Below are 230,686 nucleotides of genomic sequence, written 5' to 3'. Positions count from 1 at the left end.
CAGCTCCTTCTTGGGCGTAGACGTCGTGCCCGTGGTCTGGGTGGTCGTGCGGCCGATGCCGTTCACGCCACTGGTTGTATCTGCCATCTATGCGTCCCCCTGTCAGGACTTGCCGAGGTTGAGCGTCTGCTGCAGCATCTTCTTGGCAGAGTCTGCAACCTGCACATTGGTTTGATAGCTGCGCGAGGCGTTGATCATGTCCGCCATCTCTTCCACCATGTTGACGTTGGGTTTGAAGATGAAGCCGTCTTTATCCGCCATGGGATGATTGGGGTTGTACTCCTTGAGCAAGGGAGCCTCGCTCTCGACAATCCCCTTTACTTCAACCCCGGCCGACGCCTGTTTGTCCGACATGGCCTGATCCAGCTGGGCGGCAAAAATTGGCCGCCTGGCATGGTAAGTTTTTTCCACGCTGGAGCTGACGCTGTCGGCGTTGGCCATGTTGCTGGCTACCGTGTTGAGGCGAACAGACTGTGCACTCATGGCCGAGCCTGCAATGTCAAAGACCTTGAACAAACTCATCACTGTTCTCCTTTCAAGGCCTTCAGCAGGCCGCTGATCTTGCTGTTCATAAATTCAAGGGAGGTCTGGTATTCAAGGCTGTTGCGCAAAAACTCGCTGCGCTCCTGTTGCACGTCGACCGTGTTGCCATCACCGGTATCGGGCTGCAGAGGATTGCGATATTGCGTAACGCCTGGCGCATCCATCTGCAGGGCGAAATGCTTCTCACTGGTCGTGGCAAGGCCAAAGCCCTGTTGTTGCTGGGCTTCTTCCAATGCTTGCGAGAAGTTGATATCCCGAGCCTTGAAGCCCGGCGTGTCCGCGTTGGCAATGTTGCTGGACAACACCTCTGCACGCTTGGAGCGAACGCTCAGCGTGTATTGATGAATACCAAATGCCTTGTCGAATGAAATTGCCATAGCACACCTCCTGCTTAAGAAATTATTAGCAAGAGGTGTGCCAAAGAGGGATTTAAGCGGGGATCATTTAACCTTGTAGACGATGCCGGGGTTGCACCGGATCATCTCGAACCTGTCGGTCAACCCGGCCAGCGACTCGGAAGCCCCCAGCATCAGATAGCCGCCGGGATTGAGGCTGGCAGCAAACTGGTTGAGGATCTTCGACTTCACTTCCGGTGCAAAATAGATGAGCACGTTGCGACAGAAGATGATGTCGAACTTGCCAAGCAGGCTGTAGCTTTCCAGCAGGTTCAATGGCCGGAAGGTGGTCAATTTTCTGACACGCTCCACCACCCGCATCTTGTTGTCACCGTAAGGTTCGAAGAACAGCTTCTTGCGCTCGGGCGACAGACCGCGAGCCAGCGCCAGACTGTCGTACACCCCTTCCTTGCACTGATTGAGCATGGTGCTGGAAATATCAGTCCCGACGATCTGTACCCCACCTGGCAAGGTGCCCGGTTTCTTGACCTGCTGTTCCAGCGCCGTCATGGCAATGGAGTACGGCTCCTGCCCAGAAGAGGAGGCCGCAGACCAGATCTTGATCGGTCGGCCACTCTTGCCGAGCTCGGGGAATATCTTGTCCGTCAGCAGCTGGAAGGGGTAGGTATCGCGAAACCACAGGGTTTCGTTGGTAGTCATGGCATCAACCACTGCCATTTTCAGGTCACGCTCACGCACACTCATCGCTCGAGTAACCAGATCAGACAGACTCTCAATACCAAACTGAGTCATCAAGGGTGAAAGCCGACTCTTGACCAGATACTGTTTGTTGTCACCCAGCACGATTCCGCTCTGTACCGCCAGAAAGTTGCTGAATTGTTTGTATAAGTCGTCCGAAAGTGTCTTCATGCAGTTTGTTCTTCTTGATTAGAGTGCGCCTTGTACGGCCTTGGCCAATTCATCCGGCTGGAATTTGGCAATGAAATTGTTCGCACCAACTTTCTGCACCATGGCCTGATTGAACACCCCACTGAGGGATGTGTGCAGAATAACATGTAAGTCCTTGAGGTTGGGATTGTTGCGGATCTCGGCGGTAAAAGTATAACCATCCATTTCCGGCATCTCGATGTCCGAAATCACCAAGGCGATCTGATCCTTGATGGGGCCATTTTTGGACATCTCCAGCAACATGTTGAGCGCTTCACGCCCATCCTTGGCCAGTACGCACTGCACGCCGATGGCTTCCAGCGCACGCTGTACCTGCTTGCGAGCCACGGAAGAGTCATCAGCCACCAGCACCGGACGTCCCAGAGTCGGATGTTCCACGCTGGCTTCCACCAGCTCTTTGCTGACCTCGGTCGATACAGGCGAGATTTCGTTGAGAATGCGTTCCACGTCCAGGATCTCGACCAACTCACCGTCGACCTCGGTCACTGCCGTCATGTAGTTGATGCGCCCCGCCCCTTTCGGTGGCGGCAGGATGGATTCCCAGTTCATGTTGATGATGCGCTCGACCGAGTGCACCAGGAAGCCCTGAATGGAGCGGTTGTATTCGGAAATGATGATGAAGCATTTGGTCAGATCTTCGATCGGACGCTTGCCCATCGCCATGCTGAGATCGATCACCGAGATGGTTTGGCCGCGAATATGGGCCACCCCGCGAATGCAGGAGTTCAGCTTGGGCATGACAGTCAAGGGAGGACACTGCAACACTTCACGTACCTTGAATACGTTGATGCCAAATCTTTGACGTCCGTTGAGACGAAACAACAATAACTCCAGCCGGTTTTGCCCAACTAGCTGGGTACGTTGGTTGACCGAGTCCAGGATACTGGCCATAAACACTCCCTAAAAACGCTTGGCATTAATCATGCATGCGTGTTGGCTTGCGTCAGACTATCGATGTCAGTGCGAACGAATTCTGAAGCAAGCATAGTTAAATATGGTGATATACGTGAACAACTTATCGGCCAGCGAGCGAAAATGATTAGTAGACTTTTCCTCACCTTACTGCTGTTTTGCGGCATTTCTCACGCCAAGGCATCCGAGGTGACCAGTTACTTGCAAGAAAAGGCGCAGGATTTTGTGCTCGGCCAGCTCGATGTCCCGCTCGATGCCCAGGTACAGGTGCAGGCAGCTTCCATCGATGAGCGCCTGCCTTTGAGCCGCTGTGACGAACATCTTGCCATCACGCTGCCCGCCAAGATGGAGATCCGCCGCAATACCACCGTCTATCTCAAATGCGAGGAAGAGAAACCCTGGGATCTCTACCTACCGGTACGAGTCAGCATACAGAAGCCTTATGTAACCGTCTCCACCCCGGTGGCCAAGGGCGATATTCTGAGTGAAAGCGTGCTGACACAGGCCTATCAGGATCAGACCCTGATCCGCGGCGACTATCTCAGCGATACCACGGCGCTCATTGGCGTACGCAGCAAGCGCGAACTCAAGCCAGGCCAGCCTATCAGACTCAGTCAGGTTTGCGTGGTCTGCAAGGGCGATCAGGTGACCCTCAGTGCAGAAAATAGCAGCATGCAAATCAAAACCATGGCCCGAGCCTTGCAAGATGGCAGCTTCGGAGACATGATCAGGCTCGTCAATATCCGCTCAGGCAAAACGGTGCAGGGTAAAGTCAACGCTGTTGGCTCCGTGGTGGTCACCTTCTGAGTGTTTTTCAGATCACTTTTTTTCTAAAGTTATGGCGATGACCACCGATAAACAGGTAAGCGAACAGTAAAGCAGACGAAGGTAAACACTATGGCTATTAACAATATCAACAACTTGGCGAACAACCGATTGCAAAATACCGGGAGCAGCCAGGGTGCCAATACCAAACCAGCGACCTCGTCACCCGATAACCGTGCGGCGACCGTCAAGACCGACTCCGTCTCCTTGACCAGCGAGGCGCAGCAATTGCAACAGATGCAGAAGAACCTCAACTCAGCTTCCACCGGCAATGAAAGCCGGGTCGAGAGCCTGAAGAAAGCAGTGGCCAATGGTGAATATCAGGTCAACAGCGAAGCTGTGGCCAAGAAGATGTTCAGCTTCGAATCCAACCTCGACAAGTTGCTGGGATAATGGATTTACCTTCGCTGCTGCACACTCAAGCCGACTACCTCTCCCAGATGCAAGGCTTGCTGGAGGAGGAGTTCAACCTGCTCAAGCAGCACCAGGCGCTGGCGCTGCCCGAGCTGGCAGAGCGCAAGCAGAAGCTGCTTGCCGATATTGAAGAGCTGGACAAGGCCATGGCGCTGTTGCCAGACCTGAAACAGCAACTGAACGCCTACCCCGAGCAGATGCGCACCCTGCGTGAGAAACTCGATGCCTGCCAGGAACAGAACGATCTGAACGGGCGCCTGCTCGAGCTCAGCATCGTCTCCAACCGCCGGCTGGCAAGCTACCTGAGCAAGCTGCGGGATCGCAACTCCCTGACCTATGACGCCAAGGGCAATACCCACTCCGGTACCCGCTCCATCGGCATCAAGGCCTGACATCCCCCGTTATGACGGCTGGCTGCTCCGCAGCACGTTTCTCCCAACCCCCTCTCTTTTACAGTTCCAGCCGCATCAGCACTTCGCTGTCCGCACAGGCGTGGATCCCGAGCACACCATCCTCGTAGCGGCCATAACTTGCCGCCAGATTGCCGCGCGGAAAACAGATGGATCCTGGATTCACATGCACCAGATCCCCTTCACGCTGCAACACGGGCAAATGGGTGTGACCGCTGATGAACAGGCTGCCGGCAGGCAGCAGCACCTCAGCAGGCCGATAGAGATGGCCGTGGCTGACGAACCAGCGCCGACCATCTACCAGCATCTGGTTGTAAGGGGCGGTGATGGGGAAATCCAGCAGCATCTGATCCACTTCCGAATCACAGTTACCCCGTACCGCCATGATGCGGGAAGCCAGCGTGTTGAGTCGCTCGGCCACGGCCGCAGGGGCATAGCCCGGCGGCACCGGGTTGCGCGGGCCGTGGTTGAGCAGATCGCCGAGCAGCAGGTAGTGATCCGGCTGCCAGGGGGCAAGCTGGTCCAGCACCCGCTCCAGCGCACTCAGGCTGCCGTGCAGGTCGGAAAGAATGGCAATTTTCATGGCAAGCTCCTTACTGCTGGCTGAAGTAGAGATCCTTGGTGGCGATCGCTCCCTTGAGGTTCTGCACTGGCAGGCCGCGCAAGGTGGGATCCACCAGCCGCATCTGGTTGTAGTGGTAGACGGGAATGGCCGGCATCTCGTCCATCAGCAGTTGCTCGGCCTGGTGGTAGAGCCCGGTCCGCACATTGCCATCCAGGGTATCAGCCGCCTGCTGCAGCAAGCCGTCGAAGGTCGGGTTGCAGTAACCACTCTCGTTCTGGGGATCTTGGCAGCGGAAGCTGTTGAGCATGGCGGAAGGCTCCACGTAATCCCCGAACAGGAAGGAGCGGGCCAGCATGAAATCGCCGCTGTCTTTAGCCACCTGATAGGCATTCCACTCCATGTTGTTGAGCGTCACCTCGACCCCCAGCGGCTTCCACATGGACGCGACCGCCAGCGCCAGCTTCTTGTGATTCTCCGAGGTGTTGTAGGTGAGCGTCAGCTTGAGAGGGTGCTGACTGTCATAGCCGGCCTGGGCCAGCAGCGCCGCCGCCTTGGCCAACCGGGTCGGCTGATCCTGCAGAGCTAGGGGGAAGCTCAGCGCCTCGTAGCCCGGCATGCCGGGCAGCAGCGACCAGGCGGCCTGCTCCCCCTGCCCGCTGACCTTCTCGGTCAACAGGTGCCGATCGATGGTCATGGCCAGCGCCTGGCGCACCCGCACGTCCTGCAGCTCGGGGCGACGCAGGTTGAAGGTGTAGAGGTAGGTCCCCAATAGCGGCAATCCCCAGATCCGCTCGGGGGTCGCCTCCTTGGTCTTCTGGTAATACTCCAGCGCCACCTTGTTGGTGAGCTGTATCTCCCCCGCCTCGTAGCGCAGCCGTTCGGCATGCTGGGAGGCGAGCGGCAGGTAGGTCACCCGCTGGATCCGGGTATGGGCATCATCCCAGTACTGGACGTTGCGCTCGGCCTCGATGCGCTCATTGGGCACCCAGTTCACCAGCTTGTAGGCGCCATTGCTGACCAGCTTGCCAGGCTGGGTCCACTGCTTGCCGAACTGGCTGACCGCTTTCTGGTTGACCGGCACGAAGGGGCGCTGGCTTATCAGCTGCAGGAAGTAGGGCACCGGCCGCTCCAGCGTCACTTTGAGGATCTGCTCGCTTTCCGCCTCCACCCCCAGGGTGTTGAGATCGAGCGCGCCGGCGTAGATGGACTGGGCATTGTTGATGCCGGTCGCCAGCAGCAGGCCGGCTGAGGGCGAGGCCTGGGCCGGATCCAGCAGACGGCGCCAGGCATAGACGAAATCAGTGGCGGTGAGCGCGTCACCATTGGACCACTTGAGCTGGGGGCGCAGGAAGAAACGCCAGACCAGCCCGTCCTCGCTGGTCTCCCAGCGCTGGGCCTGGGCCGGCACGATCCGCCCCTGCCCATCTTCGCTCACCAGCCCCTCGAACAGATCCACCAACACCACTTCACCGGGAAAACCGGAGCGGATCTGGGCCGGGTCGAGGGACTCGGGTTCGGCGCCATTGCCCTTGACCAGGGTCTGGCGATCAGACAGCGCAGGCTCCTGGGATACCGTGGTCGCCGGCAGCGGCGGCGCCAGCAGCAGACCCAGCAGCAAGGGAGAGAGCCAGCGACGGGCTGGCCGGGAAGCGGGGCACAAAACCATGACATAAACCTCGTTCAAAACACTTATTTCAAGAAGGGGGAAGGCCTGCGGCGCGCCTGAATACGAATGCATGATGCCGCGCTTGTTATCCCCGAAGACGCCCCGTATTGTATCGGGCTTGCCCAAGAGATGGAGTCTCTCGGGCTATTTTTTTCCGTAGTTTTTTATGAGGTGCGAGCGGTTGTCGCCTGCGTCCTTCATCTGGCTACATTTTCAGGAGTTTTTATGGGGTACGAGTGGCTGGCACTGGCAGCAGCCAGTTTATGGGCGGTAGCTGCCCTCATCTCCGTCAAACCGGCGCGCCACCTGGGGGCATTTGCCTACAGCCGCTGGCGCATGTTGCTGGTCAGTCTGATGCTGGGTTCGGCCAGTCTGGCTACCGGCGGCTGGCAGACCCTGACCCAGAGCGCCCTGCCCCTGCTGGCACTGTCGGGGCTAATAGGTATCTTCGTCGGCGACACCGCCCTGTTTGCCTGCATGAACCGGCTGGGGCCAAGACGCAGCGGCCTGCTGTTCTCATGCCATGCCCTCTTCTCCGCCCTGCTCGGCCTCTGGCTGTTTGACGAGCAGCTCGGTGGCTGGCGACTGGTGGGGGCCATGCTGGTCTTTGCCGGTGTCATGCTGGCCATCCTGTTCGGCCGCCGTGGCAATGCTCAGCAGAGTGAATGGGAACAGGTGCGCGGCCATCTCGTCATCGGCATCGGTCTGGGCCTGACCGCCGCCTTCTGTCAGAGCCTGGGTGCCATCATCGCCAAGCCGGTGATGATGAGTGGCACCGTGGATGCGATCAGCGCCTCCGGCATCCGCATGGGCAGCGCCCTGCTGGCCCACTGCACCCTGCGGGCGCTGAGAGTACCGCTGTCATTGCCGCACAACCCCATCAACCGCCAGGTATTGGGGATGATCGGCATCAACGGTTTTCTGGCGATGGCCATGGGCATGACGCTGATCCTGGTCGCCTTGCGCCAGGGGGACGTCGGCATGGTGGCGATCCTCTCCTCCACCACGCCGGTGATCCTGTTGCCACTGCTGTGGTGGCACTCGGGTCAGCGTCCTTCCCTGGCAGCCTGGGCGGGCGCCCTGCTGGCGACTCTGGGCACCACGCTGGTGCTGGGAGCCAGCGGACACTGACTCCCGAAGGATCAGAACCGGGCGATCTCGTCGGCGGTCAGCTCGCGATATTCGCCCGGTGCTAGCCCTTCATCCATCGTCAGGTCACCCACCCGCTCCCGGTGCAGTCCCACCACCTTGTTGCCGATGGCAGCAAACATCCGCTTCACCTGATGGTACTTGCCCTCGTGGATGGTCAGACGCGCCTCGCACTCTCCCAGGATCTCCAGCTGGGCCGGCCGGGTCTTCTCGGTCTCGCTGCGCAGCAGCACCCCTTCAGCAAACAATGCGATGGCATCCGGGCTGACCGGGTCTGCCAGCCAGACGTGGTAGGTCTTGGCACACTCGTGACGGGGGGAGGTGATGCGATGAGACCACTGACCGTCATCGGTCACCAGCACCAGACCGGTGGTGTCGAGATCGAGCCGCCCCACCACGTGCAGCTTGCCCATGGCCGGCTCGTCCATCAGGAAGAACACGGTGGGGTGATCCGGGTCTTCGTTGGAGCAGACATACCCTTCCGGCTTGTGCAGCATGAAGTAGCGGTTGCGCTGATCCAGGGTCAGGGTGACACCGTCAAATTCCACCTGGCTCTGCTCGTTGATGTGGAAGGCAGGCTGCTTGACTACGATACCGTCCACCATCACCTCTCCCTGCCGGATCAGTTTGCCCGCCAGCGAGCGGGTCAAGTCGGAACAATCGCAAAGAAATTTATCGAGCCGCATGCACAACCTCAGAGTCCATCAAGAAAGGGGCGTCATTATATCGGCCGGGGCCGACAACTCCAGCACTAAGCGCCGCAGCCACCACGCATGTCGCCATGACGAACCGGGGAGCCGGTGTTAGACTGCCAACAGAGGGCCTAACGTTACGCATAATAATAAAGTTCAGGAAGCCGTATGAAGTCGCAAACACCTCATCCCGTTATTCCCGTCAACCAGCTGCAACCCGGCATGTACGTGATCGCCATCATCAGCCAGACCGGCGGCATGGAGATTGCCCAGATGGGGCTGGTGACCACCCGCCAGCAGATCAACGATCTGGTCAAGCGCGGCGTGCTCACGGTGCGGGTCGATCTCGCCCGCAGCAAGCTGCCTGGTATCGAGCAGGTCATCTCCCCCGATCCGGCCATCTCCCCGGCCAGCACCCAGCGTTCCTCCGGCAGCGGCAACGGCGAGGGGCGCGAGCTGAAGATCCGCCGGCTTTATCAGGAGGCCCGCGAGCTGCAGGGCAAGTTCATCCGCCACCTCAAGGCGGGGGAGCCCATCGACATCACGCCGCTGGCGGCGGTCGCCGAGGAGATGGTGGACACCATGTTCACCCACGGTGACGCCATGCTCTGTCTGGCCCGCATTCGCGCCAAGGATGCCTACCTGATGGAGCACTCGATGAACGTCGCCATCCTGCTGGCGAACTTCGGCCGCTATCTGGACCTGGACCGAAGCGTGCTCAAGGAGCTGACCCTGGGCGGCCTGCTGCACGACGTGGGCAAGATCATGACCCCGGACGAAGTGCTCAACAAACCGGGCAAGCTCACCGACGAGGAGTTCGCCGTCATGCGCCAGCACGTGGTGCACAGCTACGAGATCCTGAGCAACACTCCCGGCATCACCGCCACCATGCTGGAGGTGGCCGCCAACCATCACGAACGGCTCGACGGCACCGGTTACCCGCAGCGGCTCAAAGGCGAGCAGCTCTCGCTCTATACCCGCATGAGCGGCATCGTCGATGTCTATGACGCCGTTACGGCGGATCGGGTCTACAAGCAGGGGATGCAGCCGACCCAGGCCTTTCGCATTCTGCTCAAGGGGATCAACCACCACTTCGATGCCGAACTGGTTACCAAGTTCATCAAGTGCATGGGGGTCTATCCAGTGGGGACGCTGGTGCAGCTTTCCAACCAGCGGCTGGCCATCGTCATGCAGCGCAATCCCCATGAGCCGCTCAAACCGGTGGTGAAGGTGATTTATCACGGGACCCAGCGCCACTACCTCGAGGTGCAGTGGCTGGATCTTGCCAAGAACGGGGTGCAGGAAACCATCGAGAGCACGGTCGATCCCAAGGAGTTCGGCATCAACCTCGCCAACTTCGTCTAGTCGGCATCCCCCTCCCGCAACCGCTCGGCGCAGTGCTGGATGAGAAACTCCTCATCCAGCGGCGACAGATCAAAGCGGATGCAGGCCTCTTCGATGGCCCGGATGTCGTGTTGATGGTGCTCGCTGAGCCAGCGCACGGCGCGGCGCAGATCTTCACCATGGGGCAGCAGGGTATGGTCGCTCATGGGGCACCTCCGATCAGCCATCGATAGTGGCCCGTCACAGCGGGCTCTCTCTTCTAGCTTAGCCCGCCTGCCGCCCTTTCATCCTGCCTTCAAGCAGCCTCAGGCAAACGCCCGCTGCCAATCCTGATCAAACTTCGCCAGCGCCGCATCCACCGCCGGCACTCTCAGCAGCTGTTCGGCCACGTCGAGCGGCAGCGTGATGGACTGGCAACCTGCCAGCAGGCAGTCGAGCGCCTGGCGCGGGGTGCGAAACGATGCCGCCAGCACCTTGCTGTGCGGCGCGTGCAGCGCCAGCAGCTGTTGCAACTCCTGTACGGTGGCGATGCCATCGCCCCCCTGGGCATCCAGCCGGTTGACGTAGGGCGCCACGTATTCGGCCCCTGCCACCGCCGCCAGCCAGCCCTGCAGCGGGGTATAGACCGCCGTGCCCAGGGTCGGTACCCCGTTGGCCGTCAGAGTCTTGATGGCCGCCAGCCCCTCTTCACATACCGGGATCTTGATCACCAGGTCCCGATCCAGCTCACGCAGGGCAAATGCCTCGCGCACCATCTCGGTCTCAGTCTTGGCCATCACCTGGGCAAACAGGCGTGCCTTGGGCCCTAGCACCTCCCGCAGGGCGGGCAGCAGCTCGGCCAGTGGCATGCCGCCTGCCGCGGTAATGGACGGGTTGGTGGTGACGCCAGCCAGCGGCAGGATCCGTGACCAGCGGCGCACCGCAGCCACATCGGCAGTATCGAGATAAAGCTCCATCTCTGACTCCTTAATGGGATGTTCAATCTGTCGCCATTCTAGCGAGATAACATCCGCACATTGTTTGATCAAAATCAAATCAAGTTTCGAACGAAAGAAAATAGAATGCAGAAACAAAAGGAGGCGGTATGATTTTCGACCTGCAACGCTATTCAACCCATGATGGCCCCGGCATTCGCACCCTGGTGTTTCTCAAGGGATGCTCGCTGGCCTGTCGCTGGTGTCAAAACCCGGAAAGCCGCTCTCCCAAGCCGGACATACTACTCGACCGGCGCCAATGCATCGAGGGATGCCGGCTCTGCAGCGACGCCTGCCCGGCAATCTTGCATGACAGCCAGGGTGTCCAGCTCACTCGCTCAACCCTCGGCAATCAGGATGTGGAACGGCTGCGCGGCCTCTGCCCAAGCGAAGCGCTGCAGGTGTGCGGCCGGGAGGAGAGCCTGGACACCCTGATGGCCACTATATTGCGGGATCGCCCCTTCTTTGAGCGCAGCGGCGGCGGAGTGACCCTCTCCGGCGGCGAGCCCTTCATGCAGCCCGAATTTGCCGCCAGCCTGCTGGCCCGCTGCAAGGCCGAGGGGCTGCATACCGCAGTGGAAAGTTGCCTGCACGTCCCCTGGCACCAGATTGAACCAAGCCTCCCCCATCTCGACCTGCTGCTGGCGGATCTCAAGCATGTGGATGAGGAGCGCTTCTTCGACTGGACCCGTGGCAAGGTCGCCCTGCCCCTGGCCAACCTCAGGCGTCTGGCCGAGCGCGGCGTGGCCATGCAGATCCGGGTGCCGCTAATCCCCGGTTTCAATGCCGACCGAGCATCCATAGAGGCCATCACCCAAACTGCCGCCAACCTCGGCACCGTACAGGAGATCCATTTTCTCCCCTACCACACCCTGGGCGCGGGCAAGTACGCCCTGCTCGACCAACCCTATCAGGCCCCACCGCAACCGCTCGATGACCCGGCACTGCTCGCCTTTGCCCATGAGTGTGCCAGTGCGCAGGGGCTGACCCCGCTCACCCGGGGCTAGGAACAAACCCATGACATCCGCCACTCACAGCCCAATGACCAGAGGATAAGACCATGACCCAGCTCGACCTCACCACCCTGCCCCCGCGGATCCGTGCCCACAAGGAGAGCCTGATCCACATCGTCCAGCCGCCGGTCTGCACCGAGCGGGCCCGTCACTACACCGAGGCCTATCAGGCCCACCTGGCCCGACCGCTGCCGGTGCGCCGTGCCCTGGCGCTGGCCCACCACCTCAAGGAGCGCACCATCTGGATCAAGCACGACGAGCTCATCGTCGGCAACCAGGCCAGCCAAGTGCGGGCGGCGCCGCTCTTTCCCGAATACACGGTGAGCTGGATCGAGAAGGAGATCGATGAGCTGGCGGATCGCCCCGGCGCCGGTTTTGCGGTGAGCGAGGCTGACAAGCTGGCCATCCACGCACTCACCCCCTTCTGGCGTGGCCAGACGGTGCAGGATCGCTGCTACGGCCTCTTTACCGACGAGCAGAAGGGGCTGCTGGAGAGTGGCATCATCAAGGCCGAGGGCAACATGACCTCGGGGGATGCGCACCTCGCGGTCAACTATGAGCAGCTGCTTGCTCTCGGTCTCGACGGCCTCAAGGTCAAGGTGGCCGAGCGGCGCGGCCGGCTCGATCTCGCGGACTGGGCTGATCTGCAGCGCGAGCAGTTCCTGCAGGCCGTCGCCATCACCTTCGATGCCGTCAGCCAGCACATCGAGCGTTACGCCACGCTGGCCCGCGAACTGGCGCAGCAGGAGCCGCGCCCCGAGCGCCGCTGTGAGCTTGAGACCATAGCCCTCAACTGCGCCCACATTGCCCATCGGCCTCCCGAGACCTTCTGGCAGGCGCTGCAGCTTTGCTACTTCATCCAGCTCATCCTGCAGATCGAGTCCAACGGCCACTCGGTGTCGTTTGGCCGGATGGACCAGTACCTCTACCCCTGGTATCGCCGCGAAGTAGAGCTGTCGGAATCCCTGCCGCGCACACGCGCCATCGAGCTGCTGCAAGGGTGCTGGCTCAAGTTGCTGGAGGTGAACAAGATCCGCTCCGGCACCCACTCCAAGGCCTCCGCCGGCAGCCCGCTCTACCAGAACGTCACCATCGGTGGCCAAAACTGGCAGGGTGGCAAGGCACATGATGCGGTCAACGGCCTCTCCTACGCGATTCTGGAGTCCTGTGGCCAGCTGCGCTCCACCCAGCCCAACCTCTCGGTGCGCTACCATGCCGGCATGAGCGAGGATTTCCTCGACGCCTGCATCCAGGTGATCCGCTGCGGTTTCGGCATGCCCGCCTTCAACAACGACGAGGTGGTGATCCCCGAGTTCATCAAGCTCGGGGTGAGCGAGGAGGATGCCCACCACTACGCCGCCATCGGCTGCATCGAAACCGCAGTGCCCGGCAAATGGGGCTATCGCTGCACCGGCATGAGCTTCATCAACTTCGCCCGCATTCTGCTGGCGGCGCTCGATGGCGGCCGCGATGCCACCACCGGCAAGGTCTTCCTGCCCCAGCCCCAGTCACTGCGGCAAGGCACGTTCGGCCACTTCGACGAGGTGATGGCCCGCTGGGACGAGCAGGTACGCTACTTCACCCGAAAATCCATCGAGATCGATTGCGTGGTCGACAGCGTGCTGGAGGCTCAGGCCCACGACATCCTCTGCAGCGCCCTGGTGGATGACTGCATCGAGCGCGGCAAGACCATCAAGCAGGGGGGCGCCGTCTATGACTGGGTCTCCGGCCTGCAGGTGGGGATCGCCAACCTGGGCAACAGCCTGGCAGCGCTGAAGAAACTGGTGTTCGAACAGGGAGTGGTGGATCAGCGCGAGCTGGCCGAAGCGCTCGAGCAGGATTTTGCCGGGGTCAAAGGCGAGCAACTGCGCATGCGCCTCACCAATGCCGCCCCCAAATATGGCAACGATCTGGACGAGGTCGACATGCTGTTGGTACAGGCCTACCAGAGCTACATCGACGAGCTCAAGGGGCTGCACAACACCCGCTTCGGCCGCGGCCCCATCGGCGGCACCTACTATGCGGGCACCTCCTCCATCTCGGCCAACGTGCCCTTCGGTGCGGCCACCATGGCCACCCCGGATGGTCGCCACGCCCGCACCCCGCTGGCAGAAGGGGCCAGCCCAGCGTCGGGGTCGGATCGTCTCGGCCCCACGGCGGTGTTCAACTCGCTCGGCAAGCTGCCCACGGCGGCCATTCTCGGCGGGGTGCTGCTCAACCAGAAGCTGAGCCCGGCCAGCCTTGAAAACGAGCGGGACAAGACCAAGCTGATGAGCCTGCTGCGCACCTTCTTCGAGGTGCACAAGGGGTGGCACGTGCAGTACAACATCGTCTCGCGCGAAACCCTGCTGGCCGCCAAGGCCCATCCCGACCAGTATCGGGATCTGGTGGTGCGGGTGGCGGGCTATTCGGCCTTCTTCACCGCCTTATCCCCCGATGCGCAAGATGATATCATCGCCCGCACCGAGCACAGTCTCTGACGGGCCCCACCAGGGGCAACTGTGCCCCTTTATGACCGGCAAGCCACCCGCGAGGTGGCTTGCCGCTATCCACTGCCAGCCAGCGAGGCCCCATGAACCCACGCCACCAACTGATCCTCACCCTGGTCCATCAGGCCCGCAAGATGAGCGTGAGCGAGCTCTCCCAACGTACCGGGGTATCGGAGGTGACGGTGCGCAACGACCTGACCGCCCTCGAAAAGCAGGGGCTGCTCAAGCGGGTGCATGGCTCGGCCATGGCGCTGGAGAGCGACGATCCCGACGCCCGGATGAACATCAACTACCTGCTCAAGGAACGCCTTGCCGAGCGGGCCGCCCAGCTGGTGGAGGATGGCGAGACGGTCTTTATCGAGGGGGGCAGTGCCAACGCCTTGCTGGCCCGCCATCTGGCCCTGCACAAGCGGGTCACCATCATCACCATCAGCAGCTACATCGCCCACCTGCTGCGCGATACCCAGGCCCAGGTAGTGCTGCTCGGTGGCCTGTTCCAGCATCAGAGCGAGAGCGTGGTGGGGCCGCTGACCCGGCTGTGCATCGAGCAGGTGCACTTCTCCAAGGCTTTCATCGGGGTAGACGGTTTTCACCCCGAGATGGGCTTCACCGGCCGCGACATGATGCGGGCCGACGTGGTCAACAGCGTGCTGGCCAAGGGGGTGACCAATGTGGTCATCACCGACAGCAGCAAGTTCGGCGCCATCCACCCGAGCCCGCTCGGTACGCCGGGCCAGATCGGCGTGCTGGTCACCGATGACGCCCTGCCCGCCCCCATGCGGGCCACCCTGACTGCACGCGGCATCACAGTGCACTGCGTCGCAGCCTGATCCACCCGTTGCAGGGTTGCCCCCCGCCTGGCGGCTTGACGGCGCCCACCGAGGCTGGGGTATGCTCGTCGTCTTTTGGCCTCTCCTGCCAGAGGCCACACACCGAAGGACGCCGCATGCACACCAAGGACAAGTTTCTGGCCGCTCTGGTCATCCTCTGCTGGGGGCTCAACTTCGTCGCCATCAAGTGGGGGCTGGAGGGCATTCCCCCGCTGCTGCTGGGGGCGCTGCGCTTCGTCGGAGTGGTTTTTCCCGCCATCTTGCTGGTCCCCAGACCCGCCATGCCGTGGCGCTGGCTGCTGGCCTATGGCGGAGCCATCAGTCTGGGCCAGTTCTCCTTTCTGTTCTGCGCCATGAAGTTCGGCATGCCGGCGGGCATGGCGTCGCTGGTACTGCAATCCCAGGTGGTGTTCACCCTCTTGTTCGCCATGATCTGGCTGGGTGAGCGCTGGCAACCCCACCACTGGGTAGCCCTGCCGCTGGCGGGGGCCGGCCTCTATCTCATCGCCACCCATGGCGAAGGTAATCTCACTCTGCTCGGCTTTGTGCTGACCCTCTGCGCGGCCGCCTGGTGGGGCCTTGGCAACGTCATCAATCGCCAGATTGGGCTGCGCTACCAGACCACGCTGCCGAGCCTTATCGCCTGGGGCGGACTGGTGCCCATCCTTCCCTTCCTTGCGCTCTCCTGGTTGTTCGAGGGGCCCGAGCTGATGGCCAGCAGCCTGCTCAACATCAGCTGGCAGGGTTTCCTGTGCGTGCTCTATCTCTCCTTTGTCGCCACCTGGCTCGGCTACGGCCTGTGGGGGCGACTGCTGATGCGCTATCCGGTAGCGCAGGTGGCTCCCCTCTCCCTGCTGGTACCCTGCGTCGGCATGGTGGCGGCAGCCCTGCTGCTGGACGAGCACCCCACCCCCTTGCAATGGCTGGGCTCGGCCCTGGTGCTGCTGGGATTCGTGGTGCATCTGCTGGGCGGCCGGCTGCGCTGGTTCAAGCCGCAGGCCGTCTGATCCTTATTTGCCCGCCGCCATTGACCAGGGCGGGGAAACTTTCCATGATGAGCCAGCCCCCATCGGGGCTGGAGCCACCAGCGAGTGGCCTGCAGGACGCAGCCATCAGGAGAGCAAGGACATGCCATCGACCTTCACCGCCAACCCCCGCATCATCATCCCGCGCCTTCTGCGCACCAGCGCCATTGCCCTGACCATCTGTCTGAGCCACTACGGCTGGAGCGCCACCCTGCCAGCCGATCTGACGTGGGAGAGCAACAACGCGGATCCCGCTTTCGCGGATCCGGCCGCCAAGCGGGGCGGTACCTTTCGCGGTTTCATGACCAGTTTTCCGCTGACCCTGCGGGTATACGGCCCGGACTCCAACGGCGGCTTCGCCGGCTATATGCGGGAGACCAACCTGCCGCTCTTGAGCACCCATCCCGTCACCGGCAAGCCCATGCCGATGCTGGCCAACGAATGGTCCTTCGGGCCTGACCACAAGACCCTCTATCTGCGCATCAATCCCAAGGCGCGTTGGTCGGACGGCCAACCGGTCACCGCCGATGACTGGCTGTTCACCCTCAAGCTGCTGCGCAGCAAGGAGATCAACGATCCCTGGTACAACAACTACTACAGCACCCAGATAAGCGAGGTGACCAAGTTTGATGACCACACCCTGGCCATCTCCAGCGGCAGTGCCAAGAGTCGCCAGGATCTGCTGGAATCACTGCCCTTCAGCCCAGCCCCCAGCCACGCCATCAAGATCACCGCCGACTGGGTCAAGGCGTACAACTGGAAGCTGCTGCCGGTGACCGGCCCCTATCAGCTTGGCGAGGTGAAAAAGGGCAAGTCGGTCACCTTCGAGCGGGTCAAGGATTGGTGGGGCAATGACGAGCGCTACTTCCAGCACCGTTTCAATCCGGACAGGATCGAGCTCAAGGTGCTCAGGGATCAGAACATCGCCTGGCAGCACTTCCTGCGCGGCGAACTCGATACCTTCCCACTGGTGATGCCCAACTGGTGGCACGACAAGAGCAAAACGCCGGAGTTCGCCAAGGGCTATATCGAGCGACTCTGGTTCTACAACCAGACGCCCCAGCCCCCAACGGGGCTCTATCTCAACACCGCCGACCCGCTGCTGAGCAATCTCGATGTGCGGCTCGGCATCCAGCACGCCCTCAATCTCGACAAGATGCTCACCACCCTGCTGCGGGGGGATTACCAGCGCCTCAACAGCTACGGCTCCGGCCAGGGGGAGTTCACCAACACGGATCTCAAGGCCCGTCCGTTTGATCCTGGGCTGGCGCGCCACTACTTCGCCAAGGCAGGTTTCACCAAGCCCGGCCCCGACGGTACCCTGCAAAACAGCCAGGGCCAGCCGCTGACCCTGGCCATCACCTACACCACGGCGGAGCACGCCCAGCGCCTCACCCTGCTGCGCGAAGAGGCCAAGAAGGCGGGGCTCAACCTCGAGCTGAACCTGATGGATGCCTCGGCCGGCTTCAAGTCGATGCTGGAGAAAAAACACCAGAGCGCCTGGATGGCCTGGTCAGGCAGCCGTTATCCCGCCTATTGGGAGTTCTTCCACAAGATCAACGCCAACAAGCCGCAGACCAACAACATCATGAACATCAATGATGACGCCATCACGGCTCTAGTGGAGCAGTACGACAAGGAGTTCGACTTCGCCAAAAAAGCGGCGCTGTCGCGCCAGATCCAGCAGCGGCTCTATGAGTTGGCCAGCTTTGTGCCCGCCTACCAGGTGCCCTACACCCGGGAAGGGGCCCGGCGCTGGATAAAACTGCCCAAGCTGCCGGCGACGCCCAAGAGCGAGGTGCTCTACTGGCCGCTGGATGGCAGCAACAGCGGCTACAGCTATGGCGGCCTGTTCTGGATTGATGAAGAGGCCAAGACGCAGACCCAGGCCGCCATCAAGGCGGGCCAGGCCTTCCCAGCCGTCACCCGGGTTGATACCACCTATCAGCAGAAATAGGGGCCTGCGCAGCCTGCCTCTTTGCCAAGGTTGGCCTAGGCTACCAACAAAAAGACCCCGCACATTGGCGGGGTCTTTTTTGCAACCGGGGTTGCCAGCCGGAAGCAGAAGCGATTAACCGCGCTTGGCCTGCTTCTGGGCGATGGCGTCGGCCACGTCAGCCGGCTCCAGCACGATACCTTCCTGATCCGGGGTCGGGAACACGGCAACGCACAGTTCATCCTGCTCCATGCCATCGATCCAGCGCTCCAGCCACACCTTGAGGGTGATGGACTGCGGCTTGCAGTCAGCCCACTCCCCTTCGGCCCACGCCTTGGCGTATTCTGGGTGCGGCCATACCGGGATGCAGTCTTCATCGTCGGTGGTCAGCATCATGACGCCGTGCTCGTCGGTCAGAACGAACAGCTCTTCGTGCTCGACCAGCTTGCTGATGAAGTGATCAAAGCGGTAGTCCGCGTTCAGTTGCAGCGCTGCATTGCGCTCGGTGTCGCTCAGTTCATAGCTCATCGGTCAAGTCTCTTGTGCAATAAAGGGCGCCATGTTCACATCTTGCCGGCGCCTTGTCCAGTATGAGAGATCGGTCACCGATTTTTCGCGATCTCATCCCAGCTCGGGGGTCACCAGGGTGATCTCCGCCATCTCGCTGAAACGCTGGCGCAGCCAGTAGGCGGACTCCACCTCGACGAAGCAGAGCTGCTCTTGTCCAGCCAGGGCAGCGGCCATGATCTGCTCGAAACGGGCCTGTTGCTGCGCTTGCCAGGCGGCGGCCAGCTTGCCGCCGTGGGCCTCATCCACCACCTCGCGGCGCAACTCGAACAGATTATCGGTGATCGGGCTGTTGATCTTGGCCGGGCTGTGCCAGTACATCAGCAAATTGTCCATCATCTCGCTGTCGTAATTGGCCAGCGCATCCAACTCGGGTGTCGTCCCCTCTTCACCGGTAGCAAAATCACACCAGGCCACCGTCAGCGGAGCCAAGGTCTGGGCGGCTGCCCCCTTGCCATGCTGACGCAGGGCGGCGACATCCGCTCCCTTGCAGGCTGGCAGCCAGACATCGCCCTGATGCTGCTCGAGCAGGGGCAACAACAGGGAGGCGGGATAGACGGGGAAACGCGTCCCCAGTGTGTGCAGCAGTGATACCAGTGTGATCTTGACCATGGAATACGCCTTGAACCGGAGGCCGATACGCAGCGTTCGGCCAGAAAGACAAAGGAGGCTCCTATCCTATCATGTTTGGCATGGCAGGGGCGGACTCAACTACGCCTCCTGCAAGCACTGGCAGGACGACCAAAAAAGCAGCGTTTGAGCACGTATGGAAAGGAGAAAGCCCAATAGTTTGAGCCAGCGCCCACTAAAGTGGATCCGGGAATGCTAGTTTGCATACATCTTTAGCGTAAGGAGTGCATTCATGATCGGGATCGACCAGGTTTCTAACGAGTTTGTAAACGATTTGAAAATACTGGCATGTTTTGATCCGGCCAACATGAGCCTAGGGATCAAGTTGCGCAGCGACATGTCCGATGAACTCTGCCAGGCAGCGTCACGCCTGCATCAACAGGGGCTCATCAGCGCGGAAGATGGTGGCTATCTGACGCCATTCGGCATGACCATGGTAGAGCACCTGCAGCACCTGCTGGTCGCACTCAAACCGCTTTGATCGCTTTGGGAGCCCACAGCGAAAAGTTGAGCAGTTCCCAGCGTTTCCCCTGACGCAGCAGACAGGCAAACAACAAAGGACCTTCGGGTCCTTTTACTTTGCCATCGACCATCCACTCCCCCACCCGTTTTGGCAATGGTTGAGCCTTGATCTCGTCAGGCAAGGAGCCACCGCCCACACGCACCTCGACAAACTGCTGGCATACGGCTTTTGCCTCGACCTCGACAGTATCCTGCCCCTGTACATCGGCAGAGGTGATCAGCGTGGCGGCAAACAGAAGAGATGGCAGCATAGTGGAGGCAACGAGAGAGTAGGAAGTGGCACCGTTCACTCTCTGTAGATGGGAGTGAAACGTCCATAAACAAAAAGCCGTGGAACCAGAGGCACCACGGCTTTCTTAAATTCTGTAAGAATTACAGAGCAGTTACGTTCTCAGCCTGCGGGCCTTTCTGACCTTGGGTCACAGAGAACTGTACGCGCTGACCTTCAGCCAGGGTACGGAAACCGTTACCGCTGATAGCGCTGAAGTGAACGAAAACGTCCGGGCCGTTTTCTTGCTGGATGAAGCCAAAACCTTTGGTTTCGTTGAAAAACTTAACGGTACCGGTGATCATGTTAGACATATCTTTAAACCTGTATTCAAAATAATTACTTATGCTTTTCAGCGGATAAAGCTCAAAAAACGGGATTAACTTATGAACAACAGGAAAAGATGTAAAACATCATATTCATTGACATAACTATCGCCCTTTCAAGCTGGTTTAGATTATACGTGGCTTTGGGGATTACGCAAACAATTTGTGCCCTGCCACGGCAGGGCACACCTGTCACAATGCGGGGGCTTCCAGCGCCTGTACCAGAGCCTTGAGGAAGCGTGCCGCTTCACCGCCGGTGCAGGCTCTGTGGTCAAACGTCATCGACAACGGCAGTGCTCTGACCGGGCGTGCCTCCCCATGAATGAACACGACTTTCTCGAACAATTTGCCCGCCCCTATGATGGCCACCTGAGGCGGCGTCACGATCGGGCTGGCATAACGCCCCGCGATGGCGCCGAAGTTGGTGAGAGTGATGGTCGCCCCCTGCAACATCTCGCGCGGCACGGCGCGCGCCTTCACGTCGGCAATCATGCGATCCAGCCCTTGGCGCAGATCGGCCCCTTCCCGCTCGGCCACGTTTTCCATGACCGGCACGTAGAGCCCATGCTTGGAATCCACCGCAATGGCCACGTTGACCTCTCTGAACAGCCGCCTTGACAAGGTGTCGCCGTCAAACCAGGCGTTCATGGAGGGTTCCGCCCGACAAGCCACGCCGATGGCCTTGATGAGGCGCACTGTGACGTCCTCATCAGGGCGCCAGTGACGCAAGTCCACCTCATCGGTGATGCTGACCGGCACTACCGTTTTATGGGACAGCTCCATCGCCTTGGCCATGGCCCGGCGCGAGCCCTTGAGGAACTCGTTGCCACTGCTCTGCTGGGCCTCGAATGCCTGCTGCACGTCCTGCTCGGTCACCATGCCGGCACTGCCGCTCCCCTTGAGCCGCTCGATATCCAGCCCCAGTTTCTGGGCCAGCAGGCGCACGGCCGGCATGGCCTGCACCAGAGCACCGCCGGGAGCAATGACTCCCACCACGAAGTGATCCTCGATGTGCTGCTGATGGGCATTGACCTTGCCGACGACGGTGCCGTCATCCTCGCCGCCTTCAAACTCCACCAGCGGTGCGCCGATGTGCAGAATGTCCCCCTCCTGCCCGCACAGCCTGGCGATGACCCCCGCCACTGGCGAAGGTACATCCACCAGCGCCTTGGCCGTCTCTACTGACAACAACACCTGGTCGACGCTCACGGTATCGCCGGCGCTGACCTTCCATTCGACGATCTCGGCTTCGGCCAAGCCTTCACCCAGATCCGGTAATTTGAAAAATTTCATAGCCACTGGTTCTCCATCAGCTGATGAGCCGCATCGGCAATGTCCTGCTCGGTGATGAGGTAATACTCTTCGTTGCGGTAATAGGGGACGGCGGCGTCCACCCCGGTGAGCCGTCTGGGCGGAGCCTTGAGGGAAGTCAACGCCTCCTCGGTGACCCGCGCCACGATCTCGGCGCCGACCCCGAAACTGCCGCACGCTTCGTGCACCACCAGCAGGCGACCGGTCTTGCGAACCGACGCCAGGATGCTCTCCATGTCCAGCGGCTTGATGGTGGCGAGATCCAGCACTTCGCATTGAATGTCCTGCTCCGCCAACAGGTTCGCGGCCCGCATCACCTCCTGGATGCAGGCTCCCCAGGCGACGACCGTGATGTCGCGGCCGGGACGCAGGGTAAAGCAGACATCCAGCGGCAACCCGATGCCGTCATCCACCACGTCGGATTTCATCGAGCGATAGATGCGGTCGGGCTCGAAGAACATCACGGGATCCGGGTCGCGAATGGCCGACAACAGCAGGCCATATGCCCGTTTCGGACTGGAGGGGATCACCACCCGCAACCCGGGAATGTGGGCGAACAGGGCTTCCACGCTCTCACTGTGGTGTTCGGGAGAGTGAATGCCGGCGCCGTAGGGGGAACGGTAGACGATGGGACAGGTGATGCGGCCCCGGGTGCGATTGCGCATCCGCGCCGCCTGGCAGATGATCTGCTCCATACCCGGGAAGATGAAGCCCTGAAACTGGAATTCAGCCACGGGCTTGAGCCCCTGGGTGGCCATCCCGACCGCCACCCCGGCGATCAGCCCCTCGGCCAGCGGGGTATCGATCACCCGCTTGAAGCCGAACTTGTCGCGCAGGCCCACGGTGGCGCGAAACACCCCGCCGTTGACCCCCACATCCTCGCCGAGCACCACCACGTCCGGGTCCCGCTCCATCTCGTGATGCAACGCCAGATTGACGGCCTCGAGCAACGTCATATCACTCATGCTTCCTCCCCGCTGTGCTGCTGCATGCCCTTGGCGATGATGCGCTGGCGCTGCGTGCGGTAATCCTTCGGCAACTCGGCAAACTGGTAGTCGAGCAGAGTTTCCGGCGCCTGCGCCGCCGTGTTTTCATACACGGCCACGGCGCGCTCGACCTCGCGGGCCGCCTCGGCCAGCAATGCCTGCTCCTGCTGCTCGTCCCACCAGCCCTGCTCAAACATGAACTGGCGCAGCCGCTTGACCGGCTCCTTGGCCCAGGCGGCTTCCACCTCGGCCGCTTCCCGATAACGGGTCGCATCATCGGCCGTGGTGTGATCCCCCAGCCGATAGCTGACCGCCTCGATCAGGGTCGGCCCCTTGCCGCTGCGGGCGCGCTCGACGGCGCTGCGGGTGGCCTCATAGACGGCGACCACGTCGTTGCCATCCACCTGAATGCTGCGCACGCCGGCCCCTATCCCTTTCTGGGCCAGGGTGGGCGCGCTCGACTGCAGCTTGCGCGGTACCGAAATGGCCCACTGGTTGTTGTTGATGATCATCACCATGGGCAGGTGCCAGACGCCTGCACAGTTGAGCCCCTCCAGAAAGTCACCCTTGGAGGTGCCGCCATCGCCGATGGTCACCACGGCGACCCTGGCTTGATTGCGCAGTTTGAAGGCCGCGGCAATGCCGGCGGCATGGGTGATCTGGGTGGCGATGGGTACGCAGATGGGCAGGTCCTCGGAGAGTTCGCCATCCGCCTTGTAAAAGACGCTGCCACGCTCGTCCCCGCCCCAGTACTGCAGGTTTTTCTCCATGGGCACGCCCCGTACATAGAGGGTGGGCATATCCCGGTAGTAGGGCACGTAGACATCCTGCGGCTGCATGGCGAGCCCGACCCCAATCCCGACCGCCTCGGCGCCCAGGTGGGAGGGAAACGTACCAAGCTTGCCGGTTCGCTGCAGCGCGATCGCTTTCTTGTCATAGCTGCGCACCATCACCATGTTGCGGTAGAAGGTGTGCAGTATCGCCTTGTCCAGCCAGGTCGGTAGTGTAGCGACCGGGCGCCCTTCCTCATCGAGGTAACGAAGGAAAGGGATGTCGACATGGGTCATAACTGGCTCCTTGCCGTTGTCAACGTCACCACCATGAGGTGACCCTTTGAATGTAAATAGATTGTTAATCAAAGGGCAATGGGATTTAGCCAGGTAAGACCAGTAGAAACTTCTTTAATTTCAGAAATAAGCTGGATTTTTCGGCTAAGAGGAAATGAAACAGGGAGCCGCATCGGGCTCCCTGTCAGGCCGGGGGCGGGATCGCTCAAGGCTCCCGAAAAGGGCTGCACGCCCGGCAATGCCGGTGGCAGCCTGCCATTGCCATCAGAGGTGGCGCCGGGTTACTCCCACAGCCGGGTCGGCACCACCAGCAACACGGTACGCTGGCCGATGGCCACGTTGGCGTTGGGGAACACCACCGCCTCCCGCGGTTTCTCTACCGTGTAGCGCAGCTCGCCATCCTCGGCCAGCACGAAACCCTGGGGAAATTCGGTGAAATTGTCCACATCGCTGGCAAACAGGAAACGAAACTGCTCCGAGCGCTTGTTGATCACCCGGTCGATGGCAAAGATGGTGAAGTCATCCGCCCGCCAGGGCTCCAGCACCACCTCGTCCCGGGTCACCAGATCCTGCAGCGCCTGCCGGGTTTCGATGAAACGGGTCATGTCGTTCTCGCCAAACGGGCGCACCTTGCCCAGCTCCACCGTGAAGGCGTGAGCTCCGTGGCGTTGGGAGCTGTAATAGCTGAAGGTGGTGGTGGGGCCGCTGGAGAGCAGAATGGTGCGCACGCCGCAGGCGCCGAGAAACTGCACCTGCTCCTTGCAATGAGGCCGCTCGTGGGGGAAGGGATAGACGGCAAACTTCTCGTGGCGCGAGCCGCGAATGGCGGTGTGCAGGTCGTAGTGGTAGCGCGGTCTGGCCGGGTCGGCAAAGAAGCGGCTCACATACTGCTCGAGGCGCATGGCACGGATCCGCTCCTGGTTGCACAGCCCCTCCCCCTTGCTGTGAGCGCCGGAGAAGAGCCGGTTCATGTTCTCCTCCACTTCGCGCACGCCCAGGTTCATGGCCGCCGGGTTGCCGAACAGGAACAGCACCCGGTGACGGGCCCTGAGCTCGCCACTGAGCAGACGGCTCAGCAGCTGGTTGCAGATCTCGATGGGGGCCGTCTCGTTGCCGTGGATGCCGCAGGAGAGCACGATATCCTTGCGCCCGCCCGGCAGGTCGCCGGCACCGCTGGCAGGCTCCAGGCAGAGCACCCCCGTATCCCACACACTCGCGCAAGCACCATCCGGCAGATCAAACGAGAACGGCTCAAGCTGCCACTCGTGGCGGCGAGTCAGGGCCAAAAAGTCATGCTGGGGAATCATCCATCTCACCCTTATTGTCAGGAACGCTTGGCCGGATTATACGCAAGGCCCTCGGGCTTAAAATCAATTTTTAAACAAATTCAAACAGTAATGTTACAAGTGTGGGAGGGAGAACATCACGGGGGAACAAAAGGGGGCGACGACAGGGCGTGAGAGAGGGAAACGGGTACAACGAAGAGAACGGGCCCAGGCAAACGGGGCTGTAGTCACGCCATGGCGGCGCTGGCTGGCAACAGTGAGTCAGCAGTAAAACGAGGCATCCTTGCCAGGCAGATCAACCACGCCAGAATGGCTTGGTGGTCTCTTGATAACGATCGGCTTCGTTCAGACCGATGTCCTTGAGCAGGTACTCGGGCAGCTCGGAGAGCTGGCGACGGCTGCGGCTGCGTTCCAGCCAGGTCAGTACGGTCATTTTGACGCGAGCAGCCAGATTCAGTTGGCTGGAATGCTGGTAACCGGCTTCGGTATAAGTCATGTTGGCCATGATGTGGCTCCTCTTTACGATGTCTGCGCGGGGTGCGAATTTGTTGCGCAAAGCTTAGTCAGGGGGGGTAGCCGACTCAATTGACGAATTTTGATAGCAGACATTATTAAAACTAATGGTTGATATCGTCATGGGTATGAAACTAACGCATTGATTAATAACAACTTAATCATTTTTCCTTCTGTGCAGGATAGCCTGCAGCATATTCTCCTGCATGGATCCCTTCTAACTATGCAGTTTCCTCTACTGGCTATGCATTCACTGTGGGCACAAGCAAGACGGGCAACCTGACTTTTACATTCAGTTGTTAACCAAGAGATCTTTTATTGATCCTTTATTAACAGTCAGATACAAAGTCGTCACCTTCGAATGGCTCCTATCTTTTGTCCCTCTCCAACCCCAGGAACGCAGGCACTTGGCACCCATACCGCAGGCTGATATGGTTATTTATACAGTACTTTCACTGCCCTACGATCAACCCGTTCACCAGGGCTGACAGAGGCAAACACAGGACATGCCGATGGAGACATTTACCCCCACAGCCGCCTTGCGCCAGCAGATGGAGCGGCTTGAACAGGCGCTGGACAGCCTGGCCGCGCAACTGGAACAGCTTGAGTTGCTGGAGGCCCACGTCTATCCCCTGCCCGCCGTACCGCAAGGGCAGGAGCATGAGCCCATCGAGCAGATCGAGGTGGGCTATCTGGGCGAGGAGGCCGCACTGGCCGCGACCCTCAGCGCCTATCGGGATCACAGCGCCCGCCCCGGTTGCTCCACCAAGGCGACCCACCGCCTGCCGGGTTGGCTGCGCTTCCCTGCCGCCTGTGCCCCCCTGCTGCGGCCGCTGATCGACGAGGTCAACGGGTGCAAGCTCGCCTTCAAGGCACTGGTGCAGCAGGCCGGCGGGCGGGATGAGAAGTTCGAGCTGGTGCACAGGGCGCTGCCCGGGGTCATCACCCTGCAGGTCTATCGCAAGCTGACTTGGCTTCAGGGAGAGCTGCACTCGCTCGGCTTCACCTGGGCTGACAAGCAGAGCATCAGCCGGCTCAGCCGGGAACAGGTACTGGAGATGCTGGAGCGCAGCCGCCGCTATATCCCGGCGCTATCGAACAACGAGGAGTGGAGCAAGATGGTGGATCAGGAGGTGTACGACATCCGCCGCCTGCCTGTGGACGCAGAGCTCAGGATCCGCCGGCCGGTCAAGACCCACCCGATGATCAACCTGCTCTGGCAGGACCGGGAGCCTCGCAAGCAGCAGCTCAAGGCGAGCCTGCCCCTGCTGCTCTGCTCGGACACCCAGCCCGCCGTCACCCACCTTGGCCACTACCCGCCCAAGCTGCGCCAGGCCCGGCGGGATCGCAAGATTGGCGGCGAGCCCATCATAGAGCGGCTGCATCTCTACCTCTATCAGGGATAACCGGCCCGAGCGGCTGTGTAGCCTCGCCCAGGCGTCACGTGCGCCACACGGCACGAGCCAAACAACACGTACCAAACAACATGTACCAAACAACAAGGGGAGCATCATTGGATGCTCCCCTTGTCTGTTGCCCGAGCCAGCTGATCGCGGTCAGCTCATCAGCAGGGCCCGCAGGCTCTCCACATCCAGCCCACGCACTTCCGACTGGCCGCTCAGCAGGCCGTCGGCCAGCGCCCGCTTCTCATCGTGCAGAGCGACGATCTTCTCCTCCACCGTCTGCTCGCACACCAGCCGATAAACGGTCACCGGCTGGGTCTGCCCCATGCGGTGGGCCCGATCGCTCGCCTGATCTTCCACCGCCGGGTTCCACCAAGGGTCCAGGTGCAAGACGGTATCGGCCTGGGTCAGGTTGAGGCCAGTGCCCCCCGCCTTGAGACTGATCAGAAACAGCGGCACCGCCTCGTGGCGAAAACGCAGGATGGACTCCTGCCGCGCCTTGGCGGAACAGCCCCCGTCCAGATAGCAGTAGTCCCACTGCTGCTGCTCGATGCGGGCCCGCAACAGGCTCAGCAGATCGACGAACTGACTAAACACCAGCACCCGATGACCATTGCCGATGGCCTCCTCCAGCAGCGCCATCGCCTCGTCCAGCTTGCTGCTGGCCTGGGACCACTCGGGCATCACCAGCTGGGGCGAGCAACAGAGCCGGCGCAGCCGGGTCAGCCCGCTCAGCACGTGCATCAAGGCGCGGCCATCGGCACTCTGCACCTGCTGCACCACTTCGCGCCGGGTCGCCTCGTAGAGCTGACGCTCCTCGGGAGAGAGGCTGATGTGGTGAATGATCTCGGTCTTGTCCGGCAGCTCGGTCAGCACCTGCTGCTTGAGCCGGCGCAGGATGAAGGGGCTGATCACCGCCCGCAGCAGCGCCATATGCTGGGGATCTTTCACCGCCTTGCCGAAGCGGCGCTTGAACTCGCCCAGGCTGCCGAGCAGGCCGGGGTTGATGAAGGTGAACAGGCTCCACAGCTCCCCCAGGTGGTTCTCGATGGGCGTGCCGGAGAGGGCGAGCCTAAAATCGCCGTCCAGCTGGAACAGCAGCTTGGCCCGCTGGGTACCGGCATTTTTGATCTGCTGCGCCTCATCCAGCACCATGGAAGACCAGCGACGTGCTTTGAGCGCCTCCGCCAGACTGCCGAGCATGCCGTAGTTGAGCAGGATGATCTGGCCCGCCTTGGCTTCGCGGATCATCCCTTCCCGCTCGGACGGGTTGTCAAACACCACCACCTCCAGCTCGGGAGCAAAGCGCGCGACCTCCTCCTGCCAGTTGGTGACCACTGACTTGGGTACCACCACCAGCGCAGGGCCCAGATGTTGGCGCATGCGCAGCACGATGAGCGCCTGCAGCGTCTTGCCAAGGCCCATGTCGTCGGCCAGACAGGCGCCAAAGCCGTGATGGGCCAGGGTCGCCAGCCAGCGTACCCCCTCCTTCTGATAATCCCGCAGCGGCCCCATCAACTCGGCCGGGCATTCCACCTCCTGCTGCCACTCCTGTTGCAGGGAGTGCCAGGCGGCATCCCCCTCGGTGGTGATGACAGAGAGCAGGCGGGTCAGCGGGTAGGCCAGCTTGTGATTGATGCGCTGCTCTTCGTCGAGCATGGCGCCCAGCATGGTGAGGCGCTCCACCAGCTTGTCGCTCAACATCAGGCTGGTCTTCTCGTCCAGCTGAACGGTGCGTTGGCCCGGGGTCAGCTGGCGCAGGATGAGGCGCAGGTCGAGGATCTGGTGCTCATCAAGCGAGAGCGCCCCCTCCACCTGGAACCAATCCTGGCGCCGCTCGATCCGCAGGCTCAGGGCGGCTTCATCGAGGCTCTTCAAACGCGCGCTGTCTTGATGCCAGTGAATGACCACGCCGGCATCCACCAGCTCCGGCAGGGCGTTGACCAGCGCCAGTGCCTGCTCTCCCTCGAGGCGCCACTCGCTGCCCGGCAACTCGATGGGCAACTGGTTGCGCAGCCGCTGGGCCTCGCCCTTCTCGGCCGCCAAATCCCGCTGCCAGTAGTGATAATCCTTGATCCCCTGGCGCACGATGGCTTCGCCCTTGCCAAGGGGCTGAGGTGGCAAATCGTCGAACCGGGTCACCAACCGTACTGCCAGCTGGCCATCCTGCCAGTCGAGCTGAACCGAGGCCACACCGGGCCAGGGAGCCAGCTCGGCATTGCCGTGCAGGCCCGCCACCTGGCTGTGCCAGGGCAGCCCCGCAATGGCGTCAAGGGTATGCTGCAGTTCCGCCAGCCCCTCGGCCGGCAGCAGCGGAATGGCTTCCAGCGCGGGCAGCCGGTCGAGCAGCGGCTGCGGGGTGAGGATGAGTTGCCACAGATCCTGAGCCAACGGCAGTATGTGGGCCCCTCGCGCCGCGGCTGCCGGGCTCAGCACGGCGCTCATGCCCTGCTCGGTGGCCACTATCTGCAGCAAGGGTGCCGTGATGGCCAGCTGCAGCTTCTGCCCTCTGGCATTGAACAGGCGGGAATGGTTGGCAAGCGGTGCCCACACCTCGCGCGGCAATCGCCCAAGCGTGCGCGGCAGCGTGCGGACCAGCGCCCAGTCCTCCTCGTCGAGCAGGTTGGCGTACTGGGTGGAGAGCAGGGTGGGATCGACCCGGCGACCGGCTGTCCACTCCCCCTTGGTGCTCTGTTTCTGGATCTTGCACTCGAGCTCGGGCCCTTCCGCATGCAGCAGCCAGACTAGCCGCTCCTGCGGCTTGCGCACGCCGCTGGCGCGACCCAGCCCCTGCAGCCAGTTGAGCCAGCTGGCGGAGGCCGGCGTCTTGTCCTCCCCGTCCTGCTCGTCGGCCTCCTGCTCGCCGCTGGCGGCGCGCAGTTGCTGCAGCGGCTGCTGCTGCGCCCCCTGCCCCAGCAACAGCCGCAGCAGATCCTGACAGAAGGCCATCAACCGGTGGCGAGGGGCAGCATCCAGTACGTGGGAGAGATCCCATTTGTGCAGGATAGCCACCTGGGGACTCTGCTCCCCATGCCGGGCAAGGGCGCAGAGATCGAGCCAAAGGTAGCCCCAGTGCAGCTCTTCCGGCGGCAATTGCAGGGTATCGAACAGCCCGACCGCCTGACCGTGGCGATCACCCGCCCACTGCCCCAGCAGATCCGCCAGCAGCGGAAACTGGTTGGCCAGGCTGCGCTGCCACTTCTTGCGCTGCTCGCTGGCGAGCACGGGATCGGCCTGCTGCAACCAGCCAAGCCACAGCAAGGCACTAAATGTCAGTGGCCACTTACCCTGCCCATCCTCTTGCCCTTCCTGGGCCTGCCAAGCCCCAAGCGCAGCCAGCAGGCGTTCGGCCAGGGGCTGCTCTCCCCCCTGCTCCGCCAGCTGTTGCAGGGCAGGCCAGTGAGTGTTTGCTTTCCCGCTCAGCTCGCCACAGAGCCACTGCCACTCGGCAGCAAAGCCGTCGCTCAGCTTGGCCAGCTCGGCGGCACACTCTCCGGCCGCCTGGGCCAGCGGCCACTGCTCATGGGGCTCGGCATCCAATAGCGTTTGCAGGGCGAAGTGCTGCAGCATCAGCCGCTGCCACTGGGGGCTCGAGCCTGCCAGCAACCGGTGGGCATCGGGCAGATCGAGCAGGCTCAGCAGATCGGCCGCCAGATAGTAAGCAGGCACTTGCCCGGCCTTCCCCAGACAGAGCTCGCGCACCAGCGCCTGCGCCATCTCCTGGCCGGTGACCGACGGCACCCGCGCCCAGTTGGGCATGGGACAATCGCCGCGGCGCACCGCCAGGATCAACGCCAGGGTTCCCTCTGCCGTCAGACTCCACTGTTGTTCCCCACGCAGCCGCACCAGCCCCAGCAGTTGCAACTGACTCAACTTGTCGAGCAGGGCCTGCCCAAGTGGCAGTTGTTCTTGCAAATAGCGGGTACTGGCGGTGCGCTGCAACTGCAGCTCAACGAGCAGGGCATAACAATCTGAAGAGAGAGTGGACGCAGACATCGAGACTCACGGGCAGGTGCAAAAGCGGAATTTTAACGGGAAAGCGACGGCGGCTCGACCCTTAACGACGAAATAACGCAAAAAAGCTGCGGCATCCCCGTCAGGGGCGGGCTTGGGGCAAGGTGAGGCCATGGGGTTCATCGGTGGTGAGATGACAGAAAAAGCACACAAAAAAAGGCGCCTCGGCGCCTCTTGATGGACATATTGCCAGCACATCAGCCTTCCAGCTGCGCCAGACGCTCGGCCAGCAACTGCAGCTGCGCCTTGAGGCTCTCGACCTCCTCCTCCAGCGCCGTCAGTCGTTCCGCCGCGGGCGAGGCATAACTGCTGGCGGGGGCCGCCTCGGCCAGCGCCTGCAGATCCACTTCGCCACTGAACAGGTGGGCGTAACGGGACTCCCGCTTGCCCGGCTCGCGCGGCAGCTTGACCACGTAGGGTCCCTGCTCGGCCAGCTTGGCCAATACGGCATCGACCTGGGTCACGTCGTCGAAGCTGCACAGGCGGTTGGTACGTGAGCGCAGCTCTCCCGGCGTCTGCGGGCCGCGCAGCAAGAGTTCGCAGATAATGCCGAGCTCCTGGGCGGTGAACTTCAGCTCGCCGAACTCGGTGTTGCAGAAGCGGTGTTGGTAACGGGGAACCCGGGCATTGAAGCCGGCGGTATTGACCACCAGCCGCTTGCGGATCAGCTCATCCACCACAGCCCGGATGTCGAGCTCGGACAGCTCCAGCACCGGCTCGCGGTTGCTCTTCTGGTTGCAGGCATTGACCAGCGCATTGAGAGAGAGGGGGTATTGATCCGGGGTGCAGATCTCTTTTTCGATCAGACAGCCGATCACGCGGGCCTCCAACGGGCCAAGCACTAACTCCATTTCATACTCCCTACTGAACAAGACGTTGAGGCCACTATCTTAGCCATGGCGCCTCAGCCGTCCAGCAGAGGCCGCCATTTTTGCGAGGCGATGGGGCAGTTGATGAAACATCGCGCAGCCTGCCGGCCCCACATGGCCTCGACAGCCGCTATCAGGCCGAGGGTTTGCGTTCCAGCGCCGTGGCTACGGATGTGACGGCCGAGCCGGTCAGCAAGGGATCTCCCGGGTAGAGCGCCAGTGCCTCGCGGCGCAGTGCCCGGGCCTCCTCTTTTCGTCCCAGCGCATCCAGCGCGATCACCATGTTGGCGTAGATGTTGGCTCTCGGCGTGTGTCGCACAAACGCCTGACCCCACTCGAGATACGCCTCCAGCTCTGCGTGATTGCTGGCCTGCAAGCCGACCATCAACCGCACCGAGTTGACGTCAAACTCGACCCGGGTCAACCAGGCCATGGGATTGATGACGTCGAGCAGCAAGGTCGGCTCCTTGTAGCCGCCGCGCTCGTACTTGGTCACCACCCAGGCGGTATGAATGGCGGTCAGCATGAAGGGCACCACCAGCAGGGGAATGATGATGGCCACGAAGCGCAGCAACAACCAGGGACGATAGACATACTCGCGCCAGCTGGCATGGCCCGAAGTCTGCAGTCCCCCCTCCACTTCCGCATCCAGCACATACACCAGTAGCAGCAGGGCCCACCACAGGGCGATGGCGTGATAAAGCGGATACTCGGTCTGGGTGTGCAGCAGGATGGGGGTCACCAGCGCCAGCAGCGCCGCCCCCTTGACCCAACCGGCCTTGCTCACGCGCCACAACAGAGCGCCGCCCATCAGCACCATGCCGATCATGGGGGCCAGTCCCCCTTCTACCGCCCAGTAGAGGAACTCGTTGTGGGGGTGATCGAGGTTGTATTCAATCTGTACCATGGCCGGGTTCAGCGCCTTGTCGGCCATGTAGTGGTGCAAAAAGGTGGTTTCAAAGCTGCCATAACCCCAGCCAACCCAGGGAGACTGGGCAATCAGCTTGGCGGCATAGGGCCAGTAGATGGAACGCATGCCGCCGGACTGATAGGCCTCCAGCCCACGTTTGACACCGCTGATCCCGTACTGGGAGGCGATCCCCAGCCCGACACCGAGTGCAACCACTCCCAGTACCTGTGCCAGCCGCCCCTGACGATGCAATGCGGGCACGAGCAGGATCAACGTCAGCAGGCCCCCCAACTGCCCCACCCGGGATTGCAGCGCCACCAGCAGCAGGCTGGCCGCCAGGATCACCCCATAGCGCAGCCCCTTCAGCCAGGGGTTGGCATTACCGCGCAGCTCCAGCCAGCCGGCCAGGGCAAGCCCGCTCGCCATGAAGGTCGCCATCACATTGGGTTGTTGAAAGATACCGTAGGGGCGATTGGCGTGGGTGTCGTACCCCAGCCAGTTACCCGGGATCAGCAGGTAGTACTGCACCAGCCCCAGCAGCGCCTCGATGGCCACCGCCCCCAGCAGCAGATAGAGCAGCCGATCACGAGATGCCCGCACCAGCTGCCACTGGTAGAGACAGAACAGAAACAGCAGACCGGCAAACAGCCCCAGCAAACGGGGAATCGCATAGTCTTTCAGGTCAAAGCCGGGATAGGTCATGGGCAGCAGCAGCAGCAGCGCCCCCAACCAGAGCCAGCCCTGTAAAGCGGAGAACACCAGCCGCTGCTGCAGCGTCACTTGCCACAGCCCCAGACCGATGACCAGGCTGGCGAAAATCCAGCCCCAGACATTGAACGGCAGATAGAGCCCGGCCCCACCGGGGTTGTGCATGAAAAAATGCATGCCCAGCAGCCAGTACAGAGCGCAGACGGCAGCAAAGAGACCCTTATTGCTCATCTTCCTTGATCCCCTTTATGTTGTTGAGCCCTGTTCATAAGTCAGCGGCGTGACAAAAATACCGAAAAAAAGGGGGCCATAGCCCCCCGTTCCTTATTTCATTTGGTCATCATACCTGCTTTGACCGGCGAAAAGCATGCCTCACCAGAACCACACCGACCCCCAGCATGCCGCCAAGCAAGGTGGCCAGCACGATCACCAAAGGACGCTTGGGTTTGTCGCGGCTAAGAGGCTCGCTTGGAGAAGAGAGGTAGGAGAAAGATTGAAATGGCTGCTCGCCAAGCCTGAGTGCCTTAAGAGAGTTCAGTTGCAAGCGTAGATTAGCGAGGGTCGGGTTCATGAATTCGGGATTCTTGATCTCCTTGAGTACCTTGAGCTTCTCTGCTAAAGCCTTTGCTCCGAGATCAATGGGCAAGCTACCTTGATCTTGCAAGTTCTGAATAGGTTCTTCGATTCCCGCTGCCTTGGTGATACGCAAGCTGTATTCAGTTCTCAATAAGTCATCCTGCAACTGCAGCAACGTATCGTTCTTCACACTCTCGAACTGGGTATCTAACATTTTTAGCTGGTTCCTCAAAATAGTATCCAGCTCCTGATTTTTTACGGCTGATTCCTGCTGCTGAATAAAATCGATGTATTTTTCGAGGCGCAGCTCAGCCTCTGCAGCCGTACTAGCCGGAAAAGATAGCGTTGTGTTGTCGCTCAACTTATCTACCAATCTGGCATTGATACCATCAGCCATTTTTGCCAATAGTAAACGCTTCGTGCGCTCATCAGTGATACCCAACCGTGTTGCTTCGGCATCCAAATACCCTTCATCTGTTAAAAACCTGCGTTTATTATCAAAGCTGTTAAAACTGTTCAAAAAATCATTGTAAAGAGACTTTTTATCAAAAATCGCAAAGGCTGTTGTTGGTATTTGAGCCCCCGCTAGCTGAGCAATTTTCAGCTCAAGAGACTTGATCTCTTTAAGGGTCGGCTGTTTTATTTCGGCCTGACTAATCCAGACTTGAGGAGCTAGAAAAGCGTAACCTAGTCCTGTGAGAAAAAATACAAAAACCATCAGTAGCACAATCATCTTCTGCTGCCACAATAACAACAACAACTCATGTAAATCAAAGTCGTCGGAGGTGGTTTTCCAGCCATGTGGAATAGGCATGTCGGACTGGTTGGTAATTTCTTTATTAGTCATAGCGACATTTTTTTCCTAATCAGTTAAGAGAATTTATAAAAGGTGCTTGGCGATCTTTCTCAGATATGAACAATGGAGCATTTTTCATTATAGGCCAGTCAATATTCAGCACAGGGTCAGCCCAATTTAGAATTCGTTCATTATCTGGACTGTAATAGTCGGTACATTTGTAGAGCACTACAGCCTGTTCGCTCTGCACATAGAAACCATGGGCAAATCCTGGAGGAACCCAGAGCGACATTGGCTTGTCACTACCTAGGTTTTGTCCAGCCCATGCTCCATAGGTTCTGCTTTCTTTGCGCAAATCAACGACCACATCGAAAACCGAACCAGAGATAACTTGAACAAGCTTGCCCTGTGGCTGCGCTATCTGATAATGCAGACCACGTAATGTTCCTTGCCGAGAGTGACTGATATTATCCTGGACGAATGTATAATCGCCACAATACTTCACAAACTCACGTTGACGAAATAGCTCCATAAAATGGCCACGCTCATCCTTGTGGATCGCATGATAAATGAGTATTACATCAGGAATACATAATGATTCGAATGTCATCCAACTGTGCCTTGATAGGATTACTCTGATTTATTAATAGAAAGCTGTCGAATAGTTTCCACTACTCCCTCCTCCCAAGGAGAGAAATTAAATCCAAACGTGTCACTAAACAACTTATTATCTAGTCTCGAGTTAAATGGCCTTCGTACCTTACTCTCATAAATCCTACTTGTTACAGGAACAATCGAGGGTCTACAACTTAGCATACCGGAATGGAAAGCCTCCTGAAAAATGAATGAAGCATATTCATACCAGCTGACGTGTCCACTCGCGACGACGTGATAAGTTCCCTCAAGTAATGGATTAGCCAGCGTCTGGCTGATTGCACTCAAGGTAGCTTCAGCCAACATTCGAGCCGATGTAGGAGCACCGATTTGATCACAAACTATTTGAAGGGGTGAATGGCTCGGAGCCAAGTTCAACATCGTTTTAAGAAAATTTGTTCTATAAGGACTGTGCAACCAACTTGTGCGCAATATTAATCGCCGGCATCCACTTGCTATAATGGCTTGTTCACCTTGCCATTTGCTCAAACCATAGACGTTCAAAGGAGCAGGCTTATCATTCTCACACCATGGCTTATTACCACTGCCATCAAATACATAATCTGTAGAAAAGTGAACCAACAAAGCCCCGACATTTCTAACCGCCTTGGCCAATATATCTACAGCTTCTGTGTTGATTTTATACGCCAATTCAGATTTAATTTCGGCCTGTTCCACAGATGTATAAGCGGCTGCGTTAATAACAACTGCAGGCCGTAATCTTGTTACCAAGTGCGCTAGTCGCTCAGGATAAAGCAGCTCTGCATCCGTTCGCTTGGGCAACAAAATGTATTCTTCTCCTGCCAACTGGAAAAGACTCAACCCAAGTTGCCCTGCGCCCCCCAACAACAGTATTAATGAATGATGATTCATTGTATATGTGTTTTATTAAATACTTATAGCTCAATGAATGGAACGATGGATTTCAGTGTTTAAGAATTCAATTTCTGTCAGAGTTGGTGAGGCCGCATTAGTTCCCAACTCAGTTCTCGCTTTCCATACCAAATCACAAATACCATCGGTTGGTGTAAATGCAGCTGGAGCCTCCAACAACAGATATCGGAGTTGCTCATGATCGAATTCATGACAAGCAGTATCAATTTTTGTCAACAGCACTCTCAGCTCAGTCCAAGGCAGCATACTTTCATTCGCTTTCATTATTCTGGGATGATGTGTGCCAGATACGTTGTCACCGATGAGAAGTTCCTCGTATAATTTCTCACCAGGACGAAGCCCTGTAATTTTAACCTCTATATCTCCAGCAGGATTCTTTTCATTTTTTAAAGAAAGACCACTTAGGCGTATCATTCTATGTGCCAGTTCTATTATTCTAACAGGCTGGCCCATGTCAAGTACAAATACATCTCCGCCACATCCCATTGCCCCCGCTTGGATAACCAGCTGCGCAGCCTCAGGAATAGTCATAAAATAACGAATAATATCAGGGTGAGTCACCGTAAGAGGCCCACCAGTTCTAATCTGCCTCCGAAAAAGAGGCACAACAGACCCTGAGGAACCTAAAACATTTCCAAAGCGAACCATACAAAAGCGAGTTTTGCTTTGTGCTGAAGCCAATGCTTGTAATGCTAACTCAGCTAAGCGCTTAGTCGCCCCCATAGTATTTGTTGGACGAACGGCTTTATCAGTAGAGATCAGAACAAAAGTCTCTACTCCAGCAGCGATAGCGGCCTGAGCGCTATAGAGCGTGCCAAAAATATTATTCCGAACCCCTTCGACAACATTGTACTCTACCAACGGGACATGTTTGTAAGCAGCTGCATGGTAAACAGTCTGAATCTGAAAATTATTCATAATAGTGACCAATCGGTTCTGTCGCTGTACAGACCCCAAGAGAGGAACTATTTCTAACTCAATACCTTCATCTTGACAAATTTCGTTTAGCTCTTTGTCGATTGCATACAGAGCATACTCTGATAACTCAAAAAGAACGAGCTTACTGGGCTTACAGCAAATAATCTGACGGCATAACTCAGAACCAATAGACCCACCAGCTCCGGTCACCATGACACGTTTTCCAGTTATGTTTGCATTCATCAGTTCTGGAATTGGAGCGACTGGATCCCGTCCTAATAAGTCTTCTATAGAAACTTCCTTCAATTCATCAATAAGAGCTTTTCCATCAACAAGATCAGCCATGCCAGGAATGGACAGAACCTCACAAGGAAAATGCTCTAATCGCCGAATGACCTCTTGGCGTACCGAACGAGAAGCACTAGGGATTGCCAGTAACACTTTTTTGATATCAAATCGCTCAATCAAATCTGAAATCAGATTTGGGGAATATACATTTATTCCCTGAATAGTGGTCTTTTCCAAACTTTTAGAGTCATCAACAAATGCCACAGTAAAAAATTCTTGCCCTTGGCTCAAGGCCTGCTGCAGCTGACGACCAGAGGATCCGGCGCCATATATAATTACAGGTGTACGAGATTTATTTCCACGATTGATCAACATTCTGAAAAATAGTCTGGTCCCACCTATAAGCAAGATTGCAAACGCAAAGTAGATTATAGGAACAGTTCTTGGAAGAGAAACTGTGAAGAAGAAACCAAGCATGACTAATAGCATCGTCGAAATGAAGACACCTAGTACAACTGTCCAAAGTACTTTGAAACCAACGTAACGCAGAACAGCTCGATATAACCCTAACCGTATAAAAATGAAGATTGTCATTGGTACTAACAATGCCAGTGCCTGCCAGTGTAGAACACTTTTAATGGGCATAGCATCATCCAGCCTAACCCAAAAACCGCCCCAAAAAGCCAGCGATAGCAAGACCGTATCAGCAAGCACACTGATGACTCGCTTATATAGACGTGGAATGCCCAAAAATGATGCCAACATTATTACACTCCATGGTAAAAATAACGATGAAATACTGTTTCACTACTGATATACATGAAAAATAACTTCATAGAATCATATAGTTATTTTTTTTTCACCGCATCCCCTTTACCACTACCAGTAGCAGTCATAGCAATATAACGAACATAGTTAATAAAAGTTAAACTATCTATCATTTGGCGATCAGTTTGTGCCAACAACTTAGGAGTAGACATATCTATATTTTTCACTTGTGCCAACCCAGTAATACCAGGTAATACATTATATATTCCTAGGGCATCCCGTTCAGCAATCAACTCATCTTGATTAAACAAATTAGGTCGAGGCCCGACTAAACTCATCTCCCCCTTCAATACATTTATTAATTGTGGCAACTCATCAATCTTTGTTTTTCTTAAAAAACGTCCAAATTTAGTTATAGATGCAGAACTGGCCAAATGACTTGCTACAGATTTAGTATCAACAGACATAGTGCGGAACTTAATAAGACGAAATGCTTTTTTATTTTTACCAACACGAGTTTGAATAAAGATTGGAGAGCCCGTATCAAAAAAACCAACTACAGTAACTATAAGTAAGACAGGTAACAGCAACAACAAACCACACAAAGCGGAAAAAAAATCGAAAAAGCGAATTAACATATCAACCCCTTATGAAACAACGCCTAATGCCCTCTTCCACTGATATCAATGGTTGCCAGCCTAAGGTTTCTTTTGTGTATGTGATATCAACTAGCAAGTCATCGCACAGACTTTTTATAACCGCATCTTTTCTAGTGATCTTACCGGCAAACCTGAGCCAACTTATAGGCAATGGTAATAATTTAGATGATTTCTTGCCAGAATAAACCTCCATCATTTTGAGCAGTTCAGTAGTAGAAATATCTTTCCCATCACTCACTAATAATATTTTATTGGCAGCTAGAGGATGCTCAGTACAAGTAATTATAAAGTCAACTAGATTATCTATGGCTATAAAACTACGTTTATTATTGATTTTCCCCAGCGGCAGCCAGTAATCATTGTTCACAGCATGGACAAGCCTGCCAAAATTCCCAGGAGCATCAGCACCATATACTAGTGGCGGGCGAATTATAACAACTTCCATTTTACTTTTTTTAGCTATTTCAAGCAGACCAATTTCAGCCTTTAGTTTTGAATCTGCATACTCATCCGAAGGCTGGGGGACATCATCATATCGGAAAGGTGCTCCATTATTACTTCTTCCATTGACTCCAATTGAACTGATGAAGATAAATCTTTTTACACCTGCATCAGCAGCCTGTCTAGCAAGATTCAATGTGCCTGCGGTATTTACTTCATAATAATTTTCTACTGATAAATTATTTTTGTGCGCACAAGCTGCTGTATGGATAACAATACTCACACCTTCTACGGCACTCTGATAGTTTGAGTGGCCATCTATCTCCCCATAAAAACAATAACCGTCAAAATGGGGAATATCTTTACGGCTTAATATTTTTAATGGTACATCAACTAACTTATTTAGTATTGCATTTCCAACAAACCCGCTTGCACCAGTCAACAATATCATAGACAAGACCATTTAATAGTTAAAAAACAAAATTACTCAGCATTCCTCAGCCACGTTTATTCCCTCAAAAACTTCCTATATATATACTTTCTGAATTTACCAGGCACGAATCTTACTGGGAGTCTAATTGCAATATTACGAATTAATTCATAAGCGTTGGTAAACCCAGCTTTATAAAAACTATATTGAACTTTCAGCTCAGATAAGAAGTAAGCCAACCCACCTCTACGAAACTCCATACCATTACCAGTTCTCGCGTAAACTAATACATCTGGCAAATTAGCGGTTACAACTCCATTTTTTATCATTCTAACCCATAAAGCATAGTCTTCATATAAATAGTCATCTTGATATGCACCGGCTGACAATACAGCTGACTTTCTATAACCAACAGCCATATGATTAAATGGATTTCTTTTCTTTGCAAAAGCTACGATTTCATTGTGATGGATTGGTATTTTTTTTATTGAATGCACATCATCACTTTCTTTATCGAACTCACCGACCCATGTACTTAACAGTCCAACATGCGGATTATTCAGCAAGAATTCTATTTGTCGCTCAAAGCGAAGAGGATGACAAATATCATCCGTATCCATTCTAAAAATTACTTCATGACGACAAAGTTTCAATCCTTCATTTAAGGCTGGCCCTAGACCAACATTATTCTCCAATCTTAAAATATTTATCGGCAGGCGAGCAGACCATTGTCTCACAGTATCTTCAAGAGAAGCTGTAATAGGTCCATCGAAAACGATGAGCACCTCATTTGGAAACAAAGTCTGTTCAGATAAGCTCTGTAAACATAAAGCTAGATAATCTGGGCTCTCTTTATGATAAAGAGACATTAATACACTAAAGTCCATACCTTTATCCTTTAACTCTAAATAAGAGAATCAATTTCTTAAATCCGCGGCTTTCCAAAAAATAAGCGTTCGATAGAGTAGAAAATACAATGCCAATATTAAAGGTAAAAGGACTAGCTCACCATAAGCAACGTAAAATGTAAACAACAACGCCACTAGTATAAAATAAATCAAAACTCTATAACGATCGTTTTTCACTAAACCGGATAGCATTGATATCTTATATTTATCTTTTGCCGCAAATTCTATTGTGCTGACAAATGGATATATCACCCAAAGCAGGAATATATGACTAATACTACAAAATAAAAACACAGAGCCAAAATACCTGAAAAATACTAGACAGGAATACAATGGAATATTAATCATACTACGAGCGCTATTATATATGACATAGAGAACTATAATTGCGAGACATGATAATGCTGTAGATAGGAAAGTATTTATAGCCACTACATATAATACATAAAGCAATCCAAATAAAACCATCAGTCTGAGCGTATATATGTATAACTTATGCTTCTCATAAAACTCTGTTTCATTATTACTCAGACGTAGTGTTGGATTTATTTCTCTTTTAATTAATTCCGCATCGTTATAAATATAACCTAATTCATAGGCTCCATATATACATGTAACGGAGACGCCAAAAGATATCATTTCTGCCAATACACTATTTATTTCTGCACTATATATATACATATAGGCTATAAATGTGGGTATAATGTATGTGAATATCCAAGCAACTTTGCTTTTCAAACCAAGCAGTCTGGTATGAAATGTATACATCAATGGTATATAGAGAAATTTCATTTAATCACCAGATCAACAGTGAATCCATTTTTTTTCCAAAAAGAAATATGCTTTTGTTTTGATAATACAAATGAGTTTTTAGACATTTTGAGCAGTGCTAGGTCACTGATATTATCAGTTACTGTGAGTTCTATATCCATATTTTTAAAAGAAACATTCTTTTTCCCTAGAAGATCATTGGATAAAAAACCAGAGCAAATCCCATCAGGGGAAAATGAGAGCGATGATGCCTGATACCTCCCCCCTAATCTTTCAGAAATAACCTGAACAATGATATCTAGCGATGCAGAACAATATAGGATATCAACCCCGCTTTGTTGCTTAGATCGCTCTAAAAGCAGATGCGTTGTGTCAATTTTTTTATACTGCAATACATGCTCATAAAAATCGTTTGCTGCTTCTATTAATGTAGCTCTTTCAATCCCCTTTAGACTATATATGAAAAGAGAACGATAAATGTCTAAAGATATGACTTTTCCTAAAACGACCAAAAGTAGCTTTATTGGTCTCCAATCAAGAAGTTTTATATAGATAGAATCTTTTCTAAAAAATCTTATAAAATCAAATGTGGTATTACTTTCATATAGGGTGCCACAAACATCAAATATTATTAGTTTTTTTTCCATCAACATCTCCGTTTATAGTTAAAACCCTACATAACAACCCGATAAATACAAAAAATATGCATGGTAAAAGTAAAGAACTCAACAACATACCAGGCTTTAGGAGAATAGATATGACATTAAACCACAAAACTGTGTATACAGCTGAAAGATAGTGATTTGATCTACCAGATTTTATTATCATCCGAATTACATATATGTATACACCAAGAAATATAACGAATAAACCTCCTGCATATCCAAAGAATTTATATGCAAATAAATCAAAATGGTCTGTAGGCCCGCCAGCGATATCGTGAAGAGGATAATGATAGAGTAGAATTTGTCGGCCTAATTCGAATGAGCTAACATCATATCCCGCTATAGAACTAAGTACAGATACACCAAGTAATGGTGCAAAGAGGATAACAAAAAAATTATCAACATTAATACCATCAATTACATTATATGGTAACCCCATATAATATACATCACCATTTGATAAAATTCTGTCTGTAAATCTTATAAATAGAGAGGCAAATATATCGACAAACTCGTTCTCCGCATTTAATGTACTTGAAAAATTGAAATACAACACACAAAAAATAGCAGATAGTCCGAATGAAGAAATATAAAGAATATGCTTTATCTTATACGTTGGTTTTCCATGAAAAACTGACTGCGCATAGAAGCATGCTAAACCATACAGAAAAACATCTGATTTGGCACCACTGATGACACTGTTGAAAATTATATAAGAGATGAGACCAATGGAAATTATTTTTCTTTTAAAGGCATTACTGGCTTTATGAAAAGATATAGATAAATATGCAGTAATAAAATATGACGAATATTCCCAAAATTTTACTGCCGGACCAATCCCCCTATTATCCTCAAATCTGTTCGTTGTGGAAAACAGTGAAAAACCCTTACTATGGATTAGCATCAGAGTCAATAAAATATAGATAAAGGTGATGCAGCCAACAGCAAAGGATGAACCGTTAGCATTAACTAACCCACGAAATATATATGTTATTCGACCAAACTCACTCCCAGAATACTCCAGTATCTTAAGAGAAAATAAAAATAATATACCATAGACCAGTAACATAATGAGTATATAACTATCAACATACCCGCCCAGCCATAATAAACCAACCACAGCATACGATGTGGCATATGTAAATGTATATATTATATGGAAGGGGTCTAAAATACCTCCAATACAAAACCGTTTAACCAAAAAATACTGGAACATGAATAAAAAAAACGCTATTAGTATATACTTGTATATATCTTGATAAGCAAAGGAGAAAAATTCTTCATAGTCCATTAATATTTTGCCTTGTAATAAATGAACAATGGCAGATATCTAATATATGAACACTTATATTTTTTAAGTAAAAAAAGGACAACATCTAATCTTAATGACAACATCGATTTTATAAAATATAAGTACCAATACATAGCTTTAGAATGATTACAGACTTTAGTATTAGGCGCTAACTTATTATAGACAGCTTCAAACATGGAATACATTTTAGCATAATTCTTATATGTATTATTATCATGATGTCTATATTTCACCAAGTTCATATCTGGAAAAAATGCAAATCGCTTAATGGCTTCATCTTTCAATGCTTGGAAATACTTAATAAAAATTGGATAATCATCAAACTTTAGATCATTATCTATCAAATTATAACTTTTAAATTCTGAGGTTTTAAAAATTGTAGACTGTAATAATATTGGGGCAGGATGCGCATAAAAAATTTTCTCCGCAATTTCATACTGCGGTAAAGAAAAAAAGTCTCTATGTTTGTTTGTATATGTCGATTGATAACGGTCATCGTTGGAGAAACTCTCCGCTCCAAATATGCTAAAAAATAAACTAGGGTTCTCTTGCATATAATTTAAAGCAGCTGAAAAGTTCCGATAATCTATTATGTCATCCGATGCGATCAAATAAAAATAATCTGTTTTAATCTTTGTTATACCAAACTTCAGTGAATCAACCAGCCCTTTATTTTCATTTTTAATATAAAATGAGACATTACTTTTATTAGCTGCATACTCCTTTATCAACTCATCTGAACCATCAGATGAGCAGTCATCAATTATTAATACTTCGATATTCTTTTCTTCTATCTTATCGATTGACTCAAACAGCTCGGTTATATAAGGAGCATGATTGAAAGATGGTATTAGAATTGTAATAGGTTTCATATATTTTTTCCAAAAATCAGCAAGCTACACTCTTTAATTTTAAAAATACAAAAATAAAGTAAAGAGTGTAGTTGACGGTATAGGCAATATTTACACCTTCTAAGCCATAGATAGTCACACCGACATATGAAAGAGCAACAAATAAAAAAGAAAAAATTATTTCTGTAGAAATAAACAATTTAGTTGCACCGCGAGACAGCATTACATACGCATAAAGCCAGCTCGCAACTTTAATCACATCCCCCAGAAGCTGAACAGCAAACAAGTCTCTTGCAGCATAAAACTCACTAGTAAATAGAAGCCAAATAGCCACATCACGTAATAGGTAAACACATAAAGCCAAAAAAGCCACTATTGGCAATATGATACGAGTCGTTCGGTGTATTTCGTCAATAATAGCCGCCGAACCAACCAAAGATGAAAGACGAGGCAAATAATATGTACCCAAGGCCATAGTTATCACCCCCAGATAAACCTCTGATATTTTCCATACAGCCTGCCATTGACCAGCTGCCTCCCATCCTACCTGTGAGATCAAGATATTTCTAACTAAAATAAGTGAGATCGGCACAGTTAAAGCTGTCGTCATTGCCATCAACATGTAGCCACCAATCGCCTTTCTAGCTGTGTTATCTGTATCCCCCCACCAATAACACAGCCTTAGCCATGGCTGACGAATGTTGGCAATTAGCATTATCAGTCCAATTAAAGAGGATTGAATTGCGGTAGCCAATAAAGCACCGTTAATATTTTCTTGCATTATTAATATCAACATCACAGTACCAGAAATAAAGGCTGACAACATCCCGAGAGATACGTAGCGACGATATTTCTGTTGACCATTAATTACCGAGTTACACAAAGTACCTATTGCTGAAAGAGGTAATACAGCAACTGTTACCACGATAACCCAAGCAAGAGATTCATTCTGAAATAACCAAATAGCTAGATGCTCGGCTAACAAAAGCCCAGTCGGTATAATTATTGCGGAAATAATAAATACCCATTGTAATGATGCTCGCCACCAGGGAGCACAACTTTCAAATCCCTCACCATGTTTCTCTGCCGTGTAGCGAACGAGCCCGCTACTCACTGGCGCATTAATGATACCATTAAGGCTGATAACCATGCTCTGAACTTGCCCTAGCATTGCCATACCAGTGGGGCCAGTATAAATGGCCACCACTTTGGCAATCACAAACCCCATCGCCATTTTAAACAAAGTTAATAACCCTGTCATAGCGGTGACTTTGAGCAAGCGTTTCATGCAACAAACTCGTTCATTGCTGCAATAACATTAGCAATCTGTTCATCATCAATACTCGGATCTAGCGGGATAGAAAGTACCTGTTGATGCAGCATCTCAGTAAACGGCAGAGACATATTGGCATAGGTGCTATATGCCTGCTGTTTATGTGGTGGAATTGGATAGTGAATTAAGGTTTGAATTCCTCGTTCACACAAATGTTTATGCAAAGCATCACGCATTTCACAACGCACGACAAAGAGATGCCATACATGGGCTGACTCTTCTTCTACCTGTGGTAATATAATTAATGGGTTGGAGATATTGCGACGATAGCTTTTTGCAATCTGTTGGCGACGTACTGTTTCAGTCGTTAAATGACGTAATTTAACCCTTAGCATGGCGGCCTGAATTTCATCCAGGCGGCTATTTACTCCTTGATAGAGGTTTTCATACTTTTTATGAGAGCCATAGTTGCGCAAAGCCTTCAGCGTTTGGGCCAGGTCATCATCATTCGTAGTCACAGCACCTGCATCACCAAGAGCCCCCAGATTCTTCCCCGGATAAAAGCTGAAACCAGCCGCATCACCCCAATTACCGGCGCGCTTTCCCTTGATTTCAGCCCCATGTGCCTGCGCGCAATCCTCCAATACCAACAGTCCATGTTCTTTGGCAATCGCCATGAGTTCAGACATGGGAGACAGCTGGCCATAGAGATGTACAGGCAGGATTGCTCTAGTTTTGGGGGTGATAGCGGCTTTAACCGACTCAGGATCAAGGTTGTAAGTATCAGTGTTTGGTTCTACCAGGACCGGAACCAGATCGTTCTCAGTAATAGCCAAAACAGATGCTATGTAGGTATTGGCCTGAACAATGACCTCATCACCAGCCTTGAGTTTGCCGAGTTCTTTCCAAGCACGCATTACTAGAATAAGAGCATCCAGGCCATTGGCAACACCGATCGCATGTTTGGAGCCACAATAGGCTGCAAACTCTGTTTCAAATTGGCTTAGCTCATTCCCCATAATATACCAACCGGAATCAATGACACGAGCACAGGCATCCTTGAGTTCTTGCTGATATCGACTATTGATAGCTTTCAAATCCAGAAAATTGATCATTTTTATGCCTAATGGATGTTAGAAATTTCTGATTACAGGAAGCGTGACAATTTATTTCTTGCGTCTAAAATAGCATTTTTTTCAATCTCAAAAAACAAATCAAGATCATTTTCAGAGACAACTTCCGCCCCCATCTTCTGATGAAACGCAATGACCTTTACATTTTCTCGTCTTACATCAAAATGTGCTCTTTCAAAACTCAGCTTCTCAAAAGCAATTTGATAAACAAGAAATGCACTTTCCATAGCAGCATATTTTGTTTTGTTTTCATTCAAAATCCAGCTTCCCCAGCAAAAGGATTTTTTATCACGAATAAAATCATATAATCTTACTGTACCTACAGCTTCATTATTATCATTGCGATATATAATGAAGTAATATTCATCACCTTGATTTTCCCGTTCTTTGTAGTTTTTAATCCAATCTCTTTGCTGTTCTAATGAACTACTCGTCTGTGACAAATGCCTGTTTAGCCGACCATCTGTTCTTAATGACAAGATAAATTCAGCATCACCAACATCAATCAATCTGAAACTTATTGTTTTTGCTTTAAACTCCATAGCCATCACCTTTTATTTTATATTTGCCATTCGCAAAAACTCATCATATTCCCTTATGTAGTCAGACTCATCATACAACTGATCTGCAACAACCATCAGGACGCAGTCATCCGAGAAGTCGTGCATCTCCCGCCACATAAATGACTCAATTAAAAGACCCTGAGCCGGATTATTCAATGTAATATCTGCTTGCTCTTTTCCATTATCTAATCTAAATCGACATGAGCCACTAACAACAATTGCAACCTGCTTTAATGTTTTGTGAGCATGAAAACCTCTCGAGACCCCATGCTTAGTACCATATATATAATATATTCTCTTGATATCGAAAGGGATACTTATATTATTTTCAAGGGAAATCAACAAACCTCTGTCATCACCAAGCATTGGTAGATCAATCAAATTAACCAATCCCATAAACTAACCCTTAAATAAATCAAAAAGATATTTACCATAGCTGTTCTTTTCCATCATTTTTGCGGTATTTAATACCATCTTTGATTCTAACCAACCATTTCTCCAGGCTATTTCTTCCAAACAAGCGATCTTGAATCCCTGCCTTGCCTCTATCGTTGCGACAAAGTTAGACGCTTCCAATAGGCTTTCGTGGGTTCCACTATCTAACCAAGCAAAACCACGGCCTAGCAGTTCAACGTTAAGTTTATTTCGCTCGAGGTATATCTGGTTAATGCTCGTAATTTCAAGTTCGCCTCGCTTTGAAGGCTTTACTTGTTTAGCGATATCGACAACCTGATTGTCGTAAAAATAGAGTCCGGTTACTGCAAAATGCGACTTTGGTTCAGCTGGTTTTTCTTCAATAGAAATTACACTTTGCTTTTCATCAAATTCAACAATACCGAAACGTTCTGGATCCTGCACTTTATAACCAAATACCGTAGCACCTTCTGTCCTTAGCGCGGCTTGACGCAACATAGGTGAAAAGCCCTGCCCCCAAAACAAGTTATCACCCAGAATGAGACAAACGGATTCTTGGCCAATAAACTCTTCACCGATGATGAAAGCTTGAGCCAGTCCATCAGGGTTTGGTTGTACCGCATATGTCAATGAAATACCAAATTGGCTACCATCGCCTAAAAGTCGCTGAAAGCTAACCTTATCTTCGGGTGTTGTGATGATCAGAATGTCTCTGATACCAGCCAACATTAATACAGAAAGAGGGTAATAGATCATGGGCTTGTCATAAACAGGCAGTAATTGTTTGGATACCCCCATGGTAATAGGGTAGAGACGGGTACCAGAGCCACCTGCCAGAATAATGCCTTTCATTACTTCTTCTCCCCGTACTGCTGATCGATCCAGGACTGATAGGATCCATTCTTCACGTTGTTGACCCACTGCTGGTTATCCAGATACCACTGCACTGTTTTGCGGATACCGGATTCAAAGGTTTCTTGTGGTTGCCAGGCGAGCTCGGCGCTCATCTTGCTGGCATCAATGGCATAACGGCGGTCATGGCCAGGGCGATCGGCCACATAGGTGATTTGGTCGCGGTAGGAGCCGGCCTTGGGCACCATTTCATCCAGCAGATCGCAGATGGTATGAACAACCTCCAGATTCTGTTTCTCGTTGTGGCCACCGATGTTGTAGGTCTCGCCGATGACACCTGTGGTGACCACGGTATAAAGCGCGCGGGCGTGATCTTCCACATAGAGCCAATCACGGATCTGATCACCCTTGCCGTACACCGGCAGCGGTTTGCCATCCAGGGCGTTGAGGATCACCAGCGGGATCAGCTTCTCGGGGAAGTGGTACGGACCGTAGTTGTTTGAGCAGTTGGTGACGATGGTCGGCAGGCCGTAAGTACGACGCCAGGCGCGCACCAGATGGTCACTGGAAGCCTTGGAGGCAGAATAGGGGCTGCTGGGGGCATAAGGGGTAGTTTCGGTGAAAAGCGGCAGTGCCACACCGGGGGCCACTTCATCAGGATGGGGCAGGTCGCCATACACCTCGTCGGTGGAGATATGGTGGAAACGGAAAGCCGCCTTGCGTACCTCATCCAGACCGTTCCAGTAGGCGCGAGCCGCTTCCAGCAGCATGTAGGTGCCGACGATGTTGGTTTCGATGAAGTCAGCAGGACCGGTAATGGAGCGATCAACATGGCTCTCGGCGGCCAGGTGCATCACGGCGTCCGGTTGATGCAGGGCAAACACCCGATCCAGTTCGGCGCGGTTGCAGATATCCACCTGTTCAAAGGCATAACGTTCACTGTTTGCGACACTGGTCAAGGATTCCAGGTTGCCCGCATAGGTGAGTTTATCGAGGTTGAGAACTGAGTCGTTGGTATTTTGAATGATATGACGAACAACCGCAGAGCCGATAAAGCCGGCGCCACCAGTGACAAGAATTTTCATATGCATGCTCTTGAAAATTAAGAGAAAGTTTATTTTATGAAGGCGATTAAAGCGACGGTGACACTCGTTTCTGCAGCGGATGTCTGATGCAGTGCAAGTCAAAAGCGATGGCTACCGCCCCTGAGTTACAGCCCCCAGTTTGCTGCTTTTAACCAGATTGTGTGTGCTGTTGGCCATGATGCCCTCCAGCTTGAGAAAATCGGCTATCGCTGTCAGAAAAGTCTGAATTCTAGCGCCTTTCACGGCAGCTTGAATAGCCAAAACAACCTTGCTCAAGACAAGTCATTTATAACCAGTTTTGCTGTTGCTCAATGTTCTATTGGCCGCCGAAAATGTTCGCTCGCCATTCAAAAAAGCCCCCATTGAAACCCTACCATCATCCTAAACCGTAGGGTTCCCAAGTAAAAATAGTGATAAATAACGCATCGAAGTAGATGCTTGCTCACAAGAACACCACTTTGCCCCAATCGTTGAAGAAGATGAGTAACACTTTCTTACAATTGCCATTCACTGGGTACGTAACATTCAGGCTTTTTCACCCATTTCTGCAGCCTGCCGACACGCTGTCTGCACGACGTATTATGTCACTTGGGCTTCATATGTATATGTTTTTGCTCAAAACAAACAGGGCGAACCTGATGGTTCGCCCTGTGACGGTAAGATAACGCAAGGAGAGATCTGTGGCTACTGTCAGCTTTTTCCTTTGCCACCCTCCGTATCGGTGGCTTGCCAGCCGCCCCCGACAGCCTTGTAGAGTGCAACCTGGTTGCTGAGCTGCGCCAGACGGGTACTGATCAGCCCCTGCTTGGCACTGAACAGCGAGCGCTGGGCATCGAGTCGGGTGAGATAGCTGTCCACCCCCTTCTCGTAGCGCACCTCCGCCAGCTTGAAGTAGGTCTGGTTCGCCTCCACCAGTGCCTGTTGGGCCTGCAGTTGCTGCTGATAGTCAGCCTGGGCACCCAGCGTATCTGCCACCTCCTTGAACGCGGTCTGGATGCTCTTCTCGTAGCTCGCCACCGCCTGCCTGGTGCTCACCTCGGCCACGTCCAGATCCGCGATGCGCTTGCCACCGTCAAAAATCGGCAGGTTGATCTGCGGCATAAAGGTCCAGGTGCCGGTGCCGCCGTCAAACAGCCCGCTCAACTGGTTGCTGGCGGTGCCCGCCGTCGCGGTCAGCGAGATGGTCGGGAAGAAGGCCGCACGGGCGGCGCCGATATTGGCATTGGCCGCCTTCAGGCTGTGCTCGGCCGCCAGGATGTCCGGGCGCTGTTGCAACAGGCTGGATGGGGCCCCCACCGGGATGGCCGCCAGCTGCACCTCGGCCAGGGTCGCTGGCTCGGTCATCAGCGCGGGGACGCCGGTCCCGAGCAGCAGTGCCAGGCCATTGCGATCCTGCTTCACCTGCCGTTGATACTGGGCCAGGCTCACCTTGGCACTCTCCAGTGCAGTACGGCCTTGGGCCAGCTCCATTTCGGAGGCGGCACCCAGCCGGTACTTGTGCTCGGTCAGACCATAGCTCTCCTGCTCGGTGGCCAGGGTCGCCTCGCTCAGCGCCAGCAACTCCTGATCCGCCAGCAGGGTGAGATAGGCGTTGGCCACCGAGGCGATCAGCGCGATCTGGGTGCTGCGCTGGGTCTCCACCTGCGCCAGATAGTTTTCCAGCGCCTGATCTTTGAGGCTCTGGATCCGGCCGAACAGGTCCAGCTCGTAGGAGGTGATGCCGATGTTGGCACCATACTGGCTGCTGATGGTGCCCTGCCCCGTGCTGCTGAGATCGTCCGAACCCTGCTGGCGGGTACCCGAGCCATTGGCCGCCAGGGTCGGCAGCTGGGCCGCCCGCTGGATCCGGTATCTGGCCTCGTAGGCCTCCACGTTGAGGGCCGCGATGCGCAGATCCCGGTTGTTCTCAAGGGCCGTGGCGATCAGCTGCTGCAGGGCGGGATCGAGGAACTGCTGGCGCCAGGAGGAGACGACCGCCTCCCCCGTCTGGTTGCTCTGCCAGGTGGCACCTTGCGGCAGCGCCGGGCGCTGGTAATCGGGGGCCATGGAACAGCCCCCCAGCAGCAGCGTCACACTCAGGGCGATCAGGGTCTTAGTCATGTTTGATCTCCTCGGCATGGGCCAGACGCGCTTGCTTGGTACTGTGCTTGGTGAAATAGCGCATCACCAGCACGAAGAACAGCGGCACGAAGAAGATGGCCAGCACGGTGGCACTGATCATCCCCCCCATCACGCCGGTACCGATGGCGTTGCGGCTGCTGGCGCCAGCGCCGGTACTGATCACCAGCGGCAATACGCCGAGGATGAAGGCGAGCGAGGTCATCAGGATCGGACGCAGACGCAGGCGCGCCGCCTCCACCACGGCTTCGCTCAGCCCCATGCCCCTGTCATAGAGCTCCTTGGCGAACTCGACGATGAGGATCGCGTTCTTGGCCGACAAACCGATGGTGGTAAGCAGACCCACCTGGAAGTAGACGTCGTTCTCCAGCCCCCGCAGGGTGGCGGCCACAATGGCCCCCAGCACCCCAAGCGGCACCACCAGCATCACCGAGAACGGAATGCTCCAGCTCTCGTAGAGGGCGGCCAGACAGAGGAACACCACCAGCAGCGAGATGGCGTACAGGGCCGGTGCCTGAGAGCCCGCCTGCCGCTCCTGATAGGAGAGACCGGTCCACTCGATACCGATGCCTTCCGGCAGCTGCTTCACCATCTGCTCGATGGCGGCCATGGCGTCACCAGTACTCTTGCCCGGCGCCGCTTCCCCGACGATTTCCATCGCCGGCACGCCGTTGTAACGCTCCAGCCGTGGCGAGCCGAAGCTCCAGTCGGTACTGGCAAAGGCGGAGAAGGGCACCATCTGACCGGCGCTGTTGCGCACGTACCAGAGCTTGAGATCTTCCGGATTCATCCGAAAGGGGGCATCCGCCTGCAGGTAGACCTTCTTGACCCGGCCTCTGTCGACAAAGTCATTCACATAGGCAGAGCCCCAGGCACTGGAGAGCGTGCTGTTGATGTCGCTGATGGAGAGCCCCTGCGCCAGCGCCTTCTCGTAGTCGATCTTGATGTCAAGCTGGGGGGTATCTTCCATCCCGTTCGGGCGCACCCGCACCAGATTGGGGTCCTGCGCCGCCATGCCGAGCAGCTGGTTGCGCGCCGCCATCAGCTTGTCGTGGCCCACGCCGGCCCGATCCTGCAGGAAGAAGTCAAAACCGGTGGCCGTCCCGAGCTCCGGGATCGGAGGCAGGTTGAAGGCGAACACCTGGGCTTCCTTGATGCTGAACAGGTAGCCCATGGCACGGCCGATGATGGCATTGGCGCTGCGATCCGGCGTGTTGCGCTCCTTCCAGTCTTTCAGCTTGATGAACGCCATGCCGCTATTCTGACCGCTACCGGCGAAGCTGAAGCCCGCCACCGTCAGCACGGAGTCGACGTTATCCTTCTCGTTTTTCATGAAGTAGTCGCGCATGTCGGCCAGCACCACCTCGGTGCGCTGCTTGGTCGCCCCGACCGGCAGCTGCACCATGGACATGATGACCCCCTGATCCTCTTCCGGCAGGAAGGAGGTGGGCATGCGCATGAACAGGATGGCCAGTACCGCCAGCATGGCCGCATAGATGATGCCGTAGCGTACGCCCTGCTTGACCACCTTGCGCACGCCGCTCTGGTAGCGGTTGGCGCTGGCGTCGAAGGCCCGGTTGAACCAGCCGAAGAAACCGCGCTTGGCACCGAACTCGCCATGCTTGATGGGCTTGAGCAGGGTGGCGCACAGGGCCGGGGTCAGGATCAGCGCCGCCAGCACCGACAGCACCATGGCCGAGACGATGGTGAGCGAGAACTGGCGATAGATGGCACCGGTCGAACCGCCGAAGAAGGCCATCGGCACGAACACCGCCGAGAGCACCAGGGCAATCCCCACCAGGGCGCCGGTGATCTGGGTCATCGATTTGCGGGTCGCCTCGAGTGGAGAGAGATCCTCTTCGCTCATCAGACGCTCCACGTTCTCCACCACCACGATGGCGTCATCCACCAACAGGCCGATAGCCAGCACCAGACCGAACATGGTCAGGGTGTTGATGGAGAAGCCAAACGCCGACATGACCCCGAAGGTCCCCAGCAGCACCACGGGCACCGCAATGGTCGGGATCAGGGTGGCGCGGAAGTTCTGCAGAAACAGATACATCACGCAGAACACCAGGAAGATCGCCTCCACCAGGGTCTGTACCACCTCCTCGATGGAGATCTTCACGAACGGCGTGGTGTCGTACGGGTAGACGATCTCCATGTTGGCCGGGAAGTAGGTGGAGAGCTCATTCAGCTTGCCACGCACCTTCTCGGCTGTATCCAGCGCGTTGGCACCGGTCGCCAGCTTGATGGCCACCGCCGCGGTGGACTGACCGTTGTAGAGCGCCTCGGCATCGTAGCTTTCGCCGGCCAGTTCGACCCGGGCCACGTCTTTGAGCCGCACCTTGGAACCGTCCTGATTCACCCGCAACAGGATGTCGTTGAACTCCTCCACGGTGGAGAGCCGGGTCTGCCCCATGATGGTGGCGGTGAACTGCTGATCGGTCACCGCCGGGGTGCCCCCCAGTTTGCCGAAGGCCACCTGGGTATTTTGCGCCTTAATGGCGGCCTGTACATCACCCGGGGTCATTTGCACCCGGTTGAGCTTGTTGGGATCAAGCCAGACCCGCATGGAGTACTGGCTGCCGAACAGGGTGATGTCCCCTACCCCGTCCAGACGACTGAGCGGCTCCTTGATGTTGGCCACCACGTAGTCGGCCAGGTCATCGTTGGTCATGGCGCCATCTTTGGAGATGAAAGCGGCCACCATCAGGAAGCTGCTGGAGGTCTTCTGGACCCGGATCCCCTGCTGCTGCACCTCTTGCGGCAACAGCGACATGGCTTGCTGCAACTTGTTCTGCACCTGCACCTGGGCGATGTCGGGGTCGGTCCCCGGCTGGAAGGTGAGGGTGACCGATACCCGGCCGGAGGAGTCCGACTGGGAGGACATGTAGAGCAGGTGATCCAGCCCGGTCATGTTCTGCTCGATGATCTGGGTCACCGAGTCTTCCACCGTCTTGGCGGAGGCCCCCGGGTAGCTGGCGGAAATGCCCACCGCCGGCGGCGCAATGCTCGGGTACTGGGCGACCGGCAATTTGATGATGGCCAGGCTCCCCGCCAGCATGATCACCAGGGCGATCACCCAGGCGAAAATGGGTCTGTCTATGAAAAATCGTGCCATGAGGCGACTACTCCATCCTACTTGTTGGCCGGGGCATTGGCCGGCGCCTGGGCAGACTGCGCAGCGGCACTCTGTTCAGCAGGTGCCACGACGACCCCGGGTTTTACCTTTTGCAGGCCGGCGACGATCACCCGTTCGCCCGCCTTTAGACCGGATTCCACCACCCAGTCACTGCCGACGATGCGGCCCAGCTGCACTTCACGCAGCTCCACCTTGTTGTCCGCCGTCACCACCATCACGGTGGCGCCGCCTTTCGGGGTACGGGTCACCGCGGTCTGCGGCACCAACAACCCTTCGGCGCGCTCGCCCTCCTGCAGGGTGGCACGCATGAACATGCCCGGCAGCAGCAGCTGATGAGGGTTGGGGACGATCACTCGCAGGGTCACCATGCCGGTGGTCTCATCCACGGTCACGTCGGAGAACTGCAGCGAGCCCTCTTCGCCGTAGGTGGAGCCATCTTCCAGCTGGAAGCTCACCCGGGCGCTTTTCTGCTCGTCCTGGGTCAGCTTGCCAGCCGCCACCTGGCGCTTGAGGCGCAGCAGATCGGCGGTGGACTGGCGCACGTCCACATACATGGGATCGAGCTGCTGAATAGAGGTGAGACTGTCGGCCTGCTGGGCCGTCACCAGTGCACCTTCGGTCACCGCAGACTTGCCGATGCGGCCGCTGATGGGGGCCGTGATGCGGGTGTAGGCCAGGTTGATATTGGCGGTCTGCAGCGCCGCCTTGGCGGCACCGATTTCGGCCAGCTGCTGCTTCCAGGCCGCGTCGGCGTCGTCATACTCCTGGCTGCTGATGGCCTTCACCTTCACCAGCTCGGCATAGCGCTTGGCCTTGAGGCGGGCGCTCTGCTCGTTGGCCTGCGCCTTGGCCAGGTTGGCCTTGGCACTGGCCACCGCGGCCTGATAGACGGCGGGGTCGATCTGGTACAGCAGTTGACCGGCCTTGACGTCGCTGCCCTCGGTAAAGAGACGCTTGAGAATGATGCCGCTCACCTGGGGGCGCACCTCGGCGACCCGCAGCGGGGCGCTGCGACCGGTCAGCTCGGTGGTGAGCTGCAGCGGCGCCGTGTGCAGGGTGACGACATCCACCGCGGCCGGCGGCATCGCACCGGGCCCCTGCTGGGCACTGCCCTGTTCGCCGCAAGCGGTCAGCAGACCGCTCGCCAGCAGCGCAAGGCCGACTGAACGTGCGAGAATATGTTTATGCATGGAGAACCTGAGCCTCTGTCTATCAATGAATAACCACAGGGTTTATAGGACCCGGTTGGTAAAATCGGAAAGATGAGGCAATATACATACATTCATAAATGTATGTAAGTGACTTTTTTTACTTTTACAAGGTGCGCGCAGAGATGGCCAGAAGAACCAAAGAAGAGGCGCAGCAGACCCGCTGCCACATCATGAGTACGGCCCTGGATCTGTTCTGCTCACAAGGCCTGGCCAAGACCAGCCTGACCGACATCGCCAGGGCCGCCGAGCTGACCCGGGGCGCCATTTACTGGCATTTCAAAAACAAGGAAGAGCTGTTCGTCTCCCTCTGGGAGGAGCTGTGCCAACCCCTCTCCCACCAGCTCGATGCCTGCGTCTCCGAGCTGGAACCCGATCCCCTCGGCAAGCTGCGCACCTTCCTCAAGGGAGTGATCATCAAGATAAGCAGCGAGCCAGCCCATCAGCAGATGTTCACCATACTGTTCAACCTGGAGTCGCTGGAAGGGGAAGCCATCTCCTTGCGCGAGCACATGCGCAGCCAGTCCAACAACTTCTTCCGGGATCTGGAAGCCACCCTGGCCAATGCGGTGCGCCTCGGCCAGCTGCCGCAGGGGCTGGATCTGCAGCGGGCCGCCACCCTGCTGCACTGCACCCTGGATGGCTACATCATCAACTGGCTGCACTTTCCGGAGCGCATCGATCTGCGCCAGGAAGCCGACTTCCTGCTGGACAGCCTGTTCGCCCTGATCGCCCTGCCAACCGGCCCGGCCGCCCGTCGCCCCTGAACCAGCAAGGCCGAACACTGGCGGCCCTGGCCCGGCGCAGACAACCCCTCACTCCCTTCCATCTCCTTTCATTCCTTTGGCGCCCCGGCGCCAAATTGGCTCAAGTTTGCTATAGTCACGCCCCCGAAATTGAGTTGCGCCCCAGAGCAAAGGTGCCCGCCATGTCCCGTCCGTCTCCCTCCTGCCCTCCGGCCTCCATTGCCACGCCCTCAGCCGATCCATGGTCAGCGGCGCGCCAATCGTTTCTGGCGCTGCTGCCAACGGGAGCCCACCTGCTGGAGGCGGGCTGCGGCGAAGGCGACGATCTCTGTTTCTTTCGCCAGCAGGGGCTGGTGGTGACGGCCTTCGATGCCCGCCTGGCACAAGCCAGGATCGCCTCGCGGCGCAGCGGCCAGCCGGTGCGGGTCTGCCGCGTCGAGCAGCTGCGCAGCGTGGTGCCCTATGACGGTATTTGGGCGCGCGGGGCCTTGCCAGCGATCGCGCCAGACGAGCTCAGCGACGCGCTGGCCCATCTGGCTGGGCTGCTCAAGCCCGCCGGGCCGCTCTATTGTGCCTTTCCCCACCCCAGTGGCCAGCCCGTTGCCACCGGCAGCACTCCTGCCGAGGAGCACCTCTCCCAGACCCGGCTCGATGAAGACGGCCTGCGCCGGCTCATCGCCCCGCTGCCGCTGCAACTGCAGCAGTGCTGGGAGAGCGAGCAGACGGATAGCCGCTGGCTGCACGCCCTGCTGATCCGCGCCTGAAAGGGCGCGCAAAATTAATCACCCACCGCACCTCGCGATCAGGTCGCCAGTGGCTATCACCACCATGATCACATTTAACAATATTTAACTCGACATTAACGCACCCACGACAGACATGATGCGGATTTTGTGTTAGAAAGCGGCATTAAAATCAAAATTAAATAACAAATCAGACACTAACACCTGGATTTACTTATGAAACTTGTCCTCAAACTGGTTGCCGGCATCCTCGCCGGTCTCTTGCTCGGTCTCTACGCCCCTGAATGGGTCGCACGCGTGCTGTTTACGGCCAAGACAGTCATAGGTCAGCTGATCACCTTTACCATTCCGCTCATCATCCTGTTCTTCATCATGAGCGGCATCGCCAGCCTGCCAAAGAACTCCGGCAAGCTGCTGGGCAAAACGGTCGCCCTCTCCTACTGCTCCACCATACTGGCGGGCCTGTTCGCCTTTACCGTGGCCAGCAACCTGATCCCGCGCCTGACCACCGCCGCCGAGTCCACCGCCGAGAGCGCCATCAAGCTCGCCTCCTACATCAACCTGGAGATCCCGCCACTGTTCGGGGTGATGTCGGCGCTGGCCGCCGCCTTCGTGTTCGGCATCGGCATCAGCGCCACCCAGGCCACCGATCTACGTCGGGTCGCCGATCAGGGCCGTGACATCATCGACCGCCTGCTGGCCAAGGTGATCATCCCGCTGCTGCCCTTCTACATCGCCGGCGTCTTCGTCGAGATGACGGTGGAAGGCACCGTATTCGCCACCCTGAAGACCTTCGGCGTGGTACTGGTAATGGCCATCGTCATGCACTGGCTCTGGCTCTCCGTGCTGTTCATCGGTACCGGTCTGGCCCTGGGCCGCTCCCCGGCCCAGCTCATCAAGAACATGCTGCCGGCCTACTTCACCGCGCTGGGTACCATGTCCAGCGCCGCCACCATCCCGGTCGCCCTGCAGGCCAGCAAGAACAACGGCGTGAGCGATGGCATCGCCAACTTCACCGTGCCGCTGTGCGCCACCATTCACCTGTGTGGCTCCACCATCACCCTGGTGACCTGCGCCACCGCGGTGATGTTCCTCTCCGAGCATCTGGCCATTCCGGGCATAGGCACCATGCTGCCCTTCATCATGATGCTGGGTGTCATCATGATTGCCGCGCCGGGTGCTCCGGGTGGTGGCGTCATGTCCGCACTGGGCCTGCTCACCTCCATGCTGGGGTTCGGTGAGGCCTCCATCGCCCTGATGATCGCCCTCTATCTGGCGCAGGACAGCTTCGGTACCGCCTGCAACGTCACCGGCGACGGCGTCATCGCCCTGTGGGCCGACCGTTTCGCCCAGAGCGGCGAGCCAGCGCTCAGCGCCGAGCAAGACGCCGCCTGATAGCGCAAGCGCATAAAAAAACGGGAGCCATCGGCTCCCGTTTTTTGTTGGCGCTCAGCGCTGCTCAACCGCGACGGCGGATCACCCCTTCCTGCGCCGTGCTCGCCACCAGCACACCATCGCGGGTGAAGAACTGGCCGCGCACCAGGCCACGACCGGCGCTGGCGCTCGGGCTGTCCACCACGTAGAGCAGCCAGTCGTCCAGCCGGAAGTCCCGGTGGAACCACATGGAGTGATCGATGGTGGCCACCTGCATGTCCGGCTCCCAGTACGACACGCCGTGGGGCTGCAGGGCGGTGAACAGGAAGTGGAAGTCGGAGGCATAGGCCAGCAGGTACTTGTGCACCCGCTGATCGTCCGGCATCTGGCCATTGGCCTTGAACCAGACGTGGCGCAGCGGCTCGTGCACGTCGGGGCGGATCGGATCGACCAGGGTCACCGGGCGAATTTCGATGGGCTTCTCGCACATGATCTTGTCGCGCAGGGCGGGCGGGATCTGCTGCTCGTAGGGGCGCACCAGCTCCAGCTCGCTCTTGAGCTGCTCGGGCGGCGTGATCCCCGCCGGCATGGCGATCTGGTGTTCAAAGCCGTCCGCCTCGACCTGGAAGGAGGCGTTGAGATAGAAGATGGGCTTGCCGCCCTGAATGGCCTTGACCCGGCGGGTGGAGACGGTCTGACCGTCACGGATGTTCTCCACGTCGTAGACGATGGGACGGTTGGCATCGCCGGGGCGCAGAAAGTAGGAGTGGAAGCTGTGCACCTGGCGATCGCTTGCCACCGTCTGCTTGGCGGCTGACAAGGCCTGCCCCATTACCTGTCCGCCAAACACGGCCCGCAGACCGAGATCCTGGCTCTGGCCCCGAAACAGGCCCTCCTCGATTTTTTCGAGCGCCAGCAACGCCAGCAGCTCATCAAGTACCTTGCTCATTATTATCTCCTGTGTCAGTGCGGGAAGGCTAACAAGCCCGCCCGTACCGAGCAACCACCCCCGCCCCTGCCAGTCACCTGCCCAGCCCCATTAATTCAGCATTACGCTCGCTCGAACAATAAAAAACTCAAAAGACGCCAACAAAAAGGCCCGCCGAAGAGGCGGGCCTGTTGCAATGCGGCCTTTCGGCCACGCAGCACTTACTTGCTGCCGGTACCCGAGTTGCGGGTGGAGGAGGTCGGCTTGCGACGGGCCGTGGTGGCACGGGCGCGCGGCTCCTTGCCCTGCATCTCCTTGTGGCGCTTGACGGCGCGACGGATCTGGGCGGCCTGCTTGTGACGACTGGTTTTGCCATCCTGCTGCAGATCGACCTTGGATTCGGTCTCGTTGGGCAGGTTGACCAGGCCACGCAGGTAGTTCACCTCGGGCAGTTTCAGCTCCTGCCAGCCACCGCGCGGGATGCCGCGGTCCAGCTGCACGTCGCCGTAGCGGATGCGCATCAAGCGGCTCACCTGCACTTCCTGGGATTCCCACAGGCGGCGCACTTCACGGTTGCGACCCTCGGTCAGGGTGACGTTGAACCACTGGTTCAGACCCTCGCCACCGGCCGGCTTGATCTTGTTGAACTTGGCCATGCCGTCTTCCAGCTGCACGCCCTTGCGCAGGCGCTGCAGCATGGCTTCGGTGATCTCGCCAAACACCCGCACCGCGTATTCCCGCTCCACTTCGTGGCTCGGGTGCATCAGCCGGTTGGCCAGTTCACCGTCGGTGGTGAACAGCAAGAGACCGGAGGTGTTGACGTCGAGGCGGCCGACCGCAATCCAGCGGGCCCCTTCCATCTTGGGCAGACGATCAAACACGGTGGGGCGACCTTCCGGATCGTGACGGGTACACATCTCCCCTTCCGGCTTGTGGTAAGCCAGCACGCGGCAGATCACTTCCTCTGCGGCACGGGTCTTGACCTGGTGACCATCCACCCGGATCACGGCGTTAACTTCGACGCGATCTCCCAGTGTGGCAACCTTGCCATCCACACTGACCCGACCTGCGGTGATCAGGGCCTCCATCTCACGACGGGAGCCGTGACCCGCGCGGGCCAACACTTTTTGCAGTTTTTCACTCATCGGGGTTACCTGATTGTTGATCGCTGCCCGCAGCTGCCAATGTCAGCGTGGACAACGAGGGTTGCAGTTCGGGATCCAGCTCGGGGAGCTGCTCCAGACTCTGCAGATTAAAATAATCCAGAAATTCTCGGGTGGTGGCGAGCAGCTCCGGGCGGCCCACCACCTCCTTGTGACCGATGCTGCGCACCCAGCCACGTTCTTTCAGGGTATTCACTATCTGGCTCGAGACCGCCACCCCGCGGATGGCTTCGATCTCGGCCCGGGTGATGGGCTGACGATAGGCGATCAGCGTCAGCGTCTCCATCACGGCGCGCGAATAACGGGGCGCCCGCTCACTCCAGAGCCTGGAGAGCTCCTCGGCGTACTCCTGGCGAGCCTGAAAGCGCCAGCCGGAGGCAACCTCCTTGAGCTCCACCCCCCGTTCGCTGTAATCCTGTCTGAGCTCCGCCAGCAACAGCTGGACGTAGCGGCTGGTGACCGGGTAGTCCGCCAGTACGCTGCTCTTGAGCTCGCTGACGTTGAGCGGGCGTCCGGCGACGAACAGTGCCGCCTCGATCAGCGTCTTGAGTCGTTCAGCCGGCAGCGCCATGGTCCGCTCCTCGCAACATCGGCCTTCAACCGTTCAGTGGGCAGCGCCACGCTCGCTCTCCTCGTGCTGGCCGGCCAGGGCAAAGTGGATCGGCCCCAGCGGTTCCGCCTGCAGGATCCAGATCAACTGCTCTTTGCACAGCTCCAGCAGCGCCAGAAAGGTCACCAACACCCCCATGCGCCCCTCTTCGGCGCGCAGCACCCGATCCAGGCGCAGGGTCTGGCCCAGCGAGAGCATGGCAAGGATCTCCGCCATGCGCACCCGGGTCGGGATCTGCTCACGGCGGATCTGGTGATGTTCAAAATGAGTCGCGCGTTTTACCACACTTTGCATGTAAAGGGCGAGCTCAACCAGCGAAACATCGGGCGTCAATGGTTTGAGATCGCCAAAATCCGGCGGCAGCGCGGTGGCGATGAAAATCTCCCGCTCCAGCCGCGGCAACTCGTTGACCCGCTCCGCCCCCACCTTGTAGCGCTCGTACTCCTGCAGCCGGCGAATGAGGGTGACGCGGGGGTCTTCCCCCTCCTCCTCATCTTCCAGCTCCGGCGCCTTGGGCAGCAGCAGACGGGATTTTATCTCCGCCAGCCAGGCCGCCATCAGCAGGTATTCGGCCGCCAGCTCCAGATTGAGGCCCTGCATCAGCTCCACGTACTCCATGTACTGGGCGGTGATCTGCAGGATCGGCAGGTTGAGGATGTCGAGCTGCTGGCGCCGGATGAGGTAGAGCAAGAGATCGAGCGGCCCCTCGAAGGTATCGAGAAACACCTCCAGCGCATCGGGCGGGATGAACAAATCCTGGGGCAGCTCGTGATAGGGCTGCCCCAGCACCCGGGCGATGGGAGACGGGACGGCCTGGGGGGGAGCTGCCTCCCCCGCCGGGCTCGCCGCCCTCTCGCCCGCCGTGGGCGTGGTCGTCACCGGCACAGGATCGGCAGTATCACTCAAACGGAGTCGGGTCCCCGGCACCACGCCGACGCAGCACAGGCTCGTCGTCGGAGAAGTCCACCACGGTAGTGGGCTGCTCGCCCAGATAACCGCCGTTGACCACCAGATCCAGCTGTTTGCCCAGCTTGTCGAAGATCTCCTCCGGGTCGAACTCCGCCATGTCCGATTCCGGCAGGATCAATGTGGTGGAGAGCAGCGGCTCGCCGAGCGCTTCCAGCAGCGCCTGGGCAATCTTGTTGTCCGGTACCCGGATGCCGATGGTCTTCTTCTTCTCGTTCATCAGGCGACGCGGTACTTCCTTGGTGGCCTTGAAGATGAAGGTGTAGGGGCCGGGGGTGTTGTTCTTGATCAGGCGAAACGCCGTGTTGTCCACCTTGGCATAGGTGGAGATCTCGGAGAGATCGCGGCACACCAGGGTGAAGTCGTGGTTGGGATCGATGCGGCGGATACGGCAGATGCGCTCCAGCGCGCCCTTGTCGCCCATCTGGCAACCCAGCGCATAGCCCGAGTCGGTGGGATAGACGATGACGCCGCCGTTCTGAATGATCTGTACCGCCTGGCTGATCAGACGGGCCTGGGGGTTTTCCGGATGTACGTAAAAGTGCTGACTCATGACTCGTTCTCGCAATGGGGGCGGCAATGCCTGCCCGCTTGATGGCCGTGGAGCCGGGCTCCACGACACTACCTTAATCTGTTTGACGCCTGCAGACGCCTCTTAACGGCTGGCCAGCAGAGCGGCGTGCTGTTCGGTGGTGAGCCCGAAGTGACCGGGATGGGCCAGCCAGAGCGGCATCCCTTCCTTGGGCAACCAGAGGTGGCGCCCCAGCTCGGTCCAGTTGGAGGGGAAGTGAAAATCCGATCCCACCGAGATGTAGAGGTCGTGCTCCTTGGCCCACTGGCCGAGATTCGCCCGCTCCTGCGGGCTCTGCTGGGGCAGCGAAACCTCCATGGCATCGCCACCGTCCGCCTTGAAGGCCACCAGCAGCCGCTTGATCCACTTGGCGGTGAGGTCGTAACGGCTCGGGTGGGCCAGCACCGCCAGACCGCCAGCAGCGTGAATGGCGCTGATCGCCTCGCCCATCTCCGGCCACTCGGCCGGAGCATAGCCCTTGTTGCCCCGGCTCAGGTACTTTTTGAAGACCTTCTGCATGGTATCGGCCACCCCGCGCGCCATCAGCACCCGGGCGAAGTGGGCCCGGGTCACGGCGGCGTCGCCAGCCAGCTGCTTGGCCTCTTCATAGGTGCCGGGGAGCTGGCACTTCTCCAGACGACGCCCTATTTCCTGGGCGCGTGCCTCCCGACGGGCCAGCTGACCGGCCAGAAACGCCACCAGCTGCGGATTTTTTTCATCCACCCCCAGCGCCACGATATGAATTTCGTGATGCTCCCAGCCGGTGGAGATCTCGACCCCGCTCACCAGCCGCAGCGGCAACTGCTCGGCGTCGATGGTACGGCGCACCTCATCAAGCCCGGCAAGGGTATCGTGGTCAGTGACTGCTAACACTTCGACCCCTTGTGCGGCGGCGCGGCGCACCAGTTCGGCGGGGCTCAGCACGCCATCCGAGGCCGTGGTATGGCAGTGTAGATCGAATCTCATCAGATTATTCCGCTCTCGTGGTCAGGTCACCATGGGTACACATTCGGTGAAAGAAGGCTAAAAAGCGACTTGACTTGGCCGCGGCTTTATCGTTTTCTGTAGGCACTTCATTGCAAACATCTTTTTACAGGACTTTATCATGCAAACGACTTCCATCCTGACCATCTGGTGGTGGCACACTCCCTGACATGCGGGCGTGTGGTCGTTGCTGTACCTGTAAGTCTGACAGCAAATAAAGAACCCAAAGAAAAAGCCCGCTGACCCCAGCGGGCTTTTTTATTATCCGGCAAATGGACCTGTGATGAAACCGAGAATTCAGACAAGCAAGCTGACCTGGCGATGGCGCCCCTGAACCTGCCACCCCGGACCCATTAAATTTTCAAGGAATTCAACGTCATGAACATCGGTAAACAGCATCACACGCAAGGGAACGCACTATGACAGCCAGCCATCGCCTTCCTCTGGGTGAATTCGATACCCTCACCCTCAACGCCCCCTATGTGGCCGATCCGCTGGCACTCTACAGCGAGCTCTGCCAGGGTCGCCCCAACAACCTGCTGCTGGAATCGGTGGAGATCGACTCCAAGGCCGGCAAACAGAGCCTGCTGCTGGTGGACGCCTGCCTGCGCATCGAGTGCCGTGGCCGCACCGTGCGGGTGCGCAGCCTCAACGACAACGGCGCCCAGCTGCAGAGCCTGCTGGCCGAGCGCCTGCCCGCCGCCGTTGCCCAGAGCATGGTGGCCGGCGAGCTGCAGCTCGACTTCCCGGCCTCCGATCGGGAGCAGGACGAAGACAGCCGCCTCAAGGGGGTCAGCGTACTGGACGTGCTGCGCACCCTGCAGCGAGAGCTCGATTGCCAGCTCGGCAAAGAGGCCCTGTTTATGGCCGGCAGCTTCGCCTACGACCTCATCGCCTCCTTTGAAGATCTGCCCGACGTGCCACAGGGGAGCAACGACTGCCCCGACTACTGCTTCTACGTGGCCGAGACCCTGATCACCATCGACCACATCGCGCGCTCCACTGCGCTGCTTGCCTGCATCTTTGGCGGTGACAGCGACGAGAGCCGGGTGGAAGACAGATACCACCGCCTGAGCGAGCGCCTCGCCCAGTTCAAGCACGCCTGCCAGCAAGCCCCCGCGCAGGCTCCGGCCACCCCGGCCCTCACCGGCGGCATGAGCGTGGACAAGAGCGACAAGCAGTTCTGCGCCGAGGTGGAGAAGCTCAAGGGCTTCATTCGCCGCGGTGACATCTTCCAGGTGGTGCCGTCCCGCTGCTTCTCCCTGCCCTGCCCCAGCCCCATCGCCGCCTATCGCCGCCTCAAACAGACCAACCCCAGCCCCTACATGTTCTACGTGCAGGATGAGGGCTTCACCCTGTTTGGCGCCTCCCCCGAGAGCGCGGTGAAGTTCTGCGCCACCAGCCGCGACGTGGAGATGTACCCCATCGCCGGTACCCGCCGCCGTGGCTTCAACCCCGATGGCAGCATCAACCGGGATCTCGACGGCCGCATCGAGCTGGAGCTGCGTCAGGACGAGAAAGAGGTGGCCGAACACCTGATGCTGGTGGATCTGGGCCGCAACGATATTGCCCGCATCTCGGAGCCCGGCACCCGCTACGTCAAGGAGCTGCTGAAAGTGGATCGCTACAGCCACGTGATGCATCTGGTCTCCAAGGTGGTCGGCACCTTGCGTTCCGATCTTGACGCCCTGCACGCCTATCAGGCCTGCATGAACATGGGCACCCTGACCGGCGCGCCGAAGATCCGCGCCAGCGAGCTGATTCGCATGGTGGAAGGCAAGCGCCGCGGCAGCTACGGCGGCGCGGTCGGCTACATCAACGGCGCCGGCGAGATGGATACCTGCATCGTCATTCGCTCGGCTTTCGTGAAAGATGGCGTAGCCCACGTACAGGCCGGTGCCGGGGTGGTCTATGACTCCAAACCCCAGGCCGAAGCGGACGAAACCCGCGCCAAGGCGGCCGCCGTGCTGGCCGCCATCGCCGCCAGCCATGGCACCTCCCTGCAAGCCCTGAGCGCCCAGCAGGAGCAACATAAGGACGTGAGCCATGACTAACATCTTCCTGCTCGACAACTTCGACTCCTTTACCTACAACCTCGTCGACCAGTTCCGCGCCCTCGGTTATCCGGTGCGGATCTACCGCAACAGCCTGCCGGCGAGCCGCATCATGAGCGAGATAGCCGCCTGTGAAGGAGACGCCGTGCTGGTGCTCTCGCCGGGCCCGGGAGCCCCCCATGAAGCGGGTTGCCTGATCGACCTCATCAAGCTGGCACGTGGTCAGGTGCCCATCCTCGGCATCTGTCTCGGCCATCAGGCCCTGTGCGAAGCCTACGGCGGCACCGTCGGCGCAGCGGGCGAGATTGTCCACGGCAAGCGTTCGCTGATTGAGCACAACGGCCACGGCGCCTTCGCGGGGCTGCAAAGCCCCTTGCCGGTGGCCCGCTACCACTCGCTGGTCGCCACCTATGTACCGGAAGAGCTGACGGTGATTGCCCACTATCAGGGCATGCCCATGGCCATCGAGCAGCAGGATGAGCGGGTGCTGGGCTTCCAGTTCCACCCGGAATCCATCATGACCTCGGAAGGGGCCCGTCTGCTGACCCAGGCGCTCGCCCATATCACCCGTCCAGAAAGCAGTGTGCGGTAAGGAGACCAACATGCATCATCATCTCAACACCCTCTATCAGGGTCAGTCTCTGAGCCGTGAAAGTACCCGCGACGCCTTCGGCCAGGTGGTACGTGGCGAAGTGGATCCCATCGTGCTCGCCAGTCTCTTGACCGCTCTCAAGATCAAGGGGGAGACCCCGGAGGAGATCGCCGGCGCCGCCGAAGCCTTGCTGGCGGAAGCGCGCAACTTCCCGCGCCCGGACTATGAGTTCTGCGACATCGTCGGCACCGGTGGCGATGGCCTCAACACCATCAACGTCTCCACCACTTCGGCGCTGGTCGCTGCCGCCTGCGGCCTGAAAGTGGCCAAGCACGGCAACCGCTCGGTCTCGAGCAAGTCGGGTTCGAGCGATCTGCTCGACAAGATGGGCATCAAGCTCGACATGAGCCCGGCGCAGGCGCGCCGCTGTCTGGATGAGCTCGGCATCTGCTTCCTGTTCGCCCCCCAGTATCACGCTGGCGTGCGCCACGCCATGCCGGTACGTCAGGCCCTCAAGACCCGTACCCTGTTCAATGTGCTGGGGCCGCTTATCAACCCCGCTCGCCCCACCTATCAGCTGATGGGGGTCTATGCCCCCGAGCTGGTACGCCCCATCGCCGAAACCCTGCTGGCACTGGGGCTGAAAACCGGTATGGTGGTGCACGGCGCCGGGCTCGACGAGATTGCCATCCACGGCCCGACCCAGGTGGCCCAGATCCGTGACGGCGAGATCCGCGAATTTATGATCACCCCGGCTGACTTTGGCCTCGAGACCTATCCGGTCAGCGCCATTCAGGGTGGGGAACCGGAAGAGAACCGCGCCATCACTGCCGCCATTCTGGAGGGGCGTGGCACCCCGGCCCACAACGCCGCCATCGCCGCCAACGTGGCGCCACTGCTGCTGATGGCAGGCAAGGCGAAGGATCTCAAGAGCGCGGCGGCCGAGGTGCTGGCGGTGCTGGCGAGCGGTAAAGCGGCTGAGCTCGCCGCCCGGCTCGCCACTTTGAGCCATCAGGAAGCGGGTCATCAGGAGGCATGATGTCAGCCACCATGTCGCACAGCAGTCATTCAGAACGCCCACAGGGCAAGAGCCAGTTTCACAAGGATAACGAGATGTCAGACCTTATTGCCCCCCATGCTTTTCTGAACATGGCCTCCATCAGCCAGACCATTCTCGGCAAAATCGTGGCGGCCAAACAGGAGTGGGTTGCCGCCCGCAAGCTGGCCCAGCCGCTGGAGAGCTTCCAGAGCGCACTGACCCCAAGCGATCGGGATTTCGTCGGGGCGCTCAAGGCGGGCTCCACCCGCTTTATTCTGGAGTGCAAGAAGGCCTCCCCCTCCAAGGGGTTGATCCGCGACGATTTCAGCCCGGAGGCGATCGCCGACATCTATGGCAAATACGCCACCGCCATCTCGGTGCTGACCGACGAGAAGTTCTTTCAGGGGGATTTCGCCTTTTTGCCGCGGGTGCGCAGCCGTGTTCAGCAGCCGGTGCTCTGCAAGGATTTCATGATTGACCCCTATCAGGTCTATCTGGCCCGCCACTATCAGGCGGACGCCATCCTGCTGATGCTCTCGGTGCTCACCGACGAGGGCTATCGCGCCCTGTTCGCGGTGGCCAAGGAGCTGGGCCTTGGCGTGCTGACCGAGGTGAGCAACGAGGAGGAGCTGACCCGCGCCATCGCGCTAGGGGCGCCGGTGATCGGTATCAACAACCGGGATCTGCGCGACTTGAGCGTCGATCTCGCCCGCACCAAACAGCTGGCCGCAGACATTCCAAGCGATCGGGTAGTGATCAGCGAGTCCGGCATCAACCACCGCGCTCAGGTAGCGGATCTGCGCCACCACGCCAAGGGCTTTCTGGTGGGCTCATCCCTGATGGCCGAGCCGGATCTGGAGGCTGCGGTGCGCAAGCTGGTACTGGGCCAGAACAAGGTGTGCGGCCTCACCCGCGCCGAGGATGCCGCCGCCGCCCATCAGGCGGGCGCGGTATTCGGGGGTCTTATCTTTGTGGCCAAAAGCCCGCGTTATGTGGACATCCCCGCCGCCCGCGCCGTGATGGCGGGCGCGCCGCTCTCTTACGTCGGGGTATTTCGCAACGCCCAGCCCGCCACCATCGTCAAGACGGTGGAGGCTCTGAACTTGGCGGCAGTCCAGCTGCACGGGGATGAAGATGCCGCCTATATCGAGGGGCTGCGCGCACTGCTGCCAGCTGGCTGCCAGATCTGGAAGGCGGTAGGAATAACGAGCGGCGAGCCGCTGCCCGCCCTCGACTACCCAGCCGATCGGCTGCTGCTCGATACAAAAGTGGGCAGCCAGAGCGGCGGCACCGGTCAGGCGTTCGACTGGGCCATGCTGGCCACCCTCGACAAGAGCAAACTGATGCTGGCGGGCGGCCTTAACCCCGACAACGCCCTGCAAGCCGCGCAAGTGGGCTGCCTCGGCCTTGATTTCAACTCCGGGGTAGAGAGTGCCCCGGGCCAGAAGGATGCGCACAAGATTGCAGCCGCGTTTGCCGCCCTGCGCGACCTGTAACGCAACCCTTTTCGATGTTTCGATTTAGCTAATACAAGGAAGAAGCCATGACCCTGCTCAACCCGTTTTTTGGTGAATTTGGCGGCATGTACGTGCCCCAGATCCTCATCCCCGCCCTGCTCCAGCTGGAGAAGGCCTTCGTCGATGCCAAGGATGATCCGGCTTTCGTCGCCGAGTTTCAGGCACTCCTGACCGAGTACGCCGGTCGCCCGACACCGCTCACCCTCACCCGCAATTTGACCAAGGGCACCAAGACCCGCCTCTACCTCAAGCGTGAAGATCTGCTGCACGGCGGCGCCCACAAGACCAACCAAGTGCTGGGTCAGGCCCTGCTTGCCAAGCGCATGGGCAAGCACGAGATCATCGCCGAGACCGGCGCCGGTCAGCACGGTGTGGCCACTGCGCTGGCCTGCGCCCTGCTCGGCCTCAAGTGCCGGGTCTATATGGGCGCCAAGGATTGCGAGCGCCAGAAGCCCAACGTGTTTCGCATGAAGCTGATGGGTGCCACCGTGATCCCGGTGCACTCCGGCTCCAGCACCCTCAAAGATGCCTGCAACGAGGCGCTGCGGGACTGGGCTGCCAACTATGAAACCGCCCACTACCTGCTCGGTACCGCCGCTGGCCCCCACCCCTTCCCCACCATCGTGCGGGAGTTCCAGAAGATGATCGGGGAAGAGGCCAAGGCCCAGTGCTTCGAAAAAGAAGAGCGCCTGCCCGATGCGGTGATCGCCTGCGTCGGCGGCGGCTCCAATGCCATCGGCATGTTTGCGGACTTTATCGATGAGCCTTCCGTGCGCCTTATCGGGGTCGAACCCGGTGGTCACGGCATCGAAAGCGGCGAGCACGGCGCGCCGCTGGGTCACGGCAGCAAGGGGGTCTTCTTTGGCATGCACTCCTTCCTGATGCAGGACAACCAGGGCCAGATCCAGGAGTCCTACTCCGTCTCGGCGGGGCTGGACTTCCCCTCCGTCGGCCCCCAGCACGCCCACCTGGCCGCCATCGGCCGCGCCGAGTACCCCTCGGTGACCGACAAGGAGGCGCTGGACGCCTTCCAGGAGCTGGCCAAATCCGAAGGCATCATACCGGCGCTGGAGTCCTCCCACGCCCTGGCTCATGCCCTCAAGATGGCCCGCAGTGAACCGGAAAAAGAGCAGGTGCTCATCGTCAACCTCTCCGGCCGTGGCGACAAAGACATCTTCACCGTTGCCGACATCTTTGAAAAAGAAGGAACCTTGTCATGAACCGTTACGCACAACTCTTCTCCCGTCTGGACAAGGCCAATCAGGGCGCCTTCGTGCCCTTCGTGATGCTGGGTGACCCCACCCCCGAATTGTCCCTGGCCATCGTCGATGCCCTGGTCGAAGGGGGCGCCGACGCCCTCGAACTCGGCATTCCCTTCTCCGATCCGGTGGCAGACGGCCCCACCATTCAGGGCGCCGCCCTGCGTGCCTTTGCCAGCCACACCACCCCAGACGACTGCTTCGGCCTGCTCGCCCGCATCCGCGCCAAGTACCCGCAGCTGCCCATTGGCCTCCTGGTCTACGCGAACCTGGTCTATGTGCGCCACATCGACGGCTTCTACGAGAAGTGCCAGCAGGCAGGGGTGGACTCCGTGCTGGTGGCGGACGTGCCGGTGCAGATGTGCGAACCCTACAAGGCGGCCGCCGACAAGTTCGGCATCGACAGCATCTTTATTGCCCCGCCCAACGGCGATGCCGAGACGCTCAAGGCCGTTGCCGAGCTCGGCTCCGGTTACACCTATCTGGTGAGCCGCGCCGGCGTGACCGGTGCCGAGACCAAGGCCGGCATGCCGGTGGAGGGCCTCATCAACACCCTGCGCGAGTTCAATGCCCCCCCCGCCCTGCTCGGCTTTGGCATCAGCGAACCGGCCCAGGTACGTGAAGCCATCGCCGCTGGCGCCGCCGGTGCCATCTCCGGCTCCGCCGTGGTGAAGATCATCGAGACCCACCACCAGAACCCGGAACACATGCTGACCCGCCTGAAGGAGTTTGTGGAAGGGATGAAGGCCGCGACCAATCGGTAAGGTACTGCATTGGCCAAATGCCATTGACCGTGAGTGCGGAAAGGGAGCCTGATAGGCTCCCTTTCTATTTCCTGCTTGTTGCCGCTCCCAGCGTCTTTGTCCCCTCTCCCCTTGGGAGAGGGCTGGGGTGAGGGGATGGTGCATTTCCAGCCAAGCAAGATGCTCACTCAGCGCACGCCTTAATGACTAATTTATTGATCCAACACAGATTCCTGCCAAAACACGCTTCTCAACGCAGCCCCCGCCCCCTTAAGATACCCGAATGACAATCAACCTCTCGGAAGAACGCCATGACAGCGATTGTTGCTTTCTCGCAGGTTAAAAGCAGCGAACTGGGGGCTGTAACTCAGGGGCGGTAGCCTTGCTGGGATTTGCCGTAGCCGGCTCCTGAACTGTGTCTTTATAAAAGGGCAATGGAAGCATTAAACAAGGAGGTCAAGCGAATGCATTCAAATATCAAAGGCAGACTGGTAATGTTTTTATTTAATTTTATTTTTCGTGGCAACTATCAGGGCGGAGCGGAGTTATATGAAGGCTCTGCTATCGGATTAGTGCCGCCTTCTATCTAATCACTGTTATGTAGCAAAGGAGGTTCAGTGAATACCACCATATTTTCTCTTGTCGGTTTAGTAGTTGGTGCAGTATTAAAATTTCTGTTCTCCCGGCATCTTGAAAACAAAAAACATCAACGCGACTTAAGAGCAAAAGCATACGCCAATTACCTACTGTGCGTGAGCGAGCATGCAAATCTCGGGCACCAAAGAAATTCAAATGGGGGTCGCCAACTCGGCGCCAAAACCGCTGATTCTAAGTGCATAATTTCCCTATACGGTGCCCCAGCTGTTATTTCTGCATTTGCATACTTCGAGCTGCTCGGCGCAGCAATGAATACAAACGAACAATGCAGTGTCTTCACTAACATGATGGCTGCCATGCGTAAAGATGCTCTTGGAAGCTCATCAGTAGCTCAGGCCAATCTCGAAGCTGTATTACTGGGTTCGCGTCGTGCAATATGACAATTGGTTCAAACCGTTCGCTTCGCTCACTGGGATGGACTAAAGCCCGCCTTTTAACCAAACGTTATGATTATGGATTAAACAATGTACGAATTTCATTCCGATCCCCGTAAATATACACATGATGAAACTGTTAGTGAGTTGGGTAAAGCTCTGACTTGGCTAGAGCAAGACTTAGGCCTTCGTATAGTAAATACCCGAATCCAAAATTATCAAAATATTTTAAATGAAAGAGAAACGTTAAAAGAGCCTGAAGAATACAAAAATTATCTGCTAACAAAGAAAGAAGTAGATGAGTTTTTAATAATTTATCGTGCTTTCGAGAGCGAACCAAAAGAAAACATTCTAAAGCAGATTAAGTTTGTCATTTCAGGTTTGCCTTACCGCCAAGATAGCGCCCCTGAAAAACCTGATCCCGCAAGAGATTATCTTCATGAGCTCTCTATTGCAGCAAGGTTGAAACTTGCAGGGATCAGTGTAGAAACAAGTGAGGACTGCGATGTTGTCGCTAGATACGATCATAAAATAATATATATAGAGTGCAAAAGAGTTCGGAGTAAGAGCAAAATTTTGCCTAGGGTCAAAGATGCGAACAAGCAAATTATTAATAGAATGGGGCTAAGGAAAAGTGCTGCATACGGCTATATTACTGTTGATGTGACAGACCTGTTAGATATTGGAAAAAAAATCGAGGAATATAATAGCATTGAACATTTTCGTGCTTACTCAAAGCTGCGTCTGGCCGCTTTTAGCAAAGATTATGGAGCAAGTATCAGGTCTTCAGTTCATAAGAAAGTGTGTGCGGTTGTTTTTTACGCACATATTTTAGGTGTGATTGTAAGCCCCAATAGGCAACTTTATAATGTTGGGGTGTTCTATTCATTGGGGGCTGAGGGAGATAGTCAAGAAAAGATGTTGCTGAATATGAAGTTTCAACCGCACTTGTGCTCATAATCACAACAAGCGCATCAACGTATGGACTAATAAAGCCTGGCTTTATTTCGTACCTCACTATGTTTAGCCAAACTTTATTATCCCGTTATGCTGACGTTATATTAACAAGAGAGGGTTTCACATTGTCAGATAATTCAAATATAGTTGATAAGGCCACTTTATGGGATTGGGTAAAAGCTATTTGCACACTTGTTTCTGTTGGTGTGGCTTGCTACAAAATATACTTAACACCAATTGCGTTGACAGTTGACTTCCCAACTTTACTATCTTTGCTTTTAGCATTGTTTTCAGTAGGACTTGCGGCTCTTTTTTATTTTAAAGCTACAGAGACTAGTAATACTTTTTATGATAATACCTATAATTTCACTAAAGATATTGCGCAGCTTCTAGCAAAAATTGAAAGTGGTTTTGGGGAAAAGTTAAGAAACTTAGATGAAGGATATTCATCAGTTCGAGATTATATACAAAACAACTCTTCTACTTCTAAGGGTATTGATGATACCAAGAAAAAAATTGAAGGAGAAAAACAAGAAATAGAAAAAGTGCTAGAAGAGAGAAATAAAATTGTCCGTAAACTTCTTGAGCAATCTCAATTACAAGAGGAAGAAAAGGAGGCTGTAGCACAACAGCTAGCAGAAAAAGAGCAGGAGCTTGAAGCTTCACAGAAAGAACTTTCCAGAATGAATAAAAAGTTATTTTTTGAACGAATGAGAAAGAGGGAAGAGCGTGACATAGACCCAGGAATGGAAGGTTTCACAAAAGACTTTATAATTCGTGAATTAGATCCCGAGCGAATCGCTAGATTACCCCTTAGTCGAATACGAAGAATGGTAGATGAAGTTTTATCCAAAGCTCCACGCCAATATATAGAAGACTTGGAAAGGCATGGTTTCTTCGATAATGGAATAAATAATGACGGCATTCAGTTCATTCGTCAACTGGCAAGACAACTCATATAACAAGCAACTACAGCGGATCAAATTTCGCTGCGCTTATTTTCTCCGCTGAGTTGGGCATTAGTCATTATCGAGAATAATATTAAAGTTCATTTATTGAAATGATAGAGCTGACTTGAGGTCAGTTGCTGAAGCATTACTGATACTTCATCCTTAATTTTTTGGGCTCTTTGTCTGTACAGATCTAGTTATCACCTGACACCCACCATTCTGAGCAAGACGTTGCATCGCCAACATTCAAAAAGATGGGCGTCCTAGCTCTGCTGCATCTCAGCCCCAAAAGTTAGCGTTGGAAGATTTTAGAAGTTGCATGACAGAAATCAGCCGTAAAACAAAGCAACTGGCCATCCTCTGCTTTTCCCTGTTTCTGCTCAGACTCGGATTTCGCGCCTTTGGCTATGACCTGCTTTATCACAATCCGAATGCTCCCTACGGTATATCGGATTTGATTGAAGTGGCATTAACCCTCATATATCTGGTGAGCTTGGGTCTCTGCATACTGCATGCCCTGTGGATATTGCTCCGGCACTGGGAACAAGGCGCCTTGGAGGCATCAGCCCTGCTCGCCCTCTGTGCCATACAGTGGCACAGTTATGACTATCTTCATTACTTGGCCGCCAGTCTCAGCATCCCCTAGGGCCCCTTCCCCACACCCGCCACCCCATCAATATCAGCATCAATACAGCCCCCGGCAGCCAGACCCAGTAGAGCTCGGAGAGGAGCACCGCTTCGCCTCGGGCGGTGAGATAGGCTTCCAGCTTGAAGGGGGCGACCCGGATCACCTGCCAGGGGGCGAAGAAGCGCTCGTCACGCCACGGCCAGAGCCAGCCAACCCCCTTGCCGCCGGTGGTGAGGGAATCGAGCAGGCTGTGGGAGAGCAGAGAGACCAGCAGAAACGACCAGACGGTGGCGGCGCCTGCCCGAAATTGGCGGTGAAACAGCATGGCCAATGTGGGCAGGGCAAAGGCGAACAGTAGTGAGTGGGTAAAGCCGCGATGGCCAAAGACATGGCCGTAGGCAACCCCCAGTTTAAAGGCGAGCACGTCGGCATCGGGCAGCATGGCGATGGCAATCCCTGCCAGCAGCAGGCGTGGCGGAATCATCCGGCTGCCAAGCCCGAGCCCAATGCAGAGAGGGACGGCGGCGTGAGTGACTATGGTGGGCATAGGGTGAAGCTCCAACTGAAAACGTGAGCCTACCTTATCCCCGCTCGGTGAAGTGAAGGTGAAGTTGCGGGTCGCCAGCCTTGAGCCCATGGCGGGCATTGCCTACAATGACCCACTTTTTATCACACTCAGGTAAATAAAATGAGCGACAACAAACCGGCCCTGCCCGACCGTCTGGCGGCCAACCCGCGCAGCCCGCACCACGTGGCTGAGTGCTTCCAGCACGAGATCGGCATTCGCGTGAACGGCAAGGAGCGCACCAATGTCGAGGAGTACTGCATCAGCGAAGGTTGGGTGAAGATCCCCTCCCCCAAGGCCAAGGATCGCTACGGCAACCCCATGCTGATCACCGTCAAGGGCACCGTCGAGGCCTTCTACGCCTAAGCCGCCCTGACCGCGCGCCCGCCGGGCCCGCCGCCATGCTGTTCAGAACACCGGCCTTGCGCCGGTGTTCTGCTTTGGGCCCTGCATCTTTGCGTCGATGGCGGGCAAAGAGTGTCGCAGCGGGCGCCGCTCTCTCTTGCATCAAGGCTGCGTCTCGGCAATCCTTGCCGCCCCTTGAACTGGCAAGATCTCATCCATGAACAAGCTATTTGTCCTGCTGGCGCTGTTGACCCTGAGCACAGCGGCCTGCGCCGATATCCTTATCAATCCCCAGATCGTGGTGAACGGCCAGAGCCAGGGTGGCGGGCGTATCCATATCTGTACCCTGACCCCCTTCAACAGCGTCTATGCCGATGCGGGGCGCAGCGAGTGGCTGGCGCGCCAGAAGGTGAGCCGCCGCTGCCAGCAGGGCCAAGGCAACAACAGCCTGTTCTGCGAGGCGGCCAAGGCGAGCTGTCTGACAACCCGATTGGACGAAGGGGACGACGCCAGCACCCTGCTGGTGTTCGACGGCGCCCACCAGAGCGGCGACTCCCTGCGCATCGACCGGGATATTGCGGATCTAGGCCGCTACGGCTTTGCCAACCGCATCTCCTCCTTCACCGTGCCGGCTGGCTGGGTGGTGCGTTTCTTCGAGGAGTCCGACTTTCGCGGTGGCTACTACACCCGCAAGGGCGGCGAGCAGGAGGCAACCGACTTCAACAATCGCATCCGCTCGGTGCGGATCCTGAGCCGCTAGCGCCCTGACACATCACCTCTTCGCCATAAAAAAACCTCTGCCAAGGCAGAGGTTTTTGCTTTTCGATGCTTACTGCCAGTTGGGGTCGGCCTCAACCTGCTTCATCAGGGCGGCCTGCATCCCCTTGTCCGGCTGGCCAAGCCAGGTGTAGCGGGCAAATTTGGACGGGGTTTCGCGGGCAGCGTCGCTATCTGGCAGGTCGATCAGCACGCCCCACACCCGCTTGGCCTTGGTATCCACCAGCAGTTGCATGTAGTGGCTGGCGCAGTCGTGGGGCTTGCAGACCGAGCCGCTCTGATAGGGGGTGCCGGCCACGGCTTCGAGCGGGGAGCTGGTGCCATTGCCGCTGCGCACCCACTTGGGCAGGTTCTTGATGCCCTGGGTCGCCTTGGCCCAGGGGGCCTTGAAGTCCGCCGACAGCAGCAGATCCGAGGTATAGGTAGCGGCGGCAAACGCCGGCGCGGCGCCGACCAGCAGCAGGGAGAGCGCCAATGCGCGAGAGAAACGGGTCATGATGTGATTCCTTGTTATATGAATGCCTGAACGGACGCGGGCTGGCCGCGCGCCATCACGCTACCGCCTGCGCCCGCCCCTGTCGAGCCCAGGTCGTGCCGAGGCGTCAGTGGTTGGCGCCAGATGGACGACACCCCGCCGCGCCAGTGGCGAGACGGGGTGTGCATGGGGTAAAGGTCGCTTAGCCGAGGGAGGCGAACAGCCCCGCCAGGGTGGCGCTCATCAGGTTGGCCAGGGTCGCCGCCAGCACCGCCTTGAAGCCGAGGCTCGCCACGTCGTGGCGGCGCTCAGGCGCCATGGTGCCGATGGAGCCAAGCTGCACCGCAATGGAGCCCAGGTTGGCAAAACCGCACAGCGCGAAGGTGATGATGATCTGAGTGTGGGCGCTGAGATCCTGCTTGATGTTGGCAAAGTCCAGGTAGGCGACAAACTCGTTCATGATCACCTTCTGGCCGATCAAGGATCCTGCCGCCATCATCTCGCTGGCCGGCACGCCGATGAGCCAGGCCACCGGCGCAAACAGATAGCCCAGCAGCTGCTGCAGGGAGAGATCGGCCCAGCCGAACCACTCGCCCACCGTGGTGAGACCGGCGTTGATCATGGTGATCACGCTGACAAAGGCCAGCAGTATGGTGCCGATGGCCACCGCGATCTTCATGCCGCTCATGGCGCCGCCCGCCAGGGCGTCGATGGCGTTGCTGTAGTCGCTCTTGTCGAGGGTGATCTCGGCCTGCTCGCGCACCTGCTGCTGCTCCGGCACCAGCAGTTTGGCCATCAAGAGGCCACCCGGCGCCGCCATGAAGGAGGCGGCGATCAGGTATTTCAGATCCACACCCAGCCCGGCGTAACCACCGAGCACTGAGCCTGCCACCGAGGCCATGCCGCAGGTCATCACCGCAAACAGCTCGGAGCGGGTCATGCCGGCGAGGAAGGGGCGAATAAGCAGCGGCGATTCCCCTTGCGAGAGGAAGATGTTGCCGGTGGCCACCAGGGATTCAGCGCGGCTGGTGCCGAGCAGGCGGTGAATGCCGCCCCCCAACACCCTGATCACCCACTGCATGATGCCGAAGTGATAGAGCACCGCGATCAGCGCGCTGATGAAGATCACCAGCGGCAGCACCCGCACGGCGAAGATGAAGCCGTTGCTGGCCAGATCGCCAAACACGAAGCGGATGCCGCTGTCGGCAAAGCCGAGCAGGGCGGAGACGCCGTTGCTCATGGCGCCGAGCATGATTTGACCGGGGGGGAAGTAGAGCACCAGGGCGGCAAAGCCGGTTTGCAGGGCGAGGGCACCCAGCACGGTCCGCCAGCGGATGGCACGGCGGTTTTCACTGGCCAGCCAGGCGATAAACATCAGGGCCAGCATACCGACCAGACTCAATAACAGCGTCATCTTGCACCTATGAAGAGAGAAGTTTCATACGGCAAGTCTGCAGACAGGCATCGCAGGGAGCGGGCGGGAGAGGTGCCGACCCCGCGACACGCAGACCACAAACCTACAGGTTAGTGGCGGGTCCCATCCTGGGGTCATTCACGTTCCGGGTGACGGCGAGTATCGGGTGACGCCAGCGCCGTCGCAGGGAAGCTGCGGCCGGGTGGCAGGTCGGGCGGCGATGGTACAGTGATCGCCGTCACAGAAAAAGTTGTAAAACGATTGGCCCCGCCAACTTTTTCACGGCAGCGCTGAGCTTTACCCAAACGCGGCAAGATTGCGCCACAACTGAGCAAACCCACAGGGAAATCAGGTCTCACTCCCCCCGAATAGGGCAGGCACTACCCCCTTCCCCGGATAACCGAAGCGGTTCACGTTTTTTCACGCCACGACGCGGTACACTGACCAATCACCAAGTTTATGTTTTTATTGAAAAAGCCCCATGGTCCTGGAATGGCCTGGTGCCATCAACCTTCGGTGGAACGCCATCATGATGAAAAGAACCGCGATTGCCCTGACGCTGGCCGGCCTGCTGACACTGCCTGCCGTGCTCCCTTCCGCAGCCTGGGCTGCCCCGGTACGCTCCCTGCAAAAGGAGCAGAATTACGACCAGTACATCAGCAAGCGCCAGGTGGTGGATCAGCTGCTGGCGGACGCCTGGCAGATTTTCAAGTCGCCCGCCCGCATCTCCACCGCCGGCTTCACTGCCAAGATGCCGAGCAACATGGAGCAGGTGACCGAGCTGCTGCTAGAGGCCTACCAGCTCGAGCCCTATCGCACCGACCTGCTCATCTCGGCGGCCAATGCCCAGATCTACAACGGCAACGTGGACAAGGCAATCGGCCTGTTCGAGCAGGCCCTCAGCACGGCGCCCGATGACATCGACCTGCTGAGCTACCTCGCCACCTGGCAAACCTTCAAGCACAACGAGGCCGCCGCCAAGGGGTATCAGAGCAAGCTGGCGACCCTCAATCCCGGCCGGGCCGCCGATCTGCAGCGCATCTTCGACACGGTCGAGCGCGTCGTCGCCACTCCGCTCAAGGAGCAAGGAGAGCGCTCACCCAAGCCGGGCAACCGGGCCATCGTCACCCTGGGTTATGCCCTCAATCCCGACGGCTCCATGCACGACATCCTGCTGGGCCGGCTGGAAACCACCCGGGCGCTGGCCAAGGCCAACCCGGCGGCCCTCATCATCCTGACCGGCGGCGTGCCCCAAAACCGTCAAACCGAGGGCAAGCTGATGGCGGACTGGCTGGTGAAAAAGGGGATCGATCGCTCGCGCATCATCGAGGAGAACTACGCCACCAGCACGGTGGAGAACGCCCTCTACAGCGGCTATGCCCTCGCCCGCCACCAGATCGAGTACGCCACCCTGGTGAGCTCTGCCAGCCATGTGCGCCGGGGCCAGACATTGCTTGAGATCGCCTGCTGGCAGAGCGGGCCGGCCGGTATCCGGATAGACAGCGTCAGCTACCCCGACAAGCCACTCTCCGAGCTTGCCAAGGTGAGCGACAGCGAGCTGCTCGGCATCTACCGGGACGCCTTGCGCACCTACGGGCTCTGGAGCTACCGCTCCGCCCCCCTGCTGGAGCGTTGAGCCCAGGCACGCCACGCTCGCCCGGCCCGTTGCCTGCGTGCTCCTTGCAGCACCGCCGTCCCCCCCCCAAACCAACCCGCCCAACCGGCGGGTTTTATTTTATCCGCCCAATAAGCCAAACCGGTTCGATATTCAATAACTGGGCAAGCATTGCCATATCCAAATAGGCTTGCCGATATTTTCAGCACTCATTGCCAGCCATCAAATATCGACTTGCCATATTGAGATATATGAATAAACGGATTTAATTGCCGTTCTTTTTCTAAGAACCATATCTCATCAGCCATATATTTTCGGTCTTTCCTCAGCGCCCCGATAAATGGGAAAACTGCCGCTTCATTCCCCCGATGGAGCAATATCATGACAGGAAAAGGACATTCCCTCTGGCTGGCGGCGCTCGCCCTGCTCAGCCTGCAAGCCAAGGCCGTGGAAGTCACGGTGGCCTACCAGACATCTGCTGAACCGGCCAAGGTGGCCCAGGCCGATGACACCTTTGCCCGCACCAGCGGCGCCACGGTGAAGTGGCTCAAGTTTGACAGCGGCGCCAGCGTGGTGCGGGCGCTCGCCTCCGGCGACGTGCAGATCGGCAACATCGGTTCCAGCCCGCTGGCGGTGGCCGCCAACCAGCAGGTGCCCATCGAGGTGTTCCTGCTCGCCTCCAAGCTCGGCAACTCGGAAGCGCTGGTGGTCAAGCCCGAGCTCACCTCCGCCACGGCGCTTAGCGGCAAGCGCATCGCCGTGCCCTTTACCTCCACCGCCCACTACAGCCTGCTGGCCGCGCTGCGGCACTGGGGAGTGGATCCGGCCAGCCTGCAGATCGTCAACCTGCAGCCGCCGGCCATCATCGCCGCCTGGCAGCGGGGTGACATCGATGGCGCCTATGTCTGGGCGCCAGCCCTCAACGAGCTGACCAAGGGCGGCAAGGTACTGACCGACTCGGCCCAGGTGGGCGAGTGGGGAGCCCCCACCCTGGATGTCTGGGTGGTGCGCAAGGAGTTCGCCAAGGCCCATCCCGAGCTGGTGCAGGCCTTCGTCGACAGCACCCTAGCGGCCCAGCGCGACTACCTGGCCAACCCGGACGGCTGGCTGACCAAGCCGGACAACCTCGCCAAGCTGGCCAAACTGAGCGGCGTGCCCGCCAGCGACGTGCCCGCGCTGGTCAGGGGCAACACCTACCTGAGCGCCAGCCAGCAGAGCACCGAGCTGGGGGAACTGGTGAACCAGACCCTGGTGGACACCAGCCGCTTTCTCAAGGAGCAAGGCAAGGTGCAGAGTGCCGGCAGCGATTATCGCGCCTACGTGACCGACCGCTTCGTCAAGGCTCACGCCCGCTGACCCCGCATCACAAGGAGGCATGCATGCTGCAGCTCACTCACCTTTGTGCCGATTACGCCGGGCGCAGAGTCCTCGACAACATCAACCTGACCCTGGATGCAGGCGAGCTGATGGTGGTGCTCGGCCCCTCCGGCTGCGGCAAGACCACCTTGCTCAACCTCATCGCCGGTTTTCAGAGCGCCCAGCAAGGCACCATCACTCTGCAGGGGCGGCCGGTGAGCGGCCCCGGCGCCGAGCGAGGGGTGGTGTTTCAGCACGATGGTCTGCTGCCCTGGCGCAACGTACTGGACAACGTTGCCTTCGGCCTGCAGCTGGCCGGCGTGCCGCGCCGCGAACGCGAGGCCAGCGCGCTGGCCATGCTGCGCAAGGTGGGGCTGGAGGAGGCCCACGCCAAGCCGGTCTGGCAGCTCTCCGGCGGTCAACGCCAGCGGGTCGGCATCGCCCGGGCGCTGGCCACCCAGCCGCAACTGCTGCTGCTCGACGAGCCCTTCGGCGCCCTCGACGCCTTTACTCGCGAGCAGATGCAGACCCTATTGCTGCGTCTGTGGCACGAGCAGCGCCGGCAGGTGCTGCTCATCACCCACGACATCGAGGAGGCGGTGTTCATGGCCACCGAGCTGGTGCTGCTCTCCCCGGCGCCGGGGCGAGTCATGGAGCGGCTGACCCTGGATTTTGGCCGCCGCTTCGCCGCCGGCGAGCCCTGCCGCAGCATCAAGTCGGATCCCGCCTTCATCGCGCGGCGCGAGTATGTGCTGGAGCGGGTCTTCGCCGAGCGGGAGGTGTTTGCATGAGCCTCACTCTCTCCCGCCCGCTCGACCCTGCCCGCCGGATACGCCTGCGCTGGTCGCTGCCACGCCGGCTTGGGGTGAGCCTGCTGACCCTCTGTGCCCTCCTGGCGCTCTGGTGGCTGGTGGCCAGGCTCGGGCTGATAAGCCCGCTGTTTCTGCCCCCTCCTGCCCAGGTGCTGAAGCAATTTGCCACCCTCGCCGGGCCGCAAGGCTTCATGGATGCCACCCTGTGGCAGCATCTCGCGGCCAGCTTGCAGCGCATCCTGATCGCCCTGATAGCTGCGGCCTTTTTCGGGGTAACGGTGGGGATTGCCATGGGGCTCAGCCCCACCCTGCGCGGCATGCTCGACCCGCTGATCGAGCTCTACCGGCCGGTGCCGCCCCTTGCGTATCTGCCACTCATGGTGATCTGGTTTGGCATCGGCGAAACGTCGAAGGTGCTGCTCATCTATCTGGCCATCTTCGCGCCGGTCGCCATGGCCACCCTGGCGGGGGTGCAGGGCGCCAAGCAGGTGCGGCTGCGGGCCGCCCGGGCGCTCGGCGCCAACCGCTGGCAGGTGCTGTGGTACGTCATCGTGCCCGGCGCCCTGCCGGACATTCTCACCGGGCTGCGCATCGGGCTCGGGGTCGGCTGGTCCACCCTGGTGGCGGCCGAGCTCATCGCCGCCACCCGCGGCGTGGGCTTCATGGTACAAGCCGCCGGCGAGTTTCTCGCCACCGACGTGGTGCTGGCGGGCATTCTGGTGATCGCCCTGATCGCCTTCACTCTGGAACTTGGTTTACGTGCGCTGCAGCGTCGCCTGACGCCGTGGCATGGAGAAGGACTATGAGCAATTCCCTGCATATCACCCCCCTCGGTCCCCACATCGGCGCCGAGATCAGCGGCATCAGCCTGGCCGGGCCGCTCGATGAGGGCCAGTTCACGCAGGTGCAGCAGGCCCTGCTGACCCATCAGGTGCTGTTCTTTCGGGATCAGCCCATCACCCCCCGCCAGCAGCGGGCGCTGGCCAACCGCTTCGGCGATCTGCACATTCACCCTGTCTATCCCCACGCGCCGGAGGCCAAGGAGATCATCGTGCTCGACACCCACGACGACAACCCACCGGACAACGACAACTGGCACACCGACGTCACCTTCATCAAGACGCCGCCGGCGCTGGCCATTCTGGCCGCCAAGCAGCTGCCGCCAGTGGGGGGCGATACCCTGTGGGCCAGCGGCATCGCCGCCTTCGAGGGGCTCTCCCCCCGTCTGCAGCAGTTGCTGACGGGGCTGGAAGCCGAACACGACTTCACCAAATCGTTCCCGGCCCACCGCCACAACGCCAGCCCGGCCGAGTACCAGCGCTGGCAGGAGGCGGCGGCCCGTCACCCGCCGCTGCGCCACCCTGTGGTTCGCACCCACCCCTTGAGCGGCCGGCAGGCGCTGTTCGTCAATGAAGGCTTCACCACCCGCCTGCCCGACTTGCCGGCGCAAGAGAGCGAGGCGCTGCTCGCCTTCCTGTTTCGCCATGTCACCAAACCCGAGTATCAGGTGCGCTGGCGCTGGCGGGAGCACGACATCGCCATCTGGGACAACCGGGTCACCCAGCATTACGCCAACGCCGACTATCTGCCGGCCCGGCGAGTGATGCACAGGGCCACCGTGCTGGGGGACAAGCCGTTCTGGCGCGCGCCCGCGTAACGCCAACATCTGCCCAGCACCGACCGGTTGCACCGCCGTTATTGATCCGAAATAAAATAACGGTGCGCGTTGCCGGTCATTATTTTCAAATAGATCAATGAGACCATCAAATATCACCAGAAATATGTAAATCGACACACCTTGCAATATTTCCATACAACTTCCGGCTGCCATCCGGTCGGCCCGTCCCCGTACTATTTCGGGGTTCAGGCTAGATAAATGGAAATAGACAATGAAATACACGCTGCTCATGACCCTGCTGGCACCGGCATTGCTGGCAGGTTGCAATCTGGAAAAAAAAGAAGAGCCCTTCCAGGCCCGCCATATTCGCGCCGGCTATGACGCCGGCCAGGTCTGCCAACAGCTGCGCCAGGGCTGGCAGGAGGACGGCATCGCCATTCCCGCCAGTCAGGTTAGTTGCCACTATCTGACGGTGCCGCTCGATTACGACAAAGAGTGGGTCCAGATCAAGGATACCAAGTGGGAGAAGCGCTCCGCTGCACGCGCCGACAGCGCCCTCTTCGCCGACAACAGCCCCCGCTTCTCCTCCTGGTCGGACAAGCCCGTCCGACCCCATGTCAAACAGGAGACCCGCACGGTCAAGGGCGACACCCTGGATATCTTCTATCTGCACTATCGCGCCAGCGGCGACTATCGCGGCACTCTGTTCTACAACCCAGGCGGCCCCACCTCAGCCACCCCGGATCTCGGCCTTCTGCTCGACCTGCTGCGCAGCGCCAATCCCGCCATCCTTGAGCACTACGACATCGTCACCCTGGATCCCCGCGGGGCCGGTTACAGCGCCCTCGGCCACGAACTGCGCAGCTGCCTGCTGACCGACAAGCAGGGGGTGCGGCCAGACATGAGCCCGGCGCAGCTCGCCCAGCTGTTCGCCAGCCGGGACAAGGGCGCCCTGCCGGCGCTCCAGAGCGGGGCGGATCAGGGCAAGGCCTTCAGCACGGCCCTCTTGGAGCGTTGCGACGAGCCGTTGCGGCTGCATGCGCCGCACCTGGGCTCGCGGGCCGTGGTCGAGGACATGGAGCGCCTGCGCCAGCACCTGGGGCGCGAGCGGATCACCCCCATCACCTTCTCCTACGGCACTCGCCTGGCCGCCCTCTATGCCGCCCGCTACCCGAGCCACGTGGCCAATCTGGTGGTCGACTCGCCGATGTCCCCCACCGAGAGCCGCTACCCGGCCATCTTCCGTGGCGATGCCGAAAATGCCAATCGCATCCTGGCCTGGCGCTTCGGGGATCAGGCGCTGCAGCGCAGCATGGCGGTGACCCAGCAGGTTCGCGACAACGACCGCTATGTGGACAACCAGGGCAATGTGCTCGACCGCGACCGCTGGGAGGCGGTGATGAGCGATGCCATCAGCGGCAGCCGGCGCGACGATCAGCTCGCCTTCTGGCAGCAGGACGATGCCGGACCCCTGCTGGCCCGCCTCGCCAAGGAGCAGGCTGACGAAAATCCCTATTCAACGCTGCTGGAGATGCCCTTCTTCAGCGCCATCCACTGCACCGACAACAGCGAGCCCTATGGCTGGCAAACACTGGACCCGGAAGATGCCGTCTTCCAGGGGGCCGGCGCCCTGCTGCTGGCCAACAGCTTCAACACCTGCGCCGACTGGCCTTATCCGCGCCAGCCCATCGCCAACTATGGCGCCGGCGAGATAAGGCTGCCGGATGATGCCAGGGCCCTGGTGCTCGGCGCCGAGTACGATCCCAATACCCCCTTCGCCGGTGCCCGCCAGATGCAGGCCGCCTTTGGCAGCGCCGCCCGCCTGGTACAGGTGGCGCAGAGCAACCAGCATGGCCAGCTCAGCAGCTCCCGCTGCGCCCAGGCGGCCCTCAGCACCCTGCTGCTGGGAGATGGCGCGAGCCTGCCCGCCGAGCAGCGCTGCCAGGCAGACTGAGCTCACCCCTACTGAACACAGTCCCGCTGAGCACAATCCAGCTGAATACTGCCCAACAAAAAGCCCGCCGAATTGGCGGGCTTTTTCATGCCGGCAGGCGTCCTCAGGCGGCGACCAGCGACTCCAGATCGCGCCGGCTCAGGCGCTTGCTGTCCACCTTCACATAGACGGAGCGCTCGGAAGCTGCCAGCAGCACGTCGCTCACCCCCTCGCAGGCGCGGATCTTCTGCTCGAGCGCAGTGTCGGCCTCCACCCCTTCCGGCAACACGATGCGCAGGCTGCTCACATAGGGGGGCTCGGCCATGGTCAGGCTGACCCCGAGCCAGACGAGGGCCAGCGCGGCGCAACCGCCAAACACCAGGGGGCCGCCGCCCAGGCTGTAGAGCAGGCCGCCGAGGCTGCCGCCGATGGCCACCCCGATGAACTGGCTGGTGGAGTAGATCCCCATGGCGGTGCCCTTGTAGCCGGGGGGCGACTCCTTGCTGATAAGAGAGGGCAACAGCGCCTCCATCACGTTGAAACCGATGAAGAAGATCTGCAGGCCGGCGAGCAGGCCCCACAGCTGCAGGCCGCTTTGCCAGAGCACCAGCTCGGCGATAAACATCACCAGCACGCAGATCTGGAACACCCGCTTCATCTTTCTGCGCTTCTCGGCATAGATGATGAACGGCACCACGCTGACGAAGGCGATAAGCATGGTGACCAGATAGGCCTGCCACTGGCTGTCGCGGGGCAAACCGGCGCGCTCCAGCAACGGCGGCAGCGCCACGAAACTCGACATCAGCAGGGTGTGCACGCAGAGGATGCCGAAGTTGAGCTTGAGCAGGCGCGGGTTGGTCAGCACGGTGCGCATCCCCCCTTTCACCATGCCGGACTCGCGATTGAGCAGGTGGCCGCTCGGGGTCGGCACCAGCCAGAGGGTGACGGCGATGCCCCCCAGCGCCAGCAGCGCGATCAGCCAGAACAGGCCGGAGAGCCCCAGCGCATGGGTGATGAGGGGGCCGGTCACCATGGCGATGGCGAAGGTGATGCCAAAGCTCACCCCGATGAAGGCCATCGCCTTGGTGCGGTTCTGCTCGCGGGTGAGATCCGACAAGAGCGCCATCACGGCGGCGGAGATGGCGCCGCTACCCTGCAGGGCACGGCCGAGGATCACCCCCCAGATGGAGTGGGTGAGCGCCGCGATCACGCTGCCGAGGGCAAACATCAGCAGGCCGCCGACGATGAGGGGCTTGCGGCCCACCTTGTCGGAGAGCAGGCCGAACGGGATCTGGAACAGCGCCTGGGTCATGCCGTAGATGCCGATGGCCAGGCCGATGAGCGCCTCGGAGGCACCGGCCAGCGACATGCCGTAGGTGGTCAGCACCGGCAGCACCATAAACATGCCGAGCATGCGCAACGAGAAGACGGAGCCGAGCGCCCAGGTGGCACGGCGCTCGCCCCTCGTCATGGTGAAATCATTCATGATGGCCTCGATAGGTCAGGGAAAAGGGAGACTCAAGGGGTGGCCGACACGCGCCATGCCACACCCGACACAAGGGAAAAGTGCCCGACGGGGCGGCCCCATAATAACAGAGCCGGGAAGGTTCCCGGCTCTGGATTCTACTGATTTTCCCGCGTCGCATCACAACACGGAACATGACAGGTATGCACCTTAGGGTAGCATGCTCACCAGCACCGCAGGCTCGGCCTCCGGCTGGAAGTCCACCGACATCATCACGCTCAGGCAAGTGATGGTGACGATGGAGAACATGAACAGCTTGCGGGCCCAGAGGGAGTCATCCACCGCCGCCTTGTAGCCAGACAGCGCCATTCCCAGCCACCAGACGCTGACCGCGGTGGCCACCACCAGATACTTGTAGCCGGCGTAACCGCCGAGGAACAGCATCAGGGTCGGCACCATGAAGGCCAGGATGTAGAGGGTGATATGGAGCTTGGCCACCGGGATCCCCTTCACCACCGGCAGTACCGGGATGTTGGCCGCCTGGTAATCCTTGAAGCGGAAGATGGCGATCGCATAGGAGTGCGGCATCTGCCACAGGCTGAAGATCGCCAGCAGGATCAAGGCGCCCGAGTCGAACTGACCGCTCACCGCGCAGTAGCCGATGACCGGCGGCGCGGCGCCGGAGAGGCTGCCGACCAGGGTGCCGTAGACCGAATGACGCTTCATGTAGAGGCTGTAGACCCCCACATAGACAATGAAGCCCAGCACCGCCAGCAAGGCGGCCAACGGATTGGCCGCAAAGTAGAGCAGTGCAATGCCCGCAATGCCGAGCGCGGTGGCGTACCAGAGCGATACGCCGGGGGCGATCAGACCCTTCACCAGAGCACGGTTCTTGGTGCGCTCCATGATGCAGTCGATGTCCCGGTCGATGTAGTTGTTGAACACGCAACCGGAGGCGACCACCAGTGATACACCAGCCATGGTCAGAATGAACAGGGGCACATCCAGGCTCCCCTTGGAGGCCAGCAGGAATCCTCCGATAACCGAGATGAGGTTACCGAAGATGATGCCCGGCTTGGTCACTTGCAGGTATTGCTTCATCATCATTGCCAACCTGCTCAGTGAACCATCATGTTGATGTTGAGGTTGTACATGATCCACAGGGAACCCACGACCACGATGGCGATGATGAGCACGGTAAAGATCAGTGCCACCAGGTTCCAGCGCTCCTCGGACGAGGTGTTCATGTGCAGGAAGTAGACCAGATGCACGAAGATCTGCACCACCGCCATGCCGACCACGGTGGCCAGCACGGTAGTGTGGGAGGCGGAACCGTCCATCACCATCCAGAACGGCACCGCGGTCAGGATCAGGGACAGCACGAAGCCGATCAGGTAGCTCTTGGCGCTGCCGTGGCTGGCGCCGTGATTGTCAACGGAATGACTCATTTACATGACCCCCATCAGATAGACCACGGTGAAGACGCAGATCCACACCACGTCGAGGAAGTGCCAGAACAGGCTCAGGCACATCAGACGGGTACGGTTGCGATCGGTCAGCCCCTTCTTGGCTACCAGCACCATCATCACGATGATCCAGACAAGACCGCTGGTCACGTGGATCCCGTGGGTGCCCACCAGGGTGAAGAAGGCAGAGAGGAAGCCACTGCGATCCGGACCGTAGCCCTCGGCAATCAGGTGATGGAATTCATAGATCTCCATCGCGATGAAGCCGGCGCCGAACAGGAAGGTGATGAACAGCCAGGTGTTGACCGCCGCGACCTTGTTCTTGTTCATGGCCAGCATGCCGAAGCCGAAGGTGATGGAACTCAGCAGCAGCATCATGGTTTCGGTAAACACGAACGGCAGTTCGAAGATGTCCTTGCCGCTCGGCCCCCCGGCAGTGCCGTTGACCAGGACCGCATAGGTCGCGAACAGGGTCGCGAACAGGATGCAGTCACTCATCAGGTAGATCCAGAAGCCGAATACCTTGTTGGCACCGGCATCATGGTGCCCATCCTCATGGGCACCCTGGGTGTGATGTAGAACGTCAGTCGCCATGGAATTAAGCCACCTTGTTGATATTTTCAAAATGCTGACGCTCGATCCGCTCGATCTCGTCAACCTGCACGTAGTAGTCCACGTCGTCGTTGAAGCTGTGGATGATCCAGGTGGCGATCATGCCGACGAAGCCGGCGATGGCAATCCACCAGATGTGCCAGATCATGGCAAAGCCGAACAGGGTGCTGAAGGCGGCGATGATCACGCCGGCACCGGAATTTTTCGGCATGTGGATCGGGTCATAGTGCTTGGGCTGCTGATAAGCGGAACCGTCCTGCTTGGCTTCCCAGAACGCATCCAGTCCCTTGATCTTCGGCTCGATGGCGAAGTTGTAGAAAGGAGGCGGTGAGGAAGTGGACCACTCCAGGGTACGACCGCCCCAGGGATCGCCGGTCAGGTCGCGGTTCTTCTCGCGGTCGCGGATGCTGACCACGATCTGGATCACCTGGCACAGCACGCCCAGGGCAATCAGACCGGCGCCGCAGGCAGCCACCACCAGCCAGCCGTGGAACTCGGGATCGATGTTCTGGCTGACGCGACGGGTCATGCCCATGAAGCCCAGTACGTAGAGCGGCATGAAGGCGACGAAGAAGCCGGTGATCCAGCACCAGAAGGCACGCTTGCCCCAGGTGTCATCCAGCTTGAAGCCGAACGCTTTCGGGAACCAGTAGGTGATGCCGGCGAAGCAACCGAACACCACGCCGCCGATGATGACGTTGTGGAAGTGGGCGATCAGGAACAGGCTGTTGTGCAGCACGAAGTTGGCGGCCGGCACGGAGAGCAGTACCCCGGTCATGCCACCCACGGTGAAGGTGATGATGAAACCAACGGTCCACAGCATGGGTGAGGTGAACTCGATGCGACCGCGGTACATGGTGAACAGCCAGTTGAAGATCTTCACCCCGGTCGGGATGGAGATGATCATGGTGGTAATGCCGAAGAAGGCATTCACGTTGGCGCCCGACCCCATGGTAAAGAAGTGGTGCAGCCAGACGATGAAGGAGAGCACGGTAATGGCGATGGTCGCCCACACCAGCGAGGTGTAGCCGAACAGCTTCTTCTTGCAGAAGGTCGCCACCACTTCGGAGAAGATCCCGAATACCGGCAGCACCAGGATGTACACCTCGGGGTGACCCCAGGCCCAGATCAGGTTGATGTACATCATCATGTTGCCACCCATGTCATTGGTAAAGAAATGGGTACCCAGGTAACGGTCTGCGGTGAGCAGGGCGATGGTGACAGTCAGGATCGGGAAGGAGGCGATGATCAGCACGTTGGCGCACAGGGCGGTCCAGGTGAACACCGGCAGGCGCATCATGGTCATGCCAGGGGCGCGCATCTTGATGATGGTGGCGAAGAAGTTCACGCCGGTCAGCAGGGTCCCCAGACCCGAGATCTGCAGACTCCAGATCCAGTAATCGACCCCGACCCCCGGACTGAACTCCAGCCCCGACAAGGGCGGATAGGCCAGCCAGCCGGTCTGGGCGAATTCACCGACCCCGAGGGAGACGTTGATCAGCACCACGGCCGCGGCGGTGAACCAGAAGCTCAGGTTGTTCAGGAAGGGGAAGGCGACGTCACGGGCACCGATCTGCAGCGGCACCACGATGTTCATCAGACCGATCACCAGCGGCATGGCCACGAAGAAGATCATGATGACGCCGTGGGCGGTGAAGATCTGGTCGTAGTGGTGCGGTGGCAGTATGCCCTCGCCACCGGCCGAGGCCATGACCTGCTGGGTACGCATCATCACCGCATCGGCGAAGCCGCGCAGCAACATGACCATGCCGAGGATGAGATACATGATACCGAGGCGTTTGTGGTCCACCGAGGTGAGCCACTCTTTCCACAGATATTGCCACTTGCCGAAATAGGTGATGAGCCCGGCGACGGCCAGGCCCCCCAGAATGATACCGGCTATCGTGACCATGATGATGGGTTCATGGTACGGAATAGCGTCGAGTGTTAATTTTCCAAACATCAGTTAGTACCCGCTTTCACAGTCTTGTCGGCCGGCATGTGGCCGGCGTGGTCCATCTGCTCGCCCTGGGCCTCATGGTGCATGGCGTCGCCGTGCTCCATGCCTGCGTGGTTCATGGAGGCATCATGCTCCATCCCCTCGTGGCTCATGGACTCGTCATGGGACATCGCGGCCTGCTTTTCGCCGTGTTGCATGGCGGCGTGCTCGCCGTGCTTCATGTCGCCCATGAACTTGTTGATGATGTTGACGAACAGCTTGGGATCGGCGCTGGCGAAATACTCCACCGGGTGGTTTTCGCTCTTCTTGGCCAGGGCATTGAACTCATCCATGGTGTTGAGCGCCTTGGAGGAGGCCTTCACCTTGGCAACCCAGGCGTCGAAGCCGGCTTGATCCTGCGTCGCGATGGCATTGAACTTCATGCCGGAGAAACCGGCGCCGCTGTAGCCGCCCGAGATGCCCTTGTATTGGCCTGCCTCGTTGGCGATCAGGTGCAGTTTGGTCTGCATGCCCGCCATGGCGTATATCTGGCCGCCCAGCTGGGGAATGAAGAAGGAGTTCATCACGGTGTCGGACGTCACCCGGAAATTGACCGGGGTGTTGACCGGGAATGCCAGCTCGTTGACCGAGGCGATGCCCAGTTCCGGATAGACAAACAACCATTTCCAGTCAAGGGAGATGACATCGACCTGGATCGGTTTCACCTCGGATTCCAACGGTTTGTAGGGATCCAGAGAATGGGAGGTTTTCCAGGTGATCACCGCCAGGATGGCGATAATGATGACGGGTACGGTCCAGACGACCGCTTCAATCTTGTTGGAGTGGGCCCAGTCCGGTGCATAGGTGGCCTTGGTGTTGGACGCTCGGTATTTGTAAGCGAACGCCACCGCCATCACAATCACCGGTATCACCACAATCAGCATCAAGCCGAGTGCGGTCAGTATCAGTGACTTCTGCTCCAGACCAACTTGTCCCTTGGGGCTCATCAGAGCCATGTCGCAGCCGCTCAGCAAGCCGGCAGTCGCGAGCAACAGCAAAGCGCCCAAGCCCCTCTTTACATCAAAAGGTCTCATGCAATGTCCTCATCTTCGCAGGGCTAAAGTTGTAAGAAAAACGCGGCATTCTATTTCAACCGGGGGGTATGTGAACAACATGAAAAATTAATCCCTCACTTGTGTTTGGATTGCGATTTCTGTGTGTTGCATGTTAATGCCTTGACGTCATGGAATTTATCAAAACCGACTCGACACAAATCAATCACCAGCTGGCTTTATTTCACCCTGCATCTGTTTATTAAACAGACAATCAGCGATTTAACCCTTTATTTGGCAAGGATAAATGACACCCCTTTGTGGCTAGCCGGCGAAATTTCAGGCTGATATCCGTGCACATTGGTCGCTCATGACCGGACAACGCAGGGACTCGAAATTAACCATAATTAATCAAATTAAGTTTCAATTAATTCCATGATGTTGGTGCGGCTTTGCCTGCAAACATGCATATTCTACGCATCTCATCATTCCCATCGATCACATGACCCATCATTTTGTTTAATAAGTTATTATCAAACCCATGGACTCCATCCGGATATGGCGGTAGGTTGCGCCCCTTCGTTACTCGCCAGTCACGAATTCAACCCTATCCCATTTCTCATTCAACTCTTCATACACAGGGATTGCCATGAGCATCACACGCAGAGACTTTCTCAACGGCGTCGCCATCACCATTGCAGCCGGGGTCGCCCCCATCAAGCTGCTGCAAGCGGCCGAAGGCGGCACGGCACTGGCTGAAAAAACGCTGGTCTACCCGCCCGCCCTCACCGGGCTGCGCGGCAACCACCCGGGCTCCTTCGAACCGGCCCACAGCATCGCCCGCGACGGCAAACAGTATGACTTCGCCAACATTCCCCTCGAGGGCGAATATGACCTGGTGATCGTCGGCGCCGGCATCAGCGGTCTGGCGGCCGCCTGCTTCTATCAACAACTGCTCGGCGCGGACAAAAAGATCCTGCTGCTCGACAACCACGACGACTTCGGTGGCCACGCCAAGCGCAACGAGTTCACCACCCCCGACGGCCTGCGGCTGGGTTACGGCGGCAGCGAATCCCTGCAATCGCCGCGCTCTGTCTACAGCCCGGTGGCACTGGGGCTGCTCAAGGCACTCGAGGTCAACATCGACGAGCTGGCAAAAGGCTTCCAGCAGACCTTCTACCCGGATCTGGGCCTGAGCCGCGGCGTCTACTTCGATGAGAAGCACTTTGGCGTCAACAAGGTGGTGAGCGGTGACCCGGGCCACAACGTGGCCGACGACATCCCGCGCGATCGCCTGAACGGCCGGCCGCTGACAGAGTTTATCGGCGACTTCCCGCTCGATGATGCCGACAAGGCGGCCCTGCTGGCGCTGCACGAGGAGAAGACCGACTACCTGAGCGGCATGACCCAGGCGGAAAAAGACCTCTGGATGACCCGCAACAGCTACACCACCTTCCTGCGCGACAAGGTGGGCCTGAGCGAGCGGGCCATCACCTACTTCCAGCAACGCACCAACGACTTCCAGGCGGTCGGCATCGACGCCACTGCCTGCGCCGATGCACGTCTGTGCGCCCTGCCCGGTTTTGGCGGCATGAACCTGACCCCGCTCGATGCCGAGGAGCAGGCGGAGCTGGACGATCCCTACATCTTCCACTTCCCGGACGGCAACGCCGGCCTGACCCGCTTGATGGTGCGCAAGCTCATCCCGCAGGTGGCCCCCGGCCACACCATGCAGGACGTGGTGCTGGCCAAGTTTGACTACAGCAAGCTCGACCTGCCCGAGCACAAGGTGCAGCTGCGCCTTGGCAGCACGGCGCTGCAGGCCAAAAACGTGCCGCTCAAAGACGGCAAACAGGGAGTGGACGTCACTTACATCAAGGAGGGGAAACTGCACCGGGTGCGAGCCAGGCAGTCCATCATGGCCGGCTACAACATGATGATCCCCTACATGGTGCCCGAGATGCCGGAGCCCCAGAAGGAGGCGCTGCGCCAGAACGTCAAGGCGCCGCTGGTCTACACCAAGGTGGTGATCAAGAACTGGCAGTCCTTCGTCAAGCTGGGGGTGCACGAGGTCTACTCCCCCGCTGCCCCCTACAGCCGGGTCAAGCTCGACTACCCGGTCAACCTCGGTGGCTACGAGCATCCCAAGAACCCGGATCAGCCCATGTGTCTGCACATGGTCTACGTGCCGACCCTGCCGGGCAGCGGCCTCTCGGCCCGCGAGCAGTCCCGCAAGGGGCGCGCCATGATCCTCGGCATGCCGTTCGAGCAGCACGAGCAGATGATCCGCGAACAGCTGCAGGGGATGCTGGGCGGCGCCGGTTTCAACCATGAGCAGGATATCCTCGCCATCACGGTCAACCGCTGGTCCCACGGCTACTCCTACATCACCAACACCCTGTTTGATGACGAGGAGCAATGCGACAAGTGGATCGAGCTGGGCCGCCAGCCGGTCGGCAACATCACCATCGCCAACTCTGACTCGGACTGGAGCCCCTACGCCCACTCCGCCATCGATCAAGCCTGGCGCGCCGTCAACGAGCTGGTTGCCATGCACAAGGGAGGTGCCAAATGATCCGTACCCTGACCCTGACAGCCAGCGCCGTGCTGCTGGCCCTGCCCGCCTTCACCCTGCAGGCCGCGCCTGCCATGTCGGCCGGCGAATACGTAGCCAAGCTGGGGGACTGCGCCGCCTGCCACACCAGCGAGGCGAGCAAGCCGCTGGCCGGCGGCAAGGGCTTCCCCACCCCCATCGGCACCGTCTATGCCACCAACATCACCCCCGACAAGACCCACGGCATCGGCAACTACAGCCTGCCCGAGTTCATCAAGGTGATGCGCGAAGGGATCACCCGCAGCGGCGATCCCCTCTACCCGGCCATGCCCTACACCGCCTACGCCAAGATGAGCGATGAGGATCTCACCGCCCTCTACCACTACCTGATGCAGGATGTGCAGCCGCAGGCTGTTGCCAACAAGGAGAGCGACATCCCCTGGCCGCTCAACATGCGCTGGCCTCTCAACGGCTGGAACTGGGTCTATCACGATGACAGTCGCTTTACCCCGGTGGCCGGCAAGAGCGAGGCGTGGAATCGCGGCGCCTATCTGGTGCAGGGGGCGGGCCACTGTGGCAGCTGCCACACCCCGCGCGGGCTCGGCATGCAGGAAAAAGCCCTGACCGAGGCGGATCCCCTCTATCTGAGCGGCGCCACCCTGGATGGCTGGTATGCCCCCAACATTCGCGGCACCCGCTACGACAAGCAGGCGCTGATCGACCTGCTGAAGACCGGGCGCAGCCAGCATCAGGCCGTCAGCGGCCCCATGGCGGAAGTGATCACGCACAGCAGCCAGTATTTCAGCGACGCGGATCTGGCCAGTATCGCCACCTACCTGACCGAACTCGACGACGACGCGGCGGTCAGCAAGGGCAACCGGGCCTACGCCAGCGCCGGTGGCAAGGCGGACTACGCCATGTACTGCTCCACCTGCCACGGGGTCAACGGTCAGGGCAATGACCACGTCATCCCCTCGCTGGTGGGCAACCAGACCGTGCTGGCCGAGGATCCGAGCAGCCTGCTCAACGTGCTGCTGCACGGCGCCGAGACCCCGGTCACCCAGGGCAACATCGGCTACCACATGCCGGGTTATGGCTGGACCCTCAACGATCAACAGATCGCCGAGCTGGTCAACACCCTGCGCGCCTCCTGGGGCAATGAAGGGGTGGCCATCAAGCCGGAGACGGTCAAGGCCCAGCGCGCCCTGCACCAATAAGTCACGCCGACCATAACGAAACGGGCCTCCAGTGGAGGCCCGTTTGCTATGTGAGTGATGACTCACCCCTTGCGCGGTTTGGAGCCGGAGAGCGGCACCGCCCCCAGCCGGTAATCGCCATAGGGGAAGATGTTGCGAAAGCGCTGGGCCACCGGTTCGGGGATGGAGCGGGAGAAGACCAGCTTGACCCCATCGCCATCGCGCTGACCCAGGATGCGCCCGCGCACCGTCTCGTGGCGCAGGATCTGCCTGGCATGCTCGATGAACGCCGGCGACACCTTGCCCCGCTTGACCTGCACCTTGCCGGGCGCAAGCCGGATCTCGAACAGGGGGCCACGCCCCAGCTTCATCAACCACCAGATGAGGGCGATCGCCACCAGCAACGACAACCAGGCCATCCTGTTTCTCCTTCTTCACACGGTTGCGGACAGTATAAGCCGCAACTGGCCCCCGATTGTTTGGCGCGGATCACAGCCGCGCCTCAATCCCGGCCGCAAGGCCCCCGCTCGCCGAGCCCACTAACGGCTGCGGCCCCAGGCCACCAGCGTCTCCCGATAGAGCGCCAGCAGCGCCTGATCCCGCACCGCCACCCCGACCTGCTGGGCACGGTAATCGGCCCAGCCGTCGTGGGGGTGGGACTTGCCGTCAAATTTCTGCAGGGTGTGACCGATGGCGGGCCCCTCGCTGATGACCCGTACCGGCCCCTCGCGCAGGGTGAACAGGGTTGGATCGATCACGTAGGCGATGGCAGATGGATCGTGTACGTGGCAGCCGTCGAGCCCGATCCGTTCCGAGTAGAAGCGCAGGTAGAAGCGGCTCACATCCCACAGGAAGCGCCCCGGCTCCCCCGCATCGTCGCGCAGTGCATCCAGATAGGCGCTGCTGAAGAAGCTCTGCTGGGTCACGTCCAGCCCGATGATCACCACCGGCCAGTCGGCGGTGAACACCCGGTCGGCGGCATCCGGATCGTCGTGGATGTTGGCCTCGGCATAGGGAGTCACGTTGCCGCGATGGCCGTTGACGCCAAAAGCGCCCCCCATCACCACCACCTGCTTCACCAGGCCGGTGATCTCGGGGGCCTCTTGCAGCGCCAGCGCCAGGTTGGTGAGCGGACCTATGGTGACCAAGGTGATCTCGCCGGGCGCGGCCTTCACCGCCTCGACGATATACTGCCAGGCCGGCCGGGGATCCAGCGCCAGGGTCACCTCCCCCGCCGTCACGTCACCAAATCCGCTCGGCCCGTGCACCACGGTCGTCGGGCCCACAGGTTCGCGCCGCAGCGGGGCCGCCGCCCCCTGCGCCACGTCCGCCTTCATGCCGTATTGCTGCTTGAGCCAGAGGGCGTTACGGGTGCCGTTCTCGATGGTGGCATTGCCAAATACGGTGGTGATGGCGAGCAGCTCGATGGCGGGGTGGGCTTCGGCAAACAGAATTGCCATGGCGTCATCGATACCGGGATCGGTATCCAGAATGATCTTGTGAGTCATGGGGCCTCCTTGGGCAACAGAGCAGCCAGTGTAGCGAGCCGCCGCCGCTTTAACAGCGCCGGGATCACAGCCCGAGGCTTTGCCCTTGCCCGCCTTGCCCAAGTGGCGGCATTTCATACAGGGCTGACGACGCGGCAGGGGACCAGGAGGGGCGAAGCGGGTGGCATCGGCGAAATAGTGGGCAAGCGGATGGCCAGCGACGGCGGCAACCTTGTGGAGCGGCGGGTTGGGTGGTATCACTGGCCACACGATTAACCCCGCTCACCACCTGCCGAGGCGCCATTGATCACCCTGATAAAAGAGTCCGACCAGCTGAAGATGCCCTGGAAGAACAAGCAGGGCACCACAGCCCAGATCCTCATCTCCCCTGCCGGCGCCAGCCTCGACAAGCTCGATTTTGCCTACCGGCTGAGCTCGGCGCCCATCAAGGGGGCCGGCCCCTTCTCGAAATTCCCCGGCTATCAGCGCATCCTGCTGCCCATCAGCGGGGCCGGCTTCGTGCTCAACGGCCACCCCTACGCTACCTTCGAGGCGGCCCACTTCTGCGGGGATGACGACACCCACTGCGAACTGCTGAAAAAAGAGGTGACGGATCTGGGGCTCATCTATGATCCGGCCCGCCTCAGCGCCAATGTGCGGGTGCTCAACCTGCCCTTCCCGCTCACCCTCACTCTGGAAGCGGACAAGACCTATCTCTGTTACCTGTTGAGCGGCCAGCTCGCGGCGGCGGGCCACCCCATGGCGGTCAACGAGACCCTGCTGATCAGCGGCGAGCAGAGCATCCACTTCGACTGCCAGAAGAAGAGCGCCATCGCCTTCTTTACCCTGCAGCCCAAGTAGGCGGCAGGAGCAGGCCTGACACCGGTCAGCGTTTGGGCGCCCGTCCGCCGCTGTCGAGGCAGGCCTGCATGGAGTTGTAGGGGGTGTAGTGCTTGGTACGGCTGTAATAGGTACCGCCCTGGGGATGGCAGATGCCGTTTCTGCTCTTCTTGACCGGCGGCTCCGCTGCCAGCGCGATGGCGCACACCAGCAGCAGGCAACCGCTGATCACCCATTTCATGGTTTTCATGACGACCTGCTTCCTCTCGAGCGGGCCCAGCAGGCCCGAAAGGCGCCTATTTTACCCTCTCACTCCCCCGCTCACCCGGCGCCGGATCATAAAACGGCGCGCCATAGCGCCCGCACTGACATCCAACTGACGCCGCAAGCGGCCACAAAAAAGCCGGGCAGTGCCCGGCTTCTGGCTCGACAAGCGGTGTTTAGCCGACCTTGAAGGTGCCCTTCATCATGGCGAAGTGGCCGGGGAAGGAGCAGAAGAAGGTGAGATCTTTGCCGGCCAGGCCGTCGGTCTTGAAGGTGACGCTGGTGCTCTCGCCGCCGCCCACCAGTTTGGTGTGGGCCAGCACGCGCGGGTCATCCTTGGGCAGGTAGTTGTTGTCAGCACCGGCACTCATGCCGGCAGTGGCCACGGCCTGATAGTCGGCGGTGTTGGCCAGCGCCCAGTTGTGGCCCATGGCGGTCACCGGCATCTTGCCGGTATGGTTCAGGGTCACGGTTACCTCTTTGCAGGTGGCCGGGACGCTCATCTCCTTGAGGTTGTACTGCATGGCATCATTGCCTTCGATGACCAACGCGCACTCATCGGCCAGAGCCGGGGCCGCCAGGGTGCTCAGAAACAGCAGGGTAATCGCCTTTTTCATCATCCTCTCCTTTGATTGGCAATAGATGGCAACACAATTGCCTGCGGGCTCGCACCATGGCTGGCAAACATGCTGTCAAAATCGACCTTATTCTACTCAAGTGTCGTCATTCGGCTATGTCTTTAGCGCAAAGCTGCGGGTCAGGTCACCAGATTATCCCCATTTTTTGTCTGGACGAACCGCCCGCGCCACGCACTAATCACTCTTTGTTTAATTATCCCCCGCACTTTTGTCCAGCCGCGACTCGCCCGCCGCCGCCCCCTTGGCTAAGCTGGCGACCCCGGCACGCTTGCGCCCCGTGCCATCCGTTTCAGCCAAAGAGATCCGTCATGTCGCTTTTTGCTCGCCCGGCCCACCGTGGCCTGTTGTTGACCCTGCTGCTGATGCTGACCGCCTGTCAGCCAGCCCCGACCCAGACCCGCATTGAGGGCAAGACCATGGGCACCTTTTACGCGGTGACCCTGAGCGACCCCTTCCCGGGCGGCGAGCCGGCGCTGCAGCAAGAGGTCGATGCCCTGCTGCTGCGCATGAATCACGAGATCTCCACCTACGACCCAAACTCCCTCATCTCCCGCTTCAATCAGGGCCGCGGCCAGCCCCCCATGGTCATTCCCGCCACCATGGCCAACATCGTGCAGCAGGGCATCGACGCCGGCCATCTCACCGCAGGCAAGCTCGACGTCACCGTGGGGCCGCTGGTCAACCTGTGGGGATTCGGGCCGGACAAGCGGCCCGTCAAACGGCCCAGCGCCGAGCAGATCGCCAGCGCCCGCCACAAGGTGGGCATCGACCGGCTGACATTGGTGCCCGAGGGGGATCACTTCCTGCTCGGCAAGCGCATCCCCGATCTATACCTCGATCTCTCCACCCTGGGCGAAGGGGCGGCCTCTGACGAGATTGCCGGCCTGCTGGAGCAAAAAGGGGTGCACAACTACCTCATCGAGGTGGCCGGCGCCGTGCGCAGCAAGGGCAACAACGCCAAGGGCAAGCCCTGGCGAGTGGCCATCGTCGAGCCGTCCGACCAGCCCGGCGCCTTCTCGGACGTGGTGATCCCCAACGGCATGGCCCTCAGCACCGCCGGCAGCTATCGCAACTACTACGAGCTCGACGGCAAGCGCTACTCCCACATCATCGACCCCGCCACCGGCCAGCCCATCAGCCACAAGCTGGTCTCCGCCAGCGTCATCACCCCGACCGCGCTCGAGGCCGACGCCCTCGACACCGCCCTCATGGTGATGGGGCCGGAGCAGGCGATGGCCTTTGCCAAAGCGCACGGTCTTGCGGTCTATCTCATCGTCAAGACCGAGCAGGGCTTCGCCGCCAGCCATACACCCCAGTTCGCCCCCTACCTGGTGGCCAAAAAACCATAAATCAGCAGCTATAAACCAGCCGTCATAAAAAGAGGCCCCGCACTGCGGGGCCTCGTTCTCTTCATGTCGGCGCGAGTCGATGGGAATGCACCAAGGCGCCGGGGCCACCGGCGGCTTGGCATCAGGCCAGTGACCACAGCCAAGCTACTTCCGTATTACTCCCCGCAGCCGGCCGAGTCGGCAGACGGACGCGCCACCCGGTTGCCCGCCCCATAGAGGAAAAACACCAGCACGCAAATCGCGGTCATCAGGGCGAACAGGGCCGGGCCGCCCCACATCTGCAACAGCCAGCCCCCCACCAGGGGCGAGAGCGCCCAGCCGAGCCCGGCCAGTGCGCTGGCCCCAAAGTAGCTCCCCTTGAGGTGGGCCGGTGCCATCTCGTCGATCAGCACGTTGAAGAGCGGGAACAGCACCGCCTCCCCCACGCTCAGCAAGAACACCGCCACCAGCCAGGGCCACAGCAGGGCTGGGCTCGACAGAGCGAACAGCACCTGGGCAGACGCCATCAGCAGGATGGAGAACTGCAGCCGCAGGCTCACCCGCCAGCGCCGGGTCAGGTGCAGCAGCGGAAACTGCAGGGTGATGATGGTCAACGCATTGGTGGCCACCAGCAGGGCCACCAGGGTTTCCACCTCGGGGGAACCGGCGCGGGTCAGGTACTGGATCAGCGGCGACTCCACCTGGGCGTAGACCAGCATCATCAGCAGGTTGGCGAGGATGAACAGCATGAAGGCCCGATCCCGCCCCACCACCCTGAGCATGGCCCCCAGGGTGAGACCCGCATCCGGCCGGCCAGCGCACTCGCGGCGAAAACCGAGCAGGAAGGCGATGCCGAGCAGGCCATAGCTGGCGGCCGTCACCACGAAGGTCTCCTGGCGCGCACCCAGCCCCACCATGACGCCGATGAGCGGACCCACTCCCGCCCCCACGTTGAGCAGGAAGTAGCGCAGGTGCTGAGCCAGCTCCCGCTGCGCCTTCTCGGGCAGCAGATCCCCCATCAGCGCCTTGCCCGGCGTGTCGATGAAGGCGTAGGAGAGACCTGAGCCAAACACCCCGAGGGCGATGAGCCAGAGGGAGTGGCCGAACCCGAGCAGCAGGTAGGCGCCGCACGACAGGGCGCAGCCGAGCAGCAGTATGGTGCGCCGGCCGAGCCGGTCGGAGAGCCAGCCGACGTAGAAGCCGATGAGGCAGGAGAGCACGGCCGCGCCGCCCAGCAGCATCCCGATGCCGGACGCCGAGAGATCATACTCCCGGTAGAGCAAGATGGAGAGAAAGGGCCAGACCATGAAAAAACTGGTGCGTACCATGAAGGTGCCCAGGATCACGATCCAGACCAGCGGAGGAAAGGGGGGCAGGCGCATGGGAACTCCTTGTCGCGCAATGGCAGCTGATCCGCAGGGGAAAGCGTTCAGTGGTATCAAAAGACACCTGAGCGCACAATCCCCGTCCGGAAAAAAAACCACCCGAAGGGGCGATCTCAGCGCCGGGCGGTGGGCGGCTTCGCCGTTCAAGTCAGGCAGGAGTCCGCCGCCTCCCCTCCCCCAATCCGCCCCCCTATTTGGTCCGGCAGAAGCCATGAATGGCGGGGCTTGGCGGAAAAACCGCGGCAGCGCCCCATGTTCAATTGCCTGTCTGCGCGCTTTGGTGGCACACTTCTGTTATCCGCCCGTAGCGCCCTGACCAGACAGATGCAGACACCGGAATCCGAGCCAGAGAAAAAAGCCCCACCCAAACCGAAGCGCATCCTGCTGGTCAACGAACAGCGCTCCTTTCAGGTGATGATGAAGGCGATGCTGATCAACATCGGCATCAACCGCATCACCTATGTCAACTCGGCCGAAGAGGCGAGACGGCGCTGCCAGAAAGAGACCTTTGACATCTACCTGCTCGATTACGAGCTAGGGGTCGGCGAGAACGGCCGCCAGCTGCTGGAGAGCCTGCGGGATCAGAAACTCATTCCGCCCCAGAGCGTGGTGATCATGGTAAGCGGTGACAGCTCCCGCGCCATGGTGCTGAGCGCGCTGGAGGCCGAGCCCGACGAATACCTGATGAAGCCCTTCTCCCAGGAGCAGTTTTCGTTTCGTCTCAAACGCGCCCTCGCCCGCCGTCAGGCGCTGGAGAGCGTGTTCAGCGCCCTTGCCAAAGAGGATCTGCCCACCCTGCTCGCCGCCTGCGCCGAGCGGGCCGACGCGGTGCCGCGCTTTGCCAACTTCTGCCGCTGCCTGCAAGCCGACACCCAGCTCAAGCTGGGCCAGGCCAAGGAGGCCCGCAGCCTGATGCGCCAGCTGCTGGCCGGCCAGGAGAACAGCTGGGCCCGGCTCACTCTCGGCAAGGCGTGCCACACCCTGGGGCTGAACGAAGAGGCAGTGAGCCACCTGCAGGCGACCCTCAAGAACACCCCGCTGATGGTGGAGGCCCACCTCTGGCTGGCAGAGTCCCAGCTCGCGCTCGGCAACGACGAGCAGGCCCAGCAGGAGCTCAAGCGGGCGGTCGACATCTCGCCCCAGTCGGTGCAGCTCTCCCGCCGGCTGGCAGAGGTGTGCCTGCTGCGCCACGACTACGCCCAGGCCAAGGACGTGCTGCTCTCCCTCATCGACCTGTCGCGCAACTCCATTCATCGCACCCCCCACTACCTGGGGGCCTATATCCAGTCGCTGACCCTCTACGCCCTCAACAGCAACGACATCTACCACATCGCCAACCTGCAAAAGCAGGTCAACTCGGCCCTGTCGCGCATCCGCGATTCGCTGATGATGTCGGAGTTCAACTACCCAGTGTTCGAGCAGATCTGCCAGGCCCGGGTGCAGATCGCCCTGGGCGAGCTGCTCAAGGGCAAGAAGATGCTCTACCGCGCCAACCAGAACTGGCTCGATCAGCCGGCCACCATGCCCCCCAGCCTGCTGGGCGAGACCATCCTCGCCCTCTATCAGCTCGGTGAATTCGAATATGCCGAAAGCCTGCAGGCGCTGTTGGCCGAAGACGAAGATCGGCTGCTCACCACCTGCATCCAGGCCACCCGCGACGACAAAACGGTGCTCGAGCGTCGCCAGCGCTACCAGCAGCTCAACGAGCTGGGCATCAAGGCCTATCAGAGCGGCGAGCTGGAGCAGGCGCTCGGCCACTTTCGCGAGGCGCTGCGCCGGGCCCCGGCCAATACCGGCGCCGCCCTCAACAAGATCCAGGTGCTGCTGCAGCTGATGCAAAAAAACCGCAAGAGCCCGGAGTTTGGCGCCGAGTGCAAGGAGACCCTGGAGGTGCTGGACGGCATCCCCCTCAATCCGGCCCAGCAGGATCGTTTTCGCAAGCTGCGTCAGGAGTTTACCCAGCTCAGCTGACCAGAGCCCGCTCGCCTATGCTGATACTGACTCGGCAAAGGGAGGAAAGTGGCGATGGCCATGTGTCGATATCTGGTGGCGGACGGTCGCCACTGCAGCGAAGAGGCGGGGGACCATGATCTGTGCCGCTGGCACGATCCCCACGCCAATCATCAGGATCCCCACACCGCCCGCGAGCTGGAGCACTACATCCAGCAGGGCGGGCTGTGCCACGGCCTGCAGCTGGCCCGCGCCAATCTGGCGGGCCTCAACCTGGTGAAAAAAGGGGCCCCGCAGGGGTTCCTGCTGGAGCAGTGCAACCTCTACCGTGCCAATCTGCAGGGAGCCCACCTCTACGGCATTCGCATCAAGGGCGGCAGCCTGATGAAGGCGGATCTCAGCGAAGCGAACCTGCACTGCGCCACCCTCGACGACGTCAACCTGCTCGGCATTCGCTGGCACAACACCCGCCTCGACAACCTGGATACTGGCAAGCGGCTGATGCAGGAGCGGCGCGGCCGCAAGGAGCGCGACCCGGTGCAGGCCCGCATCTGGCTCAAAGAGGCCGAAGAGACCTATCGCGATCTGCGCAAAGCCTCGGAAGCGCAAGGCATCTTCACCATGTCCGGCCGCTACATCCAGCAGGAGCTCACCATGCGCCGGCTGCAGCTGCCGTTCTGGTCGAGCCAGCGCTTCACCTCCTGGATCGTCGATCTGTTCTGCGGCTACGGCGAGGCCCCCATGCGGGTGGTGCTCTTCTCCCTGCTGCTCATCTTCATCTGCAGCATCTTCTACTTCTTCTTTGGCCTGAGCTTCAACGGCAACCACCTCATCTACCGGCCCGGCGCCCCTTTTGAGCAGAACGCCATCTTTCTGCTGGAGTGCCTCTACTACAGCGTGGTGACCTTCACCACCCTGGGTTATGGCGACTTCACCCCCATCGGCCTCTCAAGGCTCTTCGCCGCCTTCGAGGCCTTTACCGGCAGCTTCACGCTGGCGCTGTTTGTGGTGGTGTTTGTCAAGAAGATGACCCGCTGACAACCTGCCCACGATCTTGCTGCGAGGCCGTGATCAAGGCTCATGTGCAGCTCGGAATCCTCACGTATATTTATACGCTCCGGTTCCTGCGCTGCGCTTCACCTTGCTGACAGCCTCTCGCGACAGCTCGTGAACAGGTTACCGAGCAGCTACGCCTGTCACAGCCCCCGAACTTGCATCCACGGCGGATTCCTAGTCCAATAGCCAATTATAAAAATGACATGAGCATCCCGGACATGAAGATCATCTCTTTCAATATCAATGGCCTGCGCGCCCGCCTGCACCAGCTGCAAGCCATCATCGACAAGCATCAGCCGGATGTGATCGGCCTGCAGGAGATCAAGGTGCACGACGAGGCCTTCCCGCTGGCCGACGTGGAGGCCATGGGCTATCACGTGGCGTTTCACGGCCAGAAGGCCCACTACGGGGTGGCCATCATGAGCAAGCAGAAGCCGATCAAGGTGGAGAAAGGCTTCCCCACCGACGATGAAGAGGCCCAGCGCCGGATGATCATGGCCACCTTCGAGCGCGAAGACGGCTCCCTCATCAAGGTGATGAACGGCTACTTCCCGCAGGGTGAAAGCCAGGATCACGAGACCAAGTTCCCGGCCAAGCAGAAGTTCTACGAGGATCTGCAACACTATCTGGAGACCCACCACACCCCGGGCGATCAGTTGGTGCTGATCGGGGATATGAATATCTCCCCCACCGATCTCGACATCGGCATCGGCGAGGCCAATCGCAAGCGCTGGCTGCGGGATGGCAAGTGCTCATTCCTGCCCATCGAGCGTGAATGGATGGAGCGCCTGAAAGGGTTCGGCCTGACCGACACCTTCCGCGCCGCCAACCCCACCGAGTGCGAGCGCTTCTCCTGGTTTGACTACCGCTCCAAAGGCTTTGACGAGAACCGGGGCCTGCGCATCGACCTCATCATGGCCTCCGACGCCCTCAAGGACACCGTGACCGAGACCGGCATCGACTACGAGCTGCGCGGTATCGACAAACCTTCGGATCACGCCCCCATCTGGGCCTGCTTCGCCTGACAACCACAACAGAGGGGGCATTTGAAGCCCCCTCTGTGACCAAGCCCCCACTTCCCCCGCTTTTTCCTTCTTATAATTCCCTCCGGGTCTCCTGCTCCCCAGCAAGGTCACGATGCAGGGTCTGCCTGCCTGACACAAATTGTCGCGGCCCCCTCCGCCACTGCGCGATCGACACCGACAACTTTCAGTGTCGAGCAGCCTGGGTTCAATATTCGTGCTCTATCATTAGAAAACTGTCAGTAATCCAATGAGTTAAATTTGTAACCATGCAGTTAACCATGTTCATGAAGAAAAAGGCTGGGCGCGGCAATCGCGCACCATCCCACAGGAGTGTGATGATGAAGGTGCAATACGTCAGGGAAGAGATGTTCAAGCACGGCTGTATCGCCCTGGCACTGGCCAGCGCACTGACCGCCTGTGGTGATGAACCGGCCTCCGGGGCCCAGGCACTGCCGCCGGTGCCCGTGGTGGTAGCCGAGGTCAAGCTGACCGACGTGCCGATGACCACCGAAATGGTGGGCGAGACCGCCGGCTTTCGCGAAATTGACGTGCGTTCCCGGGTGAGCGGCATCCTGCTCAAGCGTACCTACATCGAGGGGCAGCCGGTCACCGCCGGTCAGGCGCTGTTCCTGATCGACCCCGAGCCCTACAAGGTGGCGCTGGAGCAGGCCAAGGGCACCCTGGCCCAGGAGCAGGCCCGCCTCAACAAGGCGCGCGCCGACCGGGATCGCATCATCCCGCTGTTCAAGCGCCAGGTGGTGAGCCGCAAGGACTATGATGACACCATCGCCAACTACGAGGCCGCCATCGCCAGCCATCAGGCCGCCCAGGCCAAGGTGAAAGAGGCCGAACTGAACCTCAGCTACACCCAGGTCACCGCCCCCATCAACGGCATGGCGAGCAAGAGCTCCCAGTCCGAGGGCAGCCTCATCTCCACCAGCGGCGAAAACGGCCTGCTCACCACCATCACCCAGTTCGATCCCCTCTACGTCAACTTCTCCTACTCGGAGCAGGATCGCCTCAACTTCGAGAACTCGGTGAAAAAGGGATTGATTGAGGCCAAGGATGCCACCAACTGGCGCACCCACATCCGGCTGGCGGACGGCTCAGTCTACCCCGAAGCGGGCAAGCTCAACTTCTCCGACAGCCGGGTCGACCCGCAGACCGGCACCATCCGGGCCCGTGCCATCTTCGACAACAAGGACGGCGTGCTGCTGCCAGGCCAGTTCGTGCGCATGACCATCGATCTGGGCACCCGCAAAAATGCCATCCTGGTGCCGCCGCGCGCCATCGTCCAGTCCCAGGCCGACCGCATGGTGATGGTGGTGGACAAAGAGAACAAGGTAGTGCCCCGCCCGGTCAAGCTCGGTTCCGTGGTCGACAGCGGCGTGCTGATCGACAGCGGCCTCGAGCCCGGTGAGCGCTACATCGTCGAGGGGCTGATGAAGGCCCGCCCCGGCGCCGTGGTCAAGCCCGTCACGGCCTCCGAGATGAAGGCGATCACCGGCAAGATGGTCGGCCAGAACGCGGCCAAGTAAGGAGTTCGTATGTTTTCCAAGTTCTTCATCGAACGCCCCATCTTCGCCAGCGTGATTTCGATCATCATAGTGCTGGGCGGGTTGGCGGCGATGCGATCGCTCCCCATCGAGCAGTACCCGCAGATCACCCCGCCGGTGGTGTCGGTCACCGCCTTCTATCCGGGCGCCACCCCCGAGGTGATCTCCCAGACGGTGGCTGCACCGCTCGAGCAGCAGATCAACGGCGTGGAGCGGATGCTCTACATGCAGTCGGGTTCGGCCTCAAACGGCCAGATGAACCTCAACGTCTACTTCGAGATCGGCACCGATCCGGATCAGGCCACCATCAACGTCAACAACCGGGTCTCGGCCGCCATGGCCCAGCTGCCGGAAGAGGTGAAGAAGCAGGGGGTCACGGTCAAGAAGAAATCGACCTCGATCCTGCAGGTGGTCACCCTACAATCGCCTAATGGCACCTTCGACACCACCTACCTGTCGAACTACGCCCTGCTCAACATCATCGACGAGCTCAAGCGGATTCCCGGGGTCGGCGACACCACCCTGTTCGGCGGCACCGACTACGCCATGCGCATCTGGCTCAGACCGGATCGACTGGCCCAGCTCGAGCTCACCCCGAGCGACGTGATCGGCGCCATCCGCGAGCAGAACACCCAGTTTGCGGCCGGCAAGATCGGCGCCCAGCCCACCACGGCCCCCATCGACTTCACCTACACGGTGCAGACCAAGGGACGGCTGGAGGATGTACGCGAGTTCCAGAACATCATCATCCGCTCCATGCCGGACGGCTCGAAGATCCGGGTCAAGGACGTGGCCAGGGTCGAGCTCGGTGGCAAGGACTACGACCTGCTGGCCAAGGCCAACGGCAAGCCGGCCATCGGTATCGCCACCTATCTGCAACCGGGCGCCAACGCCGTGGCAGTGGCCGATCAGGTGCACGCCACCATGCTGCGCCTCAAGGAGCGCTTCCCGCAGGACATCGAATACCAGATCCCCTACGACACCACCGAGTTCGTGAAGATCTCCATCGAGGAGGTGGTACACACCCTGTTCGAGGCGATCGTGCTGGTGTTCGTGGTGGTCTATCTGTTCCTGCAGAACTTCCGCGCTACCCTGATCCCCTGCATCGCGGTGCCGGTGTCGCTCATCGGCACCTTCGCCGGCATGCTGGTGCTGGGCTTCTCCATCAACCTGCTGACCCTGTTCGGCATGGTGCTCGCCATCGGTATCGTGGTGGATGACGCCATCGTGGTGCTGGAGAACGTCGAGCGGATTATGCAGGAGAAAAAGTGCTCGCCCAAAGAGGCGGCCATCCTCGCCATGCAGGAGGTCTCCGGCCCGGTGGTCGCCATCGTGCTGGTGCTGTGCGCCGTGTTCCTGCCAGTCGCCTTCATGGGCGGCATGACCGGGGTGATGTACAAGCAGTTCGCCATCACGGTGGCGGTGTCGGTAGCCATCTCCGGTCTGGTGGCGCTGACCCTGTCGCCGGCCCTCTGTGCCGTGTTGCTCAAAGAGGGCCACCACAAGCCGGCCCGCTTCTTCGTCTGGTTCAACAACGCCTTCGACGGCCTCACCCGCCGTTACGTGCGCGGGGTGGCCTTCCTCAACCGCCGGGTCGGGGTGGCGTTCACCATCATCGCCTTCATCCTGGTCTCCATCTACGGCCTGCTGATGAAGGTGCCAGGCGAGCTGGTGCCGAACGAAGATCAGGGCTACCTGCTCTCCGCCGTCATGCTGCCGGATGCGGCCTCCCTCACCCGCACCCAGGCGGTGGCGAACGACTTCGACCAGATGGCGATGGCCAACCCCAACGTCAAGGACGTCATCACCTTCTCGGGCTTTGACATCCTCTCCAACGCCATCATCAGCAACAGCGGCATTAGCTTCATCACCCTGAAGGACTGGAGCGAGCGGCAAGGTGCCGGGCAGGACTCCTTCTCCCTGGCCAAGACCTTCCAGGGCATGAGCCTGATGGGGCTGGCGGACGGCTTCGTCGCCTCCTTCAACCCGCCCCCCATCACCGGCATGTCCACCACCGGCGGGCTGGAGGCCTACCTGCAAAACCGCAGCACCGGCAATGCCCAGTCCTTCTCGGCCGAAGTGCAGCGCTTCCTCGAGGCGGCCAAGCAGCGCCCCGAGTTCGCTAGCGTGACCAGCACCTACCGCGCTAACGTGCCCCAGGTCTATCTCGATCTGGATCGCGAGAAGGCCAAGGCGCTGGGGCTGCCCATCAACGCCGTGTTCGACACCATGCAGGCCACCTTCGGCCAGGTCTATGTCAACGACTTCAACCAGTTCGGCCGTACCTACCGGGTGCAGTTGCAGTCAGAGGCGGACTACCGCGCCAAGAAGAGCGACATCCGCAACGTCTATGTGCGCTCCGACAAGGGGGAGATGATCCCGCTCAGCAGCCTGGTGACGGTGCGTGATGCCACCGGCCCCGAACTGGTGGAGCGCTTCAACATCTTCCAGGCGGCCAAGATCATGGCCCAGCCGGCGCCGGGCTATAGCTCCGGTCAAGCCATCGCCGCGCTGGAAGCCGTGGCCAACGAGTCCCTCGGCAACGACGCCAAGCTAGAGTGGACCGGCTCCGCCTATCAGGAGAAAGCGGCCGCCGGCAGTGCCGGCACCGCCTTCGGCTTCGGCATAGTGATGATCTTCCTCATCCTGGCCGCCCAGTACGAACGCTGGAGCCTGCCGTTTGCGGTGATCACCGCAGTGCCGTTCGCCCTGTTCGGCGCCCTGCTTGCCACCTGGCTGGTGGGTCTGACCAACAACGTCTACTTCCAGATAGGGTTGGTGACCCTGGTAGGTCTGGCGGCCAAGAACGCCATTCTGATCGTGGAGTTCGCGGTGATGAAGCACGAAGAGGGCATGAGCCTCATCGAGTCGGCGCTGGAGGCGGCGCGGCTGCGTTTTCGCCCCATCGTGATGACCTCCCTCGCCTTCATCCTTGGCTGTGTGCCGCTGGTCACCTCCAGCGGCGCCGGGGCGGCGAGCCGCCATGCCCTCGGCTGGCCGGTCATCGGCGGCATGCTGGCGGCGACCTTCATCGCCATCTTCTTCATCCCGCTGTTCTTCCGCCTCATCATGCGGCGCTCGGAACGCGCCGGCGGCAAACCCAAGTCGTAAGTCGTGAGTCACAGCCCCCGCCATGCGGGGGCTTTTTTTATCCGCCAGAGGGGACAACACCTCGCAGCCGGGCCCGAGCCGCGAGCGGGATCACGCGGCCGCCATCCCGCTGCCCACATACCTTGACCTTGCTCTCAAGGTAAGGTTTACAGTGCCCCCAGTCATTGTCAGGATTTTCCCATGCTCGTAGCGAGATTGCCCATCGAACGCATTGCCCGGCTGTTGCTGGGGCTAATGCTCGTCTGCAATCTCACCCTCTGCATCGGCTGGCACGGGGTGGATGCCCTCAACGCCGCCATGACTCACGGCAATCAGGCCATGAGCGACAACGCCATGCAGGGGCTCTCCTGCCACGGGGCAAGCCCGGATGCGGGAGCGCAAGATGCCGCCAGCCAGGAGTGCCAGATGCACGGCGGGCTCACCTCGACCGGTACTCCCGGCCTGCCGCTGCTGGCTGCCCTGCTGACCCTGCTCGCTCTGCCGCTGTTGCTGCTGCCCCTCGGGACGGCGAGCAGCGTGCTGGACAACTGGCTACGCGACCCCTTTTTGCGATCCCGCGGTACTCACCCTCCCTCCTGGCCGCGCCGACACCTGATGTTGTCGGTGCTGCGCCACTAGAAAGATCTTCTCTCGCGGCAACAGCAAGTCTCGGCTTGCCCGTTACCTACCGCCTTGCCTGACCCTGCGCCCCGGCCAAACAGACCTGCTCGCAGGGAGCCGTGCGCGCTGACACAGCTGCGCCCCGTTTGCCGCCTCGTGGTGATGCCCTGCCCGCGCACACCACCACACTGGCGGCCTGACAGAAGAGAAGAGATACCATGTCATTCCCCCCCGTTATCCGGTCTGCCTGCTCGCAGCCGTGCCCGCCGTCCCTTCGCCTCCCGCGCGCCGGAGGCTTGTCATGAACAAGACACTGTTGATGTCCGCCCTGCTGCTGGCCCTCGGCGCCGGTGGCGGCTACTGGGCCGCCAAGCAGACCACAACTGGCACTGCAGCCAAGGAGAAGACGCCGCTCTACTGGGTCAACCCCATGGATCCGCGCGACAAGCGCGATGCCCCCGCCAAGGACAACATGGGGATGGACTTCATCCCCGTCTATGAGGAAAAACAGGGCGGTTCGCCGGGCACCGTCACCATCAGCCCCGAGATCCAGCAGAACCTGGGGGTGCGGCTCGCCAAGGTGGAGAAGCTCCCCATCCACCAGCATATCGAGACGGTGGGCTACGTCGGCTATGACGAGGACAGGCTGGAAGCCGTCAACGCCCGCATGGCAGGCTGGATCCGCACCCTCGCAATCAAGAGCGAGGGGCAGCAGGTGAGCAAGGGGAGCCTGATTTACGAGCTCTACGCTCCGGACCTGGTCAATGCCCAGCACGAATACCTGCTCGCCCTCAACACAGCCAACCCCCTGCTGCTGCGCGCCGCCGAGGGCAAGCTCAAGTCCCTGCAGGTGCCGGCGGATCAGATTGCGGCCCTCAAGGGCAGCCGTCAGGTGCAGGAGACGGTGCGCATCTATGCCCCGAGCAGTGGTTATGTCTCCGAGCTGAAAGTGCGCGAGGGCCAGTATGTGGAGCCCGCCGCAGCGCTCTTTAACATCAGCACCCTCAAGCAGGTGTGGGTCAGTGCCGAGGTGTTCGAGCGTCAGGCGGCCCAGCTGAAGGTGGGGGATCCGGTCACCATGACCCTCGACTACGCCCCCGGTCGCAGTTGGCAAGGTAAGGTGGATTACCTCTACCCGACCCTGGATGCCGCCACCCGCACCCTCAAGGTTCGACTGCGCTTTGACAACCAGGACGAGTTTTTGAAACCCAATATGTTCGCCAAGGTGAGCATTCGCACCGGACAGGGCAAACCCCGGCTGGTGGTACCGAGCGAAGCGGTGATCCGCACCGGTAGCCAGGACAGGTTGGTATTGGCACTGGGGGATGGCAGCTTCAAGTCGGTGGCCGTCACCCTGGGCCCCCAGTTTGGCGACAAGGTTGCCATCAAGGCAGGGGTAGAGGCTGGGGATAACATCGTCAGCTCGGCCCAGTTCCTGCTCGACTCCGAGTCGGCCATCGATTCAGACTTCCAGCGCATGACGGCGGTGCGACCTGCCCAGGTGTGGACCCAGGGTGAGATTGAAAGCATCGATCTGGCCAACCGCACCCTGATGGTCTCCCACCAGCCCATCCCCGAATGGCAGTGGCCCGCCATGGAGATGGAGTTCAGCGTTGCCGAGGGGGTCGACATCAGCAAGCTGGCCGAGGGGCAGACCCTGCACCTGCAGGTAATGCAGGAGGGGGAGGAGTACCGCATCACCACCATCCATCAGGAGAAGGCACCAGCAACTGACGACACCGCCAAGCCTGCGGCAGATGAGATGGGCAAGATGGAAGGCATGGACCATAGCCAGCATCAGATGACGATGCCCGAGATGGAGAAGAAATCATGATCCCTTCCATCATTCGCTACGTTGCCAACAAACAGGCTCAGCTCTCTGCACAAAATGAGCAAGGAGCAAAACCATGATCCCCTCGATTATTCGCTGGTCAGTGGGCAACCGCTTTCTGGTGCTGCTGTTGACCCTCATGCTCACCGCCTGGGGGCTCTGGTCGGTCAAACAGACCCCGGTGGATGCCCTGCCAGATCTCTCCGACGTGCAGGTGATCATCAAGACGGCCTATCCGGGCCAGGCTCCGCAGGTGGTGGAGGATCAGGTGACCTACCCGCTCACCACCGCCATGCTGGCGGTGCCGGGGGCCACCACGGTGCGCGGCTACTCCTTCTTCGGCGACTCCTTCGTCTATGTGCTGTTTGACGACAACACCGACCTCTACTGGGCCCGCGCCCGGGTGCTGGAGTATTTGAGCCAGGTTGCGCCCAACCTGCCCGCCTCTGCCCGTCCCCAGCTCGGCCCCGATGCCACCGGGGTGGGCTGGGTCTACCAGTACGCGCTGGTGGACAGAACCGGCAAGCATGACCTCAGCCAGCTCACCTCCCTGCAAAACTGGTTCCTCAAGTACGAGTTGCAGACGGTGGAGGGGGTCTCCGAGGTCGCCACCGTAGGCGGCATGGTGCGCCAGTATCAGGTGCGGGTCGACCCGGACAAACTGCGCGCCTACGGCATCCCGCTCTCCCTTATCGAGACCGCCATCAAGCAGGGCAACCAGGAGACCGGCGCGTCCGTCATCGAGATGGCGGAAGCGGAGTACATGGTGCGCTCCAACGGCTACCTCAAGAGCGTCGAGGATCTGAAGCAGATCCCGCTAGGTACCACTGTGCGCGGCGCCCCGCTGCTGCTGGGCGATGTAGCGGACGTGGTCACCGGGCCCCAGAGCCGGCGTGGTCTGGCCGAGCTCAACGGTGAAGGAGAAGTGGTGGGCGGCATCATCGTCATGCGCTATGGCGAGAATGCCCAGCACACCATAGACGGGGTCAAGGCACGGCTAGCGGAGCTGAAGAGCAGCCTGCCAGAGGGGGTGGAGGTGGTCACCGTCTACGACCGCTCCGACCTTATCCAGCGCGCCATCGACAACCTCTCCGGCAAGCTGGTGGAGGAGTTTGCAGTGGTGGTGCTGGTCTGCCTCGCCTTCCTGTTCCACCTGCGCTCATCCCTGGTGGTGGTCATCTCCTTGCCCATCGCCATCCTGACCGCCTTTATCGTGATGCACCTGCAGGGGATCAACGCCAACATCATGTCGCTCGGCGGCATCGCCATCGCCATCGGTGCCATGGTGGATGGCGCCATCGTGATGATCGAGAACGTCCACAAGCACATGGAGCGGGAGGCGCTCACCGACAAGAACCGCTGGCGCATCATCACAGAGGCGAGCATAGAAGTGGGGCCCCCCATCTTCTTCTCCCTGCTGATCATCACCATCAGCTTCCTGCCGGTGTTCGCGCTGGAGGCGCAGGAGGGGCGGATGTTCCACCCGCTCGCCTACACCAAGACCTACGCCATGGCGGCCGCGGCCGGGCTCGCCATCACGCTGGTGCCGGTGATCATGGGCTACTTTATCCGTGGCAAGGTGCTGGCGGAGCAGGCCAACCCGCTGAACCGCTGGCTAAGCCAAGGCTATGTGCCACTGCTGAAAGCCGTCTTGGCTCGTCCGAAAACCACTCTGGCCATCGCCGCCGTGGTCACAGTGGCGGGATTCTGGCCGCTCAAGTACCTGGGCTCCGAGTTTATTCCGCCGCTGGACGAGGGGGACATCATGTATATGCCCACCACCGCGGCCAATATCTCGGTGGGCAAGGCGCGGGAGATTTTGCAGCAGACCGACAAGCTGATCCGTACCGTGCCCGAGGTGCAGAACGTGTTCGGCAAGGCAGGGCGCGCCGAATCGGCCACCGACCCCGCCGATCTGGTGATGATGGAGACCAGCATCCAGCTCAAGCCCCGCGACCAGTGGCGCCCCGGCATGACCCCGGAAAAGCTCAAAGAGGAGCTCGACTCCCTCATCCGCTTCCCCGGCCTCACCAACGCCTGGGTGCCCCCCATCAAGACCCGCATCGACATGCTGGCCACCGGCATCAAGACCCCGGTGGGCATCAAGATTGCGGGGCCGGACCTCAAGGTGATCCAGCAGCTCGGCCAGCAACTTGAGCAGATCGTCGGCAAGGTGGAGGGCGCCTCATCGGTCTACGCCGAGCGGGTGGCCGGTGGCCGCTACGTCAAGGTGGATATCGACCGGCTGAAAGCGGCCCGCTACGGCCTCAGCATTGCCGACGTACAGGCGGTGCTCGCCACCGCGGTGGGCGGCATGGAGGTGGGCCAGACCATCGAAGGGCGCGAGCGTTACCCCATCAACCTGCGCTACCCCCAAAGCTATCGCGATTCGATAGCCAGCCTGGAGCTGCTGCCGCTGGTGACCCCGAGCGGTGCCCGCATCGCCCTGGCGGACGTGGCCCGAGTCCATATCAGCGACGAGGCCCCCATGCTGCGCAGTGAAAACGCGCGCCTCAACGGCTGGGTCTACGTGGACATTCGCGGCCGCGATATCGGCTCCTTTGTGGCAGAGGCCAAGTCCGAGGTGGACAAGCAGCTGGTGCTGCCGGCGGGCTACGCCCTCACCTGGTCCGGTCAGTTCGAATACATGGAGCGGGCCAAGGCGCGCCTCGCCTACGTGGTGCCGCTCACGGTCGCCATTATCGTGCTGCTGCTCTATCTGGCGTTTCGCCGCTTCCAGGAGGTGCTGCTCATTCTCACCACCTTGCCGCTGGCGGTGGTGGGCGGGATCTGGACCCTCTGGCTGCTCGACTTCAACCTGTCAGTCGCCGTAGGGGTGGGCTTTATCGCCTTGGCGGGGGTGGCGGTGGAGACCGGCGTCTTGATGCTGGTCTACCTCAACCACGCCTGGGATGACCTGGTGGCCAGCGGCAAGCCGGACCAGGCGGGCCTGCACCGGGCGGTGATCCACGGCGCCGCCCTGCGCCTGCGCCCCAAGATGATGACGGTGGTGACCATCATCGCCGGCCTGCTGCCCATCATGTGGAGCCACGGCACCGGCTCCGAAGTGATGCAGCGCATCGCCGCCCCCATGATTGGCGGCATGGTGAGCGCGCTGGTGCTGACCCTGCTGGTGCTGCCTGCGGCCTACTACCTGTGGCGCAGCCGGCACCTGGGCGCGACCGAGCACCACCCCGCCGGCTAACCCGGTGGCAGCGCCCTTTTTGACAACCAAGAATCTAAATCAACGACGAGGAAACACCATGAACTACAAGACGCTGACCCTGACCCTGCTGCTTGGCCTTGCCACCCATACCGGCCTGCAGGCCGAGGAGATGATGAACCATGCCGGCCACGACATGGGCCAGATGAGCCAGATGGAAGGCATGAACGAGATGGGCGACATGATGATGACCAAGGGAGTCATCACTCGCATCGATACGGCCAACGGCAAGGTCGGCATCAAGCACGAGGCGATCGACAACCTCAAAATGCCCGCCATGACCATGGTGTTTCGGGTAGCCGAACCGGCTCTGCTCCAGGATCTGAAAGTGGGGGATGCGGTGCGCTTTCACGCCGAGAACCCGGCCGGCAAGCTCACCGTGACCGCCATCCAGAAACAGTAAGCAGGGTTATTTCAATAAAAGACGGCGGGATGATCCCGCCGTTTTCTTTTACTGCGCTATCTACGGCACCATCCGCTACTGCACCATCCGCCGAGCGGCGTCCTCAGCCGTTCGGATAAGCCTGAGCGATATTCACCTGAGCTATCCCGAGCAACTGAACAGACATGTCCTGCAATACATAGAGGTCGCGGCGACGGGTCCAGGGTTGATCGGATTGCTCGTCATACCAGACGGGCAGTTCGATCCCCTCCGGGGCATGGCTCGCCACCTTGCGGGCACGGCAGGTGATGATGCAGCGTTTGACGTGGTCGCGGTGACCGATGACGGCCGCCGTGCCGAGGGCGGCAGCCTCTCCACCGGCATAATCCCTGACGATGGCCTCCACCACTCCGTCCGTACTGAGGTAGACCAGCTTGCCTTCATTATCCCAGTAAGGCTCGATGGAGATGACATCCCGGGCCGGGATATCGGGATAGCGGGCCGAGTCGAGGTAGCGGGCGATCTCCCACTGCACGTACATGGGCACCGGCTTTTGCCGATAGAGGGCCGCGCAGCAGGCGGCCAGCGCCTCGTTCATGGGGCCGGGCTCGGCCAGTTCATCCGGGTTGCCCGAGGCGTTGGGGCGATTGCCAAAGGCAAAGGCGATGACGCAGTGGACCTGGTCGATGGCGACCCGTGACGGGGTCATGTTGAAGCAGGCCTCCTCGATGAAGGGGGCCAGCTGGCGGGCCGTCTGCTCGTCGTGCAGTTCGGCGCTCAGCCGGTCGGTCAGGGTGGTGCGAAAATCCGCCGCACTCCCCTGGCTGTCATTGCTGCTGTTGCAACCGGCGAGGGTAGCGATCAGGGGGGTACTCAACAGCCCCAGGGTCACTCTGCGTCTGTGCTTGTCCATAACGACTCCTTTGTTGATGTCCACGGCTAAAAATCAACCCGTTGGAGTCCATACCGTACGGAAAAAACAGGAGGATAAAAGTCAGAAAGGGAGACAGAGGGGAGGAACGTGCAGCGCCTCACACTTCCCGGGCCATTCGCAAGCAAGTCCTTTTGATTCAATTGCTTGGCGTATAAAAAAGCAGGGCGCAGGGGGAAACCCGCCTGCACCCCGTCACTGCTGCACCATCAACCGCGGATATGGTCGATAAAGGCGTCGATCTGTTCGCGGCCGCAGGCCGGGTTCATGAAGACCGCCTTCTCCCCGGCGATGTAGGAGTACTTGCCACGAGCGTCATAGTCGGAGTGAGCGATGGCCTCCACCCAGTTGGTGTAGAGCCCAACCTTGCCGCGCCCGGTAAACAGGCTGCGGTGGTAGTCGGTGTTGCGCTGCAAGCGCGCCTTGTAGGCCGCATCCGGGCTGCGCGCCAGCTCGAAGGCGAACTCGGCCTCGGGGTCCTGCACCCACTCGGGGTTGTAGATCTTGAAGCCCACGCTCGGCCCCTGGTTCTCCTGGGCCACCAGCTTGACGTTGCCGAGCTGGCTTAACCGGAAGCGGAAGTAGTTGGCGTTTTGCAGGCAGTGGGCCAGCACGGTGCGATAGCCCTCCACCCCCAGGTAGTTGAGCGCCGCATAGGCACCGAACAGGCCGCTCGCCCCGCGGGAGCACTCGATGGTGGACTGCAGGTGGGTCTGGCCCTGAATGTCCCGCTCAAAATAGGAGAAGTTCTCCGGGTCATTCTCCATCGCCTTGAGGTCATCCTGCTCCTTGATCATCACCAGGCTGGAGGTGTAGGGCACATAGCCCCACTTCTGGAAGTCGACGGTGAAGGAGTCGGCGTATTTGAGCTCGGCGAAGCGGCTCACGTTGCGCTCGATCCCCGCCAGGGTAGCGCTGTTGATGGCCAGCGGGTTGGCGGCAAAGTCGTAGTCCAGGAAGAAGATCATCGACCAGCCGATGGCGGCGTCGACGTGGATGTGCGGCTTGACCGACACCTCGAACCGCTCGCAGAGGCGATCCCGCAGCTCGACCACGGGTTTCACCTGGTCCACCCCGAAGGTGTCGGTGGTGCCCATGGTGAGCATAATGGTGGGCACCACGTGCTTGAGAGCGAAGCAGGCGGTCAGGGTGCGTTCCAGGTGGTCGAGATCGATGTCGTTGTTCTCGCCGACCTGGATGCGGATGGTCTTGTTCTCGATGTCGACACCGAGCAGGGAGAGGTTGGTGATGTTGGAGTAGTGGCCGCCCTGGGAGTTGATGATGCGGTAATCCTGATAGTGGCCGAGCCCCTTGTGCTTGGCCTGTGGCAGGCTCTTGCGGATGCCGAGCAGGTAGCCGTAGAGGTTACAGAAGGTCCCCCCCTGGGTGAAGATGCCGGTGGCACGGGCCGGATCGTAACCCGCCAGCAGTGCTATCTGGCGCACCACTTTCTTCTCCAGCTCCTCGGCCACCCCGGCATACTCGGAGTAGACCAGGTTGGGGTTGGCAAGGATCCCCATCTGGGCGCCGTAGATGGCGGGATCCGCCGACATGGTGATGACGTTCTCGACGCTGGAGGGGTTCTCCCAGTCTTTGGACAGTGCGCCGGCAAACAGCAGCTCGGCCATGGGCTCGCCCGGCGTGCGCATGGTGGCTGGCACCGGCATGGTCTCGCACAAATCGGCGAGGCGGGCGCGGCCATCGGGCCAGGCATTGAGCCGCGCCGCCGGGGCCAGGCCGCGGGCGCGAAACTCGTTGAGGGTGGCAAAACCGGGCTCGCGAAAGACCGGCCAGAGATCGGGGTTGCGCGAGAAGAAATTGGCTTTGACTGTGGCAAAACGACGTTTGAATTCGGGGTGGATGGCGTTGACGCCTTCATCTTTCAAATAGACCAAGTCACTCATTTTTATACCATTAGTACAGCAAATGTGCAGTCCTTATACGCCCGGGTCACCGTTTGAAACAGCGACAATATCTAATGGCCTCCCCTACTTTTTGTCATGCATGAGGGTGGACGGCGGCTGGCAAAAAGGCGCCTTTCGGGCGCCTCTTTTGATTTTGTGATCCACCCGCCCCATCGGCGAGAAAAACGTCAGCGCAGCGCCGCCAGCAACCAGCGAGAGAGCTCCTCCAGCTCGCTCTGGCGGGCCGCAAACTCGCTGCGCCACTGGCCCAGCAGGTCGTCGAGGGCATCGGCGCGGTAGGCCGTGCCGGGCAGCCGCGCGGCCAGCGCATCGAGCGGCGCCGGATCCAGGCTGTCGCTGAAGATCTGCGCCCGCCCTATCACCCCCTTCTCCACGTCGAAGTGCAGCTCCACCCCGCCCCAGCCGAAGCGCTCGTCCAGCTGATGGCTGAAGGCCGGCGCATGGCCGAAGTTCCACTCCCAGCTGCGCTGGCGGGTGAAGGTGTCGGCAAAGCCCGGCAGATCGGGCATCTGCTCAGGGGAGATATGCTCGGGCTGCACACGCTCGACATAGTGGCTGAAGAAGGCCTCCTGCAACGCCTCGCTCACCTGTTGGTGATCGATGCCCGGCAGCAGCTCGCAAAGGTTGGCCACCCGGCTGCGCACCGAGCTGATACCCTTGGCCGCCAGCTTCTTGGGGTCGGGATTGAGGTAGTTGGCGAGCCGGCCGAGGTCTGCGTCCAGCAGCAAGGTACCGTGGTGAAAACCGCGATCATGGGTCTCCCGATAGGCCGAGCCCGACACCTTGCGCTCACCGTCCGGGGTCGCCACCAGCAGATCGTTGCGCCCGGAGGCGAAAGCTTCGACCCCGAGCCGCTTGAGCGCGTCCAGCACGATGGCGGTGGAGATGCTCTTGTCGTACTCCGGCTTGCCCGCCATGAAGGTGAAGCAGCTGTTGCCAAGGTCGTGAAACACGGCGCCGCCGCCGCTGCTGCGCCTGGCCAGCGTCACCCCGTCCTCCTCCATGCGGCGGGTGTTGCACTCCTTCCAGGGGTTCTGGGCCCGGCCGATCACCACGGTATTGGCGTTGCGCCACAGGAACAGCACCCGCTGGTTCGGATCCATCTGACGGAAGATGCACTCCTCCACCGCCAGGTTGAACAGGGGGTCGTGAGAGTCGGACAGCAACAGACGCAATCGGGACATGAGAAGGCCTCATCGAGATGGAAGAGTCGCTATCATAGCACCGGGGTCGACAGGATCCGGCCCCCTTCTGCCTGTTTCGGCCCGTTACTGACTGATAACGCAACAATTGAAAATTCGACACAATCTGACAGCAACATGAATGTATCCGTTGATACGGCGACACAGGCTGACGCATTGCGCTGAAAATTAAGTAATCACTCACTGATATTGAGGTAAACGGCTGGCAAATACGATTAAAATGCGACCGTTTTTATTGGTCATATGGCTCCGTAATTATTCGCATAATTGCCAAAAATACCGAGCATGAAAGCCAAATGTGATGAGTGACACAGAAATCTTTTTTTCTGTCACGTATCCCCCATTCCAGCGCCCTTTCGCCCCCTTGCGGGCAACAAGGAATTGTTTGACTCTAGGACTGACCCCCGTCTCCCGAGAGGAATGAGTATGAGTGTCGTAAATTCCTCCCTTCATCGCCTGCTCCGGTATATGCCCATGCTTGGTTCAGCGATGTTTTGCACCCTTTTCTCCCTGCCATCCAAGGCGGTGGACAAGATAGTGGTGCAACTGCCCTGGCAACATCAGTTCCAGTTTGCCGGTTATTACGCGGCCCAGGCCAGAGGCTTCTATCGAGATGCCGGGCTGGATGTCACCTTGCGACCCGCCGTCACCGGCACCAATGTGGTCAACGAGGTGATGTCGGGCAATGCCCAGTACGGGGTCAGCGGCAGCGATCTGCTGCTGGCGCGCGCCAGTGGCCAGCAGGTCGTGGTGCTGGCCTCCATGCTGCAGCATTCCCCGCTGGTGCTGCTCACCCTGGAGCGGCCCGACATTCGCCAACCGGCGGATCTGGCGGGCAAACGGCTGATGCTGGAGCCCGGCTCCCAGGAGCTGCAGATCTACCTCAATCGCCATGCCCCGCCGGGCAGCTGGAGCACGCTGCCTTATGAACAGGGGCTGAAGGCGTTGCTCGCCGGTCAGGTGGATGCCATCAGTGCCTACAGCACCACAGAGCCCTTCTATCTGGCCAGGATGGGGATCCCCTACCGGGTGTTCTCCCCCCGCAGCATCGACTTCGATTTCTACGGTGACAACCTGTTCACCTCGGAACGCGAGCTGAACAACCGGCCGGAACGGGTCTACGCCTTTCAGCAGGCGAGCCTCAAGGGGTGGCGCTACGCCATGGAAAATCCGGCGGAGATGATCAACTGGATCATGGAGCAGTACCCGAGCGGTTATGGCCGCGAGCAATTGGAGTTCGAAGCCAGTGCCACCCGGGAGCTGATGCAGCCAGATCTGGTCGAGCCTGGCTACATGCAGCCCGAGCGCTGGCAGCAGATCGCCAAAAGCTACCTCGAGGCCGGCATGCTCTCGGCCCTGCCTGATCTGGAACACTTTCTCTACAACCCGGATCGGGAGCGGATCCGCCAGCAGCGCCAACTGCTCGACAAGAGCGTGGCGGTGGCCATGCTGGTGACCTTCTCCCTGCTGACCCTGCTCGGCATCTTCTGCTACCTCTACCTGCGCCTGCGACAGGAGGCGCGAGACCGCCAGCGACTCACCCGCGAGCTGGCCCAGAGCGAGCAGCACTACCGCTTCGTGGCGGAAAACAGCGCTGACGTCATCTGGACCATGGACACCGCCACCCTGCGCTTTCGCTACGTCAGCCCGGCCATTTTGCCGCTCAGCGGTTACGAGGCGATCGACGTGCTGAGCCTCCCCATCAGGCAGCTTATTCCGGAGACATCCAGAAAGCAGCTGCGCGCCGAGCTGAGCGGTTCCCTCGCCGCCTGGCAACGCGGCGACCACGAGCAGACCCGCTGCGTCATTCGTACCCAGCTGCGTCACAAAGAGGGGCATCTGGTGGCCACCGAAACGGTCACCACCCTGCACGGCAACGAGCAGGGGGAGCCGGAGGCGATTCTGGGGGTGACCCGTGACATCACGGAGCGGGCCGCCCGCGAGGAGATGATGCGCCGGCTCGCCTTCTACGATCCCCTCACCAACCTGCCCAACCGCCGGCTGCTGCAGCAACGCTTGAAAGAGGCCATGGAGGGCGAAGCGCAGCTGGCCCTGCTGTTCATCGACCTCGACCACTTCAAGCCGATCAACGACACCTTCGGCCACGAGACCGGCGACGTGCTGCTCAACATGGTGGCCGAACGGATGCGCCATTGCGTGCGGGAGCAGGATCTGGTGGCGCGGCTGGGAGGGGACGAATTCGTGATCCTGCTGCCCGACACAGGGGACGAGGCGCTAGCGGTGGCCGACCATCTGCACAAGAGCCTGCGCCATCCGTTTCGCATCGACGAGGAGCAGGAGCTGCGCATCTCCAGCAGCATAGGGGTGGCGCTCTATCCGGAGCACGGCACCGACCCCAAGACCCTGATGCACCACGCCGATCAGGCCATGTACCAGGCCAAGGGCAGAGGGCGGGGCCGGGTCTGTCTGTTCACCGCCGGACTGGATCCGGAGCAGGGCTCGCTGGTGTGGCAGAGCAGCCACGAATGCGGCCATCCCCGCATCGATGCCGAGCATCGTCAGCTGTTCGTGCTGACCAACCGGCTGCTGGAACACATGAAGGATCACCAGGAACACCCGGCCCTGTTCCTGGAGTGCATGGAGAGTCTGTTCGACGTGGCCCGCCACCACTTCGCCTTTGAAGAGCAGATGCTGGCCGAACTCGGCTATCCGGAGCTGGCCAGCCACCAGCAAGACCACCAGCTGTTGCTGCAAAAAGCCAGCCAGCTGATGACCGCCGCCAGGGCGGGCACCCTGGGCAACGACGAGTTGCTCAACTTCATCATTCAGGAGCTGGTTGTCGGCCACATGAGCCAGGCCGACCGGCGCTACTTCCCGCTGATGAAAGGACGCTGACCCAGCCACCTGAACGTGTGAAACGAGAAGGGCCACCGAGATGGCCCTTCTGTCATTGTGCGCCCGGTTCGTTTGCCGTGATCGCGACTTCACGGCGCGACATCAGGCTGTAGTAGAGCAACGGGATCACCACCAGAGTGAGCAAGGTGGAGACCAGGATCCCGAAGATCAGGCTGATGGCCAGCCCGTTGAAGATGGGATCATCGAGGATGAACAGGGCCCCGATCATCGCCGCCAGCGCCGTCAGCATGATGGGTTTGGCCCGCACCTGCGCCGCCGCAATCACCGCCTGCTCGAACGCCACGCCACTCGCCCGCTGCTGTTCGATAAAGTCCACCAGCAGGATGCTATTGCGCACTATGATCCCGGCCAGGGCGATCATCCCGATCATCGAGGTGGCGGTAAACTGGGCCCCCAGCAGGGCGTGGCCCGGCATCACCCCGATGAGGGTGAGCGGAATGGGCGCCATGATGATGAGCGGCACCAGATAGGAGCGGAACTGGGCCACCACCAGCAGGTAGATGAGGATCATCCCCACCCCGTAGGCAATCCCCATGTCGCGGAAGGTCTCGTAGGTTATCTTCCACTCCCCGTCCCACAACAGCGCCACCTCCCCAAGCTTGCCGGGCTGCTGCACGTAATACTGTGGCAGCGAGATGTCGGCACCGGCGGCAAACATGCCATAGAGCGGGCTGTCGGTATGGCCGCCCATGTCGGCCACCACCATCACCATGGGCTGCATGTTCTTGTGCATGATATAGCTGGGTGCCACCTCATCGCGGCGACTCACCAGCTCGGAGACCCGCACCAGCTGGCCGCTCAGGCTGCGCACCTTGAGGGCCAGCACACCCGCTAGATCCCGTTTGTCACCGGGGGCCAGCTCGATGCGGATCGGCACCGGATACTTGGCGCCATGCCCCTGCAGCCAGCTGGCATCCTGATAACCCCCCCCGCCATTGAGGGTGTTCACCAGATCGCCGAGATCGACCCCGAGCAGGGCCGCCTTGCTGCGATCCACCACCAGCCGCCACTTGGGCTGCGGGTCGGTCAGATAGATATCCACGTCCACCAGATCCAGCGTCGCCACAAAACGGGCCTGTACGGCGCGCGCGGCCGCTTCGCGAGCGGCCGGTGTCGGGCCATACACCTCGGCGACGATGGGGGACCAGACCGGCGGGCCGGGCGGCACCTCCACCACTTTCAGGTTGCCCCCCACCGCGCTGGCGATGGCCTGCAGCGGTGCCCGTACCGACTGGGCAATCTGGTGGCTGCTGCGATGGCGCTCATGCTTGTCCACCAGATTGACCTGAATATCCCCCACGTTGGCACCGCTGCGAATGAAGTAGTGGCGCACCAGCCCGTTGAAGTTGATAGGGGCGGCGGTGCCGGTGTAAATCTGGTAATCCTTCACCTCGGGCACCTTGGCAAGCTCCCGCCCGACCGCCAGCAGGGTGCGCTCGGTCTGCTCAAGCGTGGCCCCCTCCGGCATATCGAGCACCAGCTGGAATTCCGACTTGTTGTCGAAGGGGAGCATCTTGAGCACCACCCACTGCACCATGGGCATGGTGGCGGCTCCCGCTACCAACAGCAGGATGGCCAGCCAGAGCTTGTGTCTCGCTCTCCTGGCGCCAGCGCCCATCAGGAAAGGGGTCATCAACCGCTGGAAGAGGCCGGCCTTGGCCTCGCCGTCGGTACCGTGCACCGAATCCTTGAGCAAATGGCTCGCCAGCCAGGGGGAGAAGATAAAGGCAACCAGCAGGGAGATAAGCATCCCCATGCTGGCATTGATGGGGATGGGGCTCATGTAGGGGCCCATCAGGCCGCTGACAAAGGCCATCGGCAGCAGTGCCGCGATGACGGTCAGGGTCGCCAGTATGGTCGGCCCCCCCACCTCGTCCACCGCCCCCGGAATAAGATCCTTGAGTGCCCCCTTGCCCAAACCTCGATGGCGGTGGATGTTCTCCACCACGACGATGGCGTCATCCACCAAGATGCCGATGGAGAAGATCAGCGCAAACAGCGATACCCGGTTGAGGGTAAAGCCCCATGACCAAGAGGCGAACAGGGTCAGCGCCAGGGTGATGACGATGGCCACCCCCACCACCAGCGCCTCGCGCCACCCCATGCTCACCAGCACCAGCACCACCACCGCCGTGGTGGCAAAAATCAGCTTGCCGATGAGGGTATTGGATTTGGTCTCGGCGGTGACGCCGTAGTCCCGGGTCACCGTCACCTCGACCCCGGCCGGGATAAGCCGGTTCTGCAAACTCTCGACCCGCGCCTCCACCCGCTTGGCCACCTCGACCGCGTTCTGACCCGGCTGCTTGCCGATGGCCAGCGTCACCGCCGGATAACTGCGATCCCCCAGCCCCATCCAACTGCGCTTGGTCGGGGTCTCCTGACCCAGAGAGACCCTGGCCACCTCCCCCAGATAGACCGGCTTGCCATCGTGCAGACCTACAACCAGCTCGCGGGCCTCCTGCTCGCTTTGCAGGAACTGCCCCACCTGTACCTTGATCTCCCGGTTATCTTGCTCGATGGCCTGTGTCGGGCCCACCTGATTGGCGGTCGCCAGTCGCTGGCTCAGCTCGCCCCAGCTGATGCCGTGGGCGCTGAGGGCTGCCGGATCCGGCATCACCCGCAACACGGCGCTCTGGCCGCCCAGCGTGTAGATATCGCGGGTACCGGGAATGCGCTTGAGTTCGGTCTCCAGCTCATGGGCAACCCGGGTCAACTCGGGTGCCCCCGGCTGCTTGCTCCCCTCTTTGCTCCAATCTTTGCTCCATAAGGTCAAACTGACGATGGGGACATCGTCGATCCCCCGGGGTTTCACCAGCGGCTGGCCGACCCCGATCCCCTGTGGCAACCAGTCACGATTGGAGTCGAGCTGGTTGTTGAGATCGACGATGGCCTGCTCGCGGCTCACCCCCACCTTGAACACCACCACCAACAGGGCGCCATCAGGGCGAGAGAAAGAGTAGAGGGTATCTATCCCCTTTATCTGGGAGACCACCTGCTCGGCAGGGGTGGTGACGAGAGACTCCACCTCTGCCGGCGTGGCGCCCGGGAAAGGGATATAGACATCGGCGAAGGTGACATCGATCTGCGGCTCCTCCTCCTTGGGGGTCACCAGCACAGCAAACAGGCCGAGCAAGAGCCCCACCAGCGCCAGCAGCGGGGTAATGGCCGAGTCCTGAAACAGCGCAGCCAGCCGACCGGCAGGCCCCAGCCTCTCCTTGTTGCCGTTCAGCTCGCTACTCATGGGCCACCTCCTGCTGCTGCGCCCAGCCATCGGGGGCCAGCTTGTCACCGGCTTGCAGCCCGGCCAGGATCTCGCACTGCCCTTCAAAGCAATGGCCTACCCGCACCGGCGTCAGGGCCCAGCCAGCGGGCTGCTGCAGATAGACGCCGTTGAACTCCCCTTGCCGCAGCAGAGCGTGATCCGGCACTTGCAGCACCTGACGTTCACCCTGCTTGAGCTGCACCTTGAGCCACATGCCGGGCAATACCCCGGTAGTTTGCGACGGCAAGTCGAGGCGCAGCCTGAAGGCGTGGCTCTGGCTGTCGGCATAGTTGAAGCGGGTCAATTTGACCGGGATAACGGCCCTGCCATCCGGCAGCAGCACCTGCACATCAGCAGGCGACCGAGCGAGCGTCAGGGCGGATTGAGGCAACTCCACCTCCACCCGCAGTGTGTCTAGAGAGAAGCCGGAGAGCAGCGGGGTACCGGGGGCGACAGTCTCCCCCAACTCCACCAGCCGTTTGGTCACTACCCCGGCGTAGGGAGCCAGAATACGGGTATAACCGTAAGCCTCGCGGGCCTGAGTGAGGGCCGCATCGGCCGCATTCACCTCGGCGCGGGCGGCGCGATCGGTCGCCTGGGCATTGTCGAGCTGGGCGCGGGTGATCACCCCTTTGGCGATCAGCGCCTGAAAGCGGGCGAGCTGGCGCTCGGCTTCCACTTGCTGGGCCTGCGCCCGCGCCAGCCGTGCCTGCGCCCCCGTGACGGCGGCAAACTGCTCCTTGCCGCTGATCTCCAGCAGCGGTTGCCCCGCCTGCACCTGATCGTTCACATCCACCAGCATGCGGGAGACCCGGCCACTGGTCTGGGCCGCCACCGTCCCCTGATGGATGGCACTGACGGTGCCATCCAGCGTCAGCCAGTCAGTCACCGGCAGTGGCGCCACTGTCAGCAAGGGCTCTGGCTCCCCTTCCGCGGCCAGGGCGGATGTCATGGTCTGCGATGTCATCACCATCAAGGTGATCCCCAGCAACCGGATCTTTTCCATCATTACTCTCCTTCCCTGGCATCATCAGTCACTTCACGGGATCAGGCGGTATGGGACTGGCGCACCTTATCCTTTCCCCGAGCTGGCGCCTTGGTCAGCACCCTGGCCAGCCCTCTGTCAAACAGCAAGATCCCGGCCACCATGGCCGCGATAAACAACATTATCATGGGCTGCCCGCTGGAAATGAGACTCAGAGCAGGCCCAGGACAGATGCCCACCAATCCCCAGCCGATACCAAACAGCGCAGCCCCGCCAATCAGGCGACGATCCAGCACGGGAGCGGGAACCCGGGCCATTGTTTCCCCCAGCAGGCTCAGGGGGCGGGGTTTCACCAGCAGAAAATATCCCGGCATAAAGACCAGCAGGGCCCCCCCCATCACGAAGGCGAGGCTGGGATCCCAGGCCCCGGCAAGATCGAGAAAACCGGTGACCCGGGCGGGATCCACCATGCCGGAGATGGCCATCCCCAGCCCGAACAACACCCCCGCAAACAAACTTGTCAGCAACTTCATGGCAATGAGCCCCTTACAGCAGATGATGAGTGACGAAGACGGTCATAAAGCCTGCCGCCATAAAGGTGAGGGTGGCGACAATGGAGCGCAGGGAGAGCCGCCCCATGCCACAGATGCCGTGGCCGCTGGTACAGCCATTGCCAAGACGGGTACCGATGCCGACCAGCAAACCGGCCAGCAGCACCACTGGCCAACCGGGCAAGGTGGTAAATGCGGGCATGGTGGCCCAACCCAGAGTCAGCGCCAGCCAGGCCCCCGCCCCGAGCCCCAGCAGAAACAGCACACGCCACGGCGCGCGGTGTTGCAAGGCACCGGCCAGAATGCCGCTGATCCCGGCCACCCGGCCGTTGAACAACATCAGGATCAGGGCCGCGAGCCCCGCCAGCATGCCGCCGCCCAGAGAGAGCAGCCATTGGCTTTCCATCATCAAGATTCCTTATTTTCTGAGTGACAAAAGTGGGTTTGCAGCGCCGCCAGCACATCGGCGGCGGCCTCGCTCACCAACGAGTAGTAGATCTGCTGGGAGACCTTGCGCGAGCGGATAAGGCCGTAGCGCTTCAACACCGACAATTGCTGGGAGAAGGCCGACTGGCCGAGTTGGCTGTGAGCCAGCAACTCCCCGACTCCCTTCTCCCCCTCCACCAGCTGGCAGAGCACCATCAGGCGTTCGGGATGAGCCAACGCCTTGAGCAGGGAGGCGGCGGCTGTCGCATGTCTGTTCATCTCGTCGAATTGGCTCATAAGAGTAAATTAGCAATTGCTGATATTTGTTCTATTGTATAAAACAACACTAAATTAGCAATACCTAAAGTAAGCAAGGAGAAAGAGCATGACGGTAGATAACGGAGTCAGAATCGTCGCGGGTTGCATGTTGCTGCTCTCGCTGATCCTTACCACCTGGGTTCATCCGGGCTTTGTCTGGTTGAGTGCCTTTGTCGGGGTCAACCTGATCCAGAGCGCGTTCACCGGTTTCTGTCCGGCCGCGATAATCCTCAAACGGATAGGGTTTAAATAACCGGGTCGGATGACCCAGCTCACATGAGCGTGTAATAAACGCAGGAGGCTGAACATGGCAACGGTCATCGTCATCGGCGCGGGTCTGGGGGGCATGTCTGCCGCCTACGAACTCAAGGCCGAACTCGGCAAGCAGCATGAGGTGATCCTCATCAACGACAAGCCGGACTTTGAATTCACCCCCTCCAACCCCTGGATTGCCGTCCAGTGGCGGGAGCGCAAGGAGACCTCGATCCCCATCGAACCCTATGTGAAGAAGAAGGGGATCCGCTTTATCCATGCCGCCCTGACCGAGCTGCAACCGGCGGCGCAGCAGCTCACCCTCTCCGATGGTCAGACCCTGCGTTACGACTTTCTGGCGATCTGCACCGGCCCGGCCCTCGCCTTTGACGAGGTAGCAGGGGCCGGCCCCGAATCCGGTGGCACCACCAGCGTCTGTACCCTCTCCCACGCCGAAGAGTGCCGTCACAGCGTCAGCGCGCTGGTCGACGAGCCAGGCCCGGTGATTGTCGGCTCCATGCCGGGAGCCTCCTGCTTCGGACCCGCCTACGAGTACGCGTTCATCCTCGATCGCCACCTGCGCGACAAGAAGGTGAGAAAAAATGTGCCCATGACCTTTGTCACCAGCGAGCCCTATATCGGCCATCTGGGTCTCAATGGCGTGGGCGACTCCAAGGGGATGCTGGAGAGTGAACTGCGGATGCGCGACGTGCAGTGGATCTGCAATGCCCGTACCGTGGCGACCCAGAATGGTCAGATGACGGTAGAGGAGCTGGATGAAGACGGCAACGTCAAACGCACCCACACCCTGCCCTACAAACATGCCATGATGCTGCCCGCCTTTGTCGGCATTGCGCCACTGCGAGGCATCGCGGGACTGGTCAACCCCCGCGGCTTTGTCATCGTCGACGAGCACCAGCGCAACCCCACCTTCCCGCAGATCTATGCCGCCGGGGTCTGCATCGCCATTGCGCCCCAGCACAAGACGCCGGTGCCGACCGGCGTACCCAAGACCGGCTACATGATTGAGGCGATGGTGCGCACCCTGAGCCACAACATCAAGGCGGAGCTCAATGGCCAGCCGCCGGTGACCAAGGCGGTGTGGAATGCCATCTGTCTGGCGGACATGGGGGACACCGGCGCCGCCTTCGTCGCCATGCCGCAGATCCCGCCGCGCAACGTTGCCTGGTTCAAGAAAGGGAAGTGGGTCCATCTGGCCAAAATCGCCTTCGAGAAGTACTTCCTGCACAAGATGCAGGTGGGTGATACCGAGCCCATCTACGAAAAACTGATGCTCAAATACCTCGGTATCGACAAGACCGAATGACCCCGCAGACCCGGCACTCGCCGGGTCTGCTTTTGGTCATGCGGCACAGCAAAACTGGGCTTTCGATTATGTTTCAAGATGTTGCTGCGGGCGGCACGGGGTTTACCCAGGCTGCCACCTAGGCTATCATTCGAGCCTCTTATCAATAGCGGAGACCATCAGTGGGCAACTCATCAAGTGACAGTTGTAGACCGACTCTCGTCGTCGGTACCCGGGTCGCGAGCTAGCCGCAGGTCTTCCTCTGCCGCATGCTCGCAGCCTTGCGAGAAGCGGAAATCCACTCCCCTCTTCTCTTTTTTACACTTGACGTCAGGTGACCTGGCTTTGCCATGACACCTTGCCTGCATAGTTTCTGCTTCCCACAAGGAGGCTGCTATGCGTTTTATTTCAACTCTGTCCGTATCCAACCGGACTCACCCCCTGCTGAGCAGACTGGGCCGCGGCTTGCTGCCGCTCTGGCTGCGTGGTAAACCGCGCCAGCACCACTACCGGCTGCAGATCCGTTGCGAGGATCGGGCCGACATGGAGCAGGTGCTGGATCTGGTGAACCACACCCTGCAGCCGGCGGGCCTGCAACCCCTGCAGTCCCTGCGACCCGGTCGCAGCGGCGGGCGGGAGCTGGTGCTCAACCTGCACTGCACCCCGCCCCAGCGTCGCTATCTGGTGCAGTTCGTGCATCAGGTGGGGGTACATCACCCGGTTCGCTGGGAGCTACATCCCCGCCGCGACCCCGAACTCGTGCTCAATTGATCGTGCACGACTGATATCCGGGGCCAGCCATGCTGGCCCCTTTCAATCCGTTTCACCGCCCTGCCCGCCATCCTGGATGGACGGGCCGGGCGCCTCGTGCGTGTTTTTCGTCAATTCATGGCCTGCACGCACGGGGCAGTTGGCGGGGAACCATCCCCTCGCCCGCCTTCAGAAAGGCCATCTGCAACAGAAGGAGTACGCCATGAGAATGTGGCAGCAATTCGACATGATCTCTCTGCTCGACACCCTGGCCAGCCTGCTGCTGGCCTTCGTGCTGGGCAGCCTGGTAGGGCTGGAGCGCCAGTACCGCCAGCGCACCGCGGGCCTGCGCACCAACGTGCTGGTGGCGGTGGGCGCGGCCCTGTTCGTCAACCTGGCCCAGCGCATCTATGACCTGCACGGCGGCACCTATGGGGTGGTGCACGTGGTGGCCTACATCGTCTCCGGTATCGGCTTTCTCGGCGCCGGCGTCATCATGCGTGAATCCGGCAACATCCGCGGCATCAACACCGCGGCCACCCTGTGGGGCGTGGCGGCGGTCGGCGCCGCCAGCGGGGCCGGGCTGGCCATGGAGGCGATCCTCGGCGCCCTGTTCGTGCTGGCCGCCAACACCCTGCTGCGCCCGCTGGTCAACCAGATCAACCGCCGTCCGGTGGACAACACCGACACCGAGGTGACCTACCGGGTGACCGCCCTCACCCAGCGCGAGTACCAGAAGGAGGTGCTGCACTGGCTGGAAGAGATGCTGGAGCAGGCCAACTACCCGTTGAGCGAGCTCGACATCGAGCCCTTCGGCGAGCGGGATCTGGAAATTTCGGCGGTGCTGCTGGCCACCTCCATCGATGGCGACGAGCTCGACGCCCTGATGGTGAAGCTCGGCATCCACCCCCACATCAAGCAGGTGTTCTGGCGCGCCAGTACCACCGACTGACACCAGACTCCGCCATTGAAAATGCAAAAGCCCCGCCATTGCCGGCGGGGCTTTTGCTTTTCAGGAGGCGGGGAAATCAGGCGCCCCGGGCAGCCCGCTGACTGCGCCAGCGGATGCGCGGATTGATCACCTGGGCGGTCTGGGGCGGCGGGTTGCCCGCGATAAGCTTTTGCATCAGCTCGAAGGTCGCCCGGGCCAGGGCCGGACAATCCTGGGCCACCGAGTCGATGCGCATGGGGATGCAGTCGAGCAGGTCGTGATCGTCGAAGGTGCACAGCCGCATGCCCGTCTCCATCAGCCCCGCCTCGTTGAGGTAGCGCAGCACCCCCTCCAGCAGGGTGAAGGAGGCAGTGAAGAGCCCCTTGGGCGGCGAGCCGAGCTCGGCCACCAGCTCGGCCATCAACTGATAGCCCGAGCTTGGCTGGTAGTCGCGGTGGCGCACCCGGGCCGGGTCCGCCTCCAGACCGGCGCGGTGCAGCCCCAGCTCGTAGCCTGCCAGCCGGTGACGGCTGGGGGAGAGATCCAGCAAGCCGCCGAAGTAGTAGATCTCCTCGCCGCACTGGCCGGCCATCTCCTGCACCAGCTCGGCGGTGGCCTTGCAGGCATCGGAGATCACCATGGGCAGGCGCGATTCGCCGATGTGTCGGTCGAGCTGCACCACCGGCAGGCGGTCGTGAATGCGGGCATAGATATCGTCGCTATGGCCACTGGAGGCGACAATCAGCCCGTCCACCTGGCGGCTGATGAGGTTGTCCACCACCCGCTGTTCCAGAGTGGGATCATCCTCGGAGCAGGCGATGAGCAGCTGGATGCCCGCCTCCCGGCAGTGGGCCTCGAGGGCGCGGGCGATGCTGGCAAAACCGAAGTTGGTGAGATCGGGGATCACCAGCCCCCAGGTGTAACTGCGGGTCTCGCGCAGGGCGCGGGCATGGAAGCTCGGCTGGTAGTGGCACTCGTCCGCCACCGCCTGGATCCGCTTGCGGGTGTCGTCGGCGATGCGGTACTCCGCACTCTTGCCGTTGAGCACCAGACTGGCGGTCGCCTTGGACACCCCCGCCAACTCGGCTATCTGGGCAATCGTGATCCGTTTCTTCTTCTCCACCTGGCCTCCCGGCAAACTGACACCGGGCTATTGTACTAGGCAGGCCGCCAGCGGCCAGTGATCGAGGCAAATTTTGCCGCCCGCGACCTGTTTACCCGGCGCAAGCTGCGGCCCTGGCCCAGGGAAGTAGCGCGCCGACAGGGTATGGCGGCCGCCATCGACGAAACACTCCAGACTGGATCGATCGCACAAGACGGTGATGCCGCCGCCCAGCCAGGTGCAGCATCGCTCCTCCCACTCTCCGCTCTGCCAGTTCAGGCGGCGCAGCACCAGGCGCCCAGGCTGCCAGCACAGCTCGGCCACGGCGCCAAACCAGAGACTCCCCTCGCCGCACAGCGCCAGATCGAGCCAGGCCGAGTCGATGGCCAGCCCCGGAAATTCGCCGAGCGCCCCCTCGAAGCGGGTCTGCTCCCCCTTCAGTGCCGCCAGCTCTGCCACCGGCCGCTGGCAGAGCCAGTCGCCTTGCCAGAACAGCTCCCGCGGGCAGCTCATCTGGTGCAGCCAGCCATAGGGGATGGTGGGCTGACTCATCTCGTTCTCTTCGGGCAGTCCCAGCCAGCCAAACAAGAGGCGCCGCCCCTGGTTGTCCTGAGTGGTCTGGGGGGCATAGAACTCGAAGCCCCTGTCCAGCTCGTGGAAATCCCCGTGCGCGAAGCGCTCGCCGTCGAAGTCACCCGCCAGCCAGCCGCACTGGTAGAGGTTGCGATAATCCTCTCCCTGCGGGGCAATCCCCTGCGGGCAGCTGATCAGCACATGGCGATCACCCAGGGGGAAGAGGTCCGGGCACTCCCACATATAGCCAAACTCACCCAGCCCCCCTCGCCCGCTGCCGGCGATGGGGCCCACCCGCTGCCAGCTTTGCAGGGTGTCGCCGCGATAGAGCAGCACTTCGCCCTTGTCATCCAGGGTGCGGGCCCCCAGCACCATCAGCCACTGCTGGCCGTCGTGCCACACCTTGGGGTCGCGCACGTGGCCGCTGTAGCCTGCGGGCAGATCCAGCACAGGCCCCAGCTTGGCAAAACCGCCCTCACCATCGGCCCGGGCCAGACACTGATAGGCGGTGCGGCTGCCATCCGGGTATTTGACATTGCCGGTGTAGATAAGGGTCAGACGCCCCTGCTCGTCGCTCACCGCAGAGCCCGAATAGCAGCCGTGACTCTCATAGGCTTCGGTGGGCAGCAGCGCCACCGGCTCGTGCTGCCAATGCAGCAGATCGGTGGAGGTGACATGCCCCCAGCCCTTGTTGCGGTGCTCGCAACCGAGCGGGTTCCACTGGTAGAAGAGGTGGTAGCGCCCGCCGTGCTCGATGAAGCCGTTGGGGTCGTTGAGCAGCCCCACCGGGGCCGCCAGGTGCCAGCGGGGCCGATGGGGATCGGCCGCAGCCTTGAGCTGTCCGGCCAGCAGCGACCGGACAATTTGGTTGAGCAATGCGACGTCTTTCATCACTCCACCTTGTACTTGAGCAGGTAGGAGGCGACGAAGGCGGCGCCAAAGGCGATCACCAACCCGACGATGTAGTGAATGAGGCTCATGGGCTGGACAATGGCCATGCCGGGAATACCGGTCAGCCCCACCGCCGTCATGCCGACCTTGGCCGCCACCACGTAGGCGCCGCCGCAGGCCCCGCCGAACAGACCGGCCAGGAAGGGCTTGATGTAGCGCAGGTTGACACCAAAGATGGCCGCTTCGGTGATGCCGAGCAGGCAGGACATGGCTGCTGGCACGGTAATGGCCTTGATCTTGACGTCGCGAGTCTTGAAGTAGACCGCGAGACAAGCCCCCCCCTGGGCCACGTTGGCCATGGCCCAGATGGGCAGCAGGAAGTTGACGCCAATTTGCGGATTGGCCAGCAGCCCCGCCTCGATGGCGTGGAAGCTGTGGTGGATGCCGGTGATGACGATCAGTGAATAGGTGCCGCCGAACACCAGCCCCGCCAGCCAGCCTGCCTGCTCATAAAGCGCGCTCAGACCGAACGAGATGCCATCCCCCAGCACCCGCCCGGCGGGGCCGATGAAGAGCAGTGCCACGAAGCCGGTGATGATGACGGTCAAAAACGGGGTGAGGATCAAATCCAGGGCGTCCGGAATGCGCCTTCTCAGCTGCTTCTCCAGATGGGACATGAACCAGACCGCCAGCAGCACCGGGAAGACGGTGCCCTGATAGCCGATCATGGCCACGTCCAGCCCGAAGAAGTCCATGGTCTTGAAGCCACCGGCCACCCCCCAGGCGTTGGTCAGCGCCGGGTGGGTGAGAATGCCGCCGAGGGTTGCCCCGAGGTACGGATTGCCGCCAAACTCCCGCGCCGCCGTAAAGCCGATGAGGATCGGCAGTATGATGAAGGCCGCCGAGCTGAACATGTCGAGCATCACAAACAGGGCGCTGTCGGCATTGACCCAGCCGTAGGTGCGCACCATGCCGAGCAGACCCATCAGCAAGCCCGAGGCGACGATGGCCGGAATGATCGGCACGAAGATGTTGGAGAGGGTCCGCGCCAGCCGCTGGGCCACATTGAGCTTGGCCGTCGCCATGTCGGTCAGCTCTGCCTTGCTGGCGGTTCCGGTACCGGTCAGCGCCACGAACTCCGCATAGACCTTGTTGACCAGGCCGGTGCCGAAGATCACCTGGATCTGGCCGGCGTTGCTGAAGCACCCCTTGACCCCCTCCAGCTTGTCGATGGCGGCCTTGTTCACCTTGCTGTCGTCCGCCAGCACCAGCCGCAGCCGGGTGGCGCAGTGGGCGGCGCTGACGATGTTCTCCCTGCCCCCGAGCAGGGGCACCAGATCCTTGGCTATCGCACTGATATTCATATTCTTCCTCTTATGACCCGCCACGCTGGCGGGCCCTTGTCACATGAGAGTAGGGGCTGTCGAGCCGGGCTTCTAGCCGCGGATCAACAGCCGCTTGCGCCTGATCGCAAAAAGACATCCAGTTCGGAGCGGGTCGGCAGTGCCGTCATCGCCCCCTTGGCCGTGGTGGCGAGCGCCCCGCAGCCGTGGGCCTGGGCCAGGATGGCGGGCAGCTCGGCCAGCGTCGGCAGCGAGGTCCGTTCGGCCAAGGCCGCCAGCAGCCCGGCGACGAAGGCGTCCCCCGCCCCCGTGGTATCGAGTGGCGTCACTTTGGGACCCACCCACTCCAGCAACTCGCCACCCAGACGGGCCACCACGCCCCCCGCCCCCCGGGTCACCAGCACCAGTGTCGGGCCTGAAAGAGTGGCAAGCCCCGCGGCCAGATCGTCCAGACAGCTCAGCAGTTGCAGCTCCTCCACCGAGAGCTTGACCACGTCTGCGAGGGCCATGGCTTCGCGCACCAGCGGCAGCATCTCGGCCGGGTTGCCCCATACCTCGGGCCTCAGGTTGGGGTCGAAGCAGACCCGTCCCCCGGCCGCCTTGATGGTTGCCATGGCTTGCAGGCAGCTGGTGCGCACCGGCTCGTTGGCGAGCGCAATGGAGCAGGTCAGCAACCACTGACCGGCGTCGAAGCGGGGCAACTCATTTGGGGTGAGGAACTGGTCGGCGCTGGGACGCACCATGAAGGTGAAGCTGCGCTCCCCCTCTTCATCCAGTGCCACCAGCACGGTAGAGGTGCGATGGTCTGGATCGAGCCGCAGCGCGGCGATATCCACCCCCTCCCAGCTCAGGGTGTCGGCCATAAAGCGGCCAAACGGGTCGGCACCAACCCGGCCGATAAAGGCCGCATCGCCGCCAAGCCGTGCCACACCAACCGCCACATTGGCGGGTGCGCCACCCGGACACTGGAGGTAGTGCCTCTCCCCTTCCGGGATCAAGTCCACCACCGCATCCCCCATTACCCACACACGATTCATCACCTTGCTACTCCACTGCTGCATCGGATCGACTGCCAAACCCGGACTCTGTTTTGTTGGTTGGCATTATCAGCTAAACCGTTTTAGCCAACCAACAGATCCCGGCATCGGCTGCCATTTTTGTGATCGGGATAACGAACTAGAACCAGGTTTCCATCTGCACGCCAAAGTTCCACTCGCCGCCGGCGGTGAAGTTGCTCTGGCCCATGGCATCGTTGCTGGCGTAGTGGTCGAGCTCGGAAGACCAGTCCATCCAGGTGGCAAACACCCGAAGCTCGGGCCGCTCGAAGAAACCGGCGGTCTGCGCCTTGAAGGTGGGGGCGAATGTGAGCTTGGTGAAGTCACCGCTCACCGCCTGGCGACCCTTGTAACCCTTGGGATCGAGATCCATGTACTGCCAGGTGGCCTCGTAGACCAGCTCGACGTTCTGGCTCAGCACCTGGGCCAGCCGGCCATTGAGGGTAACCCAGCGGTATTCGTCCCCCTTCACGTAACGATCCTTGCTCTGCTCGGCCAGCAGGGCCGGGGCGATACGCCAGCGCGGGGCAAGATCGGTGGCGCCAAACACGGCGACCCGCACCGCATCGGCGTCCGGCAGCAGCTCGCTGTCGGAGCCCAGCCCCTTGAGCTCGGCACCCAGGCCATGGCCATACAGCACCGCCGCCTTGGAGAAACCGGGGTTGATGCCAAAGAAGCTGTCGGCGTGGTAGGCCAGCAGGGTGTGGGCCCCCTTGTTCGCCGCTTCGCTGCCGGCGCCGCCGTCGTTGATGCGGGTCTCGTTGTCCTTGGCGGAGAGGCCGTTCACCATCCACTGCCAGTTGCCAACGCGGTTGTTCATGGTGAGGATGTAGCTCTCGATGTCGGAGAGACCGCTGGCGCTGATGTCGCCGTAGTCGCGCCCATAGAGAGAGAAGTTGGCCTTCCAGCTGTCGGCCAGCTGCACGTCGTAGACACCGCCGCCGGTGCCTGCCAGGAACACCACGTCCGAGTCGAGCCAGTGGATGTCGAAGTTGTCGCGGTCAAAGCGCTTGCCCGCCCACAGCACCGCATTCTTGAAGGGGCCGTCGAAGCTCGCCAGATTGCCGAGCTCGGCAAACACCTGACGGGTGTTGAGGCTCGAATCGCTGGCGGTCCAGTCGTTGCTGGTCTCCACCCCGTCCGCCAGCATCAGCTTGTAGCGGGCCCAGCTGCCATCGTCGAAGGTCTGGGTCTTCAGCAGGTTGGCCTCCATGTAGGTGTCATCCTCGTTGCCAAGGCGACCCACGGCGCCGCCCACCGAGCCGGCCGGGGTGATGTAGGGGCCGCCGCGGCCACCGTTGCCGTTGCCGTTGACCAGCAGGCCCGAGCGGGCATAGCCGTGGAACTCGAAGCCCTGGGCCCCGGCGGTCTGCTTGTCCACCTTCTCGCTCTGGGCCTTGGCCACCACGGCCGTTTCGCGGGCTTCGTTTGCCTTGCTCTGGGCCTCATCGGCCCGTGCTTCGGCGGCGGTGGCGCGCGCCTCGGCTGCCTGTACCCGCGCCTCCAGCGCCGCCAGACGGGCCTCGATACCGCCATCCGCCGCCCACAGCGGGCTGCTCATTCCCAATCCCAGCGCTACCGCCAGCGCCAACTTGTTCTTGCACATCGTCATCGTCCTCACCTGTCATCTGCTGCCCGGTCGGGCCTGTTGTTATCGACGACGAGAGCATAGCTAAACCAATTTAGCCAACTCAATATGCCAGCTAAACCGTTTCAGCAACAATGTGAGCGGGATAACATTCGTACAGCAGGAATTGGCGGAAGTTGTGAGGAAGATCCCTCATCGGGATCCACTCAATAAGCGGGGAGCTTGCTAAAACAGAGGCAAAAAAAGAGCCGGCACAGGGCCGGCTCTTTATATCTGGGTCGCGAAAATCAGCTGGTCAGATCGTCGAAGAAGCGTTTCACCCCTTCGAAGAAGCCTTCCGATTTCGGCTTGTGGGTCTTGGCGGCAGCGCCGCTGAAGGACTCGTCCAGCTGGCGCAGCAGCTCTTTCTGGGACTCGGTCAGCTTGACCGGGGTCTCCACCACCACCTTGCACATCAGATCCCCCACCTGGCCGGAGCGCACGGACTTGACGCCCTTGCCGCGCATGCGGAACATCTTGCCGGTCTGGGTCTCCGGGGTGACCTTGAGCTTGACCCGGCCATCCAGGGTCGGCACTTCGATCTCGCCACCGAGGGCCGCCGCAGTAAAGCTGATGGGCACTTCGCAGTAGAGGTTGTTGCCGTCACGCACGAAGATCTCGTGCTCCTTGACGTGCACCTGTACGTACAGATCGCCCGCCGGTGCGCCGGCTTCCCCCGCTTCCCCTTCGCCGGAGAGACGGATGCGATCGCCAGTGTCGACGCCAGCCGGGATCTTGACCGACAGGGTCTTGGTCTTCTGGTAGCGACCCTCGCCATGGCACTTGCGGCACGGATCCTTGATGATCTTGCCGCGACCGTGGCAGTGCGGACACGCCTGCTGCACCGCGAAGAAGCCCTGACGCATCTGCACCTGGCCGGAGCCGTGGCAGGTCGGGCAGGTCTGGGCCGAGCTGCCGGTGTGGGCACCGGAGCCGTTACAGACTTCACAGTGGACCAGGGTCGGCACCTTAATCTCCTTGGAGACCCCGCGTACCGCCTCTTCCAGCGTCAGCTCCATGGTGTAGCGCAGGTCGGAGCCACGGGCCGGGCCACGACGGCCACCGCCACGGCTGCCACCAAAAATATCGCCAAACACGTCGCCGAAGATGTCGCCGAAATCGGCGCCGCCGCCAAAGCCGCCGTGACCACCGCCACCCTGGCTCTGATCCACGCCGGCGTGACCGTACTGGTCATAGCGGGCACGCAGATTGGCATCGGTCAGGATCTCGTAGGCTTCCTTGACCTCTTTGAACTTCTCTTCGGCCCCGGCATCGCCCTGATTGCGGTCAGGGTGATACTTCATGGCCAGACGCTTGTACGCCTTCTTGATCTCGCGTTCGTCGGCATCCTTGGATACCCCGAGCACTTCGTAGAAATCGCGCTTCGACATACTTATCCTGTTGCTATATCAGCAGTTACGCAGACGGGCGTTGGTCACCCAACGCCCGTAAATTCATTGACGAATCTGCTCACACTCTTACTACGAAGCCGTGATCAAGGCTCATGTGCTGCTCAGAAGCCTCATGTATTCACATACACTCCGGTTCTTGCGCTGCTCTTTACCTTGCTGACGGCCTCTCGCGACAGACCGTGAACAGATTCTGAGCCGATGGGCGAAGCCTGCTTCGCCCATCTGGGTCGGGCTTACTTCTTGTCGTCTTTCACTTCTTCGAACTCGGCGTCGACCACGTCGTCGTCAGCCTTGGCGGAAGAAGAGGACTGACCGGCATCAGCACCGGCGGCGCCTTGTGCCTGAGCCTGCTGCTGGGCAATTTCCATCAGCTTCTGGGACGCTTCCAGCAGAGCCTGCTGTTTGGCTTCGATGGCAGCCTTGTCGTCACCCTTGATGGCGCTTTCCAGCTCGCTCAGTGCGGCTTCGATCTTGGTCTTGTCGTCGGCAGGCAGGGCTTCACCGGCTTCGGTGATCTGCTTGCGGACGGAGTGGACCAGACCATCAGCCTGGTTGCGGGTCTGCACCAGCTCTTCGAACTTCTTGTCCTCGGCCGCGTTGGCTTCGGCTTCGCGTACCATGCGCTCGATCTCGTCATCAGACAGACCAGAGGAGGCCTGGATGGTGATCTTCTGCTCCTTGTTGGTCTCCTTGTCTTTGGCGGAGACGTGCAGGATGCCGTTGGCGTCGATGTCGAAGGTTACTTCGATCTGCGGCAGACCACGCGGTGCCGGACGGATGCCTTCCAGGTTGAACTGGCCCAGAGACTTGTTGTCGCTGGCGCGCTTGCGCTCACCCTGCAGCACGTGAATGGTCACGGCAGACTGGTTGTCTTCAGCAGTGGAGAACACCTGGGACTTCTTGGTCGGGATGGTGGTGTTCTTCTCGATCAACGCAGTCATCACGCTGCCCATGGTTTCGATACCCAGGGAGAGCGGGGTCACGTCCAGCAGCAGTACGTCGGTCTTGTCACCGGACAGTACGGCACCCTGGATGGCAGCACCCATGGCCACGGCTTCGTCCGGGTTGACGTCTTTGCGCGGCTCTTTGCCGAAGAAGTCGGCAACGGCCTTCTGCACCATCGGCATGCGGGTCTGACCGCCTACCAAGATGACGTCGTCGATCTCGCCAACGGCCAGACCGGAGTCTTTCAGGGCGACACGGACCGGCTCCAGGGAGTCTTTCACCATGTCTTCCACCAGGGATTCCAGCTTGGCGCGGGTCACCTTGATGTTCATGTGCTTCGGACCGGTGGCATCTGCAGTGATGTACGGCAGGTTGACGTCGGTCTGCTGAGCGGAAGAGAGCTCGATCTTGGCTTTCTCGGCCGCATCTTTCAGACGTTGCAGGGCCAGCTGATCCTTGCGCAGGTCGATGCCCTGCTCGCGCTTGAACTCTTCAACCAGGTAGTTGATGACGCGGTTGTCGAAGTCTTCACCACCCAGGTGGGTGTTACCGTTGGTCGCCAGTACTTCGAAGGTGGTCTCGCCTTCGACTTCGTCGATCTCGATGATGGAGATGTCGAAGGTACCGCCACCCAGGTCATACACGGCAACCTTGCGCTCGCCCTTGACCTTGTTCACGCCGTAGGCGAAAGCCGCGGCAGTCGGTTCGTTGATGATGCGTTTTACATCCAGACCGGCGATGCGACCAGCATCCTTGGTAGCCTGACGCTGGGCATCGTTGAAGTAGGCCGGCACTGTGATGACCGCTTCGGTCACCGGCTCGCCCAGATAATCTTCGGCGGTCTTCTTCATTTTCTTCAGCACTTCGGCAGAGATCTGCGGCGGTGCCATTTTCTTGCCTTTGACTTCTACCCAAGCGTCACCATTGTCAGCCTTGGCGATGGCGTACGGCATGATCTCCAGATCGCGCTGTACTTCGTCATCTTCGAAACGACGGCCGATCAGACGCTTGATAGCGAACAGCGTGTTCTTCGGGTTGGTGATGGCTTGGCGCTTGGCCGGCTGACCAACCAGGATTTCGCCGTCATCGGCATAGGCAATGATGGACGGAGTAGTACGGTCGCCTTCCGCGTTCTCGATCACGCGAGCATGGTCGCCATCCAGAATAGCGACGCAGGAGTTGGTAGTACCCAGGTCAATACCGATGATTTTACCCATTTGACGAATCTCCAAATACTTTGAATAAACTGGCGAGGGGCTCGCCTTAATGCGTTAACGGCTAGGTGGGGGCTGCCAATCTGGCTTTCAAGCTCCCGGCATCAAATTTTTTGTGCCGCCGTGGCCTTGCATCCTATATGGGGTCGCAAGCCGCCGCTTCAAGCCCCGCCCTGAAAAAACCTGTCTTCATTCATTGCCATTGGCAGGATGAAGACCGGCTATCTGTGCACCCGGCGACCACGCTGCCAGGGCACTTGCCAATAAAAAGCCCGCCGAGCGGCGGGCTCAGCACTGCAATGGGGCTCAGGCCGGGGCCTTGGAGACCATCACCATGGCCGGACGAATGACGCGGCCGTTGAGCTCGTAACCCTTCTGCATCACCGCAATGACGGTGTTGGGGGCAAGCTCGGCGTTCTCGATCATGCTCATCGCCTGATGGGCATTGGGGTCGAACGGCTGATTGAGCGGGTCCAGCGGGTTGAGGCCGAACTTGCCGACCGAGCTCTGCATGGATTTCAGGGTCAGCTCGACCCCTTCGATCATCGGCTTGAGCGCCTCGTTTTCCTTGTCGGCCAGCTCGATGGCACGCTCCAGGTTATCCAGTACCGGCAAGAGCTCGGCGGCAAACTTCTCCAGCGCGAACTTGTGGGCCTTCTCCACGTCCTGGGCCGCACGGCGACGCAGGTTTTCCATCTCGGCGACGGCACGAATGGCACGCTCGCGCTCTTCGGCAGAGGCTTGCTGGGCGGCATCCAGTTGTGCCTCAAGCTCGGCAATGCGGGCCTGCTCGGCTGTCACTTCACTGTCTACATCGGTCGGCTCGACTGGCTGGGCTTCCACTTGCTCCATCGTTTCAACCTTTTGTTCTTCGTGGTTCATGACATCTCCAATTCCGGGGTTACTTATTGAGGGCCCGACCACCCGGTTGAGCGACCGGACGGCAATGGGCCGACTATGTTGGCGCTATTATGGGGATGGATCCCCGGCTTTCAAGGGGAAAAGGGCGCCATTCTCACCAAGAGCGTGCAGCGGCGGGCAATTTGGGGCTTTTTCCCGGCATCCGCTGCGGCCGGACCAGCCGGTGGCAGACAAATCCCCCCCAAAGCGCGGTATACTCCCCCCAATACTCATCCCAGACCCGACAGACTATGGATTCTCCGTTCAAAACCATCGCCCTGATTGGCAAACCCCACCACGAAGGGGCCAACCAGACCCTGACCGGCCTGCATCAATACCTGACCACCCGCGGCTTTCGGGTACTGGTGGAGAGCAGGGTGGCCCATGCCCTCGGCATCATGGACGAGAACGTGATGGACCTGGTGCAGCTGGGCCAGCAGGCGGATCTCGCCATCGTGGTCGGCGGTGACGGCAACATGCTGGGGGCGGCGCGGGTGCTATCGCGATTCGACGTGGCGGTGATCGGGGTGAACCGGGGCAATCTCGGTTTTCTGACCGATCTCTCGCCGCAGGATTACCTGCTGCCGCTGGAGCAGGTGCTGTGCGGCCACTACAAGAGCGAGCACCGCTTCCTGCTGGAGGCGGCGGTTTATCGCCATGGCGAGCGCAAGTCCAACAATCTGGCGGTCAACGAGGCGGTGCTGCACCCAGGCAAGATTGCCCACATGATCGAGTTCGAGGTCTATATCGATGGCAGCTTCATGTACAGCCAGCGCTCGGACGGCATCATAGTGGCCACCCCTACCGGCTCCACCGCCTACTCATTGTCGGCGGGGGGCGCCATCCTCACCCCCAAGCTCAACGCCATCACGCTGGTGCCCATGTTCCCGCACACCCTGAGCAGTCGCCCCATCGTGCTGGACGCCGACAGCGAAGTGCGGCTGCTGGTCTCACCGGACAATCAGGACGACGCCATGCAGGTGAGCTGCGACGGTCAGGTGACCCTGGCGGTCCACCCGGGGGACGAGATCCTCATCAAGAAGAGCAGCCACAAGCTGCATCTGGTGCATCCGCTCGACTACAGCTACTTCCACGTGCTGCGCAACAAGCTCGGCTGGGGCAGCAAGCTGTTCTGACCCACGCTTGACGTTCCTGCACATCCTGTTGCGGGCCGACTCTTTACTGTATGGAAAACCAGTATATACTGGATACATACACAGTAATGTTGGCCCATACAGGATGAGACCATGCTGACCCAGCTGACCGTCAACAACTTCGCCATCGTCAAGTTTCTCGAACTCGATCTGCAACCGGGCATGACCTGCATCACGGGTGAGACCGGGGCCGGTAAATCCATCGCCATCGACGCCCTGGGCCTGTGCCTGGGGGAACGGGCCGAGGCCGGCATGGTGCGACCGGACAGCGACAAGAGCGAGGTCAGCGCCCGCTTCCTGCTGGACGGCAACCCGGCCGCCCGCGCCTGGCTCGCCACCAACGAGCTGGAAAACGAAGGGGAGTGCATCGTGCGGCGGGTCATCTCCGCCGAAGGGCGCTCGCGCAGCTACATCAACGGCGTGCCCGTCCCCCTCACCCAGCTCAAGAACCTGGGCCAGCTGCTGGTCAACGTCCATGGCCAGCATGCCCACCAGATGTTGCTCAAACCCGACTACCAGCTCGCCCTGCTCGATGGCTACGCCGGCCACCACCTGCTGCTCGATGAGGTACGCCGCCACTACCAGCAGTGGCGCCAGCTGCAGAACGAACTCAACCGGCTCAAGGCCGAGCAGCAGCAGCGGGAGGCCCGTCGCCAGCTCATCGAATATCAGGTGCAGGAGCTGGACGAGTTCGCCCTGCAGCCGGGGGAATTTGAAGAGATTGAAGAGGAGCACCAGCGCCTGGCCAACGGCACCGAGCTGATGCAGGAGTGCGGCGCCTGTCTCGACCTGCTCTATGACAACGAAGAGACCACCATCGCCGGCCTGCTGCAGACCGTTGTCGATCGGGCCGAAAGCCTGGTCGCCATGGATAGCCGGCTTGGCGACGTGCTCGGCATGCTCAACGAAGCGCTGATCGGTGTGCAGGAGAGCCACAGCGAGCTGCGCAATTATCTGGACCGACTGGAGCTGGACCCCGAGCGTTTCAACGAGCTGGAAGCCCGCCTCTCCAAGGCCATCAACCTGGCCCGCAAGCACCACGTCAAACCGGCCGAACTGGCCCTGCACCACCAGGAGCTGGCCGCCGATCTGGCACGCCTCAACTCCGACGAGGAGCGCCTGGAGGGGATGGAAGACGAGCTGGCCGAGGCCCGCATGGCCTTCGTACAAGCCGCCGAGGCCCTGAGCCAGAGTCGCCAGCGCTACGCCGAGGAGCTTGGCGCCAAGGTGAGTGCCAGCATGCACGAACTGGCGATGCCGGATGGCCGCTTTGCCATCGAGGTACGCCCCGATGCCCAGAGCAGCCTCTCGCCCCTTGGCATCGATCGGGTGGAGTTCATGGTCACCACCAACCCGGGCCAGCCCATCCAGCCGCTCGGCAAGGTGGCCTCCGGCGGTGAACTGTCGCGCATCAGCTTGGCCATCGTGGTCATCAGCGCCCGCAAGGTCTCCACCCCCACCCTGATCTTCGACGAAGTGGACGTGGGCATCAGCGGACCGACTGCCGCCGTGGTGGGGCGCCTGCTGCGCCAGCTGGGTGAATCCACCCAGGTGATGGTGGTCACCCACCTGCCACAGGTGGCGGGCAAGGGCCATCAGCACATGGTGGTCAGCAAGCACACCGACGGCAAGACCACGGAAACCCAGATGCAGGCACTGGATCAAGGGGCCCGTCTCAACGAGCTGGCCCGTCTGCTGGGGGGAGATCAGATCACCGACAATACCCTGGCCAACGCCCGCGAACTGCTGGCCTGCTGAGGCAACTGCACGCGGGGCCCACTGTGAGCATCGGGTACCTCGTGTCACCTCGCCAGCTGGTGACGACGGTTTGTGGCTTAGCAACTGGTGCATCATCATGCCGCCGTTGCCGCATACTGGAGAGGTCACTCCCGAGAGATCACTCCTTGGCGGTTTGCATGGTTACGGTCTCCCTGGCCGGGTTGGAGCATCCTTGTCGCTAACCAACCCGAGCCACAGTCTCATCTCTTTGCTTGCCCGCATCTCCTCTTCAACGTCTGCGGCGTGAACCTTGCGGCGATGGGCGAGCCCGCCGGCGCTTGCCACGCGGCCATCTCCTCCCGCTTGTCTCTCTGTCCGGGCTTGCCTCCCTCCCAGCCCTCATCTGCAGCCTTGGTCTGCCTCCCTGTCCTGCCCTAAGACGCTTCAGCAGCAGGAGTGTGCGCCCCTTTGACCACTGGATTTCGCCCGCCGCAGGGTGACCGGCGCCGGTTGCCATGAGCGGGGACGGCGCATAGAGTGAAACCAGAGCGGGGGCCAGCCCCTGTTTTCCCATTTGCCCCGCATACCTGATCTTGCCTCAGGTACGTCATCAACCGCAGGAATGGCACCATGCTCCACGTGTTTGGTCACAAGAATCCCGACAGCGACAGTATCTGTACCGCTCTGGTTGCCACCGACTGGCTCAATCGTCAGGGCCGCGCGGCCCAGGCCTATGCCCTCGGTGAGCCCATTGCGGAAACCCGCTTCATTCTGGAAACCGCCGGCGTTGCCGCCCCGCCTCTGCTGCAGGGCAGCGTGGCCAACAAGGAGGTGTTCCTGGTGGATTTCAGCGAGCTGGAGCAGGGCCCTGAAGGGCTGGCCGAGGCAGACGTGCAGGGTCTCATCGATCACCATCGCATCGGTACCCTCATCACCCGGGGCCCGCTCGATGCCTGGATCAGGGCCGTCGGGTGCAGCGCCACCGTGCTGCTGGAGCTGATGGGCTATGACACACTCTCCCGCGCCCAGGCTCGCCTGCTGCTGGGGGCCATCATCAGCGATACCTTCAGCCTCACCTCGCCCACCACCACGGCCCGCGACCGCGCCGCTGTCCATGCTCTGTTGCCGCTGGCCGATCTGGCGCTGGAGCCCTTTGCCCAGACCCTGCTGGAACGCCGCACCCAGCTCGGTGACGCTCCCATGACCGAGCTGCTTGCCGCCGACGAGAAGGCCTACCAGATCGCCGGCTACCAGCTCTATGTCAGCCAGATCTGCGTGATGGATCCCGCCCAGCTGCACAGCCGCCAGGCCGAGCTGGAACAAGCCATGCAAGAGCGGCTGATGCAGGACGAGCTGGATGCCTATGTGTTGATGCTGACCGACCTGGCCAAGGGGGGTAGCCAGCTCTACTTCGCCAGCAACGGCATTCTGCCCGAGCAGCCGACGCATCTGGTTGGCGCCGTCAGCCGCAAGAAGGAGGGATTGCCCTGGCTGACCCGCTATCTCTCCGGCGAACAGATCTGACCCCAGGCGGCGGGCCGGCAGATGCTGGCTCGCCGCAAACTCCTCTTTTCAGCCCCCTCACCACCCGCCTCACCGGCCCATTCACGGCGCTTCCCGGCCAGATAACTCATGCTTTGCTCACACTTTTAACGCCTCGTACCCCATTTTTCCGCCAAAACCCGGTTTTCCTTCATTTTCCATTCAACTCAGTCTGTTATGATGATGTAAACGAACATGGCCTGGCGATGCATCACCGACACGAGGTGACGCCTGCCGCACAGAGAGCCAGGTTCGTGCTATGCAACACATAGCGGGCACACTGTGGTATGGGACAGGCCGTTTGTCCCTAGTGACCCGCGCCATGCCAAGGGAGAACTGCTTATGACCTCAACCAATATTGTGCTGTTGCTGGAAGGCAAGGATTACGAGCAGGAGACGCTGGCCAAAGCGAGTCAATTGGTACAAGCCATGGGAGGCGAGCTGACCCTGCTGCACCTGACCCACAGCAGCAAGATGCGCCGCAAGAGCCTGTCGCTGTCGGAAGAGGAGCGCAGCGCCCAGGGCACGCTGGATGCCAAGGCCATCATCAGCGAACTCATCACCACCCTGCAGCACCCGGTGGATTACCAGTGTCTGGTGGTCGATGACGTGGTGCCCGACCTGAAACGCTGGCTGGCCGCCAACCCGACCGATCTGCTGCTGGTCGGCAGCCGCCACCACTGGATGGAAGGCTCCCTGGCCCGCCTGCTCATCTACAAGCTGCCGATCGACATCCAGATCTGCCACGAGCCCTACAGCGAGCAGCTCAAAGCCGTCGGTTGATGACCGGGGTGCCCACCCGGAGGTGGGCACCCTGTTGCCAGCTCCCTTGCGGGGTCCTTTTTACCCCGCCACCCCCTGCTTGCCCTCCTCATTGCCCCGGCCTAATGACAAGGCTATCTACATGTTTCCTTACATATTCATCGCTGTTTTTTAAGCCTCGTTTGCTGCAGGATATTGCCCTTGCACGCCTTCGTTCGCTTCTTTCAGGTGAAACATGAACATAACTCCCAAGCAGAGAAAAATTGCCCTGCTCGCCCTCGTCCCCCTGCTCGCCATCGGCTGGCTGATCTGGCCGAACAAGACGCCAGAGCCGGTGCTGACCGCTCAGGTGACCCGTCAGGATGTGGAGCAGACCGTGCTGGCCAGCGGGGTACTGCAGGCCATCGAGCAGGTGGATGTCGGTGCTCAGGTCTCCGGCCAGGTCACCTATCTCGCGGTAGAAGCGGGCCAGAAGGTCAAGCAAGGGGATTTGCTGGCCGAGATCGACCCGCTCATCGCCCAGAACAACCTCAAAACCGCCGAGGCGGATCTCGCCAGCCGCCGCGCCCAGCTCAAGATCAAGCAGGCCCAGCTCAAGCAGAACGAGCTGAGCTGGCGCCGTCAGCAGCAGATGTTCAGGCAGGAGGCGAGCTCGCGCGCCGATCTGGAGAGCGCCGAAGCCCTCCTGGCCGTGACCAAAGCCGAGCTGCAAAGCGCCCAGGCCGAGGTCGAGAATGCCCAGATCAAGGTGGAGCGAACCAAGACCGAGCTCGGCTACAACCGCATTCAGGCCCCCATGGATGGCACCGTCGTCAGCATTGTGACCCGTCAGGGCCAGACCCTGGCCGCCAGCCAGACGGTACCGACCCTGCTCAAGCTCGCCAACCTGGAGACCATGACGGTCAAGGCGCAAATCTCGGAAGCAGACGTCACCCGGGTCAAGGCCGGCATGCCGGTCTACTTCACCCTGATGGGAGACCCGGATACCCGCTACCACGGCACCCTGCGCACCGTCGAGCTGGCCCCCACCAACATCAACGAGCAAGCCACCAGCGCCACGGCTACCAGCAACGCCGCCGTCTACTACTACGCCCTGTTCGACGTGCCAAACCCGGATCACACCCTGCGGGTCGCCATGACCACTCAGGTCACTATCGTGCTCGGCGAGCGCAAGCAGGTGCTGACCATTCCGCAGACTGCCCTTGGCAAGAAGCTCGGGGAGAACGAGTACGAGGTCACCCTGCTCAAGGAGGACGATCAGAAGGAGACCCGTCGCATCAAGACCGGCATGAAGGACGACATCAAGATAGAAGTGGTCAGCGGCCTGAGCGAGCAGGAGAAGGTCACCCTGGGCCAGGGCAAGCCGGCCAGCAACAATGACGTGGAGATCATGCTGTGAGCGAGCCGCTGATCCAGCTCAAAGGGATAGAGCGCCGCTATCAGAGCGGGGAGCAGGAAGTGACCGTGCTCCATCCGCTCGACCTCACCATCGAGGCGGGGGAAATGATCGCCATCGTCGGCGCCTCCGGCTCCGGCAAGTCGACCCTGATGAACCTGCTGGGCTGCCTCGATCGGCCGAGCAGTGGCCAGTACCTGTTCCGCGGTCAGGATACCGCGACCCTGGATGCCCTCTCCCTCGCCCGGTTGCGCTGCCACCACTTCGGCTTCATCTTTCAGCGCTACCACCTGCTGCCGCACCTCAATGCCGCCGCCAACGTGGAGATCCCGGCCGTCTACGCCGGTACGCCACGGGCCGAGCGCCAGGCCCGCTCCCAGGCGCTGCTCACGCGGCTGGGGCTCAGCGATCGCAGCCATCACACCCCGAGCCAGCTCTCCGGCGGCCAACAGCAGCGGGTCAGTATCGCCCGGGCGCTGGCCAACGGTGGCGAAGTGATCCTGGCAGACGAACCGACCGGGGCCCTCGACAGCCAGAGCGGCAAGGAGGTGATGGCCATCCTCAAGGAGCTCCATGCCCAGGGCCACACCATCATACTGGTGACCCACGACATGGAGGTGGCCAACCACGCCGACCGGATCATCACCCTGAAAGATGGCCGGGTGCAGGAGGACAGCGGCCGCAAGCCAGCGGCCATCCCCGTGACTCCGACCGCCGTACCTGCCGGCAAGGAAGGGGCAGGCCACGGCTGGGATCGCTACCGGGAAGCGGCGCGCATGGCACTGCACGCCATGCTGGCCCACCGCATGCGCACCTTCCTCACCATGCTTGGCATCATCATCGGCATCGCCGCCGTGGTCAGCGTGGTGGCACTCGGCCAGGGTGCCCGCGCCAAGGTGATCGATCAGATCAATGCCATGGGCACCAACACCATCGATATCTTCCCCGGCAAGGATTGGGGGGACGAGAAGGCAGCCAGCATCCAGACCCTCAACAAGAGTGATCTCGACGCCCTGCTCGGTCAGCCCTATCTGGAAGGGGCCAGCCCCCAGATAGCCGCCTCCGGCCAGCTGCGCTATCGCAACAAGACCAGCAGCGGCAGCATAGTGGGAGTGGGCAGCGACTTCTTCCGGGTCAAAGGGATGAAGCTCACCAACGGTCGGCTGTTCGACAAGCGCGACATCCAGAACCGGACCGCGGTGGCAGTGGTGGATGGCAAGACCATCGAGAGCCTGCTCGGCAAGCAGGATCCGGTTGGCCAGGTGGTATTGGTCGGCACCCTGCCGGTGCGCATCATTGGCGTGGTGGAAGAGGAGACCGGGTTTGGCCGCAGCAGCCAGTCGGTGAACGTCTGGCTGCCCTACAGCGCCGTGATGAGCCGCCTCATCTCCCAGAACCACTTCAGCCAGCTCACCATCCGGGTCAAGGATGGGGTGCAACCGGCGCTGGCCGAGCAGGCCGCCATCGAGCTGCTGACCCAGCGCCACGGAGTGAAGGACTTCTTCACTTTCAGCAGCGACAGCATCATCAAGTCGGTGGAGAAAACCACCGCCACCATGACGCTCTTGGTCTCCGCCATCGCGGTGATCTCCCTCATCGTCGGCGGCGTCGGGGTGATGAACATCATGCTGGTGTCGGTGGTGGAGCGTACCCGCGAGATCGGCATCCGCATCGCGGTCGGCGCACGCCAGTCGGACATACTGCAGCAGTTTCTGATCGAGGCGGTGATGGTGAGCCTGCTGGGCGGCATGCTCGGGGTCGGCGTCTCCCTCTTCATCGGCCTGCTCTTCTCCCTTTTTGTGGAGAGCATCCAGATGCACTTCTCGCTCTTTTCCATCCTGATGGCGTTTGGCTGTTCCTCGCTCATCGGGATCCTGTTTGGCTATCTGCCCGCCCGCAATGCCGCCCGGCTCGATCCGGTCGAGGCGCTGGCGAGGGAATGACGATGTACCACTTATCCAAACTGGGGCTCTGCCTCACCCTGGCACTCGGTCTCGGCGCCTGCAGTCAGCAGAGCAGCTATCAGCGGCAAGAGCTGGCGCTGGCCGACCACTGGCAACAACCGGACGACGGCCTCACCCGGCAGCAGGCCGGCCCCTGGTGGCAAGGCTTCCACGATCCCGAGCTGGATCGGCTGATCGAAGCCGTGCTGGCTGCCAACCCGGACATGCAGGTCGCCGGCCTGCGCCTGCGCAGCGCCCTGCTCAGTGCCGATCTGGCCGACACCAACCTGACCCCCTCAGTCGATGCCAGCCTCGGCGGCAATGGCACCAAGAATCTGAAGAGCGGCAAGAGTGAAGGCAGCATGGGCCCCTCCCTGACCCTCGGCTACGAGGTGGATCTGTGGGGCAGGCTCGCCTCGGTGCGGGATCAGGCGAGCTGGGAGGCAGAGGCGTCCGCCCAGGATCTGGCCGCCACCCGCCTGATGCTGATCGGCAAGGCGCTCGAGCAATATTGGCAGCTGGCCTACCTCGGCTCGGCCATCACCCTGGGTCAGCAGCAGCTCGCCAACTATGAGCGCGCCGAGCAGCTGACCCAGACCAAGTACCGGGCCGGCGCCGTGACCCGGCTCGATCTGGTGCAGGCCAGCCAGCAGAAGGCCGGCAAGCAGGCGGAGCTCAGCTCGCTCCTGATGCAGCAGGAGCAGGCCCGCAACGCCCTGCGGCTGTTGCTCGGTCGCAGCAGCGGTCCGCTGGCATTCGAGCCCAAGGCGCTGCCGACGACCGCCATCCCCACCCTGGCGGTCGGCATTCCGGCCGATGTACTGGCGCGGCGCCCCGACGTGCGCGCCGCCGAGCTGCGCCTGCGCAAGACCCTGGCGAAGGGGGACGAAATCCGCACCGGTCTCTACCCCACATTGAAGCTGACCGGCGGCGCCAGTAGTAGCTCGGGTACCCTGACCCAGGTGCTGCAAAACCCGGTGGGCACCCTGGGCGCCTCGTTGGCGCTGCCCTTCCTCGAGTACAACAAGACACGGCTCGCCATCGCCGGTTCCAAGCTCGATTACCAGATCGCCGAAGCGGAGTTTCGCAAGCAGCTTTATGGCGCGCTGGTGGAGGTGGAAGATGGTCTGGCCGCCCGCCACCACGGCGAGCAGCGCCTGAACTACCTGGCCGAACAGCTGGACTTTGCCAAAGAGGCGGAACGGCTGGCCAGAGCCCGCTACCAGGCCGGTGCCACCGGGGTACAACCCTGGCTAGATGAACAGAACCGGTTGTGGGATGCCGAGCTTGCCCTGCTCGGCCAGCAGAAGGAGCAGCTCAACACCATGGCGAAGATCTACAAGGCGTTGGGGGGGAGCGACCGCAGCTGACCGGCCTTGTCTCATGCCCTCGCACCGCGCGAGGGCATCAGGCATCTCCCTTATTTTTCCCCTTGTGTTCCTTTCCCCTCGGCCAGGGTCTGACCGCTGGCACACAAAGCAATTGATAATAATTTTCATTTAATGAAAAATGGGCGCCATTATCAGTCAGGAGTATGCCCATGTCCCAGTCCGCCCCGGTCAATCGTCCCCGTCTGCTCACGGTCAAGCACATTCAGGATGTGAGCCCGCACCTGCGCCGGATCTGCCTGACCAGCCCGGAGCTCGCTGACTATCCCTTCACCTGTGGTGGCGCCCATATCAAGATCATGCTGCCCCAGCCGGGCCAGGCCCACGCCGTGCTGCCCACCCCTACCCCGCAGGGGCCGCGCTGGGAAGATCCAAGCCAGCGCCCCATCATGCGCACCTTCACCATTCGCGCATTTCGCCGCGAGGCGCTGGAGCTGGATATCGACTTTGCCCTGCACGGCGATGGCGGCCCCGCCAGCCGCTTTGCCAACGAGGTCAAACCAGGAGACCTGCTGGCCATCTCGGGCCCAGGTGGTCCGGATCCCATGCTGCAGCCCGCCAGCCACTACTACATGGTGGGGGATCTCACCGCCCTGCCCGCCATCAGCGCCATGGCCGAGGTGATGCCCGCCGATGCCCGCGGCCACATCGCCCTGCTGGTGCCCTATCAGGAAGATGTGCAGGATCTGTCGCTGCCCGCTGGGGTAACCCTGCGCTGGTTTATCGGCTCCCCCGAAGAGACGGCGCCGCTGGTAGAGTATTTCACCGCCCTGCCACTGGAGGAGCAACAGAGCTACTTCTGGTTCGGTGGAGAAGAGGGATTGGTGGTCCCCATGCGCCGCCACGTACGGCGCACGCTCGAGGTGGATCGCACCCGGGTCTACGCCGTGCCCTACTGGCGCCACGGCAAGGACGAAGAGGCCTATCACCACGCTCGTCACGACGTGATGGATAGCTAAATCAGCTGATTTTGTCCTTAAATATCAAGCCCATGGTCTGCCGGCCATGGGCTTGATTGCCATTGGTGCAATGCCACCCGTCTGCTCTCCCCCCATTCTGGTATGCCGCTCGGTTGTGCTTGCATTTGTGGCCGACAGCAAGATAATGATAATCACTCTCAACAATAACAGGTGATGACGCCCCATTGCAGCTCCCTCGCCCGGGTCCCGGTGTGGAGTGCACGTCATTCACTCCATTTGCACAGCAAGGTAATCCAGATGGCAGTCTTGAACTCGGTAATGCGCGCCTTCGCGGTGGAGGCTCTCCCCACTCCTGCCGACCTGTTGGCACTTCACCCCTGTCCCGCCGACCTGGCAACCCGGATCGATCAGCACCGTCAGCAGGTTCGCCAGATCCTGAGCGGGGAAGATGATCGCCTGCTGGTGGTCATCGGCCCCTGCTCCATTCACGATCCCCTCGCCGCCCTCGATTACGCCCGGCGGCTGGCGGTGCTGGCCCACGACTATCGGGATCGGCTGCAGATAGTGATGCGCACCTATTTCGAGAAGCCCCGCACCACAGTGGGCTGGAAAGGGCTGGTGTTCGATCCCCATCTGGACGGCAGCAACGACATCGGTCATGGCCTGCAGCTGGCACGCCAGCTGCTGCTCGACATCAATCAACTGGGGCTGGCCACCGCCACCGAGTTTCTCGACACCACCAGCTTCCTCTACCTGGCCGATCTCATCAGCTGGGGAGCGATCGGCGCCCGGACCACGGAGTCACAGGTGCACCGGCAGCTGGCCTCGGCCCTGCCCTGTCCCATCGGTTTCAAGAACGGTACCGATGGCAACATCCGGGTGGCCATCGATGCCATCCAGGCCAGTGAAGCCTCCCACCTGTTTACCGCCCCCGGCAGCCAGGGCGGCATGGTGGTGATCAAGAGTGAGGGCAACCCGGCCGGCCACATCATCTTGCGTGGCGGCACCCGCCCCAATTATCACCAAAGCGACGTGGAAGAGGCGGCCGAGCGACTGGCACGGCAGGGACTCACGCCCCGACTGATGGTGGATTGCAGCCACGGCAACAGCCAGAAACTGCACAAAAACCAGATCCGGGTAGCAGGAGAGCTCTGCCGCCAGCTGGGGGAAGGCAGCGACGCCATCGCCGCCGTCATGGTCGAGAGCTTCCTGCAGGGGGGCAGCCAGAAACCGGCGCCGCTGGCCGAGCTGGTGTATGGCCAGTCGGTCACCGATGCCTGCCTGTGCTGGGACGATACCCAGACGCTGCTCGCCATGCTGGCAGAGGCTGTCGAGACACGGCGCCAGCATCCTGGTCGGGCACAACCGGACATCACCCGCTGGCATGCCCAGCTGGCCAGTTGAACGACCATCAGCAATAAGGCTCCCGCTACGGGAGCCTTATTATTTTGCCGATATTCCTGCCCTGTCGACCGCTCGGGTCTACCGATTAAATGACCAGCTCACTCTTTTTCCATGCAAAGTACACTGACATTCGGATCCGGCTGGAATTAATAATATGTTGGCTCAGGTATTACCCACTGCTGACAACAGACAAGCCGTTCCCCCCGGTCAGGGTGGATAACCACACCGTAAAATCCAGCAGGTTGCGGAGCAAAAAAGAGACACGTCTTGCGGCTGACTTAATGCTTTTCCCATTGCCACATCATCAGCCAGCTAATACCCGACGGGCTATATGAGTCCAGATATGGCTAACATTCCGGTGATCACGATGACAACAAAAGCGTGCACAGGGAACAATGGGTACGACCATTTCCAATTAATCATTCCATCATGGGGCGACCAATTGACGTGCAGAGTGCCGGTCTGAATGCGACACAGCAAGGTCGTATCAGAGGCGTTGGGGAATTGACAGAAGGTATTTTTGGTGAGCACAAATAATAATGCCGCCTCATGGGCGGCATTATTCATGACTAATCCTGTGGATCAGATCAGGAAATCATTCAGATCCTTGCCCAGTGCCACTTGTTCGGCAATGGCTTTCGGCATGCGGCCCTGACCGGTCCAGGTTTTCTCCTGGCCATCTTCCTGGTACTTGTACTTGGCAGGACGCGGAGCGCGCTTGCTCTTGGTCGCACCAGCAGCGGCAGCCGGGGCGGCGGCGCTGTTCAGCAGCTCACGGGGATCGATACCGGCCTGCTGCAGCATTTCAGTGAACTCGCTCAGCTTGCGCTGACGCTCTTCCTGTTCGGCACGCTCTTGTTCAACAGACTCGGCACGCTCGTTATATACCAGCTCGAACTTTTCTTTTGCTTCTTGCAGCTGTTCAAACGGCAATTCACGGATGGCAGCGCGCAGGCTGCGAATGTTCAGCAGAACTTTCAGAAACTCGTTCATTACTTCCTCACAGAATTATTTTTGTTTGTCACAGGGATAACACAGCTTGAGAATAGCACGGCTGTTTGATGACAACATAATGATTTTATAGCCGCTGTCACTTTCTTAACAAAAAAGTGGCTGAATATACCGCTGACTTTATTCAGCCATTCCCCATTACGTCACACCAGCTCCACTTTTGCCATGCATTTCCCCATTCCGAGCATGGCAAATAGCGCAGATATGCCTCGCTATATTTTCTATCACAGTTGCACGCGCTATTTTCACAATTGGCTACGGTTGTTAAAACCTGACTCATCCACATGAGACTCAAGGTAGACGATTGACACTATATATTGCCGGCAGCTCGCCACTGCCGGAGATCCCTCTCTGACCCCCTGATGGAATAGATGCTGGGATTTGACGCACTATTCCAGGATCAACCGCCGCCAGGGGCCGGTGATCTCGCAGTGGCCGGTTTCTGCCGTATTCTGCCACCCCAGCCGATGATAAAAGGCCAGCGCCGCCGTGTTGTGGGTCGCCACCTTGAGCGAAGCAGGCTTTTGAAAAGAGGCCAACCCGTGATCCAGCAGGGCCCGTCCCACCCCCTGCCCATGCCAGTCGGCCGAGACATACAGGTGGTGAACGAAGCTGTCCTCTCCCCAGATGGAGACAAACCCGCAAGGCGCCCCACCCTGCTCGGCTACCCAGATTTGCTCGCCCCGGGTCTGCTCGTCAAAATCTTCCAGCCGAAAATGAGCGGGATCGACCCAGTGAAAAGTCTGCCGCCGCCCTTTGAGAAACAGCTGTGCCAACTGGGGAATATCCGTCTCTTGCATGACTCTGATCATCAAAGCGTCCTTGTCATTGTGACTGCCTGACCCCACTCTCGATGGAACACAGGCACTGTGTCAAATCGCACGGGCATAATAGTCTCTCGGCGATGGCAGGGGTGTGACACACCTCTGTCCATTTCATAAGCCATGGGACTATACTGCCTGAGTCCCATGTATGGATGGTTTGAGGCTCGCTGATTTATGGATAACAAGCAGATAGAAGGCAACATCTTTGTTCCGGCCCATATCGACGATGTCTGGCGCGCCTGGACAACCGAGAGTGGCCTGCGCAGTTTTCTTGCACCGGAGTGCCTGATGGTGCCCGAACCGAATGGTCCCTTCGAAATCTATTTCAGACCCGATGCCCCGCTGGGTGAACGTGGCAGCGAAGGTTGCCGGGTGATGGCCGTCATGCCCCACGACCTGCTCAGCTTCAGCTGGAATTTCCCACCTTCCCTGCCCCACATCCGCCTGCAGAAGACCCAGGTCAGCCTGCGCTTCGTGCCGGAAGGCCAGGGTACCCGGCTCTACTTCCTGCAAACCGGCTGGGCCAACGACCCGGACTGGGATCAGGGCTACGCCTATTTTCGCGAAGAGTGGCTGGAAGTCAGCCTGCCGCGTCTGCAATACCGCTTCACCCACGGCCCCATCGACTGGAACAACCCGCCGGACAAGCAGCAACTGAAATCCTTGGCTCAGTAAGAGCCCATATAAAGAAGAACACCGCCAGCAGGCGGTGTTCTTCTTTATGCAAGGTCGATGCAAGCGGACTTACAGCAGAGCGGCGGCACGGTCAATTACTGTGCTGGCCAGAGCACCGACACTCTCTTCGCGGGTCGCTTCAGTGGCTATGGCACCTTGCTCGGCATGCATGCAGCTCGTTGATTCGTGCCATCCTGCCACGGGGTGAGCGCCTGTCATCCAGTGCCCGCCCCTTGCCTCTCTCCCCCGTGGGGAGCCAGCCTCGGCGGCCCCATCTCCCCCTTGACAAGGGGGGACGCCCCCGTCAGATTTCACCTTCTACCTATTAATAAGCAACATCATCTGCGAGACGATCACCGCGCCATGGATCCGGATCACGCCCCTCACCTGCATACCTTCGGTCGCTTTGTTCTGGATTCGAAACAGCTCACCCTGACCCGCTCTCAGGATGGAAACCCAACCAGCGTGCGCGTATCTGCCGCGGAGGCGCGTCTGCTGCACTTCTTTCTGACCCATGCCGGCAGCCTGCACAGCAAGGAGACCCTGCTCGCCATCGGTTGGGACGGGCGACCGGTGAGTGCCAGCTCCCTGCCCGTGGCCATTGCCAACCTGCGCCGCTATCTGGATACCCCGGAGCAGGAGGCGGTGATCCGCACCTTGCCCCGCCAGGGCTATCTGTTGATGTTGTCGTCCGCCGCCATGCAGGCCATCCCCACAGCCAGCACGCCCTCCCTCCGTGAACCTGCCAATCTCTCTGCCAACCCAGCGCCCCTGCCGGAGGTGGACGAGCCTGTCGCCGCCCTGCCCGTTGCCGCTTCCCGGGATGCTGCCCCCATCCTTTTGCCACGCTGGCAACAATGGCTGCTGCTCGGGGTGATGGGGTTGTTTCTCGCCTTGCTGCTGCTCACCGGCCTCTATCTGAGCGCAACCTGGGTCTCGGTGCGCTGCGAACCGGCCGGTCAGGGCACGCTCTGCCGAACCCAGAAAGCGGCATCCCGTCTGCCCACTCCAGCTGCAGGCGAGATCTGGCTGATGGTCGGGGAAGAACAGGCCAAATTCGAGGAGAAGAAGCCATGAAACGCGCCGCCCTGACCCACCTGCTCTTCGGGCTCAGCGCCACCGGCATGATGCTGGTGGGCCTGGTGCTCATCAACAGCCTGGGCTGCAACTACGAGATGCACCTAGCCTCCAAGGAGGCGGATTACTACGCCGTCTGCCGAGCCGGGAAGTTCACCGTCATCGAGCGCGACCGCTACACCAAGGCGAAGTGGATGGTGAGCGCCTATCAGGCGGTGCTCGGCAACCAGCTCATCTTCCTGGTGACGGATCGCACCCTCATCGAGCGGCCCGACAAGCAATCGGCGCTGAGCGACATCAATCAGGTGGAGGGCACCTTCAGCATGCCCCTCAACTACGGCTGGCAGATGATCACACCAGAGCAGATCGCCATCTTCCAGCACTCGCCCCACCCCGAGCTATTGCAGGGCCACTTCGAGGGCTGGCTCGACTTCTACCACAAGTTCTGGCCGGCCACCCCGCTGCGAGCGCAGTAACCACTGACTCGCCGCCAGGGCTCACAAATCTCTCAGTTGCCAAACAACAAGGCCACCCCAGGGTGGCCTTGTTGTTGCTATGGACTGCCTGGCAATCACACCCCCAGCCGGTCGCGCAGGGTGTACCAGGCGGCGCCGGCGGCGGTGAAGGGGATCCGGAACAGACGGCCACCCGGGAAGGGGTAGTGCGGCAGTTTGGCGAACGCATCGAAGCGCTCCGCCTGACCGCTCAACACCTCGGAGAGCAACTTGCCCGCCAGATGGGTACAGGTAACACCATGGCCGCTGTAGCCCTGCATGTAGTAGATGTTGGGGCCGATACGACCAAACTGCGGCAGGCGCGACAGGGTGAGCAGGAAGTTGCCGGTCCAGGTGTATTCCACCTTGACGTCCGCCAGCTGGGGGAAGGTTTTCAGCATCTTGGGGATGATCAGCCGCTCGATGTCCGCCGGATCTCGCGCCCCATAAACCACGCCACCGCCATAGATCAGCCGGTGATCACCGGAGGTACGGTAGTAGTCGAGCAGATAGTTGCAATCTTCCAGGCAGTAGTTTTGCGGCAGCAGCGAGCGGGCCCGCTCCTCTCCCAGCACCTCGGTGGCGATCACCTGGGTGCCGCAGGGCATGCTCTTGCTGGCGAGCTCGGGCACCAGATTGCCGAGGTAGGCGTTGCCGGCCACCACCACGAAGCGCGCCTTTACCGCCCCCTTGGCGGTCTTGACCAGCGCAGGCGTGCCCGGGGTGATGCTGGTGACGGCGGACTGCTCAAAGATCTTGCCACCCTGCAAGCGGATAGCCTCCGCCTCCCCCAACGCCAGGTTGAGGGGGTGGATGTGGCCGCCGCTCTTGTCGAGCAGGGCGCCGACGTAGCGATCGCTCGCCACCACCTCGCGCACGCCGTCGGCATCGAGCAGCTCCAGCTTGTCGTTGCCCCACTTCTCCCAGCGCGCCTTCTGCGCCTTGAGCTCGTGCAGCTGCTTCTCGGTCTCGGCGGCGAACACCCCGCCCTCCTGCAGATCACACTGGATGTTGTAGCGTTTGATCCGCTCACGGATAATCTGGCCCCCCTCAAACAGCATGGAACCGAGCAGCCTGGCCTGATCCGGCGGGCAGTTCGCTTCTATGGTGTCGATGTCGCGGCTGTAGGAGTTGACGATCTGGCCGCCGTTGCGACCGCTGGCGCCAAAACCCACCCGGGCCGCCTCCAGCACCACCACCGAATAGCCCTTTTCCACCAGGTGCAGCGCGCTGGAGAGGCCGGTATACCCCGCCCCGATGACGCAGACGTCGCACTCCAGCTGTTCCGTCAGCGTCGGATAGGGCGCGTGTTTATTGGCACTGGCTGCGTAGTAACTGTTTACATGTTCGGTCATGATCCCTGTTTCCTTACCGGTTCTTTTCCCAAACGAGACGATGTCTCGGCACTAGAAGTTGGCCGGGGTGTGAGCGCTGACGATGCGACACACCTGCCCCGACGGATTGCTGAAACTGTGGGGCTCGCCCGTGTCGATCACGTAGCTGTCCCCGGCGCTGAGCGGATAGGCCTGGCCCGCCACCGTCAAGATCACCGATCCCTCCAGCACGGTGCCCACCTCCTCCCCCAGATGCGTGACCTGGCCGCCGGTGTCGGTACCGGGGGCGTAGGTCTCCAGCATGAAGCCGAGCTGGCGGCGGTTGTTGCCGTTGTGTACCAGCTTCATGGAGACCCCCTGGCTGCCCAGCTCGATCAGCTGCTCGGCCTTGATCACCACGCTCGGCGTACCGCCCTCCTCTTCCGCGAAAAAACGCGACAGCGGCAGTTCATAGACACTGAGCAGCTTTTGCAAAGAGGCCACCGAGGGGCTCACCTTGTCCTGCTCTATCATGCAGATGGCGCCATGGGTCAGCCCACTCAGCTCGGCGACCCGCCGCTGGGAGAGCCCAAGCCGCCGCCGGGTCGCCGCCAGACGCTCACCCATGCTCTGCGCCACCCCTTTGCCCGTCATGGGATTGTCGGTCATGGACTGCCAGCGCGTCTCGCCCTGTGATTGCTGCATTCGGCCACCTCCCTGTGTGCCTGTCAGGTGCCAGCTGGGCACCCGGTTAAAATAGCGAGTCAACCTGACCGGCCTGTTTGTTATCCTGCACAGCACATGCCGTTCATTATTTTGCACACCCTGCACCGCAAAAACCGGTAAAATCGCTCCAACAGCTCCATTTCTAGCACGCGAGACACAGTTTACTCAAATATATTTAACACTTGAAAAACATTTCAGCTCAATTTATGGTCTTCCTGTGCTTATTATTCTATACGGTGGCGGCACAGGATGAGCCGGCCCCCTGACCCACAATCGAGGCTTGCTATCTATGTCAGCATCACAACCCGCACTCTCCCTGATCAAATCCCTTGCCTATATAGATGGCCGCTGGTGTGAAGCCGGCGGCGGACGCCGGTTCGAGGTGCACAACCCGGCCACCGGTCAGGTCATTACCCAGGTGCCCGACATGGACGAGGGTGACACCCGCCGCGCCATCGCCGCCGCCCACGCGGCCCAGCCCGGCTGGGCCGCGCTCACCGCCAAGGAGCGCAGCAACCGGCTCTACGCCTGGTTCGAGCTCATCATGGCCAACCAGGAGGAGCTGGCCCGCATCATGACCTGCGAGCAGGGCAAGCCGCTGGCCGAGGCCAAGGGGGAAGTGGCCTACGGCGCCAGCTTCATCCAGTGGTTCGCGGAAGAGGGCAAACGCGCCTACGGCCGCACCATTCCGGGCTTCTCCAGCGATCGCCGGCTGGCCACCATCAAGCAGCCGGTGGGGGTGGTCGCCGCCATCACTCCCTGGAACTTCCCCATCGCCATGATCACCCGCAAGGCGGGCCCGGCGCTGGCAGCCGGTTGCACCATCGTCATCAAGCCGGCCGCCGAGACCCCGCTCTGTGCCTTGGCGCTGGCGGCACTGGCGGAGCAGGCAGGCATCCCGGCCGGAGTCATCAACATCGTCACAAGCCATCAGGCCGCAGCGGTGGGCAACGAGCTGTGCAACAACAAGACGGTGCGCAAGCTCTCCTTCACCGGCTCTACCCGCATCGGCAAGCTGTTGATGCGCCAGTGCGCCGACACCATGAAGAAGCTGTCGCTGGAGCTTGGCGGCAACGCCCCCTTCATCGTGTTTGACGACGCCGACCTCGACGCCGCCGTTGCCGGCGCACTCGCCTCCAAATACCGCAACGCCGGCCAGACCTGTGTCTGTGCCAACCGCATCCTGGTGCAAGCCGGCATCTACGACGCCTTCGTCGAGAAGCTCACCGCCGCAGTCAAAGCCTTCAAGGTGGGCGATGGCATGAGCGAGGGCACCCAGATAGGCCCGCTCATCAACCCGGCCGCCGCCAGCAAGGTGGCCGAGCTGGTCAAACAGGCCACCGCCGCCGGCGCCGAGCTGCTGCAGGGGGGCGAAGCCCACCCCGCCGGCCCGCTCTTCTACCAGCCCACCATTCTGGGCAAGGTCGATAAAGCCAACCCCATCCTGCAGGAGGAGATATTCGGCCCGGTGGCGCCGCTGGTGCGCTTCGAGACCGAAGCCGAGGCCATCGCCCTGGCCAACGACACCCCCTATGGTCTGGCCGCCTACTTCTATGGCCGCGACATCGCCCGCGTCTGGCGGGTGGCCGAGCAGCTTGAATACGGCATGGTCGGCATCAACGAGGGGATCATCTCGACCGAATTGGCCCCCTTTGGCGGCATCAAGGAATCGGGCCTCGGTCGTGAAGGGGCGGCCGAGGGGCTGGAGGAGTACCTCGAGACCAAATACCTCTGCTTCGGCGGCATCCGCTAGGCAGTCACATCTTGCGCCGGCGGCCGGGCCTGCAACAGGGGCCCGCTACCCGCCGGCGCAGCCATATCAGTTCACAAGGACGAAGTGAGTGCTCCCAAGGGGCCTCGCCACATTGAGACAGGGGCCCCCGGCCCCTCAGGGAGGAAAGATGAGTCAGTCAGCATCAAACAAGGCGTGGCAAGCGCGCCGTGAAGCGGCCGTGGTCAACGGCGTCGGCACCCTGCTGCCGGTGTTTATCGACCGGGCGCAAAATGCCGAGCTGTGGGATGTGGAGGGCAACCGCTACATCGATTTTGCTTCCGGCATCGCCGTGCTCAACACCGGCCACAACCACCCGAAAGTGGTGGCCGCGGTGCGCGCACAGCTGGAAAAATTCAGCCACACCTGCTTCCAGGTCACCCCCTACCCCGGCTATATCGAGCTGGCGGAAAAGTTGAATGCCCTGGTGCCCGGCCCTACCCCGAAGCGTACCCTGTTTCTCTCCACCGGCGCCGAGGCGGTGGAGAACGCCATCAAGATCGCCCGCGCCCACACCGGTCGCAGCGGCACCATCGCCTTCAAGGGGGGCTTTCACGGCCGCACCATGATGGGGATGGCGCTCACCGGCAAGGTGGTGCCCTACAAGACCGGCTTCGGCCCCTTCCCGGGAGAGGTCTATCACCTGCCCTTCCCGAGCGACTACCTGGGGGTGAGCGAGGCCGATGCGTTGGCCGCGCTGGATCTCTGCTTCAGCTCGGATATCGAACCGACCCGGGTGGCCGCCATCATCATCGAGCCGGTGCAGGGTGAAGGGGGCTTCTACCCCGCCTCCGCCAGCTTCATGCAGCGCCTGCGCCAGCTGTGCGATCAGCACGGCATCCTGCTCATCTGCGACGAGATCCAGAGCGGTTTCTGTCGCACCGGCAAGACCTTCGCCACCGAATATGCCGGCATCGAGCCGGACATCATGACCCTGGCCAAGAGCCTGGCCGGCGGCTTCCCGCTCTCCGCCGTGGTGGGCAAGGCGGAGGTGATGAACGCCGCCAAACCGGGTGGTCTGGGCGGTACCTATGCCGGCTCCCCCATCGCCTGCGCCGCTGCCCTGGCGGTGCTGGAGGTGATCGAAGAGGAGCAGCTCAACCAACGTGCCAACGCTCAGGGCGAGCAGATCAAGGCCCGCCTGCAGCAGCTGGCGGAGCGTTTTGACTGCATCGGCGACATCCGCGGCCCCGGCGCCATGGTGGCCATGGAGCTGGTCAAGCAGCGCGATGCGGCCAGACCGGATGCCGACCTCACCAAGCGGCTGGTGGCCGAGGCGGGCAAGCGTGGGCTGGTGCTGCTGGCCTGCGGCGTGCGCGCCAACGTCATCCGCTTCCTGGCGCCGCTGACGGCCTCTCCGGCCCTCATCGACGAGGGGCTGGATCTGCTCGAGCAGGCCCTGCTGGCAGCCCAGGGCTGATCAGAACCGCAACATCCGCTCATCAGTGCAAAAAAATGCGTTTTTGCCCCCTTGATATGCTTGTCAAGGGGGCAACACGAATGCACAATGCGCCGCCGCAACAAAGGACCGACCACTTGCTGAGTCAGGTTCTTTTTTTACGGCAAACAAATCCACAACGAGGCCGGAACCGACCGGAAATGATAGCGAGATGGGTTGCCATCTCACGACACCCGCTTCTCTAGTGAGGAACACCATGGGGTATTTCACTGCTTTCCTGCCGGCCCACGCCGGTCTGCGCCGCCTCTCTGGCGCCCCCTATGCCCAGGTTGATACCGTCAGCCTGATCCCTTCGGCCCGGATTGAGGGGAAAGCACAATGAATGCCCAACCCGTCGGCCTGAAAAAAAGCCTCAAACTGTGGCACGTGGTCATCATGGGGCTGGCTTACCTGACCCCCATGGCTGTGTTTGACACCTTCGGCATCGTCACCGAGATCACCGAAGGCCATGTGCCCACCGCCTACCTGTTCGCCCTCATCGGCATGCTGTTCACCGCCATGAGTTACGGCCACCTGGTACGCAAGTTTCCCTCGGCAGGCTCCGCCTATACCTATGCCCAGAAGGTGTTTCACCCTTACGTGGGTTTCATGGTGGGCTGGGTCTCCCTGCTCGACTACATGTTCATGCCGATGATCAACATGTTGCTGGCCAAGATCTACATGGAGGCCCTGTTCCCGAGCGTGGAACCCTGGACCTACATTCTCGGTCTGGCCACCGTCATGACCCTGCTCAACCTGCGCGGCATCAAGCTGGTGGCCAACTTCAACAGCCTTATCGTCATCATGCAGTTCAGCATCATCGCCGTCTTCATCGGCCTCATCGCCTGGGGTGTCTACCATGGCGAGGGGCTCGGCACGGTGGCGAGCAGCCGTCCCTTCTTCTCCGAGCACATGAATATGGCCCCCCTGCTCACCGGCGCCTCCATTCTCTGCCTGTCGTTCCTCGGCTTTGACGCCATCACCACATTGAGCGAAGAGACCCCGGACGCCTCCCGGGTGATCCCCCGCGCCATCGTGCTGACGGCGCTGATCGGCGGCGTGCTGTTCATCTCCGTCTCCTACTTCCTGCAGCTGTTCTTCCCGGACATCTCCCGCTTCCAGCAGCCGGATGCGGTGCTGCCGGAGATCGCCCTCTATGTGGGCGGCAAGCTGTTCCAGGCGGTGGTGCTGGTCTGCACCACGGTGGCGGTGCTGGCCTCCGGACTCGCCTCCCACGCCGGCGTGTCACGCCTGCTTTACGTGATGGGGCGGGATCGCGCCCTGCCGAGCCGCTTCTTCGCCTACGTTCACCCGACCTGGCAGACCCCGGCCCTGAACGTGCTGCTGGTGGGGGTACTGGCCCTCTCGGCGGTGTCATTCGACCTGGAGATGGCGCTGGCGCTGATCAACTTCGGTGCCCTGGTGGCCTTCACCTTCGTCAACCTGGCGGTGATCGCCCACTTCTACGTCAAGCTCGGTCACAACAAGACGCTGCGGGACCATCTGGTGTTCCTGCTGCTGCCCCTGTGCGGAGCCGCCTGCATCGGCGTGCTCTGGCTCAACCTGGAGCCGGCCTCCTTCGAGCTGGGGCTGATTTGGGCCGCTCTCGGCGCCCTCTATCTGCTGCTGCGGCTCACCGTGTTCCGGGTCCAGCTGCGCCGGCCCGAAACCGACGCTTCTTAAGCCTCCTTTGCATTCACCGCGCCCGCCCTCTGCGGGCGCTTTTTTTTACCCCTGTCAGCCCTGCGCAACAGCCATTTTCGCGCTGGGCCTGCGTCGCTGCAGCCCCCGTCAACACTGGCTGCCAGCCAGATGGCACAGCCCAACCTGACCCAGGTCAACAAAATCCCCCGACCGGGGCTTTTTTGCTTGTTTCCTCCCCCCCCTGAGGGCACAATACGCCGCCCCTGAGAGCCGATGTTTTTTGCAGCATCGGTTCTTCGTTTTTTAGGGGAAAACCACATTCACCAAGAGGCCGGACTTTGTACCGGAATTGATATCGAGATTGCCAGGCAATCTCCCGACGTTGTGAGGAAAAACATGGGGCATTTCACTGCTTTCCTGCCGGTGCCCGCCGGCGTACGCCACCCGTCTGTGCTGCAGACCGGCGTCCCCTGTGTCCAGCGACGCGCTGCGTCCCTGATCCCGTCCCCCTTCGCCGACCTGGCGATCGCAGAGGAGAAAGCGTGATGGCCGGTGCCAAGCTGCTCAAGACGCTCACCCTCTTCCAGGTAGTGGTGATGGGTCTGGCTTACCTCACACCCATGGCGGTATTCGATACCTTTGCCATCGTCGGTGACATTACCGAAGGCCGCGTCGCCACAGCCTATCTGCTGGCGCTCGGCGGCATCCTGCTGACCGCCTTCAGCTACGGCCATCTGGTGCGCCGCTTCCCCTCCGCGGGCTCGGCTTATACCTATGCCCAGAAGGTGTTCAACCCCTACATCGGTTTCATGGTCGGCTGGTCCTCCCTGCTCGACTACATGTTCATGCCGATGATCAACATCCTGCTGGCCAAGATCTACCTGACCGCCATGTTCCCCGGCGTCGAGCCCTGGATCTTCATCTTCGGTCTGGTGACCGTGATGACCTTCCTCAACCTGCGCGGCATCAACCTGGTGGCCAACTTCAACGGCGTCATCGTCTTCATCCAGCTCGCCATCATCACCGTCTTCCTCGGCCTGATGGGCTGGGGCATCTATCACGGTGAAGGGGCGGCGACCCTGCTGAGCAGCCGGCCGTTCCACTTCGAGTCGGCCGGCATGGTGCCGCTGTTTACCGGCGCCACCATCCTCTGCTTCTCGTTCCTGGGCTTTGACGGCTTGAGCTCGCTCTCCGAAGAGACCCCCAACGCCGGCAAGGTGATCCCGCGCGCCATCGTGCTGACCGCGCTGATCGGCGGCATCATCTTCGTGGCCGTCTCCTACTTCCTGCAGCTCTACTTCCCGGATCTGGCCCGCTTCAAGGAGCCGGACGCCGTGCTGCCGGAGATCGCCCTCTACGTCGGCGGCACCCTGTTCCAGAGCGTGGTGCTGGTGTGCACCACGGTAGCCGTACTGGCCTCCGGCATGGCTGCCCACGCCGGCGTGTCGCGCATCCTCTACGTGATGGGGCGCGATCGGATGATCCCGGAGCGGGTATTCGGCTACATCCACCCGAAATTCCGCACCCCGGCCATCAACGTGCTGATGGTGGGCGCCCTGGCGCTCTCCGCGGTATCGTTCGATCTGGACATGGCGCTGGCGCTGGTGAACTTCGGTGCCCTGGTGGCTTTCACCTTCGTCAACCTGTCGGTCATCGGCCAGTTCTGGGTACGCGAGAAGCGCAACAAGAGCCTCAAGGAACACCTGCTGTTCCTGGTGCTGCCACTGCTGGGCGCCGCCACCATAGGCGCGCTCTGGATCAACCTGGAGCAGAGCTCGCTGGAGCTGGGCCTGATCTGGGCCGGCCTTGGCGTCACCTACCTGTTCCTGCGCCTCGCGGTGTTCCGCATCCCCTTCCGTCAGTACGAAGAGGCGGCCGACTCCCAGTAAGGGCGACGAGCAGACGCACAAATGCAGAAGGGGAGCCATGGCTCCCCTTCTTGCTGTGCACGCCGCGCTCGCGGCCCCGCCCAAAGCAGGCTGGCAAATCAGCCCTGATTGATCACCGCGGTGGCGGCCGCCTTGAGCGGATCCTTGGCCACCGCCTTCACATCCTGCTGGGTCTGCTTGAGCTGCTGACCGGCCTGATTGACCTTCTGCTGGGTCCCCTGCAGCTGGCTCTTGCCCTCTTTGAGGCCGGCAGTTTTCTGGTCCAGCGCATCCGTGGTGTGCTTCTTCACCTCGGCCTTGGCCTTCTCTTTCTGCTGGCGCACCAGCTTGTCGGTATCGCAGTTGCCCTTGACCCCCAGGGTCGCGTTGAGCGCCTCGTTCTTCACCGCCTTGTCGAGGTTGCACTCGGATTTGAACACGCTCGCCTGCGCACCGGCAGACAGCAGACCCAGGGACAGACACAGCACCCATGCACGCATAACAACATCACTCTCGTTGAGGGAAGGAAAGGGGGCAGCATAGCCCCCTGACTCCCGGCTGCAAGCCGCGCGGGGGATCTGCGGCCAAACCGGCCGGGATCCCGGCCAGCTCCGACACCTCCTGTCCAATGAGCCCCGCCATCCATGTCATCAAAGCATCACAAAAGTGTCACTTTGTCATATTTCTGTCATGGAGCCTTGGTCTAATGCGCCCGTCCATTTTCACGCAGACTGTCCCAAGAGGCTTCATGCACAGCACACCATCTTTTGCACAACAGCAGACCCGTCGTACCGGCCCACTGTTCAACTGGCTCGCTGTCATCACTCTGATCTACCTGATCCTGGTTGCCGTCGGCGCCGTCTCCCACGGCTTCAAGGGCTTCTCCGGCGGCGCCGAGGGCGCGGCCCAGATCTTCGCCTTCGCCAACAACCCCTTCGTCGCTCTGCTGCTCGGCATCCTGGCCACCGCCCTGGTGCAATCCTCCAGCACGGTGACCTCGGTCATCGTCGGCCTGGTGGCCGGCGGCCTGCCTATCGGCATGGCCATCCCCATGGTGATGGGCGCCAACCTTGGCACCACCATCACCAACACCATTGTCTCCCTCGGTCATATCCGGGATCGGGGCGAGTTTCGCCGCGCCTTTGCCGCCGCTACCGTGCACGACTTCTTCAACCTGCTGGCGGTGTTCATCTTCCTGCCGCTGGAACTGATGTTCGGCCTGCTGCAAAAGAGTGCCGAGGCGCTGGCCGACCTGCTGGCGGGCTCCGCCGACATGTCGATGCAGGGGATGGACTTCATGAAGCCGCTGCTCTCTCCGGCCCTCACGTTCATCGACGGCCTGGTGGCCTTCCTGCCGGGCAAAGGGCCCGCCATCGCCACCATCTGCATCGGCATCCTGCTGATCCTCGGCTGCGTCACCTGGCTCGGCAAGGTGCTGCAGCGGGTGCTGGTAGGCCGTGCCAGGGATCTGTTGCACCGGGCGCTGGGCCGCGGCCCGCTGACCGGCATCGCCTCCGGCACCCTGGTCACCGTGATGGTGCAGTCCTCCTCCACCACCACCAGCCTGATGATCCCGCTGGCCGGCGGCGGCGTGTTCAGCACCCGTCAGCTCTACCCCTTCACCCTGGGCGCCAACATCGGCACCACCATCACCGCCCTGCTGGCCGCCACCGCCATCAGCGGCGCCGGGGCCAAGCTGGCGCTGACCATCGCCCTGGTGCACGTGCTGTTCAACCTGTTCGCCGTGGTGCTCATCTACGGGGTGCCCTTCCTGCGCGAGCTGCCGGTCAAGGCGGCCGAGGGGCTGGCCCGGGTCGGCAGCGAGAACAAGCTGCTGGCGCTCGGTTACGTGGCAGGCCTCTTCTTCGCCCTGCCCGCCCTGATGATGGTGGCCGCCAAGTAACGATGGGGGCCGGGGGATGCGCTGCGTCCCTCGGCTCTGGCTCTAACTCTGGCTTTGCCCGTCCAGTCACATCTTGCCGCCCGCCGGCTCGCCCTCGCCCCCCGGCTGGGATAAGATGCCGCTCTCACTGCCCTCTCGGCATTTCACGACATAGGGATACCCGATGAAATTCGTTTTGATCGCGCTGCTGGTTGCTGGCGTCGCCTACTACTTCTACTCGAGCAGCAACAACAAGAAGCAGGCCGTGGAAAACGTGCGCAAGGGCGCCGAGTTCCTCGCCGCCAACAAGGAAAAACCCCTGGTGACCACCACCGCCTCCGGCCTGCAGTATGAAGTGCTGACCCCGGGCACCGGCACAATTCACCCCACCGCCACCAGCAAGGTGAAGGTGCACTACGAGGGCAAGCTGCTGGATGGCACCGTCTTCGACAGCTCGGTCGCCCGCGGCGAGCCCATCGAGTTTGGCCTCAATCAGGTGATCGCCGGCTGGACCGAAGGGGTGCAGCTGATGGTGGAAGGGGAGAAGACCCGCTTCTACATCCCCGCCAACCTTGCCTACGGCGATCGCGCCGCCGGCAAGATCCCGCCGGGCTCTGTATTGATCTTCGACGTGGAACTGCTGGGTATTCAGTAAACCGGTCAGATCCCACCCAGCGCCCGTGCTGATCTTTGACGTGGAACTGCTGGGTATTCAGTAAGTTGTTGATAGCAGGCCTGTCGCCTGTTTGATCCCCCAAGGCCGGCCACTGCGCCGGCCTTGTCATAGGTAAACCTCCCCTCCTTCCCCCCCTTCACTATCAACCAATAGTGAACAGTGCTTATCCATAAAGCTAGATTGTTAACTAACATTTCGGGGCAGATAATGACCATATCGTCAGTGGCATGTCGCCCTGGCCCACAGTTTTCGGTGCGCCGCGCACCAATACAACGCATATGGAGTCTGTCATGTCTATCGCCCCCGTCTGGTTCATCTCCCATGGCGCCCCGGATCTGGTTCTGCGCGACCAGCCGGCGACCCATTTCCTCAAAAATCTGCGCCTTGGCGATCTCAAGGGGCTGGTGGTCATCTCGGCCCACTGGTTTACTCGCAGCGAGCTGCAGATCAACGTCGAGCCCAATCCGGCTTTGATGTACGACTTCTACGGCTTCCCCGAGCCGCTCTACCACATCCGCTGGCCGGCCAGCAGCCCGCTCTGGCTGCAGGAGGCGGTGAGCGATCAGCTGCTGCTGGCGGGCCTGCCCGCCGAGCCGGTGCGCCGCGAGCTGGATCACGGGGTCTGGTCGCCGCTCTCGCTGATGGATCCCGCCAGCAGCGTCCCGCTGGTGCAGCTCTCCATCCCGGCCAGCTTCACCCCGCGCCAGCTGTGGCAACTGGGGGAGGCGCTGCAGCAGCTGCGCGCCCAGGGGATCGGCATCCTGGCCTCCGGTGCCATCACCCACAATCTGCGGGCACTGGGACCGGAAAACTCGCCGGTGCCGGGCTGGGCCCGCAGCTTCGTCAACTGGCTGGAGCTGACCATGAGCGAGGGCGATCGGACCGCGCTGGAAGATTACCGGGCACGGGCGCCGGGGGCGGTGGAATCCCATCCCCACGACGATCACCTGCGCCCGCTGTTTGTGGCACTCGGTGCCGCCGGCCAGGACAAGCCGGTCAAGCTGCACGACAGCTGGGATGGCGGCAGCCTCTACATGGGTTCCTACCGCTTCGGTTGAGCCCTGGCAGTGCCAGACAGCGCAAGATGGCGGGTCGCTTCCCGCCATTTTTTATGGCGTCGACACTGACAAACTGCTGAATAGAGGTTCATTGTCCGCCGCTCTTCGGTAGAATCGCCGCTTTCGATCACCATCTGACCAGCGGGAGGGGCACAAGCCGGCAATGAACCTTATTCGACCCCTGCTGCTGCTCTGCCTGCTGTTCCCCCTCTGCGCCCAGGCGCTCACCCTGCACAGCCGTCACTACCTGCAGAGCAGCCCGGCCCCCACACAGGCGGCCGAACAGCAGTGGCTGGCCCGGCACCAGCTGCTGCGCGTCGGCGTGCTGCGCCACGACTACCGCCCGTTCGCCATGACCGGGCCGGACGAGCACTTCGAGGGGATCTCCGCCGACTATCTCGACATCGTCGCCAAGACCCTGCAAAAGCCGGTCGAACTGCGGGTGTTCGACGACAAGCGCAGCGCACTGGCGGCGCTGCGGGCGGGGGAGCTTGACCTCGTCAATCTCGGCAACCTCAGCCTGAGCGGCCCCGACCAGACGGGCATTGCCCTCAGCCAGCGCTATTTCAGCAGTGCCCCCGTCTTCTCGGCGCTCGCCGCCGAACAGGGCCCGCTGCTGCTGCCGGGCCAGCGGGTCGCCACCGTGCAGGGCTATGTGGACGAGGCCGCCTTCAAGCGCTACTACCCGGATCTGGTGCTGGTCAACTACCCCTCCAACGTGGCGGCCTTCGATGCGGTCTTCTTCGGTCGCGAGCCGCTGCTGCTAAGCGACCCCCACTCCCTGCACTACCTCAACAGCGAGCGCTTCGACAAGATCCGGCAGCGCAGCCAGGCGCAACCCGCCATCGCGGCAGACGGCTTTCGCTTTGCGGTTTCGTCCGACAGCCCCCGGCTGCTGGCACTGCTCAATCACGCCCTGGCGGGGGTGAGCGACATTACCCACAGCCTCATCTTCAGCCAGTGGAACGGCCCCATCCGCGACATCGTCGAGCGCCCCAGCGAGCTCTACAGCGCAGAGGAGCGCGCCTGGCTGGCAACGGCCGGCCCAGTCAGGGTGTGGTTGATGGACGATCTCTACCCCTACGGGGTGCGCGACTACGACAACCAGCTCACCGGCATGTCGGTGGAGATGCTGGAGAAGATCAGCCGGCGCTCCGGCCTGCGCTTCGAGTTCGTCAGTTATGGCTCGGAGCTCGCGCGCAACGAGGCCCTGCTCAGGGGCGAGCTGGATCTCATCGGTGCCATCTCCCGCCCGGTGGCCGAGAGCTACCGGCTGCGCCCCTCCCTGCCCTATGCCACCGACGACATCTATGTGCTGGTGGCCCGCAAGGGGGATGCCTTGAGCGGCAATCTGGCACAGCTCGCCGGCAAGCGGGTGGGCAGCACCCACTACAACCCCATCGCCCGGCGCCTCGACAACAGCCGGGTGAGCTATCTGGAGAGCGCCGACGAGGCGATGGCGGCGGTCGACGACGGCCGGCTCGACGCCGCCATCGTGCCGCTCTATTTTGCCCAGCATGCGGTGGAGTGCGGCCAGCTCAGCCAGATCCGCATCGCCGGCCCCGCCGACAACCAGCCCATCCGGATGGGCTTTGCCAGCCTGCCCGGCAACCGGATGCTGATCGATGTCATCGACAAGACCATCCTCTCCATCGCCCCCAACGAGCTGGCCACCATGAGCTACCAGTGGCGCAACCGCAAACTGCCAGCGCCCACTTTCATGGAGCGCAACGCCCCCTACTTCTACCTGCTGCTGGCCGGCCTGTTCGCCATCGCCCTGCTGCTGCTCTATCGCAACCGCATGCTCAACCGGCTGGCCCGCTCGGAGCAGGCCTCCCGCCGCCAGCTGGAGGAGCACGTGCGCTTCATCGAGGCGCTCGGCGAGAGCCTGCCCCACCCCATCGTCGTGCGCGACAAGCGCGGCAAGGTGATCCTCTGCAACAGCAAGTACCTGGCCATCCTCAACGCCCCCATCGAGCGGGTGCTCGGCACCTCGTTTGCCGAGGGGCTCAAGGGGCTGCTGGGCGCCGAGGCCATCACCACCCTGGAGCAGGATTTTCAGCAGGTGCTGCAAAGCGGCAGCCCCATCTTGTCGGATCGCATCTTCAGCCAGCGCGGCCCGCGCCAGTTCGTCTACCACTGGATGGTGCCCTACTTTGACTACCGCGGCGCCATCAGCGGGGTGATCAACGGCTGGATCGACATCACCGAGCGCAAGACCATGGAGGAGGCACTGCGCCGCGCCAAGGAGCAGGCCGACCGCGCCAGCCGCGCCAAGAGCGACTTTCTGGCCACCATGAGCCACGAGATACGCACCCCCATGAACGCCATCCTCGGCATGCTGGAGCTGGCGAGCCAGGATCCCGCCCTCGCCCCCTATACCGGCGAGCAGCTGCGCATCGCCTCCGAATCCGCCAACGGCCTGCTGGATCTCATCGGCGACGTGCTGGACATCTCCAGCATCGAGTCGGGCCAGCTGACCCTGGCCCCCGAGCCGTGCGAGCTGGCGCCGCTGCTGCAATCTGTGGCCCGCGCCTTTGCAGGCATGGCCGAGCAGAAGGGGCTCAGCTACCGGGTCGAGCTGGATCCCCTGCCGCGGGTGCTGATCGACGGGCCGCGCCTGCGCCAGATCGTCTTCAACCTGCTCGGCAACGCCATCAAGTTCACCGAGCGGGGGGAAGTGAGCCTGCAGGCCAGCCTAGTGGGGAGTGCGGAGCAACCCCAGTTGCACCTGCTTATCCGCGACAGCGGGGTGGGCATCGCCCCCGACAAGCTGCCCGGGCTGTTCAACCCCTTCTACCGCGCCCACGACCCGTACCAGTTCGCCGGCACGGGTCTTGGCCTCAACATCGCCCGCATGCTGTGCCAGCTGATGGGGGGCAAGATAGCGGTCAGCAGCGAGCTTGGTGCCGGTACCGAGCTCAGGATCCGACTGCCACTCACCCCGCTGGCGCCAGCGCCAGAGCTAGAGCCTGCGTGCGAACCCTTGCCTGCGCCGCTCGATGCCACGTCGGCCACGGTGCCCTCGCCCAAGCGGCCATCCCCCCCTGCCGCCTCCGGCCGGCTGCGGGTGCTGGTGGTGGATGACAACCACGCCAACCAGGTGCTGCTGCGCCAGCAGCTCAAGCACCTGGGCCACGAGGTGAGCGTGCGCGGCAACGGCGCCGAGGCGCTGCGGGCCATCCAGAATCAGGACTTCGAGCTCATCATCACCGACTGCCAGATGCCGCTGATGGATGGCTTCGAGCTGACCCGCCGCCTGCGAGCCCGCGGCCACACCCTGCCAATCTGGGGCTTTACCGCCCACGCCACCGCGCGCGAGCGGGAGCGCTGTCTGGCCGCCGGCATGGACGAGTGCCTCTACAAGCCCATCGGCCTGACCCGGCTGCGCACGGCTCTGGCCAGCCTTGAGCAAAACGGCGCCGGCGCGCTGAGCCCGGCCTGATTATCTGGGCCGGATGGCGCGGGGCTGTGCTCCCGCCCTATCCGCTCCAGCTGCATCCCCCCAGTCCTGCCAGCCCGATCTCCGTCACACCCTCGCATCCTCACGCCGGCCCTCAGCGCCTTCGGGCTGGAGTCTGCCAGCGGCAGGGTGTGTAATAGCCGTTTGTGTTTGGCGACGACCCGGAACCCCATGCAACTCAAACCCCTTCTCAAGGGGCGCTTTCAGCCCCACTGGCAAGCCGGCCACGATCTCATCGAACAGGTGGTCAGCTCCTGCATCACGGAGCGGCGCCTGATCCCCGAGGGGGAGCCCCTGATGCGCCAGGGCGAACCGCTGCGGGATCTGGTGCTGGTCAAGAGCGGCCGTATCGCCATGGGCCACACCGCCATGAATGGCCGCCGCTTTCAGCTCGGCACCCTGGAGTGCGACAACCAGCTGTTTGGCGAGATGGAGTTCTTCACCGGCTACCGCTGCCAGCTCGACATCATCGCCGAGGAGCCGCTGGAAGTGGCCCGCATCGACGGCGAGCAGCTGGAGCAGGCGCTGGTCGCCCATCCCAAGGTGGCGCTCTTCTTTGCCACCGCCATTGCCATCGACTATCAGGACACGGTGGATATCTTCACCTGCCGCATGCTCTACCCCATCAGCTACAACATCGCCCTCGACCTCTATCACAGCCACTGCCACCACAACCCGGTGAGCGGCTTTCGCAAGGGGTATCAGGAGGCGGAACGTTTCGGCACCACGGATCGGGTCTACCGGCGGGCGGTGAAAGAGCTGATGGATAAAGGATGGGTGGAGCGCGGCGAAGAGGGATTGCAGATCCGCGATCTGGTGGGGCTCAAGGCCTTTCTGGAACAGCCATAAGTCGCAGGTATCAGTTGTCGGTTAAAGACAAAAAAGAGGGGCGGTTTATACCGCCCCTCTTGCTGTTTACTCCCCCGCTCAGGCCAGACAAGGCTGCGGCCGGGCCATACGCAGCGAGGCCACCAGCATGGCGAGGATCACGCCGTAGATAAGCGGGATGGCGTACATCACCGCCTGCAAGCCGATCACCTGCTCGAGCATGGCGCTGATGGCCGGGCTGAACATGGCCCCCGCGCTGCCGCTGATAAGGATATAGGAGACGTTCTTGCTCGATGCCTGCCGTACAAACGACACCCCGTAGGCGATAAAGGCGTTGTAGAGGGCCGCACAGACAAAACCGTAACCGTAGGTGAGGTAAGGCAGCTGGCTCAGGCTGTCGGTGGTGACGATAAGCGCCGTCATCCCCATCGCCAATGTGATGATCACCAACAGGAAGGTGCGGATCGCAATGCGGGTCACGATGGCGGTCGAAACCAGCGCGCCGAGCAGGGCCGCCGTCCAGTACTGGGTGATGATATTGCCCGCCTCCTCGAAGGGGATGCCGAACTTGTTCTTCACAAACATGGGCGCCCAGGTGAGGAAGGTGTAGAGCGCCAGCATGCCAAGAAAAAGCCCCAACCCGCCGCTGATGATGCCAAGGTTCCACTCCGAGTGCTCGTTGCCGGCGCTCTCGCCGCCCGCCTCGCAGCTGCGGAAGTTGGTCAGCACCGCCACCAGCATGGTGGCCAGCGCCACTACGCCCACCGCCAGATAGCTCCAGCTCCACGCCATGGCGTGAGTCAGGGTGTAGGTAGTGATAAGCGGGAAGACCACCCCGGCCACGTTGAAGGTGGCATCCTGCACCACCAGCATGGTGCTCTGCATCCGCGCCTGCCAGACGCTCACCACCAGGGTCCCCGCAATGCAGAGCCCCACCCCGCCGCACAGGCCGATCACCGTCATGGCCACCATCACCACATAGAGCGAGCCGGTCAGATGGAGCGAAGCCGCCGCCAGCGCGATCAGGCCGTAGCAGATCAGCGTCATCCGCTTGAGCCCCACCTTCTCGATGAGGAAGAAGGCGGCAATGGTGCCCGCCAGCGCCCCGCCGTTGAGCAGGGAGAAGATGGAGGCCACCTGATTGACGTCGGCGCCAAACTTAGCGGCGATAGGGTCGATCAGCATGCCGAACTGGGTCGCAAAACCGGCCATCACGAAGTTGGCCAGGAAGCTGATGGCAGTGAGGGAGAGCTTATTGTTCATATTGGATCTCTCATAAGGGTCAGGGTGCGTGCAGGGTTGGGCGGGACAGTGGCGCTTACAGCGCGGTGTGCAGCGCCAGCTCGATCATCTGGTTGAAGGAGAGCTGCCGCTCGGAGGCACTAGTCTCTTCACCGGTCAGGCAGTGGTCGGAGACCGTCAGGATGGCGAGCGCCTCGATCCCCTGCTGATGGGCCAGCCCGTAGAGACCGGCCACCTCCATGTCGATGCCGAGCACGCCGAACTTCTCCAGCGCCGGAATGAGGTTTTCGTCCGGATCGTAATAGAGATCGCCGGTGAAGATATTGCCCACCTTGACCGGAATCGCCTTCTCCTGCGCCTTGGTGAACGCCTTGTGCAGCAGGGCGAAGTCGGCCGAGGTGGCCATCTGGTAGCCGGCGCTGCGCTTGGCGTTGGTGGGGGAGTCGGTGCCCGCCGCCTGCGCCAGAATGACGTCACGCATCTGCACATGGCGCTGGGTCGCCCCCAGACTGCCGATGCGGATGATCCGCTTGACCCCGAAGTCGTTCACCAGCTCGTGGGCGTAGAGCACCATGGAGGGGATCCCCATGCCGTGGCCCATCACCGAGATACGCTGGCCGTGGTAGTAGCCGGTGTAGCCCAGCATATTGCGCACATTGGTTACCTCGCGCGCATCGGTCAGAAAGGTCTCGGCGATATAGCGGGCCCGCAGCGGATCACCCGGCATGATGACGGTCTCGGCGAAATCGCCCGGGTTGGCATTGATATGAGCGGTCATTATTGTTGTGCTCCAGTTTGACTCGTGTGGATGAGGGCATCCTAGCCCCCGCCTAGCCTCCCCTTGCAGGACAAAAGTCCTGTTGCCCCGATCGAGATCCCAGTTCCGGCAACTTCTCCGGGGCCACCCCGCGTGCCCCCCTTCGCCGCCGCTTATCTGCCCCCGCACACCCCAACCCAGCCCTGCCCCTGCCGCCAGCACCCAGCCACTCGCTCAGCGATAACGCCCCTGCGCCCAAAAAGCGCGGGGGGCCTGATGGCCCCCCGCAAACACACCCGACAAGAAAATGCCTTACTTGGCGGCGCTATCCTTCACGCACTTCTGGACAAAGCTGTTCTTGGCCGCGCCAGCCAGCTTCTTGTCGGCCGCCGCCTTCTCGCACTTGGCCGCCGGATCCACCGCCGCGCCCGTCTTCACGCACTTCTGGATAAAGCTGTTCTTGGCCGCGCCGGCCAGCTTCTTGTCAGCCGCCGCCTTCTCGCACTCGCCGGTCGCGGCGCCAGCGGCATCTTTCACGCACTTGCCGACAAAGCTGGTCTTGGCGGCGCCGTTAAGCTTTTTGGCTGCGGCCTGCGCCTCGCACTGCAACTGGGCTGCATCGTTGGCAAAGACCGGATTGGCCAGCAGCACGCTGCCGCAGAGCAAGCCGAACAGAATGGTACGCTTCATGGGAGATCTCCTCTCTATCTGGTGATGTGTTTGCATGGTCATATTTGCATGACGATGTGTTGCAAATGGCTGTGATTGCAACAGCTGATTGTTGCCGCAGATCCCCCACCTCGCCAGCTAGGGCCACGGAGCACAGGGCACCATAGCCGCACTATAGCGCCGATTGGCTAAGCGGGATCCTCCCCGGCCAGCTCCGCCTCAACAGCAAGCCAACCCCATCGGCCCCGCGATGCTCGCCGACCCCAATCAAATCAAGGGCCATAGGAATCCCGCTATCTGTCTCTGCCATTTTTTGAGCTGGCGCATAAAACGCAGATATTCCTGATAGTTACGTCAATTTTTGACTGGTGAGACCAGATTCGATTGGCTTAACATATCCATCCGGTGCCTATTCATCAGTGATGGGCCTCAGCCCTCGCTGGTCAATGGAGCATATTGGAAGCTGTAATCCACGGGCGGTAGCGTAGAATTTTATAAATTCTATCCTCCTCAAGAATTACAAGTATCAGCACCCTATATTTTCGACCATTAATAGTAAATTAATATTTTCATTTTTTAATATAGAGCCCACTATGATAGAGTCAAAACCACAAGGACATTTAATAAACATCTTAAAATCCACAAAAAATCATCACCCTAACTTCACTCTTTTTCTAGGTGCTGGTGCAAGTATTACAAGTGGAATTAAAAGTGCGGGCGATATGATCAATGAGTGGCGTGAAACCTATAGCCAAATGTACACCAGAGATATATTGAGGTCTCGCCCATGGCATGAAAAAAACAATGAGTATTCTGAGTTATTTGAAGCACTCTATGATCAACCAACACAAAGACGTGAATATATCGAAAATTGTATTGTTGATGCAAAACCATCTTGGGGATACATATATCTCGCCAACTTATTACAAAAGACACACTTCAATACAATATTCACAACAAATTTTGATGATTTAGTGAATGAATCTTGCTACGCATTCTCCAGCAAATTAAGGCCCGTTGTGTGTGCACATGACTCAAGTATAAAAAACATACGGTTGACATCAAGCAGGCCTAAGATAATAAAACTCCATGGAGATTTTCTTTTCGACAATATTAAAAATACTGCGCGAGAACTAGAATCTCTTGAAGATAACATGCGCTCAAAATTTAGACAGTATGCTTCTGAGTTTGGCATGATCGTTATCGGATATGCTGGTAATGACCGCTCAATTATGGATACTCTAAATACACTATTACACTCAGGCAATGCCTTTCCTCATGGGATATATTGGTGTATTCGTGATGAACAAGGTATTTCTGAAGAAGTAAAAAATCTAGCTAGATTTCCAAGATTCCATCTAATTAAAATCAGTGGGTTTGATGAATTTATGGCAGAACTTCATCAGGCTCTCGACTGTACGCTACAAGAGGAGGTGGCAAACCCTTATGTAGCACTAGCCCAGAAGCTAGATGAAAGCCCGTTAATTAGCGATGAAGAGGAAGAAGAGGATATTCATGATATAATAAAGAAAGACATTAACATATTAAAAAGCAATGTAAAGAAAATCCACTCAGCTCATGAGGTAGTAAATAAATTAGAGCGACTTCTACAAGAAAGTGACACTGATGGAAATATTGAAACAGGCCTATCAAACACATTAAAAGATATTCTTGAGGATATACAACTCATAGACTACAACTCATCCTACAAGCCATATTTATTCCCTAAAGCTATGCTAGCGGAGATAGCATACCAAGAGCAAGATTATAAGAAATCCCTTGAGCTAAGCAAAATGTCATTAGCTAAAGACAGTAAGAACACCTCCTCAATATTAATATATCTTCGCTCAGCCATAAATTTAAAATCAAATGATGAAATATTCGATGCCATATCTAAGTTGAAATTAGTAAAAAACTTTAATGCTAACGAAGCAAAACGCGCGATCTCTACCGTTGTTGATGCTATGAGCAGTGATGAACTAAATCTTGCTGGAGATATTCTAAAAATATTGATGGAGTCGACAATAAGTGAAGAACATAAGAAATTTATTTATCTTAATGATGCTTTACTTTCTCGGTTAAAAGGCGAAAAGACTAGTACTATACAAAACGAACGCTTAACCAATATTGTTGAAGCTGCAACATCTGAGGATAACTGGTGGCTTGCTCTTGGTTGTGCCATATTACTTGAGAATGATAATGCAATACTAGAAGCGGTAGCGCATCTCAATAATGAGGACTTAATGCAAGTTGTAGCTGCGTCCATGCCGATCTTTCAGTTTATTCCAGAGGATGTAGAACAAAAAATTGTAGAAATAGCCATTTCACGAGAAGTAATAGAAAATGTACCTGACTCCAACGATGACATTGATGAGGAAATGGAAATCCAAGCAGAATTATCAACTTCCGTCGCCGTAAATGATGATCCTGCAGAGCAGGATGTTTCGCTAAAAAATAAAGATTTTGAAGATGAATACTCTATCGGTGCGATTGACAAAAAATCAGATTTGAGTGATATTCCAGACGGTGTTGTCAATGCAGAATGATATTGCATTATCATTTGATAGCCCATATGAGTATTGGTATAGTCTGGACAGAGAACAACAATGGCGGAGGTCTTTAAGATGAAAGAAAAATTTCAGAAACCACGCGTTATTACATCTCAAGAAGTCAAAGACAAAATGGTTGAGTTGATCAAAAAAAACAAGAAAAAACAATAACTTAATTTAATGGGGCGCCATCTTGCGCCCTTTGTTTTTCTAACATACTGATCCAACTTTCAACCCCCACCACAAACTCGGGACAGTGAGAGTGCAGCAGCAAGGTGACCAGATAGTCTGGCAAGCACCTAAACAAAACAGCCGCTCGAATTTGAATCATTTTTCCCAATACAGAAAACAAGAATCCCCCGTTGCCGGGGGATTTTTGTTTCTATCGGTTAGCTTGCAGCCAAGGCTCAAGTCAGCAGGCAGGCTCTTAACTAGCCAAACTCCGCCGGCAGGTTGTGGGAGAGCAGCGGCAGCACGGCGTGCCGGGCAGCGACACATCCAGCCCCAGGCTCTCATCCACCGGCCCCTTGAACTTGTGCAGAGGCTCATACGCTTTTCAGCGTCAGCTTCTCCCCTCCCTCCAACCAATACTCCCTTTCAACCCCCACCCCGGCTACAAAGTCGGGATCGTGGGAGACCAGCAGCAGAGTGCCCGGATAGTCGGCCAGCACCTGAATAAGCAGCTGGCGCGAGGGGTGATCCAGATGGTTGTCCGGCTCGTCCAGCAGCAACAGGTCGGGCAGTTGTGCCAGCACCATCAAGAGGCCCAGTTTTAGCCGCTCGCCACCGCTCAGACCATGACAAGGCATCAGGGCGCGATCGCCGCGCAGTGCTATGCCCGCCAGCCGGGTTCTTGCCTCGCTCTCGGAAAGTATCGGCGCCACTGCCAGCAGGTTGGCGAGCGGGCTGAGGTCTCGCGCAATCAGGCTGAGCCCCTGATCAAGACACGCCAGCCGACCATTGATGCGAAAGCTGCCCGCCTCGGGAGCCAGCTCACCGCGCAGCATCTGCAGCAGGCTCGACTTGCCGCTGCCGTTGCCACCGGCCAGCAAACAGCGAGCCCCCCGCTGCAGCACCAGATCGACCTGCTGACCATGCCAGCGCCTGTGGCGCGCTGCCGTGATCACCAGTGGCTGGGCCGCCCCCTTGCGATCGCTTTCCGCCGGCCACTGCATGACAAGCGGCTGCACTGCCGCCAGTGCGGCTGCCGCCTCGGCGCGCGCCTCCAGCTGGGCACTGTGGCCCCGCTGGTGGCGATCCAGCACCTTGCCAAGGGATTTGCCCGCCTGTTCCGCTTTGAAATCGAGCAAGATCTTGGCCTGGGAGCCGCGCTCGCGCCGCCCCTGGCTGGCTCGTCTGGCCGCCTGTTCGCGCACCTTTTGCACGCTGCACGCCGCCGCTTTTTCACGGCGCTCCGCCTGCGCCAGCCGGGCGCTGCGGGCAGCCTGCAACTCGGTCTGCTGCGCCAAAAACGCCTCAAACGAGAGGCTGGTGCTCTGTAGCCCCTGCTCGCTCAGCTCCAGTATCTGGCTCCCCTGATTGAGCAGGCGCCGGTCGTGACTTACCAGCAGATAGCCACCACTGTGGCTGGCCAATCGCTGGCTCAGCCACGCGATGCCGCTGGCATCCAGATGGTTGTCCGGCTCATCGAGCAGCAGAAAGTGAGCAGATCTCGCAAACAGCGCCAGCAGGCGCAAACGGGTGAGCTGGCCGCCGCTCAGGGTGCTGACCGGGGTATGGGCATCGAGTCTGAGACCCGCCTCTGCCAGCAGGTCGGCAAGATCGCTGCGCAGGTTCCAGCGATCAGCCAGCCGCTCGAAATCGTCCAGGGCGCAGCTCCCCTGCTCGATGCGCTCAAGGGCCCGCAGCGGCTCGCCCCAGCCGATAAGGTCGGCCACGCTGGCTACGCCATCATGATCTTGAGCCGGCGCAAACTGGGACAACCAGCTGATGGGGGTCAACCACTCAATCTTGCCAGAAGCCGCGCGGCGCTGGCCCGCCAGCAATTCCAGCAGCAGGCTCTTGCCGATGCCGTTGCGGCCGATCAGGGTGCAGCCCGCAGCGGGCAAAGTGAAGGTAAGGGGCACAGTGCAGGCGCCGAAGGGCAGTTGCAAGGCGTTGATATGACATGCGATATGGGTCATCTGAACTCCTGTGGGCCAATGCGGGAGCCGCAGGCCAAGAGCCAAGCCAAATGACAGGGACACGTGTCCACAAATGGGAAAACAAACAAGGAGTCAGCATCAACCTGTCACGGTAAGACGCACCCGATCTCCCTGGCGGGAGAGGAATCAAAAAGCGGGGTGCGGACAGGTTAAATGCGCATCGGAGGAAGTACTCATATATCAGAAGAGCCAAGAGGCTAACCCGACGTATGCGGGCAGGTCAACACACATCATCTGGATCAGATCCTGTTGTCGGCCAATCCCGGCCGACATAAAGGCTCGTACGAAAACCACCTCTAGAGAGATAGTTCAATACCCATATGGAGCACAACTCACGAATGACATGATCTAGAATGTGCGCTCTTTTTTCATTCGGGATTCGATTATATGAAACGCGCTTTCTTCGCCGCTCTGACCATGCTGACTGCACCCGCCATGGCCGAGCAGACTGTTGCCCACCACTTCGCCACACTGACATACCAGCAGATCATCGATGGCTGCCAGATGTATCGCCTCAATACCCCGCAAGGCGCCACCCTGCTGTTCGGGCACAACTTCAATGACACCGGCGTCAATGCGGAAGGAGGTGCCTCTGCCGGTACCATGGATCTCTACTCCTACATGTATTCGGACCCGAAATATCGCAGCTACTCCCTGCGGGGCACCAATAATCTCTATCAGCCCTCCACCAGCGACTCTTATACCTTTATGACCCTCTCCGTCGGGGCCAGCAGCTCACCCGACAACTTCATGTTGTCCCAGCGCAAGAACATCGAGCGGGCGACCTCTTACTCCAGCGGCGATACCCAGCTCTCGATGCATTTCTACGATGGGCAGGATCAGCCGAAATATGACAAGGCGATGCCGAAATATCTCTCGCTGTGCGGCAACAACATTGCCTCCTTCGACTCATTGACCAGCCTTAGACTGCGCATTGCCAACTCCACCATCAAGGTGCAGTACCCAAGATTCAACCAGCCTGCCGGGATCAAGGCCAGCAATGATCTGGTCAGCGAAGTCCAGCTCGCCTGGAGCAATGCCGACAACAGCGCCATCACGACCCGTCAGCTTAAATACACCCGAATCTCCCGCGCCGAGAAACTCGACAAGCCGCAAGATCAGAAGTTTGTCGAACTGGCCAAACTAGGCATCAACGACGACCGCTATATCGACATCAATGGCGACCAGAATCCTCTGATCCCCGGCAAAGAGTATGTCTATCAGGTGCAGTACTGCGACGGTTACGACTTCTGCGAAGCGAGCCCTCAGGTGATTGGCAAAGCCAATTAAGCAGCCCGTTATCGAAGCAATAAAAATCCCCCGCAATCGGGGGATTTTTGTTTCCTGTTTGGTGAGTCACTCTCTGCGCCGTGCTCGCTATCAGCGGTTCTTGAGCGCCTCCACCCTGGCGATCAGGATGGCCATAAAACCGGAGATGATGATCAGCCCTATGCTGACAGGCAGCACAGAGACAGCGTAAGGAACAAAAATTGCGCCGCCGACCAGGGAACCCGAAAAGATGATCAAGGGCAGCGGCAGCAAGAGTAACAGTGCGATATAAACCAGCACCCTGGCGATGACCAGAGGGGTTTTGAGGGATTGCGTTACGACTTTTCGGTACGGCCACATGATGGTTTTCTCCCTGATTCGTTATTATCCAGCCATCGGCCGCGCCCCCGGAAAGGAGTTTCGGCCTTGTTCGTCCATGATGGCTTCATGCAGCACCCTGATTAACAGCCACCGACCGGCTGGTCAAGGGACTCTCCATTACCGGCTTTTTCCCATGTTTTTTATTCTTCTGCACGCTGCAATGATGGCGGGGAAAACCTGCATCAAATCGGTGCCGCACGACAGCAATGTCTAACAAGTATTTCTATATCAGCAGTTTATTGATTGCCTGCCATTCGGGGGCTTGTAGCAGCCCCCACTCTGGGATAGCCCCAGGGAGCGTTCAGGCAGAAGGCGCAGGGCCCACCGCTGCCAGCAGCGCAGTGCCATAGGAGTTGTCTATGGTGCAGCGCCACTGCCCATCGGCTTCTTTGCGAAACACATAGGTGGCGCGGCGGGTTTCATCAGTCAGGCCCCCCTGACCATCCGGGTAATTGAGCCGGGTCTCCATGATCACCAGCGCATTGTCGGCCCCCTCGATCACCTCCATTACCCCCTGCTCCACCTTGAGCTGCCCCTGAAAGTAATCCGAGATGGCAGTGAAGGCACGGCGGATGTCGGGAATGCCGCGCACCACCATGCCGGGCTTGACCACCAGGGCGGCGTCCTCGGCGTAGAAGGCCATCAGGGCGTCGAAATCGCGCCGGGAGATGGCGGCGTCGCAGGTCTCGATAAGAGCACGAAGGGGATGCTGACTCATCTTCACTCCTTATGGGGCGGCCTGCCCGCCCTGTCACGGATAAAAAGCAACGGATAGAAAAATCCCCCGAGGTCGGGGGATTGGCAGTCAACTTAACCGAGCAGGAAGGCCCTTAGCGGGGCAAACTCCGCCGGCAGGTTATGGGACAAGAGCGGCAGCACGGCGTGCTTGGCGAGCGGACCGGGCAGCGGTACGTCCAGCCCCAGGATCTCGTCTACCGACTCCTTGAACTTGGCCGGATGAGCGGTACAGAGGAACACCCCCACTTCGTCCTCGGCCAGCTGTTCGCCCAGCAGATCCCAGGCAATGGCGCCATGGGGTTCGCACAGGTAGTCCAGCTCGTGCAGCCGTTTCAGCGCATCACGGGTTTCGGCATCACTGCGCATGCCTGAGCCCAAGGTCTCCAGCGCCCAGCCGTTGCGACGGCACAGCTCTTCCACCCTAGGCCAGTTGTTGGGGCGGCTCACATCCATGGCATTCGACAGGGTTGCGACAGTCTGGTGCGGATCCCACTGGCCGGTTTTCAGGTAGCGCGGCACGGTGTCGTTGGCGTTGGTGGCGGCGATAAAGCGCTTCACCGGTAGCCCCAGCGCCTTGGCGATAAGACCTGCGGTGAGGTTGCCAAAGTTGCCGGACGGCACGCTGATGACCGCCTTGGCGCGATCGGCTTTCGGCAGCTGGGCCAGCGCCTCGAAGTAGTAGCAAACCTGGGCCAGCAAGCGGCTGATGTTGATGGAGTTGGCAGAGTTCAGGCCAATCGCCTTTTTCAGCTCTTCATCATCGAAGGATTGCTTCACCAGCGCCTGGCAGGCATCGAAGTCGCCGTCGATGGCGATGGTGCGGATGTTGCCACCTAAGGTGCAGAACAGCGCCTCCTGCAGCGGGCTTATCTTGCCCTTCGGGTAGAGGATCACCACCTCGATCCCCTCCAGCCCGTAGAAGGCGTGGGCCACGGCGGCGCCGGTGTCGCCGGAGGTGGCGGTGAGTATGGTGATCTTGTCGTTGGTACGGAACGCCGCGAGGCACTGAGCCATAAAGCGGCCGCCGAAATCCTTGAACGCCAGGGTCGGGCCGTGGAACAGTTCGAGGGCATAGGTGCCATCTTTGAGCTTGACCAGCGGCGCCGGGAAGGTAAAAGCGGCCTTGACCAGCTCGTGCACCTGAGGCGCGGCCACTTCGTCCCCCAGCAGGTGGCTGAGGATGCGGGCGGAGCGCTCCACCAGCGGCAGATCCAGCAGGGCATCCACATCGGCCAGCGGCTCAAGTCGCTCGGGAAAGAACAGACCCTGTTCGCGGCCCAGACCCTGACGCACCGCCTGGGCGAAGCTCACCTGTTCACTCTTGTCCTTGATATTGTAAAGATTCATAGCTCGCTTCCTGTTACCCGTGCCCCGGCCATGTCGAGTTTGCAAACCCGGGCAAATCCATCTTCGTTCTGCACGAAATGTGCGTCCATCCAATCTTTCATCCGCTCGGCCTGAGCCAGATCCTTCATCACCACGAACACGCTGGGGCCGGAGCCCGAGATGCCGGTGGCCAGCGCCCCGTTCTGGGCGGCCTGGGCCCGTACCTCGTTGAAGCCTTCAATGAGCGCCGCACGGTAGGGCTCGGCAATCACGTCTTTCAATACGCTCGCCGCCAACCCCTCCTGCCCGGTGTAGCTGGCGTGCACGAAGGCGGCCAGCCGACGGCCATAGGTGAGGCAATCCTGGCGGCGATACTGGGCCGGCAAAATGGCGCGGGCGGCGGCGGTGGAGACCACTGTGCCCGGGTAGCAGACCACCCAGTACCACTGCTCAAACACCGGAATGCCCTGGCTGATGACGCCGTGCTCTTCCAGCACCAGCTGCATGCCGCCCAGATAGCAGGGGGCGACGTTGTCGTAGTGGACGGAGCCGGAGATCTTGCCTTCCATCTCCCCCATCAGCAGCAGCAGGTCGTGTTCATTGAGGGGGGCGCCGTGAAAGGCGTTGAGCCCTTCCAGTGCCGCCACCACGCTGCAGGCGCTGGAGCCCAGGCCCGAGCCCACCGGCAGGTTCTTCTCCAGCACCATCTCGAGCGGCTTGAGACCCAGGCCGCGCTTCTCCAGCGCCTCGCCATAGGCGAGCCAGCAGTCATGGAGGATGTTCTTTTTCGGGTCAGCCGGCAACTTGTGGGCGTAACAGCCCACGGAGGAGAGGGCAAACGGCACATCGGCTGCCTTGACCTGGACGCGATCCCCGAGCAGAGAACCATCCACGGGGGCGAGCGCCGCCCCCAATACATCGAATCCCACGCTCAGGTTGGCGCTGGAGGCGGGGGCATAGGCCACCACGCTGCTGCTCTGGTACATGTCTGAACTCATACTTACAACTCCTGCTTCCAGTTCTGGGTGCGCAGCACGTCGGCAAAGACGCCCGCGGCGGTCACTTCGGTGCCGGCGCCATAGCCGCGCAGCACCAGCGGGATCGGCTGGTAGTAGGTAGAGAAGAAGGCGAGCGCGTTCTCCCCGTCTTTGACCTTGAACAGCGGCTCGTCGGCGCCGACCGCCTTGATGGCGACCTTGCACTTGCCACCCTCGATGGAACCCACGTAGCGCAGCACCTTGCCGTCACGCTGGGCCGCCGCGAACTGGTCGCGGAACCAGCCGTCAGCCTCCGGCAGGCGAGCCATGAAGGCTTCCACATCGCCACTCACATCAAAGCCCGGCGGCAGGGCCTGCTCTACCTCGACATCGGAGAGCTCCAGAGCCATGCCGGCCTCGCGGGCCAGAATGAGCAGCTTGCGGGCCACGTCCATGCCGTTGAGATCGTCGCGCGGATCCGGCTCGGTAAAGCCGTTGCTGCGGGCAATCTTGGTGGCATCGGAGAAGGCCATCCCTTCGTCCAGCTTGCCAAAGATAAAGGAGAGCGAACCGGACAGCACGCCGTCGAAGGCGCGCAGCTTGTCGCCAGCCTTGATCAGGTTCTGCAGGTTCTCGATGACCGGCAGGCCGGCGCCCACGTTGGTTTCGTACAGGAACTTGCGGCGGGTCTGGCGGGCGGTGCGACGCAGCGCCTTGTAGTAATCGAGCGACCCGGTATTGGCCTTCTTGTTCGGGGTGACCACGTGGAAACCAGCGGCGAGGAAGTCGGCATACTGGACGGCGATGGCCTCGCTGGAAGTGCAATCGACGATCACCGGGTTGATGAGGTGGCTCTCTTCCACCAGCTTTTGCACCGCTTCCAGGCTGAAGCTGTCACGGGCTTCCACCAGCTGTTCACGCCAATTGGCGAGGTTCAGCCCATCCTTGTTGACCGCCATCTGGCGGCTGTTGGCGATGCCCACCACCCGCAGGCCGGTGCCCTGCTCGGCCAATACCGGCTGCTGGCGGGCAATCTGGTCCACCAGGGCCGCGCCGACACCGCCGACGCCGACCACGAACAAGTCGATGAACTGCTGGCTGCCGAAGAAGTTCTGGTGGCAGGCCTTGATGGCTTCCGCCACTTTGCGATCCCGCACTACCGCCGAGATGGAGCGCTCGCTCGAACCCTGGGCGATGGCGACGATGTTGATGGAGGCTTGCGCCAGCGAGGTGAAGAAGCGGGCTGCCATCCCCTTGGAGGTGCGCATGCCGTCACCGATCAGGGAGATGATCGCCAGATCCTGCATGATCTCCAGCGGATCCAGCAGCTGGTTCTTGAATTCGAGCTCGAACTCGCGCTCCAGCACCTTGCGGGTCTTGTCGCAGTCATAGCTGTGGATACAGAAGCTGACGCTGTACTCGGAGGATGACTGGGTGATGAGGACGATGCTGACCCCGGCGCGGGAGACGGCGGAGAAGATGCGGCCGGCCATGCCCACCATGCCCTTCATGCCGGGGCCGGAGACGTTGAACATGCACATGCCGGAGAGATCCGAGATGGCCTTCACCTTCAGGTCATCATCCCCCTGCTCGACGCCGATAAGGGTGCCTGGCCCTTGCGGGTTGAAGCTGTTCTTGATGAGGCAGGGAATGTGGAACTGGGCCACCGGCGCTATGGTTTTCGGGTGCAGTACCTTGGCACCGAAGTAGGAGAGCTCCATCGCCTCCTTGTAGGAGAGGGTCTTCAGCAGATAGGCATCCGGCACAAGGCGCGGGTCGCAGTTGTAGCAGCCCTCGACGTCGGTCCAGATCTCGCAACACTCGGCATCGACACAGGCGGCCAGCACGGCGGCGGAGTAATCCGACCCATTACGGCCGAGCAGCACGGTTTCGCCCTTGTCGCTGCCACCGGTGAAGCCCGGCATCAGGTAGAGACAGTCGGAACGCAGGCCCCTGGCGGCAAAGCGCAGGCGGGAGGCTTCGATGTCGACGTGAGCCTCCAGATAGCCGCCGTCGGTCACCAGCAGCTGCTCCGGTACTATGATGTCCAGCTCAAGGCCGCGCACCCGCAACAGCTCGTGCATGAAGGCGATGGAGAGGTTCTCGCCCCGGCTCAAGATGCGGGCCTGCACGTTGTCCGGACAGAGCCCCAGCAGGCGGACGCCCTGCATCAGCCGCTCCACCTGATCCAGTTCGCTGGTGAGACGAGCCTGCAGCGCCTTGTCATCCAGCGCCGGATAGGCAGCCTTCAAGCCGGCCAAGAGGCGGGAGAAGATACCGTTGATCTCGAACAAGGTGCTGCTGGCATCCATGCCGCGGCTGGTCTGTTCCACCAGCGCCACCAGGTGGTTGGTCACCTTGGCCGGTGCCGACAGCACCAGGGCAACCTGGGATTGGCCGTGGGTATTCACCGCGATATCGGCGACCCGTAAAAAACGCTCTGCATCGGCCAGTGACGACCCGCCAAACTTCAACACTCTCATCGCTTTCTCTCCCTGTGATCCTTGCAAATTTGCCCGAAAATGGTTCTGAAAATCATCCAACAAAAAGGCCCGTACTGGGTGGGTACGGGCCTTTTCTGATTTCTGTGCTTGTTCGTCAGCGCATCAACCGGCCCCAGTGCCACCTGTGGTGGTACCGGTAATAATGGTGGTGGTGATGACGTTGGTGAATAACTGCATGACGAACACTCGTTGACGAAGCTGGCTTTTAGCAATACCGCGCCGGGCGCAGCGCTGTCAACTTAAACCTCTTTGCCAAGTTTGCGCGCAAGGTCTTTGCAGAGCAGGTGGAGCATATTCAAATCCCGCTGCGGCAGCATGGGCACTCGGTCCATCACCCATTGATGCAGTTTTTCATCCTGCGAAACTCCGATTTCACCGAGAATTTCTGCTGTTTTGTTTTTAAGCACCCGAACCTGTCCGGCGTTATCAACATTTTCTGCTACCACCTCGGGCTCATCGAGCAACTGGCTCAGCTCGTAGGCGTACAGCATGATCGCCTGCCCCAGATTCAGGGACGGGTAGCTCACCTTGAGCGGCAGATAGCTGATGAGGTCGACCTGGGCCAGCTGCTCGTTGGAGAGCCCCGACTCCTCGCAGCCAAACACGATGGCGACCTTGTCCAGCGAGGGCTTGGCCTTGATCTGGTCGCGGATCTCGGCCGGCGTGAGGTAGTGCTGATAACGACCGCGCTGGCGGGCGGTGGTGGCCACCACCAGATCCATGTCGGCCAGCGCCTCTTCCAGGGTGTCGAACGCCTCGGCCTGGGTCAGGACCTCCTGCGCACCATGGGCCACCCAGCTCGCCTCCTCCTCTTCGTGCACCCGGCTTGCCACCAGTCGCATGGCATCAAAGCCCATGGTTTTCATGGCGCGGGCGGCAGCGCCCACGTTGGCCGGGCGAGCGGGGGCCACCAGCACAAAATAGAGTTTCATCGGGTTTTCTCCTGGGCAGGGCCGAATGCGCAAACAACAGCGGATCATCGGCAAAACAGGGGCGCAATCTACCGTTTTCACCCGAAAATTGCCACTTGAACAGACGTTTGAATGTTGCCATAGTGGCCGGGAATATGAACAAATTGCAGCCAATCCCAGGCACCATCGGCCCGACAGATCACAAGGAAGAGAGAGATGCAGCAGCCATTGGAACAGGCCGTCGCCGAGACGATTCTGCAACGCTTCGAGTCGTTTTACAGCCGGTTTCTCGAAATCACCCAGGGCAGCAAGAGTCGCTTCGAGAACAGCGACTGGCTGGGGGTGCAGCTCGCCGGGCGCGAGCGCATTCGCCTCTACGATCACCACGTCGGCGCCACCACGGCGCTGATCAAGCAGATGATGGGGGCGACCCTGCCGAGCCAGGCCCTGCTCAAGCAGGTGAAGGGGGCATTCAGCGATCTGCTGCCCAAGTGCGAGAACTTCGAGGTGGCGGAGTCCTTCTTCAACTCCGTCTATCGCCGTATCTTCCGCCATCGCAACATTCGCGACGAGAACCTCTATATCCACCCGTTTCGCAGCCGGGGGGAGCACCCCGACCTGAGCGCCCTGCTGCGCATCTATCGCACCGATCTCGCCCACCTGCCGCAGACCCTGAGCCAGCTGCTGGGGGATTACAGCTTCACCCTGCCCTATGAGGACAAACAGCGGGATATTGTCGACATCCAGCGCCATCTTGCCGAGAACGGGCCGGCCATCCTGCACGATGAGCCGTTCGCCATCGAGCTGCTCAAGGAGGTGTTCTACCGCAACAAGGGGGCCTATCTGGTGGGGCTGATCCGGGTCAAGGGGCAGGTGTTTCCCTTCATCCTGCCGCTGCTCAGTACCGGCCAGAGCATCTATGTGGATACCGTCATCTTCGAGCCTGAGCTCGCCTCCATCGTGTTCGGCTTCGCCCGCGCCTACTTCATGGTTTATGCCCCCGTGCCGGCGCTGTTCGTGCTGTTTCTGCGCCAGATCATGCCCCACAAGCCGGACTATGAGATCTACAACGCCATCGGTTGCCAGAAGCACGGCAAGACAGAGCTCTATCGCCACTATCAGCAGCACCTGGCCCAGAGCCGGGAGCAGTTCGTCATCGCGCCGGGCATCAAGGGGATGGTGATGAGTGTGTTTACTCTCCCCTCCTATGACGTGGTGTTCAAGGTGATCAAAGACGAGTTCACGCCCCCCAAGGACGTGAGCCACGAGCAGGTGAAGGCGAAGTACCGGTTGGTTAAACAGCACGACCGGGTTGGCCGCATGGCCGATACCCAGGAGTTCACCAACTTCGAGTTTCCCCTCGATCGCATCTCGCCGGAGCTGCTGGCCGAGCTCAAGACGGTGGCCCCGTCTGCGCTGACCCTCACCGACGACAAGCTGGTGATCAAGCACCTCTACACCGAACGCAAGATGATCCCGCTCAACCTCTATCTGGACAAGGCGGACGAGCAGCAGACCCGGCTCGCGCTGGAGGAGTACGGCAACGCCATCAAGCAGCTGGCGGCGGCCAACATCTTTCCGGGCGACATGCTGTTCAAGAACTTCGGGGTCACCCGTCACGGCCGGGTGGTGTTCTACGACTACGACGAGATCTGCTACATGACGGAGTGCAACTTCCGCCAGATCCCGCCGCCCCGCTACCCCGAGGATGAGTGGAGCGCCGAACCCTGGTACTCGGTGGCCCCCAACGACATCTTCCCCGAGGAGTTCGCCACCTTCTTGCTGCAAAAGCCGCAGGTGCGCGACATCATGATGCAGCTGCACAAGGAGCTGTTTGATGCCAACTACTGGAAGATGCTGCAGAGCAACATCAAGGAGGGGGTATTCGAGGATGTCTATCCCTATCGGCGCAAGAAGCGCTTCAAGTTTCAGCGGGGGGGCTAGCCTATCCGGGAGCCCAGTTGCAAAAGGGAGTGCAAATAGCAAAAGGGACGCCGAGGCGTCCCTTTTGCGTTGGGCCATCAGCTCGCGCTACGACAGCCCCTGACAAAACCGTCAGTTACTTGGCGGCAGGCATGGCGTCGAAGGTGAGCAGCGTCGCCTTGTTGGCGTCGCTCAATACCAGCTGCTGACCGCTGATCTGGAAGCTCGCCACTTTCTCCAGCTTTTGCAGATAGAGCATCTCCTTGCCGGCCAGATCCCCCATGCACATCATGCGGGTCGAACCCATGGGGCCCAGCGCCAGCACACCGTCACCCTGCTGGGTGATGGCGCCGAAATAGCGGTTGCAGCCTCCCTTGCCCGCTACCTTGTCACCGGCCACTTGCAGGGTGAAGGTGTCGCCGCTCGCCCCTTGCAGTTGCCAGGTGGAAGCTTGCAGTTGAGTCAGCTTGGAACCAGTTGCCATGGCGCAGCCTCCCAGGGCCAGTACGGCCAGCAGAGTCAGTTTTTTGTTCATGGGTTCACCTCTTGATATCAGCAAAATAGGGGAAGAAACATGGTGATGGGGGCCTGTGTATCATGAGAGCGGAGCAAATCAAAACTGTTTTATTGTGATCGGGGTTCCCTTTACTACCAGCTGGCATGTGCCATGCTTGTATTCCTGTTCCGGACCCAGGGAGGGGAAAAGAATGGTCAAATCATCCGTCATCGCACTCGTCTCATGCCTCAGCCTTACCGCCCAGGCCGCCGACTGGGATTTCCTCAAGAACGACGCCAACAGCCAGCTCTACGTCAAGAGTTACTCCGGCGTGCTGCTCGACAATCAGGCTCATCACAACGACAGTTTCGATCTCTGGCTCATCAATACCGGCTATCAGTATCCGCTGAACGATGGCGTCAGCCTCTACATGGAAGCAGGCCCGGCCATCGGCCCCAGCAGCGAGCAATCAGGCTACAACCTGAGCTCGGGAGTGCGCTATCAGCTCTCCCCCATGCTCAACATCGGCAGCCAGATCAAACAGCTGGAAGTGAACAAACCCAGCACCCTGCTGGAGCTCAACACCAGCCTGCTGCTGACCCCGCAACTGGCCATCACCGCCAACTACGGCGTCAGCGCCTTTAGCACCGAACAATCCCTCAGCGTCGGGGTCGGCTTCAACTTCTAGCTGGGTCAGATCAGCCGGGTGGCGCTCACCAGCACGCCGTTGAGATCGGCGTAGACGTAGTCACCCGGATGTATGGTCACCCCTGCAAACGACACCACCGCATCCAGCTCACCCAGCCCTCGCTTCTCGGTTTTGACCGGACACGGCGCCAATGCCTTGACCCCCAGCGCCAGTGTTGCCAGCGTGCCCACGTCGCGCACGGCGCCGTAGATCACGATGCCTTCCCAGCCCTGCTCCGCCGCCTTGATCGCCAGCTGATCGCCGAGCAGGGCACGGCGCAGGGAACCACCGCCATCGATCACCATCACCCGCCCCTGCCCGGGTCGGTTGACCAGCTCCCGCACCAGGCTGTTGTCCTCGTAACAAGAGAGAGTGACTGCCTGGCCGTGGAACAGCGCCTTGCCACCAAAATTTTGAAACAGCGGCTCCGCCACCTGCAGGGCATCGCCGTACTCGTCACAGAGATCGGGCAGTAGATCCAGCATCATAAGTCTCCTTCCATGGACATGAATTCGCTCATTCTTTCATCAAGCAGAGCCCCTGACAATCCAGTGGGATTCAATTCTGCCCAGATGGTGTGGCTCTCCCGCCAGCAACACCGGCAGCAGCCACAGTTCCCCCTGTTCCACCCAGTAGATGGCATTCTGGCCAAAGCGGGCCGCCAGCAGGATGGCCTCACTGCGCGTGGAGGCCAGCAGCAGCGACGACTCCTGCCAGCTTTCATCCAGCGAACTGCCGCGACAAGGCCCCATCGCCTGCCAACGAGGAACCGCCGCAATGGACCGCAACAGGGCCCGCTGACGGCGGGTATTGCGACGCATTCCCAGCTGGCGACTGGCAGGATTCCAGGCCGTCACAATGGCGTAGGCAGGCCATTTCGGCGCCGAAAAGGGTGCAATAAAGCAGATTTTTCTGTAGTTTTCCCACAAATTCATGTCAACCACATGTTACATTCCATTACATTTTATAGGGGCGAAAATGGGGGCAACCCCAAGTATCATGCTGTGAACTCAGGGTTTGACCTATATCAAACCAGAGTTAAAAAGTTGCTATCTGACGGCAAAGAGTGTTGTTATGCGCCTGTTAACTGATAAAATGCAGCCACTTTTGTAATGGACTACCTTTCCAGGCTTCTCTCGATCAGACTTATTGAGAGCCTATGTGTGGCACAGGGATGTTTGCCAACGCTGATGCCAAATTCGCGATAATCCGACCTGACATTCATACCCAGGATGACGTAATAAATTTTCAGGACCGGTCGGGTAACGCCAAAGAGTGTTAAAATTTAGATAACTAACTGATAAGAATCTGGGAATACTCATGCAAACACCACACATTCTGATCGTCGAAGACGAACTGGTCACTCGCAATACCCTGAAAAGCATCTTCGAGGCAGAGGGCTATATCGTGCTCGAAGCCAACAATGGCGACGAGATGCATCAGGCTCTGACTTCCCACACCATCAATCTGGTGATCATGGACATCAACCTGCCGGGCAAGAATGGCCTGCTGCTGGCACGCGAGCTGCGTGAGGACGACAACATCGCCCTGATGTTCCTGACCGGTCGTGACAACGAAGTGGACAAGATTCTGGGTCTGGAGATCGGTGCCGACGATTACATCACCAAGCCGTTCAACCCCCGTGAGCTGACCATCCGTGCCCGCAACCTGCTGAGCCGTACCATGAACGTGGCCGCCGGTGGCGAAGAGAAGAAGCTGGTGGAGCGTTACTTGTTCAACGGCTGGGCACTGGACATCAACAGCCGCGCCCTGGTCAGCCCGGCTGGCGACATGTTCAAGCTGCCGCGCTCCGAGTTCCGCGCCATGCTGCACTTCTGCGAAAACCCTGGCCAGATCCAGACCCGTGCCGAGCTGCTCAAGAAGATGACCGGCCGTGAGCTCAAGCCCCACGACCGTACCGTGGATGTCACCATCCGCCGTATCCGCAAGCACTTCGAGAGCGTCAACGACACTCCGGAGATCATCGCCACCATCCATGGCGAAGGCTATCGCTTCTGCGGTGAGCTGGAGCAGGAGTAATCCTCCCTCCTCCCGAGTTGAAAAGGCGCCGATGGCGCCTTTTCCATTTCTGCGCCATTCAGCTTGGTCAAGCTGGCACTCTCGCCGGCATCAAAAAACAGACAACAAAAAGCCCACTCGCAGGAGTGGGCTTTTGCATGAAGGCTGGAGCGGGCAGCGGGAATCGAACCCGCATCATCAGCTTGGAAGGCTGAGGTAATAGCCATTATACGATGCCCGCCTGGCATCAAAACTTGCTTGGTGTGATGGGGAAGCCCCACGACAGACAGCCGTTTCGGCTGAGGTGACAGCGGTCTTGACCGCTATCTGGAATTTGGAGCGGGTGATGGGAATCGAACCCACGTATGCAGCTTGGGAAGCTACCGTTCTACCATTGAACTACACCCGCGTCAGGGCCTCTACTATATGCATTTTGCCGCCGAGCGCAATCACCTCGATACGATTTTTTACCGTAAATCAATCTGTTCGACCAACTAATGAGCAGCGAGCCGCTTTTTCACTCAACCGTTTTCACAAGCCGGAATTTACAAGGTTGCCAAGCCTGGGGGGCGAGGATAGTCTTGCGCCACTCGACGCGAGGATGGTGGTAATGGATAAAAAAACGCAAAAACGACTCTACGGCTGGTTGCGCAATCAATCGAGCCACGGCCGGCGCTGGATCGGCCTCTCCATCGGCTTTGGCCTGGGTCAGGGCATCCTGATGGTGGCGCAGGCCTGGCTGCTGGCCACCCTGCTGCACGGTTTCATCATCGAAGGCTCCACGCCGGCGCAATCCATTCCCCTCTTCATCGCCCTGCTGCTGGTCACCCTTGGCAAGGCGGTGCTGGCCTATGGCCGTGAAGTCGCCAGCTTCAAGGCCGGCAGCGCGGTGCGCCAGGCCATCCGCGAGCTGGTGCTCACCCGCCTCGGCCGGCTGGGGCCAGCCTACATCCAGCGTCGACCGGCCGGCAGCTGGGCTAGTCTGCTGCTGGAGCAGATTGAAAACATGCAGGATTTCTTCTCCCGCTATCTGCCGCAGATGGCAATTGCCGTGTTCATTCCGGTGGTGATCCTGGTGGCCGTGTTCCCGGTCAACTGGGCCGCTGGCCTGATCCTGCTGGGCACGGCGCCCCTCATTCCCCTCTTCATGATCCTGGTGGGGGTCGGCGCCGCCGATGCCAACCGCCGCAACTTCCAGGCGCTGGCCCGTCTCTCCGGCCACTTCCTCGATCGCCTGAAGGGGCTGCGCACTTTGCAGCTGTTCATGCGCACCCAGGCGGAAGGGGATGCCATTCGCGATGCGTCGGAAGATTTTCGCGAACGCACCATGGAGGTGCTGCGCCTTGCCTTCCTCAGTACCGCCGTGCTGGAGTTCTTCGCCGCCCTCTCGGTGGCACTGGTGGCCGTCTACTTCGGTTTCTCCTATATCGATCACCTGAACTTCGGCCACTATGGCAGCAAAGTCACTTTGTTTACCGGCCTGTTCGTGCTGTTTCTGGCCCCCGAGTTCTATGCCCCGCTGCGCGAACTCGGCGCCCACTACCACGCCAAGGCGCAGGCCATCGGCGCCGCCGAACAGCTGCTGGAGTTTCTCGAGGCCGAGGTGACGGAACCCGCCTCAGGCCATGCGCCGTTCCATGCCGACGCCCCCATCAAGGTAGAAGCCAAAGGCCTTGAAGTGCTGAGCGCCGAGGGCAAGGTGCTGGTCGGCCCCATCGACTTCACCCTGGCGTCCGGCTCGCGCACCGCCCTCATCGGCATCAGCGGCGCCGGCAAGAGCTCGCTGGTTAATGCCCTGCTCGGCTTTGCCCCCTATCGCGGCGAGCTCAAGGTCAACGGCCAGGAGCTCGCCAGCCTCGACATGAGCCAGTGGCGCCGCCAGCTGGGCTGGCTCTCCCAGAACCCGCAGCTGTTCCATGCCTCGCTGCGCGACAACCTGCTGCTGGCCAACCCCTCCGCCAGTGACAGCGAACTGGAGGAGGCCCTGAAACGGGCTCAGGCGTGGGAGTTTGCCATGGAAAAGGGGCTCGATTATGCGGTGGGGGATCAGGCCGGTGGCCTCTCGGTCGGCCAGGCCCAGCGCCTCGCCCTGGCCCGTACCCTGCTCAAGTCCACCCAGCTGATGGTGCTGGACGAACCGACCGCCAGCCTGGATCGCCACTCCGAGCGTGCCATCATGACCACGCTGGAACAGGCCGCAGCAGGCCAGACCCTGCTGATGATCACTCACCGCATCGACCAGCTCACCAAGATGGACCAGATTCTGGTGCTAGAGCGTGGCAAGCTGGTGGAGCAGGGCAGCTTCCAGCAACTGAATACCGCACAGGGGCCGTTCGCCCGCCTGCTCTCCCAACGTAACGAGGGTTCTCTCGATGACTGATCTCTTGCCGTTTCTGCGCCTCTATCGCCAGCACTGGCTGAGCCTCTCTCTCGGCCTGCTGCTGGCCCTGGTGACACTGGTCGCCGGGATGGGACTGCTGTCGCTCTCCGGCTGGTTCCTCTCCGCCGCTGCCGTGGCGGGGATGGCGGTCGCCAGTCGCGACACCTTCAACTACATGACGCCGGCTGGCGGGGTACGCTTCTTCTCCATCATTCGCACCGCCGGCCGCTGGGGTGAGCGGGTGGTGAGCCACGATGCCACCTTCCGGGTGCTGACCCGGCTGCGGGTCTGGTTCTGGCAAAAACTCTCGCCGCTCTCCACTGGCGCCCTGGCAGGCTTTCGCCAGGCGGACCTGCTCAACCGGCTGGTGGCCGACATCGACGCCATGGACCACGTCTACCTGCGGCTGGTCACCCCCATAGGCGCGGCCCTGCTCAGCACCGCCGGCCTGGTGTTCTTCCTCTCGCTGTTCGATGCCGACCTGGCCCTGATACTGGGCGCCATCCTGCTGTTCGGCATGCTGGCCCTGCCACTGGTGTTCTACTTCCTCGGCCGCCAGCCCGGTCGCCAGCTGATCGCCGAGAAGTCCAACCTGCGTACCCGTCTGGTGGACTATCTGGACGGCCAGGCCGAACTGCAGATGTTTGCCGCCGCCCCCCGGGCGCGTGACGAGCTGCAGCAGGCCGAACAGGCGCTGATCCAGGCCCAGGCCCGCATGGCCCGGGTGAGCGGGCTGGCCAACTGCTCGGTGCAACTGCTGAGCGGCTGGACCCTCACCCTGATGCTGTGGCTGGCCGGTCACGGGGTAGCAGGCGCCGCGCCGGATCCCATCACGGCGCTGATGGTGTTCGCCACCCTGGCCAGCTTCGAGGCGCTGATGCCGCTGGCCGGAGCCTTCCAGCACCTCTCCACCAGCCTCACCTCGGCCCGCCGCCTCAACGAGATCCTGCAGGAGGCCAAGGCCCCCGAGTGGGGCCACGAAGAGCGCCACGCGCCACAGGGGGCGCTGCAGATAAACGACCTCTATTTCAGCTACCCAGGCAACCCGCAGCCGGTGCTGCGTGGCTGCACCCTGCAGTTGCAGGCCGGTGAAAAGCTGGCGCTGCTGGGCCAGACCGGCTGCGGCAAATCGACCCTGATGGGACTGCTGACCCGCGAATGGAACCCGCAGGCCGGCAAGATCCTGCTCGATGGCAAGCCGCTCACCGACTACAGCGAAGGGGCGCTGCGCGCCTCCCTCTCGGTGGTGAGCCAGCGGGTGCACCTGTTTGCCGATACCTTGCGCGGCAACCTCAAGCTGGCCGCCCCCCATGCCAGTGACGAGCAGTTGGTGCAGGTGCTGACCCAGGTCGGCCTCGCCAACCTGCTGGAAGATGACAACGGCCACAGCGACAGCGGGCTCGATGCCTGGCTGGGGGATGGCGGCCGACCACTCTCCGGTGGCGAGCGCCGCCGCGTCGGCATCGCTCGCGCCCTGCTGCACGACGCGCCGCTGTGGCTGCTGGATGAGCCGACCGAGGGGCTCGACAGCCAGACCGAGCGGGAGATCATGGATCTGTTGTTCCGGCTGGGGGCGGATCGCACCCTGCTGCTCATCTCCCACCGTTTGTTGGGGCTGGAGCAGATGGACCGGATCGCCCTGATGGAAGAGGGGCAGATCCGCCTCTGTGCCCCCCATCAGACGCTGCTGGCGGACGACTACTACCGCAGCCTGCATCAGCGGCTGGCGCCGGTCTGATGAGCAACGAGAGAGGGGTGCCCGGTGCGCCCCTCTCTCATGACACCGGGCCAGTCATCTTTGCCGGCAGCGTGAAGCTGCACGGGCAACACACGGCCGGATCCTGGTCACACCCCGTCCATACGGCTAAAAATGGGGCTGGTCGACACCGTCGACTGGCCCCTATAATGGCCCCTTCGTTATTCCACAAGATGCCGACATGGAGCGCCTGCGCCTTGCTACTGTCCTCATCACCGACACAAGATACGAGACGATGAAACGCCTGATCCTGATGATGCCCCTGATTGCCTCCGGCTGCGCCGACTTTGCCTTCAACAGCAATCTGGACAAAGAGAACTTCGACGAGTACTTCAAGCCGGGCAGCGTTCAGATCTATGAACAGGGCCAGCTGGCCGATCTCAACTACCTCTATCTCGGCACCGTCGAAGGGGAGTCCTGCCAGAGCGATGCCAAGCAGCCGATCCCCAACGCCGGCGAGGCCCGTACCCTGGCCCGCCGCCGCGTGGCCGACATGGGCGGCAACGGCGTCACCTTCGACAAGTGCGCCGAATTCAGCGACACCCCGGGCTGCCTGAAGCAGGTGATATGCTACGGCCAGGCGCTGAAAGTCGCCACCGAGAAATAAGCGTCAACTGCAAGGAGCCTGCATGGCACTGGCCATCGTTCGCCTCGGCACGCCCCGCCTGCCCGACGAGGGGCTGCGGATCGGCACCGTGCGCCGCCCACCCCGCGGCGTGCCCAAAACCGAATTTGCCAGCCAGGATTGGTACGACGTCTGGTTTCCCAATCTCGCCCCCAGCAACGACACCATGAAGCTGGGCCAGGGGGCCGAGACACCCGCCCAGTGGAACGCCTTCTGCAAACAGTACAAGGCCGAGCTGGCCACCCCGGCCGCCAGGCACGATCTGGCGCTGCTGGCCGCCCTCTCCCACACCACCAACCTGTCGGTGGGCTGCTACTGCGAGCAGGAGTCCCGCTGTCATCGCGCCATCCTGCGCGAGCAACTGACCGCTGCCGGCGCCGTCATGCGCACCGAGTAGCTGCGCTCACACCAGACAGAAAAGGGCATCTCTCGATGCCCTTTTGCTTTGCTGCGGCACTTGCCGGCCTCTAGCGGACAAGCTGACGCAGCCGCGTCTCCTGCTCGGCCGTGATGCCAGCGGCCACCACAGCGTCCGGCGCGCCGGCCAGCCACTCGGCCACATCAGCCACTGTCTCCTCCAGCGGCCGAAAATTGAGGCCCTGTACAATGGCCGCCTCGGCGCTGATACGACCATAACCGGCATATTCGGGCTGCTCATTGGGCAACAGGGTCGGATAGCTCTGCCAGGGCTCCACCCCGGCGGCCAGCAGCGCGGGCCAGGGCGCCCACTCCGGCACGAGCGGGGTCGCAGGAGCCAGCCTGGCGGCTAGGCGATCCACCCAGTCGTTCAGTGCGATACCGGGCTTGACCAGATTGAAGGTGCCGCTCAATTGCTGCTCGGCGGCCCGCAGCACGAACTCGGCGCAGTCGCGCACGTCCAGATATTGCAGCCGGTCTTCCCCCTGCCCCGGCAGCAGCCAGGGGCCGCCCTGTTGCACCCGTTTCACCCACCAGGCCAGCCGGCCGGTGGGATCATGGGGGCCGCACAAGACGCCTGGGCGCAAGATGCAGAGCCGCTCGCCCCAACGGGCCCGATACGTGGCCTCGCACAGCACCTTGAGGGGGCCGTAATCTTCCGGCATCTCCCTCTCGGCAATCTCGTGCAGCAGCGCTGACTCGTCTTGCCCGGGCTGGGCGAAGTCGCGATAGACGCTGATGGTGGAGATGAAGATCAACCGCTCGCAGCGCCCGAGCAGAGCGGCCGAAAGGCTCGCCGCCTGTTCGGGGCGATAGCAGCAGGTGTCGATGGCCAGATCCCAGCTTCCCTGATAGTGATGCAGCGGGGTCAGGTCCTGATCCCGGTCCCCCTGCAGCTGGGTGAGCTCGCGCCAGTCCGGGTGCTGGCGTCGGCCGCGATTGAACAAGGTCACCTCGTGGCCCCAGTCCAGCGCCAGCGCAGTGAGATGGCGCCCCAGAAATCCGGTGCCGCCGATGATCAGCAGTTTCATCCCTGTCTCTCCTGTGCGGCGCGGCCCCTCTCCTGCGGTCACGCCGGTTGTAGCGAGCCGCCCTGCTGGCGGACGCGCCGTTCACTCATCCTGCACCCACCCTACGCAAGTTGGCGGCGCGATACAGCCCCGAAGCGGCCGGGATGGGAGCGGGATCACGGCAAGCAGACAGCCACCGGCCGGCGGGCAAGCCTGCGTTTTGAGGGCCGCTGTGCTACATTGCCGGGGTTTTCAGTCAGGATCCGCCATGAAGTTCGAAATCGACACCCTGGGTATCATCCGCTCTCCCTACAAGGAGAAGTTCGCCATCCCGCGCCAGCCCGGTCTGGTCAAATCGGCCCGCGCCCGCCTCGAGTTGCTGCCTCCCTACGATCAGCCGGACGTGCTGCGCGGCATCGAGCAGTTCTCCCACCTCTGGCTCAGCTTCGTGTTTCACCAGACCATGGCGCAGGGCTGGCACCCGACGGTGCGCCCGCCGCGCCTGGGCGGCAACGAGCGGGTCGGGGTGTTTGCCACCCGTTCCACCTTTCGCCCCAACCCGCTCGGCCTCTCGGTGGTCGAGCTGCACGGGGTCGGTCGTGAGCGCGGCAAACTCTGGCTCGAGCTGGGGGCGGTGGACCTGCTCGATGGCACTCCCATCGTCGACATCAAGCCCTATATCCCGTATGCCGACAGCCTGCCGGATGCTCGCGGCGGGTTCGCTCCCGATGCCCCCACCCCGCCGCTGGCGGTGAATTTCAGCCCCGAGGCGGAGCAGCAGCTGCAACCCTGGCTCAAGGCCCACCCCGAGCTGCGTCTGCTGGTGAGCGAAGTGCTGGCCCAGGATCCGCGCCCCGCCTACAAGAAGGGCAAGCCGGACGACAAGGAGTACGGCGTCAGGCTGTTTGACTGCAACGTACGCTTTCGCATCAGCGAGCCCAGTTGCCTGGTGCTCGCCATCGAGCCGGCCCAGTGAGCCAGCCATAAAAAAACCACCCGTTCGGGTGGTTTTTTGTCAGTCGTGATCCTTGTGCCTGATGGCAATCTGGCGAAATTCCTCCTCGCAGGCAAGGAAGGCGTCGACGATGGCCGGATCGAAGTGGTGACCACGCCCCTCCACTATGATGGTCCTGGCCTGCTCATGGCTGAAGGCGGGCTTGTAGACCCGTTTCGAGATGAGAGCGTCGTAGACATCCGCCAGAGCCATCAGCCGCCCCGACAAGGGGATCGCCTCCCCCGCCAACCCGGCCGGATAGCCGCTGCCATCCCACTTCTCGTGGTGAGTCAGGGAGATCTCCCGCGCCAGCCGCAGGAAGGAGTTGGAGCCGAGCTGGGCTTCGGCGCTCGCCAGCGCATCGGCACCGATCTGCGGGTGACGCTTCATGATGGCGAACTCCTCGTCCGTCAGCTTGCCCGGTTTGAGCAGGATGGCATCGGGAATACCCACCTTGCCCACGTCGTGCAGCGGCGCCGATTTGAACAGCAGATCAATGGTGGCGTCGTCCAGCGGATAGCGCTCCCAGTCGCTGCGGCTCAACTGCTCCGCCAGCACCTTGACATAGCACTGGGTGCGGATGATATGGGCGCCGGTCTCGTTGTCGCGGGTCTCCGCCAGCGAGGCGAGCCCCAGGATGGCCACGTCCCGGGTCAGGTTGAGCTCGTCCTGGCGCGCCTTCAGCTCACCAATCATCTGGTTGGTGCCGGCGGCAATCAGGCCGAACTCATCGTCCCGGATCACCGGCACCCGCGCCTCCAGATCACCACACTGTACCTGCGCCATGGCGCGAGTCTGATGCATCAGTGACAAGGTAAGGTTACGGCCATAGCCGCGAATGATGAGCCAGAGATAACCGAAGGTCACCACCATCACGAAGGCGATCTCCAGCAGGATGTAGTGCTGGGCATCGAGCCGAGGCAGGCTCTTGTCCACTGTGACCAGCCACTCCAGATCCTTGTTGAACAACAGGAAGAACACAGCGCCAAGCAGAGTCAGTGTGGTGAAGGTGAACAGGGAGAATTTGCGGGAAACCGGCATGGCCAGCGGCTGGTTCAGCACCAAGCAGGCCTGATGCTCTCGCAGCTTGGCCTGCTGCCAATCCCGCTGCAGCGAGAGATCCGCCGCCACCAGAAAGCCCAGGGTGCTCATCCCCAACAGGATCTTGAGGTGGCTTTCCAGCGGAAAATCATACCGGATACCGTTGTAGCCGGAGAGCAGCAAGGCCCCCAGCAGGTAGAAGCCCACCTCCAGCCCGAAGCCTCCCAGCCCCTGACCGGACAGCATCACCTTGCGCAGCAGTTGATCACGCAGGACAAACATGATGGCGAAGGTCACCAGCACGGGCCCCAGCAGCTGGGGCAGTGTGAGGCTCTCCAGAAACGGGCAGACCTGCAGCCCATAAAAACAAAACAGTGACAGCGTCACCCCGTAGTGAAGGGCGCAGCGCCCCGTGATCCTCTGCATGATGCTACCCAAACCTTATCGTCATGATGGCGGGGAGATGACCCCGCCCCTCACAGGCGCCGCAACAGCAGGCTCCCGATCGAGTAGCCGGCGCCAAACGAGCAGAGCACGCCGCGGGCCCCCGCGGAAAGGTCGCGATTGTACAGATGGAACGCAATAATGGAACCCGCCGAGCTGGTGTTGCCGTAGCTGTCGAGAATGACCGGCGCCTCCTGCTGACTGGCATCGTGACCAAGCAGCTTGCGGGCGATGAACTGGTTCATGGTGAGGTTGGCCTGATGGAGCCAGAGCCGGCTTAGACTCTCGGCGGGCCAGCCCTGTTCATCAAGCTGGTTGGCGATCTGGTCGCACACCAGCGGCAGCACCTCCTTGAACACCTTGCGCCCCTGCTGGCGAAACAGCTTGTCGTCGCCGTAGCGGGTACGCGGGCTGAGCCGGTTCAGGAAGCCGAAGTTGTTGCGAATATTGTTGGAGTACTGGGTCACCAGCTTGCTGGCCACCAGTTGCCAGGGGTTGGCCGCCTGGCAATCGGCCTCCCGCTCCAGCAGCACGGCGGTACAGGCGTCGCCGAAGATGAAGTGACTGTCCCGATCGCGAAAGTTGAGGTGCCCCGAGCAGATCTCCGGATTGACCACCAACGCCAGTTTGGCACTGCCGGCCGCCAGCATGTCCGCCGCCGTCTTGATGCCGAAGGTGGCGGAGGAGCAGGCCACGTTCATGTCAAACGCCATGCCGCCCGCCCCCAGATAGTGCTGCAGCTCGATGGAGAGGGCCGGATAGGGGCGCGGCATGTTGGAGGCGGCGACGATCACCAGATCGATCTCGCCAGGCTCGCGACCGGCGGCGATCAGCGCCTGCTCGGCGGCGGCCACCGCCATCTCCACCATGATGGAGGGCTTGTCATCGGGCCGCTCGGGCAGCAGCGGCTGCATGATGTCAGGATCCAGCACCCCCTCCTTGCTCACCAGATAACGGCTCTTGATGCCGGAGGCCTTCTCGATGAACTCGCTGCTGGAATGCTGCTTGGCGGGGAGCTGGCCGGCGTCGATGGCGGAGGCGTTCTCCTCGTTGTAGAGATCCACATACTGGTTGAAGGCGGCCACCAGCGCTTCATTGCTGACGGCAAAGGGAGGGGTATAGAGGCCTGAGCCACTGATCACGATAGAGGTCATCTTTGCTCCTCGCCGGGTTCACTCCCGGCTTGTTGGTCTGTTCGGGTAGAGAGGGTCACAGCTGGTCGATGGCCGCAGCCAGACCCGCCAGGGTCAGCGGGTGCATGCGCCCGCCGATCAATTCATTCATTAGCTTGATGGAGGGGTGCCAGAGCCACTCCCGGCACGGGGTGGGGTTGATCCACACCAGCTTGGGAAAGTGCTGCTGCAGGCGGGCCAGCCACACCTGACCGGCCTCCTCATTCCAATACTCGACGCTGCCGCCAGGCCAGGTGATCTCGTAGGGGCCCATGGTGGCATCCCCCACCAGGATCACCTTGTAGTCGCTGCCGTAGGTGCGCAGCAGGCGCAGGGTATCGAAGCGCGCCTCGTGCCGGCGGGCGTTGTCCTGCCAGACGAAGTCGTAGAGACAGTTGTGAAAGTAGAAGTACTCCAGATGCTTGAACTCGTGGCGCAGGGCCGAGAAGAGGCGCTGCACCTCGGCCACGTGGGCATCCATGGAGCCTCCCACGTCGAAGAAGACCAGCAGCTTGACCCCGTTGTGGCGCTCGGGCCTGAGCTTCACATCGAGCCAGCCCTGTCTGGCCGTGCTCTGGATGGTGTCGTCAAGATCCAGCTCGTCGGGATTGCCCCGGCGCACCCAGCGCCTGAGCTTGCGCAGCGCCAGCTGAATGGCGCGCTGGCCGAGCGGCGAGTCGTCGCTGAAGTTGCGGTAATGCCTTGCCTCCCACACCTTGACCGCCTTGCCATGCTGGCCCTCTCCCCCCATGCGGATCCCTTCCGGGTGAAAACCGCCGTGGCCGAACGGGCTGCTGCCGCCGGTACCTACCCATTTGTTGCCGCCGGCGTGACGCTCCTTCTGCTCGTTCAAGCGCTGGTTTAGGGTCTCCAGTAGCTGGTCGAGCCCGCCGAGGGATGTGAGCAACGCCTTCTCCTCGGCGCTCAATAGCCGCTCGAACTCCTGGCGCAGCCACTCCTCGGGCAGGCTCTCCGGTAACAGGGGGATGGCGGCCAACCCTTCGTAATACTCGGCGAAGGCGCGATCGAAGCGATCATAGTGAGCCTCGTCTTTCACCAGCAGGCAGCGGGAGAGCTGGTAGAACTCGTCCATGTCGAGGCTGGCCAGCCGGGCTGCCAGCGCCGCGTGCAAGTCCAGCAATTCGCGCAGGCTGCAGGGGAGCTTGTGACGGCGCAGATGGGTAAAAAAGTCGATCAGCATGGGTCAGCTGCCGCGTCTGGCCAGAAAAGCGAGCTTCTCAAAGAGATGCAGGTCCTGCTCGGTCTTGAGCAGAGCGCCATAGAGGGCAGGCACCAGTTTGCCCGGCTCGCGGGTGCGCATCGCCTCGGGGGCGATATCGTCGGCCAACAGCAGCCGGATCCAGTCCAGCAGCTCCGAGGTGGAGGGCTTTTTGCGCAGCCCCTCTACCTCGCGCAGCTCGAAGAAGAGATCCATCGCCTCACCAAGCAGGCTCTCCTTGAGGTTTGGGTAGTGGAGCTTGACGATGGCCTGCATCTCTGCCTTGTCGGGGAAGCGGATGTAGTGGAAGAAGCAGCGGCGCAGGAAGGCATCCGGCAACTCCTTCTCGTTGTTGGAGGTGATGATGACCACGGGGCGCTGCAGGGCCTTGATGCGCTCGCCGGTCTCATAGACGTCGAACTCCATCCGATCCAGCTCTTGCAGCAGATCGTTGGGGAACTCGATGTCCGCCTTGTCGATTTCATCGATGAGCAGCACCGGGCGCTGGTCGGCGGTGAAGGCCTGCCACAGCTTGCCACGGCGGATGTAGTGGCTGATCTCCCCCACCCTGGGGTCGCCAAGCTGGGAGTCACGCAGCCTGGCCACCGCATCGTATTCATAGAGTCCCTGCTGGGCCTTGGTAGTGGATTTGATGTGCCAGGCAATCAGCTCGGTGCCCAGATGGCGAGCCACCGCTTCGGCCAGCTCGGTCTTGCCTGTGCCGGGTTCCCCTTTGATAAGCAAGGGTTTTTCCAGCACGATAGCGGCATTGACCGCCATCTTGAGCGATTCAGAGGCGAGATAGCGATCGCTTCCTGCAAATCCCATAACGTCCATTCCTTTGACGATGAGAGACCTTTTTGAGATCGAGGCCTCAATAAGAAAGAATAAGCTCTATATCTTGTAATAACATATTGTTATAACAAATCGTCACTTCTCATTCAGAAACCACAGGGTAATCTTGTTTCATCGCCGTAACAAACAGGGATAGCACCATGAGCAAAATTTTTGAGGACAACAGCCAGACCATAGGTCACACCCCGCTGGTTCGTCTCAACCGTGTTACCAAGGGCCGCGTGCTGGCCAAGATTGAGAGCCGTAACCCGAGCTTCAGCGTCAAGTGCCGCATCGGCGCCAACCTGATCTGGGATGCCGAGAAACGCGGCGTCCTGACCAAGGGCAAGGAGATCATCGAACCCACCAGCGGTAACACGGGTATTGCTCTGGCCTTCGTGGCCGCCGCCCGTGGCTATCCCATCACCCTGACCATGCCGGCCACCATGAGCCTGGAGCGCCGCAAACTGCTCAAGGCACTCGGCGCCAATCTGGTGCTGACCGAAGGGCCGCTCGGCATGAAGGGGGCCATTGCCAAGGCCAACGAGATCCTCGAGTCCGAGCCGGGCAAATATGTGTTGCTGCAGCAGTTTGAAAACCCGGCCAACCCGGAAATCCACGAGAAGACCACTGGCCCCGAGATCTGGGATGCCACCGATGGTCAGGTGGATGTGTTTGTGGCAGGCGTCGGCACCGGCGGCACCATCACGGGTGTCTCCCGCTACCTGAAACAGACCAAGGGCAAGGCGGTGGTCTCCGTCGCCGTCGAGCCGAGCGAATCGCCGGTGATCAGCCAGCGTCTGGCCGGTCTTGAAATCAAACCCGGTCCCCACAAGATCCAGGGAATCGGTGCCGGCTTTATTCCCGGCAACCTCGACCTGACCCTGCTGGACCGCGTTGAACAGGTGAGCAGCGATGATGCCATCGAGATGGCTCGCCGCCTGATGGAAGAGGAAGGGATCCTGGCCGGGATCAGCTCAGGCGCCGCCGTGGTGGCCGCAGCCCGCCTCGCCGAACTGCCGGAGTTTGCAGACAAGACAATCGTCGTCATTCTGCCGAGCGCCGCCGAACGTTACCTCTCCAGCGCTCTGTTTGCCGGGGTGTTCAGCGAGCAGGAACTGCAGCAATAAGTGATCGGATTATTTCAAAACAACGGCGCTCCCAGGAGCGCCGTTTCTTTATGGGCTAGACTGAGCACTTGGCAGCGCCAGTCGACCCCTTATTTTTCGGGGTAAAATAACAAGCAACCCAGCGACAAAAAAAGCAGACATTCTGTGATAAATCTCATATCCTGTGCCGCGTCACGAGGTGTTTGCCGACTAGGTATCACAAAGTAACAAAGTGTTATTTTTCGTTATAAAATAATTTCAAGCCAGCATTGACGCGGCTTGTAGAGCGATAACGGAAAAGAGTTGAGGCAGACACCGAATACTGCACAGAAAATTGACCTGGATTAAACCATTGCAGGTCTGATTTCGTTACTTTACAACATATCCATACTGACACGGTGCGAGAAGGAAGCTTCAAAAGCATCCCTCACACCAAAAAATATCAATAATATGGGGTGAAACCATGTACGAGAAGTCTGTTGTTATTACTGCTGAAAACGGCCTGCACACCCGTCCGGCAGCTCAGTTCGTGAAAGAAGCCAAAGAATTCCAAAGCGAGATCACTGTGGTCTCCGGTGGCAAATCCGCCAGCGCCAAGAGCCTGTTCAAGCTGCAGACCCTGGGCCTGACCAAAGGCACCAACGTGACCATCCAGGCCGACGGCCCGGACGCTCAGAAAGCCGTTGAGAAGCTGGTTGCCCTGATGGACGAGCTGGAGTAATCCAGCTTTATTCCTCCCCCACAGTCGTTTTAATAGGAAGGATTATGATATCTGGCATTCTTGCGTCCCCCGGTATCGCATTCGGCAAGGCGCTTCTTCTGAAAGAAGATGAAATCGTTATCAATCAGGGCAAAATCGCTGCCGAACAGATTGATGCCGAAATCAACCGCTTCCTCGAAGCCCGCACCAAGTCAGCCGCACAGCTGGAAGCCATCAAAGAGATGGCCGGTCGCACCTTCGGTGAAGAAAAAGAGGCCATCTTCGAAGGCCACATCATGCTGCTCGAAGATGAAGAGCTGGAAGGGGATATCAGATCCTTCATCAAAGACAACAAGGCCACCGCTGACAAGGCAATCTACGAGGTCATCGAGCAGTACGCAAAGATGATGGCCGAGCTGGATGATCCCTATCTGCGCGAGCGCGCCACCGACTTCCGTGACATCGGTACCCGTCTGGTCAAGAACGTACTGGGCATTGCCGTTGTCAACCTGAGCACCATCGACGAAGAGGTGATCCTGGTCGCCAAAGACCTGACCCCGTCCGAAACCGCTCAGATCAACCTGAAATACGTGCTGGGTTTCGTCACCGACATCGGTGGCCGTACTTCCCACACCTCCATCATGGCCCGCTCCCTGGAGCTGCCGGCCATCGTGGGTACCAACGACATCACCGAGCGCGTCAAGAATGGTGACGTGCTGGTGCTGGACGCGATCAACAACCAGATCATCATCAATCCGACTGCCGAACAGCTGAACGAGGCCAAGCAATTCCAGGCCCAGTTCCAAGCAGAGAAAGATGAACTGGCCAAGCTCAAAGATCTGCCTGCCATCACCCTCGATGGCCATCAGGTCGAAGTGTGCGCCAACATCGGTACCGTCAAGGATACCGAAGGTGCCATCCGCAACGGCGCCGAAGGCGTGGGTCTGTACCGTACCGAGTTCCTGTTCATGGACCGTGACGCGCTGCCGACCGAAGACGAGCAGTTCAAAGCCTACAAAGAAGTGGCCGAAGCGATGCCGGATCAGCCGATCATCGTGCGCACCATGGACATCGGCGGCGACAAAGAACTGCCCTACATGAATTTCCCGAAAGAGATGAACCCCTTCCTGGGCTGGCGTGCCGTGCGGATCTTCTTCGATCGCGCCGACATCATGCATGCCCAGCTGCGGGCCATCCTGCGTGCGTCTGCCTTCGGCAAACTGCGCATCATGTTCCCGATGATCATCTCTGTCGAAGAGTTCCGCAGCCTGAAGGCTACCGTAGAGACGCTGAAAGCCGAACTGCGTGCCGAAGGCAAAGCCTTTGATGAATCCATCGAAGTGGGTATCATGATCGAGACCCCGGCTGCTGCCGTGATGGCTCATCATCTGGCCAAGGAAGTGGATTTCTTCAGTATCGGTACCAACGACCTGACCCAGTACACCCTGGCTGTCGACCGTGGTAACGAGATGATTTCCGCCATGTACAACCCGCTGTCACCCTCCGTCTTGACGCTGATCAAGATGGTTATCGATGCATCCCACGCCGAAGGCAAGTGGACCGGTATGTGTGGTGAACTGGCTGGTGACGAGCGTGCCACCCTGCTGCTGCTGGGTATGGGTCTGGATGAGTTCTCCATGAGCGCCATCTCTGTACCGCGTATCAAGAAGCTTATCCGCAACACCAACTTCGAAGATGTGAAGGCCATGGCTGATCAAGCGCTGAGCTTTGCCACCGCCGCCGAAATCGAAGCCTGTGTAGATAACTTTATTAAGCAGAAGGCAGTCTGCTAAGATCGGCTGCAAACAGCGACAATCATCTCTAGGAGCTTTTACTATGGGTCTGTTTGATAAACTGAAGAAACTGGTTTCCGATGACAGTTCTGATACTGGCGGCATCGAAATTTTTGCCCCGCTGTCAGGCGAAATCGTACCGATCGAAGATGTGCCCGACGTAGTCTTCGCCGAGAAGATCGTCGGCGACGGCATCGCCATCAAGCCGGCTGGCAACAAGATGGTTGCTCCGTGCGACGGCACCATCGGCAAGATCTTCGAGACCAACCACGCGTTCTCGCTGGAATCCGACTCAGGTATCGAGCTGTTCGTTCACTTCGGTATCGACACCGTTGAACTGAAAGGCGAAGGCTTCAAGCGCATCGCCCAGGAAGGTCAACAGGTCAAGCGCGGTGACACCATCATCGAGTTCGATCTGGCCGTTCTGGAAGCCAAAGCCAAATCTACCCTGACTCCGGTGGTCATCTCCAACATGGACGAGATCAAAGAGCTGGTGAAGATGACTGGTGCCGTGACCGTGGGCGAAACCCCGGTGATCCGCATCAAGAAATAAGGCCGCATGGGCCGAGCGCCCGCCGCTGCAACAAAAAACCGAAGCCTTGGCTTCGGTTTTTTTATGGGCGTTTTCCGGCTAGGGCCTGCCAAATACCACCCGGTTGCGGCCGTTGCTCTTGGCCTGGTAGAGCGCCTTGTCCGCCACCTGCAGCAGGCTGTCGATACCCTGTCCCTCCTCCTGGGTGGCACAACCTAGGCTCACCGTCAGGGAGAAGTGCTCTCCTTGCCAGCCCACGGCATGGCCGACAAACTGCAGGCGCAACAGTTCGGCTCGCTCGACCACCTGTTCGGCGTCCACTCCTGGCAAGATCAACAGGAACTCCTCCCCGCCCCAGCGGGCCAGATGCTCTGCGGGCTGCAGTTGCCGCGTCATGATGCGGGCCACCTCGCACAACGCCGCATCCCCGGCGGGATGGCCGTAGCGATCATTGATCTGCTTGAAGTGGTCGATATCGCAGAGGATCACCGAGAAGGGCTCCCCCTGCAGCCAGAGCGCCTGCAACTGCTGCCCGGCGGCACGCCGATTGCCGAGCTCGGTCAGCGGATCGGTGCAGGAGAGCCGGCTCACCTCCTCGATCATGCAGTGCAGGTCGTGGATGTCGCGCAGCGTCACTATGTGCCAACCCGGCATAGCATCCGCCGTCAGCTGGGCCGTGATGGTAAACCAGCGCTGCTGGCCACTCTTGCAGTAGAGACAGGCGTTCATCTCGGCCACCGCCGCGCCGTTGGCCAGGCTGGTCATCACCGCCTGGTTCCAGCGCTCAATCGCCTGGGCCCTGCTCTCTTCATCGCGATAGACGGTGGCAAACCAGCTGGCCATGTCGGGCAGATCCGTCAGGTCGTAGCCCAGCTGAGTCACGAAGGCCCGGTTCACGAACCTGTGATGGCGGGCCGGGATCTCCGACAGTCGGGTGGGTATGCTGCCCAGCGTCTCGCTGCAGGCGGATTCCGAAATCAGGATCGGAAACGGGATCACGTCGAAGGAGCGAAACAGGATCTGCTGCAGCTCGGTCAGGATCACAGGATCGGTGATGTTCAAGGTAACTCCCTTACCAAGGTATCGTTCAAAGTTAAGTGAGCGCTGATCGCGGGTAAAGCGCTCATTGTGCGGCTCTGACCGCCTTGGTCGCAGCATTTTCTCCCGGTTGCCACTCCTGATAGGGGCCATGAATGCCGGAGTAGATCTTGTCGAGCTGACCGGAGGCCCTGAGCCGCTCGATGGACTGGCTCAGGAAACGGTCGACCGCATCCCCTTTCGGCCCCTTGGGGATGATGAACACATCGTCAAACTCGCCGAAATAGACCCGGTGGATATTGGTCAGCCCCATCTTGCGCAGGGTGAAATCCGCCTCCTCCTGCGCCCACAGAAAGGCATCGATGCGGCCCCGGCTCAGCTTGCCGAGGGATTGCTCGAGCGAGAGGGAGCGCTTGACCGAGAAGGGCCAGAAGTCGGTCACCCCCTCGATGAGCAGATCCCGCTTGGTGTACTCGTAGCCCAGCACCATGGCGGGAGTAATGGGCGCCGCACTGTTGCTGTAGAGCACGTGGGTCACCTTGCCAAAGCTCGCCGAGCTGAAGCGATAGGGCAGCATGGACTCGTCGATGTAGGGATTGCGCAGCGCCGGCAGATTGAAGTCCGCCTCCCCCACCACCACGCTGCGGGTGGCACGGGACATGGGGTAGACCATCACGCTCACCTCCACCCCGTCATCCAGCCCGGCGATGGCCTTGACCAGGTCGACGAAGGGGCCGGTACCGTTGGAATCGATGAGCCCTGGCAACAAACCAAGATAGGCTGAAAAATGAGTCGGTCGGCCAGGTTCTGCCGCAGCCAGCCGCTCCTCGTCACCCCCTGTCATCCCCAACAGCATGGCCAGCAGCATCAAGCCTGCCAGTACGCCCACTCTCAGATGCTTCATGATGCAACCCCTCACCACCCTGGCCGGTATGGCCCTGTTGATCAGAAGCATAGACTCGGCACAGAGTGTGTCTGGCGAGTTGCAAATAAGATGTTAAAAAACACACCGAGATCAAGGTTTTGACACATCTGCGCGGTAACATGAGAAAGAATGGTGCGGGGGCAGGATGCCCGATGCGACCACCCTTGATGCAATGCGAGCCCCGAGAAGGATATGAGCATGTTGAAAAATACCGAACAACGTTATGGCAGCCTGAGCATAGGGCTGCACTGGTTGACCCTGCTGCTGATGATCGCCGTCTATGCGCTGATGGAGTTCAGGGACATCTTCCCCAAAGGGTCGGCTGGCCGCGACCTGATGAAGGAGTTTCACTTCATGGTGGGTCTGCTGATCCTGGTGCTGGTGGTCGTGCGCCTGCTGGTGCGCGTGGGTAGCCCTTCACCGCGTATCGTGCCCGAGCTCTCCCCCCTGATGCTCACGCTGGCCAAGCTCGCCCATCTGGCGCTCTATGGCTTCCTGATCCTCACCCCGCTGCTGGGCTGGCTGCTGTTGAGCGCAGGGGGCAAGCCCATTCCCTTCTTCGGCCTGGAGCTCCCCGCCCTCATCGCCCCCGACGACGGCCTGAAGGGCACCATCAAGGAGCTGCACGAGACGCTGGCCAACATTGGCTATGCCCTGATTGCCCTGCACGCGGCGGCAGCCATCTACCACCACCATGTGCTCAAGGACAACACCCTGACCAATATGCTGCCCGAGCGCAAATAACCAGCGACGGGTTGCACGCCAACAAAAAGGCCCCTGTGACAGGGGCCTTTTTGTTCATGGAGGGTCATGGGCGACACCTCGTCAGCCGGGCAACACTACCCGGCTTTCGCCGCCGCCGAGGGCCTCCACCCGCACCTGCACGCCGATCCGCTCCACCAGGGTCTGCACGTGGGAGATGACCCCGATCTGGCGACCGGCCGCCTGCAGGGAGTCTAGGCTTGAGAGCGCCAGATCCAGACTGTCCGGATCCAGGGTTCCAAACCCTTCGTCGATGAATAGCGATTCGACCTGGGTCTGGCGTGACGACAGGCTGGAGAGGGCCAGCGCCAGCGCCAGCGACACCAGGAAGCTCTCGCCGCCGGAGAGGGAGTCCACCGAGCGCACCTCATCCCCCATGTCGAGATCCACCACCTGCAGCGCCAGATCGGTGCCGGGCACCCGCTCCAGCCGATAGCGGGGGGAGAGCTCGGCGAGCTGGGCGTTGGCCTCCAGCAGCAGCCGCTCCAGGGTGAGGCTCTGGGCGAAGGTGCGCAGCTTGGCGCCGCTGGCCGAGCCGATAAGGTCGGAGAGGCGCTGCCAGTGATCCGCCACCGCCTGCTGGGCGGCCAGCTCCTCCTGCAAGGTGCCCGCCTTGAGGGCCGCCGCCTCGGCCTGGGCCAGCGTGCTCTTGCACTGGAACAGCTGCTCGTCGAGGGCGCGGCAGTGTGCCTCCAGCGCCGTCAGCCGGCTGGCGAGCTCCTGCGGCGCCAACGCGGCCAGCTCGGGGTGATGCTCGCGGTAACGATCTCGCTTGCTCTCCTCCAGTGCCAGCGCCCGCTGCCGCTCGGTCAGACGGGTACGCGCCTCGGCGCGGGCATCCTCCAGCGCCTGCAAGGCGGCGCGACGCCCCTTGAGCTCATCCGGGCTCATGGCCAGCAGGCGGCGCAGGTCATACTCGGCGATGCCGAGGCTGCTGGCGTGGGCCGCCCAGCGCCCCAGCGCCTCCCGCCGCCGCCGACTGCTCACCAGCTTCTCCTGCTCCAGATGGCTGAGACGGGTCTTGAGCTCGGTCTGGCGCTCGCGCAGGGCGCGGGCCGCCCCCTGCATCGTCTCCAGCTCGCTCGCCAGTTGCTGCAGCCGCTGCTGCCAGCGGCTTTCGACCAGGGCAATTTCCTCGCCACCCAGACAGGTGGCACGGCTGGTGACCAGCCCCTGCCGTTGCTGTTCATGTTCCTTGTAGTCGCGCTCGAGCTTGTGCAGCAGCTCGCGCTGGGTCTGCAGGCGTGCCTCCTGGGCACTCAGGGCCGGGGTGAGGCTGGCAATCTCGCCGGTCAGCCGCTCCCACTCACTCTGGCCGTGCAGCCAGGCCTCGCAGGCCCGCTGCCACTCGCGCCACTGCTGGCTGCCCAGCCACTGACGCCAGGGCTGGCCCCCCATCTGCTCATCGAGCCGGCTGCCCCCCTGCTCAAGGCGCTGGCGCAGGGTCGTTTCCTGCTCGCCCATCCCCTTCACCTCCCCTTCCAGGGCGATGCGCTGGCGGTCGGCCTCCTGCCACTGCTGCTCAAACTGCTGGTGCTGGCTGGCCAGCTGGCTCAGCTGCTGGCGCACGGCCTGCAACTGCTGCTGACCGAGCTGGGCCTCACGCAGCTGCTGCTGGCTCCTAGCCAGCCCCTGCTCCAGACTCTGGCCGCGGCCGAGCAGGGTACTCATCAATTCGTTCCACTCGATCGGGCTCTGACGTAGCGGCAACGGATGGCCCAGCAGCTCGGCACCGCCGAGCTGCTGCCAGCGCTGGGTCAGCTGCTCGGCGCGCGTCTCCAGCTCAGGCAGATGTTGCTGGCGTACCGCCAGCTGGCGGGTCAGCTCCTGGCACTCGCTCTCGCACTGAATGTATTGGTGATTGAGCCGCTCCCACTCGAGCTCCAGGCTGCGGACGCGCTCCGCTAGCTGCCCGAGGATGCCCGCCACCTGTGGCTGGCTCTGGCGATAGGGGTGCTCCTCGGCGCCGCAGAGCGGGCAAGGTTCACCGTCGCGCAGGATGTGGCGATGCTGCTCGAAACTGGCGATGGCGCGGGACTGCTCCAGCGCGTGGCGTGCCTCGTCCCGTTGCAGGGCGAGCCGCTCACGAGCCGGCGCCAGCTCGTCGCCGAGGATGGCCAGCTTGCCGAGTGCCTGCTCCAGCTGGGCGATCTCCTGCTGCAGGCGACCATGCTGCTCGCCGTGATTGCGGCCATAGTCGGCCAGCTCCAGCAGCTGGCGCAACTGGCCCAGCTGCTCGGTCTGCCCTTGCCACTGCTCCTGCGCCTTGGCGAGACGCCCCTCCCACTGCTGCTCCTGCAATTCGTGCTGCTGTTGCTGCAACCGGGTCTGCTCGCGCTGCCAGTAGTCGCGCTCCTGCTGCCCCTGCTCCAGCTGGTGTTGCAGTTGCCTGAGGGCGCGCAGCTTGTGTTCGCGCAGGGTGAGCAGTTGCTGCAGCCTGTCGGCATCCTCGGCCCAATCCTGCATGGCGGTGAGCAGGGGCTGCCACTGGCGGGCCACCGGCGCCAGCTCCTTGTGCTCCTCAAGCCAGGCGCCCCACTGCAGGTGCTGGGCCTGGAGCTGCTCCACCTGCTGGCGCTGCTGGCGCCAGCCCTGCTCCAGGGTGAGCTGCACCTCCCGCTCCTGCGCCCCCTCCTGCTGGATCTTCTGCAGTTGCTGCTGCTTTTCCCGAATGCGGGTGTCGAGCTCCTGCGCCCGTTTGAGTTCGGGCTGCAGGGCGCCCCACTCGCGCTCGGCGGCGATCTTCTCCGCCAGCAGTTGCTGTTCGGTGAGGGCGCTCTGCTGGGTCTGCTCCTCTAGCTTGCCAAGTTCGGGACCAAGCTCGGCCAGCGCCTTCTCCTGCTGCTGCACCTCCAGGGTGAGGCGAGCCAGCTCGTCGTGATCGGCGCGGGCCACCTGGGCCTGCTCGGCGCGGGCGAACTCCTCCCGCTCGGGAGCGGCCGCAGCGTGGGCCGCCTCGGCCGCGGCAAGGGCCGCCTCTCCCTCCTGACAGGCCTGCAACTGGGCTGCGATGCGGCCGTTGAGATCGCGCAAGTCCTGCATCAGCTGCTGTTGCTGCTGCTCGTGCTTGAGGCTGGTGGCAAGGCTGACCTGCTGGCTCACCCACTGCTCGCGGGTCGCCTCGTCCATCAACGCCACGTCACCGAGCCGCTGGCTGATGGCAGCCAGTTTCTGCTGTTCCTCCCGCGCCCGTTCATGGGTCTGGACCGAAATGGCGGAGTAGAGCTCGGTGCCGGTCATCCGTTCGAGCAGGGCCGAACGCTCGTCGGCGCTCGACTTGAGGAAGGCGGCAAACTCCCCCTGCGGCAGGATGACGGCGCGGCGAAACTGCTCCCAGGAGAGCCCCACCAGCTCGTCGATGCGATCCTGCAGCTCCCGCTTGCTGCCACTGAACACCTGGCCCGACGCCACGTCGGTCAGGCTGCGCTCCTGGGCCTGAAAGCGCCCCTCGGCGCGGTTGCGAGCCCGGCGCACCGCCCAGCGGGCCAGCCAGATGCGGCCGTCACAGCCGCGAAACTGCACCTCGGCAAAACCGCTGGCATGGCCGCGGCTGAGGATGCCGCGCACGTCGTTGGCCTTGAGCTTCTCCTCGTCATCCATGCGGCCCACTTCGGCCACGTTCTTGCGATTGGCGATAAAGCGCGGCATCTCGTCGTAGAGCGCCAGACAGATGGCATCGAGCAGGGTGCTCTTGCCAGCGCCGGTATTGCCGGTGATGGCAAACAGGCCGGCAGCCCCCAGGGCGCCACCGGCAAAATCGATGGTGAATTGACCGGTCAGGCTGGCGAGGTTCTCACCACTCAAAGAGAGGATCTTCATACGCCATACGCCTCCATCCATACCGACCCGATATCGCACGTGCTCTTGCCCCCATCAGCCCGGGTATTACCGGTGATGGCAAACAGGCCGGCGGCCCCCAGGGAACCACCGGCAAACTCGATGGTAAAGGGGCCGGTCAGGCTGGCCAGATTCTCCCCTGACAGCAACAAGATTTTCATTGGCTAGACTCCTTCACCTGCTCCAGGATCTCGTCAAACGACGCCACCAGCTCGGCCTCCGGCTCCCCGTCGAACTGACGCTGATAGCAGAGGCGAAACACCTCGGTGGGGGAGAGCTCATCGAGCCGGCGCTGGCCGGCACCATCCGCCAGCCCCTGGCCCGAGCCCTGATAACTGGTCGTGATGCGGGCAAGGCGCACCGGCTTGTCACCGATGGCGGCCAGCACGCGCTCGCGGATGCGGGCCTCGGGCTTGGGTAGCAGCAGCCGCACCTCGAGGAAGGGCTGTGCTTCTTGTGGGCAAGGGTGCAGCGCCAGCGCCTCGATGGCCTTGAGCGCCTCGTCGAGGCCACTCTGGGGCAGCCGGATCATCTCCACCGCGCGGGGCACCGGGATCCGCTCAAGCCGGGTCAGCTTGCCCCCCTCAAACGTCACCTCCAGCACCTGATGGTTGTAGTTCGCCTCGGCCAGCGAGAGCGGCAGCGGCGAGCCGCTGTAGTGCACCCCCTCGGCCGGGCTCTGGGCCAGATGCAAATGACCCAGCGCCGTGTAGTCGGCGGCGGCAAACAGCTCGGCAGGCAGGGCATGCTGGTTGCCGCCGAGCACCCTCCGCTCGGAGAGCTCGGAGAGCTGGCCCGCCGCCAGATAGGCGTGACCCATGGCGATGAGGGCCTGATCCGGATGGCAGCGCGCACGCCCCTCGCTCAGCACCGCCTCATAGACCTGGCGTACCCCTTCGATGAGTCTGTCCTGCCCCTCGCCGAGCCCGTCAGGGCGCAGATCGCTGCTGCGCAGAAACGGCACGGCGGCGCACCAGGCGGCCACTTCGCCATCCTTGCCTCGCAGCGGCACCAGCAGACGCTCGATCTCGAGCCGCCCTTCGTCGTCCCGGCTGATGCTACCCACTAGGTGCAGGTCGAAGGCCCGCAGCAGCTCGTGGGGGGCATCCAGCTTGGAGGGAGAATCGTGGTTGCCGCCGATCAGCACCATCTCCAGTGCCGGGTGCTCGGCGCGCAGCCGCGCCAGAAAGCGGTAGAGCTGCTGCCAGGCGCTGGCGGGAGGGTTGGCGGTATCGAACAGATCGCCCGCCACCAGCAAGGCGTCGATGTCGCGGCGCTTGATGGTGTCGGCCAGCCAGTCGAGAAAGGCATCGTGTTCAAAACGGCGATCGTGGCCATGGAGTTGATGGCCAAGATGCCAGTCGGCGGTATGCAGGATCTTCATGAAAAACGGCTCGTATGGAGGAGGTGTCAGCGGCACCCGATGCAGACAAGATGAGGATATGCCTCCCCTTTTTCAAGCCATACCCGGCGTGGCCGGCAGATTCAGGCGGGCTCGCAGCACATCTGGTACTGGGGATGGCCGGTGAGGGGATCGGCCACCTCCCCCTCGATCACGAAACCGTGGCGACGATAGAAGCGCACCGCCAGATCGTTTTCCACGAACACCCGCGCATGCAGTCGGGCCCCCTTGGATTTGGCCTCCTGCAGCAGGGCATGGCCCACTCCCCGCCCCTGGCGGTCGGGGCGCACGAACAGGGCCGCCAGATAGTCATCCACCAGTGCCATGAAACCGAGCAGCTCGCCGCGCTCCTCGAACACCCAGATGTGGGCATGATCGAGATAGCGGGTGCGCAGATCTTCCTGGGCCTGCCACCAGCAGGAGGCATCGACAAAGTCGTGGGCCTGCAGGGAGGCCAGCAACCAGATTTCGACGATCTCGTCCATGTCGTCGGACCGACTCGCCCTCAACATATTGGTATCCTTGTTAACAACCTGAACATCCGCAGTCTAGGGGAGTTTGATGACGGCTTTGGGGACGAATATGACTCCCTGTGAAGTCGATCGCCCTTTATTTAACAAGAATGATTGGCTGATCACAAAGCGCCTCTCTAGTACAATGCCCGCCGGACAATCTATGAGACCGAGGACGCCATGTGGTTTAAAAACCTGCAGATTTATCGCTTTACCCGCCCCTTCGAGCTGACCGTCGAGCAGCTGGAAACCCAGCTGGAAGCCTGTGCCTTCACCCCGTGCGGCAGCCAGGACATCTCCCGGTTCGGGTGGGTCAAGCCCCTTGGCAAATTCGGCTCCACCCTGACCCACTCCGCCGCCGGCCACATCCTCATCTGTGCCCGCAAGGAAGAGAAGATGCTGCCCGGCACCGTGGTCAAGGAGATGCTGGCGGAGAAGGTAGAAGCGATCGAGTTCGAGCAGGGCCGCGCCCTCAAGAAGAAAGAGAAGGAAGCGCTCAAGGAGGAGATCCTCCACACCCTGCTGCCGCGCGCCTTCAGCCGCACCAGCCAGACCTTCGCCTGGATCAATCCGGCCGACAACCTGATGGTGGTGGACGCGGGCTCCGCCAAGAAGGCGGACGACCTGCTGGCCCTGCTGCGCAAATCCATCGGCACCCTGCCGGTGGTGCCGGTGGCCCTCAAGAACCCGCCCGAGATCACCATGACCGAGTGGCTGAACGAGGGCAACCTGCCCGCCTCCTTCACCCTGGAGGACGAGGCCGAGCTGCGCAGCGCCATGGAGCACGGTGGCATCATCCGCTGCAAGCAGCAGGATCTGATGACGGACGAGATCAAGAACCACCTGGCCAACGACAAGCTGGTCACCAAGCTGGCCCTCAACTGGGGCGAAACCCTGAGTTTCGTGCTGGGGGACGATCTCTCCATCAAGCGCCTGAAATTCAGCGAAGAGCTGCGCGAACAGAACGATGACGTCACCAGCGAAGATCCGGCCGCCCGTCTGGATGCCGACTTCGCCCTGGTCACCGCCGAGCTTGCCCAGTTCATCCCTGCCCTGTTTGCCGCCCTGGGCGGTGAAGAGCAGTCCATCTAGGCGAACTGGCTCAGCCTGATTGCAAAAAAACCGCCTCCGGGCGGTTTTTTTTATGGGCATGTGCCCAGTGCGACTTGTTGATAGATGAGTAACTTGTTGATCTGACTCAACAACTTGAGTCATTAGCGCCAATCGTGACATAGTCCCCCACTCATGCTCATAAAACAGACAAGGAGAGTGTCATGTTGCGCAAACCACTGGGGCTGGCCATCGCCCTCGCTCTGCTGGCCGGCTGCGCCGCTCAGCAGAGCCTGCAAGCGCCCCCCGCCCACACCCTGATCGCGCCGGAGGCCGCCAGCGGCTGGCAGGACAAGCAGGGCTGGCAAGGCCGCGACTTCATGGTGGCCGCCGCCAACCCGCTGGCGGTGGAGGCAGGCTACCAGATGATCCAGGCCGGCGGCAGCGCGGTGGACGCCGCCATCGCGGTGCAGCTGGTGTTGACCCTGGTGGAGCCGCAATCCTCCGGCATCGGCGGCGGCTCCCTCATGCTGGTGTGGGATGGCCAGAAAGTTGCGGCGGTGGATGGCCGCGAGACGGCCCCCGCCGCCGCCACCGATCAGCTGTTCATGAAGGATGGCAAGCCGATGGCCTTCTACGACGGCGTGGTGGGCGGGCGCTCGGTGGGCGCCCCCGGCACGGTGCGGGCACTGGCGCTGGCCCACCAGCGTTACGGCAAGCTGCCCTGGGCTGCGCTATTCGAGCCCGCCATCACCCTCGCGGAGCAGGGATTCGTGATAAGCCCGCGGCTGGCCGCGCTGCTGGCCAAGGACCCTTACCTTGCCAAGGACCCGGATGCGCGGGCCTACTTCTATCAGGCCGACGGCAGCCCCAAAGCGGCGGGAACCCGACTGACCAACCCGGCCCTGGCCAAGGTGCTGCGAACCCTGGCAAGCCAGGGGCCGGACGCCTTCTATCACGGCCCGCTGGCCGAGGCCATGGTGGCCAAGGTGCACGCCCACCCGACCAACCCCGGGGTGCTGAGCGCGGTCGATCTCGCCAGCTATCGCGCCAAGCTGCGCGATGGCCTCTGCTTTGACTATCGCCAGAGCCGGGTGTGCGGCTTCCCGGCCCCCTCGTCCGGCACCATCGCCCTCGGCCAGATCTTCGGCATGCTTGAGAGCCGCGACATGGCGGCTCTCAAGCCGGTACAAGGGGAGCAGGGCCAGCCGGCCGCCTCCGCCGAGGCGATCCACCTCTACAGCGAGGCGGCGCGGCTCGCCTTTGCCGATCGCAACCAGTACGTGGCGGATAGCGACTACGTGGCGGTCCCCGTCAGCGGTCTGCTCGACAAGCACTATCTGGCCCGCCGCGGCGCCCTGATCGGCGAGCGCTCCATGGGCCTGGCCAAAGCGGGCACCCCACCGCTGGCGCCGGCTCGCGGCCGGGATGCCACCCCGGAGCTCCCCTCCACCAGCCACGTCTCCATCGTCGACAAGGCGGGCATGGCGGTCTCCATGACCAGCTCCATCGAAGACGGCTTCGGTTCGCGGCTGATGGTCAACGGCTACCTGCTCAACAACCAGCTCACCGACTTCTCTTTCACCTCGCTGGACGCCGCCGGGCTGCCGGTGGCCAACCGGGTGGAGCCGGGCAAACGGCCGCGCTCCTCCATGTCCCCCCTGCTGGTGTTTGACAAGGGCAGCGGCGAGCTGGAGATGAGCCTGGGCTCGCCGGGGGGCTCCGCCATCATCAACTACGTGGGCAAGACGTTGCTGGGCACCCAGGATTGGGGGCTCAACCTGCAGCAGGCGATCAACCTGCCCAACTTCGGCAGTCGCAACGGCCCCACCGAGCTGGAGGCGGGCCGCACCCCGGCCGCAGTGGTCGAGGCGCTCAAGGCGAAGGGGCACGAGGTGGTGCTGAGCGAGCAGACCTCGGGCCTGCAGGGCGTGCAGCGCAACACCGGCGGCTGGCTGGGCGCTGCCGATCCGCGCCGGGAGGGGATCGCCAAGGGTCATTGAACCCGGGGTCTGCCCCCAGCTCTGAATGCAACGAAGCGGCCGGTCGGCCGCTTTTTTGTGAGTCCAGGATCCGCTCGCCCTGGCCACAAAAATCATCACCGATTGATTAATTTTGCCAAGCCTGGCTAATAAAAGCCGCACCACTCACCTTAAAACCACAACTTATCCACTTTAAATCGCAAAATAATCTTTAAATGTGGATAAACATTGCTTTTTCACCCAAAACGTATTATTTTTCAACAGAAACGGCAACTGTTGTCCCTCTGACACGCCCCGTGCACGGGACCAGCATCTGTCTCTTTCGCCCCCTGCTCATTGACAGCTGCCCTCTTCGCCCGCGCGGTGATCTGGTAGCCCCCTGACTGCCATTAGCGAGGTGACGACATGGACCACTCCCTTCCCCTGATTACCACTCTGGTCGGCGGCTTCGTGCTGGCCTACATCCTCGGCATGCTGGCCCAGCGCCTCAAGATCTCCCCCATGGTGGGTTATCTGGCGGCTGGCGTCATCTCGGGCCCCTTCACCCCGGGGTATGTGGCCGACATGAAGCTGGTGCCCGAGCTGGCGGAGCTGGGGGTGATCCTGCTGATGTTCGGGGTGGGGCTGCACTTCTCCTTCCGTGATCTGATGTCGGTGAAGCGGATCGCCATCCCTGGCGCCATTGCCCAGATCGCGGTCGCCACGCTGCTCGGCATGGGGCTCTCCTCCCTGCTGGGCTGGGATCCGGTCGCCGGCCTGATGTTCGGCCTCGCCCTCTCCACCGCCAGTACCGTGGTGCTGCTGCGGGCGCTGGAGAGCCGCCAGAATCTGGAAACCCTGCAGGGGCGCATCGCCATCGGCTGGCTCATCGTCGAGGATCTGGTGATGGTGCTGGCGCTGGTGATGCTGCCGATCATCGCCGACATCCAGTTCGGCGAGCAGGCCCTGAGCTGGCAGAGCATAGCGCTGGATCTGGCCTGGACCCTCGGCAAGGTGAGCCTGTTCGTGGCGCTGATGATGGTGGTGGGCAGCCGCTTCATCCCCTGGCTGCTGGCCCACACCGCCAGCACCGGCTCGCGCGAGCTCTTCACCCTGGCGGTGCTGACCTGCTCCCTTGGCATCGCCTTCGGCGCGGTCAAGCTGTTTGGCGTCTCCTTCGCCCTCGGCGCCTTCTTCACCGGCATCGTCATGAACCGCTCCGAGCTGAGCCACCGCGCCGCCAACAATACCCTGCCGCTGCAAGACGCCTTCGCCGTGCTGTTCTTCGTCTCGGTGGGCATGCTGTTCAACCCGGCGGTGCTGCTGACCGAGCCGCTGGCGGTGCTGGCCACCCTGTTCATCATCATGTTCGGCAAGTCGGCGGCGGCTTACGCCATCGTGCGGCTGTTCCGGTACAGCCGGCGCACCGCCCTCACCATCTCCGCCAGCCTGGCCCAGATCGGCGAGTTCTCCTTCATCCTCATCGGGCTGGCCATCGTGCTCAAGCTGGTGCCGGAAGGGGCCCGCGACCTGATCCTGGTGGGGGCCAGCCTCTCCATCATGCTCAACCCGCTGGTGTTCAACGCCGTCGAGCGCTACCTGGAGAAACACCCGGACGCCGACAACGCCAAGGTGCTGGCCGAGTGCAAGTGCCCGGCGGTGGAGATGAAGGCCCACACCATACTGGTGGGCTATGGCCGGGTCGGCCGCCTGCTGGTGAGCGGCCTGCAGCAGGCCGGGCGCGAGCTGGTGGTGATCGAGCAGGATCCGCACCGGCTGGAGAGCCTGCGCCAGGCCGACATTCCCCACGTCAACGGCAACGTGGCCGATGACGAGGTGCTGTGCCGCGCCGCCATCACCGACGCCAGCTGGCTGCTGGTGGCCATCCCCAACAGCTTCGAGGCCGGCGAGGCCATCGCCCAGGCCAAGCTCATCAACCCGGCGCTCCGGGTGATCGCCCGCGCCCACAGCGACGACGAGGTGAGCTTCCTCACCAAGCAGGGAGCGGACAAGGTGATCATGGGCGAGCGGGAGATAGCCCTCGGCATGCTGGCCCAGGCCACCGCATAAACCGCCATCCAGTGAACATCCAGTGGAAAAGAGGGGCCTTGGCCCCTCTTTTTTATGCCTCTTTGTGTACCCGCGCTTTTGGGTACCCACCCCCCTCCCCACCCATTCCCGCCGGCGTTTCGCGCCGAGATGGCACAATTTGACTCCCTTTGTCAGCCCCCCAGGTCAGGGCTGCGCGCCGCCTCTGCGGCGGGCACGCTGCGCAGCTTCCCCTCGCCAGCATAAAGCTCCAGCGGTTACCCCCAGCGGAGCGCAGTAGACAGCAGATCCTGCAGCGGCCCCCACCGGACGGGGGTAGGGTCGCGCCAGATGGGCAAATTCGCCGGTCAGCCACCTTGGCTAGACTGGGCCAGTCGTCTTATGACACCCACTTGGCACACATGCCTGCAACTCAATCTGGAAGGATCCGCCATGAAACCCTTGTTGACCGCCCTCTTACTTCCCCTGCTGCCCCTCGCCGTACAGGCCGCCGAGCCCGTCTGGATCACGCTCGGTGCCGACAGCGGCGTTGAACTCAAGCAGGTCAAGGCCAAGCTGGCCCCCCTGTTCAGCGCCAGCGGCGCCCCGGTCCAGCTGGCCCAGGTCGAGGCGAGCGAGCTTGGCACCCTCTCCCACCTGATGCACGAAGGGCACCAACGCTGCGGCGGCTATGTGGTGCACAGCACCCTGGCCGACGCCCTGCAGAGCATGGCCCAGCCCATCAGCCAGAACCTGTTCAGCGCCCCGCCGCTGACCCAGGGGGCCAGCGTCAACCGGCTGCTGCCCTATCTGGATCAGGGCAACATAGTCGGCACCATCAGCCAGCTCGCCAGCTGGCGCAACCGCTACTACACCACCACCACAGGGGTGCAGTCGGCGGACTGGGTGGCCGGCCAGTGGCAGACCCTGAGCGCGACCCTGCCCTGGGCCAGCGTCAGCCGGGTCAAGCACAGCGGCTATCCGCAGCAATCCGTGGTGCTGACCCTCAAGGGCAGCCGCTACCCGGACGAAGTGGTGGTGCTCGGCGGTCACCTCGACTCCACCGCGGGCTCGGCCCCCAACAGCCGCACCCTGGCCCCCGGCGCCGATGACGATGCCTCCGGCATCGCTACCCTGACCGAGGTGCTGCGGGTCATCGCCGAGCAGGGTCGCCAGCCGGAGCGCACCCTGCAGTTCATCGGCTATGCGGCGGAAGAGGTGGGACTGCGCGGCTCCAAGGACATCGCCACCCGCTACAAGGCGGCCAACACCAAGGTGCTGGCGGCGCTGCAGCTGGACATGACCAACTACCAGGGCTCGGCACAAGACATCGTCTTCATGACCGACTACACCGACAAGGGGCTGACCGGCTATCTGGCCCAGCTGCTCGACGCCTATCTGCCCCAGATCCGCTACGGCTATGACAGCTGCGGTTACGGCTGCTCGGATCACGCCTCCTGGCACAATCAGGGCTACCCGGCCGCCATGCCGTTCGAGTCGCGCTTCAACGACTACAACCCCAACATCCACACCGCCCAGGACACCTTGCAGAACTCTGATCCCTCGGCTGCCCACGCCCTCAAGTTCGCCCAGCTGGCCACCAGCTTCGCCATCGAGATGGGCAAGATAAACTGAGCCGCCAAGGCGAGGTGGCGCACCGAAAACAAGAGGGAGGCCAGGCCTCCCTCTTTTCGTCGCTGCATCTGCCACTCAGGGCTGCCGATGCTCCCCGTCAAGCGGGGAATCCGGGCGCGGCAAGCCTTGCTGCGCGCGGGCCGGGGCGGCCTGGGCCTGGTGCATTTCAAGGCGCTCGAACGCGCGCAGCGCGCCATCTAGGGGGGCAGGATCCGCCGGCCAGCAGCTGGCGGGCAGCGCCTGCACACCCAGCAGGGCAACGGACAACAGCAACAGATAAGGGGCCATCTTGCGGCATTCCGGTGGCAGCAGAGTGTCTATTATTGTCGAGGACCGATGACGGCTTGATGACGGGACGGGATCGTCATTTTACAACATCTGACGAGGCGGGCCGGCGCCGAGATACATATGGCGACATTTATGCCAAATATGCGCGGACCAGTTAATTTATGCCCTAAAAAGTAGCCGGGAGGAAAACGTTATCCCTGAAAAGAAAACGTTATCTGGTCAAAACGTTGTTTCTGGATCATAAAAAGTATCCAAAAACTGGTGTATATTGCACGGCGGAAACTCCTTAACCATGAAGACTGACATGAAAAAGACCAAAATCGTCTGCACCATCGGTCCCAAGACCGAATCCAAAGAAATGCTGGCCAAGATGCTGGACGCCGGCATGAACGTCATGCGCCTGAACTTCTCCCACGGCGACTACGCCGAGCACGGTGGTCGCATCAGCAACCTGCGCGCTGTCATGGCCGAAACCGGCAAGCACGCAGCCATTCTGCTGGACACCAAGGGTCCGGAAATCCGTACCATCAAGCTGGAAGGCGGCAACGACGTTGCCCTGGTCGCTGGCCAGACCTTCACTTTCACCACCGACCAGACCGTGGTTGGCAACAAAGACAAAGTAGCCGTGACCTATGCCGGTTTCGCCAACGACCTGCGCGTCGGCAACCGCATCCTGGTTGACGATGGCCTGATCGGTCTGGACGTCATCGAGATCACCGAGCGCGAAGTCATCTGTAAAGTACTGAACAACGGCGATCTGGGCGAGAACAAGGGCATCAACCTGCCGGGCGTCTCCATCAAGCTGCCGGCCCTGGCCGAGAAAGACAAGCGCGACCTGATCTTCGGTTGCGAGCAAGGCGTTGATTTCGTTGCCGCCTCCTTCATTCGCAAGAAAGAAGACGTGCTGGAAATCCGTGAGCACCTGAAAGCCCACGGTGGCGAGAACATCCAGATCATCTCCAAGATCGAAAACCAGGAAGGCCTGGACAACTTCGACGAGATCCTGGCTGTCTCCGACGGCATCATGGTTGCTCGTGGCGACATGGGTGTCGAGATCCCGGTTGAAGAAGTTATCTTCGCCCAGAAGATGATTATCGAGAAGTGCAACAAAGCCCGCAAAGTGGTCATCACCGCCACCCAGATGCTGGACTCCATGATCAAGAACCCGCGTCCGACCCGCGCCGAAGCCGGCGACGTGGCCAACGCCATCCTGGACGGTACCGATGCAGTCATGCTGTCCGGTGAGTCCGCCAAGGGCAAATACCCGCTGGAAGCCGTGACCATCATGGCCACCATCTGCGAGCGTACCGATGCCGTGATGCCGTCCAACCTGTCTGCTGCCAACGACAGCAACAAGCTGCGCATCACCGAAGCCGTATGTAAAGGCGCGGTAGAGACCTCCGAGAAGCTGGACGCCCCGCTGATCGTGGTTGCCACCGAAGGCGGCAAGTCTGCCAAGGCCATCCGCAAGTACTTCCCGAAAGCCTGGATCCTGGCCATCACCACCAACAAGAAGACCGCTGCCCAGCTGGTACTGACCAAGGGTGTGGTTGCTCACGTGGTTGACAGCATCGCCTCCACCGACGATTTCTATCGCATCGGTAAAGAAGCAGCGCTGGCTAGCGGCATGGGTCTGAAGGGTGACGTGGTTGTCATGGTCTCCGGTGCCCTGGTACCGAGCGGCACCACCAACACCGCTTCTGTTCACGTTCTTTAATCGGAACTGAACAAGCTGAAAACGGCGCCTGCGGGCGCCGTTTTTTTTATCTGCCCCCCTGCTGCCCATTCCTGCCCGGTGTTAGAATCCACGCGGATTTAATCCAAGTGGGAAATCTCCCAAATATCGCGTAATAACCCGGAAGTTTTATGCTCTCAACACGCTTCAAAAGAGCCTCGGCCACCCTGTTGCCGCTGCTCTGCTTACTCGTCAGCCTCT

203 protein-coding genes, 2 tRNA genes and 1 pseudogene (2 of these 206 cut by a window edge) are annotated in these 230,686 nt (G+C 60.5%); 95 read left to right on the top strand and 111 right to left on the bottom strand.

Annotation, left to right across the window (positions count from 1 at the left end; translation table 11 throughout):
- The 5 genes from AACQ43_RS09140 to AACQ43_RS09120 form a co-directional block, all read right to left on the bottom strand.
- A protein-coding gene (locus AACQ43_RS09140; RefSeq protein WP_041217322.1) for a flagellar hook assembly protein FlgD crosses the window boundary here: on the bottom strand, nt 1-87 show its beginning. It extends 642 nt beyond the left edge of the window; only the first 87 of its 729 coding nucleotides appear in the window; its start codon is at nt 85-87; the stop codon falls past the left edge of the window.
- 15 nt (nt 88-102) lie between these two features.
- The gene (gene flgC, locus AACQ43_RS09135) at nt 103-522 is read right to left on the bottom strand and encodes a flagellar basal body rod protein FlgC (RefSeq protein ID WP_011706643.1); all 420 of its coding nucleotides are present in this window, start codon (nt 520-522) and stop codon (nt 103-105) included.
- Nucleotides 522-920: a flagellar basal body rod protein FlgB gene (gene flgB / locus AACQ43_RS09130; RefSeq protein WP_011706644.1), complete on the bottom strand. Its 399-nt coding sequence runs from the start codon at nt 918-920 to the stop codon at nt 522-524. Before flgB ends, flgC begins: the two co-directional genes overlap by 1 nt.
- 63 nt (nt 921-983) lie before the next feature.
- Complete coding sequence (locus tag AACQ43_RS09125; protein ID WP_011706645.1) at nt 984-1,808, bottom strand: CheR family methyltransferase; 825 nt, start codon at nt 1,806-1,808, stop codon at nt 984-986.
- Nucleotides 1,809-1,826: 18 nt separating this feature from the next.
- Complete coding sequence (locus AACQ43_RS09120) at nt 1,827-2,738, bottom strand: chemotaxis protein CheV (protein ID WP_011706646.1); 912 nt, start codon at nt 2,736-2,738, stop codon at nt 1,827-1,829.
- A 222-nt stretch (nt 2,739-2,960) separates the two neighbouring features.
- Between AACQ43_RS09120 and flgA the strand changes: the two genes are divergently transcribed.
- The 3 genes from flgA (at nt 2,961) to AACQ43_RS09105 (ending at nt 4,390) form a co-directional block, all read left to right on the top strand.
- Nucleotides 2,961-3,566, top strand: coding sequence for a flagellar basal body P-ring formation chaperone FlgA (flgA, locus tag AACQ43_RS09115; protein WP_017410414.1), 606 nt, complete (start codon nt 2,961-2,963; stop codon nt 3,564-3,566).
- 90 nt (nt 3,567-3,656) lie between these two features.
- A complete protein-coding gene (gene flgM, locus AACQ43_RS09110; RefSeq protein ID WP_011706648.1) occupies nt 3,657-3,977 on the top strand; it encodes a flagellar biosynthesis anti-sigma factor FlgM in 321 nt (106 codons plus the stop codon).
- Complete coding sequence (locus AACQ43_RS09105) at nt 3,977-4,390, top strand: flagella synthesis protein FlgN (protein ID WP_168967042.1); 414 nt, start codon at nt 3,977-3,979, stop codon at nt 4,388-4,390. Before flgM ends, AACQ43_RS09105 begins: the two co-directional genes overlap by 1 nt.
- 58 nt (nt 4,391-4,448) lie before the next feature.
- Here AACQ43_RS09105 and yfcE read toward each other — a convergent pair whose 3' ends face one another.
- Nucleotides 4,449-4,991: a phosphodiesterase gene (yfcE, locus tag AACQ43_RS09100; protein ID WP_168967041.1), complete on the bottom strand. Its 543-nt coding sequence runs from the start codon at nt 4,989-4,991 to the stop codon at nt 4,449-4,451.
- A gap of 10 nt (nt 4,992-5,001) precedes the next feature.
- Nucleotides 5,002-6,639 (bottom strand): peptide ABC transporter substrate-binding protein, encoded by a 1,638-nt coding sequence (locus tag AACQ43_RS09095; protein WP_168967040.1) that lies wholly within the window; start codon nt 6,637-6,639, stop codon nt 5,002-5,004.
- Nucleotides 6,640-6,864: 225 nt separating this feature from the next.
- Here AACQ43_RS09095 and AACQ43_RS09090 point away from each other — a divergent pair, with 225 nt between their 5' ends.
- A complete protein-coding gene (locus AACQ43_RS09090) occupies nt 6,865-7,770 on the top strand; it encodes a DMT family transporter (protein ID WP_168967039.1) in 906 nt (301 codons plus the stop codon).
- 11 nt (nt 7,771-7,781) lie between these two features.
- Here the strand turns inward: AACQ43_RS09090 and rsuA are convergent, their stop codons facing one another.
- Entirely contained in the window at nt 7,782-8,474 is a 693-nt protein-coding gene (rsuA, locus tag AACQ43_RS09085; RefSeq protein WP_168967038.1) for a 16S rRNA pseudouridine(516) synthase RsuA, read from the bottom strand.
- A gap of 174 nt (nt 8,475-8,648) precedes the next feature.
- On the opposite strand from rsuA, the gene AACQ43_RS09080 reads away from it, so the two are divergent.
- A complete protein-coding gene (locus AACQ43_RS09080) occupies nt 8,649-9,845 on the top strand; it encodes an HD-GYP domain-containing protein (protein ID WP_029299785.1) in 1,197 nt (398 codons plus the stop codon).
- Here AACQ43_RS09080 and AACQ43_RS09075 read toward each other — a convergent pair.
- Both AACQ43_RS09075 and fsa read right to left on the bottom strand, forming a co-directional pair.
- Complete coding sequence (locus AACQ43_RS09075) at nt 9,842-10,030, bottom strand: hypothetical protein (protein ID WP_024942451.1); 189 nt, start codon at nt 10,028-10,030, stop codon at nt 9,842-9,844. The genes AACQ43_RS09080 and AACQ43_RS09075 overlap by 4 nt on opposite strands.
- A gap of 99 nt (nt 10,031-10,129) precedes the next feature.
- Nucleotides 10,130-10,780, bottom strand: coding sequence for a fructose-6-phosphate aldolase (gene fsa, locus AACQ43_RS09070; protein WP_168755989.1), 651 nt, complete (start codon nt 10,778-10,780; stop codon nt 10,130-10,132).
- 128 nt (nt 10,781-10,908) lie between these two features.
- Here fsa and AACQ43_RS09065 point away from each other — a divergent pair, with 128 nt between their 5' ends.
- The 5 genes from AACQ43_RS09065 to AACQ43_RS09045 all read left to right on the top strand — a co-directional run bounded on the left by AACQ43_RS09065 (nt 10,909) and on the right by AACQ43_RS09045 (nt 18,112).
- Nucleotides 10,909-11,805: a glycyl-radical enzyme activating protein gene (locus AACQ43_RS09065; protein ID WP_168967037.1), complete on the top strand. Its 897-nt coding sequence runs from the start codon at nt 10,909-10,911 to the stop codon at nt 11,803-11,805.
- 53 nt (nt 11,806-11,858) lie between these two features.
- Complete coding sequence (locus AACQ43_RS09060; protein ID WP_168967036.1) at nt 11,859-14,291, top strand: formate C-acetyltransferase/glycerol dehydratase family glycyl radical enzyme; 2,433 nt, start codon at nt 11,859-11,861, stop codon at nt 14,289-14,291.
- Between the two features lie 92 nt (nt 14,292-14,383).
- Nucleotides 14,384-15,130 (top strand): DeoR/GlpR family DNA-binding transcription regulator, encoded by a 747-nt coding sequence (locus AACQ43_RS09055; protein WP_029303991.1) that lies wholly within the window; start codon nt 14,384-14,386, stop codon nt 15,128-15,130.
- A gap of 116 nt (nt 15,131-15,246) precedes the next feature.
- Nucleotides 15,247-16,137 carry an EamA family transporter gene (locus AACQ43_RS09050; protein ID WP_168967035.1) on the top strand — a complete coding sequence of 297 codons (891 nt, stop codon included), beginning with the start codon at nt 15,247-15,249 and terminating at the stop codon, nt 16,135-16,137.
- A gap of 121 nt (nt 16,138-16,258) precedes the next feature.
- Complete coding sequence (locus AACQ43_RS09045; RefSeq protein ID WP_168967034.1) at nt 16,259-18,112, top strand: extracellular solute-binding protein; 1,854 nt, start codon at nt 16,259-16,261, stop codon at nt 18,110-18,112.
- A 114-nt stretch (nt 18,113-18,226) separates the two neighbouring features.
- Here the strand turns inward: AACQ43_RS09045 and AACQ43_RS09040 are convergent, their stop codons facing one another.
- Nucleotides 18,227-18,619, bottom strand: coding sequence for a DUF2750 domain-containing protein (locus tag AACQ43_RS09040; RefSeq protein WP_005302792.1), 393 nt, complete (start codon nt 18,617-18,619; stop codon nt 18,227-18,229).
- Nucleotides 18,620-18,712: 93 nt separating this feature from the next.
- A complete protein-coding gene (locus tag AACQ43_RS09035; RefSeq protein WP_168967033.1) occupies nt 18,713-19,270 on the bottom strand; it encodes a hypothetical protein in 558 nt (185 codons plus the stop codon).
- Nucleotides 19,271-19,520: 250 nt separating this feature from the next.
- Here AACQ43_RS09035 and AACQ43_RS09030 point away from each other — a divergent pair, with 250 nt between their 5' ends.
- Complete coding sequence (locus tag AACQ43_RS09030) at nt 19,521-19,769, top strand: TIGR02647 family protein (RefSeq protein WP_011706664.1); 249 nt, start codon at nt 19,521-19,523, stop codon at nt 19,767-19,769.
- On the opposite strand, the gene AACQ43_RS09025 is transcribed toward AACQ43_RS09030, so the two are convergent.
- The 7 genes from AACQ43_RS09025 to AACQ43_RS08995 form a co-directional block, all read right to left on the bottom strand.
- Nucleotides 19,756-20,061, bottom strand: coding sequence for a hypothetical protein (locus AACQ43_RS09025; RefSeq protein WP_168967032.1), 306 nt, complete (start codon nt 20,059-20,061; stop codon nt 19,756-19,758). The genes AACQ43_RS09030 and AACQ43_RS09025 overlap by 14 nt on opposite strands.
- Before the next feature lie 121 nt (nt 20,062-20,182).
- Nucleotides 20,183-20,392, bottom strand: coding sequence for a cold-shock protein (locus AACQ43_RS09020; RefSeq protein ID WP_005331438.1), 210 nt, complete (start codon nt 20,390-20,392; stop codon nt 20,183-20,185).
- 204 nt (nt 20,393-20,596) lie between these two features.
- The gene (locus tag AACQ43_RS09015) at nt 20,597-21,697 is read right to left on the bottom strand and encodes a dihydrolipoamide acetyltransferase family protein (protein WP_146061372.1); all 1,101 of its coding nucleotides are present in this window, start codon (nt 21,695-21,697) and stop codon (nt 20,597-20,599) included.
- Nucleotides 21,694-22,680: an alpha-ketoacid dehydrogenase subunit beta gene (locus AACQ43_RS09010; protein WP_011706667.1), complete on the bottom strand. Its 987-nt coding sequence runs from the start codon at nt 22,678-22,680 to the stop codon at nt 21,694-21,696. The genes AACQ43_RS09015 and AACQ43_RS09010 overlap by 4 nt, the downstream gene beginning before the upstream one ends.
- The gene (gene pdhA / locus AACQ43_RS09005; RefSeq protein ID WP_016351338.1) at nt 22,677-23,768 is read right to left on the bottom strand and encodes a pyruvate dehydrogenase (acetyl-transferring) E1 component subunit alpha; all 1,092 of its coding nucleotides are present in this window, start codon (nt 23,766-23,768) and stop codon (nt 22,677-22,679) included. Before pdhA ends, AACQ43_RS09010 begins: the two co-directional genes overlap by 4 nt.
- Nucleotides 23,769-24,049: 281 nt before the next feature.
- The gene (gene astE, locus AACQ43_RS09000; RefSeq protein ID WP_168967031.1) at nt 24,050-25,075 is read right to left on the bottom strand and encodes a succinylglutamate desuccinylase; all 1,026 of its coding nucleotides are present in this window, start codon (nt 25,073-25,075) and stop codon (nt 24,050-24,052) included.
- A gap of 274 nt (nt 25,076-25,349) precedes the next feature.
- The gene (locus AACQ43_RS08995; protein ID WP_011706670.1) at nt 25,350-25,559 is read right to left on the bottom strand and encodes a DUF1127 domain-containing protein; all 210 of its coding nucleotides are present in this window, start codon (nt 25,557-25,559) and stop codon (nt 25,350-25,352) included.
- Nucleotides 25,560-26,079: 520 nt separating this feature from the next.
- Here AACQ43_RS08995 and AACQ43_RS08990 point away from each other — a divergent pair.
- On the top strand, nt 26,080-26,973 hold the full coding sequence (locus AACQ43_RS08990) for a DNA replication terminus site-binding protein (RefSeq protein WP_168967030.1): 894 nt from the start codon (nt 26,080-26,082) through the stop codon (nt 26,971-26,973).
- Nucleotides 26,974-27,123: 150 nt separating this feature from the next.
- On the opposite strand, the gene AACQ43_RS08985 is transcribed toward AACQ43_RS08990, so the two are convergent.
- From AACQ43_RS08985 to AACQ43_RS08875, 23 genes are all read right to left on the bottom strand, one after another.
- A complete protein-coding gene (locus AACQ43_RS08985; protein WP_168967029.1) occupies nt 27,124-30,966 on the bottom strand; it encodes a DEAD/DEAH box helicase in 3,843 nt (1,280 codons plus the stop codon).
- Nucleotides 30,967-31,181: 215 nt separating this feature from the next.
- The gene (locus tag AACQ43_RS08980; RefSeq protein ID WP_168967028.1) at nt 31,182-31,835 is read right to left on the bottom strand and encodes a YceH family protein; all 654 of its coding nucleotides are present in this window, start codon (nt 31,833-31,835) and stop codon (nt 31,182-31,184) included.
- A gap of 151 nt (nt 31,836-31,986) precedes the next feature.
- Nucleotides 31,987-33,702 carry a PglL family O-oligosaccharyltransferase gene (locus tag AACQ43_RS08975; RefSeq protein WP_168967027.1) on the bottom strand — a complete coding sequence of 572 codons (1,716 nt, stop codon included), beginning with the start codon at nt 33,700-33,702 and terminating at the stop codon, nt 31,987-31,989.
- 109 nt (nt 33,703-33,811) lie between these two features.
- Nucleotides 33,812-34,894, bottom strand: a complete 1,083-nt coding sequence (locus tag AACQ43_RS08970; protein WP_248280973.1) for an LPS O-antigen chain length determinant protein WzzB — start codon at nt 34,892-34,894, stop codon at nt 33,812-33,814.
- A 19-nt stretch (nt 34,895-34,913) separates the two neighbouring features.
- Nucleotides 34,914-35,453, bottom strand: coding sequence for a dTDP-4-dehydrorhamnose 3,5-epimerase (gene rfbC, locus AACQ43_RS08965; RefSeq protein WP_168967026.1), 540 nt, complete (start codon nt 35,451-35,453; stop codon nt 34,914-34,916).
- A 20-nt stretch (nt 35,454-35,473) separates the two neighbouring features.
- Nucleotides 35,474-36,370 carry a dTDP-4-dehydrorhamnose reductase gene (rfbD, locus tag AACQ43_RS08960; protein ID WP_168967025.1) on the bottom strand — a complete coding sequence of 299 codons (897 nt, stop codon included), beginning with the start codon at nt 36,368-36,370 and terminating at the stop codon, nt 35,474-35,476.
- Between the two features lie 30 nt (nt 36,371-36,400).
- Nucleotides 36,401-38,362, bottom strand: coding sequence for a nucleoside-diphosphate sugar epimerase/dehydratase (locus tag AACQ43_RS08955; protein ID WP_168967024.1), 1,962 nt, complete (start codon nt 38,360-38,362; stop codon nt 36,401-36,403).
- A gap of 83 nt (nt 38,363-38,445) precedes the next feature.
- Nucleotides 38,446-39,003: a sugar transferase gene (locus AACQ43_RS08950; RefSeq protein WP_168967023.1), complete on the bottom strand. Its 558-nt coding sequence runs from the start codon at nt 39,001-39,003 to the stop codon at nt 38,446-38,448.
- Between the two features lies 1 nt (nt 39,004).
- Entirely contained in the window at nt 39,005-39,916 is a 912-nt protein-coding gene (locus tag AACQ43_RS08945) for an NAD-dependent epimerase/dehydratase family protein (RefSeq protein ID WP_168967022.1), read from the bottom strand.
- A 56-nt stretch (nt 39,917-39,972) separates the two neighbouring features.
- Entirely contained in the window at nt 39,973-40,782 is an 810-nt protein-coding gene (locus AACQ43_RS08940) for a glycosyltransferase (RefSeq protein ID WP_168967021.1), read from the bottom strand.
- Nucleotides 40,783-40,812: 30 nt separating this feature from the next.
- Nucleotides 40,813-41,595 (bottom strand): hypothetical protein, encoded by a 783-nt coding sequence (locus AACQ43_RS08935; protein WP_168967020.1) that lies wholly within the window; start codon nt 41,593-41,595, stop codon nt 40,813-40,815.
- The gene (locus AACQ43_RS08930) at nt 41,592-42,221 is read right to left on the bottom strand and encodes a hypothetical protein (protein ID WP_168967019.1); all 630 of its coding nucleotides are present in this window, start codon (nt 42,219-42,221) and stop codon (nt 41,592-41,594) included. The genes AACQ43_RS08935 and AACQ43_RS08930 overlap by 4 nt, the downstream gene beginning before the upstream one ends.
- On the bottom strand, nt 42,196-43,530 hold the full coding sequence (locus AACQ43_RS08925; protein WP_168967018.1) for a hypothetical protein: 1,335 nt from the start codon (nt 43,528-43,530) through the stop codon (nt 42,196-42,198). Before AACQ43_RS08925 ends, AACQ43_RS08930 begins: the two co-directional genes overlap by 26 nt.
- Nucleotides 43,530-44,423 (bottom strand): glycosyltransferase family 2 protein, encoded by an 894-nt coding sequence (locus tag AACQ43_RS08920; protein WP_168967017.1) that lies wholly within the window; start codon nt 44,421-44,423, stop codon nt 43,530-43,532. Before AACQ43_RS08920 ends, AACQ43_RS08925 begins: the two co-directional genes overlap by 1 nt.
- 16 nt (nt 44,424-44,439) lie before the next feature.
- Nucleotides 44,440-45,690: an O-antigen translocase gene (locus AACQ43_RS08915; protein WP_168967016.1), complete on the bottom strand. Its 1,251-nt coding sequence runs from the start codon at nt 45,688-45,690 to the stop codon at nt 44,440-44,442.
- A complete protein-coding gene (locus AACQ43_RS08910) occupies nt 45,687-46,790 on the bottom strand; it encodes a DegT/DnrJ/EryC1/StrS family aminotransferase (protein ID WP_168967015.1) in 1,104 nt (367 codons plus the stop codon). The genes AACQ43_RS08915 and AACQ43_RS08910 overlap by 4 nt, the downstream gene beginning before the upstream one ends.
- A 32-nt stretch (nt 46,791-46,822) precedes the next feature.
- Entirely contained in the window at nt 46,823-47,350 is a 528-nt protein-coding gene (locus AACQ43_RS08905) for a GNAT family N-acetyltransferase (RefSeq protein WP_168967014.1), read from the bottom strand.
- Nucleotides 47,351-47,362: 12 nt separating this feature from the next.
- On the bottom strand, nt 47,363-47,767 hold the full coding sequence (locus AACQ43_RS08900; RefSeq protein ID WP_168967013.1) for a sugar 3,4-ketoisomerase: 405 nt from the start codon (nt 47,765-47,767) through the stop codon (nt 47,363-47,365).
- Nucleotides 47,768-47,770: 3 nt separating this feature from the next.
- Nucleotides 47,771-48,637 (bottom strand): glucose-1-phosphate thymidylyltransferase RfbA, encoded by an 867-nt coding sequence (gene rfbA / locus AACQ43_RS08895; RefSeq protein ID WP_168967012.1) that lies wholly within the window; start codon nt 48,635-48,637, stop codon nt 47,771-47,773.
- A complete protein-coding gene (rfbB, locus tag AACQ43_RS08890; RefSeq protein ID WP_168967011.1) occupies nt 48,637-49,722 on the bottom strand; it encodes a dTDP-glucose 4,6-dehydratase in 1,086 nt (361 codons plus the stop codon). Before rfbB ends, rfbA begins: the two co-directional genes overlap by 1 nt.
- Before the next feature lie 690 nt (nt 49,723-50,412).
- The gene (locus AACQ43_RS08885; RefSeq protein ID WP_076360021.1) at nt 50,413-51,822 is read right to left on the bottom strand and encodes an efflux transporter outer membrane subunit; all 1,410 of its coding nucleotides are present in this window, start codon (nt 51,820-51,822) and stop codon (nt 50,413-50,415) included.
- Entirely contained in the window at nt 51,815-54,964 is a 3,150-nt protein-coding gene (locus tag AACQ43_RS08880) for an efflux RND transporter permease subunit (protein ID WP_168967010.1), read from the bottom strand. The genes AACQ43_RS08885 and AACQ43_RS08880 overlap by 8 nt, the downstream gene beginning before the upstream one ends.
- A gap of 17 nt (nt 54,965-54,981) precedes the next feature.
- Nucleotides 54,982-56,175, bottom strand: a complete 1,194-nt coding sequence (locus AACQ43_RS08875) for an efflux RND transporter periplasmic adaptor subunit (RefSeq protein WP_168967009.1) — start codon at nt 56,173-56,175, stop codon at nt 54,982-54,984.
- A 143-nt stretch (nt 56,176-56,318) separates the two neighbouring features.
- Between AACQ43_RS08875 and AACQ43_RS08870 the strand changes: the two genes are divergently transcribed.
- From AACQ43_RS08870 to AACQ43_RS08860, 3 genes are all read left to right on the top strand, one after another.
- Nucleotides 56,319-56,960: a TetR family transcriptional regulator gene (locus AACQ43_RS08870; RefSeq protein ID WP_168967008.1), complete on the top strand. Its 642-nt coding sequence runs from the start codon at nt 56,319-56,321 to the stop codon at nt 56,958-56,960.
- Between the two features lie 161 nt (nt 56,961-57,121).
- Nucleotides 57,122-57,703, top strand: a complete 582-nt coding sequence (locus tag AACQ43_RS08865; RefSeq protein WP_211162503.1) for a class I SAM-dependent methyltransferase — start codon at nt 57,122-57,124, stop codon at nt 57,701-57,703.
- Between the two features lie 195 nt (nt 57,704-57,898).
- Entirely contained in the window at nt 57,899-59,077 is a 1,179-nt protein-coding gene (locus AACQ43_RS08860) for a dicarboxylate/amino acid:cation symporter (RefSeq protein WP_168967007.1), read from the top strand.
- Between the two features lie 64 nt (nt 59,078-59,141).
- Here the strand turns inward: AACQ43_RS08860 and tesB are convergent, their stop codons facing one another.
- The 6 genes from tesB to rnm all read right to left on the bottom strand — a co-directional run bounded on the left by tesB (nt 59,142) and on the right by rnm (nt 64,260).
- The gene (tesB, locus tag AACQ43_RS08855; RefSeq protein ID WP_016351376.1) at nt 59,142-60,005 is read right to left on the bottom strand and encodes an acyl-CoA thioesterase II; all 864 of its coding nucleotides are present in this window, start codon (nt 60,003-60,005) and stop codon (nt 59,142-59,144) included.
- A 200-nt stretch (nt 60,006-60,205) separates the two neighbouring features.
- Nucleotides 60,206-61,129: a 23S rRNA pseudouridine(2605) synthase RluB gene (gene rluB / locus AACQ43_RS08850; protein WP_076360029.1), complete on the bottom strand. Its 924-nt coding sequence runs from the start codon at nt 61,127-61,129 to the stop codon at nt 60,206-60,208.
- Nucleotides 61,122-61,718 carry an SMC-Scp complex subunit ScpB gene (gene scpB / locus AACQ43_RS08845; RefSeq protein WP_011706719.1) on the bottom strand — a complete coding sequence of 199 codons (597 nt, stop codon included), beginning with the start codon at nt 61,716-61,718 and terminating at the stop codon, nt 61,122-61,124. The genes rluB and scpB overlap by 8 nt, the downstream gene beginning before the upstream one ends.
- Nucleotides 61,719-61,751: 33 nt before the next feature.
- Entirely contained in the window at nt 61,752-62,663 is a 912-nt protein-coding gene (locus AACQ43_RS08840; protein WP_168967006.1) for a segregation and condensation protein A, read from the bottom strand.
- On the bottom strand, nt 62,656-63,276 hold the full coding sequence (locus AACQ43_RS08835; protein ID WP_016351379.1) for an L-threonylcarbamoyladenylate synthase: 621 nt from the start codon (nt 63,274-63,276) through the stop codon (nt 62,656-62,658). Before AACQ43_RS08835 ends, AACQ43_RS08840 begins: the two co-directional genes overlap by 8 nt.
- 102 nt (nt 63,277-63,378) lie before the next feature.
- Nucleotides 63,379-64,260 carry an RNase RNM gene (gene rnm / locus AACQ43_RS08830; protein WP_168967005.1) on the bottom strand — a complete coding sequence of 294 codons (882 nt, stop codon included), beginning with the start codon at nt 64,258-64,260 and terminating at the stop codon, nt 63,379-63,381.
- A 437-nt stretch (nt 64,261-64,697) separates the two neighbouring features.
- Between rnm and AACQ43_RS08825 the strand changes: the two genes are divergently transcribed.
- The 10 genes from AACQ43_RS08825 (at nt 64,698) to AACQ43_RS08780 (ending at nt 75,066) form a co-directional block, all read left to right on the top strand.
- A complete protein-coding gene (locus AACQ43_RS08825; RefSeq protein WP_168967004.1) occupies nt 64,698-66,332 on the top strand; it encodes an anthranilate synthase component 1 in 1,635 nt (544 codons plus the stop codon).
- Entirely contained in the window at nt 66,325-66,924 is a 600-nt protein-coding gene (locus tag AACQ43_RS08820; RefSeq protein ID WP_124243272.1) for an aminodeoxychorismate/anthranilate synthase component II, read from the top strand. Before AACQ43_RS08825 ends, AACQ43_RS08820 begins: the two co-directional genes overlap by 8 nt.
- Nucleotides 66,925-66,934: 10 nt before the next feature.
- Nucleotides 66,935-67,963 (top strand): anthranilate phosphoribosyltransferase, encoded by a 1,029-nt coding sequence (gene trpD, locus AACQ43_RS08815; RefSeq protein ID WP_168967003.1) that lies wholly within the window; start codon nt 66,935-66,937, stop codon nt 67,961-67,963.
- Nucleotides 67,963-69,459: a bifunctional indole-3-glycerol-phosphate synthase TrpC/phosphoribosylanthranilate isomerase TrpF gene (trpCF, locus tag AACQ43_RS08810; RefSeq protein WP_168967002.1), complete on the top strand. Its 1,497-nt coding sequence runs from the start codon at nt 67,963-67,965 to the stop codon at nt 69,457-69,459. Before trpD ends, trpCF begins: the two co-directional genes overlap by 1 nt.
- A 47-nt stretch (nt 69,460-69,506) precedes the next feature.
- On the top strand, nt 69,507-70,700 hold the full coding sequence (gene trpB / locus AACQ43_RS08805) for a tryptophan synthase subunit beta (protein WP_041214833.1): 1,194 nt from the start codon (nt 69,507-69,509) through the stop codon (nt 70,698-70,700).
- A complete protein-coding gene (gene trpA / locus AACQ43_RS08800; protein ID WP_113725446.1) occupies nt 70,697-71,503 on the top strand; it encodes a tryptophan synthase subunit alpha in 807 nt (268 codons plus the stop codon). The genes trpB and trpA overlap by 4 nt, the downstream gene beginning before the upstream one ends.
- 596 nt (nt 71,504-72,099) lie before the next feature.
- Nucleotides 72,100-72,519: a hypothetical protein gene (locus AACQ43_RS08795; RefSeq protein WP_168967001.1), complete on the top strand. Its 420-nt coding sequence runs from the start codon at nt 72,100-72,102 to the stop codon at nt 72,517-72,519.
- 84 nt (nt 72,520-72,603) lie between these two features.
- Nucleotides 72,604-73,473 carry a hypothetical protein gene (locus AACQ43_RS08790; protein WP_168967000.1) on the top strand — a complete coding sequence of 290 codons (870 nt, stop codon included), beginning with the start codon at nt 72,604-72,606 and terminating at the stop codon, nt 73,471-73,473.
- Between the two features lie 59 nt (nt 73,474-73,532).
- A complete protein-coding gene (locus AACQ43_RS08785) occupies nt 73,533-74,432 on the top strand; it encodes a hypothetical protein (protein WP_211162502.1) in 900 nt (299 codons plus the stop codon).
- 307 nt (nt 74,433-74,739) lie between these two features.
- The gene (locus tag AACQ43_RS08780) at nt 74,740-75,066 is read left to right on the top strand and encodes a hypothetical protein (protein ID WP_168966999.1); all 327 of its coding nucleotides are present in this window, start codon (nt 74,740-74,742) and stop codon (nt 75,064-75,066) included.
- Here AACQ43_RS08780 and AACQ43_RS08775 read toward each other — a convergent pair.
- Nucleotides 75,053-75,595, bottom strand: a complete 543-nt coding sequence (locus AACQ43_RS08775) for a metal-dependent hydrolase (RefSeq protein WP_168966998.1) — start codon at nt 75,593-75,595, stop codon at nt 75,053-75,055. The genes AACQ43_RS08780 and AACQ43_RS08775 overlap by 14 nt on opposite strands.
- A gap of 141 nt (nt 75,596-75,736) precedes the next feature.
- Between AACQ43_RS08775 and AACQ43_RS08770 the strand changes: the two genes are divergently transcribed.
- Complete coding sequence (locus AACQ43_RS08770; RefSeq protein ID WP_005302916.1) at nt 75,737-75,979, top strand: DUF3297 family protein; 243 nt, start codon at nt 75,737-75,739, stop codon at nt 75,977-75,979.
- 196 nt (nt 75,980-76,175) lie between these two features.
- Complete coding sequence (locus tag AACQ43_RS08765) at nt 76,176-76,718, top strand: beta/gamma crystallin-related protein (RefSeq protein ID WP_168966997.1); 543 nt, start codon at nt 76,176-76,178, stop codon at nt 76,716-76,718.
- 69 nt (nt 76,719-76,787) lie between these two features.
- Here AACQ43_RS08765 and AACQ43_RS08760 read toward each other — a convergent pair whose 3' ends face one another.
- Nucleotides 76,788-77,231: an inhibitor of vertebrate lysozyme family protein gene (locus AACQ43_RS08760; RefSeq protein ID WP_017410358.1), complete on the bottom strand. Its 444-nt coding sequence runs from the start codon at nt 77,229-77,231 to the stop codon at nt 76,788-76,790.
- Between the two features lie 181 nt (nt 77,232-77,412).
- Nucleotides 77,413-78,624 carry a NupC/NupG family nucleoside CNT transporter gene (locus AACQ43_RS08755; protein WP_016351392.1) on the bottom strand — a complete coding sequence of 404 codons (1,212 nt, stop codon included), beginning with the start codon at nt 78,622-78,624 and terminating at the stop codon, nt 77,413-77,415.
- Nucleotides 78,625-79,105: 481 nt separating this feature from the next.
- On the opposite strand from AACQ43_RS08755, the gene AACQ43_RS08750 reads away from it, so the two are divergent.
- The 6 genes from AACQ43_RS08750 (at nt 79,106) to AACQ43_RS08725 (ending at nt 85,979) form a co-directional block, all read left to right on the top strand.
- A complete protein-coding gene (locus AACQ43_RS08750; RefSeq protein ID WP_211162501.1) occupies nt 79,106-80,260 on the top strand; it encodes a YdcF family protein in 1,155 nt (384 codons plus the stop codon).
- A 360-nt stretch (nt 80,261-80,620) separates the two neighbouring features.
- Nucleotides 80,621-81,595, top strand: a complete 975-nt coding sequence (gene tauA, locus AACQ43_RS08745; protein WP_168966996.1) for a taurine ABC transporter substrate-binding protein — start codon at nt 80,621-80,623, stop codon at nt 81,593-81,595.
- Between the two features lie 23 nt (nt 81,596-81,618).
- Nucleotides 81,619-82,386, top strand: coding sequence for a taurine ABC transporter ATP-binding subunit (tauB, locus tag AACQ43_RS08740; RefSeq protein WP_043121614.1), 768 nt, complete (start codon nt 81,619-81,621; stop codon nt 82,384-82,386).
- Nucleotides 82,383-83,213 (top strand): taurine ABC transporter permease TauC, encoded by an 831-nt coding sequence (tauC, locus tag AACQ43_RS08735; RefSeq protein WP_168966995.1) that lies wholly within the window; start codon nt 82,383-82,385, stop codon nt 83,211-83,213. The genes tauB and tauC overlap by 4 nt, the downstream gene beginning before the upstream one ends.
- Nucleotides 83,210-84,064 carry a taurine dioxygenase gene (tauD, locus tag AACQ43_RS08730; RefSeq protein WP_168966994.1) on the top strand — a complete coding sequence of 285 codons (855 nt, stop codon included), beginning with the start codon at nt 83,210-83,212 and terminating at the stop codon, nt 84,062-84,064. Before tauC ends, tauD begins: the two co-directional genes overlap by 4 nt.
- A gap of 232 nt (nt 84,065-84,296) precedes the next feature.
- Nucleotides 84,297-85,979, top strand: a complete 1,683-nt coding sequence (locus AACQ43_RS08725; RefSeq protein WP_168966993.1) for an alpha/beta hydrolase — start codon at nt 84,297-84,299, stop codon at nt 85,977-85,979.
- Between the two features lie 103 nt (nt 85,980-86,082).
- Here the strand turns inward: AACQ43_RS08725 and AACQ43_RS08720 are convergent, their stop codons facing one another.
- The 6 genes from AACQ43_RS08720 to cyoA all read right to left on the bottom strand — a co-directional run bounded on the left by AACQ43_RS08720 (nt 86,083) and on the right by cyoA (nt 92,507).
- Nucleotides 86,083-87,444: an MFS transporter gene (locus tag AACQ43_RS08720; RefSeq protein ID WP_168966992.1), complete on the bottom strand. Its 1,362-nt coding sequence runs from the start codon at nt 87,442-87,444 to the stop codon at nt 86,083-86,085.
- Between the two features lie 189 nt (nt 87,445-87,633).
- A complete protein-coding gene (gene cyoE, locus AACQ43_RS08715) occupies nt 87,634-88,530 on the bottom strand; it encodes a heme o synthase (protein ID WP_005302932.1) in 897 nt (298 codons plus the stop codon).
- Nucleotides 88,531-88,541: 11 nt separating this feature from the next.
- Nucleotides 88,542-88,871 carry a cytochrome o ubiquinol oxidase subunit IV gene (locus tag AACQ43_RS08710; RefSeq protein WP_005302933.1) on the bottom strand — a complete coding sequence of 110 codons (330 nt, stop codon included), beginning with the start codon at nt 88,869-88,871 and terminating at the stop codon, nt 88,542-88,544.
- Nucleotides 88,872-89,483: a cytochrome o ubiquinol oxidase subunit III gene (locus AACQ43_RS08705; RefSeq protein ID WP_168966991.1), complete on the bottom strand. Its 612-nt coding sequence runs from the start codon at nt 89,481-89,483 to the stop codon at nt 88,872-88,874.
- 4 nt (nt 89,484-89,487) lie between these two features.
- Nucleotides 89,488-91,464: a cytochrome o ubiquinol oxidase subunit I gene (gene cyoB, locus AACQ43_RS08700; protein WP_168966990.1), complete on the bottom strand. Its 1,977-nt coding sequence runs from the start codon at nt 91,462-91,464 to the stop codon at nt 89,488-89,490.
- Nucleotides 91,464-92,507, bottom strand: coding sequence for a cytochrome o ubiquinol oxidase subunit II (gene cyoA / locus AACQ43_RS08695; RefSeq protein WP_391484800.1), 1,044 nt, complete (start codon nt 92,505-92,507; stop codon nt 91,464-91,466). The genes cyoB and cyoA overlap by 1 nt, the downstream gene beginning before the upstream one ends.
- 634 nt (nt 92,508-93,141) lie before the next feature.
- Between cyoA and AACQ43_RS08690 the strand changes: the two genes are divergently transcribed.
- Together AACQ43_RS08690 and AACQ43_RS08685 are read left to right on the top strand one after the other, a co-directional pair.
- Nucleotides 93,142-95,067 (top strand): NAD(P)-binding protein, encoded by a 1,926-nt coding sequence (locus AACQ43_RS08690; RefSeq protein ID WP_168966988.1) that lies wholly within the window; start codon nt 93,142-93,144, stop codon nt 95,065-95,067.
- Nucleotides 95,064-96,263: a c-type cytochrome gene (locus AACQ43_RS08685; RefSeq protein WP_146061592.1), complete on the top strand. Its 1,200-nt coding sequence runs from the start codon at nt 95,064-95,066 to the stop codon at nt 96,261-96,263. The genes AACQ43_RS08690 and AACQ43_RS08685 overlap by 4 nt, the downstream gene beginning before the upstream one ends.
- Nucleotides 96,264-96,325: 62 nt before the next feature.
- On the opposite strand, the gene AACQ43_RS08680 is transcribed toward AACQ43_RS08685, so the two are convergent.
- Both AACQ43_RS08680 and AACQ43_RS08675 read right to left on the bottom strand, forming a co-directional pair.
- Nucleotides 96,326-96,661 carry a DUF3634 family protein gene (locus AACQ43_RS08680; protein WP_168966987.1) on the bottom strand — a complete coding sequence of 112 codons (336 nt, stop codon included), beginning with the start codon at nt 96,659-96,661 and terminating at the stop codon, nt 96,326-96,328.
- 120 nt (nt 96,662-96,781) lie between these two features.
- Nucleotides 96,782-97,750, bottom strand: coding sequence for a nucleoside hydrolase (locus AACQ43_RS08675; RefSeq protein ID WP_168966986.1), 969 nt, complete (start codon nt 97,748-97,750; stop codon nt 96,782-96,784).
- Between the two features lie 282 nt (nt 97,751-98,032).
- Between AACQ43_RS08675 and AACQ43_RS08670 the strand changes: the two genes are divergently transcribed.
- On the top strand, nt 98,033-98,590 hold the full coding sequence (locus AACQ43_RS08670; protein WP_168966985.1) for a HutD family protein: 558 nt from the start codon (nt 98,033-98,035) through the stop codon (nt 98,588-98,590).
- A gap of 25 nt (nt 98,591-98,615) precedes the next feature.
- On the opposite strand, the gene AACQ43_RS08665 is transcribed toward AACQ43_RS08670, so the two are convergent.
- Both AACQ43_RS08665 and azu read right to left on the bottom strand, forming a co-directional pair.
- Nucleotides 98,616-98,819, bottom strand: a complete 204-nt coding sequence (locus AACQ43_RS08665) for a hypothetical protein (protein WP_168966984.1) — start codon at nt 98,817-98,819, stop codon at nt 98,616-98,618.
- 190 nt (nt 98,820-99,009) lie between these two features.
- Nucleotides 99,010-99,450: an azurin gene (azu, locus tag AACQ43_RS08660; RefSeq protein ID WP_016351438.1), complete on the bottom strand. Its 441-nt coding sequence runs from the start codon at nt 99,448-99,450 to the stop codon at nt 99,010-99,012.
- A 329-nt stretch (nt 99,451-99,779) separates the two neighbouring features.
- On the opposite strand from azu, the gene AACQ43_RS08655 reads away from it, so the two are divergent.
- Nucleotides 99,780-100,820 (top strand): FAD:protein FMN transferase, encoded by a 1,041-nt coding sequence (locus AACQ43_RS08655; protein WP_168966983.1) that lies wholly within the window; start codon nt 99,780-99,782, stop codon nt 100,818-100,820.
- Nucleotides 100,821-100,975: 155 nt separating this feature from the next.
- Here AACQ43_RS08655 and AACQ43_RS08650 read toward each other — a convergent pair whose 3' ends face one another.
- Entirely contained in the window at nt 100,976-102,181 is a 1,206-nt protein-coding gene (locus AACQ43_RS08650; protein ID WP_168966982.1) for an MDR family MFS transporter, read from the bottom strand.
- Between the two features lie 327 nt (nt 102,182-102,508).
- Between AACQ43_RS08650 and AACQ43_RS08645 the strand changes: the two genes are divergently transcribed.
- The 9 genes from AACQ43_RS08645 to AACQ43_RS08605 all read left to right on the top strand — a co-directional run bounded on the left by AACQ43_RS08645 (nt 102,509) and on the right by AACQ43_RS08605 (nt 116,939).
- A complete protein-coding gene (locus AACQ43_RS08645; RefSeq protein WP_043159709.1) occupies nt 102,509-104,155 on the top strand; it encodes a tetratricopeptide repeat-containing response regulator in 1,647 nt (548 codons plus the stop codon).
- A gap of 54 nt (nt 104,156-104,209) precedes the next feature.
- Complete coding sequence (locus tag AACQ43_RS08640; protein WP_168966981.1) at nt 104,210-105,172, top strand: ion channel; 963 nt, start codon at nt 104,210-104,212, stop codon at nt 105,170-105,172.
- A gap of 236 nt (nt 105,173-105,408) precedes the next feature.
- Nucleotides 105,409-106,215: an exodeoxyribonuclease III gene (gene xthA / locus AACQ43_RS08635; protein WP_168966980.1), complete on the top strand. Its 807-nt coding sequence runs from the start codon at nt 105,409-105,411 to the stop codon at nt 106,213-106,215.
- 338 nt (nt 106,216-106,553) lie between these two features.
- Nucleotides 106,554-107,753, top strand: a complete 1,200-nt coding sequence (locus AACQ43_RS08630; protein ID WP_168967161.1) for an efflux RND transporter periplasmic adaptor subunit — start codon at nt 106,554-106,556, stop codon at nt 107,751-107,753.
- 9 nt (nt 107,754-107,762) lie between these two features.
- Nucleotides 107,763-110,882, top strand: a complete 3,120-nt coding sequence (locus AACQ43_RS08625) for an efflux RND transporter permease subunit (protein WP_168966979.1) — start codon at nt 107,763-107,765, stop codon at nt 110,880-110,882.
- A 180-nt stretch (nt 110,883-111,062) separates the two neighbouring features.
- Complete coding sequence (locus AACQ43_RS08620) at nt 111,063-111,500, top strand: hypothetical protein (protein WP_168966978.1); 438 nt, start codon at nt 111,063-111,065, stop codon at nt 111,498-111,500.
- Nucleotides 111,501-111,783: 283 nt separating this feature from the next.
- The gene (locus AACQ43_RS08615) at nt 111,784-113,316 is read left to right on the top strand and encodes an efflux RND transporter periplasmic adaptor subunit (protein WP_168966977.1); all 1,533 of its coding nucleotides are present in this window, start codon (nt 111,784-111,786) and stop codon (nt 113,314-113,316) included.
- A gap of 73 nt (nt 113,317-113,389) precedes the next feature.
- Nucleotides 113,390-116,518, top strand: coding sequence for an efflux RND transporter permease subunit (locus tag AACQ43_RS08610; RefSeq protein ID WP_168966976.1), 3,129 nt, complete (start codon nt 113,390-113,392; stop codon nt 116,516-116,518).
- A 58-nt stretch (nt 116,519-116,576) separates the two neighbouring features.
- Nucleotides 116,577-116,939: a copper-binding protein gene (locus AACQ43_RS08605; protein WP_168966975.1), complete on the top strand. Its 363-nt coding sequence runs from the start codon at nt 116,577-116,579 to the stop codon at nt 116,937-116,939.
- A 103-nt stretch (nt 116,940-117,042) separates the two neighbouring features.
- On the opposite strand, the gene AACQ43_RS08600 is transcribed toward AACQ43_RS08605, so the two are convergent.
- From AACQ43_RS08600 to AACQ43_RS08590, 3 genes are all read right to left on the bottom strand, one after another.
- A complete protein-coding gene (locus AACQ43_RS08600) occupies nt 117,043-117,831 on the bottom strand; it encodes a hypothetical protein (protein WP_168966974.1) in 789 nt (262 codons plus the stop codon).
- A gap of 227 nt (nt 117,832-118,058) precedes the next feature.
- Nucleotides 118,059-119,753, bottom strand: a complete 1,695-nt coding sequence (locus AACQ43_RS08595; protein WP_168966973.1) for a pyridoxal phosphate-dependent decarboxylase family protein — start codon at nt 119,751-119,753, stop codon at nt 118,059-118,061.
- Between the two features lie 188 nt (nt 119,754-119,941).
- Nucleotides 119,942-120,958 (bottom strand): lipoate--protein ligase A, encoded by a 1,017-nt coding sequence (locus AACQ43_RS08590; RefSeq protein WP_168966972.1) that lies wholly within the window; start codon nt 120,956-120,958, stop codon nt 119,942-119,944.
- A gap of 444 nt (nt 120,959-121,402) precedes the next feature.
- Between AACQ43_RS08590 and AACQ43_RS08585 the strand changes: the two genes are divergently transcribed.
- Complete coding sequence (locus AACQ43_RS08585; RefSeq protein WP_168966971.1) at nt 121,403-123,832, top strand: diguanylate cyclase domain-containing protein; 2,430 nt, start codon at nt 121,403-121,405, stop codon at nt 123,830-123,832.
- A 52-nt stretch (nt 123,833-123,884) separates the two neighbouring features.
- Here the strand turns inward: AACQ43_RS08585 and AACQ43_RS08580 are convergent, their stop codons facing one another.
- Genes AACQ43_RS08580 through AACQ43_RS08560 form a run of 5 tightly spaced genes read right to left on the bottom strand, consistent with a single transcriptional unit; the run spans nt 123,885 to nt 129,374 of the window.
- On the bottom strand, nt 123,885-127,094 hold the full coding sequence (locus tag AACQ43_RS08580) for an efflux RND transporter permease subunit (RefSeq protein ID WP_168966970.1): 3,210 nt from the start codon (nt 127,092-127,094) through the stop codon (nt 123,885-123,887).
- Entirely contained in the window at nt 127,087-128,121 is a 1,035-nt protein-coding gene (locus AACQ43_RS08575; protein ID WP_168967160.1) for an efflux RND transporter periplasmic adaptor subunit, read from the bottom strand. Before AACQ43_RS08575 ends, AACQ43_RS08580 begins: the two co-directional genes overlap by 8 nt.
- 41 nt (nt 128,122-128,162) lie before the next feature.
- Nucleotides 128,163-128,633 carry a YeeE/YedE family protein gene (locus tag AACQ43_RS08570; protein ID WP_168966969.1) on the bottom strand — a complete coding sequence of 157 codons (471 nt, stop codon included), beginning with the start codon at nt 128,631-128,633 and terminating at the stop codon, nt 128,163-128,165.
- A gap of 13 nt (nt 128,634-128,646) precedes the next feature.
- Nucleotides 128,647-129,060: a YeeE/YedE family protein gene (locus AACQ43_RS08565; RefSeq protein WP_168966968.1), complete on the bottom strand. Its 414-nt coding sequence runs from the start codon at nt 129,058-129,060 to the stop codon at nt 128,647-128,649.
- Entirely contained in the window at nt 129,060-129,374 is a 315-nt protein-coding gene (locus tag AACQ43_RS08560) for an ArsR/SmtB family transcription factor (RefSeq protein WP_120415175.1), read from the bottom strand. The genes AACQ43_RS08565 and AACQ43_RS08560 overlap by 1 nt, the downstream gene beginning before the upstream one ends.
- A gap of 88 nt (nt 129,375-129,462) precedes the next feature.
- On the opposite strand from AACQ43_RS08560, the gene AACQ43_RS08555 reads away from it, so the two are divergent.
- The 4 genes from AACQ43_RS08555 (at nt 129,463) to AACQ43_RS08540 (ending at nt 132,655) form a co-directional block, all read left to right on the top strand.
- Nucleotides 129,463-129,648 carry a YgaP family membrane protein gene (locus tag AACQ43_RS08555; protein ID WP_168966967.1) on the top strand — a complete coding sequence of 62 codons (186 nt, stop codon included), beginning with the start codon at nt 129,463-129,465 and terminating at the stop codon, nt 129,646-129,648.
- 54 nt (nt 129,649-129,702) lie between these two features.
- Nucleotides 129,703-130,974 (top strand): NAD(P)/FAD-dependent oxidoreductase, encoded by a 1,272-nt coding sequence (locus AACQ43_RS08550; RefSeq protein WP_168966966.1) that lies wholly within the window; start codon nt 129,703-129,705, stop codon nt 130,972-130,974.
- Nucleotides 130,975-131,349: 375 nt separating this feature from the next.
- Nucleotides 131,350-131,724: a hypothetical protein gene (locus AACQ43_RS08545; protein ID WP_011706773.1), complete on the top strand. Its 375-nt coding sequence runs from the start codon at nt 131,350-131,352 to the stop codon at nt 131,722-131,724.
- A gap of 202 nt (nt 131,725-131,926) precedes the next feature.
- A complete protein-coding gene (locus AACQ43_RS08540; RefSeq protein ID WP_024945078.1) occupies nt 131,927-132,655 on the top strand; it encodes an MgtC/SapB family protein in 729 nt (242 codons plus the stop codon).
- Nucleotides 132,656-132,731: 76 nt separating this feature from the next.
- On the opposite strand, the gene AACQ43_RS08535 is transcribed toward AACQ43_RS08540, so the two are convergent.
- The 8 genes from AACQ43_RS08535 to grpE form a co-directional block, all read right to left on the bottom strand.
- Nucleotides 132,732-133,757, bottom strand: coding sequence for a substrate-binding domain-containing protein (locus tag AACQ43_RS08535; protein WP_168966965.1), 1,026 nt, complete (start codon nt 133,755-133,757; stop codon nt 132,732-132,734).
- Nucleotides 133,758-133,784: 27 nt separating this feature from the next.
- Nucleotides 133,785-135,200 (bottom strand): glycoside hydrolase family 32 protein, encoded by a 1,416-nt coding sequence (locus AACQ43_RS08530; protein ID WP_168966964.1) that lies wholly within the window; start codon nt 135,198-135,200, stop codon nt 133,785-133,787.
- On the bottom strand, nt 135,200-136,564 hold the full coding sequence (locus AACQ43_RS08525; RefSeq protein WP_146061607.1) for a sucrose-specific PTS transporter subunit IIBC: 1,365 nt from the start codon (nt 136,562-136,564) through the stop codon (nt 135,200-135,202). Before AACQ43_RS08525 ends, AACQ43_RS08530 begins: the two co-directional genes overlap by 1 nt.
- Before the next feature lie 83 nt (nt 136,565-136,647).
- Complete coding sequence (locus AACQ43_RS08520) at nt 136,648-137,604, bottom strand: aminoimidazole riboside kinase (RefSeq protein ID WP_168967159.1); 957 nt, start codon at nt 137,602-137,604, stop codon at nt 136,648-136,650.
- Nucleotides 137,605-137,719: 115 nt separating this feature from the next.
- On the bottom strand, nt 137,720-139,210 hold the full coding sequence (locus AACQ43_RS08515; RefSeq protein WP_211162499.1) for a carbohydrate porin: 1,491 nt from the start codon (nt 139,208-139,210) through the stop codon (nt 137,720-137,722).
- A gap of 263 nt (nt 139,211-139,473) precedes the next feature.
- A complete protein-coding gene (gene dnaJ, locus AACQ43_RS08510) occupies nt 139,474-140,616 on the bottom strand; it encodes a molecular chaperone DnaJ (RefSeq protein ID WP_011706780.1) in 1,143 nt (380 codons plus the stop codon).
- A 254-nt stretch (nt 140,617-140,870) separates the two neighbouring features.
- Entirely contained in the window at nt 140,871-142,799 is a 1,929-nt protein-coding gene (dnaK, locus tag AACQ43_RS08505) for a molecular chaperone DnaK (protein WP_011706781.1), read from the bottom strand.
- Between the two features lie 303 nt (nt 142,800-143,102).
- A complete protein-coding gene (gene grpE / locus AACQ43_RS08500) occupies nt 143,103-143,678 on the bottom strand; it encodes a nucleotide exchange factor GrpE (protein ID WP_146061609.1) in 576 nt (191 codons plus the stop codon).
- Between the two features lie 269 nt (nt 143,679-143,947).
- Here grpE and nadK point away from each other — a divergent pair, with 269 nt between their 5' ends.
- From nadK to AACQ43_RS08455, 9 genes are all read left to right on the top strand, one after another.
- Nucleotides 143,948-144,832, top strand: a complete 885-nt coding sequence (gene nadK, locus AACQ43_RS08495) for an NAD(+) kinase (RefSeq protein ID WP_005303013.1) — start codon at nt 143,948-143,950, stop codon at nt 144,830-144,832.
- A 111-nt stretch (nt 144,833-144,943) separates the two neighbouring features.
- Entirely contained in the window at nt 144,944-146,608 is a 1,665-nt protein-coding gene (gene recN / locus AACQ43_RS08490) for a DNA repair protein RecN (RefSeq protein ID WP_168756078.1), read from the top strand.
- Between the two features lie 591 nt (nt 146,609-147,199).
- Complete coding sequence (locus AACQ43_RS08485; protein ID WP_076360132.1) at nt 147,200-148,093, top strand: DHHA2 domain-containing protein; 894 nt, start codon at nt 147,200-147,202, stop codon at nt 148,091-148,093.
- 360 nt (nt 148,094-148,453) lie between these two features.
- Nucleotides 148,454-148,894, top strand: a complete 441-nt coding sequence (locus AACQ43_RS08480) for a universal stress protein (RefSeq protein ID WP_146061611.1) — start codon at nt 148,454-148,456, stop codon at nt 148,892-148,894.
- Between the two features lie 214 nt (nt 148,895-149,108).
- On the top strand, nt 149,109-150,272 hold the full coding sequence (gene macA / locus AACQ43_RS08475; protein ID WP_168966963.1) for a macrolide transporter subunit MacA: 1,164 nt from the start codon (nt 149,109-149,111) through the stop codon (nt 150,270-150,272).
- Entirely contained in the window at nt 150,269-152,212 is a 1,944-nt protein-coding gene (locus tag AACQ43_RS08470) for a MacB family efflux pump subunit (RefSeq protein ID WP_146061613.1), read from the top strand. Before macA ends, AACQ43_RS08470 begins: the two co-directional genes overlap by 4 nt.
- On the top strand, nt 152,209-153,582 hold the full coding sequence (locus AACQ43_RS08465; RefSeq protein WP_168966962.1) for an efflux transporter outer membrane subunit: 1,374 nt from the start codon (nt 152,209-152,211) through the stop codon (nt 153,580-153,582). Before AACQ43_RS08470 ends, AACQ43_RS08465 begins: the two co-directional genes overlap by 4 nt.
- Nucleotides 153,583-153,752: 170 nt before the next feature.
- A complete protein-coding gene (locus AACQ43_RS08460; protein WP_168966961.1) occupies nt 153,753-154,559 on the top strand; it encodes a siderophore-interacting protein in 807 nt (268 codons plus the stop codon).
- 258 nt (nt 154,560-154,817) lie between these two features.
- Nucleotides 154,818-155,924, top strand: a complete 1,107-nt coding sequence (locus AACQ43_RS08455; protein WP_168966960.1) for a 3-deoxy-7-phosphoheptulonate synthase — start codon at nt 154,818-154,820, stop codon at nt 155,922-155,924.
- Between the two features lie 327 nt (nt 155,925-156,251).
- Here AACQ43_RS08455 and AACQ43_RS08450 read toward each other — a convergent pair whose 3' ends face one another.
- The 3 genes from AACQ43_RS08450 to AACQ43_RS08440 form a co-directional block, all read right to left on the bottom strand.
- Nucleotides 156,252-156,491 (bottom strand): hypothetical protein, encoded by a 240-nt coding sequence (locus AACQ43_RS08450; protein WP_168966959.1) that lies wholly within the window; start codon nt 156,489-156,491, stop codon nt 156,252-156,254.
- 15 nt (nt 156,492-156,506) lie between these two features.
- Nucleotides 156,507-156,917: an H-NS family histone-like protein gene (locus tag AACQ43_RS08445; RefSeq protein ID WP_017410727.1), complete on the bottom strand. Its 411-nt coding sequence runs from the start codon at nt 156,915-156,917 to the stop codon at nt 156,507-156,509.
- A 407-nt stretch (nt 156,918-157,324) separates the two neighbouring features.
- A complete protein-coding gene (locus tag AACQ43_RS08440) occupies nt 157,325-157,747 on the bottom strand; it encodes a GNAT family N-acetyltransferase (RefSeq protein ID WP_168966958.1) in 423 nt (140 codons plus the stop codon).
- Nucleotides 157,748-157,933: 186 nt separating this feature from the next.
- Here AACQ43_RS08440 and AACQ43_RS08435 point away from each other — a divergent pair, with 186 nt between their 5' ends.
- From AACQ43_RS08435 to AACQ43_RS08425, 3 genes are all read left to right on the top strand, one after another.
- The gene (locus AACQ43_RS08435) at nt 157,934-158,434 is read left to right on the top strand and encodes an SRPBCC family protein (RefSeq protein ID WP_076360148.1); all 501 of its coding nucleotides are present in this window, start codon (nt 157,934-157,936) and stop codon (nt 158,432-158,434) included.
- A 363-nt stretch (nt 158,435-158,797) separates the two neighbouring features.
- Nucleotides 158,798-159,511 carry a winged helix-turn-helix domain-containing protein gene (locus AACQ43_RS08430; protein ID WP_168966957.1) on the top strand — a complete coding sequence of 238 codons (714 nt, stop codon included), beginning with the start codon at nt 158,798-158,800 and terminating at the stop codon, nt 159,509-159,511.
- A complete protein-coding gene (locus AACQ43_RS08425) occupies nt 159,508-159,987 on the top strand; it encodes a hypothetical protein (protein WP_168966956.1) in 480 nt (159 codons plus the stop codon). The genes AACQ43_RS08430 and AACQ43_RS08425 overlap by 4 nt, the downstream gene beginning before the upstream one ends.
- A gap of 95 nt (nt 159,988-160,082) precedes the next feature.
- Here the strand turns inward: AACQ43_RS08425 and AACQ43_RS08420 are convergent, their stop codons facing one another.
- Together AACQ43_RS08420 and puuR are read right to left on the bottom strand one after the other, a co-directional pair.
- A complete protein-coding gene (locus AACQ43_RS08420) occupies nt 160,083-161,360 on the bottom strand; it encodes an NAD(P)/FAD-dependent oxidoreductase (RefSeq protein WP_168966955.1) in 1,278 nt (425 codons plus the stop codon).
- A gap of 51 nt (nt 161,361-161,411) precedes the next feature.
- A complete protein-coding gene (gene puuR / locus AACQ43_RS08415; protein WP_076360156.1) occupies nt 161,412-162,023 on the bottom strand; it encodes an HTH-type transcriptional regulator PuuR in 612 nt (203 codons plus the stop codon).
- Between the two features lie 310 nt (nt 162,024-162,333).
- Here puuR and AACQ43_RS08410 point away from each other — a divergent pair, with 310 nt between their 5' ends.
- The 6 genes from AACQ43_RS08410 to AACQ43_RS08385 all read left to right on the top strand — a co-directional run bounded on the left by AACQ43_RS08410 (nt 162,334) and on the right by AACQ43_RS08385 (nt 168,786).
- Nucleotides 162,334-163,797 carry an NAD-dependent succinate-semialdehyde dehydrogenase gene (locus AACQ43_RS08410; RefSeq protein WP_168966954.1) on the top strand — a complete coding sequence of 488 codons (1,464 nt, stop codon included), beginning with the start codon at nt 162,334-162,336 and terminating at the stop codon, nt 163,795-163,797.
- A 148-nt stretch (nt 163,798-163,945) separates the two neighbouring features.
- A complete protein-coding gene (gabT, locus tag AACQ43_RS08405; RefSeq protein WP_168966953.1) occupies nt 163,946-165,235 on the top strand; it encodes a 4-aminobutyrate--2-oxoglutarate transaminase in 1,290 nt (429 codons plus the stop codon).
- Nucleotides 165,236-165,470: 235 nt separating this feature from the next.
- On the top strand, nt 165,471-165,596 hold the full coding sequence (locus AACQ43_RS08400) for a hypothetical protein (RefSeq protein ID WP_257622350.1): 126 nt from the start codon (nt 165,471-165,473) through the stop codon (nt 165,594-165,596).
- A complete protein-coding gene (locus AACQ43_RS08395; RefSeq protein ID WP_076360162.1) occupies nt 165,593-166,936 on the top strand; it encodes an APC family permease in 1,344 nt (447 codons plus the stop codon). Before AACQ43_RS08400 ends, AACQ43_RS08395 begins: the two co-directional genes overlap by 4 nt.
- 357 nt (nt 166,937-167,293) lie before the next feature.
- Nucleotides 167,294-167,443, top strand: coding sequence for a hypothetical protein (locus AACQ43_RS08390; protein WP_162901840.1), 150 nt, complete (start codon nt 167,294-167,296; stop codon nt 167,441-167,443).
- A complete protein-coding gene (locus AACQ43_RS08385; protein WP_041218484.1) occupies nt 167,443-168,786 on the top strand; it encodes an APC family permease in 1,344 nt (447 codons plus the stop codon). Before AACQ43_RS08390 ends, AACQ43_RS08385 begins: the two co-directional genes overlap by 1 nt.
- A 98-nt stretch (nt 168,787-168,884) precedes the next feature.
- Here AACQ43_RS08385 and AACQ43_RS08380 read toward each other — a convergent pair whose 3' ends face one another.
- Nucleotides 168,885-169,265, bottom strand: a complete 381-nt coding sequence (locus AACQ43_RS08380) for a hypothetical protein (protein ID WP_026080453.1) — start codon at nt 169,263-169,265, stop codon at nt 168,885-168,887.
- 248 nt (nt 169,266-169,513) lie between these two features.
- On the opposite strand from AACQ43_RS08380, the gene AACQ43_RS08375 reads away from it, so the two are divergent.
- The 5 genes from AACQ43_RS08375 (at nt 169,514) to AACQ43_RS08355 (ending at nt 176,693) form a co-directional block, all read left to right on the top strand.
- A complete protein-coding gene (locus tag AACQ43_RS08375) occupies nt 169,514-170,668 on the top strand; it encodes a sodium:phosphate symporter (protein WP_041218483.1) in 1,155 nt (384 codons plus the stop codon).
- Between the two features lie 163 nt (nt 170,669-170,831).
- A complete protein-coding gene (locus AACQ43_RS08370; protein ID WP_076360166.1) occupies nt 170,832-171,302 on the top strand; it encodes an FKBP-type peptidyl-prolyl cis-trans isomerase in 471 nt (156 codons plus the stop codon).
- A 311-nt stretch (nt 171,303-171,613) separates the two neighbouring features.
- Nucleotides 171,614-172,381 carry a DODA-type extradiol aromatic ring-opening family dioxygenase gene (locus AACQ43_RS08365; RefSeq protein WP_011706806.1) on the top strand — a complete coding sequence of 256 codons (768 nt, stop codon included), beginning with the start codon at nt 171,614-171,616 and terminating at the stop codon, nt 172,379-172,381.
- 163 nt (nt 172,382-172,544) lie between these two features.
- The gene (locus AACQ43_RS08360; protein WP_168966952.1) at nt 172,545-175,826 is read left to right on the top strand and encodes a response regulator; all 3,282 of its coding nucleotides are present in this window, start codon (nt 172,545-172,547) and stop codon (nt 175,824-175,826) included.
- A gap of 189 nt (nt 175,827-176,015) precedes the next feature.
- Nucleotides 176,016-176,693 (top strand): Crp/Fnr family transcriptional regulator, encoded by a 678-nt coding sequence (locus AACQ43_RS08355; protein WP_168966951.1) that lies wholly within the window; start codon nt 176,016-176,018, stop codon nt 176,691-176,693.
- A 78-nt stretch (nt 176,694-176,771) separates the two neighbouring features.
- Here the strand turns inward: AACQ43_RS08355 and tsgA are convergent, their stop codons facing one another.
- The 3 genes from tsgA to AACQ43_RS08340 all read right to left on the bottom strand — a co-directional run bounded on the left by tsgA (nt 176,772) and on the right by AACQ43_RS08340 (nt 179,361).
- The gene (tsgA, locus tag AACQ43_RS08350; RefSeq protein WP_168966949.1) at nt 176,772-177,935 is read right to left on the bottom strand and encodes an MFS transporter TsgA; all 1,164 of its coding nucleotides are present in this window, start codon (nt 177,933-177,935) and stop codon (nt 176,772-176,774) included.
- A gap of 55 nt (nt 177,936-177,990) precedes the next feature.
- Nucleotides 177,991-178,692: a purine-nucleoside phosphorylase gene (gene deoD / locus AACQ43_RS08345; RefSeq protein WP_168966947.1), complete on the bottom strand. Its 702-nt coding sequence runs from the start codon at nt 178,690-178,692 to the stop codon at nt 177,991-177,993.
- Between the two features lie 291 nt (nt 178,693-178,983).
- Entirely contained in the window at nt 178,984-179,361 is a 378-nt protein-coding gene (locus tag AACQ43_RS08340; RefSeq protein ID WP_005338113.1) for a hypothetical protein, read from the bottom strand.
- A gap of 572 nt (nt 179,362-179,933) precedes the next feature.
- Here AACQ43_RS08340 and AACQ43_RS08335 point away from each other — a divergent pair.
- Nucleotides 179,934-181,886, top strand: a complete 1,953-nt coding sequence (locus tag AACQ43_RS08335) for an SIR2 family protein (RefSeq protein ID WP_168966945.1) — start codon at nt 179,934-179,936, stop codon at nt 181,884-181,886.
- 548 nt (nt 181,887-182,434) lie between these two features.
- Here AACQ43_RS08335 and AACQ43_RS08330 read toward each other — a convergent pair.
- Nucleotides 182,435-184,033, bottom strand: coding sequence for an ATP-binding cassette domain-containing protein (locus AACQ43_RS08330; RefSeq protein ID WP_168966943.1), 1,599 nt, complete (start codon nt 184,031-184,033; stop codon nt 182,435-182,437).
- 408 nt (nt 184,034-184,441) lie between these two features.
- Between AACQ43_RS08330 and AACQ43_RS08325 the strand changes: the two genes are divergently transcribed.
- Nucleotides 184,442-185,344: a hypothetical protein gene (locus tag AACQ43_RS08325; RefSeq protein ID WP_076360184.1), complete on the top strand. Its 903-nt coding sequence runs from the start codon at nt 184,442-184,444 to the stop codon at nt 185,342-185,344.
- Nucleotides 185,345-185,434: 90 nt separating this feature from the next.
- Here AACQ43_RS08325 and AACQ43_RS08320 read toward each other — a convergent pair whose 3' ends face one another.
- The 6 genes from AACQ43_RS08320 to AACQ43_RS08295 all read right to left on the bottom strand — a co-directional run bounded on the left by AACQ43_RS08320 (nt 185,435) and on the right by AACQ43_RS08295 (nt 192,181).
- On the bottom strand, nt 185,435-185,683 hold the full coding sequence (locus AACQ43_RS08320; protein ID WP_101150212.1) for a hypothetical protein: 249 nt from the start codon (nt 185,681-185,683) through the stop codon (nt 185,435-185,437).
- 322 nt (nt 185,684-186,005) lie between these two features.
- Nucleotides 186,006-186,422, bottom strand: a complete 417-nt coding sequence (locus tag AACQ43_RS08315) for a YybH family protein (RefSeq protein WP_168966941.1) — start codon at nt 186,420-186,422, stop codon at nt 186,006-186,008.
- Nucleotides 186,423-186,514: 92 nt separating this feature from the next.
- Complete coding sequence (gene thrC / locus AACQ43_RS08310; protein ID WP_168966937.1) at nt 186,515-187,789, bottom strand: threonine synthase; 1,275 nt, start codon at nt 187,787-187,789, stop codon at nt 186,515-186,517.
- Nucleotides 187,786-188,766 carry a homoserine kinase gene (gene thrB, locus AACQ43_RS08305; RefSeq protein WP_168966935.1) on the bottom strand — a complete coding sequence of 327 codons (981 nt, stop codon included), beginning with the start codon at nt 188,764-188,766 and terminating at the stop codon, nt 187,786-187,788. Before thrB ends, thrC begins: the two co-directional genes overlap by 4 nt.
- A 2-nt stretch (nt 188,767-188,768) precedes the next feature.
- Nucleotides 188,769-191,228 (bottom strand): bifunctional aspartate kinase/homoserine dehydrogenase I, encoded by a 2,460-nt coding sequence (thrA, locus tag AACQ43_RS08300; protein ID WP_168966933.1) that lies wholly within the window; start codon nt 191,226-191,228, stop codon nt 188,769-188,771.
- A 260-nt stretch (nt 191,229-191,488) separates the two neighbouring features.
- The gene (locus tag AACQ43_RS08295) at nt 191,489-192,181 is read right to left on the bottom strand and encodes a tRNA/rRNA methyltransferase (protein ID WP_168966931.1); all 693 of its coding nucleotides are present in this window, start codon (nt 192,179-192,181) and stop codon (nt 191,489-191,491) included.
- 195 nt (nt 192,182-192,376) lie between these two features.
- On the opposite strand from AACQ43_RS08295, the gene aceK reads away from it, so the two are divergent.
- The gene (aceK, locus tag AACQ43_RS08290; RefSeq protein WP_024943685.1) at nt 192,377-194,104 is read left to right on the top strand and encodes a bifunctional isocitrate dehydrogenase kinase/phosphatase; all 1,728 of its coding nucleotides are present in this window, start codon (nt 192,377-192,379) and stop codon (nt 194,102-194,104) included.
- 115 nt (nt 194,105-194,219) lie between these two features.
- On the opposite strand, the gene AACQ43_RS08285 is transcribed toward aceK, so the two are convergent.
- Entirely contained in the window at nt 194,220-194,618 is a 399-nt protein-coding gene (locus AACQ43_RS08285) for an META domain-containing protein (RefSeq protein WP_168966929.1), read from the bottom strand.
- Between the two features lie 172 nt (nt 194,619-194,790).
- Here AACQ43_RS08285 and AACQ43_RS08280 point away from each other — a divergent pair, with 172 nt between their 5' ends.
- On the top strand, nt 194,791-195,267 hold the full coding sequence (locus AACQ43_RS08280) for a hypothetical protein (RefSeq protein WP_168966926.1): 477 nt from the start codon (nt 194,791-194,793) through the stop codon (nt 195,265-195,267).
- Between the two features lie 5 nt (nt 195,268-195,272).
- Here the strand turns inward: AACQ43_RS08280 and AACQ43_RS08275 are convergent, their stop codons facing one another.
- The gene (locus AACQ43_RS08275; protein WP_010633331.1) at nt 195,273-195,752 is read right to left on the bottom strand and encodes a putative 4-hydroxy-4-methyl-2-oxoglutarate aldolase; all 480 of its coding nucleotides are present in this window, start codon (nt 195,750-195,752) and stop codon (nt 195,273-195,275) included.
- Between the two features lie 42 nt (nt 195,753-195,794).
- Nucleotides 195,795-196,211: a DUF3293 domain-containing protein gene (locus tag AACQ43_RS08270; protein ID WP_168966924.1), complete on the bottom strand. Its 417-nt coding sequence runs from the start codon at nt 196,209-196,211 to the stop codon at nt 195,795-195,797.
- A gap of 376 nt (nt 196,212-196,587) precedes the next feature.
- Here AACQ43_RS08270 and arcA point away from each other — a divergent pair, with 376 nt between their 5' ends.
- A complete protein-coding gene (arcA, locus tag AACQ43_RS08265; protein ID WP_011706824.1) occupies nt 196,588-197,307 on the top strand; it encodes a two-component system response regulator ArcA in 720 nt (239 codons plus the stop codon).
- A 145-nt stretch (nt 197,308-197,452) separates the two neighbouring features.
- On the opposite strand, the gene AACQ43_RS08260 is transcribed toward arcA, so the two are convergent.
- A tRNA-Gly gene (locus tag AACQ43_RS08260) sits at nt 197,453-197,527 on the bottom strand.
- A gap of 94 nt (nt 197,528-197,621) precedes the next feature.
- Nucleotides 197,622-197,695, bottom strand: a tRNA-Gly gene (locus tag AACQ43_RS08255).
- Nucleotides 197,696-197,896: 201 nt separating this feature from the next.
- Here AACQ43_RS08255 and cydD point away from each other — a divergent pair.
- From cydD to AACQ43_RS08235, 4 genes are all read left to right on the top strand, one after another.
- Nucleotides 197,897-199,666, top strand: a complete 1,770-nt coding sequence (gene cydD, locus AACQ43_RS08250) for a heme ABC transporter permease/ATP-binding protein CydD (protein WP_168966922.1) — start codon at nt 197,897-197,899, stop codon at nt 199,664-199,666.
- Nucleotides 199,659-201,404 carry a heme ABC transporter ATP-binding protein/permease CydC gene (cydC, locus tag AACQ43_RS08245; RefSeq protein ID WP_168966920.1) on the top strand — a complete coding sequence of 582 codons (1,746 nt, stop codon included), beginning with the start codon at nt 199,659-199,661 and terminating at the stop codon, nt 201,402-201,404. The genes cydD and cydC overlap by 8 nt, the downstream gene beginning before the upstream one ends.
- Before the next feature lie 253 nt (nt 201,405-201,657).
- The gene (gene rcsF / locus AACQ43_RS08240) at nt 201,658-202,029 is read left to right on the top strand and encodes an Rcs stress response system protein RcsF (protein WP_010633326.1); all 372 of its coding nucleotides are present in this window, start codon (nt 201,658-201,660) and stop codon (nt 202,027-202,029) included.
- Nucleotides 202,030-202,051: 22 nt separating this feature from the next.
- Nucleotides 202,052-202,444, top strand: coding sequence for a DUF488 domain-containing protein (locus AACQ43_RS08235; protein WP_168966918.1), 393 nt, complete (start codon nt 202,052-202,054; stop codon nt 202,442-202,444).
- Nucleotides 202,445-202,514: 70 nt separating this feature from the next.
- Here the strand turns inward: AACQ43_RS08235 and AACQ43_RS08230 are convergent, their stop codons facing one another.
- A complete protein-coding gene (locus AACQ43_RS08230) occupies nt 202,515-203,495 on the bottom strand; it encodes an NAD-dependent epimerase/dehydratase family protein (protein ID WP_168966916.1) in 981 nt (326 codons plus the stop codon).
- A gap of 247 nt (nt 203,496-203,742) precedes the next feature.
- Between AACQ43_RS08230 and tsaA the strand changes: the two genes are divergently transcribed.
- Complete coding sequence (gene tsaA, locus AACQ43_RS08225) at nt 203,743-204,450, top strand: tRNA (N6-threonylcarbamoyladenosine(37)-N6)-methyltransferase TrmO (RefSeq protein ID WP_158196945.1); 708 nt, start codon at nt 203,743-203,745, stop codon at nt 204,448-204,450.
- A gap of 39 nt (nt 204,451-204,489) precedes the next feature.
- Here the strand turns inward: tsaA and AACQ43_RS08220 are convergent, their stop codons facing one another.
- From AACQ43_RS08220 to AACQ43_RS08205, 4 genes are read right to left on the bottom strand one after another with little or no spacing between them, the layout of a single operon-like run.
- Nucleotides 204,490-205,935, bottom strand: a complete 1,446-nt coding sequence (locus AACQ43_RS08220) for an HD domain-containing phosphohydrolase (RefSeq protein ID WP_168966914.1) — start codon at nt 205,933-205,935, stop codon at nt 204,490-204,492.
- A 50-nt stretch (nt 205,936-205,985) separates the two neighbouring features.
- Nucleotides 205,986-207,107 (bottom strand): beta-ketoacyl-ACP synthase III, encoded by a 1,122-nt coding sequence (locus AACQ43_RS08215; protein ID WP_168966912.1) that lies wholly within the window; start codon nt 207,105-207,107, stop codon nt 205,986-205,988.
- A 55-nt stretch (nt 207,108-207,162) separates the two neighbouring features.
- Nucleotides 207,163-208,326: a vWA domain-containing protein gene (locus AACQ43_RS08210; RefSeq protein WP_168966910.1), complete on the bottom strand. Its 1,164-nt coding sequence runs from the start codon at nt 208,324-208,326 to the stop codon at nt 207,163-207,165.
- A gap of 3 nt (nt 208,327-208,329) precedes the next feature.
- Nucleotides 208,330-209,172, bottom strand: coding sequence for an AAA family ATPase (locus tag AACQ43_RS08205; protein ID WP_168966908.1), 843 nt, complete (start codon nt 209,170-209,172; stop codon nt 208,330-208,332).
- A 167-nt stretch (nt 209,173-209,339) separates the two neighbouring features.
- Between AACQ43_RS08205 and cysK the strand changes: the two genes are divergently transcribed.
- The 4 genes from cysK (at nt 209,340) to crr (ending at nt 213,333) form a co-directional block, all read left to right on the top strand.
- Nucleotides 209,340-210,308, top strand: a complete 969-nt coding sequence (gene cysK, locus AACQ43_RS08200; RefSeq protein WP_042871008.1) for a cysteine synthase A — start codon at nt 209,340-209,342, stop codon at nt 210,306-210,308.
- A gap of 442 nt (nt 210,309-210,750) precedes the next feature.
- Entirely contained in the window at nt 210,751-211,008 is a 258-nt protein-coding gene (locus AACQ43_RS08195; RefSeq protein ID WP_005303128.1) for an HPr family phosphocarrier protein, read from the top strand.
- Nucleotides 211,009-211,052: 44 nt separating this feature from the next.
- Nucleotides 211,053-212,780, top strand: coding sequence for a phosphoenolpyruvate-protein phosphotransferase PtsI (ptsI, locus tag AACQ43_RS08190; protein ID WP_011706834.1), 1,728 nt, complete (start codon nt 211,053-211,055; stop codon nt 212,778-212,780).
- Nucleotides 212,781-212,823: 43 nt separating this feature from the next.
- Nucleotides 212,824-213,333: a PTS glucose transporter subunit IIA gene (gene crr / locus AACQ43_RS08185; protein WP_005303134.1), complete on the top strand. Its 510-nt coding sequence runs from the start codon at nt 212,824-212,826 to the stop codon at nt 213,331-213,333.
- A gap of 78 nt (nt 213,334-213,411) precedes the next feature.
- Here crr and AACQ43_RS08180 read toward each other — a convergent pair whose 3' ends face one another.
- Both AACQ43_RS08180 and AACQ43_RS08175 read right to left on the bottom strand, forming a co-directional pair.
- The gene (locus AACQ43_RS08180; RefSeq protein WP_168966906.1) at nt 213,412-214,374 is read right to left on the bottom strand and encodes a sensor domain-containing diguanylate cyclase; all 963 of its coding nucleotides are present in this window, start codon (nt 214,372-214,374) and stop codon (nt 213,412-213,414) included.
- Nucleotides 214,375-214,435: 61 nt separating this feature from the next.
- Nucleotides 214,436-215,254 carry an ABC transporter substrate-binding protein gene (locus AACQ43_RS08175; protein WP_168966904.1) on the bottom strand — a complete coding sequence of 273 codons (819 nt, stop codon included), beginning with the start codon at nt 215,252-215,254 and terminating at the stop codon, nt 214,436-214,438.
- Between the two features lie 219 nt (nt 215,255-215,473).
- On the opposite strand from AACQ43_RS08175, the gene AACQ43_RS08170 reads away from it, so the two are divergent.
- Nucleotides 215,474-216,019 (top strand): cytochrome b, encoded by a 546-nt coding sequence (locus AACQ43_RS08170; protein ID WP_168966902.1) that lies wholly within the window; start codon nt 215,474-215,476, stop codon nt 216,017-216,019.
- Between the two features lie 81 nt (nt 216,020-216,100).
- On the opposite strand, the gene AACQ43_RS08165 is transcribed toward AACQ43_RS08170, so the two are convergent.
- From AACQ43_RS08165 to AACQ43_RS08150, 4 genes and pseudogenes are all read right to left on the bottom strand, one after another.
- Nucleotides 216,101-219,856 carry an AAA family ATPase gene (locus AACQ43_RS08165; RefSeq protein ID WP_168966900.1) on the bottom strand — a complete coding sequence of 1,252 codons (3,756 nt, stop codon included), beginning with the start codon at nt 219,854-219,856 and terminating at the stop codon, nt 216,101-216,103.
- Nucleotides 219,857-219,894: 38 nt separating this feature from the next.
- Nucleotides 219,895-220,035 (bottom strand): annotated as a pseudogene (locus tag AACQ43_RS08160) (exonuclease SbcC); the annotation flags it as partial.
- Nucleotides 220,032-221,258: an exonuclease SbcCD subunit D C-terminal domain-containing protein gene (locus AACQ43_RS08155; protein WP_168966896.1), complete on the bottom strand. Its 1,227-nt coding sequence runs from the start codon at nt 221,256-221,258 to the stop codon at nt 220,032-220,034. The pseudogene AACQ43_RS08160 and the gene AACQ43_RS08155, both read right to left, overlap by 4 nt.
- Nucleotides 221,259-221,359: 101 nt before the next feature.
- Nucleotides 221,360-221,788, bottom strand: a complete 429-nt coding sequence (locus AACQ43_RS08150) for a GNAT family N-acetyltransferase (RefSeq protein WP_168966894.1) — start codon at nt 221,786-221,788, stop codon at nt 221,360-221,362.
- Nucleotides 221,789-221,968: 180 nt separating this feature from the next.
- Between AACQ43_RS08150 and rdgC the strand changes: the two genes are divergently transcribed.
- The 4 genes from rdgC to AACQ43_RS08130 all read left to right on the top strand — a co-directional run bounded on the left by rdgC (nt 221,969) and on the right by AACQ43_RS08130 (nt 228,462).
- The gene (gene rdgC / locus AACQ43_RS08145; protein WP_011706841.1) at nt 221,969-222,880 is read left to right on the top strand and encodes a recombination-associated protein RdgC; all 912 of its coding nucleotides are present in this window, start codon (nt 221,969-221,971) and stop codon (nt 222,878-222,880) included.
- A 182-nt stretch (nt 222,881-223,062) separates the two neighbouring features.
- Nucleotides 223,063-224,841 carry a gamma-glutamyltransferase gene (ggt, locus tag AACQ43_RS08140; protein WP_168966892.1) on the top strand — a complete coding sequence of 593 codons (1,779 nt, stop codon included), beginning with the start codon at nt 223,063-223,065 and terminating at the stop codon, nt 224,839-224,841.
- Nucleotides 224,842-225,225: 384 nt separating this feature from the next.
- Complete coding sequence (ybaL, locus tag AACQ43_RS08135) at nt 225,226-226,869, top strand: YbaL family putative K(+) efflux transporter (protein WP_168966890.1); 1,644 nt, start codon at nt 225,226-225,228, stop codon at nt 226,867-226,869.
- 411 nt (nt 226,870-227,280) lie between these two features.
- The gene (locus tag AACQ43_RS08130) at nt 227,281-228,462 is read left to right on the top strand and encodes a M28 family metallopeptidase (protein ID WP_168966888.1); all 1,182 of its coding nucleotides are present in this window, start codon (nt 227,281-227,283) and stop codon (nt 228,460-228,462) included.
- 75 nt (nt 228,463-228,537) lie between these two features.
- Here the strand turns inward: AACQ43_RS08130 and AACQ43_RS08125 are convergent, their stop codons facing one another.
- Complete coding sequence (locus tag AACQ43_RS08125) at nt 228,538-228,750, bottom strand: hypothetical protein (RefSeq protein ID WP_168966886.1); 213 nt, start codon at nt 228,748-228,750, stop codon at nt 228,538-228,540.
- Nucleotides 228,751-229,054: 304 nt separating this feature from the next.
- Between AACQ43_RS08125 and pykF the strand changes: the two genes are divergently transcribed.
- Together pykF and mscK are read left to right on the top strand one after the other, a co-directional pair.
- Nucleotides 229,055-230,467 (top strand): pyruvate kinase PykF, encoded by a 1,413-nt coding sequence (gene pykF / locus AACQ43_RS08120; RefSeq protein WP_010633307.1) that lies wholly within the window; start codon nt 229,055-229,057, stop codon nt 230,465-230,467.
- A 149-nt stretch (nt 230,468-230,616) separates the two neighbouring features.
- Nucleotides 230,617-230,686: the 5' end (the start) of a mechanosensitive channel MscK gene (mscK, locus tag AACQ43_RS08115; protein ID WP_168966884.1), read on the top strand. 3,254 nt of this gene lie beyond the right edge of the window; only the first 70 of its 3,324 coding nucleotides appear in the window; its start codon is at nt 230,617-230,619; its stop codon lies off the right edge, out of view.

Source organism: Aeromonas sp. DNRA1, assembly GCF_963888745.1.
GTDB classification, from domain to species: Bacteria; Pseudomonadota; Gammaproteobacteria; order Enterobacterales; family Aeromonadaceae; genus Aeromonas; species Aeromonas hydrophila.
The sequence above is the reverse complement of the archived record's forward strand: the minus strand, read 5'-3'. Positions and strand labels throughout refer to the sequence as shown.

Coding starts and splice junctions, on each gene's coding strand:
- flgC (WP_011706643.1), bottom strand. CDS start 522: ATGAGTTTGTTCAAGGTCTTTGACATTGCAGGCTCGGCCATGAGTGCA.
- flgB (WP_011706644.1), bottom strand. CDS start 920: ATGGCAATTTCATTCGACAAGGCATTTGGTATTCATCAATACACGCTG.
- AACQ43_RS09125 (WP_011706645.1), bottom strand. CDS start 1,808: ATGAAGACACTTTCGGACGACTTATACAAACAATTCAGCAACTTTCTG.
- AACQ43_RS09120 (WP_011706646.1), bottom strand. CDS start 2,738: ATGGCCAGTATCCTGGACTCGGTCAACCAACGTACCCAGCTAGTTGGG.
- flgM (WP_011706648.1), top strand. CDS start 3,657: ATGGCTATTAACAATATCAACAACTTGGCGAACAACCGATTGCAAAAT.
- AACQ43_RS09105 (WP_168967042.1), top strand. CDS start 3,977: ATGGATTTACCTTCGCTGCTGCACACTCAAGCCGACTACCTCTCCCAG.
- yfcE (WP_168967041.1), bottom strand. CDS start 4,991: ATGAAAATTGCCATTCTTTCCGACCTGCACGGCAGCCTGAGTGCGCTG.
- AACQ43_RS09095 (WP_168967040.1), bottom strand. CDS start 6,639: ATGGTTTTGTGCCCCGCTTCCCGGCCAGCCCGTCGCTGGCTCTCTCCC.
- AACQ43_RS09090 (WP_168967039.1), top strand. CDS start 6,865: ATGGGGTACGAGTGGCTGGCACTGGCAGCAGCCAGTTTATGGGCGGTA.
- rsuA (WP_168967038.1), bottom strand. CDS start 8,474: ATGCGGCTCGATAAATTTCTTTGCGATTGTTCCGACTTGACCCGCTCG.
- AACQ43_RS09080 (WP_029299785.1), top strand. CDS start 8,649: ATGAAGTCGCAAACACCTCATCCCGTTATTCCCGTCAACCAGCTGCAA.
- AACQ43_RS09075 (WP_024942451.1), bottom strand. CDS start 10,030: ATGAGCGACCATACCCTGCTGCCCCATGGTGAAGATCTGCGCCGCGCC.
- fsa (WP_168755989.1), bottom strand. CDS start 10,780: ATGGAGCTTTATCTCGATACTGCCGATGTGGCTGCGGTGCGCCGCTGG.
- AACQ43_RS09065 (WP_168967037.1), top strand. CDS start 10,909: ATGATTTTCGACCTGCAACGCTATTCAACCCATGATGGCCCCGGCATT.
- AACQ43_RS09060 (WP_168967036.1), top strand. CDS start 11,859: ATGACCCAGCTCGACCTCACCACCCTGCCCCCGCGGATCCGTGCCCAC.
- AACQ43_RS09055 (WP_029303991.1), top strand. CDS start 14,384: ATGAACCCACGCCACCAACTGATCCTCACCCTGGTCCATCAGGCCCGC.
- AACQ43_RS09050 (WP_168967035.1), top strand. CDS start 15,247: ATGCACACCAAGGACAAGTTTCTGGCCGCTCTGGTCATCCTCTGCTGG.
- AACQ43_RS09045 (WP_168967034.1), top strand. CDS start 16,259: ATGCCATCGACCTTCACCGCCAACCCCCGCATCATCATCCCGCGCCTT.
- AACQ43_RS09040 (WP_005302792.1), bottom strand. CDS start 18,619: ATGAGCTATGAACTGAGCGACACCGAGCGCAATGCAGCGCTGCAACTG.
- AACQ43_RS09035 (WP_168967033.1), bottom strand. CDS start 19,270: ATGGTCAAGATCACACTGGTATCACTGCTGCACACACTGGGGACGCGT.
- AACQ43_RS09030 (WP_011706664.1), top strand. CDS start 19,521: ATGATCGGGATCGACCAGGTTTCTAACGAGTTTGTAAACGATTTGAAA.
- AACQ43_RS09025 (WP_168967032.1), bottom strand. CDS start 20,061: ATGCTGCCATCTCTTCTGTTTGCCGCCACGCTGATCACCTCTGCCGAT.
- AACQ43_RS09020 (WP_005331438.1), bottom strand. CDS start 20,392: ATGTCTAACATGATCACCGGTACCGTTAAGTTTTTCAACGAAACCAAA.
- AACQ43_RS09015 (WP_146061372.1), bottom strand. CDS start 21,697: ATGAAATTTTTCAAATTACCGGATCTGGGTGAAGGCTTGGCCGAAGCC.
- AACQ43_RS09010 (WP_011706667.1), bottom strand. CDS start 22,680: ATGAGTGATATGACGTTGCTCGAGGCCGTCAATCTGGCGTTGCATCAC.
- pdhA (WP_016351338.1), bottom strand. CDS start 23,768: ATGACCCATGTCGACATCCCTTTCCTTCGTTACCTCGATGAGGAAGGG.
- astE (WP_168967031.1), bottom strand. CDS start 25,075: ATGATTCCCCAGCATGACTTTTTGGCCCTGACTCGCCGCCACGAGTGG.
- AACQ43_RS08995 (WP_011706670.1), bottom strand. CDS start 25,559: ATGGCCAACATGACTTATACCGAAGCCGGTTACCAGCATTCCAGCCAA.
- AACQ43_RS08990 (WP_168967030.1), top strand. CDS start 26,080: ATGGAGACATTTACCCCCACAGCCGCCTTGCGCCAGCAGATGGAGCGG.
- AACQ43_RS08985 (WP_168967029.1), bottom strand. CDS start 30,966: ATGTCTGCGTCCACTCTCTCTTCAGATTGTTATGCCCTGCTCGTTGAG.
- AACQ43_RS08980 (WP_168967028.1), bottom strand. CDS start 31,835: ATGGAGTTAGTGCTTGGCCCGTTGGAGGCCCGCGTGATCGGCTGTCTG.
- AACQ43_RS08975 (WP_168967027.1), bottom strand. CDS start 33,702: ATGAGCAATAAGGGTCTCTTTGCTGCCGTCTGCGCTCTGTACTGGCTG.
- AACQ43_RS08970 (WP_248280973.1), bottom strand. CDS start 34,894: ATGACTAATAAAGAAATTACCAACCAGTCCGACATGCCTATTCCACAT.
- rfbC (WP_168967026.1), bottom strand. CDS start 35,453: ATGACATTCGAATCATTATGTATTCCTGATGTAATACTCATTTATCAT.
- rfbD (WP_168967025.1), bottom strand. CDS start 36,370: ATGAATCATCATTCATTAATACTGTTGTTGGGGGGCGCAGGGCAACTT.
- AACQ43_RS08955 (WP_168967024.1), bottom strand. CDS start 38,362: ATGTTGGCATCATTTTTGGGCATTCCACGTCTATATAAGCGAGTCATC.
- AACQ43_RS08950 (WP_168967023.1), bottom strand. CDS start 39,003: ATGTTAATTCGCTTTTTCGATTTTTTTTCCGCTTTGTGTGGTTTGTTG.
- AACQ43_RS08945 (WP_168967022.1), bottom strand. CDS start 39,916: ATGATATTGTTGACTGGTGCAAGCGGGTTTGTTGGAAATGCAATACTA.
- AACQ43_RS08940 (WP_168967021.1), bottom strand. CDS start 40,782: ATGGACTTTAGTGTATTAATGTCTCTTTATCATAAAGAGAGCCCAGAT.
- AACQ43_RS08935 (WP_168967020.1), bottom strand. CDS start 41,595: ATGAAATTTCTCTATATACCATTGATGTATACATTTCATACCAGACTG.
- AACQ43_RS08930 (WP_168967019.1), bottom strand. CDS start 42,221: ATGGAAAAAAAACTAATAATATTTGATGTTTGTGGCACCCTATATGAA.
- AACQ43_RS08925 (WP_168967018.1), bottom strand. CDS start 43,530: ATGGACTATGAAGAATTTTTCTCCTTTGCTTATCAAGATATATACAAG.
- AACQ43_RS08920 (WP_168967017.1), bottom strand. CDS start 44,423: ATGAAACCTATTACAATTCTAATACCATCTTTCAATCATGCTCCTTAT.
- AACQ43_RS08915 (WP_168967016.1), bottom strand. CDS start 45,690: ATGAAACGCTTGCTCAAAGTCACCGCTATGACAGGGTTATTAACTTTG.
- AACQ43_RS08910 (WP_168967015.1), bottom strand. CDS start 46,790: ATGATCAATTTTCTGGATTTGAAAGCTATCAATAGTCGATATCAGCAA.
- AACQ43_RS08905 (WP_168967014.1), bottom strand. CDS start 47,350: ATGGAGTTTAAAGCAAAAACAATAAGTTTCAGATTGATTGATGTTGGT.
- AACQ43_RS08900 (WP_168967013.1), bottom strand. CDS start 47,767: ATGGGATTGGTTAATTTGATTGATCTACCAATGCTTGGTGATGACAGA.
- rfbA (WP_168967012.1), bottom strand. CDS start 48,637: ATGAAAGGCATTATTCTGGCAGGTGGCTCTGGTACCCGTCTCTACCCT.
- rfbB (WP_168967011.1), bottom strand. CDS start 49,722: ATGAAAATTCTTGTCACTGGTGGCGCCGGCTTTATCGGCTCTGCGGTT.
- AACQ43_RS08885 (WP_076360021.1), bottom strand. CDS start 51,822: ATGACTAAGACCCTGATCGCCCTGAGTGTGACGCTGCTGCTGGGGGGC.
- AACQ43_RS08880 (WP_168967010.1), bottom strand. CDS start 54,964: ATGGCACGATTTTTCATAGACAGACCCATTTTCGCCTGGGTGATCGCC.
- AACQ43_RS08875 (WP_168967009.1), bottom strand. CDS start 56,175: ATGCATAAACATATTCTCGCACGTTCAGTCGGCCTTGCGCTGCTGGCG.
- AACQ43_RS08870 (WP_168967008.1), top strand. CDS start 56,319: ATGGCCAGAAGAACCAAAGAAGAGGCGCAGCAGACCCGCTGCCACATC.
- AACQ43_RS08865 (WP_211162503.1), top strand. CDS start 57,122: ATGTCCCGTCCGTCTCCCTCCTGCCCTCCGGCCTCCATTGCCACGCCC.
- AACQ43_RS08860 (WP_168967007.1), top strand. CDS start 57,899: ATGAAACTTGTCCTCAAACTGGTTGCCGGCATCCTCGCCGGTCTCTTG.
- tesB (WP_016351376.1), bottom strand. CDS start 60,005: ATGAGCAAGGTACTTGATGAGCTGCTGGCGTTGCTGGCGCTCGAAAAA.
- rluB (WP_076360029.1), bottom strand. CDS start 61,129: ATGAGTGAAAAACTGCAAAAAGTGTTGGCCCGCGCGGGTCACGGCTCC.
- scpB (WP_011706719.1), bottom strand. CDS start 61,718: ATGGCGCTGCCGGCTGAACGACTCAAGACGCTGATCGAGGCGGCACTG.
- AACQ43_RS08835 (WP_016351379.1), bottom strand. CDS start 63,276: ATGAGTCAGCACTTTTACGTACATCCGGAAAACCCCCAGGCCCGTCTG.
- rnm (WP_168967005.1), bottom strand. CDS start 64,260: ATGAGATTCGATCTACACTGCCATACCACGGCCTCGGATGGCGTGCTG.
- AACQ43_RS08825 (WP_168967004.1), top strand. CDS start 64,698: ATGACAGCCAGCCATCGCCTTCCTCTGGGTGAATTCGATACCCTCACC.
- AACQ43_RS08820 (WP_124243272.1), top strand. CDS start 66,325: ATGACTAACATCTTCCTGCTCGACAACTTCGACTCCTTTACCTACAAC.
- trpD (WP_168967003.1), top strand. CDS start 66,935: ATGCATCATCATCTCAACACCCTCTATCAGGGTCAGTCTCTGAGCCGT.
- trpCF (WP_168967002.1), top strand. CDS start 67,963: ATGTCAGCCACCATGTCGCACAGCAGTCATTCAGAACGCCCACAGGGC.
- trpB (WP_041214833.1), top strand. CDS start 69,507: ATGACCCTGCTCAACCCGTTTTTTGGTGAATTTGGCGGCATGTACGTG.
- trpA (WP_113725446.1), top strand. CDS start 70,697: ATGAACCGTTACGCACAACTCTTCTCCCGTCTGGACAAGGCCAATCAG.
- AACQ43_RS08790 (WP_168967000.1), top strand. CDS start 72,604: ATGTACGAATTTCATTCCGATCCCCGTAAATATACACATGATGAAACT.
- AACQ43_RS08785 (WP_211162502.1), top strand. CDS start 73,533: ATGTTTAGCCAAACTTTATTATCCCGTTATGCTGACGTTATATTAACA.
- AACQ43_RS08780 (WP_168966999.1), top strand. CDS start 74,740: ATGACAGAAATCAGCCGTAAAACAAAGCAACTGGCCATCCTCTGCTTT.
- AACQ43_RS08775 (WP_168966998.1), bottom strand. CDS start 75,595: ATGCCCACCATAGTCACTCACGCCGCCGTCCCTCTCTGCATTGGGCTC.
- AACQ43_RS08770 (WP_005302916.1), top strand. CDS start 75,737: ATGAGCGACAACAAACCGGCCCTGCCCGACCGTCTGGCGGCCAACCCG.
- AACQ43_RS08765 (WP_168966997.1), top strand. CDS start 76,176: ATGAACAAGCTATTTGTCCTGCTGGCGCTGTTGACCCTGAGCACAGCG.
- AACQ43_RS08760 (WP_017410358.1), bottom strand. CDS start 77,231: ATGACCCGTTTCTCTCGCGCATTGGCGCTCTCCCTGCTGCTGGTCGGC.
- AACQ43_RS08755 (WP_016351392.1), bottom strand. CDS start 78,624: ATGACGCTGTTATTGAGTCTGGTCGGTATGCTGGCCCTGATGTTTATC.
- AACQ43_RS08750 (WP_211162501.1), top strand. CDS start 79,106: ATGGTCCTGGAATGGCCTGGTGCCATCAACCTTCGGTGGAACGCCATC.
- tauA (WP_168966996.1), top strand. CDS start 80,621: ATGACAGGAAAAGGACATTCCCTCTGGCTGGCGGCGCTCGCCCTGCTC.
- tauB (WP_043121614.1), top strand. CDS start 81,619: ATGCTGCAGCTCACTCACCTTTGTGCCGATTACGCCGGGCGCAGAGTC.
- tauC (WP_168966995.1), top strand. CDS start 82,383: ATGAGCCTCACTCTCTCCCGCCCGCTCGACCCTGCCCGCCGGATACGC.
- tauD (WP_168966994.1), top strand. CDS start 83,210: ATGAGCAATTCCCTGCATATCACCCCCCTCGGTCCCCACATCGGCGCC.
- AACQ43_RS08725 (WP_168966993.1), top strand. CDS start 84,297: ATGAAATACACGCTGCTCATGACCCTGCTGGCACCGGCATTGCTGGCA.
- AACQ43_RS08720 (WP_168966992.1), bottom strand. CDS start 87,444: ATGAATGATTTCACCATGACGAGGGGCGAGCGCCGTGCCACCTGGGCG.
- cyoE (WP_005302932.1), bottom strand. CDS start 88,530: ATGATGATGAAGCAATACCTGCAAGTGACCAAGCCGGGCATCATCTTC.
- AACQ43_RS08710 (WP_005302933.1), bottom strand. CDS start 88,871: ATGAGTCATTCCGTTGACAATCACGGCGCCAGCCACGGCAGCGCCAAG.
- AACQ43_RS08705 (WP_168966991.1), bottom strand. CDS start 89,483: ATGGCGACTGACGTTCTACATCACACCCAGGGTGCCCATGAGGATGGG.
- cyoB (WP_168966990.1), bottom strand. CDS start 91,464: ATGTTTGGAAAATTAACACTCGACGCTATTCCGTACCATGAACCCATC.
- AACQ43_RS08690 (WP_168966988.1), top strand. CDS start 93,142: ATGAGCATCACACGCAGAGACTTTCTCAACGGCGTCGCCATCACCATT.
- AACQ43_RS08685 (WP_146061592.1), top strand. CDS start 95,064: ATGATCCGTACCCTGACCCTGACAGCCAGCGCCGTGCTGCTGGCCCTG.
- AACQ43_RS08680 (WP_168966987.1), bottom strand. CDS start 96,661: ATGGCCTGGTTGTCGTTGCTGGTGGCGATCGCCCTCATCTGGTGGTTG.
- AACQ43_RS08675 (WP_168966986.1), bottom strand. CDS start 97,750: ATGACTCACAAGATCATTCTGGATACCGATCCCGGTATCGATGACGCC.
- AACQ43_RS08665 (WP_168966984.1), bottom strand. CDS start 98,819: ATGAAAACCATGAAATGGGTGATCAGCGGTTGCCTGCTGCTGGTGTGC.
- azu (WP_016351438.1), bottom strand. CDS start 99,450: ATGAAAAAGGCGATTACCCTGCTGTTTCTGAGCACCCTGGCGGCCCCG.
- AACQ43_RS08655 (WP_168966983.1), top strand. CDS start 99,780: ATGTCGCTTTTTGCTCGCCCGGCCCACCGTGGCCTGTTGTTGACCCTG.
- AACQ43_RS08650 (WP_168966982.1), bottom strand. CDS start 102,181: ATGCGCCTGCCCCCCTTTCCTCCGCTGGTCTGGATCGTGATCCTGGGC.
- AACQ43_RS08645 (WP_043159709.1), top strand. CDS start 102,509: ATGCAGACACCGGAATCCGAGCCAGAGAAAAAAGCCCCACCCAAACCG.
- AACQ43_RS08640 (WP_168966981.1), top strand. CDS start 104,210: ATGGCCATGTGTCGATATCTGGTGGCGGACGGTCGCCACTGCAGCGAA.
- xthA (WP_168966980.1), top strand. CDS start 105,409: ATGAAGATCATCTCTTTCAATATCAATGGCCTGCGCGCCCGCCTGCAC.
- AACQ43_RS08630 (WP_168967161.1), top strand. CDS start 106,554: ATGAAGGTGCAATACGTCAGGGAAGAGATGTTCAAGCACGGCTGTATC.
- AACQ43_RS08625 (WP_168966979.1), top strand. CDS start 107,763: ATGTTTTCCAAGTTCTTCATCGAACGCCCCATCTTCGCCAGCGTGATT.
- AACQ43_RS08620 (WP_168966978.1), top strand. CDS start 111,063: ATGCTCGTAGCGAGATTGCCCATCGAACGCATTGCCCGGCTGTTGCTG.
- AACQ43_RS08615 (WP_168966977.1), top strand. CDS start 111,784: ATGAACAAGACACTGTTGATGTCCGCCCTGCTGCTGGCCCTCGGCGCC.
- AACQ43_RS08610 (WP_168966976.1), top strand. CDS start 113,390: ATGATCCCCTCGATTATTCGCTGGTCAGTGGGCAACCGCTTTCTGGTG.
- AACQ43_RS08605 (WP_168966975.1), top strand. CDS start 116,577: ATGAACTACAAGACGCTGACCCTGACCCTGCTGCTTGGCCTTGCCACC.
- AACQ43_RS08600 (WP_168966974.1), bottom strand. CDS start 117,831: ATGGACAAGCACAGACGCAGAGTGACCCTGGGGCTGTTGAGTACCCCC.
- AACQ43_RS08595 (WP_168966973.1), bottom strand. CDS start 119,753: ATGAGTGACTTGGTCTATTTGAAAGATGAAGGCGTCAACGCCATCCAC.
- AACQ43_RS08590 (WP_168966972.1), bottom strand. CDS start 120,958: ATGTCCCGATTGCGTCTGTTGCTGTCCGACTCTCACGACCCCCTGTTC.
- AACQ43_RS08585 (WP_168966971.1), top strand. CDS start 121,403: ATGAGTGTCGTAAATTCCTCCCTTCATCGCCTGCTCCGGTATATGCCC.
- AACQ43_RS08580 (WP_168966970.1), bottom strand. CDS start 127,094: ATGAGTAGCGAGCTGAACGGCAACAAGGAGAGGCTGGGGCCTGCCGGT.
- AACQ43_RS08575 (WP_168967160.1), bottom strand. CDS start 128,121: ATGGAAAAGATCCGGTTGCTGGGGATCACCTTGATGGTGATGACATCG.
- AACQ43_RS08570 (WP_168966969.1), bottom strand. CDS start 128,633: ATGAAGTTGCTGACAAGTTTGTTTGCGGGGGTGTTGTTCGGGCTGGGG.
- AACQ43_RS08565 (WP_168966968.1), bottom strand. CDS start 129,060: ATGATGGAAAGCCAATGGCTGCTCTCTCTGGGCGGCGGCATGCTGGCG.
- AACQ43_RS08560 (WP_120415175.1), bottom strand. CDS start 129,374: ATGAGCCAATTCGACGAGATGAACAGACATGCGACAGCCGCCGCCTCC.
- AACQ43_RS08555 (WP_168966967.1), top strand. CDS start 129,463: ATGACGGTAGATAACGGAGTCAGAATCGTCGCGGGTTGCATGTTGCTG.
- AACQ43_RS08550 (WP_168966966.1), top strand. CDS start 129,703: ATGGCAACGGTCATCGTCATCGGCGCGGGTCTGGGGGGCATGTCTGCC.
- AACQ43_RS08545 (WP_011706773.1), top strand. CDS start 131,350: ATGCGTTTTATTTCAACTCTGTCCGTATCCAACCGGACTCACCCCCTG.
- AACQ43_RS08540 (WP_024945078.1), top strand. CDS start 131,927: ATGAGAATGTGGCAGCAATTCGACATGATCTCTCTGCTCGACACCCTG.
- AACQ43_RS08530 (WP_168966964.1), bottom strand. CDS start 135,200: ATGAAAGACGTCGCATTGCTCAACCAAATTGTCCGGTCGCTGCTGGCC.
- AACQ43_RS08525 (WP_146061607.1), bottom strand. CDS start 136,564: ATGAATATCAGTGCGATAGCCAAGGATCTGGTGCCCCTGCTCGGGGGC.
- AACQ43_RS08520 (WP_168967159.1), bottom strand. CDS start 137,604: ATGCAGCAGTGGAGTAGCAAGGTGATGAATCGTGTGTGGGTAATGGGG.
- AACQ43_RS08515 (WP_211162499.1), bottom strand. CDS start 139,210: ATGACGATGTGCAAGAACAAGTTGGCGCTGGCGGTAGCGCTGGGATTG.
- dnaJ (WP_011706780.1), bottom strand. CDS start 140,616: ATGTCGAAGCGCGATTTCTACGAAGTGCTCGGGGTATCCAAGGATGCC.
- dnaK (WP_011706781.1), bottom strand. CDS start 142,799: ATGGGTAAAATCATCGGTATTGACCTGGGTACTACCAACTCCTGCGTC.
- grpE (WP_146061609.1), bottom strand. CDS start 143,678: ATGAACCACGAAGAACAAAAGGTTGAAACGATGGAGCAAGTGGAAGCC.
- nadK (WP_005303013.1), top strand. CDS start 143,948: ATGGATTCTCCGTTCAAAACCATCGCCCTGATTGGCAAACCCCACCAC.
- recN (WP_168756078.1), top strand. CDS start 144,944: ATGCTGACCCAGCTGACCGTCAACAACTTCGCCATCGTCAAGTTTCTC.
- AACQ43_RS08485 (WP_076360132.1), top strand. CDS start 147,200: ATGCTCCACGTGTTTGGTCACAAGAATCCCGACAGCGACAGTATCTGT.
- AACQ43_RS08480 (WP_146061611.1), top strand. CDS start 148,454: ATGACCTCAACCAATATTGTGCTGTTGCTGGAAGGCAAGGATTACGAG.
- macA (WP_168966963.1), top strand. CDS start 149,109: ATGAACATAACTCCCAAGCAGAGAAAAATTGCCCTGCTCGCCCTCGTC.
- AACQ43_RS08465 (WP_168966962.1), top strand. CDS start 152,209: ATGACGATGTACCACTTATCCAAACTGGGGCTCTGCCTCACCCTGGCA.
- AACQ43_RS08460 (WP_168966961.1), top strand. CDS start 153,753: ATGTCCCAGTCCGCCCCGGTCAATCGTCCCCGTCTGCTCACGGTCAAG.
- AACQ43_RS08455 (WP_168966960.1), top strand. CDS start 154,818: ATGGCAGTCTTGAACTCGGTAATGCGCGCCTTCGCGGTGGAGGCTCTC.
- AACQ43_RS08450 (WP_168966959.1), bottom strand. CDS start 156,491: ATGAATAATGCCGCCCATGAGGCGGCATTATTATTTGTGCTCACCAAA.
- AACQ43_RS08445 (WP_017410727.1), bottom strand. CDS start 156,917: ATGAACGAGTTTCTGAAAGTTCTGCTGAACATTCGCAGCCTGCGCGCT.
- AACQ43_RS08440 (WP_168966958.1), bottom strand. CDS start 157,747: ATGATCAGAGTCATGCAAGAGACGGATATTCCCCAGTTGGCACAGCTG.
- AACQ43_RS08435 (WP_076360148.1), top strand. CDS start 157,934: ATGGATAACAAGCAGATAGAAGGCAACATCTTTGTTCCGGCCCATATC.
- AACQ43_RS08430 (WP_168966957.1), top strand. CDS start 158,798: ATGGATCCGGATCACGCCCCTCACCTGCATACCTTCGGTCGCTTTGTT.
- AACQ43_RS08425 (WP_168966956.1), top strand. CDS start 159,508: ATGAAACGCGCCGCCCTGACCCACCTGCTCTTCGGGCTCAGCGCCACC.
- AACQ43_RS08420 (WP_168966955.1), bottom strand. CDS start 161,360: ATGACCGAACATGTAAACAGTTACTACGCAGCCAGTGCCAATAAACAC.
- puuR (WP_076360156.1), bottom strand. CDS start 162,023: ATGCAGCAATCACAGGGCGAGACGCGCTGGCAGTCCATGACCGACAAT.
- AACQ43_RS08410 (WP_168966954.1), top strand. CDS start 162,334: ATGTCAGCATCACAACCCGCACTCTCCCTGATCAAATCCCTTGCCTAT.
- gabT (WP_168966953.1), top strand. CDS start 163,946: ATGAGTCAGTCAGCATCAAACAAGGCGTGGCAAGCGCGCCGTGAAGCG.
- AACQ43_RS08400 (WP_257622350.1), top strand. CDS start 165,471: ATGGGGTATTTCACTGCTTTCCTGCCGGCCCACGCCGGTCTGCGCCGC.
- AACQ43_RS08395 (WP_076360162.1), top strand. CDS start 165,593: ATGAATGCCCAACCCGTCGGCCTGAAAAAAAGCCTCAAACTGTGGCAC.
- AACQ43_RS08390 (WP_162901840.1), top strand. CDS start 167,294: ATGGGGCATTTCACTGCTTTCCTGCCGGTGCCCGCCGGCGTACGCCAC.
- AACQ43_RS08385 (WP_041218484.1), top strand. CDS start 167,443: ATGGCCGGTGCCAAGCTGCTCAAGACGCTCACCCTCTTCCAGGTAGTG.
- AACQ43_RS08380 (WP_026080453.1), bottom strand. CDS start 169,265: ATGCGTGCATGGGTGCTGTGTCTGTCCCTGGGTCTGCTGTCTGCCGGT.
- AACQ43_RS08375 (WP_041218483.1), top strand. CDS start 169,514: ATGCACAGCACACCATCTTTTGCACAACAGCAGACCCGTCGTACCGGC.
- AACQ43_RS08370 (WP_076360166.1), top strand. CDS start 170,832: ATGAAATTCGTTTTGATCGCGCTGCTGGTTGCTGGCGTCGCCTACTAC.
- AACQ43_RS08365 (WP_011706806.1), top strand. CDS start 171,614: ATGTCTATCGCCCCCGTCTGGTTCATCTCCCATGGCGCCCCGGATCTG.
- AACQ43_RS08360 (WP_168966952.1), top strand. CDS start 172,545: ATGAACCTTATTCGACCCCTGCTGCTGCTCTGCCTGCTGTTCCCCCTC.
- AACQ43_RS08355 (WP_168966951.1), top strand. CDS start 176,016: ATGCAACTCAAACCCCTTCTCAAGGGGCGCTTTCAGCCCCACTGGCAA.
- tsgA (WP_168966949.1), bottom strand. CDS start 177,935: ATGAACAATAAGCTCTCCCTCACTGCCATCAGCTTCCTGGCCAACTTC.
- deoD (WP_168966947.1), bottom strand. CDS start 178,692: ATGACCGCTCATATCAATGCCAACCCGGGCGATTTCGCCGAGACCGTC.
- AACQ43_RS08340 (WP_005338113.1), bottom strand. CDS start 179,361: ATGAAGCGTACCATTCTGTTCGGCTTGCTCTGCGGCAGCGTGCTGCTG.
- AACQ43_RS08335 (WP_168966945.1), top strand. CDS start 179,934: ATGATAGAGTCAAAACCACAAGGACATTTAATAAACATCTTAAAATCC.
- AACQ43_RS08330 (WP_168966943.1), bottom strand. CDS start 184,033: ATGACCCATATCGCATGTCATATCAACGCCTTGCAACTGCCCTTCGGC.
- AACQ43_RS08325 (WP_076360184.1), top strand. CDS start 184,442: ATGAAACGCGCTTTCTTCGCCGCTCTGACCATGCTGACTGCACCCGCC.
- AACQ43_RS08320 (WP_101150212.1), bottom strand. CDS start 185,683: ATGTGGCCGTACCGAAAAGTCGTAACGCAATCCCTCAAAACCCCTCTG.
- AACQ43_RS08315 (WP_168966941.1), bottom strand. CDS start 186,422: ATGAGTCAGCATCCCCTTCGTGCTCTTATCGAGACCTGCGACGCCGCC.
- thrC (WP_168966937.1), bottom strand. CDS start 187,789: ATGAATCTTTACAATATCAAGGACAAGAGTGAACAGGTGAGCTTCGCC.
- thrB (WP_168966935.1), bottom strand. CDS start 188,766: ATGAGTTCAGACATGTACCAGAGCAGCAGCGTGGTGGCCTATGCCCCC.
- thrA (WP_168966933.1), bottom strand. CDS start 191,228: ATGAGAGTGTTGAAGTTTGGCGGGTCGTCACTGGCCGATGCAGAGCGT.
- AACQ43_RS08295 (WP_168966931.1), bottom strand. CDS start 192,181: ATGAAACTCTATTTTGTGCTGGTGGCCCCCGCTCGCCCGGCCAACGTG.
- aceK (WP_024943685.1), top strand. CDS start 192,377: ATGCAGCAGCCATTGGAACAGGCCGTCGCCGAGACGATTCTGCAACGC.
- AACQ43_RS08285 (WP_168966929.1), bottom strand. CDS start 194,618: ATGAACAAAAAACTGACTCTGCTGGCCGTACTGGCCCTGGGAGGCTGC.
- AACQ43_RS08280 (WP_168966926.1), top strand. CDS start 194,791: ATGGTCAAATCATCCGTCATCGCACTCGTCTCATGCCTCAGCCTTACC.
- AACQ43_RS08275 (WP_010633331.1), bottom strand. CDS start 195,752: ATGCTGGATCTACTGCCCGATCTCTGTGACGAGTACGGCGATGCCCTG.
- arcA (WP_011706824.1), top strand. CDS start 196,588: ATGCAAACACCACACATTCTGATCGTCGAAGACGAACTGGTCACTCGC.
- cydD (WP_168966922.1), top strand. CDS start 197,897: ATGGATAAAAAAACGCAAAAACGACTCTACGGCTGGTTGCGCAATCAA.
- cydC (WP_168966920.1), top strand. CDS start 199,659: ATGACTGATCTCTTGCCGTTTCTGCGCCTCTATCGCCAGCACTGGCTG.
- rcsF (WP_010633326.1), top strand. CDS start 201,658: ATGAAACGCCTGATCCTGATGATGCCCCTGATTGCCTCCGGCTGCGCC.
- AACQ43_RS08235 (WP_168966918.1), top strand. CDS start 202,052: ATGGCACTGGCCATCGTTCGCCTCGGCACGCCCCGCCTGCCCGACGAG.
- AACQ43_RS08230 (WP_168966916.1), bottom strand. CDS start 203,495: ATGAAACTGCTGATCATCGGCGGCACCGGATTTCTGGGGCGCCATCTC.
- tsaA (WP_158196945.1), top strand. CDS start 203,743: ATGAAGTTCGAAATCGACACCCTGGGTATCATCCGCTCTCCCTACAAG.
- AACQ43_RS08220 (WP_168966914.1), bottom strand. CDS start 205,935: ATGCAGAGGATCACGGGGCGCTGCGCCCTTCACTACGGGGTGACGCTG.
- AACQ43_RS08215 (WP_168966912.1), bottom strand. CDS start 207,107: ATGACCTCTATCGTGATCAGTGGCTCAGGCCTCTATACCCCTCCCTTT.
- AACQ43_RS08210 (WP_168966910.1), bottom strand. CDS start 208,326: ATGCTGATCGACTTTTTTACCCATCTGCGCCGTCACAAGCTCCCCTGC.
- AACQ43_RS08205 (WP_168966908.1), bottom strand. CDS start 209,172: ATGGGATTTGCAGGAAGCGATCGCTATCTCGCCTCTGAATCGCTCAAG.
- cysK (WP_042871008.1), top strand. CDS start 209,340: ATGAGCAAAATTTTTGAGGACAACAGCCAGACCATAGGTCACACCCCG.
- AACQ43_RS08195 (WP_005303128.1), top strand. CDS start 210,751: ATGTACGAGAAGTCTGTTGTTATTACTGCTGAAAACGGCCTGCACACC.
- ptsI (WP_011706834.1), top strand. CDS start 211,053: ATGATATCTGGCATTCTTGCGTCCCCCGGTATCGCATTCGGCAAGGCG.
- crr (WP_005303134.1), top strand. CDS start 212,824: ATGGGTCTGTTTGATAAACTGAAGAAACTGGTTTCCGATGACAGTTCT.
- AACQ43_RS08175 (WP_168966904.1), bottom strand. CDS start 215,254: ATGAAGCATCTGAGAGTGGGCGTACTGGCAGGCTTGATGCTGCTGGCC.
- AACQ43_RS08170 (WP_168966902.1), top strand. CDS start 215,474: ATGTTGAAAAATACCGAACAACGTTATGGCAGCCTGAGCATAGGGCTG.
- AACQ43_RS08165 (WP_168966900.1), bottom strand. CDS start 219,856: ATGAAGATCCTCTCTTTGAGTGGTGAGAACCTCGCCAGCCTGACCGGT.
- AACQ43_RS08155 (WP_168966896.1), bottom strand. CDS start 221,258: ATGAAGATCCTGCATACCGCCGACTGGCATCTTGGCCATCAACTCCAT.
- AACQ43_RS08150 (WP_168966894.1), bottom strand. CDS start 221,788: ATGTTGAGGGCGAGTCGGTCCGACGACATGGACGAGATCGTCGAAATC.
- rdgC (WP_011706841.1), top strand. CDS start 221,969: ATGTGGTTTAAAAACCTGCAGATTTATCGCTTTACCCGCCCCTTCGAG.
- ggt (WP_168966892.1), top strand. CDS start 223,063: ATGTTGCGCAAACCACTGGGGCTGGCCATCGCCCTCGCTCTGCTGGCC.
- ybaL (WP_168966890.1), top strand. CDS start 225,226: ATGGACCACTCCCTTCCCCTGATTACCACTCTGGTCGGCGGCTTCGTG.
- AACQ43_RS08130 (WP_168966888.1), top strand. CDS start 227,281: ATGAAACCCTTGTTGACCGCCCTCTTACTTCCCCTGCTGCCCCTCGCC.
- AACQ43_RS08125 (WP_168966886.1), bottom strand. CDS start 228,750: ATGGCCCCTTATCTGTTGCTGTTGTCCGTTGCCCTGCTGGGTGTGCAG.
- pykF (WP_010633307.1), top strand. CDS start 229,055: ATGAAAAAGACCAAAATCGTCTGCACCATCGGTCCCAAGACCGAATCC.